A 188,790-nucleotide genomic window follows, 5' to 3' on the forward strand; every position below is an offset into this window, starting at 1 on the left:
AACCTCGAACGCCGGCCGCCAAGCCGCCGCCACGACGAACGACGAGGTCACGAAAGATCCGGGCTAGTGGGAGGTCGCGGGTGATCTGGGCTGCACGTTGTCTGGTGGCGGTTGGTTCGAGGCGGGATAAGGCGCGCGGGATTGCGTAGAAGGCGAGGGCTGCAGGTATGGCGCCCCATGGGAGGCCGATGAGCAGGAGTGCGCCGATGGCCGTGGTGACTGCTGCAAGCCGATGGGTTCGGGGTGTTCGGGGTCGGGTGGAACGTGGCGGGGTGGTCAGGCGGCGGAGGTTGGGATGGGGCGGGGTCAGGAGGTAGGTGGTGATCGCCAGAGCTGTGGCTGCGGAGAGGGTCGGGGGCATGAAGGACCTCGGGGACAGGTGAGAGTGAGGGGGTCTCGGACAGGCGAGTTGTTATGTGGGGGTGTCGGAGAGGCGGGTTGTCCAGTGGAGGCCTAGGGCGGTGAGGGTTAGGCCGGTGGTTAGGCAGAGCCAACCGGTGGGGGTGGCGGTGAGGAAGGTCAGGGGGTTGGCGCCTAGGGAGTAGCCGAGGGCTATGCCGAAGACGGGGAGGGCGGCGAGGATGCGGGCGGTGGAGCGGGCCCCTGCGAGGCTGGCTTCGGTTTGGCGGTGGATGGCTTCGTCGGCGCGGAGGGAGTCGGCGAGGCGTTCGGTCAGGGCGGCGAAGGCCGCACCGGATTCTTCGGCTACGCGCCAGGCCGCGGCCAATGCTCGGAGGCCGGTGGCGCCGGGTGCTTCGGCTGCGAGTTCTAGGGCGCCGGGGACGTCGCCGCCGAGTTTGGCTGCTGCGTGGGGGACGTGGAAGTCGGGACTGATGGATGCGGCGCCTTCTAGGGCGTCGACGGGTGGGCGGCCGGCGGTCAGGTCGGCTGCTAGTACGTCGAGGGCTTCGATGATCTGAGTGCGGCGGGCTGCGGCTGTTGTGCGGCGTCGGTGTTGGGTTCGTTGTACGGCGACCAGGCCGGCGACCACGGCGATCGCGATGGTCGAGACCAGGATCTGTGCGCCGAGGGTGAGGAGGGTCGCCGCGGCGATGGACGCGACGAGCCAAAGGCGGCTCGGCGAAGGTAGGCGCGTCAGTCTGCGTCCGTCCGGTCTGTCTCGGCGTGGCGGCCGATCGGTGAGGCGGTGTAGGCCGCGGCCCGGTTTCGGCAGGATCAGGGCGCTGGCGAGGAACACCAGTAACCCTGCAACCAAGGCGCTGCTCATGCCGCACCGCTCAGACCGGGCTGAACTTGGCTGGTGAAGAGCTGGGCTGGAGGGAGGAGGCTGATGGTGCCGTTGGGGTGGAATTGGACGGCGGGATGAGTGGTGACGGTGCCGGTCGGGTGACGGGTGAAGGTCTGGATTTCGGTGATTCGGCGAGTGCCGTCGGGAGTTCGGGCCAGGTGGATTACGGCGTGGAGGGCTGAGGCGAGTTGGCTGTGGAGGGCTTCGCGGGTCAGGCCGGCCAGGGCACCTAGGGCTTCTAGGCGGGCTGGTACGTCGGAGGCGGAGTTGGCGTGGATTGTGCCGCAGCCGCCTTCATGGCCGGTGTTGAGGGCGGTCAGTAGGTCGACTACTTCGGGGCCGCGGACCTCGCCTACTACGAGGCGGTCCGGGCGCATGCGGAGCGCTTGGCGGACCAGGTCGCGGAGGGAGATCTCGCCGGTGCCTTCGATATTGGGAGGGCGCGCTTCCAGGCGTACGACGTGGGGGTGGTCTGGGCGGAGTTCGCTTGCGTCCTCGACGAGGATGAGGCGCTCTGATGGGTCGGCCAAGGAGAGGAGGGAGTTGAGCAGGGTCGTCTTTCCGGTGCCGGTGCCGCCGCTGATGAGGAACGCCAGGCGGGAATTGAGCAGGTCGCGGAGGATCGACGTACCGGCTGGTGGGAGGGCGCCTGCGGTGACCAGGTCGTCGAGGGTGAAGACGTGACGGGAGGGGACGCGGAGGGACAGGCAAGTGCCGGGGGCGGCTACCGGGGCTAGTAGGGCGTGGAAGCGGGTGCCGTCGGAGAGTCGGACGTCGACGTATGGCGTGGCGTCGTCCAGCCGGCGGCCTGCGGCGGCGGCCAGACGGGTGGCCAGGCGGCGGATGGCGGATTCGTCGCCGGTGCGGACGAAGACGCGTTCCAGGCCGCGGCCGCGGTCTATGTAGACCTCGTCGGGACCGTTGACGAGGATGTCGGTGATGCCTGGCTCGGCGAGCAAGGTGTCGAGGGGGCCGGCGCCGAGGGCTTCGCGGCGGAGGGCGGTGACTACTGCGAGGACCATTGCGTCGCCGCAGATGGTGCCGTCGGCGCGGAGGGCGGCTGCGACGTGGGCGGGGGTTGGTTTGGCGCCGGTCAGGGCGAGTGTGCCGCGGACACGGTCGAGGAGCTCGGGCGAGACGGAGGCGCCGTCGAGAGCCGAGATGGATCTGCCGTGGAGCGTGGTGGGGGTTGGGTGTGCGTTCATGCGGTTCCGATCCGAGTGGCTCCGGCAAGCGGGTCCTCAGGCTGCAGTTGATTCGGGGATGGGGAAGAGGTCGAGGATCTGGGTGGCGGCTCGGGACAGGGGGCCTCGGGGGTGAGGGTCGAAGCGGCCTTGGTCCATCGAGACCGGGAGGTCGCGTTCGGGTGTCACTTTTGTTGCTAAGGGCAAGGAGAGGTGGGCGGCTACGTCGGTGGCGGAGAGGCCGTGGGGGCGGCGGGATTCCCGGGCCACCACTCGGAGGTCTCCGGCTACGGCGCGGAGAGGGCCTACCAAGCGTTTGGCGGCTGCGACGGAGCGGACGTCGCAGGGCACGACGAGGAGGGTTGCCGCGGCACGGATGAAGCCCTCCTCCACGGCGGGATCCGCACGGCGGGGAAGGTCGACCACGACCAGATCGCTGCTGCGTTGGGCGGCGCCGATCACCGAACTCATCGTGTCGGCTGGCAGGACGGTCACGTCGGATTGATCCCAGGAGAGGACGGCCAGTCCGTCGACTGAGGGCAACGCGGAGCGTAGGGCGGCGGCACTGACGCGGCCCGAGGCGTTGAGAAGTTTGGGCCAGCGGTCGCCCGGGTCGCGTTCGATGCCGAGGGCGAGCTCGATGCCACCGCCCAGGGGATCGCCGTCGATCAGCATCGTGCGGAAGCCGCGCCGGTTGCCGAAGACCGCGACGGCCGAAGCGAGCGTGGTGGCACCCGCGCCCCCGCAGCCGCCGACGAACGCGAGAGTGAGAGCCGTCCGGACAGCTCCGTCCAACCGTCCGCTAGCTTGCCGGCGAGCGCGGATTCGTCGTCGGGCAGGCGGAACACCCCGTCAGCGCCGACGTCGAAGGCGCAGCGGTAGAGCTCGTCACCGTCCAGCGCGGAGCCCACCATGACGACACCCGGCCGGGGCGCAGGCTGGGCGCGCGCCAGCGGCTCGGCCAGGTCTCGCCCGACCACGACCAGCGAGCAGGAGTGCCAGCTCCGGCGCAGGCCGATCAGGTCGGGCTCGACCAGTGGTGTGATCGCGGCTGCCGCCGCCAGCCGGAGCAGGTCGTCGAGCAGGATCTCGTTGGTAGTTGCCAAGAGCACCGATGTGGGAGGTGAATTCGTGTCCATGCCTTAGAAGATGCCGTTGCCGGACCCACTTCGCGCACCCCACCGGAATCCCTGTGGACAAAGGGTTGTCGGGTTTCCGTCAGGAGCGGGAACCCGCCACGACGAGGCGGCGACCAACCCGCCGGGAACGGTTACGGTTCCTTTCGAAGCGTCTTTAACTAAATTTCACCGGACCGCTTCCGTCCCACGCTCCGGAGGACCCGCCCATGAGTCGATTGCGCATGCTCGCCGCTACGGCCACCGTCGCCACCACCGCCCTGATCGCCGCCGCCGGCGTCTCGCTGGCCACCCCAGAAGCACGCACCGCCACAGCAGCGACGAGCGGCGGCGTGAAGACGGCGTACTTCACCCAGTGGGGGATCTACGCCAACGCGTTCTACCCGAAGAACCTGGTCACCACTGGCGTGGCCGGCAAGCTGGACTTCCTCAACTACGCGTTCGCCAACGTCCACCCGACCGACCACACCTGCTTCATGGCCAACAAGGCCGCCTCGCAGGACGAGAACAACCCGAACGCCGGTGACGGCGCCGGTGACGCGTTCGCCGACTACGGCAAGTCGTACGGCGCGGACATCAGCGTCGACGGGGTCGGTGACGTCTGGAACCAGCCGATCCAGGGCAACTTCAACCAGTTGAAGAAGCTCAAGGCGAAGTACCCGAACCTGAAGATCCTGATCTCGATCGGCGGCTGGACGTACTCGAAGTACTTCTCCGACGCCGCCTCCACCGACGCCAAGCGCAAAGCTTTCGTCAGCTCCTGCGTGAACATGTTCCTCAAGGGTGACCTGCCGGTGGTCGACGGCTTCGGCGGCCCCGGCACGGCGGCCGGCATCTTCGACGGCATCGACATCGACTGGGAGTACCCGGGCTCGCCGAACGGTCATGTCGGCAACCACTACAGCGCCGCCGACAAGCAGAACTTCACCCTGTTGCTCGCCGAACTGCGTGCCCAGCTCAATGCCTATGGCAACCAGACCGGCAAGCGCTACTACCTGACCGCAGCCACTCCGGCCGGCCAGGACAAGATCGCCACGATCGAGACGAACAAGATCGGGCAGTACCTCGACTACAACAACGTGATGTCGTACGACATGCACGGCGGCTGGGAGGCCACCGGGCCGACCAACTTCCAGGACCCGCTCTACACCGCTCCCAACGACCCGAGCAATCCGATCCCACCGGGCTCGGGCAAGTACTCCGTCGACGCCGCGGTCAAGGCGTGGACGACTGGTGACCCGGCGTACGGGATCCCCGGCGGGTTCCCGGCCGGCAAGCTCACCATCGGCTATCCCTTCTACTACCGAGGATGGAAGGGTGTGCCGAGCACGGCCAACGGCAAGTACCAGACCGCGACCGGACCGGCCGACGGACACGCGCTGAGTGGCAATGTGCCGGGTGTCTCGTTCTACAAGGAGCTCACCGGCTTCGTCGACAACCCGTCCATGTCGTACTTCGACGACGCCACCAAGTCCTCGTGGTTCTACAGCAACGGCACGTTCTGGTCCGGTGACAACGCCCGGTCGATCAAGGCCAAGGCCGACTACCAGCACTGCAACGGACTGGGCGGCGCGATGATGTACTCCCTCGAGGCAATGGACCCGAACGTCACGCTCTTCAACGCCGTCGTCAACTCGGTCAACGCCGAGACCCCAGGCTGCAGCGGCCCGCCGACCACGCCGCCGACCACGCCTCCCACCACGCCTCCCACCACACCCCCGACCACACCGCCCACCACTCCACCGACCACCCCTCCCACCACACCGCCGACGACGCCTCCCACGGCCACCCCGTGGGCGCCGAACACGGCCTATGCGGCAGGTGCGCTGGTGACCTACAACGGCGTCACCTACAAGTGCATCCAGGGTCACACCTCCCTGACCGGCTGGGAGCCACCGAACGTCCCCGCACTCTGGGGCCGGGTCTGATCACGTACCGCCCACTGATCGGAGCATCATGAAACGCATCTCTCTGGCCATAGCGGCCATCACCGCAGTGGTCGTCGCACTGCTGACAGCACAGGCCGCGAACGCGGCAGGAGTCACCGCAGCCTTCACCAAAGTCTCGGACTGGGGCAGTGGCTTCGAAGGCAAGGTGACCGTCACCAACGGCACCACCAGCTCACTGAGCACCTGGTCCGTCGCACTGGACTTCCCGTCCGGCTACACGGTGAGCAGCGCGTGGGACGCGACCCACACGAGCAGCGGCCAGACCCACACCTTCACGCCGCCCAGCTGGGCCGGACCGCTCGCACCGGGCGCTTCGGTCAGCTTCGGGTTCAACGGCAGCCCGGGGAACTTCCCCGGCGTCGCGGCCTGCCGGCTCAACGGCGGCTCCTGCTCAGGCGGCGGTGGCGGGACAGTCCCCGGCGCACCGACAGGCCTCTCGGGTACGGCGTCCTCGAGCTCGGTGAGCCTCAGTTGGTCGGCAACGTCCGGCGCGACCAGCTACAGCGTCTACCGCAACGGCACGAAGGTCGGCAGCCCGACCGGTACGTCGTACACCGACTCCGGACTCAGCGCGAACACGACGTACAGCTACCAGGTCAGCGCGTCGAACAGCGCCGGAGAGGGTCCGAAGAGCGGCAGCATCACGGTCAAGACCACGACAGGTGGTGGCGGCAACACGGGCAGCGCTAAGGCAGCGCCGTACCTGTACATGGGCTGGGGTGACCCGCCGAGCCCGACCACCGTGATGAACGCCACCGGCATCAAGTGGTTCACCATGGCCTTCATTCTGTCGTCCGGTGGATGCAACCCGGCCTGGGACGGCTCGAGGCCGCTGCAAGGCAGTGCGGACGCCAACGCGATCGCGGCGATCCACGCGGCCGGCGGTGACGTCGTACCGTCGATCGGCGGCTGGCAGGGCAACAAGCTCGGCCCGAACTGCAGTACGCCGGAAGCACTCGCCGGCGCGTACCAGCAGGTGATCAGCGCCTACGGCCTGAAGGCGATCGACATCGACATCGAGAACACCGACGAGTTCGAGAACGAAGCGGTCCAGGACCGGATCCTGGGCGCGCTGAAGATCGTCAAGCAGAACAACCCGGGGATCCAGACGATCCTCACCTTCGGCACCTCGACGACCGGCCCGAACTACTACGGCAACCGGCTGATCGAGCGGTCCGCGGCCCTCGGCGCGAACATCGACATCTTCACGCTGATGCCGTTCGACTTCGGCAGCTCGAACATCTACAACGACACGGTCGGCGCGTCGCAGGGCCTGAACAACAAGCTCAAGGCGACCTTCGGCTGGAGTACCGCGGAGGCCTACGCCCACCAGGGCATCTCCGGGATGAACGGTCTGTCGGACCAGCAGGAGATGACCACGACGGCGACCTGGCAGAGCATCACCAACTGGGCCAAGAGCAACGGGCTCGGCCGGCTGGCGTTCTGGTCGGTGAACCGCGACCGCGGCTGCGCCGGTGGCGGTGTGGTCTCCAACTGCAGCGGCATCGCGCAGCCCGACTGGGAGTTCACCCGCATCACCGCCGGGTTCTAACTGGTACGGCGCCGCACGGGAAACCGTGCGGCGCCATCAGCCGGCCTTGATCGCGTCGACGATGAGGCCGTTGCGGGCGTTCCGCCCGAGCGGGATCGAGGGGTGCAGCCCGTCGCGGAGGTATCTGGCCAGGCGGTTCGGCTTGGCCGCCAGATGCTCGGCCCAGTGCACGATCCGGAGGTTGTCGTAGCGGCGCTGCGCCTCGGCGAGCTGCAGGTTGATCCAGGCGCTGTTGCGCTGGTCCGAGACCTGCACGCCGGGCCCGTGCGCCGTCCGGGCCGCCTGCACATTGACCCAGTAGACGGTCCGCTCGTCGCCGACGATCTGCATCGTCCGGTCGACCTGAGCGGCGACCGCGGGCGGCGTGAAGATGTCGTTGGACCCGACCGACATCAGGATCCGGTGCGGCAGGCCATAGTCCTGCGCCCAGGTGTCCAGGGCGTCGACCGCCGGGGTCACCGGGCGGCCGGCCCAGTTGTGCACGGCGACACTGATGCCAAGCTGGGACAGCTGCAGGGCCAGCGCCGGCCCGTCCTGGACCCCGATGCTGTCGCCGAACATGAAGACGCCGTCGTTCTCTCGCGCCTTGCGGACCTGCGCCTCGCTCGAGATCGCGCGCGCCTGCCGCTCCCAGGCGCCGAGCACGCCCGACCCGTAGTTGCCCAGCGAGGTCAGTCCCGTCACCGACTCGGCCGACGCCGAAGCGGCCGCGACTGTCGACGCCGCGGCTGCCGTACCAGCCGCGAACAGCAGTCGCCGGCTCGGCCGGAACGAACTGAGACGCTTCCTCACGGAGGAAAGCGTGCGGTGGAAAGGCCTCTGACTGCAAGTCGACACCGGGAAAATTGGACGAACGCTACGGAAGTCGCTGCCGGGGAAGTCAGGTGGACGTCACCGGCCGGGAGCGGACGAATGTCCGGAATCGCTCGGCCGCCGGGGTCAGCTGGGTCCGCAGCCGCCAGGCCATGCCGATCTCGCGACGAGCCTGGACACCGGCCAGCGGCACGGACACGGCTCCACTGTCATTCCCATGGACGGCCCCGGACGGTAGGACGGCCACTCCGAGGCCGGCGCCGACCAGACTGTCGATCGTCGCCAGGTCGGTCGCTTCGAAGGCCAGCCGCGGCGTGAAGCCGGCCGCTCGGCACAGCTCCTCACTGATGCGCCGGAACCCGAACCCGGGCCGCAGCCCGATGAACGGCTCGTCCGCCGCCGCGGCCAGCTCCACCCGGCGCCGCGCCGCCAGCGGATGCCCCGGCGGGACGTGCAGACACAGCCGCTGCTGCTCCAGCAGATGCCAGCCGAACACCTCCGGGTCCGGTCGCGGCGCGACGATGCCGATCTCGGCCTCACCGCTCTCCAGGTCCTGGACGATGTCGTGCGCAGGCTCCTGCCGCAGCGCGAACCCGACACTCGGCGCCACCTCGCGAAACGCCTTCAGCAGGTCCGGCACCAGGCTGGTCGCGACCGAGTGCAGGAACCCCAACCGGACCGTCCCCGACTCCGGATCGAGATGCGCGTCGATCCGCTGCCGCGCGGCGTCCACCGCCGCCGTCCCGGCCTGGGCCGCCTCTAGCACGAGCCGCCCGTACGGATTCAGTCGCACGCCCCGATGCTCGCGCTCGAACAACTTCACCCCGAAGGCGTTCTCGACCCGCCGGAGCGCGCGGGACAGATTCGGCTGACTCGTCCCGAGGGTCGCCGCCGCCTCGGTCAGATGCTCGGTCTCCGCGAGTACGGCGAACCACCGCAGGTCCTCGACATGCATGCCGAAAGTGTATCGATTACTGCTGAGATCGACATTTACGTATCACACAAGCTGTGCGACCGTCGAGGACATGCACAAGTCCGCCGCCCTGGAGCCCGGCTACCTGCCCGGTGATCCGGAGTACCGCAGACTCTCCATTGCCCTCTTCGCGGCCGGACTGGCGACGTTCGCACTGCTCTACAGCACGCAGCCGCTGCTCCCCGAGCTGGTCGACGCATTCCACGTCTCCCCCAGCCAGAGCGCCTTCACCGTCTCGCTCGCCACTCTCGGGCTCGGCATCGCACTCCTGATCGCCGGTCCGGCCTCCGAGGTGATCGGCCGCACCACACTGATGCGCTGGTCGGTCGCCGCGACTTCCGGGTTCGCCCTCCTCAGCGCAGTCGCACCGACGTGGCACACCCTGCTCCTGCTCCGCGGTCTGCAGGGCGTCGCGATGGCTGGGCTGCCCGCGGTCGCCATGGCGTATCTCCGGGAAGAAGTCCACACGGACAGCCATGCACGCGCCAGCGGCCTCTACATCGCCGGTACGGCGGTCGGCGGGATGGCGGGCCGCCTCATCGCCGGAGGATTAGCGGATATCGCTGGGTGGCGATTCGCGGTCGGTGGCATCGCGATGGTCGGGGTCGTGTGCGCTGCACTGGTCTGGCTCCTGCTCCCCGCTTCGCGGAACTTCCGTCGAAGCTCAGGTCGCGTGAGCATCTGGCCAGTACTGCGGGATCCGGCGTTGCTGGCGCTCTACGGCATCGCCGCGACCGCTGTTGGCGCATTCGTCGCCGTCTACAACGGAGCCGTGTTCCGGCTGTCCGGAGCGCCGTACCACCTGAGCGTCGGAGCGGCCGGCCTGGTCTTCTGCGTCTATCTGCTCGGGTCGGCCGGCTCAGCCACCGCGGGGTCGCTCGCAGACCGCTACGGGCGACGTGCGGTCGTACCGGTCGGCTGCCTGATCACGCTGGCCGGTGTGGCGGTCACTCTTGCCGCACCGCTGCCGCTCATCGTGCTCGGTCTCGCACTGATGACCGCTGGCTTCTTCGCGGTCCATGGTGTGGCCAGCGGCTGGGTCCCCGCCCGGGCACACGCCAGCGGCGGGGGCACGGGCCAGGCGTCCAGCATGTACCTCTTCTCCTTCTACCTAGGCTCGTCTGTCTTCGGAGGTCTGGCAGGTACGGCGTGGAGCCACGCAGGCTGGCGTGGAGTCGCCCTGGAGGCCGGAGTGCTGTTCCTGGCGACGCTGGTGCTCGCCGTACTGCTGAAGAACGTCCCCAGCAGGGTGCGAAACTGATCGGGTGACGAAAGCGACCGATGCAGCCGATCAGTTGGGTCTCAGCTACCAGGTGACCCGGCACGGCCGAGTGAACTCGCTGGAGGAGGCCGCGGCGGCCCGGGGCATCGAGCCGGCCAGGCTGATCAAGACGATCGTGGTCCGGTTGTCCGACGACGACTACCGGTTCGTGCTGGTCCCAGGTGACCGCGAGATCGCCTGGCCGAAGCTGCGGACGCTGCTGGGCGTCAACCGCATTTCGATGCCCGACAAGGACACCGCGTTCGACGTGACCGGCTATGCTCGCGGCACGATCACCCCGCTGGGCAGCACGCATCCCTGGCCGGTGATCGCCGACGAGCGGATCACCGGCACAATCTCGATCGGCGGCGGCGACCACGGCGTCGGCATCACGGTGGACGCCGAGGCGCTGGCCAAGGCTCTCAACGCCACCGTCGCCGATATCACTGACTAGGCGAGCAGGCCACGCTGCCCGGCTCGAAGCCCGGCTTGGAAGCGCGTGGTTGCGTCGAGGGTTTTGAGGATGCGTTGCATCCGGCGTTCTACGGTGCGTTGGGCTACGCCCAGGCGGCGGGCGATGGCTTGATCTGTCAGACCGGCTGCGGCCAGGGAGAGCAGTTGGCGGTCGTCGGAGGTCAGAGGGCCTTCGCTGGTCGACGGGGTCAGCGGGGTTGCTTGCTGCCAGAGAAGGTCGAAGAGGCGTAACAGGGCGTCCAGGAGGCTCGAGGGGCCTAGTTCCACGACCACATCAGGACCTGTCGGGAGTAGGCCGGTCCGGCGGTCCGCCACGAGCAGCTTCAGCGGTACGTCGCGCAGGATCCGGCACCCGGCCGACCTGGCAGCCACCAGGTCACCGGGCTCCGAGAGCGACGCCATGTCGTAGATCGTCCGGTACGACACCCCGTGCGCACGGCGTGGTTCGATCGGCACCACGGCGTACGGCGGCCGGTCGAGGACCAGCACCTCGTCCTGAGCGCACTGCTGTGCCTGGTAGAACCGCTGAGCGATCGCCTCGGCCCCTCTGACCACGGTGAAGGCATTGCGCTGGCGAAACTCGGAAGAGAGCACCGAAGCACCCAGCCGAGCCTCGACGATCGCGGCCTGCTTCCGCAGCGCCAGCAACTCGACAGCAGCCTCGGGTACGGCGGGCACGTAGCGAGCCGGGCGCACCGGCGTCCGCGCGGCCAGGCCGAGGGACAGCAGAGACCGCAGGTGCCGGCCGACGCGGGTGGCCGGCCAGCCGGTGTCCCGGACCAGATCAGTCGTCGTTGACTCCGGGCGGGCCAGAAGCGCCCGGTAGAGCTGCTCGTCCTCCGAGCAGACACCGAGCGCCTCCAGCACCGGAGCGGGTCGGTAACTGTGCATGTCAGGGCAGGGAGTGGACGTGGGCACCGACCTGGTTGGCGAACGCGCTGCCGTTCAGCGCGTCCCAGTTGGTCGACCAGGTCATCGCACCGCGCAGCGACGGCCACGTGGTGCTCGGCTTGAAGTTGCCGCAGTTCGTGCCCTTGGTCAGGCAGTCCAGCGCGTTGTTGACGATCGTCGGCGAGACATAGCCGCTCCCGGCCGCCCGGGACGACGCAGGCAGGCCGAGACCGACCTGGTCGGGCCGCAGCCCGCCCTGCAGCATGATGCAGGCCTGAGCGGTGATGAAGTCGACCGTGCCCTGGGAGTACACCTGCCCGTCGCAGCCGTTCATCGAGCCGGAGTTGTAGTACTGCACGTTGACCACGGTCAGGATGTCCTTGATCGCCAGCGCGAGCTTGAAATACTCGAACGAGGTGCTCTGCATGTCGATCGTCTGCGGCGCCATGGCGATGATCAGCCCGCTGCCGAACTGGCTCTGCAAGCTACGCAGCGCCTGACCCATGTACTGCGCATTGACACCGTTCTCCAGGTCGATGTCGATCCCGTCGAAGCCGTACTCGCGCAGCACCGAGAGCGCACTGCTGGCGAAGTTGGCCGCGGCGGTTGGATCGGCAACCGAGATGGTGCCGTTCTGGCCGCCCACCGACAGGATGACCTTCTTCCCGGCCGTGTGCTTCGCCGCGATGTCGGCCTTGAACTGCGCGACGGTGTAGCCACCCAGCCCGGCACTGTCCAGGTTGAAGGTGATGCCACCGGGCCGCGACGAGTCGGCGTCGGCGAAGGCCACCGCGATCAGGTCGTACGCCGACTGCACATCGGAGATGCGCTGCACGGTCGCACCGTTGTTGAAGTTCTGCCAGTACCCGGTGAGGACGTGTTTCGGCAGGTCGCTGGCGGGCGGCGGGTCGGTGGGACCGCTGGAGGTGGTGCCGGACACGGTCGCGCCGTACGGCGAGCAGTTGCCGCTCGGGTCACACGCCCGCACCTTGAAGGAGTACGTCGTACTCGGGCTCAGCCCGGTAGCGGTCCAGTTGGTCACGTTGCCGACACTCTGCGCGGCGTTGGTGCCCCGGACGACGTCGTAGTGGTCGATGCCGTTGGCGTCGGACGCGGCGGACCAGTTGAGCTGCAGCGAGCTCGAGGTCGGGCTACCGACGGTCAGTCCACCCGGAGTCGACGGCGGCGTGGTGTCCGCAGTCCCACCCGGTCCATCCAGTAGGACGTCATCCGCCTGGTACGGCGGGAGTCCGTACCAGCCATGCAGATAGATGGTGACCGACGTCGCCGACGCACTCGTGGTGAACGGGACGGTCAGCTGGCTCCAAGTGGAGCTGGTGGTCCAGGTGCTGGCCCCACCGTCGACACCCAGGTACACGTTCGACCCTTTGACCCACGCCGACACCGTGTACGCCGTATTGGGCTGGACCGCTATCGACTGGGTGCAGCGGGCAATGTCATTCGAGCTCGGACTGGCCTGGAGCGCGTAGGAGCCCGAGTGCGGGCTGGAGGTAGTGACTGTGCCGGCCGGGCAGGACCATCCGGACAGGCTGCCGGACTCGAAGCCGGCGTTGGTGACGAGGTTGGTGGCGGCGGACCCGGTCGAAGGGACCAGGAGCAGGCCCATGAGGGCCAGAGCAAGCGCGAGCAGGCCGGTGATGATCGCTGCCTGGGGGCGGTGTGCAGGCGGGTTCATGGCTTACAAACTGTGACTGCGTAACTACATTGTCAAGACCCTGCATAAAGTGAACGCGCTCTCACGCGCGAAAAAGCGAGAACTGTACAGGTCTTTACACGGGGAACCCGGAGGAGGAAAGGCGACGGCCCCCGGCGGGGGGGTGACCGGGGGCCGTCTTCGGCCACGGGCTCGGGGGGAGGAGCCGGGGGCCGTTCAGGAGGCGACAGTCTGCCACTGTCAGGGGGTATGTACCCCCCGAAACCAGATTTCACACATCTCGATTCGATTGCGAACCAGACCCGTGTCATCCAGGCGTCAGACCCGCCGATCAGGCGGTTCCAACCAGTGTCACTGTCACACTGCCGACCAGTCTAACGGGATACCGGCCGACACAAAAGCCCGGGTCCCTCGGCGTTTCGCCCGGCTGCCTATGCTCGACCTCATGGAGCCCTCCAGCCCGCCCCGATCGGCCGCTTTCTTCGATCTGGACAAGACCATAATCGCCCGCTCCAGCACCCTCGCGTTCTCCCGGCCGTTCTACGCCGGCGGGCTGATCAACCGCCGGACGGTGCTCCGCAGTGCGTACGCGCAGTTCGTCTACCTGCTCGGCGGCGCCGACCACGACCAGATGGAGCGGATGCGCGAGTACATCTCCGCGATGTGCACCGGCTGGGACGTCGGGACTGTGCAGGCGATCGTCGCCGACACCCTGCACCACATCGTCACCCCGATGATCCACGACGAGGCGGTGGAGCTGATCGAGCAGCACCACGCGGCCGGCCGGGACGTGGTGATCGTGTCCTCGTCGGGCGCCGAGGTGGTCGAGCCGATCGGCGCGATGCTGGGTGCCGACAAGGTGATCGCCACCCGGATGGTCGTTGCTGACGGCAAATACACGGGCGAGATCGCCGAGTACGCGTACGGTCCGCACAAGGCGACCGCGATCCGCGCGCTGGCCGCGGCCGAGGGCTACGACCTCGCAACCTCCTACGGTTACTCGGATTCCGTCACCGACGAGCCGATGCTGGCCGCGGTCGGTCACCCGTACGTGGTCAATCCGGACAAGGCGCTGCGCCGGCTGGCGGTCGCGCGGGACTGGCCGGTGCTCGACTTCAGCAAGCCGGTCGGCCTGGCCGAGCGGTCCCGTTTCCGGGACGTACGACGCCCCGCGGCAGCCACCGCGGTCGCCGGGCTAGCGGCCTTCGCGCTGTTCCTGGCCGCCCGCCGGCGCAGCCGCCGGGAGCTCTGAAACCACCCTTCGCCGGAGCCGTCGAGAGGCCTGAAAGCTGAAGGTAGCTTCATTGTTCTCAACTCCATGAAGGCCACGCATCCCCTTCACAGGAAGGGTTTTCAGGAGTACAAAGGAACTACAAAGGATCTTCGGATCCGGTAGAGATTGCACGGCAGTCAGGCACCCACGCGGCGACCAGCCCATCCCAAACGGGCAGCTCGACCCAGGCTTGTCCTGGGCGGCAAACCAGGTGCACGCATGGTAACCAGAATGACGTGCCAGCGGCGGCGTTCTCATCAGAGGACGCCGTTCGCACGTCAGGCCCTGGTCCCCAGCGGCGAGCGCTCGGCACCGAGTGACACGACCTCGCACGACCGCAGCAACCAATCACGAACTCCGGTCAGACCTCGCGCTGCGTAGTCATCGAGGCCCGATCCATAGGTCGCTGCCAACTCCCAGTGACCGGCCTCCGGCACCGTGACCGCCACCGGGTCGATGCCTCGGGCAACTAACAGGCAGCGTTCGGCGGCCCGGGCAACGAGTCCGTTCGCGGTCGGGAAGGGCCGCAGGACGGCCAGTTCGGCGTGCACGACGGCAGCGACGACCAGGCCGGGCGCCTTGGTCGGCCGGGTCAGGTTCTGCGCCAGCACGCTCAGCCGCTCCCACATCTCGTCCGCGGGCGGCGCCGGCAGCAGACCCGGGATGTCGTCCGGCACCGGCTCCTGATTGGTCCGCAGATGGCCCAGTTCCCGTTCCGGGCCGAGGTCGGCCGCGGCCAACTGGTGCAGTCTGGTCCAGACCTGCACCGGTGCGGTGTCCACGCGCGGCGCGAGCGCCATCAGCTCGCCGGTCATCCGGACCGCGCCGGAAGCCAGTCCGTCGCCGGCACCCCGCCGTACGTCGTCCAGCGTCGCCGGGCTGCCCGCCAGCGCGGCGGACGCGTGCGCGCCGAGCAGCAGCGCCTCGGCAGTCATGTCCGAGCCGACCTTGCGCAGCCCGCGGTCCCGGAGCAGTACGTCGACCGCGTCCCGCGCCGCCCGCGCCGCCGACCCGACCCCCTCCAGACCGGCCAAGGGCTCGAACACGTCTGTACTCATAGCTGCACCTTAAGATGACGTGGCATGGCGCTCGGCATCGTCCCCAAGTTCAGCATCGTGGTTCCGTGTCATGCGTCGCGGGCGTGGCTGCGGCCGTGCCTGGACTCGGTGCTGAGCCAGTCGTTCACCGACTTCGAGGTGATCGGGGTGGACGACGCCGACAGGGGAGGCTCCGGGCGGATCCTGGACGAGTACGCCGCCGCCGACCCGCGGGTGCGGGTGCTGCACCTGGACGAGAACGTCGGCCTCGGCCCGACCCGGAACGCCGGACTGAAGGAATGCCGCGGCGAGTACGTGCTGTTCCTGGACGCCGACGACCTCTACCTGCCGGGCTCGCTGGAGGCGATCGCGGCCCGGATCGACGCGACCGGGCTGCCGGACATCCTGCTGTTCGACTACGAGCGGATCTTCTGGGACGGCCGCGTTGTCCGCAACCAGCGGCACGACGCGTTCGCCCGGGAAGGCGCGGGGGTGTTCACCGCGGCCGAGCGGCCGATCTTCCTGACCTTCCTCGAAGTGGTCTGGAACAAGGCCTGCCGGCGGGACTTCCTCAGCCGGCACGGGTTCGCGTTCACGGCCGGCTTCTACGACGACGCGCCCTGGACCTACTCGACCATGCTGACCGCCGAGCGGATCGCCACGCTGGACCGGGTCGTCGTGCACTACCGGCAGCACCGGACCGGCGGCAACATCCACGCCACCAGTGGCCGCAAGCAGTGGGACATCTTCGACCAGTACGACCAGGTGCACGCGTTCATCCAGTCCGATCCGGAGCTGGCCGGGTGGCGCCGGTTCGCGTTCGACCGGTCGCTCGACCACATCCTCGCCGTACTGGCGAAGCCGGAGCGGATCGATCCCGACGACCGGGCCGACTTCTTCCACGCGGCGCATGCGTTCGCGAAGCGCTGGAAGCCGGAGGGGTACACGACTGACCGGACCGGGCGCGGGTTCAAGCGCTGGCTGCTGATCCACGACGACTATGCGACGTACTCGACGCTCAAGCTGAGCGCGAAGGTGCTGCACGTCTCGAGTCCGCGCAAGACGGTCGGCAAGCTGCTGCGGCGCGGCAGACTCGACCCGAACCTGGCGGCCTACACGGCGTACTGGTTCAAGCAGTTCGCGTGCAACCCGCGGGCGATCTACGAGAAGGCCGCCGAACTGGCGCCACATCTGCGGGGGGTGTGGGTCGTCGACGCCGACCACCTGAGCGCCATCCCGGAGGGTGTCGAGTACGTCGTCGCCGGCTCACCGGCGTACCAGAAGCTGCTGGACCGGGCGACGTACTTCGTCAGCAACATGAACTGGCCCAAGGAGCTGGAGAAACGCGAGGGCCAGATCCACCTGCAGACCCAGCACGGTACGCCGCTCAAGACGATGGGGACCGATCTGCGGTTCTTCCCGGAGGCCGCGAAGGACCTGGACCTGGAGGAGCTGATGCGCCAGGTCGACCGGTGGGACTTCAACCTGTCCTCGAACCGGTACTCCTCGGAGATCTGGGAGCGGACCTACCCGGCGTACTTCGAGGAGCTCGAGTACGGCTACCCGCGGAACGACCGGCTGCTCACCGCGACCGTCGACGACGTCCGCGCGATCCGGGCCGGGTTCGGGTTCGACGACTCGCATCTGGTCGTGCTCTACGCGCCGACGTTCCGCGACGGCGTCGACTCGATCCGGACGCCCAGCGGCCTGGTCGACCTCGGCGGAGACGGGATCCACCTCGACCTGGACCAGCTGGCGAGCGCGGCCGGTGAGCACGGCCGGGTGCTGGTGCGGACGCACTACTCGTTGTCCAAGGCACCGGATGTGCACTCCGGCAAGGTGATCGACGTGTCCGAGCACCCGCGCGTCGAGGACCTGATGCTGGCGGCGGACGTGCTGATCTCGGACTACTCGTCGATCACCTTCGACTACGCGAACCTGGACCGCCCGATCGTGCTGCTGGTCGACGACAAGGGCTTCTACGACGGGCGCCGCGGAACGTACTTCGACATCACCGAGTTCCCGCCCGGGCTGATCGCGCGGTCGGCCGAGGAGTTGCACGCCGCCTTCCGGACCGGCGCGTTCGCCTCGCCGGAGGCGGCCAAGCACCACCACCTGTACCGGGAGAAGTTCTGCGAGTACGACGACGGCCGGGCGGCCGAGCGAGTGGTACGACGCGTCTTCCTCGGCGAGACCGACGTACCGGCGATCGTGCCGCTCGCGGATCGCAAGGCGGCGCCATCGCCGCACTTCATGCATAATGGCTGACATGTCGATCAGCCTGGAGTTCGCCCACGCCCTGCGCGTGCGCTCCAGCCTGCGACGACGACGCACTGTCTGAACACCCCAGCCTGTTCCAGTCGCGTCTCCTTGAAGGACTTCATCATGTCCGCTGTTCTGCCTGTCCTGGCCGCCAGACTGTCCGCCGCCGCCGCGGCCGCCTTCGGTTCGTCGTACGCCGACCTCGATCCCGAACTGCGGTCGGCGACGAAACCCGAGTTCGGCCACTACCAGAGCAATCTCGCGCTCCGGCTCGGCAACCTGCTGCACGAACCGCCACGGGACGTCGCCGCACGTCTGATCGCGGCGCTCGACATCGACGATCTCTGCGATACGCCGGCCATCGCAGGGCCAGGTTTCATCAACCTGACCCTCAGCCCGAAGACGCTCGCGGCCGCGGTCAACCGGCCGACCACCTTCGGGCCGAGGAACCAGCGGGTCGTCGTCGACTACTCCCAGCCGAACGTGGCCAAGCAGATGCACGTCGGCCACCTGCGGTCCACGGTGATCGGCGACGCGCTCTGCAACGTGCTGCGGTACGTCGGGTACGACGTCATCCGGCAGAACCACGTCGGCGACTGGGGCACGCAGTACGGAATGATGATCGAGCAGTTGCTCGAGGAGAGGCTCGACGCGAAATCCCTTGATCTGCGGGGATTGCAGCTGCTCTACGAGCGGAGCCGGAAGCACTTCGATGCCGACGGCACCTTCGCCGACCTGTCCCGGAGACGGGTGGTGCTGCTGCAGTCCGGTGATCCGGAGACGCGGGCGATCTGGCAGCGGATGGTCGACGTGTCGCTGGACGACTTCGAGCAGGTCTACGCGCTTCTCGGCTCCAATCTGCAGCGGGCGGATGTGGTCGGCGAGAGTGCGTACAACGATGACCTGCCGACGATCGTCGACGAGCTGACCGAAGCCGGCCTGCTGACCGAATCCGACGGTGCGCTGTGTGCGTTCCTGCCGGGCTTCGTCGGTCGGGACAACCAGCCGCTGCCGGTGATCGTGCGGAAGTCCGACGGTGGCTTCGGCTACAGCGCGACCGATCTCGCCGCCATCCGGCACCGGGTGAACACCCTGCACGCCGACCGGATCGTGTACGTCGTCGACCATCGGCAAGCCCTGCACTTCGACCAGATCTTCACGCTCGCCCGGACCGCCGGTTGGTTGCCGCCGGCAATTCCAGCCGAACACGTGTCCTTCGGCACGGTGCTCGGACCGAACGGAAAACCCTTCAAAACAAGGGCCGGTGGCACGGTGAAGCTGACCACGCTCCTCGACGACGCCGTCGAACGGGCGGATGCGCTGCTTGAAGGCAGAGCGGGCATCGATCGGCAGGCGACCGCGCGGGCGGTCGGGATCGGTGCCGTCAAGTACGCCGACCTGTCCAGCGACCGTGGTAACGACTACGTGTTCGACCTGGACCGGATGGTCGCCATGACCGGCAACACCGGGCCGTACTTGCAGTACGCCCACGCCCGGCTGACTCGGCTCCTCAGCAAGGCGGGCTCCGAAGGCGGTGAGGTGGTCGAGCTCAAGGACCCGGCCGAGGAGCGGCTTGCCCTGCTGCTGACCGGCTTCGCGAGCACGGTCGCCCAGGTCGCCGACACCCTGCAGCCGCATCGGCTGTGCACTTACCTCTACGAGGTCGCGTCCGCACTGTCCGTCTTCTACGAGCGGTGTCCGGTCCTGACCAGTGACGGCCAGACCAGGGCGAGCCGGATAGCCCTCTGCACGGCGACGTGGAAGGTGTTGCAGGATGGACTCGGCCTGCTCGGGATCGAGGCCCCTGACGCGATGTGACACTTCGGAGGTTGCCCATGTTGCCGTGGTCCGCTGAGCTCGCCGGGCGGTTGGAGCAGACGACGTACGAGAGCGAGTTGCTCCGCGGGAATCCGCTGGGTGATCCGCACGAGCGGCCGGTGCTGGTCTACCTGCCGCCGGGGTACGACGAGTCGGACCAGCGCTACCCCACGGTCTACGTGACGATGGGGTACACCGGTCACGTCGGGATGTGGTTCAACCGGGTGCCCTTCCGGCAGCCGTATCCGGAGTTGCTGGACGCGATGTTCGCGGAAGCGGATGCGCCGCCCGGAATCGTCGTGTTCGTCGACTCGTGGACGAAGTACGGCGGCAGCCAGTGCCTCGACTCGCCCGGCACCGGGCAGTACCACTCGTACCTGTGCGAGGAGATCGTCCCCTGGGTGGATGCGACGTACCGGACCATCGCCGACCGCGACCACCGCGCCGTTACCGGCAAGTCGAGCGGCGGCTACACGGCCATGGTGACGCCGCTGCTGCGGCCGGATGTGTTCGGCGCGCTCGCGACGCACGCCGGCGACGCGGCCTTCGACCTGTGCTACCGGCCGGAGTTCCCGGTGCGCGCCCGGACGCTACGGGACAAGTACGACGGCAGCTACGACAAGTACTTCGAGGAGCTCGCGACCCGGGCCGGCCGGACCACGAACGAGGATCTGCACCTGCTCGAGATGTACGGCTACGCCTCGGCGTACTCGGCCGAACCGGACGGCACGGTGCTGCTGCCCTTCGACGATCTCGGCGCGGTCATCCCGGAAATCTGGGAGCGCTGGCTGTCCCGCGATCCGGTCGAGATGGTCAGCCAGCCGCAGTACGCCGATGCGCTGCGCTCACTGAAGGCCGTGTGGATCGACGCGGGCCGGCAGGACGAGTACTACCTCGATCTTGGCGCCACCGCGTTCCACCGGGCCGCCCAGAAGGCAGGTCTGCCGGACGAACGAGTGCACTTCGAGCTGTTCGAGGGCACCCACGGTGGCATCGAGTACCGCTACCCGCTCGCGGTCCGTTGGTTGTGCGAGCAGATGCGGTAATTCGGATGCCCCGAGCCCACCCGGGCCGTACCTTCGAGCCATGAGCTGGCCGGAGGGGATTGTCGCGCGCCCGATCGACAAGGGTGATGCCGAGGCGTGGGCGGACTTGCTGGCCGCCAGGGAGAAGGTCGATCAGGCGGGCGAGATCTACGGCGCCGAAGACCTGATCGAGGAGCTGGACGAGCCGCACCTGGACGCCGCTCACGACACCATCGGTCTGTGGGCCGACGGCCGGATGATCGGCTACGGCATGGTTCGCATCGCCGAGACCGTGGTGGACGTGGACCGGGTGCGCACCGAGGGCACCATCCATCCGGAGTGGCGCCGCCGTGGCCTCGGTACGACGCTGATGCGCTGGCTGATCCACCGGGCTGGTGAGCTGCACGCGGCGAAGCATCCGGACGCAGTCGGAGAGGTCAGCAACGGCACCATCAGCACGAACACCGGCGCCGACAAGCTGCTGCGGAGCTTCGGCTTCGAGGAGGCTCGGTACTTCATCGACATGAAGCGCTCGCTGGACCAGCCGGTCCCCGACGCCGCGCTGGCGGACGGATTCCGTCTGCAGGTGTACGACCTGGAGCTCGACGAGGCGTTGCGGCTGACCCACAACGAGGTGTTCCTCGACCACTGGGGCTTTACGCCACGGAGCCCTGAGAGCTGGAAGGCGAGGCACGCCGGATCCCGGTCGTTCCGCGGCGGATCGTCGTACCTCGTCCTGGACGGGGAGACGATCGCGGCCTATGTGCTGTGCTACGAGTGGGACGCCGACACCGAGCTGACCGGGATCCGGGAGCTCTACATCGGCCAGGTCGGCACTCGGCGCCAGTACCGCGGCCGCGGGCTGGCCCGGGCCGCCCTGGCGAAGGTCCTCACCGAGGCCGCACAGGCCGGCTACCAACGGTCGGGGCTCGGCGTCGATGCCGACAACCCAACCGGTGCGCTCGGCCTGTACGAAAGCCTCGGCTTCACGGTTCACAGCAAGTGGATCACCTACCGCTTGCCGCTCTGATCAGACGTGTGAGTCGGCCACCACGGGCTCGGTGGTCGCCTCGACCGACTCGGGCCGGCCGCGGAACCAGGTCCACGGGCGGACGCTGACCACGATCATCGTCAGGCTCAGTACGGCGTACACGAGGGATCCGATGAAGGCGGCGTGGACGCCGTCGACCAGGACCTCGCGCGGGACCCTCGAGGTCGAGTTGCGGCTCGCCGTGCCGAAGATGGTGACCAGGATGCCGAGGCCTAGTGCGCCACCGACCTGCTGGACCACGTTCAGCATGCCGGATGCGGCGCCCGAGTCCTCCGGCGCGACGCCGGAGATGGCCCGGCCGACCAGCGGGATGAAGATCATCCCGGCACCCGCTCCGAACAGCAGCAGCGGTCCGACCACGTCGGCCAGGTAGGTGCTCTGCGCGTCCAGTCGCGTCAGCCAGACCGTGCCGAGCGCGACCAGCGTCGATCCGGTCAGCATCAGCTTGGCGCCGTCGATCCGGGCGACCAGCTTCGGTACGATGCGCGACGCGGTGAACAGCAGGCCGGTCAGCGGAAGGAAGGCCAGACCGGCCGCCAGCGGGCTGAGCTCGAGCACACCCTGCAGGTACTGCGTCAGGAAGAAGAACATCCCGAACATCGTCCCGACCACCAGCAGCATGGTCAGGTACGCCGTCGACCGGCTGGCGGACCGGAACAGCCGCAGCGGCACGATCGGGTGGCTGACCCGGCGCTCGATCAGCACGAACGAGACCAGCAGGATCACACCGGCCGCGAACGCGGCCAGCACCTCGGGCGACGTCCAGCCGGCGTCGGCGACCCGGATGAAGCCGTAGACCAGCGAGGTGATGCCGAGCGTCGAGGTGAGCGCGCCGGCCACGTCGAACCGGCCGGTCTCCGGCTCGGTCTCGGTCAGCACCCGCCGGGCCGCGAAGACCAGACCGATACCGATCGGGACGTTGACGAACAGGCCCCAGCGCCAGGACGCCCAATCCGTCAGCATGCCCCCGAGCACCAGGCCGACACTGCCACCGCCGGACGACACCAGGCTGTAGTAGCCGAGTGCCTTCATCCGCTCCGGGCCTTCCCGGTAGGTGAGCATGAGCAGGGTCAGGGCCGCCGGCGCCGCGATGGCACCACCGATGCCTTGCAGGACGCGGGCGGCGAGCAGCAGCTCCGCGTTCGGCGCGAGACCGCCGAGCAGCGAGGCGAGAGTGAAGATGCTGACGCCGGTGACGAACACCCGGCGGCGACCGAGCAGGTCCCCGGCGCGGGCGCCGAGCAGGAGCAGACCGCCGAACGCGAGCGCGTAGGCGTTCTGCACCCAGGACAGGCTGGACGGGCTGAAGTTGAGGGCGTGCTGGATATGCGGCATCGCGATGTTCACCACGGTGCCGTCGAGGATCACCATCAACTGCGTGATCAGGATGACTGCGAGAACGACCCCGGGCCGCCGGGCAGGCGTGCCTGAGGCGGCGCCGGCCGGCGCCGCGGCTGTTGCCGACATATTGCTCCTTACCCCGGAGGGGCTACAGTTGGGAGGGAAAAAGCGGAGCGCTCCTCCGGATACGATACGGAGGCACCCTCCGCTTTAGCAAGCGATATTCTGCGAGAACTTTGAGCGGAATGCCCGCCACGGACAGCGAGGAGGCCGGATGGCGCCGACACCCTTGCCGTCGATGCGGCCGACGCGCGCGGACGCGGCGCGCAACTACGACCTGCTGGTGACGGCTGCCCGGGAGGCGTTCGCCGAGCACGGCACGGACACCTCGCTGGAGGAGATCGCCCGCCGGGCAGGTGTCGGCATCGGCACGCTGTACCGGCGGTTCCCGAGCCGGACCGCGCTGCTCGAGGCGGTCTATGTGGACGAGATCCAGTCCGTCTGCGATCGCGCGTACGACTTCGATCGGGAGCTGCAGCCGTTCGAGGCGCTGGCCGCCTGGCTGCGCAGCTTCATCGGGTACGGACTGTCCAAGAAGAGCCTGGCCAGTGAGCTCATTGTTGCCCTAGGCAAGGACTCGCCGTTCTTCCAGGTCTGCAAGCTGAACGTGCAGGACGCCGGGCAGCTGCTGCTGGACAAGGCGAAGGCGGCCGGCGAGGTCCGGCAGGACCTCGACCTGACGGACATCATGCGACTGGTCGGCGGCATCAACATGGGCCGCGACATGGAGCCTGAGCAGGCGCACCGCCTGCTCGACATCGTGCTCTGCGGCCTCAGGCCCGCTGCTTCCTGACCTTCATCGGCGTACCTGCCGGCGGGCGTCGAGCTGGGCCTGGTCGGCCGCGGTCAGGCCGGCGTGCCAACCGGCACCGTTGGTGATGCGCGTCCGCCGGGTCGTCGTGTTCGGGAAGAGCTTGGTGAACAACGCGTCGACCTGTTCCTCCCGCTTGGCGAGCACCGGCAGCAGCCGGCCCGCATCTGCTTCGGGTACGGCGGCCTGCGTCGCGGCCGTGGTCGCCCCCAGCCGCTCGCCGATCCGCTGCGCATAAGCCATCAGGAAGGACTGCCGGAACGATCGTGTCCGGGACTCACCCCGATGACCGATGTGCTTGCCTGCGGCAAGCATCGCCCGGTTGGCCTGTACCAGCAGGGAAGTGCTGAGGAGCTCGGTGTGCTGAAGATCCAGCTCGGCCCCGACGATCGTGACCACGGCGAGTGCGTCGATCACGACCGTACGGCATCGATTCGCCGAGGCCACGGCGCCGACGAGCTGCGCCTTGGCCGAGACGTACGGCGTATCGACCCAGAGCCGGCGACCCGCGGAGTCGTCCGGGATCGCCACGTCGGCCTCGAGCAGCGCGCTGTCGAGGGAGAACTTGGCCATCAGTTCCTGAGCCTTGCCGGACAGGGCTTCCGCCTCCTCCGGGAACTCGGTCGCTTCCGCCTTGGCGAGCAGGCTCCGGATCCGCGCCAGCATCTTCCCGTTCGCCGGTACGACGGGCTGTCCGCGGCGGACCGTCGTACCGGGCAGGGGGTAGAGCCGGGCCAGGACGGGCAAGGACTGCAGGAAGCCGGCCAGCGAGAGGGCGTGGTGGAGGGTCAGGTAGCGGCCGACGCGGGCACCCGCGGCCCAGGCCGTCAGGCTGAGCTCGGTGAACGGCTGCGGGACGCCGAGGTCGGTGAGTTGATCGAGCCAGCCCGGGTCGATGGTGGCGGCTCGGTAGCTCTGGTGTTCCGCGGAGATCGCGGCCAGCAGCAAGGGTTCGACGCCGGGGTCCAGCTCGCGACAGCCGTGCTGGACGACATCGGTGGGCGCCCAGCCGCGCTCCCAGGCGGTCCGAAGCAGACCGGCCAGGAACGTCTGCACGCAACGATCCACCTGCGCCTGGTCGCGTTCGTCGTACGCACCCAGCCGCGCCAGTTGTGCGTCGGCGCGGTCGTCGCGCACGGCAACGACGGCTGCCGCCATCGGTAACAATCGCAGGATTTCCTGGTCACTCACGACGTCGAGTCTGACACCCACCGAAGTTCCCACTCAAACGGGAACGCGTTCCCTTGTGGAAAACCCTGCCGCTCTGAAGGCTGGCCGAAGGGGGATCAGGCACCTGGCCTGGCCGCAACACATCGGGGAGGAACACCCATGACTCAACTTGCCGACAGTGGCATCGGCGATCTGCGCCAAACGATGGGCGGACCGGTGCTCGGTCCGCACGATCCTGGGTACGACGACGCGCGGCGACTGTGGAATGCGGCGATCGACGTGCATCCCGCCGTGATCGCGCGCTGCCAGAGCGCAGCGGACGTCTGCCGGGCGGTGCTGTTCGCACGCGACAACGGTCTGGAGATCGCGGTCCGTGGCGGCGCCCACAATCCGGGCGGCTCGAGCACCGTCGAGAACGGGCTGATGATCGACCTCGGCCTGCTGAACGAGGTCACGGTCGACCCGGTGGCCAAGCGCGCCCGGGCCGGCGGTGGCGCCCTGCTCGGGCAACTCGACGCGGCGGCCCAGGAGTACGGCCTGGCGACACCGGCCGGCATGATCAGCCACACCGGCGTCGGCGGTCTCACCCTCGGCGGTGGCATGGGGTGGCTGACCCGCAAGCACGGGCTCAGCATCGACAACCTCGTCTCGGTCGCGATCGTCACCGCCGACGGGCAACTCCGTCGCGCCTCCGCCGACGAGAACCCGGACCTGTTCTGGGCTGTTCGCGGTGGCGGCGGCAACTTCGGTGTCGTCACGGAGTTCGAGTTCCAGCTGCACGAGGCCGGGCCGATGATCCAGTTCGGCCTGGCGTTCTGGGATCTCGACCGCGGCGCCGACGTACTCCGGCTGGCCCGCGAGGTGATCGCGAAACTTCCGGACGAGGTCAACATCGTGGTCGGTGCGGTGAACGCTCCGCCGGCTCCGTTCGTGCCCGCCGAGTACCACTTCCGGCCCGGGTACGCGCTGATCGTCACCGGCTTCGGATCGGCCGAGGAGCACGCCCAAGTGATGGACGAGATCCGTTCGGCCGTGCCACCACTGGTCGAGTTCGCGAGCCCGATGCCCTACCTGGCGTTGCAGCAACTGCTGGACGAGGCGAACGCGTGGGGATTCCACGCCTATGACAAGGGCTTCTACCTCGACGACTTCACCGAGGACGCGATCCAGGTGATCACCGAGCAGGTGCCGCTCAAACAGTCACCGGGGTCGGTGCTGTTGTTCTACCGCCTCGACGGCGCCTATTCGAAGGTCCCGGAGGACGCCACCGCGTTCAGTGGCAGCCGAGCGCCCGGCTTCGCCGGCTTCATCATCGCGGTCTGCCCGACGCCGGAGCTGCTCGAGCAGGACAAGGCCTGGGTGCGGTCGTTCTGGGACGCGCTCGTGCCGGTCAGCCGTGGGATCGGCAGCTACGTCAACGCGATCAGCGATGCCGGCGTGGACGATCGGGTCCGGGCGTCGTACGGCACGAAGTACGACCGGCTGGCCGCGATCAAGGCGACGTACGACCCGGACAACATCTTCCACCGGAACGCGAACATCAAGCCGGCTTAGCTGGAGGCGGCGCCGTCGATGATCAGGACCTGGCCGTTGATGTTGGTGTTGTCGAGGAGGAGCATGCGGACGACGGGGACTACGTCGTCGGGTTCGGTCAGGTGACCGGTCGGGGTGCGGCGGACGATCTGGTCGAGTTGGGTCTGGCCGAGGACGGCGGACATCTCCGAGGCGAAGAAGCCCGGCGCGACCGCGTTGGCCAGGATGCGGCCGCCCAGTTCACGTGCGAGTGAACGGGTGGCCGCGTCCATGCCCCCCTTGGTGGCGGAGTAGGCGACCAGGCCGGGATAGCCGCGCTGAGCGCAGATCGAGGTGACGTTGACGATCCGGCCCTTCAGACCCTTCGCGAGCATGCGGCGCAGGACGAACCGGGTGAGGATCAGCGGCGAGGTCAGGTTGGTCTGGATGATCTCCGCGAGGTGATCGGCCGACGTGTGCACATGCAGCGAGTCCTGGCCGATGGCCGCATTGTTGACCAAGGCATCGATCGGGCCGAGCTTCGTCTCGACGGCCCGGACGAACGCCTGGCCGGCGGCCGCATCGTTGATGTCGACGGAGTCGTAGTACAGGTGGTCCGGGTACTTCTCGCCGAGCGCGGTCAGCTCGGGCGTCACGGTGCGGGCGAAGGCGGCGACCTTCAGGCCGGAAGCGAGCAGGTCGGTGACGATCGCCAGGCCGAGGCCGCGGGAGCCACCCGAGACCAGCACGACCGACGCGGGCGGGACGGTGCTGGGCTCAGACATCGCTCTTCAAGGTTTCCTTCTGCGGGATCTGGTCGAGGAACTTGATCCGCCGCGGTACGCCGTAATCGGGCAGCCGGCTCGAGCACCACTGGACCAGGTCGGCGTCGGTGATCGGGCCGAGCGCCCGGTTCGGCACCACTTCGGCCGCGACCATCCGGCCGACCAGCGGCGCCTTGCGCGCGAACACCCGCGCCCAGGAGACCCCCGGGTGACGCATCAGCACGTTGCGGACCACTCCGGCCGACACCTTCGATCCGCCGACGTTGATCTCGTCGGTGTCCAGCCGCCCGGTGATCAGGACCCGGTCCCCGTCGTACTCGATCCGGTCTCCGGTGTGGACCGCGCCGACCAGGCCGGCACCGTGATGCGGCGAACGGATGACCAGCTCGTCGCCTTCGACCGAGAGGATCGGGCGGTCCGGGTCGGGCGCGCGATCGAGCCAGGCTTTCGGGAAGCCGGCCTTGCCGTCGTGCACGACGATCGACGCACCGACCTCGGAGGATGCGTAGATCCAGGAGATCCGGGCTTTCGGGAAGATCTCGTGGAGCTGGTCCAGGATCGCCTGGTCGACAGGCTCACCGCCGAGCGTGATCTGCTCCAGCGGTACGGCGCCCAGCGTGTCGGCGTCGCGGTAGATCGCTTGCCGCCAGAAGGTCGGTGTGCCGGAGGCGGCGGTGACACCGTGTTCGGCGGCAATAGCAGGCCAGTCTTCGAGTTCATCCGGCTCGATCACGACGAGGCCCTGATCGGCGTGGGTCAGTGAGAGCGTGACGACCTGCCACCAGGCATACGTGCCGGGAGAATAAGGGAGCAGCCAGGTGCGCGGCGGCTGGTCGCCGGTGACGGTGGTCAGGCTCTCGAGAGTGTGACCGATGCGCTTCGGGCGACCGGTCGAGCCGGAGGTGAGCAGCCAGGCGCGGCCAGACTCCTCGACCCGCTTGAGTTTTGCCGGTGTCACTTCCCCATCGGGCAGCACGATCGCGAAACCGGACTCTCCCAGTTCTTCGCGCATCCGCTCGTCGACGCGGGTTCGGGTGGCGACGAGAAGCTCGGTGCCGTGCACCGCGTGATGGCGGAGGGCGGCGAGCGCGTCGGCGCCGTTGTCGACCAGGACGGCGGCCGGCGACGGCAGTTGCGGCAGTTTGTGCAGGGTCCGCCAGGTCAGGCGTTTGCCGGCGACGACAACCGTGTTGTCGTCACCGATCAAGGCGGTGGTCCGGCGCCGCGCGGTCACGCCGACTGGAGCTGCTCGATGAAATCCAGCACGTCGCCGACAGTGGCGATCCGGCGCAGCCCGGGGGCATCGAAGTTCAGCTCGTCTCCGAGCTCGTCCTCCACCCGGAGGGCCAGCTCGGAGAAGTCCAGCGACCGGAACCCGATATCGCGCAGATCCGCCGCGTCCTCACCCGGCAATGTCCGTCCCTGAGCCGTCATCACCTCACCCATCAACTCTCTGACCCGACCCCGTGGCACCGAACTCATAAGCCCAAAGCCTAGCGTCCCCATCCGGTGGCACCCCCGGCTAAGGGGGCTCCGGCGGCGGCGCTGCCACCGGCGGGCGACGGCGTACCCAGGCTTTCAGGCGTTTGATCCGTGCCGAGATCTCCCAGCCGGCCAGGGCGATCAGCGGACTCGCGGCGGCGACGGCGGCGAGCAGGACCTCCTCGACCGGCAGTCCGGCGATGTGGAGGGCGACCATCGGACCTCCCGAACGCTGCGTGATCTGGGAGATTACTGAGTGTAAAGGTGAATTCTCTGGCCGTAAACGGCTTACCGGGCGGGGACGCGACTCGGCAGGCTCATACACTTTGCGGATGATCAGAGGCCGGGGGAAGCGCGTGGCCGCTGTCCGTGGGAAGCGCCTGGCGGCGATGGTGAGCCTCCCGGTGCTGCCACTGGCCTGGTTCGTCGCGCTGCAGGAGCAGCCGCCCTGGATGGCCGGGGCGTATCTCGGATACCTCCTGCTCATCATCGCCGTACCGGGCACGATGTTCTGGCGGCGGCTCACCGGCGGCACCGGCTGGTTCGCGGCGGACGCGGTCCTGGGGACAGCGTTCGGCCTGGCCGTCGAGACCCTCCTCTACCCGATCGGGATGCTGTTCAGCATGCCGTTCGCGGCGCTGCTGATGCCGGCGCTGGCGTTCGGGATGTGGCGGGCGCTGCCGCGGCGCAAGCTGCCCGAGCGGCCGACGCCGTGGTGGGCGACGGCCGGGGCGATGGTGGCGGTCGGTGTCGCGGCCGCGTGGTTCGTCCGCGTCGGATCGCAACTCATTCCGCTGGTGGGACCGGACGCCCTCCGGCCGGACTCGGACGCCCCGCACAACCTCGCGGTGGCCGCCGAGCTGACGCATCACTTCCCACCACGCATCCCGTACGCCGATGGCAGGTGGCTGACCAGCCACTGGGCGGCGTACGACCACATCGCGTCGTCGCACTGGATCACCAGCGTTCCACTCGACGTACTGACGTTTCGGATGGTGCCGTTCGCCTGGATCTTGCTGACGGTCTTGGGAGCCGCTGCGGTCGGCATGCTGCTCACGGGCCGCGCTGTTGCCGCTCCGATCGCTGCTGGCCTCACTGTGGCCGCCGGTAACCTGATCGCTTGGCCGTGGGCGGTGTCGGACCGGGTGTTCGCGGATGGCCCGTTCTCACTGGGTCAGCTGACCAATCCGCCGCAGGCGTTCTCCACTGTGCTGTTGCTGCCGCTCATCGCTGTCACTGCGTTGCTCCTGCGCCGCAAGCCCGGTCAGACGCGCGGTCAGGTGTTCCGGCTCTTCGTGGCTGCCGGAGTGTTGATTGCGGCGTTGGCTTTGACGAAGGCGACCACACTGCCGGTCTACGCCGCCGGACTGGCCGCTGCGTGGATCTATCTGACGGTCCAGGCCGGACGGCTCAACCTGCGGGCACTGGTGCTCGGTGTGGCGGTCGCGGCCGCCTACGCGGTGACCTTTTTCGTCGTACTGCGTGGCGCGGCGTCCGGTGTGCGATTCGATCCGGGCGCGACGTTGGAAGATCTGGCCGACCAGATGGGTGGCGAGTCCGCGGTGGCGGTCATCGCGGTCGTCGTAGTGCTCGGCTGGGTCATGCCGGCAGTCGGCGCACTGCTGATCAGGCGACGCCTGCCACGCGACCCGATGCCGGTGTTCCTGCTCTTCGGCTTCGCCGCCGCGATCCTGGGCGCGTCCCTGCTGTACGACGAGGGCCTGACTCCAGTGTTCTTCGTCCGCACCGGCTTCATCTACGGCGTACTGCTCGCGACCTGGGGTCTCGGGTCGCTGGAGCGTCGCCAGTACTACGTGGCAGCGATCGCACTGGCCATCGGGGTCGCCGCGATCTACTGGGGCCGCGACCGATCGGACGGTTCGTGTACGTCGACCAGTTGCTTCGCACAGGGCCCCGCGGTCGCTCTGGTGATCGCAGCCCTCGGCATCGGTGTGTTCGGGCTCGTCTTGCGCGGCTCACGTCGTACCTGGGCTGTCATCGTCGTCGCCGTCCTGTTGGGTACGACGGCGTCGACCACGGTGGCGTCGATACGGAAGTTCGCCACACCGCCGTTGACGGAGTACGCCTCGATCGCGCCGGGTGGGATCGAGGCGGCGCGGTTCATCCGGCGGAACTCCGGGTCGGAGGACCGGATCGCCACCAACGTGCACTGCCAGCGCGCCCGCGCGTCGCACTGCCTCACCGGCTCCTACTGGATCGCCGGGTACGCCGAACGCCGGGTCCTGGTCGAGGGCTGGGCCTACCAGAGCCGAGTCGACGACACGTACCCCGACGGTGTCCAGAGCGCCTTCTGGGACCAGGAGGAGCTCCGCGTCAACGACGAGGCCTTCACCAACCCCACCCGTGACGTCATGGAGACGCTGCGAACCAAGTACGGCGTGCAGTGGCTGCTGCTCGACGAACGCGTCAGCGCACCGCCCAAGAACCTGGAACGCCTGACCGAGCTCCGGTTCCAGTTCGGCACGGTCCGCGTCTACCAGCTCTACCCGCCCCCGCCGGTCAACCCGTTCCCGTCCCAGACCCCGTCACCGACCGGCACGCCGTCCCAGACGCCGAGCTTCCCCACCGGCTCGCCCAGCCTCCCGACCCAGGCGCCCGGTCTCCCGGCCCAGACGCCCGGGACCTCGAGCCTGACTCCCGGACAGACCCTCCCGAGCCAGCCCTTCCCCACCGGAAGCCTGCCGACCGGCAGCCTCCCGCCAACCTTCCCCACCGGCCCTCTCCCAATCCAGCTCACCACCACCCCAGGCCTCCGAAGCCCCTGACGGCTTCAAGGTCCGAGGAGCGCCGCGGGAATGACCGCGATCCCGTCCTGGCGCCGGAAGGCGCCTGTCCCGGTTCAGATCACGGACCTGCGAGCGGTTGTCGGGACCTGGGAGGGGTGATTGCGCCGCCCGGAGTGTTGATCGGCGCGATTGCCGCGACCTCGGACAGGTACTGGGGACGTCGGACACGGCACAGCCTGTCCGAGGACCCTAGGTGGTGTCCCAGGCCCGGGGATCGCCACCGGTCCCACCGCCGGCAACACGGGCCCGTCCAGTCACCGCACCTGCCCGCCAGTGCGGGCTGGTCGGGTCGGGACGGTGGCTGGGGGTGTGCAGCTCGACAGCAGGTGTCCGCCCTAGCGCCGGCCGGGGCGAGCGTGAATGCCTCGCTCGACCAGCACCCCTGGACCGACACCTCCTAATGAGAGCTGCACCCCAGCCGACCTCGCTCACTTCGCCCACAGATCCAGGAGAAGAGCCGCCCGCCCTCACGAGGACGACCGTTAGCAGGCCGCGAAGGCTACCGATAGCAGGAGCCTCAGCGGAGGGAGATGGTTGGGATGGGGATGCTCTGGTTGGCTAGGCGGTCCAGGGCGGTGACTGTGTAGAGGTACTTCGTGCCAGGGGTTGCTGTGGTGTCGAGGTAGGACTGGGTGGCGCCAGTTGAGCGGACTGTCGCGATCAGGTTGCGGGCGTCGTTGTCCGGGCAGTGGTCGCCACCCAGCAGCTCGCGACGATAGATCGCGTACGACGTGGTGTCGCTGGTCGTACGACGCCACTTGACCTGGACGCCGTCAGCGGTGCGAGTGGCCTGGACGGCGTGGACCGGGAGGGGCGGACGGGAGTCCAGCGACGGCATCGCGGGGATGAGGGCCGGACGGGTGTACCAGGTGCTGTTCAGCAGTGTGGTCGCACCGAGGCGGTCGGCACGCACGTCCTTGGCGGAGAAGTAGATGTTGCCCTTCACCTCGGGGATCGTGCTGTCGAACGCCAGGTGGTCACTCAACTCCTGCGGATCCGCCCAGTCCGGCGACTGCGTCGACGTACCGACCTTGTAGGTCGCCTCGCCGATGTAGAGGTGCACATGGGTGCCGCGGACCTGGTCGGCCCACCACGGGACGATCTTGTTGTAGTCGGCCGGCGCGAACCCACCGGCCCAGTAGACCTGCGGGACGATGTAGTCGATCCAGTCCTCGCGGACCCACTTGCGGGTGTCCGCGGCCAGGTCGTCGTACGTCTGCACCCCCGCGGTGGTGTCGGAGCCTTCCGGGTTGGTGGCCTTGTTCCGCCAGACCGCGAACGGCGAGATGCCGAACTTCACCCAGGGCTTGATCGCCTTGATCCGCTGCTGGATCTCCTGGATCAGCAGGTCGATGTTGTGCCGCCGCCAGTCGGCCAGTGTCGGGAAGCCGGCGCCGTACTGCGCGTACGTCGCGGCGTCGTCGAAGACCTGGCCGGCCACCGGGTACGGGTAGAAGTAGTCGTCGAAGTGCACGCCGTCGATGTCGTAGTTCGACACCGCGTCCATGATCGCGTCCTCGACCAGCTTGCGGGCCGCCGGAATGCCGGGGTTGTAGTAGAGCTTCCCGCCGTACGTGACGACCCAGTCCGGGTGCTGCCGCGCCGGATGGGTGGGGATGAGGGCGTTGATGTCGGTGCCCATCGAGAGCCGGTACGGGTTGAACCAGGCGTGCAGCTCGAGGTTGCGCTTGTGTGCCTCGGCGACGGCGAAGGCCAGCGGGTCGTAGCCGGGGTCGCCGCCCTGCGTGCCGGTCAGGTACTGCGACCAGGGCTCGACCTTGGACGGCCAGAAGGCGTCGGCGGTCGGGCGGACCTGCAGGATGACCGCGTTGTGGTGCTGGCGGACCGCGTCGTCGAACCAGGAGATCAGCTCGGCCTGCTGCTGCGCCGCGCTCAGACCGGTCTTGGACGGCCAGTCGATGTTCACCACCGACGACACCCAGCTCGCCCGGAACTGCCGCAGCGGGGTGGTCGGACTCGGGGCACAGCTCTGCTGATCCGCGGGCGCCTGCGCGGCCGACGCCGTACCGGCCACGCCGCTCAGCAACAAACCTGCCGTCACGCCTAGAACACCCATGGCTCGCCAGACTCTCATGTCACTCTCCGACCGTCGTTCAAGGTGAAGTCGAAAGATGTTTACACACCAAGGCGCTTGAAGAGAAGACGCTAGGTTAGGTCTATGTTGCGCGCCGCCACCGAAGCCGATGTCGACGTGATCAGGCGATTGCGTAACCAGCGGGCTAATCGCGACGTCAGCATTACGGCGCACGAGATCGGTGCGGACGAACATGCTGCGTGGTGGGCGAAGGCCTCGGCCGACCCGACGCGGCGGGTGCTGATCTACGCGCGGGACGGCGTGACCGCCGGAGTCGTGAACTTCTTCGACGTCGAAGGATCGACCGGCGCCTGGGGATTCTTCCTCGACGCGGACGGTCTCGCCGAGCGTGGTGAGACCTTGCCGGCGTGGATCGAGGTGATGCGCGAGGCCACGTCGTACGCGTTCGACGAGCTCGGCCTCGACGTACTCACAGGCGAGGTGCTCGAGCACAACACCGTGGTCCGGCAGATGAACCGGCGGTTCCGCTTCACCGAGGGGACGCCGGAGCAGCGGTACGCCGACGGCCGCGAGATCACCGTGATTCCGATCAGCCTGCGCAAGCAGGACCGTAGACAGGGGAGTAAGTGAACACGATCGAGATCGGCGGAGTGCCGGTCGGGTCCGAGCACCAGCCGTTCGTCATCGCGGAGATGTCGGGGAACCACAACGGCGATCTCGAGCGGGCCAAGGACATCGTCCGTATGGTGGCGGAGTCCGGTGCGCAGGCGCTCAAGCTGCAGACGTACACCGCGGACACGATGACGCTCGACGTCGACCTGCCGGCGTTCCGGCTGCCGGTGGAGCACGAGTTGTGGAGCGAGGCGCGGCTGTACGACCTCTATGCGGAGGCGCACACACCGTGGGCGTGGCACGAGCCGATCTTCGAGCTCGCGACCTCGCTCGGGCTGGTGGCGTTCTCGTCGGCGTTCGACCAGAGCGCGATCGACTTCCTGGAGAAGCTGAACGTCCCGGCGTACAAGGTCGCGTCGAACGAGATCGGCGACCTCCCGCTGGTGCGTGGCATGGCCGAGACCGGGAAGCCGATCATCATCTCCACCGGCTCCGCGACGCTGACCGACATCGACGCCGCCGTCCGCGCGGCCCGCTCGACCGGCAACGAGCAGATCATCGTGCTGTCGTGTACGGCGAGTTATCCGGCGCCACCCGAGCAGTCCAACCTGCGCGCGATCCCGGTCCTCCGCGACGCGCTCGGCGTCCAGGTCGGCCTCTCCGACCACACCATGGGCATCGGCGCCGCGATCGCCGCGGTAGCGCTCGGCGCCACCGTCATCGAGAAACACGTCACCCTCAAGCGCGCGGACGGTGGCGTCGACGCGGCCTTCTCCCTGGAACCGCAGGAACTCGAGTCCCTCGTCGAGAACACCCGCATCGCCCAACTCTCCCTCGGCCACCCGATCATCGGCCCCAAACAGGCCGAACAAAACGTCCTCCGCTTCCGCCGCTCCCTCTACGTCACCCACGACGTCCACGCCGGCGACCCCATCACCCCCGACAACGTCCGCTCCATCCGCCCCGCTGGCGGCCTGGCCCCCGACACCTTCCAACAGATTGAGGGCCGCCCCTTCCGCGTAGACGCCAAGGCCGGCACCCCCCTCACCTGGGACCTGCTCTAGCCGACTCCCCACGAGGTTGACGGCCGCCCCGGTGGTTCTCCCCGCGGCGTACCGAAGCACGGGTCGTAGTCGCCCCTGCCGGCCATCTGCCCGCCTGCGCCACCCAGCGGACTCCTGTTTTGAGGACTACTACCCGTCACTCGGTACGCCTGCCAACCCAAAGACTGTCCAAGAGGTCTGGGCCAGGCGATCTGTGGAAACAAATGTGCACCCAGTGACAATTTTGTTCCACAAAGGGACCGGCGGGTGCCGACCACACCTAAGGCCAAGGCGGTTGTCGCTCACCGAGGCGAGGGGCGGGGTCATCCCGAGGCCCTAGCGCAACATGCTCGGCTCAGCCCTCATCCCCCCGCCGAGCCGGATCGCTCCGTCGTACTGCGACTGGACGACGGCGACGGCGCCAACCCGGATGGCATCACCGAACTCGAGTCCCTCGACGACCCAGCGGCGTACGTGATTGGTCTCTCCACGCGGACGCGGTTCTTCCAGTTCGGCCACGACTTCCGGCGGAACGCGAAGGTGCCGTTCGAGTACGGCGTCCGCGGCGACGGGCTCGTGCTCCGGCTGGCCGACGCGATGGCTTCCTCACCCGCAAGGACTATGTCGACAACTGGCTGAGCGAGACGCACGAGCAGTGCTGCGGCCTGAACTTCGCCGGCTGGTCCGCGGTCGCCGAGCGGGCCGGGTTCCACCTCGACCCGGCGTCGAAGGCCTGGCGCAACGACTGGGTGATCGAGCGCCGGATCGCCCCGGTCGCGTCCCTCACCTCACCCGATGGAGACCGATCGACTGGCCGGACACCCGCCAGCTTCTGGTCGCCCGCCGCTGATCAGCGGACCTCGACGTGGAGCGTGCCCGCCAGCGGCCGTACGGCGAGAACGTGCGAACCACGCGAGATCGTCAACGGCAACCGGCTGGACAGGAACGGCTCACACTGCACGGCATGCGACGAACCGTCCAGCGCCGTCGCGAACAAGATCCAGTCCGCCGGGAGCTCGTCGGTCCGCAACGCGTCCACGTCCACCACCGCCGCCCACCCGTCGTCGGAGACGGTACGGCGACAGGCCACGTCCACGTAGTCGTCGGAGCCGACCAGGTACCGCCGCCAGCTGAACCCGACGTCGCCCCAATCCGGCCCGCGCACCACCAACATGTTGCCAGCAGCAACAGCAGCGGTGGCCGTCATCCGGATCGGGGACTCGTGCAGGTTCACGTACCCACCGGTCGACCGGGTCAGCATCACCACCCGGCCGCCCTCGGCATGCGAGACCAGTCGGTCGCCGGCCGTCCACAACAGCACCTGCTCCTGACCCTCGCGACCGCGCATCCGGAACGCCCGCGTCGTCCGCTGACTGAACGGGTCGTCCGGATTCGTCTCCTCGATGATCGGCCGGATCGGCAACCTCGCCGTGAAATCGCGGCCGTCGATCTCCAGCGGGACCTCTTCCTCGCCGCCCGCCACCGGCCGGGTGACGAACAGGGCCGGATACTCGAACCTCGACCGGCCACGCAGCACCAGCGCATCCGGCGTCTGCTCGACCGAGGTCAACCGGCAAGGATCGGTCAGCCGCCGAACGGCGAAACAGTCATCCTTGCCGGGACCTGGCTGAATCCAGCTCAAGTCGTCGATCCACGCGCCCGGCGGCCAACCCGGGCTGCCGGCTCGTTGCCCGCGCAGCGTGTCCCGCCGCCGTACGCGGCCGGACCTCATCGTCACGTCGAAGTGGGCCGGCCCGGCCGTGCATTTGGCGAGCAACTCACGATCCAGCAGTACTTCGAACCCGACCAGGGCCTCGTCGCCGTGCAGATCCGTCTCGGCATACCGCCGTACCTTCAACGGATAGGGCCTGCCGGCGATGACGAGTGCGATGCGGAGGCTCGAGGCGCGTTTGGTCTCCAGGTGCCGGATCTGGGCTGTGCCTCTGACCGACAACTTGCCGTCGACCCACGTCACCTCGCGCACGCTTGTCGCCAGCGTCAGGTCCTGCTCCGATGCGACGTACAGCTCCTGCGGTACGGCGGCCTCGCGCACGCCCGGGTAGTCGAGCTGCCACCGCCCCGACCGGCGTACCGCACGCACGTCCCGGCGTTGTCCGTCGCGGAACACCGCGAGCCGCCGGAGCAGTTCGACGTCACCGGCCCGGAGCGCCGCATACTGCAGCCGGTCGAAGCGAGACGCTCCGTCGAGCGCCGATGCGTCCAGTCGGTCGATCAGCTCGTGGGTGACCTCGACGAGCTGCTGCTCTTCCTCCGCGGGAACCGTGCCGAAAGCCGTCAGCAGGGCCTGCAGGTCGATCTGGGTGAAATGCGAATGCACCCGCTCGCGCACCGGCGGCAGGGCTTCCTCGACCAGGTCCAGCACCATCCCGGCCGAGACGACTCGGTCGCGGAGGTTGCCGAGCTGGAACTTCTGCTGCGTGATCGAGTCGCCCGACTCCCGCTCGCGCCAGTAGTAGACCGGAGCGGCGAGCGTGTCGACGGTGACCGCGGCGAGATGTGCCTTCAGGGTGACCGGGTAGTCCTCGTAGCGGATCGCCGGGAAGCGGAAGCCGAACTCGTCCCAGAATGAGCGCCGGTAGACCTTGTTCCAGACCATCCGGTCCAGCACGAGGTCAGGCGTTTCCGACACATGGGTCGCCAGCCGGTCCTGGGTGAAGCACTGCCGGTGGAGCCACGACGGCCGGACCCCGTAGCTGTTGTTGAACCGTCGCGCGTTGCCGCCGGCGAAGTCCGAGCCGGTCCGGTCCAGGGTCCGGACCAGCATCCCGAAGCCGTGCCGAGTGACCAGATCGTCGCTGTCGACAAAGGCGACGTACTCCCCGACGGCGTGATCGACACCGGTGTTGCGCGCGGGTCCGAGTCCCGCGTTGTCCTGCTCGACGATCCGGAACCGCGAGTCCCGGATGCAGTACTCCTTGGCGATCACCGCGCTGTCATCGGGTGAGCCGTCGTCGACGAGGATCGCCTCGAAATCCGTCCAGGTCTGCCGCGCGATCGAGTCCAGACAGTCGCCGATGTACGCGCCGACGTTGTAGAACGGCACCACCACGCTGAGCCGGGGCTTCACTACCGCAAGCTCCGCAGGCGACGGGAGAGCTTGCGGGCCACGACCCGCGGCTTGCGGACCTGGGCGGCGTGGAACACGACGCGGGAGAGGGCGTACGTGCGTGATCCGCGGATGCGCTCGTGGTCGGCGGTCAGCTTCTGCAGCTGGATCCGCAGCTCCCGGATGCGGTTCTCGCGCGTCTTCATCGCCTTGTTGCGGAATCCGAGCGTGCGCTCGAGACCGTAGACATGCCCCTTCAGCTCGAACAGCTCGCGCCGCGCGGCCTCGGCATCCGCCAGTGCGGTGCGTACGTCGGCCGCCGGGTGCTCGCGTGTCTCGAGTACGCCGGCCAGCGCGGCGGCCAGTTCCTTGCCGCTAGCAACGTGTCCGGCGGAGGCCGGTGCGGTGTCGGGTGAGGTCGCCTGGACCGGCTCCGGCAGTTCGACGCCGGACATGCTCATCCAGGTGGATACCAGATCGTCGCCCACCATCCACTGCGGCCACGGGTGGCGCCGATGCCCGCCGATCAGCCGATCGTGGAACCGGTACCAGGCGGCCGCCAGCAGGTCCGCGTTCTCCGTCGGCTCCGCAGTCACCCACGGCGAAACCCCGTAGGCGAAGGCGTCTCCGTCGACCACGACGTCGTCCCACCGAAGCACGACCCGCGAGTCAGCAGCCCAGTCCCCGAGGCAAGCTGCCAGTTTCCGGAAGCCGGGAACGTCCTCGGCGGCTGCCAGTCGGAGGAGAACGGACTCGACGGTCACGCCGCCGGGAACGGCAGCCGGGACGACACTCGCGTCAAACGCAGGCGTGGTCGCGGACGCCGAGCGGTCGGCCGCGGACGCGGGGACGCCATCCGTGGGGCGGTCGGCCGCGGAGCTGTCGGCCGCGGAGCTGTCGGCGGTGGGGTTGTCGGCGGTGGGGCTGTCGGTTGTGAGGCTGTCGGCTGTGGGCGGTGCGGTGATGGTCGTCCGCCAACCGGCGGGGCCTTGGTCAGCAGTGAGAACGGCCGAGCCGGTCTGGGCGTAGACGGCATGGGCGGCCGGGACGCCGGAGATGGCGAGCCACGCGGTGGGGATAGCGGGCAAGAGGCCGGCCCGGGCGGCTGAGTCGACGCCCTGGGCGATGGGCGAGAGCAGCGGAACATCGGCCGCTTCCAACGCATCCACGGCCAGACGCGCAGGCAACTCCCCCGGCCGGGCGGCCGCAGCGACCTCCGCGGCTACGAAAGCCCGCGAGCCGAAGTCGGCGTAGATCGCCGCCGCCCACGGCAACGCGCACTCGAACTGAGAGACCGAGACCGGACGGGACGGGTCGTCGTGCAGCGGACGCCACTCGTCGTCGCCGTGGCGCTCGTCCGCCGGACGGCTGTCCAGCAGATTCACCAGAGCGAACTCGTTCTCGAGACCGAGCACGACCACCGCGTCCGGAGCAGCGAGCGCCGCCAACGCGTGCAACCGCTCGGTCCAGCTGAGGTCGCCACTGTCGTGGCCGAGCACACGATCAAGACCGTCAGCGGCGATGACCACCTCGAACGGCTCGGCGCGGAGGCCGTCCAGCGCGCCGGCGACGACCTGGATCCGGTCGGCGAACTCCGCAGCCAACTCCTCGGCGTTCGACACCGAGCGGACCAGGATCGTCGCGTCGGCGGTCCGGTCGAGGACCGCCGAGATCAGCGGGCGAGAGTGCGGCCCGACGATCAGGGTGCGGCGGTCGCTGGGGAGGACGTCGGCCAGCACGGCGGCCAGAGCCGGATGGTGGTCGGCGCGGTCGGTCCAGGGTTGCATCTCGCCGAGGACCACCTGCAGGTCAGACACGCTCTCTCCAATCGAACAGCATCCGTAACTCCGCGGGCGGCATCATCCAGGGCTTGCCGAGCTCCAGGTCGGTAGTCGCCCGGGCGGCTTCGAGGTCGATCGACGTACCGAGCATCTCCGGCCACAGCCGCTCGATCCGGCTCTGCCCACCGAACAAGGGGTTCTCGCCGTCCATCTCCATCGGGTCGCCGTACACCGCGGGTTCGCAGCCGGCCGCGACGCCGTAGAAGATTGCCGTCGACAACCGGTTGGCGGCGACCCGCTTGTGCCGCCGCAGCTCGGCCAGTTGCTTGAACAGGAAGCGCCGATCCGTCCCCTCGTACGAGAACCCGCGGCGCCCGAACGACACCACCCGGAAGCCCGCGTCCTCGTAGAACCCGCGGACTTCGGGACGGTCGTACTCCGTGTAATACAACGAAAAGGTGACCGGCCCGGGCTCGGTCTCGCGGATCTCGTCGATCAGTCGCTGATGGTCGCCGTGGATCTTGCCGCCCTCCCACCCGTGGAAGAGGAACCACAGCGTGCCCTCGCGCTCGACCGGCTCGGCTTCCTTCTCGAGCTCCAGCAGGTAGAGGAACGGCGCGCCGATGCTGTGGTAGTTCCGCCGGCCGAGCGCATGCCCGCGCCGCCGCGGTGCGTCGCTCCAGGTGAAGCGCCAGGCGCCGTCGTAGAACTCGTGCACCGGGTTCCACCCACAGCCGATGTTCCAGCCGTGCTGCAGATAGCCCCGCAACCGCGGTGGGTGGTCGAAGTCGAGACCCGCGTAGCGACTGAGGATGTGCGTCTGGCCGTAGTAGTGGTTGTGGTGATGCATCAGCGGACCTCCACGTGCAACGTGCCGGCATGCGGCCGTACGGCGAGAACGTGCGCGTCTCGCGAGATGGTCAACGGCAACCGGCTGTACAGGAAGGGCTCACACTGCACGGCATGCGACGAGCCGCCGGGCGCGGTCGCGAACAGGATCCAGTCCGCCAGCGAGGCCAACGGGTCGTCCGAGACCCGCTCTGCCGCCGCGGGGATCAGCGCGTCCACCTCGACCGCCGCTTCCCAGCCGTCACCGGACAAGGTACGGCGGCACGCGACGTCCAGGTGGTCGTCGGAGTCGGCCAGGTAGCGCCGCCAGCCGAAGCCGACGTCACGCCAGTGCGACCCGCGCACGACCAACATGTTGCCCATCGCAACGACGGAGGTTGCCGTCGTCCGGATCGGGGACTCGTGCAGGTTCACGTACCCGCCGGTTGACCGCGTCACCGTCACGACCCGATCGCCTTCGGTCCGGGACACCGCGGACTCACCTGCCGTCCAGAGCAACACCCGCTGCTGTCCCTCGGGGCCACGGAGCCGGAACGATCGCGTCGTCCGCTGACCGAAGGGGTCGTCCGGATTCGCCTGCGCCACGAGGTCCGCGATCGGCAGTCTCGCGGTGAAGTCGCGGCCGTCGACCTCCAGCGGGATCTCTTCCTCGCCACCGACGATCGGCCGGGTGACGAACAACGACGGCTCGTCGAACGACGACCGGCCGTGCAGCACCAGCGCATCCGGCGTCGGCTCGACCGACGTCAGGCGGCAAGGATCCGTGAGCCGCCGTACGGCGAACCAGCCGTTCTTGCCCGGGCCGGGCTGAATCCAGCTGGCGTCGTCGATCCACGCACCGGGCGGCCAGCCAGGACTGCCCGGCCCCTGCCCACCGAGCGTGCCCCGCCGGTGCCGTCGCCCGGACGTCATCTGTACGGCGAAGTGCGCCGGAGCACCCGTGCACCGAGCGAGCAGCTCGCGATCCAGCAGGACCTCGAATCCGACCCGCGTCGTGTCACCGTGCAGGTCCAGCGCGTCGTACCGGCGTGCCGGGAGGGGGTGCGGGGCGTCCTCGATGACCAGGGAGATCCGCAGGCTCGAGGAGCGTTCGGTCTCCAGGTGACGGATCTCGGCGGTGCCCTTGACCGACAACGCGCCGTTGACCCACGCCACCTCGCGCACACTCGTCGCCAGCGTCAGGTCCTTGTCCGAAACCCGGTACAACTCCTGCGGTACGGCGGCCGCCCGCAGGCCCGGGTAGTTGTAATCAAGCTGCCGCGACCGCGGCCGGGGCACTGCCCGGGCACCGCCACGGAGTCCGCCGTCGTTGCGGAACAGGGCGAGCCGCCGGAGCAGCTCGACGTCACCGGCGCGGAGCGCGGCATGCTGAATCCGGTCGTACCGGTGAGTGGCCGCCAGGACCGAGGGGTCGAGCCGGCCGAGCAGCAGTTGCGACAGCTCGACGAGGTGCTGCTCCTCGTCGGCCGGCACCGAACCGAACGCGGACATCAGCGTGAGTACGTCGATCTGGGCCAGGTGCGCGTGCACCCGCCGGCGGACCCACGGCAGGCCGTCCTCGACCAGGTCCATCACCATCCCGGCCGAGACGACCCGGTCGCGGAGGTTGGCGAGCTGGAACTTCTGCTGGGTGATCGACTCACCGGACTCGCGCTCGCGCCAGTAGTAGACCGGAGCCGTGATGGTGTCCACGGTCACGGCGTCCAGGTGCGCCTTCAGCGCGACCGGGTAGTCCTCGTAGCGGATGGGCGGGAAGCGGTAGCCGAACTCGTCCCAGAACGAGCGCCGGTAGACCTTGTTCCAGAGCATCCGGTCCAGCACGAGGTCGGGCACCTCGCTGACGTGGGTCGCGGACCGGGTGCGGGCGAAGGGCTGCCGGTGCAGCCACGACGGCCGGACCCCGAAGCTGTTGTTGAACCGCCGCGCGTTGCCGCCGGCGAAGTCGGACCCGGTCCGGTCGAGGGTCCGGATCAGCGACTCGAACCCGTGCCGCGAGACCAGGTCGTCGCCGTCGACGAACGCCAGGTACTCCCCCGACGCCGCGCGGATCCCGGTGTCCCGGGCCGGACCGGGCCCGGCGTTGTCCTGCTGGACGAGCCGGAACCGGGAGTCCCGGCCGCAGAACTCCTTGGCGATCACCGCACTGTCGTCGGGCGACCCGTCGTCGACCAGGATCGCCTCGAAGTCGCTCCACGTCTGCCGGGCGATCGAGTCCAGGCACGACTCGACGTACTCACCGACGTTGTAGAGAGGCACGACCACGCTCAGCCGCGGCGTCACTCCGGCAAAACTCCCCTCGCTGCAGCTAGGCGTGCTCCCCCAAGCACTTTCTACGTAGCGGCAACGAGGTGAACCGTCAGAAGGTTATGCACAGGTTCGAATCCGTAGCGGGCCCAGACCCGCTGGATGCCGGTGTGGTGCGCCTGCGTGGACACGACCAGGCGCCGGCTCGTGCAGGCGTCCTCGATCGCGGCGAGCAGGTGACCGTACCGGCCGCGGCCCTGCTCGGCCGGGACGACGCCGGCCAGCTGGATCTCGGTCCAGGAGCGCTGCTGGTCGACCGCGGCCAGCGCGAGCACCCGGCGGTCGGGCCCACGCAGGACCACCGCGCCGGCGTCGGCGATCCGCCGGCGGGCCCAGTCCTGCCGGCCGGCCAGGGCGAGCCTCCGGTCGAACTGCGGGTTGCCGCAGTAATGGTTCCCCGAATCGCCGAAGACGTCCGCGACCACGTCGTCCACCAGGACGTCGTCGGCCGCGGGCTCGACCTGCGCACTGAACCCGGCCAGTGGCGCCGGCCGGCGGCCCTTGCCGGTCGGGAGGGACCAGAAGACGACAGTGTCGGCCAGCAGCGCCTGCCGCGGCCCGCCAGTCAGCGCCGCGAACCAGGTGGTCTCGCGGGCGGGGTAGCGCAGCACGATCACGTCGGCGGTCGATCTCTCGACGGCGGACAGCACTTCGGCGAGCGGCGTACCGGCCGAAGCGGACACGGACATCCGGTCGATCGAGACGCCGAACCGCTTCGCCGCGTCCACGGACGGCCGCACGGTCAACTCACCGGCCTCGAGCGCGTCGTACCAACTCATAGAGGACGGAGCTTAGTCGTTTTCGTCCACTGTTTCGGCGAAGGTGTGGTGTCCGTGGTCCTCGAGGCTGTCGTAGCCGACGAGGAACTGGGGGCGTCGCTGGCTCGACTGGAACAGACGGGCCACGTACTCGCCGAGCAGGCCGAGGCAGAGCAACTGGATCGCGCCGATCACGCTGACCGCCAGCACTGTCGACGTCCAGCCCGGAATGCTGCGGCCGGTCAGCTTGATCACCAGCGCACCGATCACGAACACGCCCGACAACATCCCACCGAGCAGCCCGAGCCAGGTCGCCAGCCGCAGCGGAGCGGCCGAGAACGCGGTCACGCTGTCGAAGGCCAGCCGGAGCATCTTCGTGAAGTTGTACTTCGTCGTCCCGGCCGCCCGCTCCGCGCGGACGTACTTCACCTCCGCACTCGGGAAGCCGAGCCACGGGATCACCAGCCGGAACACCCGGCCGTCCTCAGGTAGCGAGTTCACGGCGTCGACCACCCGGCGCGACACCAGCCGGAAGTCGCCGGCGTCGAACGGGATCTCCTTGCCGACCAGCCGGCACATCAGCCGGTAGTACATCCGCGCGGTCGTCCGCTTCAGCCAGGTGTCACTCGACCGGTCCGAGCGAACGCCGTACACGACATCGACGTCCTGGTCGCGGACGGCGGTGAGGAACTCGGCGATGACCTCCGGCGGATCCTGCAGGTCGGCATCGATCGTCACCACGTACTCGCCCCGGGCCCGGCGGAAGCCGGCCGACTGGGCGGCCTGATGACCGCTGTTCCGGAGCAGCCGGACCACGCGCAGCTGAGCCCAGTCCTGCGCGGCCTCGAGCAGCAGCGTCGCGGTCCGATCGCGGCTGCCGTCGTCGACCACGATCAGCTCGTAGGAGATCCCGAGGCCGTCCAGCAGCGGCCGCATCCGCGCGAAGAACATCGGCAGCACTTCCTCCTCGTCGTACATCGGTACGACGACGGAGAGCGCCGGCTGATCGGTTCGCATACTTCGGGACATTACTAGCGGTGACACTCCGCATTCGTGACGCGACAGATTTCACATTACTGTTACGACATGCGCGCGAGGGCGAGGCGGCGGGGGCCGCGGACAGCGGGGCCCTCCCTTTCCGGTCTGGTGGCCGGGCTGACGGTGCTGATTCTCGCGATCGTCCTGCTCGCCCTGCACTCGACCTTCTTCGAACTCGGCCGGTTCGTCCTGTTCACCGGGCTCGCGGTCGCGCTGCCCGGCTTCGCGCTGTGGCGGCTGATCGGCAGCTACGGACGCAATCTGGTCGAGGACCTCGCCGCCGGATTCGCGGTCGGCACCGCCGCGCAGGTGATCGTGTATCTGGCCATTGCGTCGATCGGGCTGCAGGCCTGGTCCTGGGTCTGGGCACCCGCCGTACTGCTGCTCACCTTCGCGGACAGCGACGTCCGAGCGCGGGTCTGGCGGCGGGTTGACCAGCCCCTGCGACCACTGCAGGCGTGGCTGCTCGCCGCGTCGACGGCGGTCGTCGTACTGATCGTCTACCGGCGCGGACCGGGTCAGTTCCTGCCGGCGTACACGGATCCGCTGCGGGCGTACCCGGACCTCGCCTTCCAGCAGGCTCTGGCCGCCAGTGCGAAGTACGACGTACCGATCTCGACGCTGTGGCTCGGTGGCGAGCCGATGAAGTACCACACGTTCTTCCACCAGGCGACCGCCGCGACGGCCTGGGGGACACGGATCGACCTGACCGACCTGATCCACTCGCTGAGCTGGCTGCCGCTGTTCCTCGCCGGATGCGGACTGGTCTTCGCACTGACCACCCGGTTCACCCCGACCGCAGAGACGGGCGCGACCTGGGCAGGGCCGCTGGCCGTCCTGATCGCCGGGCTGGGTGGGGCGGTGCAACCACTGGCTGATCAGGGACTCGGCGGGATCTCGACCGCGGTCGCGGCGTACCTGAGTCCGACGCAGAACCTCGGCGTCCTGATCGCACTGGCACTGTGCATCGTCGCGGTCGATCTGTTGCGGTCGGGGGCGCCGCGGAGCCGGTGGGTGCTGCTGATCCTGCTCGCCCTGGTCGCGGCCGGGGCGAAGTCGACGATCCTCCCGCTGCTGGGGCTCGGGTTCGCTTTCGCGTTCCTGCAGTTGGGGATGGCCCGGAAGAGCACGCGTACGGCGCTGCTCGGCGGACTGCTGTCGTTCGTGGTGTTCCTGGCCGCGTTGATCACGATCTTCGGCGGCAGCACGTGGGGGACGCAGATCAAGCCGTTCGAGACGTTCGTCCAGCTGGCGCCGTACCCGACGCTGGTGGCGAACCCACAGGCCCAATTGTTGTCGGCGGCAACGACTCTGCTGAGCTGGGGACTGGCGGCGTCCGGACTGCTGTTCGTCGGGCGGAAGTGGCGGGACGCCGGGGCGGTGTTCCTGCTGGGCTTCGCGGTCGCCGGGCTGCTCGGGACGATGCTGACGACACAGTCGGGGGTCAGCCAGCTGTACTTCCTGCGGACGGCTTTTCCGGTTGTCGCCGTACTCGCGTCGGTCGGGCTGGCCAATCTGGTCGGGCGACTCGGCGATCGGCGGGCTGTGGTGCTCGTGGGTGTGGCCGGACTGCTCGGGCTTGCGGGACTCGCCATCGCTCGAGTGGAGTCGGCTGACCTGCGTGGGATCAAGGGTCCTTGGCTGTGGACGGCTGCCGTGCTCGGGACGGTCGCCGTGGTCGTTGCCCTTGCGTGGAAGGCGTTCCGGCGGCCCGGCAACGTGTTCGTGGCTCTGCTGGCCGGTGCGGTGGCAGCGAGCATGATCGGGGCGACGCTGGTCCCCCTGCAGGCGCTCGTATCGGGCAAGGCGTCCAATCTGGTCTTTGCCCACCCCTTCCGCGGCGGTGCGACCGCCGCCGAGGCCGGCGCGGCGCAATGGCTGCGCCGGAACAGCACACCGGGCGATCTCGTCGCGACCAACGCGCACTGCATCATCGAACGCAACGGCCTCTGCGACAGCCGGCACTTCTGGCTCGCCGCCCTGTCCGAGCGGCCGGTGCTGATCGAGGGCTGGTCCTACTCCAACCAGGCCAACCGGATCGCTCTCACCACGGGCGGGAACCCGAGCCTGATCCCGTACTGGAACCGCGAGGAGCTGGCCGCCAACGACGGCGCCTTCAAGGCCCCGACGCCCGCGGCGATCGAACGGCTGCGCAACGCCGGCGTGCGCTGGCTGTACGCCGACCATCGAGCCGGCGACGTGTCACCAGCGCTACGCAACTACGTCCGGCTCCGCCACGCCACGCTGGACGCCACGATCTACGAGCTCAGATAAGCGCCAGCAGCGCGTCGGCAACGCGCGTGCGCCCGAGGCCGTCCACGAGCTTCCAGCCCGCCGCTGCGAGACGGGCGCGCTCCAGTGGATCGGTCAGCAGCCGTTTGAGCACAGCGGACGCCGACGACGGGTCGTCCTTCAGCTCGGACAGCACGCCGACGCCGGCCGCCGTACCGGTGGCTATCGCGCGCTCGTAGCCCATCACCTGGTTTCCACGACACACACGAGTCCGGCCGTCGCACCGAGACACAGCAGCTCCCAGGTCGACGTACCCGATGCGCTGATGGTCAGATCGGCCTCGCGAACCGCCGCCGCCAGCTGATCCGTCGGTGCGATCACGTCGACGTGTTGCCCTGGTTGGAGCTGGATCGCAGCGATCCGCGCGGAGAGGTCGGCGGTCGGCGCGACAACGGTCGCCTCGAAAGGCACGCCGGTCGCCGCGAGCGCGTGGACCACGGGTGCACCGGCGCCGAACGCGTCCGTCCCACCGAAGAACGCGAACACCTTCGGTACGGCGACCTGCCGCGGTGCGGGTGGTTCGGACGGGCGGAGGCCGAGGATCTCGTCGCGGATCATCACGTACTGGAGGCCGGCGAGCCGGATCGTGCCGGGTGGCAGCTCGGGGTGGTCGAGCTCGGCGGAGAGGTTCTGGTCGACCAGCAGGTCCGCCTCGGCGCCGCGGAAGTCGCCGTCGACGACGGCCAGGGTGGGGACACCGACCGCACGGACCGCACGGTAGACCGACGGGTCCAGGTCGTAGGCGTCGAAGACCACCGCATCGAGGCCGAGCCGGCCGACCAGCTCACCATGCTCGGCCGGTGTCGATACCGCCCGCTGCACGCCGATCCCCCGGGCCGCGATCTGCTCCGCGGCCCACGGCACCGTGTGCGCGTCGCAGACGAACACGATCTCGACGTCGCGCCGGCGTACCTCCTCCGCCAGCGCCAGGCACCGCATCACGTGCCCGATCCCCCGCCCCGGACCGACATCACACCGCACCCCGACGCGCTTCACGCCCCGACCGTATCGGCTGCATATCGGCTTTCGGCCGCGGACCCCGGGTGAGAATCCGCTCCGGGCTGCTCGGCGCGCGGCGCGCCGACCCCGCGGCCGGCGAGCAGCCCGTGACCCTCGTCGACACCCGCGTGCTGCTCGACATCCTGACCGACGACCGCGAGTGGGGCGAGTGGTCCGCGACCGCGGTGGCGGACGCCCGGGACCAGGGCGAGCTGGTGATCAACCCGATCGTCTACGCCGAGGTATCGGCCGGATTCGACCGGATCGAGGACGTCGACGCCGCGCTCCCGGTCGGCGACTTCCGGCGCGAACCGCTGCCGTTCCCGGCCGGATTCCTGGCCGCGCACGCCTTCGTGGCCTACCGGCGCCGCGGCGGCGTGAAGACCTCGCCGCTGCCGGATTTCTACATCGGCGCACATGCCGCGGTGCAGCGCTATCAGGTGATCACCCGCGACCACCGTCCGTTCCGGACGTACTTCCCCAGCGTTCGTTTGATCACGCCCGGCTGAGACGCGGGATTGAGAGAGCGGCGGGACGGGCAGCTATTGTTCGAATCTGCACTGCGCGTACGGTGCTAGGAACTGTCCGTCAGAAGGGTCCCGCTCGAGTGTCCATCCTCACCGGCTCCGACATCCTCGTCACCGGAGGCACCGGATCCTTCGGCCGGGCGTTCGTCCGGCACGCGCTGGACCAGCTGAACCCGCGCCGGATCATCGTCTTCAGCCGCGACGAGCTCAAGCAGTGGGAGGTCCGCCAGCTGTTCGGCGACGATCCCCGGCTGCGGTTCTTCCTCGGCGACGTCCGGGATCGGTCACGGCTGCTGCGCGCCATGCACCGGGTCGACTACGTCATCCACGCGGCCGCCCTGAAGCAGGTCGACAGCGGTGAGTACAACCCGTGGGAGTTCGTCCAGACCAACGTGGTCGGTTCGCAGAACGTCATCGAGGCTTCGATCGACTCCGGCGTCAAGCGGGTGGTCGCGCTGTCCACCGACAAGGCGTCCAGCCCGATCAACCTGTACGGCGCGACCAAGCTGACCGCGGACAAGCTGTTCATCAACGGCAACCACTACGCGGCGGCGTACGACACCCGCTTCAGTGTGGTCCGGTACGGCAACGTGATGGGCAGCCGCGGCTCGATCATCCCGAAGTTCCGGGCCCTGCACGCGGCCGGCCAGTCGCTGCCGATCACCGACCTGCGCTGCACCCGGTTCCTGATCACGCTGCCGCAGGCGGTCGAGTTCGTGGTCGACTCGTTCGACCTGATGACCGGCGGCGAGCTGTACGTGCCGCGGATCCCGTCGATGAAGGTGACCGACCTGGCCGAGGCGATCGCGCCCGTCGCGAAGATGCACGACATGGGTCTGCGCCCGGGCGAGAAGCTGCACGAGGAGATGATCAGCCCGGAGGAAGGCCGGCGCGCACTCGCGCTCGGCCACCGGTTCGTGCTCCAGCCCGACCTGGCCAGCTGGGGCTACCTCCCGCCGGCCAACGGCATCCCGGTGGCGGACGGGTTCCACTACGCGTCGGACACCAACGACCTGTGGTACTCGATCGACGAGATCCGCAAGATCCTGGAGAGCGACGTCTAGCAATGTTGCCGTACGGACGTCAGTCCATTTCTGAGGCGGACATCGAGGCGGTCACCGCCGTACTCCGCGGCGATTGGCTCACGACCGGTCCGGCTGTCACGGCCTTCGAGAACGCCGTCTCGGGGTTGGCCGGCGGACACCGCACGGTCAGTTGTACGTCGGGGACCGCGGCCCTGCACATCGCCTACGCCGCACTCGGCGTGGGACCGGGTGACGAGGTCGTCACCACCCCGATGACCTTTGTGGCAACGGCATCCTGTGCGGCGATGCTCGGGGCGAAGGTGGTCTTCGCGGACGTCGACGAGGACACCGCATTGATCGATCCCTCGGCCGTCGAGGCGGCGCTGACCGAGCGCACGAAGGTAATCGCGGCCGTCGACTACGCCGGCCAGGCCGCGGAGTACGCCGTACTGCAGCCGCTGGCGGACCGGGTCGGCGCGCGGACCCTCGCCGACGCGGCGCACTCGATCGGTGGTTTCGCCGACGGCCGTCCGGTCGGGGATCTGGCCGACGTGACCACGATGTCGTTCTTCCCGACCAAGAACCTCACCACCGGCGAAGGCGGCGCGGTGGTCTGCAAGGACCCGTCGATCGGCCAACGCGCGCACGAGTTCCACTTCATCGGCCTCGTCCGCGACCCGGACCGGTTCGAGATCAGCGACGAGGGCCCGTGGCATCAAGAGGTGCACGAGTACGGCGTGAACTACCGGCTCACCGACCTCGGGGCCGCGCTCGGGTTGTCGCAGCTCACCCGGCTCGCAGCCTTCAAGCGCCGCCGGGCCGAGATCACCGCCCGCTACAACGAGGCGTTCCACGGCGTGGACGGCCTGCGTACGCCGGTGCAGCGGGCCGGCGTGGATCCGGCGTGGCATCTCTATCCGGTCCGCGTCCTCGGCGGCCACCGCCGCGAGGTGTTCGAAGGCATGCGGGCGGCGGGCATCGGCGTCCAGGTGAACTACATTCCGGTGTACTGGCACCCGGTGTTCGCACGGCAGGGGTACCGGCGCGGCCTGTGCCCGAACGCCGAGGCTTTCTACGCCGAGGAGCTGTCCCTCCCACTCTTCCCGGATCTCACCGACGGTGATGTCGACCGGGTGATCGACACCCTCTTGAAGCTGGTTGGCTAACGTGACCGATGTGACCCGATCGAATCTGATCGGCGGAGAGATGCTCAACTGGTCGGATCTGCACCCGGTCGACGCCCGCCCCGCGGCCGCCGGACCCGCAGCCACAGCACTCCTGGCCGCCGCCCTCCAGCCCGGAGACTCCGTGCTGATCGCCGGCCCGCACGCCGCCGACGTGATCACCGCTGTCGCCGCCCGGGTCACCTCGGTCGACCTGCTGCTGCGCTCCGCCCCGGACGCGGAGGAGATCGCCGAACTCCTCGACGAGACCAAGGGCCAGGTCTTCTGCGGCGCCCTCGACCGCTTCGGTGCCGACGAGACGTACGACGTGATCGTCGCGCTCGACGGCCTCGAGCGGCTCGTCGGCCCGGACACCCCGAAGCTGACCTGGACCGAGGCCCTCGCCCGTCTCCGGTCCCGGCTCACTCCCGCCGGCCGGCTACTCCTCGGCGCCCAGAACTCCTTCGGCGTCGAACGTTTGATCCAGCCCGCGATCACGGCGGCCCTCCCCCGCGACGAGGACTGGGCCCGCGACGTAGCCGACACCGCTCCCGCCGGCATCAAACCGCTGCAGGCCGCGCTGCGCGACGCAGGTGTCGAGATCGCTCAGACCTACGCAGTCTTCCCGTCCCTGGTCGAAGCCCAACTCGCTGTGACCTCGGTGCATGGTCTGGCGGCTGTCGCCGCCGCCAGGACGGTTGCCGCACGCAACGCGGGCCCGACGCTGATGGACCCCTACCGCCTGGTGCTGGACGCAACTGAGGCGGGCCTGGGCAGGGACCTCGCACCCGCGTGGTACTTCGTCGGCGGAGCCGACGGCAATGCGCCCAGCGACCACCCGGAGGGCGCCGCCTCCCCCAGCCCCAGCGTGCTTCCGGAGGGCGCAGTCCCCACCGGTTCCGGTGTCCTCTTGGAGGAGCACCTTCTTAATGCCTTGCGGGTTGATGACCAGGCGACTTTGCGCCGGATCATTGCTGACTACGTTGCCTGGCTCGGCGGCGGGGGCGCGGGATCGCCGGACAACGTGATCCTCGACGGGGCGTCGTACCGGCTGTTCGGGGAGGCGCAGGACGGGGATGTGGTCACGCATCTCAGCCGGTTCGCGCGGCGGGTGCTGGAAAGTGGCTCACGGCAACCATGGCCTGCGGGTGGCGACCCGCAGGCGTTGACGGCACGGCTGGCGTCGATGGCCGGGATCACCGTGACAGAAGAGGTTTCGGCCTCGGCCGAGGTGATCCGGCCGATGGGGAGTGCCGAGCAGCTCGCGACCGTGGCGCGGCTCGCGGATGAGCTGGCGCACGCGAGTGCGCGGGCGATCCTGTTCGAGGGTACGGTCAGTGGGATCCGCCGGTCGCTGCCCTACCGGGTCGGCCACGCAGTGCTCAACCCGGCGCGGGTGATCCGCCGCCGCGCGAGGCGCCTGCTGCGGAAGGTGCGCCGCTGATGCACCACGCGAACCACTTCTACGGGCACGCCAACATCATGGCGTCGTACGCCGGACTCGCGAAGCCGCCGCGGATCTGGGGCTACCTGCAGCACGGCTGGAACATCCTGGACGGCTTCGCCCACGGCACCACCTTCGCACCCGGGACGCCGAAGTTCGTCTGGTCCGACAGCGTCCGCCGGCGCGGCCACTCGATGGGCCTGCGCAACTACTCGGTGATCGGATCGGTCTGGCTCTACCTGCTCGAGGTACACCCCGAGCTCGCCACGCCGGCAAAAGGTGCCGCAGGCACCATCTTCTACCCGTTCCACGGCTGGGAAGGCCAGCACGTGCTGGGCGACCACGGCCGGCTCATTGCCTCGATCAACGAGCATGAGGCCGGCCCGGTGACCGTCTGCCTGTACTGGAACGAGTACGAGAAGCAGGAGATCCGCAACCTCTACCAGGAGGCGGGCTTCCGCGTCATCACCCATGGCTACCGGGGCCTGCACTGGCGCCAGACCGACGCCAAGTTCCTGGTCAAACAGTTGCGCGAACTCCGCAGACACACGCGCGTCGCGTCCAACCGGCTCAGTTCCGCCGTCCTGTACGGCGCGTCGATCGGCCTGCAACCGGGGGTCTACGGCGACCCGATGGTGCTGGAACACGAACATCCCTCGTTCGGCGGCCAGGCCAGGATCAAGCGGCTCTGGCCGGAGCTGGACCAGCCGTTCGTGCCGCCAGCGATCGCCCGTGAGTTCACCGACACCGAGCTGGGCGCCGGCCATCTCGCCGGCCCGGCCGAGATCCGGGAGTTGTTCCGATGGAACCCCTGACCATTGGCATCGTCACGCAGGTCCGGGTGACCAGCTCGCGGCTGCCGGCCAAAGTCCTGCTGAGCGTCCGCGGCCGGACCTATCTCGAGCATCACCTCGACCGGCTGCGCGGCACCGGACTTCCGGTGATCGTGGCGACCACCACGAACTTCAACGACGACGTTGTGCTGGACGTGGCCGAGCACGCCGGGGTCCCGGTCTTCCGCGGCAGCGAGGACGACGTCCTGAGCCGCTTCGCCGGCGCGGCCCGCGAGCACGGTCTGGACGGGATCGTCCGGGTGACGTCGGACTGCCCGCTGATCGATCCGGAGGTCGTTGCCGCCGGCGTCAACCGCTGGCGGACCGAGAACGACCTCGATCTCTACATCTCGAACTGCCTCGAGCGGACCTACCCGCGGGGCATGGACTACGAGATCTTCTCCGCGGCCCGGCTGTACGACGCCGAGGCCAACGCGACCCTGCGACCTGACCGTGAGCATGTGACGCCGTACCTGCATCAGAACCGGTCCGGCGAGATGCGGTTGCTGAACCAGCCCTGGTCCGGCGGCGGAGCGCAGTACCGGCTGACCCTGGACACCCCGGACGACTGGAAGTTGCTCGACGCCCTCATCGAGGACTTCGACGCGACCACCCTGAACTGCGCCGAACTGGTCGCGATCCTCGACGCGAATCCGCAATTGGCCACGCTCAACGCCCACATCGAACAGAAGAAGCTCGGCGAGTGAGAGCGCGCGAGGCTGCGGCTACGGCATGATTTGCGGTGATGACCACCGATGATCCAGGTTCCGAGCCGGCGAACGAGGCCCGCGCGAAGTCGTTCGGCGCAGTAGCGGCCGCGTACGACGCCGGCCGGCCGACGTTCCCGGGTGAGGCGCTGAGCTGGATCCTGGGCCCGGGCCGCGGACTGCAGGTCCTGGATCTGGGCGCCGGCACCGGCAAGCTCGCCGCGGTGGCCGCCGGGCTCGGGCACGATGTGGTCGCGGTCGACCCGTCGCAGGAGATGCTCGAGGTCTGCCGCCGGCGATCCGGCATCGACACCATGGTCGGTGCGGCCGAGTCGATCCCGCTCGCGCACGCGTCGGTGGACGCGGTGATCGTCGGTCAGGCCTTCCACTGGTTCGACCATGCCCGCGCGCTGCCCGAGATCGCCCGCGTCCTGCGGCCGAACGGCGTACTCGGCCTGCTCTGGAACAACGCCGACACCGTCGTCCCCTGGGTCCGGCGGATGGTGCACGCGATGCAGGGCAGTGACCACATCGGCGGCGACCGGTTCGACCCGATGCCGATCCTGCTGCAGTCGGATCTGTTCGCCCTGGTGGAGACCGCCCGGTTCCGGCACTGGCAGGACCTGGACCGGATGGGCCTGCGGCAGCTGGCCCTGTCGCACTCCCGGATCGCGGTCCTGACCGAGTCCCGTCGTGAGGCGGTGCTCGACCAGGTCGACGCTCTCTACGACACCACCGCGCGTCCACCGGAGCCGCTGCGGATGCCGTATTTCACCGACTGTTACCGCGCTCGTCCCAGCGATCTGGCGAATTACCGCCGTACTCTCGACGCTCCGGTCGCCCCGCATCTCTAAAAGGGCGAAACGTTTTGGTTGCGGTAGGTCACAAACCCGCGACTTGCGGCTAACGTGCACCTGTTCGTGTCCAGCAAAAGGGGATCTCATGGACGAGCAAATGGTGCGCGAGCGCGACGCCCGCGCCTATGAGGCGGTGTACGAGACAGCCGACTTCACCGAGCTGCGACGGCGCTACAAGAACTTCGTCGTGCCGTGGACCATCACGTTCATGGCCTGGTACCTGGCCTACGTCGCCTGCTGCAACTGGGCCCGCGACTTCATGGACCACAAGGTGGTCGGGCACGTCAACGTGGCGCTGATCTTCGGCCTGCTGCAGTTCGTGTCCACCTTCGTGATCGCCGCGCTGTACGGCCGGTTCGCGAACCGGAAGCTCGATCCGCTCGCCCAGGGGCTCAACGCCAAGTACAAGAGGGAGCGCCGCCGGTGAGCGCAATTCCTGTGTTGTTGCCCCTGGCCGACGCCGAGCCGGGCAACCGGGCGCTGACCATCTCGCTGTTCGGCGCGATCGTCGCCGTGACGCTGTATATCACCTGGTGGGCGTCCCGGCAGAACAAGACCGCCGCCGACTACTACGCCGGCGGCCGCTCGTTCAGCGGTGCGCAGAACGGCCTCGCCATCTCCGGTGACTACATGTCCGCGGCGTCGTTCCTCGGCATCTCCGGCTCGATCGCGCTCTACGGGTACGACGGCTTCCTGTACTCGATCGGGTTCCTGGTGGCCTGGCTGGTGGCGCTGCTGCTGGTCGCCGAGCTGCTGCGGAACTCGGGCCGGTTCACGATGGCCGACCAGCTCGCGTACCGGATGCGGCAGCGGCCGGTCCGGACCGCGGCCGCCACCTCCACGATCGTGGTGTCGATCTTCTACCTGCTGGCCCAGATGGTCGGCGCCGGCGCGCTGGTCGGGCTGCTGCTCGGCGTCAAGAACGAGGGCTTGAAGGCCGGCGTGATCATCCTGGTCGGCGCGCTGATGATCATCTACGTGACCTTCGGCGGCATGAAGGGCACCACCTGGGTGCAGATCGTCAAGGCCGTGCTGCTGATGGCCGGCGCGGTCCTGATCACCTTCCTGGTGCTGCTGAAGTTCCACTTCAACCTCTCCGATCTGCTCGGCGCGGCCTCGGCGAAGTCCGGCAAGGGCGAGGCGTTCCTGCAGCCCGGACTGCTGTACGGCAAGGACCTGACCGGTCAGATCGACTTCCTGTCGCTGGGCCTCGCGCTGGTCCTCGGTACGGCGGGTCTGCCGCACATTCTGATCCGCTTCTACACCGTGCCGGACGCGCGGGCCGCGCGGCGGTCGGTGCAATGGGCCATCGGTCTGATCGGCGCGTTCTACCTGATGACGCTGGCCCTCGGGTTCGGCGCCGCCGCGCTGCTGGATACCGGCAAGGGTTCGGCCGTCGCCGAGTCGAAGGGCAACGTCGCCTCGCCGCTGCTGGCCGAGTCCGTCGGCGGTGGCGCGGATTCGCTGGGCGGCTCGATCCTGCTCGCGCTGATCGCGGCAGTGGCGTTCGCGACCATTCTCGCGGTGGTCGCCGGTCTGACCTTGACCTCGGCGTCGTCGTTCGCGCACGACCTCTACGCCAACGTCATCGCGAAGGAGAAGCCGTCTGAGAAGAGCGAGCTGCGGGTGGCCCGGTTCGCCGCGATCGGGATCGGCGCGGTCTCGATCGCGCTAGCGATCCCGGCGCAGAAGCTGAACATCGCGTTCCTGGTCGCACTCGCCTTCGCGGTCGCAGCCTCGGCGAACCTGCCGGCGCTGCTGTTCAACCTGTTCTGGAAGCGGTTCAACACCGCGGGCGCGGTCTGGAGCATCTACGGCGGCTTGATCTCGGCCGTCGTCCTGGTGGTGTTCTCACCGGTGGTGTCCGGCAAGCCGACCTCGATGATCACCAGCGCCGACTTCGCCTGGTTCCCGTTGTCGAACCCGGGGATCGTGTCGATCCCACTCGGCTTCCTGTTCGGCATCCTGGGCACGTACCTCGGCCGGGACAAGTCGAGCGAGGACCGCTACCACGAGCTCTCCGTCCGGTCCCACACCGGCGCCGGCGCGGAAGGCGTCGCGAAGCACTAGTTCTGGCACTCAAAGGGCCGGTTCGCGTTCTGCGAGCCGGCCCTTTCAGTTGATCTGGAAGATCGTCGCGAACACGTCCAGATCCGCGGCGCTTGCCTGCTGGCCGACGATCCCGTCGGCGCGGGCTTTCGCGCCGTCGATCGCGCCGGTCAGGAGCGGTGTCAGCGGCGCCATCGCCTCGACGACGACCACGGTGGCCGGCGCGGGCTCGGGGAACGGGCCGGGCGCCGCCGTCAGCGTCGGGCCGGAGCAGAGCGCGTGCACGACGATGTCGCCGAAGCGCAGTTCGTAGGCGAGCTTGCCGGTCCCGCGCTTCAGAGGGTGGTACGTCGACCGCAGCGCCATCACCAGCGAGTCCGCCGTGGCGATCTCGCCAGGCCGGAGCTCCCCGAGTGACCGCGCTCCCCAGCGGCCGAGCGCGAGTACGACGGGCTCCAGGTCCAGCCCGTACGGCGTGAGCTCGTAGAGGATCGCACCCGACGGCCGGGGCTGCACGTGGCGCTCGACCAGGCCGGCGCTCTCGAGCTCCTTGAGCCGGGTGGCGAGGACGTTGGTCGGGATCTTCGGCAGGCCGGAGCGCAGATCCGTGTACCGCTTCGGGCCGACCAGCAGGTCGCGGACGATCAGCAGCGCCCAGCGCTCCCCGACGAGCTCGAGCGCCCGGGCGACCCCGCAGTACTGGCCGTAGGTCTTCGTCGTCATGGCTCCAGTCTACTTGACAGAGTCTGCTTGTTTTTTACAAGCTTGCTTCATGACGACGATGACGAAGCAGCAGCGCGAGGAGTTCCTGGCCGGTCAGCACATCGGGGTGGTGAGCGTGGGCCGGCCCGACGGGTTGCCGCCGACCACCGTGCCGACGTTCTACGCGTACGAGCCGGACGGCGCGCTGACGATGTTCACCAACACCCAGGGCCGGACGACCGCCCGCGGCGAGGCGATCAAGTCGGCGGGCGTCGTCACGTTCCTGGTCCAGGAGGAGACCTGGCCGGCGAAGTACGTCGCGGTCAAGGCGACGCTCGACTCGGCCACCCGGCCGACGATCGAGCAGATGCTGACGATCACGCGCCGGTACATGCCCGAGGAGGCCGCGCAGCAGTTCGCGCACGCCGAGGTCGACAACCCGGACAGCACCATCGTCTTCTTCAGGTTCACCCCGACCCGCTGGTTCTCCGGCGACTACTCCTGAGCCCGGAAAACCCCACGAAGCGTCATGAAGCGTTGACGGTCGCGTAGCGGTGCCGTAACAATGAGCCAGCGCTGCGCAAGAAATGAGCAGAAGTAGAGCAAGTTTCCGACTTTGCGTGGCGGCTATTCCCTTGCGCCCTCACCCCCCGCCCACCAGGAGAGGCCATGCGAATCCCGAAGTGGCGGCTGCCAACCGCCCTGCTCGCCGCGAGTCTCGCGCTCGCGGCCGCCCCGCTCGTCCACCCGACCCCGGCCGGCACCGCGGCCGCCGCCGTACTGGCCGGACCGAACCTCGCCGCCGGCAAGGCCGCGTCGGCCAGCAGCGTCACCCAGACCTACGTCGCGTCGAATGTGACCGACGGCAACCAGGGCACCTACTGGGAGAGCGCCAACAACGCGTTCCCGCAGTGGGTCCAGGTCGACCTCGGCTCGTCCGTCGCGACCAACCAGGTCGTGCTCAAGCTGCCGACCGCGAACTGGGGTGCCCGCAACGAAACCCTCGCGGTCCAGGGCAGCACCGACGGGCAGAACTTCACCGACCTGTCCGCGTCCGCCTCCCGCGCGTTCAATCCGCCGGGCAACACCGTGACGATCGACTACGGCACCGCGACCGCGCGCTACGTCCGGATCCGGATCACCGACAACACCGGCTGGCCGGCCGGACAGCTGTCCGAACTCGAGGTCTACGGTCCGGCGACCGGTGACACCCAGGCTCCCACCGCCCCGGGCAACCTGGCCTTCACCGAACCCGGCACCGGCCAGATCCGGCTCACCTGGAACGCCTCGACCGACAACGTCGGCGTCACCGGATACGACGTGTACGCCAACGGGCAACTGCGGACCAGCGTGGCCGGCACTGTGCTCACCTACACGGACAACCAGCCGGGCAGCGCGTCGATCACGTACTACGTTCGCGCGAAAGATGCCGCTGGCAACCAATCGCCGAACAGCAACACGGTGACCCGCAACGGCAGCAGTGGACCGGGCAGCAACCTCGCGCTGGGCAAGCCGATCACCGCATCCGGGTACACGTTCACCTATGTCCCGGCCAACGCCAACGACGACAACGTCCAGACCTACTGGGAGGGCGACGCCAATCCGGCCACGCTGACCACGCAGCTCGGCGCGAACGCGGACCTCAGCTCGATCGTGATCCGGCTCAACCCGGACTCGGCCTGGGGACCACGGACGCAGACCTTCTCGATCCTCGGGCGGGAGCAGAGCGCGTCCGGGTTCACCACGATCGTCCCAAGCGCGGCGTACAACTTCAGCCCGGCGAGCGGGAACAGCGTGACGATCCCGGTCAGCGCGCGGGTGGCCGACGTACGGCTGAACTTCACCGGCAACACCGGCGCACCGGCCGGCCAGGTCGCCGAACTCCAGGTGATGGGCGTGCCGGCACCGAACCCGGACCTCACCCTCTCCACCGTGTCCTGGACGCCGACCTCGCCGGTCGAGACGGACACGATCACGGTCCGCACGACCGTCAACAACGGCGGTACTGCGGGCTCCCCGGCGACCGAAGTTAACTTCTACCTCGGTAACACCAAGGTCGGTACGGCGGCTGTCGGCGCACTCGCGGCCGGGGCGTCGACCACGGTCAGCGCCTCGATCGGCACCCGCGACGCGGGCAGCTACGCCCTCAGCGCGAAGGTCGACGAGTCGAACCTTGTCATCGAGCAGAACGACGGGAACAACACGGCGAATGCGTCCGGACCGTTGGTCGTGACCCCGGTCGCGAGCTCCGACCTGATCGCGGCGGCGGTCAACTGGACGCCGGGCAATCCGGCCGCCGGGAACTCCGTCGCCTTCTCGGTCGCCTTGAAGAACCAGGGCAGCGTCGCATCGGCTTCCGGCGCACATGGCATCACCTTGACAGTGCTCAACGGGGCGAATGTCGTGACCACCTTGAGCGGCTCGTACAACGGGTCGATCGCGGCCGGCGCGACCACTTCTGCTGTTGCCCTCGGCAACTGGACGGCGGTGAACGGTCGCTACACGGTGCGCGTCGTACTCGCGGATGACGCGAACGAACTGCCGGTCAAGCGGACCAACAACACCAGCGAGCGGCCGTTCTTCGTGGGCCGCGGTGCGAACATGCCGTACGACCACATGGAGGCCGAGGACGCCTCCATCGGTGGCGGCGCGTCCGTGATCGGGCCGAACCGGGCCATCGGCGACCTGGCCGGCGAAGCGTCCGGACGGCGCGCGGTGACGCTGAACTCGAACGGCTCGTACGTCGAGTTCACCACCCGGGCCAGCACGAACACCCTCGTCACTCGGTTCTCGATCCCGGACTCGGCGGGCGGTGGCGGTCAGACGTCGTCGATCAGCGTCTACGTGAACGGCAGCTTCGCCAAGACGTTGCCGCTGACGTCGAAGTACTCCTGGCTGTACGGCGCGGAGGCTTCGCCGAACAACTCACCAGGGTCCGGTCCGGCCCGGCACATCTACGACGAAGCCAACATCATGCTGGACCAGACCTACCCGGCCGGGACCAAGATCCGGCTCCAGAAGGATCCGTCGAACGGTACGACGTACTCGATCGACTTCGTCGACACCGAGGCCGCAACGCCGATAGCCAACCCTGGCACGGGTTTCGTGACGCCGGCCGGGTTCACCCAGCAGGACGTGCAGAGCGCGCTCGACCGGGTGCGGCAGGACACCACGCTGCAAGGCGTGTATCTGCCGGCGGGTGACTACCAGACGTCGTCGAAGTTCACCGTGTACGGCAAGGCGATCAAGGTGGTCGGCGCGGGACCGTGGTTCACCCGCTTCGTGGCACCGCAGACCCAGTCGAACACCGACGTCGGCTTCGACGCGCAGTCGTCCGCGAACGGATCGACGTTCAGCGGGTTTGCGTACTTCGGCAACTACGACAGCCGCAACGACGGACCGGGCAAGGTGTTCAACTTCGCGAACACCTCGAACATGACCATCGACAACGTCTGGGCCGAACACCAGATGTGCCTGTACTGGGGCGCGAACACCGACAACTCGGTGATCAAGAACTCGCGGATCCGGGACTCGTTCGCCGACGGCATCAACATGACGAACGGCTCGGCCGGCAACACCGTCAGCAACAACGACGCCCGGTCCACCGGGGACGACAGTTTCGCGCTCTTCAACGCCACCGACAACGGCGGCGGCGAGGTCCGGGACAACGTCTTCGAGAACCTGTCCGCGTCGCTGACCTGGCGGGCCGCCGGCTTCGCGGTGTACGGCGGGACGAACAACGTGTTCCGCAACCTGTACGCCGCGGACATGCTCACCTATCCGGGCATCACGATCAGCTCACTCGACTTCGGCATCCCGATGAACGGCTTCGGCGCGACCCCGCCGACCCAGTTCCAGAACGTCTCCGTGGTGCGGTCCGGCGGTCACTTCTGGGGCAACCAGGCGTTCCCCGGGATCTGGATCTTCTCGACGTCGAAGATCTTCCAGGGCATCCGCGTCAGTGATGTCGACATCGTCGATCCGACGTACAGCGGCATCATGTTCCAGACCAACTACGTCGGCGGGCAACCACAGTTCCCGGTCGCCGACACCGTCCTGACCAACGTCACCATCTCCGGCGCGCAGAAGATCGGCGACGCCTTCGACGCCAAGTCCGGCTTCGGCATCTGGGCCAACGAACTCCCCGAACCAGGCCAGGGACCAGCCGTCGGCAACGTCACCTTCAACAACCTCACCCTCACCAACAACGCAGTAGACATCCGCAACACCACCACAACCTTCACCATCACCCGCAACTGACCACAGGGGCCGCCGGACACCCTCTCCGGCGGCCCCTGCCCGAGCCCGGCTCGCCCGACCGTCGTCGCGGGGTCTTTGTGGAACAAAATTGTCACTGGGTGCACATTTGTTTCCACAGATAGCTCGTTGTTCGCGGGGCCCCGCATTACGGTTTCGGGGTGCCTGGCCTTTGTTAGAGGTCGTCGGCGAGGCGGGACAGGGCTTGGCCGGCGTTGAGGATCAGGGCTTGGTCGGCTTCGTCGAGGCGGTGGAGGAGTTTGGCCAACTCGTCGGCGGCCTGGCGGCCGGAGGCTTCGACCGTCGCGACGCCGGCTTCGGTGAGGACGACCGCGGTGGCCCGGCCGTCGACGGGGTCGGGCTCGCGGCGAACGAGCCCGGCCTCCTCGAGGGACGCGACCGTCGTGGTCGCGGTGGGCTGTGAGCACGGCATCCGGGCGGCGATCTCGCCGATCCGGATCGGTTGCTCGTCGGCGATCAGCATCAGCGCCAGGAACTGCGTCGGGTGCAGATCCGTGGTGGTTCTGCTCCGGCGCAGGTGCCTGACGATCCGGTGCATGCTCACCAGCAGTTGCAGGGTCTCCTGCGCCATCGCGATCACCTCCGAAGGAAGCGCCATCCTGGCACAGCTGAGAGCGATCTCCTATGACTGGTTCCAGCAGATGTCCGGCTTGTAGAGATCCAGCCACGTCGCCAGGGACAACGTTTGCTCCAAGTGCCTGCGGGCTTCCGGGGCAGCTGAGCGAGCGAGCTGGGTGGCCGCCTCCCGCCGGGACGCCATGTAGGCGATCCACGGGAAGATCTTCGCCTTCCGGACCTCGGCATCGTGAAACGGCGGCGCAGTTCGTCGCGCAGCTCGGTGTAGTTGTAGACCTCACCGCTGTAGACCATGCCGAGGGTGATCGAGCGGCCCTCGGACATCACCTCGGTAGTCATCGGTTGCTCACCGCCGGGCAGGTCGCTGACGGCGAGTCTTCGGTGCCCGAGGGCGACGTGCGGGGCAACGGGCGGATCCGGTGACGAACCTCATAGGTGGACGGCGACCACTCCGAGGGCGAAGGCGAGTCCGGTCAGGCCCAGCATCGTGGTCGCGAGAACGATCAGCCGGCGTTGGAGCGCGGGCACTTCCGCCGCGGTCGCGAACACCCGGCGCGGCCAGTGCCGCCAGGAGACGTACCAGAAGATGCCGGTTGCACAGAGCAACAACAAGCCCTTGACGGCGTGGATCCACCAGTGCTCGTGCTGCATCAGCAGCAGGATCAGACCGCTGAGCGCGATCGCCGCGATCAGCGCGACCACCTTCCAACGATTGCCTGAGGCAATCACCGCGGTGAGTGTCTCGCGGCCCTCCTGATCGGGACCGAAGTACCGCTTCAGCTTCGGCTGGACGACGAACAGCGAATAGGCCATCCCACCGACCCACGCCGCCGCCAGGCCCGCGTGGATGATCGCGACGAGGGCAGTCATGCCCGGCAGCCTAGGCCGTGCGCGGACCAGCCGTCAGGCGGTGACCGCAGGGCGTGTGCGGAGCGGCCGTCAGGCGGTGACCGCCGCGCGCTCGGCGGTGGGCTGCTGACGGTTCATCCCGCGGAAGCTCGGAATCAGCGCCGGCGCCATGGTCGCGGCGAAGTACGCGAGCCCGATCGCCAACTGTGCGGGCGAGAGCCCGATGCCGCTGACCAGGATGCCGCCGAGCACGCCACCCAGAGGCATCAGCGACCAGGACAGAGCGCTGGTCAGCGACGTCACCCGGCCGACCATCTCGCGCGGGATCCGTTCGAACTGGACAGCGCCGAGCACCGGGTTGAGGAAGCCGGAGGACAGTCCGCCGATCGCACACATCGCCAGGATCGCCCACAGCGGGACGCCGAGCGCGAACAGGACGAACCGCGGCAATCCGGTGATCAGGAAGGCGATCAGGTACGTCGCGAACCGGGGCAGCCGCGCGCCGTACGCCGCCGCCACGACCGAGCCGAGCATCGACGCGCCTCCCCAGACCGAGAACACCAGGCCGACGGCACCGGCCCCGGCGCCGGAGTCACGCGCCCAGACCGGGAGCAGGACCGACGACCACGCCATGTCGAGCAGGTTGGTCACGGCCACCATCACGCCCAGGCTCATCAGTACGGCGTCACCGCGCAGGAACCGCCAACCAGCGCGCAACTCCATCGCATACGACGTGCGCTCGGCGACGGACGACGCGACCGCGGGGTCGGCGACGTACGACGTCGGCTCGGCGACGGACGACGCGACCGCGGGGTCGGCGGCGTACGACGCGCGCTCGGGAGCGGCGTACGACGTGGGCTCGGGGGCGACTGACTCGACCACGTCACGCCGGCCGGGGCTGCGGTCGACCAGGCCGCGCGTGGTGAGGACGAGAACGACGGCGCAGACCGCGAACGAGACAGCGTCGACGGCGACCGCGTTCGCCGCGCCGACAGCGACTACCAGACCACCGGCGATCGCGGCGCCGATCATCGTCGCGCCGCGCTCGATGGCCGACGAGAGCCCGGTCGCCCGCTCGTACGGCACGCCGGCGCGCTCGACGAGGGCCGGGATGAGGGCCGTGCCGGCCGCGTCGCCGGGCCCGCGGAGCGCACCCGCGACCGCGACCAGGCCGAGCAGGATCGGGAAGGTGAGCGCGCCGGTGTGGTGCAGCAGCGGGATCATCCCGACCGCGAGGAACGAGACCACGTCGGCGTTGATCGCCATCCGGCGCGGCCCGACCCGGTCGACCAGCGGCCCGCCGAACGCCTTCAGCAGCACCATCGGGGTGATCTCGGCGAAGGCGACGAGTCCGGTCCGCGTCGGGGAGCCGGTCGTCGTGAGCACGAGCCACGGGATGGCGATCATCGAGACCCGCGTGCCGAGCAGGGAGATCGCCTGGGCGGTCAGCCAGCCGTAGAGCGGGACGCGCCGGCTGCTGACACTCATGAGTCCTCTCCCTCCAGGACCACGGTGCCGGGGCGCGGGAAGGCGTTGAGGTTGACCACGAACGAACCGGTGCCGGCCGCTTCCTCGCCGTCCTCGCGCCAGTCGTCGATCAGCTTCGCCAGGGCTTCGACCAATTGCTCGGCACGCTTCGGGGTGAGTCGCAGATGCCAGTCGCTGCTGGTGCTAGCCGCTTGCCACGGCGCCGGGAGGTAGCGCCGCTCCTCGGCGTGCTGCATCAGCGTCTCGGTGTACATCAGCGCGACGGTGTGCAGGTAGGCCTCGGCGCTCTCGGCTTCCTCCTCGCCGGAGCGCGCATCGAGGTCGGCGCGGGTGCTCTCGTGGGCTGCCTTCCACCAGCGGTCACGCGCGTCGCCGCGCTCGGTGTCCTCGGCGATGAACCCGTGCTCGGCCAGCTGACGAAGGTGGTACGACGCGGCGCCGGTGTTGAGCTTGAGCTGCTGAGCGAGCTGAGTCGCCGTCGCCGGCCCCTCGAGCCGGAGCAGCATCAGCATCTTCAGCCGGGTCGGGTGAGACAGCGCCCGGAGCCCGGCGGCGGACGGCGTGATCGCGGAGGATGCCATATCCACAACATATCTTTGCAAAGACCCTTTTGCAAAGGTATGTGTGCAGTTTCCTGGACCCTGCACGCAGAAGGCCCCCGGAGCGATCCAGGGGCCTTCTGAGTGCGACGCGGCGGACCTAGTCCTCGTCGGCCTTGCCGGACTCGAGGTTGGACTTGATCAGGTCCATCACGGTCGAGTCGGCGAGGGTGGTGACGTCGCCGACCTCGCGGTTCTCGGCGACGTCGCGGAGGAGGCGGCGCATGATCTTGCCGGAGCGGGTCTTCGGCAGCTCGGCGACGACCATGATCTGGCGAGGCTTCGCGATCGGGCCGATCTCCTTGGCGACGTGGTTGCGGAGCTCCTGGACGACGTCGGGACCACCGTCACCGGCCTCGGACCTCAAAATCACGAAGGCGGCGATCGCCTGGCCGGTGGTCGGGTCGGACGCACCGACGACCGCGGCCTCGGCGACCTTCGGGTGTGAGACCAGCGCGGACTCGATCTCCGTGGTGGACAGCCGGTGGCCGGACACGTTCATCACGTCGTCGACCCGGCCGAGCAGCCACAGGTCGCCGTCCTCGTCCTTCTTCGCACCGTCACCGGCGAAGTAAACGCCCGGCCAGCGGGACCAGTAGGTCTCGACGAACCGCTGGTCGTCGCCCCACAGCGTGCGCAGCATGGCCGGCCACGGCTTGGTGATGACCAGGTAACCACCTGAACCGTCCGGTACCGACTTGCCCGCGTCGTCGACCACATCCACGCTGACACCCGGGATCGCCTTCATCGCGGCGCCCGGCTTGCCCGCGGTCACGCCCGGCAGCGGCGAGATCATGTGCATGCCGGTCTCGGTCTGCCACCAGGTGTCGACCACCGGCGCCTTGTTCCCGCCGATGTTCTCGCGGTACCAGATGTAGGCCTCCGGGTTGATCGGCTCGCCGACCGACCCGATCACCCGCAGACTCGACAGGTCGAACTTCTCCGGGATGTCCTTGCCCCACTTCATGAAGGTCCGGATCGCGGTCGGCGCGCAGTACAGGATCGAGACCTTGTACTTCTGCACGATCTCCCACCAGCGGCCCTGGTGCGGGGTGTCCGGGGTGCCTTCGTACAGCACGGACGTGGTCGCGTTCGCGAGGGCGCCGTACACGATGTAGCTGTGGCCGGTGACCCAGCCGATGTCGGCGGCGGTCCAGTACACGTCGGTGTCCGGCTTGAGGTCGAACACTCCCCACTGGGTGTACGCCGTACCGACCAGGTAGCCGCCGGTCGTGTGCAGGATGCCCTTGGGCTTGCCGGTGCTGCCGGACGTGTACATCACGTACAGCGGGTGCTCGGCGTCGAAGGCCTCTGGCGTGTGCTCGGCCGACTGCTTCGCGACGAAGTCGTCCCACCACAGGTCGCGGCCGTCCACCATCGCGGTGTCCTGGCCGGTACGGCGCACTACGAGCACGTTGCGCACATCGGGGCAGTCCACCAGCGCGGCGTCCACCGCGGGCTTCAGCGCTGCTGCGGCGCCACGGCGGTAGCCGCCGTCGGAAGTGATCACCACGCGGGCGTCGCAGTCCAGGATGCGGCCCTTCAGCGCGTCCGCGGAGAAGCCGCCGAAGATGACCGTGTGCGGGGCACCGATCCGGGCGCAGGCAAGCATCGCGACCACGGTCTCGGGGATCATCGGCATGTAGATGGCGACGATGTCGCCGGCCTGGACGTTCAGCTCGAGCAGCGCGTTGGCGGCCTGGCTGACCTCGTCCTTGAGCTGGGCGTAGGTGATCTCCCGGGTGTCGCCGGGCTCGCCCTCGAAGTAGTACGCGACCTTGTCGCCGAGGCCGTTCTCCACGTGCCTGTCGACGCAGTTGTACGCCGCGTTCAGCTTGCCGTCGGCGTACCACTTCGCGAACGGCGGGTTGCTCCAGTCCAGCGTCTCGGTCGGCTCGGTGGCCCAGGTCAGCCGCTTGGCCTGCTCGGCCCAGAACCCCTCGAAGTCGGCGGCGGCGCGGTCGTAGGCGTCGGCCTTGAGGTTCGCGTGCGCGGCGAGCTCGGCCGGCGGCTCGAACCTGCGCTCCTCGTGCATCAGGTTCGACAGTGCCTCGGACTGGCCCCCTGCCTGGGCGGCTCCGGACTGGGGTGACTCTGCATTCGTCACGTCGACGACTCCTCCTCGCTGGCTTCGGCGCGCTGGCGCGCCCGCCACCTTTCTACCAACGCCGGAGCCGAGGCGGAACCGGTGTATCGCCAAGCAGCCCCCGATCTGCGCCGAACAGGACCAATTCCAGGCCTGGCGGCGGGAGATTCCGGCGTACGACGGAACCGTTCGGACGGCCCGTGCATCGGAGTGGTCGTGAACGCGACGCAGCCGAACCCCCAGATGTCCGAGCCGACTGCTTCCGCCGCGGGGCCCCGGAAGATCTCCCGCGCCGCCCGCCGCCGGGTCCACGCCCGCGAGCACCGCGTTCGCCGTACCCAGAAGGCTGCTCGCGCTCAGCTCCCGGTCTGGGAGCTACTGGTGCTGGGCGAGGAGCCGGCCGAGGAGAGTGGTCAGGCGGCTGCGGTCCGCCGGTGAGAGCGCGGCGAAGATCTCGTCCTGGGCCTTCGTGGCCAGGGTGGTCAGGCGCTTGTACTGCCGGCGGCCCGAGGGGGTGATCGTGATGATGTTGCGGCGGCCGTCGTCCGGGTCCGGGGAGCGTTCGACGTACCCGTCCGTCTCGAGTTCGTTGAGAGCGGCAACCACGTCGCTGCGGTCGATGCAGCTGCGCCGGCCGAGCGCCGCCTGACTGGCCGGTCCGAACTCGACCAGCGTCGCGAGCAGCCGGAAGTGATAGCCCCGCGCACCACTCGCGGCGAACGCCTCGCCGACGATCCGCTGCGCGTGCGTCGCGCTCTGCGTCAGCAACCAGCTCGGCAACTGCGTCAACACGCTCGGCGTCTGCTCGTCCACGCCGCGCAGTCTAACCATTGGCTGACCCTACGATTCCCGCGCGTCGAGCAGTTCGTCCCAGTGCTCGGCCGTCCACTCGCAGACCACCCGCATCGGCTCGAGCAGACTCCGGCCGAGCTCGGTGAGCTCGTACGTCACCCGCCGTACCGGCGTCGTGTGCTCGGTCCGGCGGACGAAACCGTCCCGCTCGAGCGCGCGCAGCGACTGGGTGAGCACCTTGGGACTGACCCGCGCCAACGGCACCCGCAGCTCGGAGAACCGCCGCGGCCCGTCCTCCAGGCAGCGGAGCACCAGCCCGGCCCACTTGTCCCCGCCGATCCGGAACGGCAGCAGGGACGACGGGCAGATCTCCTCGAACATGTCCGCCCGCAACGCCTCCATGGCATGCCGACGGCACCCTGCTGATGGACACCCGCGGCTACCCGCAGGAGTACCGGTCGTTCTACCTCGCGCACCGAGGGGCGCTGGAGACCTTCGCGGCGTCGACACTCGACTGGGTGTCGGTGGCACCGGCCGGCGACTTCGACCATGCCGACCCGACGCGCTCCGGCCGCTACCGCGTCGTACCAGGCGACGCTGCCGGGCTGATCTCGTACGCCGATCTCGCCATCGCGCTCGTGGACGAGGTGGACCAGCCTGCTCATCATCGCGCGGCTATCGGGGTAGTGGTCTAGCCGGGTTCTCGCGGGTGGGGCGGCGGGGCGGTAGGTTCAGCGGCATGGCTGGGGCCGAGGGGTACATGCAGAAGGCGTTGGAGATCGCGCAGCGGGCGGCGGAGACGCAGGTCGGGCCGATTCGGGTCGCGGCGGGGCTGGTGGTCGAGGCGCTGACCGCGGGGAAGCGGTTCTGGGTGTTCGGGACCGGGCACAGTCATGCGCTGGCCGAGGAGTTGTACGGGCGGGCCGGCGGGCTCGCCGACGTACGGGCGGTGCTCGAACCGGGGCTGATGCTGCACGAGGGGTTGCAGAAGAGTTCGCTGCTGGAGCGGCTGCCCGGGCTGGCCGACGTGCTCCTGGAGATCAACGAGATCGCCGCCGGTGACGTCGTACTGATCGCGTCGAACTCGGGGCGGAACGCCGTACCCGTGGAGTTCGCGCTCGGGGCCCGGAAGCGGGGTGCGCAGGTGATCGTGCTGACATCGATGGCGCACAGTACGGCGACGACGTCGCGAGCCCCGGGTGGTCAGCGGCTGTTCGAGACCGCGGACGTGGTGATCGACAACTGCGGCGTCCCCGGCGACGCCCTGATCGAGGTCGACGGCAGCCCGGAGAAGACCGGAGCGACCTCGACGATGGTCGGCGCGATGCTCGTCCAGGCCCTCACGGTCGAGATCGTCACCCGCCTCACTGAGCGCGGCGAGACGCCGAAGGTCCTGCGCAGCCTGAACGTCTAGGCCGGCTCAGGTCGCGCGGTAGGCGACGGTGATGTCGTAGCGGTCGGAGCGGTAGGTCGAGCGGCCGAATTCGATGACCTCGCCGGAGGCGGTGCGGGGCGCTGAGGTGATGATCAGGCAGGGCGTGCTGGAGTCGATCTCGAGGAGGGCGGCGTCGCCGGGCTCGGGCGGGGCGGCGACGATCGACGCGGAGACCATGCCGAGGGTGACGCCCCAGCGGGACGACAGTTCGCCGTACAGGGAGTTCTCGCCGAAGTCGATGTCTTCGAGGCCGGGGTAGCGGTGCAGGGACAGCGCGGTGCGCTCGATCGCCATCGGCTCGCCGTCGGCGGTGCGCAGCCGGACCAGGTGCAGCACGGGGGTTCCGACCGGCTCCTCCAGCTCGCGGGCCAGGTCCTCGTCGGCCGAGCCGACCCGGTGCTCCAGCACCTTGGCGCCGGGCTTGATGCCGCGGTTGATCATGTCCTGGCTGAACGACGACGCGAGCATCCGGGACGGCCGCGGCTCGGCGACGAAGGTGCCGCCACCGGGGCGCCGGGCGGCCAGGCCCTCGGCCACCACACGGTCCACCTCCTGGCGCACGGTCATCCGGGCGACACCGAAGCGCTCCGCCAGGACGCGCTCGGAGGGCAGCACGGTACCGACGGCGAGGGATCGGGTGAGGTTCTCCAGAATCTCGCGGATCTGGTCACCCTTCGGCCGATCGGTCCGAAGCTCCGTGGGGAGTTCGGCGAGGTCGCCGGGGTTGTTCCTTGGGCGGGCCATGAGGTCAGTATCCCTGGGAATCTGCCCGGCAAACCGGTTGCCGGGGGTCGCGAGCCGCGGTCATGCTCCTGATCATTCGAGTGCTTCGGCCGCCTTGACATCGCTGTCCCGAACGACCTTGTCAGCCTGACTGTAACGGCTGCTACCACTTCACGGCCAGTGAGCCATCCACAGGTTGTAGGAATTTCGGACCGGGTAGTTTCGTCATCATGACTGCGGGACAGTTCGCACCGGAGAGCTCATCCACCGGCGAGTGGAAGCGGCAGGGCAATCGATTCACTGGCCGGATCACCCGCGATTCCCGATCCGCGCCCGGCCAGGGCCCGGACGATCAGGGCCGCTGGCCGGTCGAGCCCGGCCGGTACCGGCTGGTGGTGAGCCTGGCCTGCCCCTGGGCGCACCGGTCGGTGATCGTCCGGCGTCTGCTCGGCCTGGAGGACGCGATCAGCCTGGCGATCGTCGACCCGATCCGGGACGAGCGCGGCTGGCGGTTCACCCTCGACCCGGACGGCCGCGACCCGGTACTCGGCATCGAGTTCCTGTCCGAGGCCTACCTGCGGACTGATCCGTCGTACGACGGCCGCGTGACAGTGCCCGCGATCATCGACACCCGCACCGGCGAAGTCGTCACCAACGACTACCCGCAGATCACGCTCGACTTCTCGACCGAGTGGACCGACTTCCACCGCGAGGGCGCACCCCAGTTGATCCCACCGGACCGCGCCGAGCTGGACGAGCTGATCGAGGACATCTACCGGGACGTGAACAACGGCGTCTACCGGTGCGGCTTCGCGACCAGCCAGGAGGCGTACGAGGCGGCGTACGACGCTCTGTTCGCGCGGCTCGACGTCCTCGAGGAGCGGCTGGCGGACCGCGCGTACCTGCTCGGGGACACACTCCGCGAGGTCGACGTCCGCCTCTTCACCACCCTGGTCCGCTTCGACGCGGTGTACCACGGCCACTTCAAGTGCAACCGCCAGAAGCTGACCGAGTTCCCGCACTTGTGGGCCTACGCCCGCCGCCTCTACGCGTTGCCGGCCTTCGGCGACACCGTCGACTTCGATCAGATCAAGCGCCACTACTACGTCACCCACGACACGATCAACCCCACCGGCATCGTCCCCAAGGGCCCGGACTCGCGCGTCTGGACCACCTGATCAGAGGGCGAGCCCGCCCGTAGGTACTTGCTCTCAGCAACCTTCAGCGAACTGACGAAGGCCTCCCCCGCCAGTCCCATGGTCTTATCGTGAAACGACTGATCCAAGATGGCGGGAGTTGCGATGATCGACGTGCTGGTGCTCGACGTCAACGAGACGTTGTCGGATCTGGAGCCGCTGCGGGACCGGTTCGTCGCGGCCGGCCTGCCAGCGCACAGTCTGGACGCGTGGTTCGCGGCGACCCTGCGGGACGGGTTCGCGCTGACCGCGGCCGGCGCGTACGCCGACTTCCGCGCGGTGGCCGCGGATGTCCTGGCGACCCAGCTCGCCGGCGCGGGCATCGAGCCCACTGAGGACACGGTCACCGGCGTCCTGTCCGGCTTGACCCGGCTGGCATTGCACCCCGACGTCGAGCCGGGACTCCGGCGCCTGCACGACGCCGGCGCGCGGATCGTGACGCTCACGAACGGATCGGCCGCGATCTCCGAGCGGATGTTCACCGAGGGCGGGATCCTCCCGCTGCTCGAGCATCGGCTGGACGTGGCGACTCCACAGCGTTGGAAGCCGCATCCGGCTGCGTACCGGTACGCCGCTGAGGTGTGCGACGTACCGGTTGAGCGGATGGCCCTGGCCGCGGTGCACCCGTGGGACGTCGACGGCGCCCGGCGGGCCGGGCTCCAGGGGATCTACGTCGATCGGCGCGCGACGCCGTACCCCAAGGCGTTTCTCGCGCCGGATCTCGTCGTACCGGATTTCGAAGCCCTCGCGGCGGAGCTCAGCAGGTAGAATCCTGGCCAGGGTGTGCCGGGAAGGCTGGTCGGCGTGCGTCCGACCGACCCCGAGCCGAAGGGCCCGAGTATGAGCGAGCACCCGCGGGTCCGGCAGAAGAAGCGCGCGTTTCCCCGGATTCTCGGGCGAGAACGCGCCTTTCTCGCCGACACGCTGCGGGCCGAGACGACCGGTGGCCTGCTGTTGCTCGCCGCCGCGGTGATCGCGCTGGTCTGGGCCAACTCTCCGTGGCAGGACGCTTACCACCACCTGCTCGACACCCAGCTCGGACCGCTGACTGTCGAGGGCTGGACTTCTGACGGAGCTCTGACACTGTTCTTCTACCTGGCCGGTGTCGAGCTGAAGCGGGAGCTGGTGGTCGGCACGCTGTCGAAGCTGAGCGAGGCGGTGGTGCCGGTGGTCGCGGCCCTCGCCGGAATGGTGCTCCCGGCAATCATCTACCTGGCGGTGAACCTGACCGCCAGCCACGGCCGGCCGAGCGGCTGGGCGGTGCCGACGGCAACGGATATCGCGTTCGCCCTGGCCGTGCTGGCGATCGTCGGGTCGTCGTTGCCGAGCGCGCTGCGGGCGTTCCTGCTGACGCTGGCGGTGGTCGACGACTTCGGCGCGATCCTCGTGATCGCGGTGTTCTTCTCGCACGGCTTCCACCTGCTCCCGCTGCTCGCCTCGATCGTGCTCATCGCGGTCTGGTACCTCCTGCAGCACCGCCGCGTCCGGACGCCGTTCCTGTACATCCCGGTAGCGCTCGGCGCCTGGTGGTTCATGCACGAGTCGGGGATCCACGCGACAATCGCCGGGGTCGCGCTCGGGCTGGTCACCCGGGTGGTGCCGGATCCGGGTGAGGAGCACGCACCGGCCGAGCGGATCGAGCACCGGCTCCGGCCGTGGGTCGCGGGCATCGCCGTACCGCTGTTCGCGTTGTTCGCGGCCGGGGTGACGCTGAGCGGGAGCGCCGTACGGCAGCTGCTGACCGACCCGGTCGCGATCGGCGTGGTCGCGGGTCTGCTGTTGGGCAAGTCGATCGGGGTGTTCGGCGGGTCGTGGCTGACCGCGCGATTCACCCGGGCCGAGCTGAACTCCGACCTGGCCTGGCGGGATGTCGCCGCGGTGTCGGTGCTGGCCGGGATCGGGTTCACGGTCGCGCTGCTGATCGCGCAACTCGCGTTCGGCGCCGATGTCGCCCAGGTCGAGCGCGCCAAGGCCGCCGTACTGATCGCGTCGGTGCTGGCGGCACTGATCGCCGCCATCCTGCTCGCCCGGCGGAACCGGACGTACGCCGACTGAGCCTGGGGTACACGGGGTTGGGGAGTCGCGGCGGTAGTGTCAGGGGACGGACGTGTGGAAGGAGTGCCATGTCGATGGGGCAGAACGGGGATGAGCCCACGATCGGCCAGCTCGTCGCGAACGCCAGCAAGGACCTGTCCGGCCTGGTCCGCGGCGAGATCGAACTGGCGAAGACCGAGCTCAAGAAGACCGCCGTGAAGGCTGGGACCGGCGCCGGCATGTTCGCGGCGGCCGCCTTCCTGCTCGTGCTGGTGATCATCCTGCTGTCCATCGCCGCGGCGTTCGGACTCGTCGCGGCCGGGCTGGACCCGGCCATCGCGTTCCTGATCGTTGCCGGGGTCTACCTGCTGATCGCGGTGGTGCTGGTGCTGATCGGGAGGCGGACCTTGCGCGGCGCGAAGGGACCGCAGCGCACGATCGAGACCTCGAAGGAGTCGGTCGAGGCGCTCAAGGCGATCGGTAGGGGCGACGAGGACCCCGCGCTCGAGTCCCGGCCCGAGCCGGGCGTACCGCGCTGAGCCCGGCGGGTGTCGTCGACCTGCTGGTCGACGGGCCCTGGTCGCACTCGCTCGTGGCGGCCAACGGGGCACGGTTCCATGTCGCCGAATGTGGCGCCGCGGACGACCCGCTCGTCCTCTTCCTGCACGGCTTCCCCGAGTTCTGGTGGGCCTGGCGGCACCAGTTGCCAGTGGTCGCCAAGGCCGGCTACCGCGCCGTGGCCATGGACCTGCGCGGGTACGGCGCCAGCGACAAGACGCCTCGCGGTTACGACCCCTACACCGCCGCTGCTGACGTGTCGGGCGTGATCCGATCCCTCGGCGCCACGGATGCCGTCGTGATCGGCCACGGCTGGGGTGGGTTCATCGCCTGGTCGGCCGCCGTACTCGCACCGCGACAGATTCGCGGACTGGCGGCCGTCTCCGCGCCACACCCGCTCCTGCTGGCCCGCTCCGGTCTGACGAAGGCGCTGACCCGCACTGCCTGGTTCCAGCTGCCGATTCTCCCGGAGCGCCGGCTGCTGGCTCAGGACGGCATCCACATCGAGGGACTCCTCCGCGCCTGGTCCGCACCCGGAAGCACGTTCCCGGATGCGGAGGCGTCCCGGCGTTACCGCGCGGCGCTGCAGGTCTGGCCGGCCCCGCACTGCGCGCTCGAGTACCACCGCTGGTTCGCCCGCTCCCGGCTACGCCCCGACGGCCGCAAATACTCGGCCAGGATGCGTACGCCGATCGACGTCCCCGTGCTGCAGCTCCACGGGGCCCAGGACTCCGCGGTGTCCCCCACCGCGACCACCCCTCCTCGCCTGGTCACGGCCTCCCTCCGCCACGAACTGCTCGCCGACGCCGGTCACTTCCCCCACGAAGAGACCCCGGACCTGTTCAACAGCATGCTGGTCGACTGGCTGGCCAGTGTGCAGTGAGACCATCCGTCGTCACCGTCACACCCCTTCAATGCGATGGGACTCCGGATCGGCTGCATCAGGTGCAGGACTGTGTGGAGACTTCCTGGGTGGCGGTGGAGCCGTCCTTGGCGTCGTCGGAGACCTGGTCGGCGGTGAGAACGTAGCCGGTGCGGTTGTCCTCGACCGAGGCAGCGAAGACCACGCCGTACACGGTGCCTTTGTTCGACAGCAGCGGTCCGCCGGAGTTGCCGGGACGGACCGAGGCCCAGATCGAGTACGCCTCCCGGGTGACCGTGCGGTCGCCGTAGATGTCCGGGCCGCGGAGACGTTCCTCGGACCGGATCCGGGCCGGCTCGGAGTCGAACGGACCGTTCTCCGGGTAGCCGAGGACCACAGCCGGGTCGTCGGCCTTGCCGGTGAAGTCGAAGTCCAGCGGCGTCTCGGTCAGCTTGGGCACGTACAGTACGGCGATGTCGGTCTCGGGATCGAAGAGGACGACGGTCGCGTCGTACTTCTTGTTGTTCACCTGGACCTGCGGCGAGCTCACCCCGGCGACCACGTGCGCGTTCGTCATCACCCGCTGCGGCGCGTAGACGAATCCACTGCCCTCGAGGCCGCGCGAGCAGCTGGCGACCCCGGTCACCTTCGCGATCCGGCTGTACCCGTCCCGGACCGGCTTCTGCCTGGCGATCGCGGCGTCCGGCGGTTGCGTCTCGCGGATCCGCTCGGGCACGAACGGATCGAGGAAGCGCGGGAACAGATCGGTGTTGACCACGTCGTTGAACGACTGCAGGGCCCGGTCGGCGCTGCTCGGCAGCAGCTCGTCGACCTTCGCCAGCACCTGCGAGCCACGCACCGCCGAGGTCACGCTGGGGATCCGCGCCCCGCTGACCGCGACCCCGAGGACCCAGGACACGATGAGCACCGATACCGCCGCCAGCGCGGCGCCGCCGAGCGCGTCGAGGAACTTCACCGGCCGCCAGGACATCCTGTTCCGCAGTCTGGACCCGAGGACCGCGCCGAGCGTCCGGCCGATCGAGGCCAGCAGCACCACCAGCACCAGCGCGGCGAACGACACCGACACGCTTGGCGAGAAGTTGTCGAGCACCCGCGGCACACCCCAGACCCCGATGGCGGCACCGGCGAGCAGGCCGAGGGTGGCGCAGGCGCCCAACACGAACCCCTCGATATACCCCGAGATCGCCACCAGCGCGGTCACGATCACCAACGCCCAGTCGAGCTTGCTCACTCCACACCTTCCGGCTCTTCACCTAGCGACCGGCTGAGGTCGTGCTCGATGGCGGTCAGCCGCCGCACGTCCTCCGGCCGTCGCCCCTCGCTCCGCCAGGCCGCCTCGACCAGTCGGTCGGGCAACGGTACGACGACCGAGGGGTCCCAGTCGCGCGCCCACCCGCCGAGCAGGAGCAATTTGTCCAGCAGCCCGGCGGTGAAGCCCCAGATGTAGAGGTCGCCGATGGTGAAGGCCGGCCCGGTGAAGCCGGACGGGTGCAGGCAGCTGATCCGGTTCGCCGGATCGGCCAGCGCGCGCAGCGGCACGGTGTGCACCGAGGCGACCTCGGCCGAGTCGACCACCGCGACCGGCGACGGCTCCCGCCACCAGGCCAGCACCGGCGACACGCCGAAGTTGCTGACCGGCACCCACAGCGCCGGCCAGACCGCGAACGGTACGACGCCGGCCGGATCGAGCCCGGTCTCCTCCTCGGCCTCGCGCAACGCGGTCCGCACCAGTCCCTCGTCGCCGGTGCCGTCCTCCGGATCGACACCACCGCCGGGGAACGCCATCTGCCCGGCGTGCTTGCGCAACGTCCAGGCCCGCTCGGTCAGCAGCACCTCCGGCCCGTCGTTGCCATCAGCAAGCAAAATCAGTACGGCGGACTTCCGCACCGACGGATCGTCCGGTGGCAGGAACCTCGACAACTCGTTCGGATCAACCGCCTCCGACGCCTTCGCCAACGTCTCGAGCCACTCCGGGATCTCCACACCTTCGAAGGTCATGGGGCCTCCCGGCCTGGACTGAGGAGCGCAGGGAGCGAAGCGACTGGAGCGACGAGGGAAGGCCGGGAGACACAGCCCCATGACCACGCCGGCGCCGAAGGCCCGGCCAAAAGAACAGTCATGGCGTGACCCCAAGCTTGTCCTTTACCAGTTGGTCGAGTTGTTGCTGCGAGGTGAGGACGCCGCGGTGTACGAAGACGACGACGCCGTCCTGGTTCACGAACGCGGTCAACGGCGGGCCGCCGACCTTCAACGGTGACTGGATCGCCTTGTCCTGGTCGACCAGGTGTGGGTAGGCGAGACCTTCGTCGGTCGCGAAGCTCACCGCGAGCTCGGGACGCGGGTCGGCGTAGTCGATCCCCAGCATCCGCACCTTGCCCGACTTGGCCAGCTTCGCCAGGTACGGCGCTTCGTCGCGACAGGGACCGCACCACTGCGCCCACACGTTCACCACGAGCGGACCACGCAGGTCGGCGAGCCGGATGTCCGGACCGCCGCCCAGGCACGGCAGGCTGACGTCCGGCATTCCGTCGCCGACCGGCGGCTTGGACGGCGTCGCCGGGCAGGGAGCCAGCTTGTCCGCGCCGGCCACCGCTGTCGGGGTGGTGGCCGACGGGGTCGCGGCGGGCTGTTCGGATCCACACGACGCCAGGACCAGTCCGGCGACGAGCCAGCCGATCGCGCACAGCGTCGTACGGAAGTTCACGCGGGGACCTTCACCAGCTTCGCCGCCGCGACGGGGTCGGTCGGGCCGGTGCCGTACGACGGGCACCACTGGGCCACCGGGCAGGCGCCGCAGGCCGGCTTCTTGGCGTGGCAGCGGCGGCGGCCGTGGAAGATCAGCCGGTGCGACAGCATCGTCCAGTCCTTCTTCGGGAACAGGGCGCCGATGATGTGCTCGACCTTGACCGGGTCCTCCTCGGTCGTCCAGCCGAACCGCCGGACCAGCCGGCCGAAGTGCGTGTCGACCGTGATGCCCGGGATGCCGAAGGCGTTGCCGAGGACGACGTTCGCGGTCTTGCGGCCGGTGCCGGGGAGCTTGACCAGCTCGTCCAGCTTGTTCGGCACGATGCCGTCGTACTCGTCGACCAGGGCCTGGCCGAGCTTGATCACGCTGTTCGTCTTGGCCCGGAAGAATCCGGTCGGCTTGAGGATCGCCTCCATCTCCTCCCGGTCGGCCTCGGCGTACGCCTGCGCGGTCGGGTACTTGGCGAAGAGGGTCGGGGACACCTTGTTCACCGTGACGTCGGTGGTCTGGGCCGACAGGATGGTGGCCACCAGCAACTCGAGCGGGCTGGTGAAGTCCAGCTCGCAGTGAGCGTCCGGATACGTCTCGGTGAGCACCTTGTGCATCTTCCGGGCCCGGCGGACCAGCTGGGTGGGGGTCTCGTCGGTATAGACCGGCGCCTTGCGGGGGAGCTTCAGCGGCACCACCGCGAGGGGTTCCGCGACGCGCTGAGATGGCATGGAGGCAAGCCTACGTGGCGGTCCCGACACCGGAGGGGCTACGGTTTTGGGGCAACCGGGTGTGAACGACCCGGTGCCGGGCGGGGTCGATCCCCCGTTCGCAGCCGTGGTCGAAGGTCCTAGGAGGCCCAAAGTGGATGCCGCAGTGCTCCGACAGGCACCGCTGTTCAGTCAGCTCGACGACGAGGCGGCCGACGCCCTGGCCGCGTCGATGACCGAGAGCCGGCTGCGCCGCGGTCAGGTGCTGTTCCACGAGGGCGATTCCGGTGACCGGCTGTTCATCGTGGTCGAGGGCAAGGTCAAGCTCGGCCGCACCTCCGCGGACGGCCGGGAGAACCTGATCGCCGTGCTCGGGCCGGGCCAGATGTTCGGCGAGCTGTCGCTGTTCGACCCGGGACCGCGGTCCGCGACCGTCACCGCCGTCACCGACGCCTCGATCATGTCGCTGACCCACGACGAGCTGCTCCGCTGGCTGGACGGCCGCCCCGCGGTGGCCCGCGGCCTGCTGCTCCAGCTGGCTTCCCGGCTGCGCAAGGTCTCCGACGTGGTGGCCGACCTGGTCTTCTCCGACGTACCGGGCCGGGTCGCGAAGGCCCTGCTCGACCTGGCCAGCCGCTTCGGCCGCACCGCCGACGACGGCGTACACGTCCATCACGACCTGACCCAGGAGGAGCTGGCCCAGCTGGTCGGCGCCTCCCGCGAGACCGTCAACAAGGCCCTGGCCGACTTCGCCTCCCGCGGCTGGGTCCGCCTCGAGCCCCGCTCCGTCGTCCTCCTAGACGTAGACCGCCTCCAACGCCGCGCCCGCTAAGCCACCCCTACGCACCTACAGGCCGGCAAACCCCCGATCCGAGTGGTCATCCCCTGAGATCGGGGGTTGCCCACTCAGAATCTCAGTGGGCAACCCCTCACCTCCGTGGGCAGGGCTGGCGAGTCAGGCGGTACGGCGGGAGCGGGCGAAAGCCACCTGGATCCGGGCGATGACCCGGTCGGGGTGGTCCAAGTCGGCCCAGGTGAGGCGCACGATCTCGAGACCAAGTGCGCGCAATCGGTCTTCGCGGAATTTCTCCTGGATCAGGCTCTCCCGAGTGCGACCGGCATATTTCAGCAGCCCGTCGAACTCGACCACCGTCCGCTGGTCAGGGAAGTAGAAGTCGACCCGTCCGACGAAGCCGCCGGCATCGGTGAAGGTGGCTTGAAGCACCGGCGGCGGAAGGCCGTGGTTGTGCATCAGCACCCGTAGCCGCGACTCGCCGACCGATTCCGAGAGTGGGTCACTGAAGCGCAAAGCAGCCCGTGCGGTCGCACTGCCGGGCCAGAACGCTGTCACCTCCACCAGTCGCTGCAGGTCGTCCCGGCTGATCGCATGATCACGGTGCGCGGCGTCAGCACTGATCACGGCCGCCTCGAAGGACGACGTACAGGCGGTTTCGATCAAGGCACGCGGCACGGTCGTGACCGGCAAGCCGCTCATCATCGACAGATCGTCCGGCGGCAACTTGCCGCGATGGTGCCGTACGCCGGCGATACGACCACCTCGGTGCCGGTCCAGCCGGCTGACCTGGACCTCCGTGAGATCCGGTCCCCACAGAGGTACGCCGTGCACGGCGAGCGCCGATTGGTGGCTGACGGCAACGGCGCCGGGGCGGATGGAGTTCATCACCGCATGGACCAACCGCCGATGCTTCACGAGCTGCAGATCCCACGGCGTCAGCTCGCTCAGCTCCGCTGCCTCTGTGTACTGCCCGTAGCGGATCCGTTCCCATCGGCCGTCCTTGATCCGGTCGCGGATCTGGTCGGGCGTATAGCCGCAGTCACTGGCCTGGCCGCGGCTGAACACTCCGCCTTGCCGGTCCGCGAGCCGCTTCAATTTCGGATTCACCCACCAAGCATCGCCCGAACCACCGACCGTCCGCTGCCCTCGCCTTCACCCCTGTGGACAACCTCCAGCAGCGGACAACCCCCGATCTCGATGGCTATCCCCTCACTTGGGGGGTTGCCCATTGAGAAACTGAGGGGGCAACCCCTCATCTCGATGGGCTAGCCCGGCTGCAGCGGCGGATCAGGAGTTGAGGTAGTCGAGTTGGGCTCGGACGGAGCGTTCGGCGGCGGGCCAGAGGGTGCGATCTACGTCGGAGTACACGTGTTCGACGACGGCCTCTGGAGTCGTGTGGCCGGCGGCCACTGCCGCGCGGACCTGGTCGAGGCGTTCCTGGCGGTGCTCGAGGTAGAAGTCGAGGACTGCGCCGGGGTCATCGATGACGGGGCCGTGGCCGGGGAGCAGGCGGTCGACGCCGGCTGGGGAGTTGGCGAAGGCTCGGAGGCGTTCCAGGGAGTCGAGATAGGGGCCGAGGGCACCATCCGGGTGGGCTACCACGGACGTGCCGCGGCCGAGGACCGTGTCGCCGGTCAGCAGGGAGCCGTCCTGCGGGAGCCAGAAGCAGACCGAGTCCAGCGTGTGGCCCGGTGTCGGCAGGACCTCGATCCGGAGGCCGTCGGCGGTGATGACGTCACCTTCGGACAGTCCGTGAGCGTGGTCGGTGGGGATGCGGAACGCCGGATCCACCGCCCGGACCCCACATCCCGCCTGGTTCGCGAACCAGGCCGCACCCTCGGAGTGATCCGGGTGCTTGTGCGTGAGCAGTACGACGGCGACCTTGTCGGCCGCGTCCAGGACCGCGCGGAGATGGTCCTCCAGCATCGGCCCGGGGTCGACCACCACCGACCGCTCCCCGTCCGGCGCCCGCAGGATCCACGCGTTGGTCCCCTCCAGCGTCATCAGCCCGGGATTGTTCGCGAGCACCCGGCTCGCGTAGTCGGTGACTCTCATATCGTCTCCAGGTAGGCGTCGTCGCCGTCCACCCGCACGGTCGGCAGGACCGTCCGGATCTCGCGGTCACCCGCCTCAGCCAGGCTGGCGGCGACGTCGGCGTACGGCGTGAGTTCACGGCAGCACACGTACGTCGGGGGCAGCATCACCAACTCACCGACCTCGACCGCGGCGACCGCGTCGGCGGGGCGCATCCAGGCGACCTGGTCAGACTCGCTCGTCACGTCCCGGGTGATCTGGCCGGCCGGGAGCGCCGCGACGAAGAAGCAGGTGTCGTACCGCTTGGGCTCGAACTCGGGTGTGATCCAGTGCGCCCACGGACCCAGCAGATCGGCCCGCAGTACCAGCCCACGCCCGTGCAGGAACTCGGCAAACCCGAGCTCGCGCGTCTCGAGCGCGATCCGGTCGGCCTCCCAGTCCGCCCCGGTCGTGTCGCCGACCACGGACGAGCTCGACGGCCCGGCCAGCAGTACGCCGGACTCCTCGAACGTCTCCCGTACGGCGGCCGCCACGTAAGCCGCCGCGGTATCCGCCGAGCACCCCAGCCGGTCCGCGAACCAGGCCGGCGATGGCCCGGACCACGAGTCGGCGATGGTCGCGTCGGTCGCGTCGACCCGGCCGCCGGGGAACACTGTCATCCCGGCCGCGAACGCCATCGACCGCTGCCGCCGGAGGAGGTAGACCTCCGGCCCGGCGGCAGTGTCACGCAGCAGGATGACCGTCGACGCCGGCCGCGACTCGACCGGCGTCCGCCCTTCCCGGACATGCGCCAGCGCCGTCTCGGCCATCCGGCCGGACATCAGCTGCGATGTGAGATCGCGCACTGTCAGCCCACCGCCCTGGTCGGCGGTCAGCCGACCTCGACGATCAACTCGACCTCGACGGGTGCGTCGAGCGGCAGGACGGGTACGCCGACCGCACTACGGGCATGCTGGCCGGCCGCGCCGAAGACCTGGCCGAACAGTTCGGAGGCGCCGTTCGCCACCTGCGGCTGACCGGTGAAGTCCGGCGTGGAGGCGATGAACGCGACCGCCTTGACGATGCGCTTGACGTTCGCCAGGTCGCCGATCTCGGACTTGACCGCGGCCAGCGCGTTCAGCGCGCACTGCTGGGCGCACTCGCTCGCGACCTCGGGGCTGACCGCGTCGCCGACCTTGCCGGTGGCGATCAGGGTGCCGTCACGCAGCGGCAGTTGGCCGGACGTGTAGACGAGGTTGCCGGTCCGCACCACCGGGATATAGGCGGCGACCGGCTTGGCCACGTCGGGCAGCTTCAGGCCGAGCTCGGCCAGCTTCTCCTCGGGGTGGCTCATTTGTCCTCGATCTCCCGCTTGAAGTAGGCGACCAGGTTCTCGGGGTTCAGGCCCGGGACGACCTGGACCAGCTCCCAGCCGTCCTGGCCGAAGTTGTCCAGGATCTCCTTGGTCGAGTGGACCAGCAGCGGTGCGGTGAAGTACTCGAACTTCTTCATGACACGGACTCTAACGGGCTCCGATCCCAGTGTGCTGTGGGCCACGTCCTACCCTGGAGATCATGGCGAGACTGCACGTGGTCACCGGTAAAGGGGGCACCGGGAAGACGACTGTTGCGGCTGCTATGGCGTTGTCCCTGGCCGACCAGGGGAAGCGCATTCTGCTGGTCGAGGTCGAAGGACGCCAGGGGCTCGCCCAGCTCTTCGACGTACCCCCCCTTCCGTACGTCGAACGCCGGATCGCCCAGGGTCCCGGCGGCGGCGAGGTGTTCGCGCTGGCCGTGGACGCCGAGGCCGCGCTGCTGGAGTACCTCGACATGTACTACCACCTCGGCCGGGCCGGGAAGGCACTCGAGAAGGTGGGCGCGATCGACTTCGTCACCACGATCGCGCCGGGCCTGCGCGACGTACTGCTGACCGGCAAGGTCTACGAGGCGACGCGACGGAAGTCGCACGGGCGGCTCGCGTACGACGCTGTCGTGCTGGACGCACCACCGACCGGGCGGATCGCGCGGTTCCTGAACGTGAACCAGGAGGTGGCTGGCCTGGCCAAGGTCGGACCGGTCCGCAACCAGGCGGACGCGATCATGGGCATGCTGCGCTCGGACGTCACCCGGATCCACCTGGTCACGCTGCTCGAGGAGATGCCGGTCCAGGAGACCCTGGACGCGGTCGAGCAGCTCGAGGCCCTCGACCTGCGGATCGGATCGATCGTGGTGAACATGGTCCGGAAGAGCCCGCTCGACGACGACGCGCTGGCCCTTGCGGTGAAGGAGAAACTGCCGATCACCGAGCTGACCAGAGGCCTGCGGGCGGCCGGGCTCACGGCCGGCAGCGAGCTGGTCAAGACGCTGGCCACCGAGGCACACGATCACGCGATCCGGGTCGGACTCGAACGCGAGAACCGTGACCGAATAGAGGCCCTCGGCAAGAGGGTCACCGAGCTCGCCCTGCAGCCGGAGGGCATCGACCAGGGTGCACTGGTGGACTTGGCCGAGGAGCTCCGCGGATGAGTGCCCTGGATCTGGATGCTTTGATCGACGACCCGGCGACGCGCATTGTGGTTACCTGCGGCGCGGGTGGGGTCGGCAAGACGACCACGGCCGCGGCACTTGGTCTGCGCGCTGCCGAGCGCGGGCGGAAGGTCGTCGTACTGACGATCGACCCGGCGCGGCGGCTGGCGCAGTCGCTCGGGCTGACCGAGCTGGACAACACCCCGCGGGCCGTGGCCGACGTCGACACCGCGAACGGCGGCCGGCTGGACGCGATGATGCTGGACATGAAGCGCACCTTCGACGACGTGGTGCTCGCGCACGCGACGCCGGAGAAGGCCGAGCAGATCCTGGCGAATCCCTTCTACGTCGCGCTGTCGTCGTCGTTCGCGGGGACGCAGGAGTACATGGCGATGGAGAAGCTCGGCCAGCTGCACAAGCAGGCGGAGGGCACCGGCGAGTGGGACCTGATCGTGGTGGACACACCGCCGTCGCGGTCGGCACTGGACTTCCTCGACGCACCGGAGCGGCTGGCGTCATTGCTGGAGGGACGGTTCCTGCGGTTGCTGCTGGCGCCGGCCCGCGGGCCGTTCAAGCTGATGTCCGCCGGGGTGAACATGGCGATGTCGGTGCTGAACAAGGTGCTCGGTGCTCAGGTGCTGACCGACGTACAGACGTTCGTTGCCGCGTTCGACACGTTGTTCGGTGGTTTCCGGCAGCGGGCCGAGCAGACGGTGGCTCTGCTGCGGGAGCCGCACACCGCCTTCCTGGTGGTGGCCGCCCCGCAGAACGACGCGCTGCGGGAGGCGTCGTACTTCGCCGAGCGGTTGCGTGAGGAAGGCATGCCGCTGGCCGGCGTCGTGCTGAACCGGGTGACGAACACGCAGGTGCCGGATCTGTCGGCGGAGCGCTCACTGGCCGCGGCGGAGAAGCTCGAGGAAGCAGACAAGTCGCCGCTGACGGCCGCCGTACTGCGGCTGCACGCGGACAAGATGCAGCAGGTCATCAGTGACCACAAGCGGGCGAACCGGTTCCGGCGCGGTCATCGCTCGATCCGGACGGTCGAGGTGCCCGCGCTGGCCGACGATGTCCACGACCTGAGTGGTCTACGCCAGATCGCGGACCTGCTGACAGCCTGATTTCACCGTCAGCGAACGCCGGGAATGACCTGGTGGGGCCCGTGGTTGAGCCTGTCAGACTCAATCTTTGGATAAGGGTGTGACAGCGTGACCGATACGTTGAATCTTCCTGTTCTGCCGCTGGACGACGTCGTGGTCCTGCCGGGAATGGTCGTGCCGGTCCGACTGGCCGACCCCGAGGCCCGGGCCGCGATCGACGCCGCCCAGGCCTCCGGCGAGGACCAGGTGCTGCTGGTACCGCGGTTGGACGGGAAATATGCGAAGGCCGGGACGCTCGGTGAGATCGAGCAGATCGGCCGGCTGCCGGGCGGTGCCCAGGCGGCCGTGATCCGCGGGACCTCAAGGGTCCTGATCGGCGCCGGGACCACCGGTCCGGGTGCCGCGCTCTGGGTGAGCGCGACCGAACTGCACGAGATCACCGACGCCAAGTCGGCCGAGCTCGCGCGCGAGTACAAGACCCTGATGACCTCGGTGCTGCAGCGTCGCGGCGCCTACCAGGTGATCGACTCCGTGAAGCAGGTGAACGACCCGGCGGAGCTGTCCGACTTGGCCGGCTACGCGTCGTACCTGACCAACGAGCAGAAGTCCTGGCTGGTGGAGAACGCGAACGTCTCCGAGCGGCTGGAGAAGCTGATCGGTTGGGTGAAGGACCACCTCGCCGAGCTCGAGGTCTCCGAGACGATCCAGAAGGACGTCCAGGAGGGCATGGAGAAGCAGCAGCGAGAGTTCCTGCTGCGCCAGCAGATGGCCGCGATCCGCAAGGAGCTGGCCGAGCTGGACGGTAAGGCCGAGTCCGAGGAAGAGGACTACCGGGCCCGCGTCGAGGCGGCCGACCTGCCGGAGCACGTCCGCAAGGCCGCGCTCACCGAGGTCGACAAGCTGGAGCGGACCGCGGAGCAGTCTCCCGAGGTCGGCTGGATCCGGACCTGGCTGGACACCGTCCTCGAGCTGCCGTGGAACGAGCGGACCGAGGACAGCTACGACATCCGCGAGGCGCGGGCCGTGCTGGACGCGGACCACTCCGGACTGGATGACGTGAAGGAGCGCATCACCGAATACCTGGCCGTACGGCGTCGCCGCGCGGACCGTGGTCTCGGTGTAGTCGGTGGGCGTCGTAGTGGCGCCGTACTGGCTCTGGTGGGTCCGCCTGGTGTGGGTAAGACCTCGCTGGGTGAGTCCGTGGCGCGTGCGATGGGACGGAAGTTCGTCCGGGTCGCGCTGGGTGGTGTTCGGGACGAGGCCGAGATCCGCGGTCACCGGCGTACGTACGTCGGTGCTCTGCCGGGCCGGATCGTTCGGGCCATCACCGAGGCCGGATCGATGAACCCGGTCGTGCTGCTGGACGAGATCGACAAGGTGGGCGCGGACTACCGGGGTGACCCGACCGCCGCGCTGCTGGAGGTCTTGGACCCCGCGCAGAACCACACCTTCCGGGACCACTACCTGGAGGTCGAGCTGGACCTGTCCGACGTGGTCTTCCTGGCCACGGCGAACGTGCTGGACTCCATCCCGGCGCCTCTGCTGGACCGGATGGAACTGGTGCAGCTGGACGGGTACACCGAGGACGAGAAGGTCGTCATCGCCCGTGACCACCTGCTCCCGCGTCAGCTGGAGCGGGCGGGCCTGACGGCGGACGAGGTGACCGTCGACGACTCGGCGCTGCGACTGCTGGCCGGCGAGTACACGCGTGAGGCCGGCGTACGGCAGCTGGAGCGTGGGATCTCCCGGGTGCTGCGCAAGGTGACGGCGAAGCTCGCGCTTGGCGAGGACGTCGGCAACCTGACCGTCGGTGCGGGTGACCTGAAGCAGTACCTGGGCTCGCCGAAGTTCACGCCGGAGACGGCAGAGCGTACGGCGCTGCCGGGTGTGGCCACTGGTCTGGCAGTCACGGGTGCCGGCGGTGATGTGCTCTTCATCGAGGCATCGCTGGCGGACAAGGAGACCGGCCCGACCGGAGTCACGTTGACCGGACAGCTCGGTGACGTGATGAAGGAGTCGGCGCAGATCGCCCTGTCGTACCTGCGCTCGCACGGCGCGGAGCTGGGGCTGCCCGTCAGCGACCTGGCCGAGCGGAACACCCACATCCACGTGCCGGCCGGTGCGGTCCCGAAGGACGGTCCGTCGGCGGGTGTGACGATGACAACGGCGCTGGCGTCGCTGCTGTCCGGGCGGCCGGTCCGCTCGGAGGTCGCGATGACCGGTGAGGTGTCGCTGACCGGACGGGTCCTCCCGATCGGTGGGGTGAAGCAGAAGCTGCTCGCCGCGCACCGGGCCGGGTTGACCACGATCCTGATCCCGAAGCGGAACGAGCCGGACCTGGAGGACGTGCCGGAGTCCGTGCTGTCGGAGCTGACCGTTCACCCGGTGAGCGACGTCCGCGAGGTCCTGGAGCTGGCGCTGGAACCGGCTCAGGTCGACGTACACCAGTACGCCGCCTGACCCGTCGTACCGCAGGAGGGCCCGAGCGATTGCTCGGGCCCTCCTCCTTTTGGATGAAACTTGATAGCACCTCCCGCAGAGCGTGATGGAGCTCACAATCATGGCGGTAACCCAACCAGGCGTTCCCGTAGTCTCTATAACCATGCGCGTCAGGGAGAAGGGTGACCGGGGAGTCGTCCAATCGGTGGTTCTGTTCCTAGGGGTGAGCGTGCTGTCGGGGGCCTTGGCCGCCGGTTTGGCCATCCCGTTCGCCGGCTTGGCCGGGTTCACTACACAGAAGACCAACGAGACCCTGCAGGACCTGCCGCAGCAGTTCGACGAGGTCCCGCAGAAACAGAAGAGCACCATCCTGGCCGCCGACGGCTCGGTGATCGCCACCCTGGCCGAGCAGAACCGGGTGCCGGTCAAGCTCGGCGCGGTCGCGCCGATCATGCAGAAGGCGATCGTCGCGATCGAGGACGACCGGTTCTACCAGCACGGCGCGCTGGACCTCAAGGGCACGCTGCGCGCGCTGCTGCAGAACAAGTCCTCGGGCGGTATCCAGCAGGGCGGCTCGAGCATCACCCAGCAGTACGTGAAGGTGAGCCTGGTCGAGAAGGCGAAGACGCCCGAGGAGGTCGCGGAGGCGACTGCCGACACGTACCAGCGCAAGGTCGCCGAGCTGCGGTACGCGATCGCGGTCGAGAAGGAGTACTCGAAGAACGAGATCCTGGAGAAGTACCTCAACCTGGCGAACTTCGGCGACGGCGCCTGGGGCATCCAGGCCGCCGCGCAGCACTACTTCTCCGTGAACGCCTCCCAGCTGACCCTGCCGCAGGCCGCACTGCTGGCCGGCCTGGTGAAGAACCCGACCGGCTACGACCCGACCAACGACATGAAGCGCGCCAAGGACCGCCGCGACGTGGTCGTCAAGCGGATGCTCGAGCTCAAGGTCATCTCGGTGGCCCAGGCGAACTCGGCCCTGAAGACGCCGGTCATCGACCCGGCCAAGGTCCGCCCGAACAAACTCGGCTGCGCCAACGGCCCGTACCCGTTCTACTGCGAGTACGTCGTCTCCCAGCTCGAGGCGAACCCGGCCTTCGGCAAGACCAAGGTCGACCGCGAGAACTTCCTCAAGACCGCCGGCCTCACCGTCCGGACGTCGCTCGACCCGAAGATCCAGAAGGCCGCGCAGCACTCGATCGACATCCATTCCAAGCCCACCGACTCCGCGATCGCGGCGATCACGATCGTCGAGCCCGGCACCGGCCTGGTGAAGGCAATGGTGCAGAGCAAGCCGTACGGCGGCAAGAAGAACCAGACGTCGTACAACTACAACGTCGAGAAGTCCTACCCCGGTGGGTATGGCGGCTTCCAGAACGGTTCGACGATGAAGGCCTTCACGATCGCGGCCGCGATCCAGAAGGGCATCCCGCTGAACTACCAGATCGTCTCGCCCAGCCCGATCAACCTGGGCGGGAAGAAGTGGACGACCTGCGACGGGCACGTCACCGCCGAGAAGGGCTGGTCGCCGCAGAACTCGACCAACAACGTTCCGGACCCGACGATGGTCGAGGCGGCGCAGAAGTCGACCAACACCTACTTCATCCAGTTGTCGGAGCAGACCGGCCTGTGCGCGATCTCGAAGATCGCGACCTCCTTGGGCATGGTCGACGCGCAGACCGGCCAACCGCTCGGCCAGTACCCGTCTATGACGCTCGGCGTCGGCCTCGTGACACCGCTGCAGCTGTCCAGCGCGTACGCCGCCTTCGCCGCACGCGGCATGTACTGCACGCCGTGGCTGGTCACCTCGATCAAGAACGCCGCCGGCAAGTCGGTCGGGTCTCCCGGCGCGAACTGCAAGCAGGCGCTGGCCCCAGAGGTCGCCGACGGCGTGAACGCCGTGCTGCACACGGTGATGGAGCAGGGCGGCACCGGCCAGCACCTGAAGTTCGGCAACAGCGACCTGGCCGGTAAGACCGGAACGATCCAGGAGAACAAGGCGGTGTGGTTCTCCGGGTACTCCAGCAAGCTGGCTGCCGCCTCGGTGGTCGCCGACGCCTCACTCCCGTACCGGAACCTGATCAACCAGACGCTCAACGGCGACAAGATGAGCGACGCATCCGGTTCCGGCACCGCCGGGCCGCTGTGGATGACCGCGTTGCAGGGTGCTCTGCAGGGCGCCCCGACGACGCGTTTCACGGCGCCGTCGGACAAGACCATGCGCGGCAACGTGAAGGATCTGCCGTTCGTGAACGGCATGAACCCGGACGACGCCACCAACAAGCTGCGCCAGGCCGGGTTCCAGGTGGAGCTTGCCCCCGGCACCGTCGACTCCGAGGAGACCGCCGGCACGGTCGCCTACACGACTCCGCGCCAGCGCGACGGCGCTCCCGAGGGCTCGAAGGTCACCATCTACATCTCCAACGGCAGCAAGCAGAACCAGCCGGGCCAGCCGACCAACACCGCCCAGCCACCGGGTACCAAACCACCGGGCGGCCCGACCACCATCAACCCCAACTGCCCACCGTGGAACCCGAAGTACCCCAAGTGTGGCGGCAGGGGCCGCTAGCAACTGAGAAGGGCCTCGTCCAGCCAGGACGAGGCCCTTCGCCGTCGTTGCGTCAGGCGCCCAGTTGGCGCTTCACCTCGGCGGAGACGACGCCGCCGTCGGCCTTGCCCTTGATCTTGGGCTGAAGGGCGCCCATCACCTTGCCGATCCCGCGGGGACCCAGCTGGGCGGCTCCGGTGCTGGCGATGGTCTCGGTCACCAGGGCGACGATCTCTTCCTGGGACAACTGCTCCGGCAGGTACTCGGCCAGGATGTCCGCCTCGGCCTGTTCCTTGTCGGCGAGCTCGGTGCGGCCGGCCTCGCGGTAGGCGACGACGGACTCACGGCGCTTCTTCGCCTCGGAGCTGAGGACGTCGACGACCTCGGCGTCGGAGAGCTCGCGGGCCTCCTTGCCGGCCACCTCCTCCTTGGTGACCGCGGTGAGCGCCATCCGCAGGGTGGACTTGCGGATCTCGTCGCGCGCCTTCAGAGCGGCGGTCATGTCGTCGTGCAGGCGCTGCTTCATTCCGGAGTTGGACATACCTGAGATTGTGGCAGGCTGGTGAAATGAGTCTGCGCGGGATTGCCACCACCACCCTCAAGGCCACGGCGGTCGTCGGTGCCGTGGGCGCCGTCTGTGTCGCGTACGCGGCCGGCGTCGAGGTGCGCTGGTTCACACTGCGCAGAGTCACGGTGCCGGTGCTGCCGGAGGGATCCACGCCGCTCAAGGTCCTGCATCTGTCCGACCTGCACCTGTGGCCGACCCAGGAGCGCAAGATCAACTGGGTGAACGGTCTGGCCGCGCTCGAGCCCGACCTGATCGTGAACACCGGCGACAACCTCTCCCACGAGGATTCGGTCCGGCCACTGCTCCGCGCGTACGGCGATCTGCTCGACGTGCCGGGTGTGTTCGTGTTCGGCTCCAACGACTACTGGAAGCCGCACTTCAAGAACCCGGGCAAGTACTTGCTGCCGGCGCACAAGCAGCGGCACAAGCCGCACGGCCCGGACCTGCCGTACGAGGAGATGCGGCGCGCGTTCACCGGTGCCGGGTGGACCGACCTGAACAACGCCAAGGCGACGGTCAAGGTCAACGGCCTGCGGCTGGACTTCGCCGGCACCGACGACCCGCATATCAAGCGCGACCGGTACGACGAGGTCGCGGGTGAGATCGATCCGACGGCCGACCTGTCCATCGGCGTCACGCACGCGCCGTACCAGCGCGTCCTGAACGGCTTCGTCGGCGACGGCTATCCCCTGGTCCTGGCCGGCCACACCCACGGCGGCCAGCTCGCCGTGCCGCTGTACGGCGCCCTCGTGACCAACTGCGATCTGGACACCTCGCGGGTGAAGGGCCTGTCCACGTGGGGCCACAACGGCCGCCAAGCGGCTCTGCACGTGTCCGCGGGTCTCGGCACTTCGCCGTACGCGCCGGTCCGGTTCGCCTGCCGGCCGGAGGCGACATTGCTCACTCTCGTGCCGCGGATAAACCCGATTTCGTCCCCACGGTCGGCGCATGTAAGCTAACGGCGACTTCGGGCTGTGGCGCAGCTTGGTAGCGCGCTTCGTTCGGGACGAAGAGGTCGCAGGTTCAAATCCTGTCAGCCCGACCAACACAAGGCGGTGACTCCGGTCACCGCCTTTGTGCTGTCTAGGCTGGCGTCATGCAGCGGGTTGATCTGGGTGAGCTGGAGTACGAGGTCGCGGCCAAGGAGATGCGTGGCTGGGTCGAGGAGCGGGTGGCGGGGGCGGCCGGGGATCGGCTCTTCCTGCTGAGTCATCCGCCGGTGATCACGTACGGGCCGCGGACCGCGCTCGACGATCTGCCCGCGGAGACGGCCGGCATCCCGGCCGTCGCGGTCGATCGCGGTGGCTTCGCGACGTACCACGGACCGGGACAGCTGGTCGGGTATCTGGTCGTCGACCTGAAGTCGCGCGGACCGGTGGACATCGTGCGGTGGGTCGAGAACGGGCTGATCGACGCGCTCGGCTCGCTCGGCTTCCCGCTGGTACGACGGGACACACCGAAGGGGGCGAGCAGTCTGGTCGGGGTGTGGACCGAGGACGGCCGGAAGCTGTGTTCGATCGGGATGCGGATCCGGCGTGGCGTGACCAGCCACGGGTTCTCGGTGAACGTGGATCCCGACATGACGGTGTTTCACACGTTCACGAGTTGCGGGCTGCACGATGTCACGATGGTCTCGCTCGCCGACCTCGCGGCCGAGCGCGGCATCGCCACCCCGACGGACGCGGAGGTCCGCGACGCGATCGCGGACTCCCTGGGAGCCGCGTAATCCCGATAGCCTGCGGCAATGAGTCAGGACGACGACGGCCGGATGCCCGAGGATCTCGAGGCCGTCCTGGAGGCCGCCGACGAGGACGCGGCCGAGGAGGACGACGAGGGCCGGTTCGACGCGCCGCCGTTGCCGCCGCTGCTGATCCTGGCCGTCGTGGGGCTGTTGTGCGGGTTCGCGACGATCGCGCTGGTGTGGCTGAGTGAGCGCAGTTGTGAGCGGTTCCGCGACACCACGAGCTGCGGTGCCCTCGGGTTGCCGCTGCTGGTCCTGATCGTGGTCGTGACGATCGTCCTCGGCGGGCTCGCGCTGAGCCGGCTGGCGATGCCGCACCCCCGGCTGATCGCGTTCCTCGGGGTCGCGTTCATGCTGGTCCTCGTACTGGCCTTCCTGACCGGGAGCCTCGACTCGCCGTGGACCCTGGCTGTCGTCCCGGTCCTGACCGCGATCACCTTCCTGCTCGCCAATCTCGTCGCCCGACTGCTGGAGCGTGCCGATGCCTGACCTGCCCGTCTACGAGTGCCCGCGGACCCCGGCCGCGCCGAACCTCGACGGCACCCTGACCGATCCCGCCTGGGACGTCGCCCCCTGGACCACCGACTTCGTCCCGATCGCCGGCGAGGGACCGGCGCCGCGGTTCCGGACCCGGGCGAAGCTGATGTACGACGACCAGTACCTGTACGTCGGCGGCGTCCTCGAGGAGCCGCACCTCTGGTCGACGATGACCGAGAAGAACAGCAAGCTCTTCCACGAGAACAACTTCGAGCTGTTCCTCGACCCGGACGGCGACGGCCAGAACTACTACGAGTTCGAGATCAACCCGCTCGGCACGATCTGGGAGCTCACGCTGCCCAAGCCGTACATCGACGGCGGCGTACCGATCGACCCGACCAACCTGCCCGGGCTGCGGACCGCGATCCACCTCGACGGAACGGTCAACGACCCGTCCGACACCGACACCGCGTGGTCCGTGGAGCTCGCCGTACCGTGGGCCGACCTGGCGTCGTACAACGCGGGCCGAGCGACCCCGCCGAACCCGGGTGACGAGTGGCGGATGAACCTGATGCGGTGCGAGTGGCCGCACGAGGTGGTCGACGGCGCGTACGTGAAGGGTGACGGCATCGAGTTCTGGGTGTGGTCGCCGCAGTACATCGAGGACATGCACCGGCCGGACCGGTGGGGAGTCCTCCGTTTCTGACCCGGTGACATGGCGTTCACAGGCCCGAGTAACAATGAGTTACGTGACTTTGGGGGGCTCCGGCGAGCTGAACCACCTCGAGGGCGACCAGGTCGTCAGCGCGATCGAGCGCGCGTGCGAGAGCGACCTGCGGACCGCCCTCCGGCTGGTGGCGCGGTACTCGGCGTACTGGTGGTCGCGCGGCCTGCAGGACGAGGCCGCGGCGGCCGCCGAGCGGGTGCTCAGCATGCTGGGCCGCACCGTGCCGGTCGGGCTCGACGAGGAGTATCTGCTGGCGGTGATCCACGGGGCCGCGTCGGCCGAGCAGGAGCAGGTGGAGCTGGCCCAGCAGATCGTGCTGACGGCGACCGGGCCGTTCCGGTACTCCGTGACCGTGCTGCTGTGGTCGCTGGTGTTCGGGCCGTTCGAGCCTGCCGCTGTGGTCGAGGACGTCCTGGAGCGCAACGAGTCCGGCGACGCCTGGGCCCGCGCAGCCGTCGAGCTCTGCCGGGGCTACCCGGGTCTCACGCGCGCAGCGCCGAGTGATGCCGCACAGGCATTACGTACGGCGCTGGGACGCTTCCGGATGCTCGAGGACCGCTGGGGCATGTTCCTCGCCCTGACCGCACTCCGGCAGGTCGTCGACGAGCCGCTGGACCTCACGACGGACGCTCTGCGGCTGGCAGAGGAGCTGTGCCTCGGTGAGGAGACCGCGCGGCTGCTGTGTGAGCGCGGCGACCTCTACCGGGCCTTGGGCAAGCTGGAAGACGCTCACGAGGACTACAGCCGCGCTCTGGCCATCGGCGAGCACGCCGACTTCCCGGAGACCGTGGCGGCCGCTCGGCTCGGTCTGGCCCGCACGGCCCGGCACTCCGGCAACCTGCCCGCGGCCCGCGCCCACCTCTCCTCGGTCCTCGCCTTCCCGGAGCTGGAGGACGCCCACTCCGAAGCCCTGCACGAACTCGCGGTGCTGAACGCGTCCGAAGCCTCCGCATAGCACCCGACCACATATCCCGGTGGTACGCCGCTACATCTGTGGCCGCGGCCACATCGCGGGAGGGCAGCGGGCTGGTTAGAGTCGGGAGCGACCCAGCATTGTGACTGCAACGGAGCAGCTGATGGATAAGACGTACGACTCACCGCAGGCCGCGGTGGACGACATCGGGGACGGCGCGAGCCTTGCGGTCGGCGGCTTCGGGCTGTGCGGCAACCCGATGGAGCTGATCACCGCTCTGCACGACAAGGGGGTGAGCGGGCTCAGCGTCGTGTCGAACAACTGCGGTGTCGACGACTGGGGTCTCGGCATCCTGCTGGCGGACAAGCGGATCGCCAAGATGACCTCGTCGTACGTCGGGGAGAACAAGGAGTTCGCCCGTCAGTTCCTGTCCGGTGAGCTGGAGGTCGAGCTGACCCCGCAGGGCACGCTGGCCGAGAAGCTGCGCGCGGGTGGTTGCGGGATCGCCGCGTTCTTCACGCTGGCCGGCGTCGGCACCCAGGTCGCCGACGGCGGGCTGCCGCAGAGGTACAACCCCGACGGCTCGGTCGCGAAGGCCTCGGAGCCGAAGGAGACCCGGGAGATCGGCGGCACGACGTACGTGCTGGAGGAATCGATCACCACGGACTTCGGCCTGGTGCACGCGCTCAAGGGCGACACCCAGGGCAACCTGGTCTTCGACCGCAGCGCGCGCAACTTCAACCCGCTGGCCGCGATGGCCGGGCGTGTCACCATCGCGCAGGTGGAGGAGCTGGTCCAGCCTGGTGAGCTGGACCCCGACGAGATCCACCTGCCGGGTGTCTACGTCCAGCGAGTAGTTGCGGTCGGCAAGGACATCGAGAAGCGCATCGAGAAGCTCACCGTCCAGAAGAAGGAGGCCTGAGCATGCCACTCACCCGTGAGCAGATGGCCGCCCGGGCTGCCGCCGAGCTGGCCGACGGCGAGTACGTGAACCTCGGCATCGGCCTGCCGACCCTGGTCCCGAACTACATCCCCGACGGCGTCACCGTCGTCCTGCAGAGCGAGAACGGCATCCTCGGCGTCGGCCCGTACCCGGTCGAGGGGGACGAGGACCCGGACCTGATCAACGCCGGCAAGGAGACCGTGACGACGCTGCCGGGGGCGTCGTTCTTCGACTCCGCGCTGTCGTTCGGGATGATCCGCGGTGGCGCGATCGACGCGGCCATCCTGGGCGCCATGCAGGTCTCGGCCAAGGGCGATCTGTCCAACTGGATGATCCCCGGCAAGATGGTCAAGGGCATGGGCGGCGCGATGGACCTGGTGCACGGCGCCAAGAAGGTGATCGTGTTGATGGAGCACGTCGCCAAGGACGGTTCGCACAAGATCCTGGAGGAGTGCGACCTGCCGTACACCGGCCGTGGCGTGGTCAACCGGATCATCACCGACCTGGCCGTGCTGGACGTCACGGACGATGGGCTGCAACTGGTCGAGCTCGCCGACGGCGTCACCTTCGACGAACTGCAGGAGAAGACCGGAGCCCCGATCAAGCAGTAACGGGCCGTACTCCGAGTCGAAGGAGTACCGCCTGAGCGGTGTCAGCGAGCCTGCCGTACGGACAGGTTGTGTTCAGCTACCGAGAGACACCTGTCATCCCTGTCGAAAGTCAGGTATACGGGACGGGTGGAGCTGGATGTGCTGGTGATCGGTGGAGTGGGGATCGACACGATCGTGCGTGTGCCGAGCCTGCCATTGGCGACGGTGGAGACGATCGGGGTCGAGCCGATCGAGTCGTACCTGGGCCACACCGGCCACGGCGTCACCCTCGGCTGCCACCTGCTCGGCCTGCGCACCGCCCTGGTCGACGTGATCGGCGCCGACGCCGAGGGCGATCGCATCCGCCAGGCGTACGACGAACTCCGTCTCCCCCTGCACGTCGCGTTCCACCCCAGCGGCACCCGCCGATCGGTCAACCTGGTCGCACCCGACGGTCAGCGCCTCTCGCTGTACGACGCCCGGCACCCGCCCGGACTGCGGGTCGACCCGGACCTGTGGCGGCTGAACGTCGTCCACTCCCAGCACGTCCACGTCTCGATCATGGACTTCGCGCGCTACGCCCTGGGCGACGCGATCGCGGTCGGCTGCACGATCTCGACCGACCTGCACGACTGGGACGGGCGCAACGACTACCACAAGGACTTCGCGACGGCGGCCGACATCGTCTTCGTCTCGACCAGCGCGCTGCCGCCGGACGCGGTCGACTGGATCTTCGCCAACGGCCGCGCCGAGGTCGTCGTCGCGATGGCCGGCGCCGACGGCAGCTACCTCTACGTCCGGAACCAGCCCGCACAGCATCTGCCGGCCATCCAGCTCCCCGACCGGCCGGTGATCGACACCAACGGCGCCGGCGACGCCTACGTCGCCGCGTTCCTGGCGCGCTACCTCGACGGCGTCACCTGGTACGACGCTGCCGTCGCCGGCTCGATCGCGGGCGCCTGGGCCTGCGGCTCCCCCGGCACCCACACCGACCTGATCACCGCCGAGGAACTAGCCGTCCGCAGCAGAAAGCACGGAGGTTAACCCCGGGTCATCGCCGTCGTCGGGCGATCCCGCACAGTGCTGGGTTCGTGCGCGAGGCTTGGCCGTCACCGGCGATCGGGACGGACGACGGTTGCCCTCAGACCTCCCGCGATGGCTGGATGAGCAGGTCTGGCAGGTTGACCTCGCGCGGCCGGCTGACGACGTTTGCGATCAGGTCGGCGACCTCGGCGGCGGGGACTGCCGGCAGGCTGGTGCGGAGGTCGTCGACCATCGACCGCAGTTCGGCCGGGAAGTCGTCGGCCAGCTCGGTGCCGTCGACCATGCCGGGCTCGAGGTTGGTCACCCGGATGCCCTCCCCGGCGAGCTCGGTCCGTAGCGCCCGCGTGAGATAGCTGACTCCTGCCTTCGAGGCGCCGTACGCCGCCATCCCCGGCAGGAAGCGCTGCGCGGCGGCCGACGAGACGTTGATCAGATCGGTGGTCCGCGTTGCCGCCGACCGCTTCAACGCCGGCAGGAACGCATGCGTGACGGTGAGGACGCCGGACAGGTTGACGTCGACGGTACGCCGCCAGTCCGCGGCGGGCGCGTCGCCGAACGGGACCACCTTCATCAGGCCGGCGTTGTTCACCAGCAGGTCCAGGTCGCCGAAGCGCTCCTGAACTACGGCGGCCGCCTCAGCCACGGAGTCCGCGTCGGTGACATCAGCCGGTACGACGAGCGCCGTACCGCCGGACTCGGCGATCTGGGCGGCGACCTTCTCGAGCCGGTCGCGGCGGCGAGCCAGCAGGGCGACCGAGGCGCCGTCGGCGGCGAGGCGGGTTGCGATGGCGGCGCCGATCCCGCTGGCGGCGCCGGTGACAAGTACGATGCGTGAAATGGTCATGGATCCACGCTCTGCCGGGCGGCGGGGTCGGAGAAGATCCGCGTTCACCGTAGGTCTGGCAGTACTACCCAGGTCACTTGGGCGCTGGGGATACTGGCCAGGTGAGTGCGCGATCAGAGCTCGGGGAGTTCCTGCAGACCCGTCGCGCCCGGGTGCGGCCGGAGGATGTCGGGTTGCAGCCCGGTCGCGATCGGCGTGTGTCCGGTCTGCGGCGGGAAGAGGTCGCACTGCTGGCGAACGTCAGCGTCGACTACTACATCCGGCTCGAGCAGGGGCGGGCCGACAATCCCTCAATCGCGGTGCTGACCTCGGTGGCGGATGCGTTGCGGATGGATCAGGCTGAGCGGGATCACCTGCGTTCGCTGGCGTGCGCGACCCCGCCGGCTCTCCCGCCGCGGACCGTCGTACGGCCGCAGTTGGAGGCGATGATCCAGGCGATGCGCGACGTACCAGCGCTCGTGGTCGATCGGCTGAGCAATGTGCTGGCGTGGAATCGGGGTGCGATCGCGGTCATCGCGGACTTCGACGATCCACGGACGCGGAATCTCGCCCGGCAGTATTTCCTGGAGCCCGCTTCCCGGGAGTTCTACGCGGACTGGGAGATGGTGGCGCGGGACGCGGTCGCGTTGCTGCGGCGGACCTCGGCGGAGTACGGCGAAGACGCGGAGCTGGCGGCACTCGTCGGCGAACTCCGTGCCGCCAGCCCCGACTTCGACCGGTTCTGGACCTCCCAGGACGTCCAGAACCGCTCCCACTGCCCGAAGACCCTGAACCACCCGATCGCCGGCCGCCTCACCTTCTCCCTGGAGTCCCTCCAACTCCCCGCCGACCCCGGCCAGTTCGTCCTCACCTACACCCCCGCCGACCCCACCACCCAAGCCGCCCTGGAAACCCTGCTCGCGGCTCAGGCGCCGTTGAGTGGGTCGTATGAGGGGGCGAAGCGGAAGTAGTTCCAGTCGGTGAAGGTGAGGGGGACTTTGCCGAGGGACTTGATGACCGTTTTGGCGCCGGCTGCGTGGCCGACGGCGTACAGGTAGGCGGTGTGGGTGTCCCGGTCGATGCCGAGCAGGATCGATCCGGTCTTGCCGCACGGGGCCGCGATGAGTTGCTCGAAGATCTGCCAGCTCGAGGTGCGGACCGGCGTGATGATCGGCTTCAGCGGTGTGGTGGCCGGGATCTTGACCGTGTACAGCCCGCCGGCGCGGTTGTTGGCCAGGAACGTGTCGTACGTCGGGGTCGTGGCGATCAGCGCGAACGACTTCATCGCGCTCATGCCAGTGACGTACCCGGTGTTGCGGATCCCCTGGCCGACATCGGTCCAGCGCCCGAACTTTCCGTACTGGTCCTGCATGTACAGCATCGTCCGCGTCGGCTTGCTCGTCGCCGAAGCCTTGTACTGCGACTGGATCAGGAACCGTCCGCCCCAGCCGTTACCGATCCGGCGGAACACCGGGGTGCCGACCAGCTTGCCGCCCGCGCCGATGGTGTACGAGCTCTCCATCAGGTAGCCGGAGCCCCACACGACCTTGCCGGTCCGGGTCGTCTTGCCCGCGCCCGCGGGAACAGCGGTGAACGTGGTCGGCTGGCCGACGTCGTACGGCGGTGTGTAGATGTTGGGCGTGGAGATCACCGGACTCACCGTCGGCGGCGCCGTGGCGGTGACGACACGGCTGTTGTGACCCCAGTCCTGGGTGATCGAGCCGAGCCCGAGCGCACAGGCCGCCGCTGCAGTGATCTTCGTGCTCGTCCCCGGCACCGTGGCCCCTGGGTCGGTCGGGTTCGGTCCTTTGGCGTACGCCGCCATCGGTGCCAGCGCGGTCACCGCCAACGCCGCACTACCCGCCCAGGCCACCATCTGTCGCCTCATCTGTCCCCAGTCCCCTCGAGTTGTGGATCGTCTCCACAGACCTTGATACGAGGCAGACACAGAAAGTTGCAGGCAGCCGGGCGAGGCGGCGGGACCGGGAAGGTGTCGGTCCAGGTCAAGGTCAACAAGGTTGCCGCAGGCATCAAAGCTCGGCTTCCCTTACGTGCTGTACGGCCGCCCTCCAAACCACGGAGGCTCCGCAGGCCCGAGTTCCCGCCGCACGGCTTGGCCCAGCCCGAGCCGGCCCCTCGGACAGGCAGTGGGGACCTCGGACAGGACCTAACCTGTCCGAGGTCCCGATTTGGTGTCCGAGGTCGCCGGTTTCTGCCGCTTGACCTCCAGGTGGACGAATCGGCCCGGTCACCGAACCTCCCCGCGGTGTGGGCCGGTGCGGCGCGAACGGCGACTGGTGGGGCAGCTCGACAGGAGGTGTCGGCCGCAGCTCCCGTGGGCCGGCCGGTGTCACGCCTGAATGCCTCCCAGACCAGGGCCGACGGACCGATACCTCCTGTCAACCTGCACACCAGCCGCCCCGCAAACGGCATCGGTCGGGCGGCATCCCCGGGTGGCTGCGCGGGCCGGCAACTGAAGGAGCCGAGCGCGACGTGGTGGCTGGAGCCGGCGTTAGCTGGTGAGGTCGGCGTAGGCGGCTACCAGGGTGGCGGAATCCTTTTCCCAGTTGAGTTCTGCGGCGGCGGAGCGGACTCCGTCGGCGTAGGTGGTGTAGTTCTCGATCAGGGCTCGGACGGCCGCGGTCAACGACGGCGCGTTGCCGGGCTCGTACAAGGTGCCGAGCTTGTACTGGGTCACCACGGCGCGCATCTCGGGGAGGTCGGCGGCGACGACCGGGACACCGGCGCGGACGGCGTGGAAGAGTTTGTTGGGGAGCGCAAGCCGGTGGTTCTCGCAGGTGTTGGTGAGCGTGACCAGCGAGATGCCGTACGAGCGGAGAGTGTCGTCGACCTCGTCGATCGAGCGTTCCGCCACCGTCTCAACCGGGCCTAGATCCAAGCGGTAGTTGGGATCCACCGACCCCATCAGGACCGTGCGGAACGGCGCCAGTTCACGCGCGGCCGCGACCACGGTCGGCAGATCCCGGCCGGCACCGACGCGACCGGCGTACAACAAGCCCTCCGGCCGATCCAGCGGCGATGCCACCTCGTCCGGCTTCGGGAACGTGTTGCGTACGACGCGGACGTCCGGCAACCCCCGGGAACGCAGCCGAGCCGCGATCCCGTCGGACACAGTGATGACGAGCCGAGCCTTCGACGCAAGCGAAACCTCGAAGCGACGCCCACGCGCACGCCAGAGCGGCGTCGGCCGACCCGGCAGCGCGCGGTCGAACCACAGCTCGTGGGTGTCGTAGACCAACGTCGCCGACCACTTCTCGGCGTACTCCGCGGCGAGCTCGAGCGTGTTGAAGTCATGCGCGTGCACGACGTCGAACGGCCCCGCGGCGGCCACTCGAGGAGCCGCCGCCACGCGCCATTGCTTCTCGGTCCGGTTCCGGTGCTCGGGCAGCAACAGCCACCGGCCGAACCGCTGCACCAGCACCTTCGGCCCGCTCCGGCCATGGCCGACCGCAAGACCGCCGTTGCCGGTCCGCAGTCCTGCCGAGCGGGACACGGACTCGACCGTGACGCCCGGACCGACCTCGAAGCCTTCCGGAACATCCCGGCCGATCACATGCAGCACGTGACCGGCCGCGGCCAGCGCCGTCGCCTCCCGCAGGATGCGCGAGTCCCCGGCGATCGGGGACTGCGCGATCATCAGAATCCGCACTACTTGCCGCCGGCCTCGAGCTCGTTGTTGACGAACGGCAGCAGAACCTCCACCGACCGGTGCCCGTCATGCAGCTCACGGACGTACTCCGGCCCGGCGTCGGCGATCTTGCGGGCCGTGTCGCGCTCGGCGACCAGCCGCTCGATCACCTCCGACAGGTCGTCCGGCGTCGCCTCCGCGATCGGCAGGCCGGTCGGCAGCAGGTCGCGGACCGGGTCCGCGATGTGCCCGACGGTGACCCGCCCGGCCGCCATCGCCTCGCACGCGAAGACGCCGTACGAGCCGAGCAGCAGCTGGTCGACCACGATGTCGGCGCTCTTCACCATCTCGGCCAACTCGGAGTGCGGGACACCCTGCACACGCTGGTACTCGATCAGACCCCGCGCATCCAGATCCGTCAGCACGGGGTCGACGTACGCCGAGCCCTTCAGAGCCGACGCCGACGGCGCGTGCAGCACCACCGGCACCTCACGCTCGAGCACCGGCTGGGTCGACGCGAACTCCCCGACGTCCACGGTCAGCGGCAGCCAGATGCCGTCCTCGACGAACTCCAGCAGGTCTGGCGTGGTGACGAAGATCGGGCCTTCGTACCCCTCCAGGTGCTTGCGCATCAGGTCGTTCGCCGACTGCAGTCGAGAGGTCAGCTCGTCATCCGGGTTGCGGAACGGCGACCACCGGTACCGCGCCCGGTGCTGCGCGGGATCGCGGATCTCCGACCCGTGGAAGACGAGGCCGTGCTTGATCCCCGCCTGGTCCAGCATCGGTACGTCGTTCGTCCACATCTGCCCGCGCTGCTGGCCGAACATCGGCCGGCCCGCCTCGAACAGCACGTGGGTGACCTCGCGCAACGCGTACGCCGTCAGCTCCAGCTGCCAGCGCAGGTCGGACCGGTACTGCCGGTACGTCCCGGTGCGGTGCACGCGGAAGTCGAACGCGCCGCTGCCCGTGGTCAGCGACTCGGCCTTGAGATCAGGCACCTCACGCTCGAGCGCGGTCGCCCACAGCCACGCCTGACCGGCACTGTTGACCGGGCCGAGCAACAGCCGGCGCTGCTTCTTGATCACGCGGCCGCCCGGCTGGACGACCTCCAACGGCCGGCCGACCAACTCGCCGTACAGGCCGCGCAGCTTGTCCGCCTGCCCCGCCCAGGACACCTCCTGCTGGTAGCCGGGGTCGGCCACCCGCTCGCGGTAGGTGTCGATGTCGCCGAGGACCGTGCGGACCTTCGACGCGAGATCGTGCGCGTCCGCCGCGACGAACACCTCGCCGATCCGGACCCGGTCGACGAACTCCTTCATGCTCGGCATGTCGCTGACCACCACCGGCAGCCCGGCGAAGGCGTACTCGAACAGCTTGTTCGGCAGCGACATCTCGTGGCTCGGGTAGCGCAGGATCGGGATCAGCCCGACGTCCGCGGTCCGCAGGAACGCGACCACCTCGTCCGGCTTCACCGGGTCCATGCAATGCAACCGGTCCTGAACCTCGAGCGCCACGGCCTGCGCCTGCAGGTCGCGTACAGCGTCCGTCGCGACACCGGGCACGCACACGACGGCCAGGTGCACGTCCGGCAGGTCGACCAACGCCTGTACGGCGGTCTGGATGCCCCGCGCCTTCGTGACGCCACCGCTGTAGACCAGCAGCGGTACTTCGGAGGCCAGACCGAGCCGGCTGCGGATGTCGGGTACCTCGACCGACACGTCCGCCGGATTCGGCGTGTTCATGATCACGGTGGGCTCATGGTCGAGCTTGTGCTCGCGCTGCAACCGCTGCGCGATCGCCGGGCTGACGGTGATCACCCTGTCCGCGTCGTTGATGTACTCACGCTCGTGGTTGGCCCAGGCCGCGATCGAGCGCCGGGTCCGAGCGCCGTACCGGGACAGGCCGGCGACGTACTCGTGCGCGTCGTACACGACCTTGAGGTCCTTGCCGCGCAGCTTGGCCCGGCCGGCGGCGCGGGTGGCGACGCCGATCACGTGCATGTCGTGCGCGTGCACCACATCGGGCTCGAGGCGGTCGATCAGGTCGCCGAACGCGATCTCCAGGTCCAGCGCCTCGGGGTGCAGCTTGCGCCACGGCGCCGGCCAGCCCAGCCGGTGGATCACCCCGTCGTACGCGCGCCAGCCGAACTTGAACGGCCCGTCGGCCTTGTTGCCGACGCCCTTGCGTACCCAGGTCCCCTTCTTCGCGGTCTGCCAGCGCGACCGGCGCAGCAGCCGGGTGCCCACACCGAGCTTGTACTTGACCGGATTGCCCTTGCCCGCCTTGGCGCGCGCGATCGCGTGCCCGGAGTCGGCCTTCAGCTCTTTCAGCTCGGCCTGGATCCGCTGGCTGCGGGCGACGTACGTCGATCGGTACTTGTACCCCACCAATGGCGGCCGCCAGTCCCGGCGCGCCGTGCGGCTGCGTTTCCGCTCCTCGCGCAGGGAGAACGGCACCGCCACCCGGACGATCAGCGCACCGTCGAGTAGCTCCCTCGACGGCAGGCCGCTGTCCGAGACCCCGAGCACAGTCACCTCTGCTCCGGTCTCGGCCAGTGCTGCGGCCTCCTTGCGGACCCTACTGTCGTTGGTGACGTCGTTGGCGACCATCATCACGACCCGCAGGTCGGCAGTTGTCACTGGCTGACCGACCTTCCGATCACAATCCGGCGGACGCCCGCCCAGCGGGCCGGGTCGGTCCGGTCACGGCCGTCGACCAGCACCTGCACGCCCGGCAGCTCGGCCGGGGTCAGCTGCGCGTACTCCGGGTGGTCCGCCTGCAGCACCGCGGCGTCCACCTGCGTCCCCAGCGCGTACGGCGTGAAGCCGAGCTGCTGGAGCTCCTCGTCGGTGTACAGCGGATCGTGCACGGACACCTCCGCGCCTCGGGCCTTCAGCGCCTCCACAGCCGGGAAGACCCCGGAGAACGCGGTCTCCTTGACACCACCACGGTACGCCGCACCGAGCACGACCACCTTGGCTCCGGTCAGATCGCCGTACGCGCCCTCGAGCAGGCCGACGGTGTACTCCGGCATGCCAAGGTTCGCCTCGCGGGCGGCGCGGACAACGGTTGCCTCCGGATCGGTCCACAGGTACAGCCGCGGGTAGACCGGGATGCAGTGGCCGCCGACCGCGATACCGGGCCGGTGGATGTGGCTGTAGGGCTGCGAGTTCGACGCCTCGATCACCTGGTGCACGTCGATGCCGTTCTGGCCGGCGAACCGGGCGAACTGGTTGGCCAGGCCGATGTTGACGTCGCGGTAGGTGGTCTCGGCCAGCTTCGCCAGCTCGGCCGCCTCGGCCGAACCCAGGTCCCAGACGCCGTTGCCGCGCTCCAGGTCCGGGCGCTCGTCGAAGTCCAGCACGGCCTCGTAGAACGCTCCTGCGCGCTTGGCGCCCTCCTCGGACAGACCGCCGATCAGCTTCGGGTACTTGCGCAGGTCCGCGAAGACGCGGCCGGTCAGCACGCGCTCCGGCGAGAACACCAGGTGGAAGTCCTGGCCCTCGGTCAGGCCGGAGACCTCCTCCAGCAGCGGCTTCCACCGGTTCCGGGTGGTGCCGACCGGCAGGGTGGTCTCGTAGCTGACCAGCGTGCCCGGGCTGAGGTGCTCGGCCAGCGAGCGGGTCGCGCTCTCCATCCAGCCGAACTCCGGCTCACCGGTGTTCTCGTCGACGAACAGCGGCACGACCAGCACCACCGCGTCACTGCCGGGGATGGCGTCCGCGTAGTCCGTGGTCGCCCGCAGGCGGCCGTCGGCCACGGTCTCGGCGAGCAACTCGGCCAGGTGGGCCTCACCGGGGAAGGGCTCCTGCCCGGCGTTCACCTGCTCGACCGTCTTCGGGTTGATGTCGACACCGACGACCTGATGACCCTTGGCCGCGAACTGGACCGCCAACGGCAGTCCGATCTTGCCTAAGGCAACAACACTGACACGCACAGGAACTCCACTAGGTAGTGATTCTTCATCGGGGGCCTCGCAACTTCCGTTCCATCGGGCGCTCGACGAACTTGTAGAGCAGCCACGAGGCGAAGATCGAGATGAGCAGGACACCGGCGTACCAGGTCAGGTTGGACCAGCCGATCGGCCCGGCCACACCGTGGTACTCCTTGATCGCGTACAGGATGGTCGCGTGGATGAGGTAGAACGCGTACGACCACTGGCCGAGTGCGACCAGCGGCCTGCTGCGCAGCAGGGACCGGCCACCGCGGGTGTCCCGGGACGCGACGGCCAGGATCAGGAAGCCGTACAGCAGCGTGAGAATTTCCTTCTGGCACAGGCCCATCGTGATCGCGAACGGCACCTTGGCCGGGTGCGAGCCGGAGTACCACAGCAGGAGCAGCCCGCCGATGGTCACCCCGAACGCGAACCAGACCGGGATCCGCGGCTTCCAGCCGGACCGCAGCGCGATCGCCAGGCCGATGCCGAACAGGAACGCGACCGAGTGCAAGATCGGTTGCGGTAGCACCGGCACGACGTCCTTGTAATGGAACAAGGCCAGTCGATAGGCCCCGCCGAGCCCGATCACCGCGACACACAGGATCAGGCCACCGGAGGTCTTCAGCGTCCGCGTGGCCCGCCAGACGAACGGGAAGTACGCGTAGAAGAACGCCTCCACCGACAACGTCCACCCGGCCGGGTTGCCGCCGTACAGAATGGCCGGGTTGTTCGACCAGCCGTGCAGCAGGAACGCCGACAGCACCAGCACGCCGATCGAGATCGGCTTGATCCAGGACATCCCGGCCGGCGGGTCGACCCGGTAGAACACGAAGAAGGCCGCGAGCAGGGTGAGGAGGTACAGCGGAACGATCCGGGCGAACCGGCGCCGGTAGAAAGTCCGGATCTTCGTCCCCGGCTGGGCCGACCAGGTCAGCACGAAACCCGACAGCACGAAGAAGAACGTCACCCCGGACGTGCCGTACTTCAGGAAGTCGTAGATCGGCAGCGGCGCCAGGTTGGTCATGTGGTGGCAGAACACGAAGAACGCCGCCCACCAGCGCAAACCGGTGAGCGACTCCACCCGCGGCAACCGTCCCTTGGGGGAGGCCGGCGGCGGGCCGGACTCCCCCGGGAAGGCACTGACAGGCGCGCCGGGTGGCGGGGTCGCCACGTCGGCCGCCAGTGTCGGCGGCTGCTGCTGGTCTTCTTCGGCGGCCTTCGTCATGTGGTTACTCCGCTAGGGCGGCGACAACCCGGCCGGCGGCCTGGCCATCGCCATAGGGCATTGGGCGATCCCCCGCGGGAGCCGGCCGGGCGGCCAGCTCGGGCAACTTGCTCACATCTGACGTGAGGACGTTCCAGCCGTCCTCCAGCGTCTCCACCCACTCGGTCTCGGTGCGCAGCGTCGTGCACACCCGGCCGAGCAGGAAGGCTTCCTTCTGCAGACCCCCAGAGTCGGTCACCACACCGGCCGAGCCGAGCACGGCCGCGACCATCTCCGGGTAGGCCAGCGGCTCCCGGACGTGCAGCGAACCGTCCGGACGCTCCAGCTTGATCCCGTACTGCGCGCACTTGGCCACCAGCCGCGGGTGCGCGAGCAGCAGCACCGGTACGCCGGCCGCGGCGAGACCGTCGACGATCGCGGCCAGCCGCGCCGGGTCGTCGGTGTTCTCGGCGCGGTGGATCGTCGAGACGACGTACTCGCCAGGCTTGAACGGCAGGTCCAGCGGCTTGTCCTGCACCGCGTCGCGGACCCGGAAGCACACATCCGTCATCACGTCGCCGACCAGCCGGGCCCGGTCCTTCAGACCCTCGTTGGCCAGGTGGTCCATCGCCACCTGGGTCGGGGCGAGCAGGATGTCGGCGGCGTGGTCGGTCAGGACCCGGTTGTGCTCCTCCGGCATCCGCCGGTTGAACGACCGCAGCCCGGCCTCCAGGTGCGCCACCGGCAGGTGCATCTTCACCGCCGACAGCGTCCCGGCCAGCGTCGAGTTGGTGTCGCCGTACACGAGCACCCAGTCCGGCTGGTGCTCGTCCAGTACGGCGTCCATCGCGGCCAGCATGGCACCGGTCTGGACCCCGTGGCTGCCGGACCCGACGCCCAGGTGGACGTCGGGGGCCGGGATGCGCAGGTCGGCGAAGAACACGTCGGACATGTTCTTGTCGTAGTGCTGCCCGGTGTGCACGATCACGTGCTGGTGCTCGGTGGCGGCAAACGCCTCCGCCACCGGGGCCAGCTTCACGAACTGCGGGCGAGCCCCGACGACACTCAGGACCTTCATGACTGGGCGGACTCCCCGGCGACCTTGATCGTGCGGTCCTCGGCGGCGGACTGGATCACGGCCTCGGCCACCTTGACGGTGGTCAGACCCTGCTGCAGCGTGACGATGTCGGCCTCCTTGCCGAGCACGGCGTCACGGAACGCCTCGTGCTCGGTCCGGAGCGGCTCCGGCTTGCTGATCGCGTACCGGATCATGTCACCCTCGCTGACACCGCGGAAGTGCGCGACGTCGTCCCAGGCGGTGGCGACGGTGCCGTTGGCGTGGAAGGACAGGTCGGCCGTCAGCGTGTCGGCAATGAACGCGCCCTTCTCACCGGTGACGACGGTGAGCCGCTCCTTCATCGGCGACAGCCAGTTGACCAGGTGGCTGGTCACGGTGCCGTCGGCCAGCTTGCCGGTGACCGCGATCAGGTCCTCGTACTGCCGGCCCGACTTGTGCGCGCTCTGCGCAGATACGGTGACGAACGGCGACTGGGTCACCCACGCGGTCAGGTCGATGTCGTGGGTGGCCAGGTCGAGCACCACGCCGACGTCGGCGATCCGGGACGGGAACGGGCCCTGGCGACGGGTGGTGATCTGGTAGATGTCACCCAGCTCACCGTTCTCCAGCCGCACCCGCAGCGCCTGCAGCGCCGGGTTGTACCGCTCGATGTGACCGACCGCGCCGACCACACCGGCGGCCTCGAACGCCTTGGCGATCTCGGTCGCCTCGGACGAGGAACCGGCCAGCGGCTTCTCGATCATCGCGTGCACGCCGGCCTCGGCCAGCGCCTTCGCGATCTCGGCGTGGTACTGGGTCGGCACCGCGACCATGCAGTAGTCGATGCCCTCGGCAATCAACTGCTCGATGGTCTCGTGCACCGGACGGCCGCCGGCCACGCCGAACTTGTCACCACCCGGGTCGGCGACGGCGACCAGGTCGACGCCGTCGAGGGAGGCCAGCACGCGGGCGTGGTGACGGCCCATCATGCCCAGGCCGATCAGGCCGGCTCGCAGGTTCGCCATCTCACGCACCAGCCTTCGCCACGGTGTTCACCGCGGCCACGATCCGGTTCAGGTCGTCCTCGGACAGCGAGGGGTGGACCGGCAGCGAGAGCACCTCGGCCGCGGCCTTCTCGGTCTCCGGCAGGTCCAGCTCACGCTTGAACGACGGCAGCCGGTGGTTCGGGATCGGGTAGTAGACGCCGCAGCCGACGCCGTACTCGGTGCGCAGTGCGTTCGCGAAGCCGTCGCGGTCCTCGGTCACCCGGATCGTGTACTGGTGGTACACGTGGGTCGCCTCGGCGGCGACCGCCGGGATGCCGACACCCTGCAGGTTCGCGTCCAGGAAGGCCGCGTTCTCCTGCCGCTGCTTGGTCCAGCCGGCCAGCTTGCCCAGCTGCACCCGGCCGATGGCGGCGTGCAGGTCGGTCATCCGGTTGTTCAGGCCGACGACCTCGTTCTCGTACTGCTTGAGCATGCCCTGGTTGCGGAAGAGCCGCATCCGGCGCTCGAGGTCTGCGTTCGCGACCGAGTTCATGCCGCCCTCACCGGACGTCATGTTCTTGGTCGGGTACAGGCTGAACATCGCGAACTCGCCGAAGGTGCCGACCTGCGCGCCGTTCCAGGTCGCGCCGTGCGCCTGCGCGGCGTCCTCGTAGATCTGGATGCCGTGCTTGTCAGCAATGGCCTGCAGAGCGGTCATGTTCGCCGGGTGACCGAACAGGTGCACCGGCATGACGGCCTTGGTCTTCTCGGTGATCGCGGCCTCGACCGCGGCCGGGTCCAGGCAGAAGTACGTCGGCTCGACGTCGGCGAACACCGGGGTGGCGCCGGTCAGCGCGACGCTGTTCGCGGTCGCGGCGAAGGTGAAGGACGGAACGATGACCTCGTCACCCGGTCCGACGCCCGCGGCCAGCAGGCCGAGGTGCAGGCCTGACGTGCCCGAGTTCGTCGCGACGCACGCACGGCCGGAGACCAGCGCTGCGCCGAACTCCTGCTCGAACGCCGCCACCTCGGGGCCCTGGGCCAGCATGCCCGACTGCATGACACGGTCGACGGCCTCGCGCTCCTCCTTCCCGATGATCGGCTTCGCGGCCGGAATCGGCTGCACCATCAGTTCTCCTCCATGTCTTCACCGGCCGGCCGCAGCCGTCCGTCGGTTTCGATGTATGTCTCGCCCGTGTTCGGGCACTTCCACTCGCCGTTCCCGACGTCGAGCAGCGGAACTCCGGCCTTGCCGACCCACTTGAGCCGGCGGGCCGGAACGCCTGCGACCAGCGCGAAGTCTGGCACGTCCTTGGTGACCACCGCACCCGCGGCGACGGTGGCCCAGCGACCGATGGTGACCGGCGCCACGCAGACGCTGCGCGCCCCCAGCGAGCAGCCTTCCTTCATGGTCACGCCGACCGGTTCCCAGTCGTGCCCGCTCTTCGGGGAACCGTCCGGGTTCACCGCGCGCGGGAAGTAGTCGTTGGTGAGGACCACGGCCGGTCCGATGAACACGCCGTCCTCGAGCGAGGCGGGCTCGTAGACCAGGGCGTAGTTCTGGATCTTGCAGTTGTCGCCCATCCGGACCCCGGTCCCGACATAGGCGCCGCGGCCGACGATGCAGTTCTTGCCCAGGACCGCGTTCTCGCGGATCTGGGCCAGGTGCCAGACCGACGAACCGTCGCCGATCTGGGCGCTGTCGTCGACGTCGGCCGAGGGCGCGATGCGGGACGTCACAAGATCTCCTTCGCAATGAGCCAGCTGGTGAGTGCCTGGGCCGAGCGGCGTCCGTCGTGCAGCTCCGCCACGAAGCCGGGGCCGGCGGCCGCCCGCTCGGCGGCGGCGTCACGATCGGCGATCAGGCCGGTCACGACGTCCCCCAGGGTGTCGGGATCCGCCTCCACGATCGGCACCTCTCGCCCCGTCAGACTACGCACCCGGTGGCGCACCGCGTCACCGACGTACGAAACCACGATCCGCCCGGCGGCCAGGGCCTCGGCGGCCGCCACGCCGTACAGGCCGATCCGGAGTTGGTCGACCACGATGTCGGCGTCGCCGATGACACTCGGCATCCGGTCGTGGGCGACTCCGGTGATGCGCCGGTACTCGATCTGACCGCTCTGGTGCAGACCGGTTAGAACGGCGTCGATCTCCTCGGTGCCCTTGAGCTTCGCGTTCGACGGAACGTGCGCGATCACGGGCTTCTGGCCGGAGAACAGCGGGCGAGCGGCCTGCTGCCACGGCGCCGGGTCGATCGCGACCGGGAGCCACTGCGCATCCGGTACGTCGTCCAGCAGGTCGACCGTGGACACGAAGACCGGCAGGCCGAGGCTGTCGATCAGCTCGGCGTGCCGGCGAGCCTGCTTCTCCAGGCGCTCGGTCAGTTCGTCGCCCGGGGTGAACGGAGACCACTGCTCACGCTTCGCGTGCCGACTGGGCAGTCGGATGTCGGAGCCGTGGAACAGCAGGGACACGTTGATGCCCTGGTCGAGCATCGTGGCGATGTCGGCCTCCGCGTCCGGGTAGCCGCGGGAGCCGAAGATCGGCCGCAGCGACTCCACCATCACGTGCGAGTACGACGCCAGCACGTGCTGCTGCTGTGCGCGCTGCCAGCGAGGCTGGCCGAACCACGCGAGCGGTACGCCGTAGTCGCTCTGGAACTGGAACTGGCCCTTGCGGTGCAAGGAGAACGAGACGGCATCGACGTCCGGCAGGGTCTTGGCAGCCTGTGCCCAGGCGTGACCCTGACCGGCGGAGTTGGTCGGTCCGACCAGCATCCGCACTCGCGTCGTCGCCACCGGCGGGAACGCCGGCAGTTGCGCGTACGAGTACCGCAAGCCCCGCAGGCGCCGCCGGACCGCTCCCGCGGTCCGGGCAAGTGGCGCCGGCAGGTGCTCGCGAATCGAACGCGTCACCGTCATCGTGTCACCCATTACCTGCCGGAGCCTTCAGCTTTTGGGGCGCAGCCTTCAACTGATCCAGCTCCCGCCGCGCCGCGGGAATCCCCAGCACGACCGGCGTACTCGCCCGGCGCTGGCCCAGATTCCACCCGGCCCAGATCGCGCCCGCATCCAGCGCGACCACCACATCGGCCTTCTCGATCGTCGCCATCACATCCCGGCGACTCAGCACCCGGCCCCAGTACGTCTTCCCCAGATCCTTGCTGGCCCGATTCCCCCGCAGGAACTTCACCGGCGCCGACGTCTTAATTGCCTTAGGCAACATCCGCCCAGCCACCTTCCGAGCCTTCCGCGCCCGCCAAGTCACTGCCTTCCGCACCCGCTTGATCCCAGTCGCTTTGGGTTTGGTGGTGGGTGCGGGCTGAGGTTCTGGTGCGGCTGCGGCTACTTCGGCGGCCGCAGGTGCGACCTCGGCCTCGTCGGCAACTACAGCTTCCGGCTCCGCGACTGCCTCAGGGGCGATGACCGCGTCGGGTGCTTCCTCGGTGGGGTCGGCGACCGGCTCCGGTGTGGGAGCAACTGGCATCCGGCCCGGCCCGATGAGGGTGAAGGTGTGGACCTTGTCGGCGACGGGGCCGGCAGGGGCTACCCAGCCGACGACGTCGAGGGTGATCTCGGCGTTGCCGAGGTCCTCGCGGACGGTGTCGAAGTACGTGGGTGGCAACCGGCGCGTGCTGAGCAGGACGACGTTCTTCATGCCGCCACTCCCTTCACGCCCGCGGCCAGCGCTTCGATCCGCGGATCTAGTTGCAGATCACGCCGGTACGACGCGCCGAACTCGCGCGCCTTCGCCCGGATCCCCTCGTCGGCCGTCCGGGCAGCGTGCGCCGCCTCGGTCAGCGCCGCCGCGATCGCCTCGGGCGTCACCTCCGACACCGGGAACCACAGCGGATGACCCCGCAGTACGTCGGATGCCGCGTTCTCCGGGTCGTGCACCGACACGACCGGCAGCCCGGTCGCCAGATACTCGAACACCTTGCCGCTCGTCACGTACCGCCCCTTGCCGAGCATCAGCAGCTGAACGTCGAACTCGTCGTACGCCTTGGCGATCTCCGCCTTGCCGACCGGGCCCTCGTAGCTGACCCCGTCCTCGGACGCGCTGTTGATCGTGCCGAGCATGTCCGCGCGCGGCTGGGCGTAGTACCCGAGGTACCCGTGGATCTTGGCCTTCGCACCCGCCAGCTCCTCCGACGAGGAGCGCGCGAGCTGCCAGCCCTCGACGAACTCGGCCAGCGGCACCTTCGGCGACACGGTCCCGACGTACCCGAAGACCAGCGGCCGGTCGGTCACCGGGCCACGGTCCTGCGTGTCCGGCACCAGGTCGGGGTCGAAGCCGTTGGCGACGGTGTGCATCTTCGCGGCCTGCGCCGGATAGAGCTTCTCGTGCCACTCCTTGATCGGGTCGTTCACGAACCAGACCTCGCGCGCGGACTCGACCAGCTTCTTCTCCCACTTGGCCGCCCGGCTGTTCGGCTCGTGCAGCCGGTCACCGGTGAACACGTCCAGCAGCCACGCGTCCCGGTAGTCCATCACGTACTGGACGCCGTGCTTCTTGTGCAGGTGGTACGCCGCGGTGAAGGCGACGTGCGGGTTCGCGGTGGCGACCGTCAGGTCGACCTTGTGCGCCTGGTGGATCCGCTCCGCGGCCTTCTCGATGATCGAGCGCCACGGCCCGTACCCGGTCTCCGGGAACGGGATCTGGTCCTGCTTGGTGCGCCACTTGCTCCACAGCTTCGGGTTGGAGGCCCGGCGCTTGGACCACTTGCGCAGGTCGGCTTCCAGGATCGGCCACTCGAACGGGACCCGGACGACCTCGATGGACGGGTCGATCCGCTCCTCGAGGGTCAGGTCGGCGCCGGTGAACCGATGGAAGGTTTCGCGGTCGGCCGTCAGCACGGTCACCTTCCAGCCGAGCGCGGCGAACCGGTTGGCCGTGGCCAGGGCCCGGTAGACACCGCCACCTCGGCAGGGCGGATAGCCCCAGGCGACGTACAGCATGTGTGGGCGGTCGGTCATGCCCTTCCTCTCAGCAGGTTCAGGCTCTTAGCAGGTTGAGAATCGCGTCGGCCAGTTCGTCGTACGGCGTGGTCGCGGGCAGATGGTCAGCCGCCCACTGCAGCGCGTGGTCGCGCAACTTCTCCAGCTCGCCGGGATCCGCGGACCAGCGCCGCAGGGTCTCGGACGCCTCCGCCACCGAGTCCACCAGGACTCCGCCACCGGACTCCTCGATCACCCTGGTCTGCCGGGGCAGGCGGGTGGACAGCACGGGAAGACCGCTGGCGAGGTACTCGTAGATCTTGGACGGCATCGCTTCCACGAACGCCGGCGTCGGCTGCAGCATGGCCAGGCTCGCCCAGGCACCCTGGGTGAGCCGCCACGACTCGGCCGGTGGCTGGCGTCCGTACAGCCGAACCCGGCCGGCCAGGTCGGACTGCCCGATCCGGGCTTCGAGCCGGTCCCGGTCGGACGGTGCGACCGGGCCGATCAGGTCGAGCGACCAGTCCGGCGCCGCGGCGACGGTCTCGACCATGTCGAACAATCCACGGCTGGCCCGCAGGTCCCCGACGTACACCGCGCGCGGTGACCCGGACGGCGGCGTCGGGGCCAGAAACGGGATGTACGGCAGGTTCTGCACGACCAGCCGCTGCTTCGCCTCGTGCGGGGCGAGGTGCGAGTCGGCGACGACGGTGAGGTCGGCGCCCGCGGCCAGCTTGGAGCTGGCCCGGACGATCAGCCGGGCGGGCAGGCCGGCCGGGCCCTTGGCCCAGGCGCGGTCGGCGAGCAGCCGGGTGTAGTCCTCGTGCACGTCGGCGACCATCTTGCGCCGCCGGATGGTGGTGACGAACCGGGTGATCGGGATCATGTCCGGATCGACCGTCATCACCACCTTGGCGTTGGTCCGCCACGGCAGTACGGCGGTCCGCGCCAGCCGCTGGACCAGGTTGCCCCGCGGACCGGCGTGGATGGTGGCGCCCGCGGGCCCACCGGCCGGCTCACCGAGACCCCAGAGCTCGACGCTGAGGTCCCGGTGCTGCAGCGCCGCGGTGATCTTGTGCAGGCGCGCGTCAGCGACGTCATGACCGGTCGTGATGATCCCCACGTCCGGCGCCGCGCTACGTGACATGGGTCAGAGATCCTCGAGAGAAACGGCTTCTGCTTCGCCGACCTGCAGGAACTTCGTGTAGGCCTGGATCACCTCGTCCGGCTCGCCCCGCATCATCAGCTTGCCCTTGTGCAACCAGATGCAGTCGTTGCACATCTCGCGGACACTGCTCATCGCGTGGCTGACCAGGAACATGGTCCGGCTGTTCGTGACGAGTTCCGACATCTTGGCCGCGGCCTTGGTCTTGAAGGACGCGTCACCGGCGGACAGCGCCTCGTCGATCAGCAGGATGTCCGGGTCCATGTGCACGGCCACGGAGAACGCGAGCCGGCTGAACATGCCGGACGAGTACGTCCGCATCGGCATCTCCATGAAGTCGCCGAGCTCGGCGAACTCGGCGATCTCCTCGTACCGCGCCTCGATCTCCTTGCGGCTCAGACCGGCCGCGAGTCCACCCAGTACGACGTTCTCCTTGCCCGACAGCGCCGCGTTGAAGCCGACGCCCAGTGACAGCAGCGTGGAGACCCGGCCGTGCACCTCGATCCGGCCCGACGTCGGCGGCAGGATGCCGGCGACCGCGCGCATCAGCGTCGACTTGCCGGCGCCGTTCGCGCCGATGATGCCGATGGTGGTGCCGTGGTCGACGTCGAAGGAGACGTTCTGGACGGCCTTGACCTCGCGGACCGCGCGCTCGCCGCGGCCGAACCGGACGATCGCGCTCTTGAAGGTGGGCACCCGCTCGAACGTGGTCCGGTAGGTGATGGACACGTCCTGCACCTTGACCGCCGGGATACCCGACGTGCTCTTCTGCATCGGCTTCTTCTCGGTCTCAGAGACGGACAACGAACTCACGCTCCCTAGACATGAAGAACAACGAGCCCACCACAAAGGCGAGGACGGCCCAGAACCCGGCACCGGCCCACATCTGCCACTTCGGGATGTCACCGCGCACCAGGAGGTCGGTCCAGCCGCCGAGCAGCGGGTACAGCGGGTTGTACTGGATGAAGCCCTTGAACTTGGGCGGGGCCTGCTCGGCGAACCAGAGCACCGGCGACATGTAGAGCCAGATCCGCACGAAGTACGGCAGGAAGCTCGTGGTGTCGCGGAAGTACACCTGCAGGGCGGCGAAGATCATGCCCATGCCGGCGGCGAAGATCGTCAGCATGATCAGGAACGCCGGCGCCAGCAGCATCGGCCAGTGCAGCTTCTGACGCATCGCCAGGTGGATACCGAAGTACACGACCAGCGTCGGCAGGAAGCGGTGGAATGCCGTCCGCACCGCTGACAGCGGCAGCAGCATCCGGGGGAAGGACTGGTTCATCAGCAGCTTCCCGCCACCGACCACGCTGGCCGCACCGGCGGTCATCGCACCGGAGAAGTAGTAGAAGGCGAACAGGCCGCCACACATGTGGGCGAACCGCTCCGCAGCACCGACCTTCGAGGCACCGCCCGCGATGATGTCGGTCAGCAGGTAGTACACCAAGGCGAGCAGCAGCGGGTTCAGGACCAGCCACACCTGTCCGAAGAAGGTGTTGGTGTTGGCCGCCCGGATGTTCGTCCGGGACATCTCGGCCGCGAACTCCCGGCGCTGCCACAGTGCCTTGAAGTAAGGACGCAGCGCCGGTAGGCCGACCTTGTGCGGTTCGTACACGTGCACCGACGGGTTGAACTCCTCGTCGACGCTAGTCGCGTTCATTCAGGCGACGCCTCTCTCTGCCGGAAGTCGAGTCTCTGTGGCCGATCACCTGGGTTTCGGCGGTTGCCGCCCGGTACGACGGCGGGCCACGCAGACCGGGAAGCAGAGTAGCGGATCCGCTCACACGCCGACGACACAGTGGTCCTCCATAGTGAGCAACGACGTACAGACGGCTACCAAACGTCGCACGCCACTATGCCCACAACGCCAGAGTCGTCCTCCGCCGATCGTTACCCGGAATATACATTTGACAGCCATCGACGGCCAAAACGCCTTCCAGCGCAACGGAAACCGCGCAGCGACCATGCTCACCGTCCGCCGGGGCGAACAACAGTGCACAAGGTCAAATCGCGGTCAATTCACCAGTACGACGCTACCCACACCCGAGAAGTTGTCGTGACATGTCCCACCCGGCCGTGACCCGGTCATGGGGCCGCCCGCCCTGGACTGAGGAGCGCAGGGAGCGAAGCGACCGGAGCGACGAGGGAAGGGCGGGCGTAAAGCCCCATGACCGCGCCGAGCCGGAGGCGAGGCCAAAAAGCACTGTGCGACCCCAGGAGATGCTTCCTGGCCGGGGGCGAGCCGGGCGGCGGACCTGAGGTCCCCGCTCCCCATGGACAGCCTCACCATCCACGGAGCTCCGCTCGGCACCTCCCGGGGCCTCACACGCGATCCAGGGACCCGTCCGCGATGGGCGGAGGCGGAGCGGGCACGCGCCGGATCGGCCGGCACGATGACCAGGGCGGCGGTCATCGCACCTTGGGCTCGTCCCCAGACGTGCTGCGATCGCCGACAGGTGCGCGCAGCAGATGTGGGGACGGGCCCGAGGCCGGTGGAAGGCAGCGCGGCCCGGCATCCCTGCAAAGACGCCAGGGCGGGTGCGCTGGGGACGGCAGCGTCGATGCGGACCGCGGCACAGGGCGGAACCGGTCGCATCGGGCTCTCCTCCTCATCGGCCTCACGATGGAGATGCACAGTTTGTACACCCTCCGGCACAGCCGGTGATGGCACGGGAGTGCGAGGGCACCGATGCGCCGGGATCGAGACCCAACCGAAACGGGCTCCCCTGACGTAGCAGCGAACTCAGGCCAGAATTGGAACAGCAGCCCGGCGGCGCTCAGGTGGTCCGTCGCCGGGCTGCTGGACCTCAATTCTCGCTCACAACTGCGCGGAAATGGTGGCCAGATGGTGACACGGCACAATAATGCTGACAGGACAACAAATATCGCTAGGCGCATTCACGGCGACACGGACAGTGCGATCGGCGCTGGATCGGCCGTCTTATTCTGGAGGGACGGTTGCCGACGGTGACAGCATTCGGAAGGGAGGGGAGAGTTGTGAGCACAACGGACACGGAGCGTGCCGACCATCTCAAGGTGCTCGGACTCAGTGACGACGAGATCAAGGTCTACCAGCACCTGCTGCGGACCGGTCCGTCGTCGATCACCGAACTGGACGAGGCGGTCCCCGATCGGTCCGCGAGCATCGATTCGACGCTCGGCGGGCTGGTCCAGGCGGGCCTGGCCCGGCGGTCCGGATCGGACCGTTCCCGCTTCCTGCCGGTGCCCCCGGACGCCGGCCTGGAGGCGATGACGCTGCGGCGCGAGTCGGAGCTGAAGCAGGCCCGGATCGAGGTCCTGAACGCCTACGACGAGTTCCGCCGGACCGTGCACAACGAGTCGACCACGCACCTGATCGAGGTGGTCACCGGCAGCGCGATCATCGAGCGGATCCACCAGATCAAGGGCGGTGCGCAGCGGGAGATCCTGGCCATCGACTCCCCGCCGTACTACATCGGCGGCCCGAACCAGGAGGAGATCGAGCACCTCAAGCGTGGCGTCTCGTACCGGGTCGTGTACTCGCCCGAATCGGTCGAGGTGCCTGGGTATCTGACCGAGAACATCCTCCCGTGTGTGGAGGCCGGTGAGCAGGCCCGGGTGCTGCCCGACGTACCGGCGAAGCTGACCATCATCGACGGGTCGATCGCGTTCGTGTCGATGTCGGTGCGCGACACCGATGTGAACCGGTCGCTGCTGATCATCCGGCCGAGCAGCCTGCTGACCGCGTTGATCGGCATGTTCGAGCTCTGCTGGCGCAACGCGTTGCCGCTGCACGCCTCGGTCGGCACCGAGGACGACCGGCTCGAACCGATCGAGCGCCGGCTGCTGGCCCTGCTCGCGACCGGCGCCGCGGACGACACCATCGCCCGCACGCTGGGCATCAGCCGGCGGACGTTCTTCCGCTATCTCGAGCGCCTGATGAACCGCACCGGCGCCAGCACACGCTTCCAGCTCGCACTGCACGCGGCCCGGGAGAACTGGCTCTGACAGTTGCCAAGAGCAACAAAAGAAGGGCTCCCGGCGTGTGCCGGGAGCCCTTGTTTGTTGGGAGATTCAGGCCTTGGCGGCGGCGAACTCCTTCGCGACGACCTCGGCGATCTGGGCCGTGTTCAGGGCCGCGCCCTTGCGCAGGTTGTCACCGCAGACGAAGAGCTCGAGCGCGTTCGGGTCGTCCAGCGACTTGCGGATCCGGCCGACCCAGGTCGGGTCGGTGCCGACCACGTCGGCCGGGGTCGGGAACTCACCTTCGGCCGGGTTGTCGAACAGCAGCACGCCCGGGGCGTCCCGCAGTACCTCCCGGGCGCCGTCGGCGTCCACCTCCTGGACGAACCGCGCGTGCACCGACAACGAGTGCGTGGTGATGACCGGGACGCGGACACAGGTCGCGGAGACCTTCAGATCCGGCAGCCCGAGGATCTTGCGCGACTCGTTGCGGACCTTCAGCTCCTCCGACGACCAGCCGTCGTCCTTCAGCGAGCCGGCCCACGGTACGACGTTCAGCGCCAGCGGGGCCGGGAACGGGCCGAGATCGTTGCCGATCACCCGGCGGACGTCGCCCGGCGTGGTGCCGAGGTCGCGATTGCCGGCCACCTTCGTCAGCTGGTCGTAGAGCGCGTCGATGCCAACCTGGCCGGCCCCGGAGGCAGCCTGGTACGACGCGACCACGAGCTGCTCGAGCTCGTAGCGGTGGTGCAGCGCACCCATCGCGACGATCATCGACAGCGTCGTGCAGTTGGGGTTGGAGATGATCCCCTTCGGCCGGTTCCGGGCCGCTTCGGCGTTCACCTCGGGCACCACCAGCGGGACATCCGGGTCCATCCGGAACGCGCCGGAGTTGTCCACCACGACGGCGCCCTTGGCGGCCGCGATCGGCGCCCAGTGCGCGGACACGTCGTCCGGTACGTCGAACATCGCCACGTCGATGCCGTCGAAGGCTTCCTCGCTGATGGCGACGACCTCGACCTCCTCGCCGCGAACCTTCAAACGTTTGCCCGCGGAGCGCTCGGACGCGATCAGCCGGATCTCTCCCCAGACGTTCTCCCGGGTCGAGAGCAGGGCCAGCATCACCGACCCGACGGCGCCGGTCGCCCCGACCACCGCCAGCGAGGGCAGGCCCGCCCGGTCTTCGGTCTCGTGGTCCAAAGCGCTCACAGGTGTCACCGTCCAGTTCCTCCGTACACGACAGCTTGGGTGTGCTCGTCGTCCAGGTCGAATGCAGTGTGCGCCGCTGTGACGGCTGCGTCTACAAGGTTCTCGTCGATCACCACCGAGATCCTGATCTCCGAGGTCGAGATCATCTCGATGTTCACGCCTGCGTCAGCGAGCGCCGAGAAGAATTTCGCCGACACGCCCGGGTGCGAGCGCATGCCGACGCCGATCACCGACACCTTGCCGATCTGGTCGTCGTACAGCAACTGCTCGTAGCCGACCTCGTCCTTCATCCTGGCCAGCGCGGACATCGCCCGGGAGCCGTCAGCGCGGGGCAGCGTGAAGGAGATGTCGGTCCGGTTGGTGGCGACCGCCGAGACGTTCTGCACGATCATGTCGATGTTGGTCTCGGCGCCGGCGACCGTCTCGAAGATCCGGGCGGCCTCACCGGGTTTGTCCGGTACGCCGACCACGGTGATCTTGGCCTCTTTGGTGTCCTGGGCCACGCCGGTGATGATCGCCTGTTCCATCTGATCCAGTTCCTTCGCATCGACGACCCAGGTGCCTTCCTTCTGGGAGAAGGAGGAACGCACGTGGACAGGGACGTTGTAGCGCCGCGCGTACTCCACGCAACGCAGGTGCAGCACCTTGGCGCCGCAGGCGGCCATCTCGAGCATCTCCTCGTAGGAGATCTTCGGGATCTGCTGCGCGGCCGGCACGATCCGCGGGTCCGCGGTGAAGATGCCGTCCACGTCGGTGTAGATCTCGCAGTAGTCGGCCTCCAGCGCGGCGGCCAGCGCGACCGCGGTGGTGTCGGAGGCGCCGCGGCCCATCGTGGTGATGTCCTTGGTGTCCTGGGCGACGCCCTGGAAACCGGCCACGATCGCGATGTGGCCCTCGCCCAGCGCCCCCTCGATCCGGCCCGGCGTGATGTCGATGATGCGCGCGTTGCCGTGCGCGGACGTGGTGATCACCCCGGCCTGCGAGCCGGTGAAACTTCGCGCCTCGTAGCCCAGGTTCGCGATCGCCATTGCCAGCAGCGCGGCGGAGATCCGCTCACCCGAGGTGAGCAGCATGTCCAGCTCGCGCGGCGGGGGCAGCGGAGAAACCTGCTGGGCCAGGTCCATCAATTCGTCGGTGGTGTCGCCCATGGCGGAGATGACCACCACCACGTCGTTCCCGGCCTTCTTCGTCGCGACGATCCGTTGGGCCACGCGCTTGATGCCATCGGCGTCGGCGACCGAAGAACCGCCGTACTTGTGTACGACGCGTCCCACAGCTGACTCTCCTCAAACCACTGGTTGCGGTACGCCGTGCGGCGTTGCACCAGGCGTAGTCGTTTCGGGGTCATTCTAGCCGTGACCTGCTCGTTGCCTACCGGCTGACCAACACCTGGGCGCACAGCACTTGATACCTTCCGCACCCCACCGCCCCGGTCGTCCGGCCGATCCGGACGCCGCCGGAAGGTTCCACGGCGACGCTCCGCACGGGCCGGAAACCGTCCGGCCGGACAAGGCTCTTGTTCATATAAGTCATCACTGAAATACTGTGGACGTGCACGCGTTCGACATTCTCGGCGACCCGGTCCGGCGCCGGATCCTGGAGTTGCTGGCCGACGGCGAGCTGCCGGCCGGCAGTATCGCGGTGGCGATCGGCGACGAGTTCGGCATCAGCCAGCCGGCCGTCTCCCAGCATCTGCGGGTCCTGCGCGACAACGGGTTCGCAACCGTCACCGTGGACGGCACCCGGCGGCTGTACGCCGTCGACCCCGGCCCGCTGCGCGAGATCGACACCTGGCTGGACCGGTACCGCAAGTTCTGGATCAACCGCCTGGACGCCCTGGAGACCGAGATCCATCGCGGCCGCCGGAAGAATTCCGTCGACTGACCTGTCGATCCGGCCGACACCACGCTGCTGGGACGCGAGTCGTGGCAGGAGTTCGCGTCGTACTGGCCTGAGCACCCGGAGGCCGACGGCGCCGACGTGATGAACGGCACACCGAAGCTGGTCGTCTCGAACACGCTCGGTTCCGGCGCCCGCCTGTTCGACGGCGGCGACCACATCCCGCTCGAACTGGTTTCCTGTACGCCGTTCTCCACCGGCGTGCTGCACACCGTGTACCGATCGGCGTAAACATTCGGCGCCGCCGCTGCATCTGAGTTGGTAAGGAGACTCAGAGGAGCGGTAGAGATGCGCAACATCGTGGCCCGACTGTGCATGTCGGAGGACGGCGTCGTCGACCGGCCGGAGCAATGGCTCCCCGACGCCGGCCAGGCGCTCGACCAATTGGTGACCGGGGCGGAAACGGTCCTGCTCGGCCGGAAGACGTTCGAGCAGTACGCCGGTTCCGTCACCGGGCTGGATCTCGCGCGCAAGCTCGTCATCGCGTCCCGGCCGGTGCTTGCGCGGCGGGACACCGAAGTACTGCAAGGTGATCCGCGCCGGGTGCTGACGGCGCTGAAGGGGGTGCCCGGCGACGACCTTCACGTCGTCGGCAGTCTGGCGCTGGTCCGTTCGCTGCTGCGATGGAGATTGATCGACGAGGTGTCGCTCTTGATCCACCCGGTGGCCGCGGGCCGCGGCACGTTGCTGGATCGCCGTACTCTGCGGCTGATCTCGATGTGCGCACGCGACGGCGGCGTACTGGAGGCCGGCTACCGCGTGCTCTACGCGGCGACCGCGGCGCCTTCGAGGTCGGCGGACTCGGCCGGGCGATGGGGCGGCACGCGCAGCACGGACAGCGTCGCGACGAGCGCGAGGCCGGCCATCAGGACCCACGCGTAGCGAACCCCGAACGGCTCGACCAACGCACCGGCGATCGCGGAGCCGGCCGCCGAGCCGATCATCCCGCCACTCAGCATCCAGCCGAAGATCTCCGTCCGGGCGGAGGCCGGCGTCAACCCGCCGAGCCGCTCGTAGATCGCGCCGACCGTCGGCGCGATCAGAGCGCCGGCCGCGAACATCATCACCGACAGCGCCACGACGGACGAGGTGGCGAAGACGCAGCCGACGACCAGGACCGTCATCGCCAGCATCCGTCGCCAGACGTGCGACTCACGCCGCCCGGGCAGCGCACCGCCGACCAGGCCGCCGGTGAGACTGCCGAGCGCGGCCACCATCTCGAGTACGCCGGCGATCAGCCGGTTGCCGTGCTCGTCGGCGAACGCGACGATGCCGAGCGACATCGCCGCGAAACCCGTGACCATGCAGGCGAAAGCGAACAGCAGCGCGAACCGATGCCGATGGATGAGCAACTCGCGCACGGTCGGCCGGACACCGCCGTCCTCCTCGTGGATCGCCCGCGGCTGCTGCTTGAGACCGAACCACCAGATCGCCCCGGCCGCCGTCGCGGCACAGCCGAGCAGACCTGCCCGCGGGCTGGCGAAGCTGACCACCAGCGCGCCGAGCATCGGACCGATGACGAAGAGGAGTTCCTGGGCGGTCGCGTCCAGCGCGTAGACCGCCCGCAACCGCGCACCGTGGACAAGTCGCGGCCAGCTCGCCCGTAGGGCCGAGGTCACCGGCGCGACGAACATGCCGGCCAGCGCGGCCGCCACCGGCAGCACCCGATACCAGCTGTACGGCAGCATCGCGACGACCGCCATCATCACGCCCCACGTCATCCCGGTGGCGATCAGGACCTTGCGTGCGCCTCGACGATCCGCGCGCCGCGACCACACCACGCTCGCGACCGCCATACCGACCGAATAGGCACCGGCCACCACACCGGCCCAGCCGAAGTTGCCGGCCGCGTCCTTCGCCAGGAACGACAGCGGCACCATCATCGCCATCACCGGCAGCCGCGCGATCAGAGCCGAGGCCAACAGTGCCATCACACCGTGGGTCTTCCAGAGATCGCGGTACGACGTCAGGTCCATGGGCTGCATTCTGTCCTGACCGAGCCCGCCGCTGCCTCGGGATTTCTCCCTATCTTGTTGTCGGCGGCGTATGCGAACATGTGTTCGTGTCCGAATCCCGCGGGGCGACCATCCTGCATGCCGACCTGGACGCGTTCTACGCCTCGGTCGAGCAGCGGGACGACCCACGCCTGCGCGGCCGCCCGGTGATCGTCGGCGCCGGCGTCGTCCTCGCCTGCAGCTACGAGGCCAAGGCGTACGGCGTCCGCACCGCGATGAACGGTGGACAGGCGTTGCGCCGCTGCCCCGGCGCGATCGTGGTGGACCCGCGGATGTCGGCGTACTCGGAGGCCAGCAAAGCGGTGTTCAAGGTCTTCGAGGAGACCACGCCGCTGGTCGAAGGGCTGTCGATCGACGAGGCGTTCCTCGACGTCGGAGGGTTGCGGAAGATCTCCGGGACGCCACTCGAGATCGCCCAGCGGTTACGCGCCGACGTGCTGTCGAAGGTCGGCCTGCCGATCACGGTCGGGGTGGCGCGGACGAAGTTCCTGGCGAAGGTCGCCAGCGGGGTCGCGAAGCCGGACGGGTTGCTCGAGGTGCAGCCCGAGCGGGAGCTGGAGTTCCTGCATCCGCTGAATGTCGAGCGTCTGTGGGGCGTGGGCGAGGTGACCGCGGAGAAGCTGCGCAGCCGGGGGCTCACCAAGGTCGGTGATGTCGCGATGCTGCCCGAGGCCGCGCTGGTCGCGATGCTCGGGCGGGCTTCCGGGCGGCATCTGCACGCGTTGGCACACAACCGGGATCCCCGGTCGATCGAGGTCGGCCGTCGCCGACGGTCGATCGGTTCGCAACGGGCCCTCGGCCGATCACCCAAGTCGCCGGCCACCCTCGACGCCGTACTGGCCGGCCTGGTCGATCGGGTGACGCGCCGGATGCGGACGGCGGGGCGGTCCGGGCGGACCGTCACGTTGCGGCTGCGCTTCGACGACTTCAGCCGGGCGACCCGATCCCATACGTTGCCGCAGGCAACGGATCAGACACGGGCGATCCTGATCACCGCGCGGGCGCTGCTGACCACGGCCGGGCCACTCATCGCGACACAGGGGATCACGATGATCGGGATCTCGGTCGGCAATTTGGAGAACGAGGCGGCACAGCAGCTCGCGCTGCCCTTCGACAAGGCGGCGAACGACGAGCTGGACACGGCCATGGATCGGGTGAAGGACAAGTTCGGCACGAATGCGATCACTCGTGGGATTCTGCTCGGCCGCGACCAGGGACTGACCGTGCCGATGCTGCCCGACTAGGTTCCTCGTCCGATTGAGGTCCTTTGCGCGGCTAGGTCTTTGTCCGGCTCGGTTGCTTGTCCGGCTCGGTTGCTTGTCCGGCTCGGTTGCTTGTCCGGCTCGGTTGCTTGTCCGGCTCGGTTGCTTGTCCGGCTCGGTTGCTTGTGCGGCTAGTCGAGCCGCAGCTCCAGGGTCAGCTCGTCGCGCAACGGGATGTCGTACGCACCCGTCTGCGGGATGGACGGCTTGAGCTTGCGCGATGCGTCCATCGCGTCCGGAGTGATGCCGACGATCCGCAGTCCACGTCGCTGGTAGAACCGCAGCGCGTCGAGGTTGTCGTTCGTGGTGATCAGCCACAACCGGCGGGCGCCGGCCTCCCGGGCAACTTCCGTCGCGGCCGCCAGCAAGGCGCTCCCCGCACCCAGATATCGCACTGGGGCGTCGATGGTGACGACCTCCAGCTCGCCGTCCGCCAACGTGTAGGTGAGCAGACCCACAATCCGGTCGTCCTGCTCGGCCACCAACGCCGGCAGCGTCGCGGCGTCATAGGCGACTCCGTGTGCGACAGCGATCGTGCCGCCCCACGCGGCGGTCAGGATGTCGACGATGGCCTCGTGATCCGCGTCCGTCGCAGCTCGTACCCTCATGTCAGTCAACGCTAGTGCCTCGCCAAGAAACGTCGAGGTCGTTACCGCACTTGCCTTTCGCCCCAGGGCAATTTCGGGGGAGAACCTCGCAGCTGCACCCTTCCACCCACCGCATCCCGGGGGTGAAGGGACCAGATCAGGGGTGAACCCCGCACCTGGCCGCCGGGGCCGGGCTTCGGGGTGGTGGTCACTCCGGATTACCTCCCCGGCCTTGCTTGACGCGGCACTAGTACGAGTTGTCGTGCAGGTGGCCGGCGTACCAGTTGAGGGCGGCTCGGAGTTCGTCCACCTGGCGGATGCGGCGGTTGACGGTGGCGCCGTGAGCGATCGGGTAAATCCTGATGCCGCCGTGGTGCCGTCGCTTCGGCGCCGGCAGCGTGGATTGGTACGGCGCTTCGAGCCACGCGATCAGCCAGGGACGTCGGACGTCACCGCCGACGCGGAGCCGGGTGACGCCGTTCCAAGGGATCGTCCCTTGCTTGTAGCCGCGTTCGATCGTCAATCCCTGTGGGGACAGGCGAAGGACGACGCGACGGCGCAGGACGAGGCGCCAGCTGCGGACGGCGAAGTACAGGAAGATCAGGTCGACGATGCCGAAGAATGCGGTGGCAGACGGGTGCTGGGCTTGCATCTGGGGGTCGCGCTGGATGAAGGCGAGGAAGAAGACGGTGGTGATGCCTGCGATGATCCCCGGCCGCGTCCGGCTGGTGCTGAACGCAGCGCCCGTCGGTGGCGCCGGCCGCGGTTGCCTTGGTTGCGGTTGCGCCGGTTGCGGTTGCAGGGCTTGCGCTGGTGCCGGCTGCGGTTGCAGGGGTTGCGCTTGGGCCGATTGGGTTTGCGGTGGCGCGGGGAGGAGTTTGGTCGGCGGTAGCGGGTAGGGGATCGTCTCGGCGGGTGGGCTGAGAAGAGCTGTGCTCGCGGGTGATCCGAGCACCTGGAGTAGTTCTTGTGGCGTCGGCCGCTGCGCGGGATCGCGGGCGAGACAACGGCGTACGACGTCCTGCAGTGGATTGGGGAGCGGCGGGATGTGTGGGTGCTCGTGGACAACTCGGTGCAGCAAGGACGCCGGATTCCCGTGCGCGAACGGACCACGTCCGCTGGCGGCGAACACCAGCACAGCCCCGAGCGCGAACACGTCGCTCGGCGGGCCGATCGCCGTACCGGTGATCTGCTCCGGCGACAGGTAGCCCGGCGTTCCGACCACCACGCCGGTCGCGGTCAGGCTCGCTTCCTCCAGTGCGCGGGCGATGCCGAAGTCGATCACCCGTGGGCCGTTGTCGGTCAGGACTATGTTCGACGGCTTGAGATCGCGGTGGATGAGGCCGCTCGTGTGGATCGCCATCAGAGCCTCGGCGAGGCCGCCCGCGAGCGATTGCACCCCACCGGGCGTCAACGGGCCGGACGTGTCGATCGCGTTCTGCAGCGTCGGTCCGGGCAGATACTCCGTGGCCAGCCAGGGGTGCTCCGCGTCCGGATCGGCGTCGACGACCGCGGCCGTGAACGCACCACCGACCTTGCGCGCCGCCTCGATCTCGCGGGCGAACCGGGCCCGGAAGGCCGCGTCACCGGCCAATTCGTCGCGAACCACCTTCACCGCGACCAGCCGACCACCGGGCGAGCGCGCGAGGTAGACGGCACCCATCGCACCACGACCGAGCCGGCCCTGGATCGTGAACGACCCGATCACCGCCGGATCCTCTACGTGCGTCATCGGGCGACACGCTAACGCGCTTCAGGACCGCGGGTAACCGATCTCGGCGATCCCCTCGGAGAGATCGAACAGCCGGCGCCTCGGGTTGAGCGAGGTCACGACGTACTCGGTCAGCGGCATCAATGCGTACGCGTGCCGGATCGGCTCGAGGCCGAGGGCAACCTCGTAGTAGTCCTCCGCGAACGTCAGGTACGCCTCCGGTCGTCCGTCGGCGATCACCTCGAACAGCCAGTCGGCGCCGTCCTTGTCGGCGTTCTCCACCGGACCGCAGCGCCACGCGGAGTCGTCCGTCGTACGCCAGAAACACACCGTCGCCCTCGGCACATCGTCACGGAACGCGGGCTCGTCGCGCGCTGCCTGAAAGACGTCCGGGGCCCCGTCGAGCAGTCCGGGCCACGTCCGCACGCCGTTCACCCACGGCGACATCGGCGACTCGTGGTCGAACCCGTACGCGAACGCGCCGGCGGGCGAGAACACGATCGAGTACTCGTTGCCGGACCCGTCCCGCATCAGCGCGGCCTCCTCGGTCTCCGACCAGCGCGCGTCGAACGAGAAGAAGTTCAGTAGGTCCTGGTCGTCATTGAGGATAAGATCCAGAACCGCGAGCGCACGACTGATCCGCCGTACCGTCGGCGGATCGGGCAGCCGCCGGATCAGGTCATGGACAGACATCGCGCTCCTCCGAGCGTCGGAACCCACTCGTACGGCACTGCCAGGACGAGCAGGACCAGTGTCGCGGTCACCGCGACCACGATCGGTCGGGTTCGCGTGGTTGTGAAGGTCGCGCCGACTTCTGGTTCCGGCGGTTGCTGTTGCACCCCAGGCCTCCTGACCGGATGAACCTCACCGTTGTGGCTGAGGCACCCCTCGCAGGGTCCGGTCGGAGGCGACCTGTGGACAACTTCAGCGGCGCTGGACGGCTTCCTCCGCAACCTCGACCAGCTCACGATCGGTGGCCTCGGTCTCGGCGTCGTGGGCCGGCTCCAGCCGGTCGTGCGCGATCAGCGACTGGATCGCCCGCAGTACGGCGCTCGCCGCGGCACCCCACGTGGACACGTACGAGAACTGCCACCACCACAGCGCCTCGACGATCCGGCCTTCCTCGTAGTGCGCGAGGCCGTGCACGAGGTCGGTCGCGATCGCGGTGAGGTCGTCGGACAGCCGGTTGACGGTGATCTCGGGCGGCGCGGCGTACGGGTCGAAGACCTCGGCGTACTCATCCAGGCCCTCGAACAGCACCGCGAGCCGGTCCCGCATCGCGTCCAGATCCGGATCCGGTCCGGCGTCGCTCTCGAACCGCTCCTCCGGGACGAAGTCCTCGAACGCGCCGAGCCGGCCGCCGGCGAGCAGCAGCTGGCTCACCTCGAGCAGCAGGTACGGCAGGGAGGCGAGGCCCTCGTCCACGCCGTCCTCGTCCGGCTGCGCGGCGATGTCGCGCACCGAGATCAGAAAGCTCTGCACCTGGTCGGCGATCTGTTCGGCGAACTCGGTGAGGTCCTCGGAGTCCGTGCGCAGTGCGCGCTCTGCAATATCGGTTGAATCAGTCATCTATCGATCGTCGCCCTTCAAACGCCCGTCCGAGTGTGACCTCATCCGCGTACTCGAGGTCACCGCCTACTGGAAGTCCACTAGCCAAACGGGTGACGCGCAACCCCATGGGCCGCAGCAGACGGCTCAGGTAGGTGGCCGTCGCCTCACCCTCGAGGTTCGGGTCGGTGGCCAGGATGATCTCGGTAACCTCACCGCTGGCCAGCCGCACCATCAATTCCTTGATCCGCAGCTCGTCCGGTCCGATCCCCTCGATCGGCGAGATCGCCCCGCCGAGCACGTGGTACCGGCCGCGGAACTCGCGGGTCCGCTCGATCGCGACCACGTCCTTGGCCTCTTCGACCACGCAGATCAGGCTCAGGTCGCGGCGCGGGTCACGGCAGATCCGGCACTGCACTTCCTCCGCGACGTTGCCGCAGATCTCGCAGAACTTGACCCGCTCCTTGACCTGCACGAGCACGTGCGCGAGCCGGCGTACGTCGGTCTCGTCGGCGGCGAGCAGGTGGAACGCGATCCGCTGGGCGGACTTCGGACCGACTCCGGGCAACCGGCCGAGCTCGTCGATCAGATCCTGAACGGCCCCCTCGTACACGTCAGCCCGGGTTCTGACCGGACGGGCCGGTCCCACTGCCCGGGTTCGTGAACCCGACGCTGCCGCTGGTGCCCTGGTTGCCGGGCTTGTCGTCACCCTGCTCCACCGCGGGAGCCGACGCACCGGGCAGGCTGAATCCGGCCGGACCACCGGCGCCGGGAACATCCGCTCCGCCGCCGAACCCGGGCAGCCCACCGGCCAGCGGGCCCATCGCCCGCGCCGCGGCTTCCTTCGCGTTCTCCGAGGCGTCGCGCACCGCGGCGACGATCAGATCGGCCAGTGTCTCGGTGTCGTCGGGGTCGACGGCCTCGGGCTTGATGTTCAGGCTGAGCAGCTCACCCGTGCCCGACACCAGCGCGGTCACCAGACCACCGCCGGCGGAGCCCTCGATCTCCTGGCTCTCCAGGTCGGCCTGAGCCTCCATCAACTGGTTCTGCATCGCCTGCGCTTGCGCGAGCAGGTTGGACATGTCGAAGCCCCCAGCACCGCCACCGTCGAACACCGCGATCTCCTCGTCCCAACCGCTCCGTGTCTAGCCCGAGCCTCAACACTAGCCGGTCCCCCCGACAACCCCACCCTCCCCCAGAAACCGACCAGTCTCCCCAACTTTTCCACACCCCTGTGGACACCCCCATCCACACCCCGTAATTCCTGTGCACACCCACCGCAACCACCCACACCCCCAGCCCCACCCCTGTGGAAACCCTCCGCCCAGCGACCCACCTCTCACCGGCGCCCCCACAGGGCTTGGCAGAGCACGACGCCGGCGAGCCGGTGCTGCGCGGCCGGGGCTTTGTGGCCAGTCGGCGGGTGCCCTGAAGCGGCCTTTGCGTCGGCCGGTGGGCGCTCTGCGGTGAGCCGGTGGGTCGTTGCTGGCTGGCGGGCGCCTTTGCCTCGGCCGACGGGAGCTTTGCGTCGGCCGGCGGCTGACGGCCCGGCGTTGCGTCGGCCAGTGGGCGCTCGGCGCTTGGCCTGGGTGCTTTGCCATCGGCCTTGTGTCAGCCTGCGGCTGACGGCCCGGCGTTGCGTCGGGCAGTAGGCGCCCTGCGGTTCGCCGGTGGGCTCTGTGGTCAGCTGGTGGGTGCTCTGCGGCTGGCGGCGGGCTTGCGATCGGCCGGTGGGCGTTCTGCGGTTAGCTGGCTGGTGGGTGGTTGTGGCTGGTCAGGTGGGTTCTTCGGTGATGATTTGGGCGCCTAGGGTCTCGCGCAGGAGGTCTGTGTGCGTGCGGGAGTCTTCTTCCAGCACCACGTCGTCCTCGCCGATCGCGTCCGCTTCTTCCTCCGGAGTCAGCGGCACCACCGGAGCGGCCGGCGCAGCGGCGGCCCGGCGCGCCTGCTCAGCTGCAACCGCCGCCTCGGCAGCCCGCCGCTTACTCGCCGCCTGCTCACGCCGATCATCTCCAGACCCGCCAGCGGACTGCCCAGCCGTCCCACCCGACTGCCTGGCGGTCCCCGCCGACTGTCCAGCTCCAGGCGCGCGTCCAGCTCCAGGCGCCCGCGTCCCGGGTCCGTCTGAGCGACCGGCTCGCGGACCCTGCCGCGACACTGGTACGTCGTCCCACGGATCCGGCTCCGGTGGTACGTCGTCATACTCCGGATCCGGCGGCTCCTGGAGGGCAACCGCCGTACCGGCGCCATCACCCCACTGCCCAGCCCCTGCAGCCCCGCCCGCGCCAGCCTGCCCGGCGTTCCGTCCCGAGTTCACCGACGACTGACCACCGCCCGACTGGTCCCCAGCCCCGCCTACAGCGCCCCCACCCGCACAAGGCGTCGCCGCCACACCAGTACCCCACGCACCGGTCCGAGCCTCCGGGCCACCAGAACCCACACCACCCGGCACCGATCCCGCGCCGGCAATCCCGCCGGCCGCAGTACCGCCGGCACCGCCTCCCGGACCCGCACCTGCTCCACTCACCCCAGGGCCACCCGCGCCAGCAGCACCCGAGCCCGAACCACCCGCGGATCCGCCCGCACCACCCGCGCCGAGCGCACCCGCGCCAGATCCACTTGCACCCGTGCCGGGACCACTCGCGCCGGGACCACTGGCCGGCCCACCGACTCCAGAACCATCCACAGCCTGTGCGCCAACCCCCGGACCACCGGCTGCCGAACCACCCGCGGCCGCGCCACCAGCTCCGGAACCTGCAACCGACCCATCGGCTCCGCCACCCGTGCTCGATCCACCCGCGGCCGAGCCGGCTCCGGAACCTCCGGCCGACCCACCGGCTCCGGCACCCGTGCCCGGACCGCCCGTGCCCGGACCACCTGAGCCCGGGCTACCCGCCTGCGGGCCGCCGGGTCGGGGGCCGGCTGGTTGGTGTGCGCCGCCTGCGCCGGGGTCGGTCGAGGGGTCGACGACGGCTTCGATCCGGCGGTTCAAGCCGATGGTGTCGATCATCGCCTGCCGGAGGATCTCGTCGCTGCCGGAACGGGCGAAGCTCTCCCGCGCCCCCGCGTTCACCAATCCCAGCGTCAGTGTCTGATCGTCGACGGCGATGACCTGCGCGTTCTGGCTCAGCATGATCCACGCGAACCGCCGCTTGCTCTTCACCGCCTCGAGCACCTCAGGCCACAACCGCCGAATATCCGCCAGCCCCACAGAACCACCAGACGGCGCCCCCGAGCCCCCACCCGCCGGAGCACCACCGACCGCCTGCCCACCACCCGCCACAGCCGCCGGAGCCGCCGGAGCGGACTCATCGCCCCATGCTCCGGTACGCCCGGCACCAGCCGCCACTGAGCCAGAGCCGGAAGCGCCGCCGTCAACGGCACCCCCGCGCCCCGCGTCTCCCGTCCCAGCGCCGCGACGCGACGTACCGGCACCACTGCCGGCGGTACCAACAGCACCACCTGTCGCGGAGACACCACCGGCGTCCGCGCCAGCTGCCTCACCTCCGCCCGCCGCGCTTGAGGCGCCAGCTCCGGATGCGGCGGCACCTGGGCGGGCGGCAGCTGCCGGTGCTGGGTCCGCAGCGGCTCCGGCGTCGGCGGCGGCTTCGGCCGGCGTCGTACCGTCGGGTGTCGTGGCTACCGCACCAGCGGCGGCTCGGCTGGCGGCGGCGTCCTGGCCAGCTCCGCCGGCGAGACCCGCTGGGGCCGCGGAGGCGGGGGCTGCGTCCGGCGTAGTGGTGGGGACCCCGATGGTTAGGCGTCGTTCCATCCGGTCGAGGCGGGCCTGGATGCCGTTGGTGGAGTCGTCGGCGCCGGGGAGGAGGACCTTGGCGCAGATGAGTTCGAGCTGAAGGCGGGGAGCCGTCGCGCCACGCATCTCCAATAGACCGGCGGCGACGATGTCGGCCGCCCGGGTGAGCTCCGCGGAGCCGATCCCGGCAGCCTGGGTCTGCAGGCGCTCGCCCTGGTCCTCGGCGGCTTCGATCAGACCAGAGGCAACAGCATTGGGTACGGCGGACAGCACCACGAGATCCCGCAGTCGCCGCAGCAAGTCCTCCGCGAACCGCTTCGGGTCCTGCCCGGTCTCGATGACCTTCTCGATCGTCTCGAACACAGCCGCACTGTCATGCGCGGCGAACCCATCAACACATGCGTCGAGCAACGAGTCCGGCGTGAACCCGAGCAGCGCGACGGCCAGCTCGTACGTCACCCCATCCGGACCCGCCCCACCGATCAGCTGGTCGAGCACACTCAGCGAGTCACGCACCGACCCGGCGCCCGCGCGCACGACCAGCGGCAGCGCGGCCGACTCGATCGCCACCCCCTCGGACTGGCAGAGCGAGGCCATATAGTCGCCGAGCACCTTCGGCGGCACCAGGCGGAACGGGTAGTGGTGGGTCCGGGACCGGATCGTCCCGATCACCTTGTCGGGCTCGGTGGTGGCGAAGATGAACTTGAGGTGCGGCGGCGGCTCCTCGACCAGCTTCAGCAGGGCGTTGAAGCCCTGCGTGGTCACCATGTGCGCCTCGTCGATGATGTAGATCTTGTAGCGGCTCTCGACCGGCGCGAAGAACGCCCGCTCACGCAGGTCCCGCGCGTCGTCCACACCACCGTGCGACGCGGCGTCGATCTCGATCACGTCGATGCTGCCGGGACCGCCGCGCGCCAGGTCGGTGCACGACTTGCACACCCCGCACGGCTCCGCGATCGGGCCCTTCTCACAGTTGATCGCCCGCGCCAGGATCCGCGCGCTGGTGGTCTTCCCGCACCCGCGGGGCCCGGAGAACAGATAGGCGTGGTTCACCCGGTTGTTGCTCAGCGCGTTCCGCAGTGGCGCCGTGACATGGTCCTGCCCGATCACCTCGGCGAACGTCTCCGGGCGATACCGGCGGTACAACGCAAGGGGTGCTTCCACGCCCGCCACCCTAGCGCCGCGCCCCGACAAAACCAGCCTCGTCCCCGCGGTGCACGAGTGGGGCGCGAGGGACGGGTGGAACCGGGACCGTCCTAAGGTGGGGCAGGTGGACACTGGGGACGAGTTGCAGCAGGCGGCGATCGGGCGAGCCCGAGAGGTGCTGCCCGAGGACGAGCGCATACTCGCGGTCTACCTGATCGGAAGTTACGGGACCGGCGAGGCGGACAGGTTCAGCGACGTCGACGTACATCTGGTCGTGACGGACGAGAGCCTGGAGTGGTTCGAGGAGAACTGGGCCGACGTACTGCGGAAGGTCGCTGGGCCGACCGTCTTGGCGGATCGGGTGCCCGGGTTGATCGGTGGGCTGGGGATCACCGCTGACTGGCTCCATGTCGACCTGATCGTGCATCCGCTCAAGTCCTTCGATCGGTTCGGGTACGACGGTGTGCGGGTGCTGTTCGACCGGGACGGGACGTTGTTCCCGGACGGCGACATCCCGCGGAAGGGCGGTCGGCCCGGAGACCCGTACTGGCCGTCGGTCGCGGTCAACCTCTTCTTCTACTTCCTCGGGAACCTGGTCACCGTCCTCGGCCGCGACGAACGGATCGTCGCCAACCAAGGCATCGGCGCGGTCCGCGACCAACTCATCAACCTGATGCTCGCCGAGCGCGGCGTACGTCGTACCGGTGGAGCCAAGCGCCTCAACGCCTACCTCTCCGACGAACAACGCGCCGTCCTGGAAGCAATCCCGGCGGCCGGCACCGACCCCGCGGACATCGTCGCGGCCAACCAATACATCTGCCGCGAGTTCATCCGCCGCGGCACCGCCCTCGCCCACCAAACCGGCGAGCCGTGGCCGACCGAGTTCGTCGACGCGACCCTCGCCCACCTCCGCCGTCAGTTCGACGTGGACTTCAGCTGACGCCCCCGAGGAGACGATGAGCGCCAGCTGACGCGTCCCTGTGAGCTACTCGAGGTGGTAGTTGGCGAAGCGCGTGCGGAGGTCCTTCTTGGAGAACTTCCCCACCGAGGTCTTCGGCACCTCCTCGATGAACTCGACGGCGTCGGGGAGCCACCACTTCGCGACCTGGGGGCGGAGGAAGTCCAGGATCTCCTCGCCGGTCACGGTTTCGCCCTCCTGGCAGACGATGCAGGCGAGCGGGCGTTCGTCCCACTTCGGGTGCGGGACGCCGATGACGGCGGCCTCCTTGACGGCGGGGTGGGCCATCAGGAGGCTCTCGAGCTCGACCGAGCTGATCCACTCGCCGCCTGACTTGACCAGGTCCTTGGTGCGGTCGACCAGGCGGACCGAGCCGAACTGGTCGATCGCGGCGACGTCGCCGGTCTTCATCCAGCCGTCCTCGGTGTTGAGCTGGACGCCATCGTCCGGGCGGTAGTACTCGGCCGCGACCCACGGGCCGCGGACCTGCAGCTCGCCGGTGGCCTTGTCGTCCCAGGGCAGCGGAGTGATCGACCCGGGCTCGACGATCCGCACCTCGACTCCCGGCAGCGGCAGCCCCTGGCGGGCACGCAGCCGCGCCTTCTCGTCCTCGGCAAGCTCGTCGTACCGGGCCGGCACGTGCGACGCAGTCGCCACCGGGCTGGTCTCCGTCATACCCCACGCCTGCAGGATCGGCCGCCCGAGCTTCTCCCGGAAAGCCTCCGACAAGGCGAGCGGTACGGCGGATCCGCCGCAAGGGATCCGCCGGAGCTTGGGCAGCTCGACCCCATCCAGCAACGGCAGCAGACCCTGCCAGATCGTCGGCACGCCCGCCGACAACGTGACCTCTTGTTCTTGCAGCAACTTGAGAATCCCCTGCGGAGTCATGTCCGGCCCCGGGAACACCAGCGACGCGCCGGCCATCGGCGCCGCGTGCGCGAGACCCCAGGCGTTCGCGTGGAACATCGGCACGACCGGCATCACGGTGTCGGTCTCGGCGAGGCCGAGACCGGCGTTCGTCAGGACGCCGATCGAGTGCAACCAGGTCGATCGATGTGAATACACGACCCCCTTGGGATGGCCCGTCGTACCACTCGTGTAGCACATCGCGGCCGCCTGGTTCTCGTCGTCGACGTGGAACTCGACCGGCTCGGCCGCGGCCAGCAGCTCCTCGTAGTCGTGGAACCGGGGATCATCCGGCACCTCCGCACTGGGCGCTCCCGGTGGCAGGTCGTCCATCACGACGACATGCCGGATCAGCGGCAGCCGCTCGAGCAGGGGCAGGAACAGCCCGAGCAGCGACTTGTCGACAAACACGACCTCGTCCTCGGCGTGGTTCGCGATGTAGACGACCTGGTCCGGGAAGAGCCTGATGTTGAGCGTGTGCAGGACCCGGCCGGTGCACGGGGCGGCGAAGTACAGCTCGAGGTGGCGCCCCGAGTTCCAGGCGAAGGTGGCCACTCGACCGTCCGGACTGGTCCCGAGCGTGTCCAGGACGCCGCCCAGGCGTCTGGTCCGCGCGGCCCACTCGCCGTACGTCAGCTTCGTCGGCGCCGGCCCGCCGGTGTAAACGGTCTTGTCCGGGTAGAACTGCTCGGCCCGGAGAAAGATGGTGTCCAGGGACAGCTGGTAGCTCTGCATCAGACCCTTCATGCCAACACTGTGCCAGTCGCGATGCCACCTTGACCATGAAGCTGGCCGGACTTTCTCCGGCACTCTTCCCGCACTCGGAGCAACGAACGATCGCGGCACAGATAGATGACACAACATACGTGTCGTGTAATCTATCGGTCATGAAGGTTGTCGAGGAGCTGCGTTATCTCGTGCTGGCGATCCAGCGCGAGGGCAACCGGCTGCTCGCCGCCGATCTGCGGCCGCTCGGAATCACGCCCTCCCAGGCCGAAGTCCTGCGGGTCCTGCGCGATCACGGGCCGCTGACGCTCAACGCCCTCGGCGACCTGCTGGTCTGCGAGACCGGCAACAGCCCGAGCCGCCTCGTCGACCGGCTGGTCGCGCAAGGGCTGGTGAAACGCGGCATCGACAAGGTCGACCGGCGCTACCTCGCGCTCAGCCTGACCCCGCAGGGCCGGGCGCTGCACCGGCGCATCGTCACCGCGGAGAACCGCCTGCACCGGACCATGCACGACCTCGTCGCGGGCCAGGCGCTCGACGAGACCATCACCACGCTGCGCGCCGTCGCCGACGCGTTCCCCGCCGGAGCCGCGCTGGCCCGCCGGCGAGACCCCGAGTACGACCACCACCTCGCCCAGGAGAGATAGTCATGGAGCAAGCCACCGAGGCCATCCCCGCCGACCCGACGGCGATCCGGCACGTCCTGCTGGACGCGCGCGCGCTGCCGGAGTGGAACGAGGCGTTCCTGGCCATCGACGGACCGGAGCAGGCGGAGCTAGGCGCGAGATACGCACTGCAGGTGCGACCAGGCCTAGCCGGCGAGCTGCAGTACACGGTGGTCGAGGCGGGCCGGATCGAGATCACCTGGCAGGTCCCCGGATTCCGCGAGGTCGGCCTCTGGACCATCGGCCCGGACCGCCAGGTCACGCACAGCTTCGAGCAGTCCGGGCCGTTGGCAACGGTTCTGCGCCCGGCCTACCGCCACGTCGCCACCATCCGCCTGGCCCGCCTCGCCAACCGCGTCCGCCAGCTTGCGCACACCGCCTAAGCGCTAGACGGCCAGAGGCAGAGCGCGTTTGTGGGCGGTCCGCCGGTGGGTACCGATGATCGTCGCGGCCGCCTTCTCGTCGATCTCGCGGCCTTCGAGGAAGTCGTCGATCTCGTCGTACGTGACGCCCAGGACGGCCTCATCGGGCACGCCCGGGTTGTTGGTCTCGAGGTCGGCCGTCGGCACCTTGCCGGTGATTTCGTCCGACGCGCCCAAGCGTGAGCCGACCTCACGGACCCGGCGCTTGGTCAGGCCGGACAACGGCGTGAGGTCGCAGGCGCCGTCGCCGTACTTGGTGAAGAACCCCATCACCGCCTCCGCCGCGTGATCCGTACCGACGACGAGACCGCCGCGTGCCCCGGCGACGACGTACTGCGCGATCATCCGCTGCCGTGCCTTGATGTTGCCGACGTGGAAGTCCTCCCGGTCGCCGAGCCCCGCGTGCCGGACCGACTCGACCATGGCGTCCGTGGCCGGCTTCACGTCGACCACGAGCGTCTCGTCCGGCTTGATGAACTCCAGCGAGCGCTGCGCGTCCGCCTCGTCCGCCTGGACGCCGTACGGCAGCCGCATCGCGATGAACGTCGCCTGACCGCCCTCGGACCGCACCCGCTCCACCGCCAGCTGGCAGAGACGGCCCGCAGTCGCGGAGTCGACCCCGCCGCTGATGCCGAGCACGTACGACGTCGCGCCGTTCCGCCGGAGCTGGTCGGCCAGGAACTCGATCCGGCGCTCGATCTCGGTGTCCGGATCGAACGACGCGGTGACGCCGAGCTCGGCGATGATCAGTTCCTGCAGGTAACGGCGCTCGGCGCTCATCGGGCTCCCTCGCTGTGGTCGGTCGAAGCGCCACCAGCCTAGACAGCCCGGACATGAGGATTCCCCGCGCACCCGGAAGAGCTCACTTACCCTTGCTGCCTTCCGGCCCTGGGGGAGTTGGGCGAGATACCGCCACGCGGGGAACCGGAGACGAGTGTACGGGATCTCCTCCGCAGGCCCGAAATCCCGCCCCGGACTACTCTGGTTGCGTGACGGATCATCAATTCGGCCCGTTCGGGATCGCGACGGGTCTGGACAGCAGCGAGCAGTCGATCGAGGCCGCGCGGGCGGCCGAGGCGCTCGGGTATCCCGCGATCTGGCTGTCCGGCGGCCCGCTGCCGGGACTCCAGACCATCGTCGATCTGGTCGGCGCGACCACCTCGATCAAATTCGTCAGCGGCATCCTCGCCGTCGTGAGATACAGCGCGGCCGACGTCAGTACGACGTACGCCGCTCTGGAAGCGTCCGCACCGGGCCGGTTCACGGTCGGACTGGGCGGCGCGCACGGCCCCAAGCCGCTCGCCACGCTCAACGCCTACTTGGACGAGGTCGACGTACCAGTGGAGCGGCGTGTGCTCGCGGCGCTCGGTCCGCGGATGCTGGAGCTGGCCCGGGACCGGTCCGCCGGTGCGTACCCGTTCCTGATCAGTGCTGCGTACGCCGCTGAGGCACGCAAGGTACTCGGCCCGGACAAGCTGCTCTCGGTCAGCCACCTCGTCGTACTGGAGGCAGACGCGGACCGGGCCCGGGCGATCGCACGGGACACCATCGGCTTCTTCCCACGGATCCCCGGGTACGCCGCCTCCCTCGAGCGACAGGGGTTCAGTGCGAAGGACCAGGCTGAGCTCCCGGATCACATGGTCGACGCACTGGCCGCATGGGGTACGCCGGCCGACATCAAGTCCAAGCTGACCGAGCATCTGGACGCCGGAGTCGACCACGTCGCGGTCAACGTGATCACAGGTGTCACCGGTCCCCAGCCGGTCGAGCAGTGGAGATCGCTAGCGCCCACGCTGCTTGCGTAGCAGCGCCGGGATCCAGTGGTCGCCGTACCGGCTTTGGAGCTCCGGCTGCTTCCAGTCCTCACCCGTGATGACGCCTCGGCACAGCGGTGAGCCACAGGTGCAGTGCAGCTCGTAGTCCACACCGGTAGAGGTCCCGTAGTCGCTCGTCACCTCGTCGCCCACCGCGATGTCCCGGCGGGCCTCGAGCGTGACGGCGTCGATCCACCACATGTTCGGGTCGCAACTGTGGTTGCCATAAGCAATCACAGGGCGGGGATCGTTGCTCAGCACAAGGTGTTCGTCCTCGTCGATCGTGATCGTGTCGACGGGCGGACGCTTCAGGAGTTCGCGGAGCTCCGCCGTGTTGACCCGGCGGCCGGACAGTTGGCCGACGACTTCGCCCTTCGCGATCGGCTGCGTCGCGAACAGGCCCTTGCCCGCGACGGGCGACTCCCGCACCTCCAGCGAGGGATGCGCCCAGGTCAGCTGCTTCTCGTAGAGGCGTGCGGTCGACTCCAGCTTGTCGTAGCGATACGGCCGCTCCTCACCTGTGGCCGTAAACCCCTGCCGCAGCCAGAACCCGGTCGCGATCCGGGCGTTCGTGTCCACGATCGCCAGCCGGATCGTCCGCACCTCGGGCCACGAGGTCTCGACGTACCGCTGGACTTCTTCGTACGTCGCTCTGCCGAACCCGCTGCCCTGGTGGTTCCAGTGAACTTGGAGCAGGCCGATGAAGGCCGTGTGGTCGTTCGGAAAGCCCCTGAGCAGATCGACGACGGCAACCAACCGGTTGGTGACAAACGCGCCGAGAACGACCTTCGCCTCCTCGGGCAGGCCCTCCGGTCGCATCATCAACAGGCTCTGCGCGTCCGCGGGCCCGGGCGGATAGCCCGTGATCCGCTCGGTGTAACCGGGGTCGGACTCGATCAACTCCTGCAACGCATCCACGTCGCCCGGCGCGATCGGGCGCAGTACAAGGCTCATTTCTCCAGTTCCTCGATAGTGCCGGCCATGATCGCCCGGACGTTGGCTGTGACCCGGTCCGCCGGCCAGTCCCACCAGGCGATCCGGAGCAGCCGGGCAACGTCGTCGTCGGAGAACCGCCGGCGGATCAGCTTGGCCGGATTCCCACCAACGATCCCGTACGGCGGTACGTCGTCGACCACCACCGCACCAGACGCGACGATCACACCGTCCCCGATCGTCACGCCGGGCATCACCAGGCTGCGGTATCCGAACCACACGTCGTTCCCGACCACGGTGTCGCCGCGGCCCGGCAGTCCGGTGATCAGATCGAAGTGCTCCGCCCACGCGCCACCCATGATCGGGAACGGGAACGTCGACGGCCCGTCCATCCGGTGGTTCGCACCGTTCATGACGAACGTGGTGCCCTCGCCGAGTGCGCAGTACTTGCCGATGCGCAGCCGCTCCGGACCGTAGTGGTAGAGCACGTTGTTCGTCTCGAAGGCGGTGGGGTCACCCGGGTCGTCGTAGTACGAGTAGTCGCCCACCTCGATCAGCGGCGACGTCACCACCGCTTTCAGCAGCACCACGCGGTCTGTGGCGGGCATCGGGTGTACGACGTTCGGATCCGGTGCACCGTGCATACCGCGACCCTAGATGAGCAGGCTGACCACCAGCAGCCCGATTTCACCTTCCTGTGCACCCTCGCGTATTCTCTGCGCTTGGAGGATTCGCCTAGAGGCCTAGGGCGCACGCTTGGAAAGCGTGTTGGGGGCAACCCCTCACGAGTTCGAATCTCGTATCCTCCGCCACTCCCCGCGAGGCACAAACCCGCAGGTCAGAGCGCGGTTTCGGTCCTTCGGGAGAACGACAACAGCCGGGGCGGCTCACAATCTGGGAGCCGCCCCGGAGTCGTTCCGTCTCAGTTTCCGTCTCAGTTGTTCCTACGCGGGGACTAGTGCACCGCCCGGGCCGTCGCCAGGGTCTCGGTCCTCTTGACCGGGCTCATCGCTTCCCGGGACCGCCTACAGCAGCCGTAAACGAGTTGCGAAGCGGGCCCTGAGACTAGAACCCTGCCGACGTGCAGACAAACATCGAACTCCGCGAGTGGGCCGACGAACATCTGCCGGAGGTTCTCAAGGCGCAGGTACTGTCGTTCCTGCGCATCATCTGGCCGGAGGGATTCACCGGACCGAACCGGTTCCGTGACTGGACCTCTCATCCTGACATGAGGCCTCACCACCTGCTGTACGCGGCTGGTTCCCAGCTCGTGAGCCACCTTGAGATCATCACTACGACCGTCTCAGTTGGCGGAGAGCACTACGTCGTGCAGAGCCCGACAGCGGTGATGACATTCCCTGCCTTTCGAGGTGAGGGCTGGGCCGGACGGCTGGTTGCCGCTGCGGTTGCCCGCATCGACGCCGGCCAAGCAGATGTGGGGGTCCTGACTTGTGGCCCGCACCTTGTCGAGTTCTACAGTCGGGCCGGCTGGGAGCTTGCCCCCGGTGCGACGATCCTGGCCGGAGCGGATGGGAGCACCTGGGTCTCCGATGACCTCCTCCTGACACGATCGGTCGGTCCTCGCAGCGCCGCATTCAGAGCCTCCCTGCGCAAGCATCCAATGCGCGTAGCCGACGAGTGGTAACCGAGCCATCAGCTGAAAGCCGAGGTCGACCGGTCCTGGCCTGTCGTGCAATTCGCGTGCAATTAGGCCAGGTCAACACCGGTCATGGGCGGTCTGTCAGGAGTAGCCGCCACGCGAGACACGAGCCGCGACCAGGGGCCACCGGCCCAGGCGCAGTGAACGTGCAGACGGCGTACCTGGACACGGCTGCGCGGACTTGGAAAGCGTGTTGGGGGCAACCCTCACGAGTTCGAATCTCGTATCCTCCGCCACTCCCCCGGAGTCAAGAAACCGCAGGTCAGACGGCGGTTTCAGGCCCCAGAGGGACGAACAGAACGAAGGGTCTCAACGACCCCTTCCAGCCGACTGCTGCGCCCCGCTCGATCCGTTCGGCCGTGTGCCGAGCATCGTGAAGACGGCCGTTCCGGATGCCAGCGGCGACCAGTAGTGACTTCCAGTCGCGGAAGCGGGAGGCCGCCGAGATCGCGAGTGTTGCGGCAATGCGGCCAGGTGAGGGGCGTCGGCATGGGAGATCTTCGCCTACGGAGCCGAGCGTCGCCGCAGCACGATGACGCGGGTGATCGTCGTGATGGTGGCAATGACGACGGCGCCGGCGAGGCCGTAGGGGACAGACTGCATCGAGTTGTACCACTCGGCGTCCGGTTCACCGTCGCAGTAGCAGGGGGTCGCGTCGTCAACGATGCGCCAGGTGACGATGCCGCCGATGAGTCCCATGATCGGTACGACGAGGCACCCGAACATCCATCCGAAACCGGCGTCACCTCTTGAACCGTTGGCCACAATCGGAAGGTAACGCGGCCGCGGGGTCAGGACGAAGAGTATGAACGCCTCGGTACAAACGCACCGAGTTCACGCATGTCAGGCGGCGGTTGCCTCCGCCAACTGTTCGGAGGTGGGTTGGAGTTGGGCCGGCCAGGGTGAGGAGGACGTTGGCTACGGAGAAGGGGCCTGACGCCGGCCGGTGGCCCGGCGGCTGGCACTGAACCCCCGCCGACGGCGATCAACTCCTACCGCCAACCGCTCTTTGGGTCCCCTTCGCCATCCGGCTGCGCCTCGCGGGCGAACTACCGTGGGCGGCCCCCCAACGGCGCCCTTCCCTTTGCATCAAAGCCGGTGCAATGTCCTCAATCGGTCGAGCGGCGACGCCCAGAACTAACTGTTCACGGGAATTCGCGGACGCACCGACGAGTCGGGCGAGTGTTGCCATGAGCACCGATCCTTGCCGCCCGGCATGACTTACGCCGCTGCCATCTCATCGCCCAGGAGCCGTAAACTCGGTGCTGCGCCGTTCATCCCGAAGCTACCGACGACCAGGTCGACACCCTCATCCCTCTACTTCGGTACACCGTCGCTGATCGAGAGCCACTGACTCCAAGCCGAGCAAGTGGTGTATCCGCCGCCCGCGCTCAGATCCTTCTCGCAGACCATGATCCGGATGTATCCGGTCTCAGCCATGTCGTAGTTGCAGGCCGTCTCACCGTTCTGGGCACCGTTCGAGTCCACGCACGCACCGGAGCGGCCGTAGTCGGTCTCCCAGCGCGTCACCGCACTCTTGCCGTCGAACCTCCAGTCGAGGGTGCCGACCCAATCGCCGTCACTTTTGGAAGTTTCCCTCGTCTCCGGCGGAGTTCTCTACCTCCCCTGGCCAGCTCGGCCACTCCACCGCGTGCGCCGGCGAAGCCACGAACGCCGCGATACCGACAGCTCCGACGAGAACACCTGCCATCTTCTTCATTCCTACTTACCTCCACAGTCGATTGGGAGAATGTTACGAGAGGAATCTAAAGTCGGCCAATCAATTACCAGAGAGTCGAACGGAACACGGGCCGGCAGGTGAACAGTCGCGACTCCCACTCCCCCGGAGTAAGGAACCGCAGGTCAGAGGGTGGTTTCGGGCTCTACAGGGATGAGCAGGGAAGAAGGCCGGTCGCATCCGCGATCGGCCTTCTTTCGTTCAGGGTCTCAACCAGGATCCGGGACGGGCTCACCAACGACGGCCGGTGGGTGTCCTGTCAACCTGGAGCCATACCTGCGAGCCTGGGACCGCTACAGCTGATCAACCTCGAGCGCCAGGAGGAGCGATGTCCGAGGAAAAGATGGAGCGCGCGGTTCAGCAGGCGCTGGCTCGCGAGGGGATCGCCGATGAGGTGATCGCCGCAGGCCAGTTCAACCCCCGCGGCCAGACCGGCTCGCTCTTCGCCGGCGGTTTGGCGGGCGGCAGCTTGGGCGAGGTCGGCGGCTCGGTAGGTGAAGCCGTCGGTGAGGCCGCGGGCGTGATCGGCGGCATGCGCGCGAACGCGGCCGCCCACGGGATGCCCGAGTTCATGTTGGTCGGAGTGACTGCCGACGGGGTTTACGGCTTCGACGGCCGCTCGCGCAGCAAGGAGCCCGGCGCGATGGTCTTCAAGGTCGCGAGGGCGGGGCTGGAGGTGAAGGTCCACCAGCGAGTGAACGTCAGGGTGCTCGAGCTGATCCATCCCGAGAGCGAGTCGCGGATCGAGCTCGAGGGCAGCAGGATACCGCTGACCCATTCCAAGGACGTGATCGAAGCGCTCTCCGAGGGCTAGCTCGCAGCGAGCCCGGGGGCGCGTAGCTTGAGCTTCTGCTCCGCGCGGTGCGTAATTAGAGTGTTCTCGTGAGTCTGTTGTCGAACGGACAGTACAGGCACGGCCTCAGGTCGATGGTTGGGCGCGATGCCGGCGAGAGTGGACGGGCGGCAACTCCACTCGAGTTGCTCTACGACCTCACATTCGTCGCAGCTTTCGGTGTCGCTGCCAGCGAGCTTGCCCACGGTGTCAGCGGAGGCCACTCTGCCGCCGCGACCGTGAGCTTCGTCATTGCGATGACGACCACGGTGTGGGCGTGGACGAACTTCACCTGGTTCGCATCCGCCTTCGACAACGACGACTGGCTCTTTCGAGTTCTCACCATGATCCAGATGGCCGGAGTCCTGGTCCTGGCCATCGGATTGCCACCACTCTTCGCGTCGATCGAGAGCTCCGGACATGTCGACATTGGAGTCGTGGTCGTCGGGTACGTCGTCATTCGGGTGGCCGTCGCGCTCCAGTGGGTACGCGCCGCGCACGATGACTCACAATACCGGCGACCGGCCTTTATCTATGGTGTGGTTGTAGGCCTCGCGCAGCTCGGGTGGATACTGCTCGCGCTGAGTCATTTCACTGTGGTCCCTGCACTCGTGGTTATCGGTGTCCTCTTCACCATCGAATCGCTGGGTCCTGTCGTCGCCGAGGCAAGGGGCAGGTCGAACGGGGGTGTGACGCCATGGAATCCCCATCACTTGGCTGAGCGATATGCGCTCCTCACGATCATCGCCCTCGGTGAGACGGTTTTGGGGACTCTGTCCGCTGCGACGCAGATCTCGGCGCTCCACGGATGGACGTTCGATGCTGTGGTCGTCATTGCTGCCGGCGTCGCGATGTCCTTCGCACTGTGGTGGGTCTACTTCCTGGTGCCGCACGGACTCGCCCTCCGCGCTCGCCGCAAGAAGGTGGTGCCCTGGGCGTACGGACACATTGTCCTATTCATTGGCGTGGCGGCGACAGGCGCAGGCCTCCATGTCGTCGGCGGCGTCTATGATCCTGATCATCCCGTCCAGGTGCAGACGGCAGTAGTTGCCATCGCCGGCCCCGTGCTGTTCTTCATGCTCACCCTTTACCTCCTGCATGCGTGGCTCATCTCCTCACTTCCACGCAACGTCCTACTTCACTTGGCCGTACTGATCATCCCGATCATCGCGATCGTCCTTGCGTCTGTCGGGTTGCCGCTGTGGGTGTGCCTTCTTCTCACCCTGGCCTGTCCCGTCACAGTGATCGTGACCTACGAATTGGGCGGATGGCGCGCCCTCGAGATGCAACTCGCTGGACTCTTGGCACCTCCAGCATCGTCCGAACGGAAGGCTTGAGCAGTGGTAGACGAAGAAGCAGCTCACGGCGACCTCACCGACAAGCTGGCGGCAGGAGTCAGCAAGCGCGGAATCACACTTGCCTACGGCGACAAGCAGACGATGGGTGGGGTCGATATCATTCCCGTTGCGTTCGTCAGCTACGGATTCGGTGGCACCCAGGGCTCGCCGAAACTCGGCGACGGGGGAGGGGGCGGTGGCGTCGCGATTCCGCTGGGCGCGTACGTCGGCGGCGCGGACGGCGTTCGCTTCCGGCCGAACACGATCGCTGTGCTTGCTCTCGCCATTCCGGTCATCAGCACTCTGGGATGGACTATCTCCAAGGTGATAAAGGCGGCGAAATGATCCACACTCCCCCGGGAGGCAAGAGCCGCTGGGCGGGGCTTCGGTCTTTGGGAGGATGACACGAAAGCCGGGGCGGCTTCCTTGTCTGGGAGCCGCCCCGGAGTCAGCTCGCCGGTCAGTGAACAGTGGGCCGGGTGGGGGTGATGCGTGTGCTGACGGAGGTCCAGGTGACGATGTCGCCGCGCTTCAGGGGCATCGGGTCACCGTCGCCGTTGAGTGGTGCCGTCATGGTGGCGACTTCGCGAAGCCCGAGGAACTGGCCGGTTCGGGAGTCGATGATCAGTTCCTTGCGGATGCCGAACTGCTCCACGAGGCTGATGGCGCGGCCGCTCCTACCATCGAGGTTCACCGCATCGGCCTGGAGTTGAATGCCGGGAATCTGACGCGCTGCCTGATACAGAGCGGCTCGAAGGTCGGCCGGCGCGATCCCCGAGGCCAGGATGGTGACCATGCTGTCGAACACCCTGGCGTTTGCCACCTTGGGATCCATGTGCGGGAAACGAAGCATGGGGTTCTGCTTGCGCAGCGCCGCCAGGAGCGCGTCCGGGTCCCGTGGCAGCCGGGCGAGATAGTCGCCGGACGGGCTGAGCAGGCTGGGTGTGCAGACGTTCCCCCTCCCCCGAGGGGCGATGGATCCGCCCTGCATTCCCACCCCGCAGGCATCGCGGGACTTGAGGGTCTCGGGCTTGATGTTCAAGGGGTCGGTCTTGTTCCAGAGCTTTCTGGCCGCCTCACTGGAGAATGTCTTCTTGGCGTTGAGCTCGAAAATGACGGTGTACGGCGGGTTCTGGTCAGCCGTGACCCACCAGTTGGTCACGTCGAGGCTGGTGCCATGGAACTTGTTGCCTGGCCCGAAGTTCCACGTGCGCTGGGTTCGTTGGGTGATCTGGCGATATTGACCGGGTGGGATCGGCGCGTCGCGGTTGGCGCTGGTGTGTGCGGCTGCGGTGGCCAGGAAGGTGCTGGCGTCAGCGATGGCGCCAGGTGTCGCCGTCCCGCCGTCCCGGGTGACCACATCGTTGACCAGGAAGCCGGCGGCCAGCGTCGCGGCCAACGCACCGGCAACCAGCACCCGGCGCCGGCTCGTGGAGCGGCGGCGGACAGGAGGCTGGATAACCAGACGCTGGCGGGCGCGGGCCAGTGCGACCGGAGTGGGCGGGGGTACGTCGTCGCGTACCCGCTTGAGCAGGTCGATCTCGTTCATGATGGGTTCTCCAGGAAGGCAGGGCCGAGAGCCGTACGCAGGGCTCGACGGGCTCGGTGCAGGCGGGACGCGACAGTCCCGACGGGGATGTCCAGGGCGTCGGCGATCTCGGGGTAGCTGAGGTCTTCCCAGGCGTAGAGCAGCAAGACGTCCCGCTCACTCTGCCGCAGGCCGGCCAGTACTCCGGCCAGCGCACGAGAGGCGGATTCTGCGTCGACCCGCGCGGCAACCTCCGCCGCGAGGATGTCCGCGCCGTCGAGGGATCCAGCGGGATCGGAGCGCGAGTACGCACGGTACTGGCGGACCTCGTCTCGCCGTCGGCGGCGGATCAGATTGGTAGCGATCCCGTAGAGCCAGGGCAGGGCGCCGGCCGAGGACTCGTGGTAGCGGTGCCTGCGTTCGAAGGCGATCAGGAACGTCTGACCGACCAGGTCGTCAGCCTCGCTGCTGCCGAGCCGACGGGCGACGTAGCGGTGGATCGCGACGGCATGCCGATCGAACAGCAGGGCGAAGTCCTGCGGTGCATCCTGACTGGACGAGATGAGTTCGGCATCCGGGTCCGTCGTCGGGCTCGGCGCCGGGGTCAGGGCAGGTCTCGGCGGCGGATGGTGTTCGGGTGGCACGCGTTCGAGGGCAAACGCTGCGGCTTGGGGTCGGTTCACAATGGCTTCTGCCCGATCGGCCGACAGCACTTCCCGCCCACCCAGAAACCATGCCAGGACCGCGACCGGCTCCCTCTCGTTCAAGGGGTGACGTGCGTCACGTCGTGTCAGGGGTTAAGGGTCGGCGGTGTCTTGGGGGCATGAGTGAACACAACACACAGCACAAGGTCGTCGTCATCGGTGGTGGGTATGCCGGGACGCTCGCGGCCAACCATCTGCGAATGCGCGACGGCGTTGACATCACCCTGGTCAACCCGCGACCGGACTTCGTCGAACGGGTGCGGCTGCACCAGTTCGTGGCCGGCACCGACGACGCCACGATCGACTACGGGACACTGCTCGGCGAGGGCATCCATCTCGTCGTCGACAGCGCCCGGCGGATCGACACCGCCGCCCGCGCAGTACAACTGGCGTCGGGCCGCACGCTGCCATACGACTACGTCATCTATGCGGTCGGCAGCACCGCGGCGATCCCGTCATCAGTGCCTGGCGCGGCCGAATTCGCTTACCCGATCGCCGAGTTCGAGGTTGCGCAGCGGCTGCGCGCCAGGCTGGACGAGTTGCCCGTCGACGCTCCGATCACCGTGGTTGGCGGTGGACTGACCGGCATCGAGACGGCTGCCGAGCTGGCCGAGCAAGGACGCAAGGTCACCCTGATGTGTGGCGGAACCCTGGTGCCGTCCTGGAGTTCTCTGGGTCGCCGGTACGCCGCCAAGTGGCTGTCCCGGCACGGTGTCACCGTGCGCGAAACTGAGGTGGTGACCGAGGTCCGGCCGGATGCGATCGTCGTTGCTGACGGTACGACCCGTTCGAGCGCACTGACCATCTGGGCGACCGGTTTCGGCGTACCGGAGTTGGCGGCCGCGAGCGGGCTGCGTACCGACTCGCTCGGCCGGCTCACCGACGAGACGCTGACCAGTGTTGACGACGACCGGGTGATCGCCGCCGGCGACGCCGCGGCACCGTCGGGCCAGCCGCTGCGGATGAGCTGCCAGGCCGCCGGACCGCTGGGAGCGCAGGCCGCCAACACCGTGCTGAGCCATATCGCGGGGACCGAACCGGCTGAGATCAACCAGGCCCTCACCGGGTCGTGCGTCAGCCTCGGCCGGCACGCCGCCATGCGACAGCTTGCCCGCAAGGACGACACCGTGGTGAACGTCTACATCGGTGGCCGACTCGGCGCCGCGATCAAGGAGAAGACTTGCAAGCTCGCGGTGTCGAGGATCCGTCGCGAGGCCCGCGAACCGGGCTCCTGGGCCTGGATCAAGGGCGGTCGGCAGCTGGAGCGGCCGCGGGTGGTCACGTCCCCATGACCACCGACGAGCATGCCGAGCGGTTCACTCTGTTGCGACCACTGCTGTTCACGATCGTCTACGAGATCCTCGGCTCCGCCACCGAATCCGACGACGTACTGCAGGACAGCTATCTGCGGTGGGCCGAGGTGGACCTCGCGACGGTGCGGGACACCAGGTCGTACCTCGCGCGGCTGGTGACCCGTCAGACGCTCAACACGTTGCGGGCGAGCACACGCCGGCGCGAGGACTACATCGGCCCCTGGCTGCCCGAACCGCTGCTGCTCGACGAGAACGATCCGTCGGCCGACGTGGTGCTCGCCGAGTCGGTGTCGATGGCGATGCTCGTACTGCTCGAAACACTCACCCCCGACGAGCGTGCGGTGTTCGTGCTGCGCGAGGTGTTCGGCTTCGAGTACGGCGAAGTCGCCGCCGCGGTGGGCAAATCCGTCGCGGCAGTCCACCAGGTCGCGCACCGCGCCCGCGAACACGTGCAGGCGCGACGCAGGCGATTCCAGCCCGTCGACACCGCGAAGACCGCACGGATCACCGAGCAGTTCATGACCGCGACGGCGACCGGTGACCTGGCGGGGCTGCTCGACCTGCTCGCGCCGGACGTCGTCTGGACCGCCGACAGCGGCGGCAAGGTCACCGCGTCACGCCGGCCGGTGGTGGGCGCGCGGAAGGTGGCCGCAGTTCTGATAGATCTCTTCCGCACCGGCAGGGAGAGGCCTGGCCTGCGGTTCCGGATAGCCAACTACAACAACGCGCCCGCGATGGTCGCCAACATCGGCGACCACCCCGAAGGCGTCCTGCTGATCGAGATCACCGGCGAGAGGATCACCAACCTGTACGTCATCCGCAACCCGGACAAGCTAGTCGCGATGACGGTCCCGCGTCAGATCAGCCGCTGAGGTGATCTGGCAGCACGAAGAGAACCGGTCCAGCCGCATCAGCGGCCGGACCGGTCTCGTGAGTCGTCGAACCTACGAACTAGTGCGCGACCGGCGCCGGCTCGCGGTGGCCGGTGTCGATGGCCAGATCGCCGACGTAGTTGATACGCAGGGTGAAGCGGTCGCGGCTGTTGGCCTTGACCCATTCCGCTGCCTTTGTGGCTGCGGTGTCGGCCTGCGCCCTGGTCTCCCAGGTGCTGATCGAGACGAAGGCCTTCTTGTCGACCTGAGCCACCCCGTAGGACACGAAGCCGTCGCTGCCCTTGAACAAGGGAACCATCTCGGCCTTCGCCTGGGTGACTACCTCGTCGAACGTGCCGGTCTTGATGTCGTAGAGAGCTACGCGCGTACAGCGCATGGTGTGCCTTCCTATCGTGGAGCGGCTTGCGTAGACCCACAAACCAGTTCCACCAACGAACCTACGCTTGTATTTCAATACTAGCAATAGAGTTCCTGGATTGAGGTTTCCGGTATAGTCAGCGCCATGGCTTGGGGCTTCCTGACGAATCACGCGCAGGCGCTGCTGTGCATTGCCGACGACCCGGGCGTCCGGCTGCGGGAGATCGCGACCACGGTCGGCATCACGGAGCGCGCCGCGTTCGGCATCGTCACCGATCTGGTGGAGGCCGGTTACGTGGTCAAGGACAAGAACGGCCGGCGCAATCGCTATGCAGTCCAGGTCGACAAACCCCTGCCGGGGGCTCTGCTGCGACAGCGAACGGTCGGCCAACTGGTGGCCCTCCTCGCCCGCACCGACCTGGAAACTCGCGACCACACCTGAGCACGGCCCGGCACTTCAGCGGATGCCGCGGGTTACCTCACTCGCCGTTGTAGGCGGCCAGGACACGCATGGAGCCACTGGTGACCCGGATCTTGCGGTCGCGAAGGAAACGGAGGCGTTCCACCGGCGGGACGAGCCGCGAGACCGGGTGGAGAAGCTCCCGGACGCGGCGGCTGACGAACGGCAGGGCGTAGTACTGATAGGCGCTGTCGACGGCGCGGACCGTGTAGCCGCTGCGGTTCAGCAGTGTGGTGATAGTTGCCGGGTCGTAGTAGCTGACGTGCTCGGGGATCTTGAACGACACCCAGCGCGATCCGGAGGCGCGGGCCAGCAGGCTCTTGATGTTCGGGGTGACCATGACCACCAGGCCACCGGGCCGGAGCAGGCGGCCGGCCTCGCGGAGGAACTCGGACGGCTCGGTCAGGTGCTCGATGAGGTGCGACCCGAAGATCACGTCGTACTTCTGGTCCTGGATCTCGGGCACCTCCTCGAGCAGACCGCAGAAGACGCGGCCGGGGTGGCGCGTCGCGGCCCACTTGACGGCCGCCGGGGAGAGATCGATGCCGTAGGCGTCAAAACCGGCATCGAGTGCACACTGCAGGAAGTAGCCGTACCCGCAGCCGACCTCGAGGATCCGCCCGCTGGGGACGAACTCACGGATCCGGCGCACGTCCTCGCGGAACGTCGCCAGGTACTCCTGCTCCTGGTCTTCGTACTCCGAGTACCCGGTCCCGGCGCCGCCCTCGAAGTACGAGTCCCCCTCGTACAGGGCGCGGAGCACGTCCGCGGTCGGCGTCGGCACCAGTTGCACGAGGCCGCACGACGGGCATTCCTCGATGCCGTAGCCGTCCTTCTCGCCGCGCGGGCGGAAGGCGCCGGTCTCGGCACACAGGATGCAAGTCGCCATGAACAGGCTCCCCCTAGGTCCGCCCCGGGCGGGCGAGGTTTGCCGAATCTAGTTGATACGGCAGTCAATCAGCAATGGATCACGGCTGAGTGCGGTCGCCGGGGCGGACGAGGCCGGTTTCGTAGGCGAGGACGACGGCCTGGGCGCGGTCGCGGAGGCCGAGCTTCGCGAAGATCCGGGCGACGTGGGTCTTCACGGTCGCCTCGCTCAGCGTCAGTTCGTTGGCGAGCTCGGCGTTGGACAGTCCGTGGCCCATCAAGGTGAGGACCTCGACCTCCCGCGGCGTCAGCGCAGCGAGGTCGCGGTGGATCGCCGGCTGGGTCGGGGCCGGGATCGCGAACCGCTCCACCAGCCGCCGCGTGATCGACGGAGCCAGCAGCGCGTCGCCGGTGGTGACCAGCCGGACCGCTGCGGCGAGGTGCTCAGGGGTGACGTCCTTCAGCAGGAACCCGCTGGCTCCGGCGGCCAAAGCGGCGTACACGTAGCGATCCAGGTCGAACGTGGTGAGGATCAGGACCCGGCAGTCCGTGGGCTCGGCCAGGATGCGGCGGGTCGCCTCGAGGCCGTCCATCGTCGGCATCCGGATGTCCATCAGTACGACGTCCGGCCGCAGCCGGTGGACTGCATCGACGGCCTCGGCGCCGTCGCCGGCCTCACCGACGACCTCGATGCCACGCGCGTTCAGGATCATCCGGAACCCGGTCCGCACCAGGGCCTGGTCATCGGCGATCACCACTCGAAGGGCACTCGTCACAGGCGCTCCAGCGGGATCTTCGCGCGGACCCGGAACCCGCCACCCAATCGACGTCGCGCGTCGAGATCGCCGCCGTACACGGCCACCCGCTGCCGCAACCCCAGCAGTCCGTGCCCCTCGCCACCACCGACCGGTGCGCGTCCCCCGGTCAGCACGCTCGGCCCGGTGTTGAGGATCTCCACCCGCAACGCGTGGTCGGCGTACCGCACCGTCACCTCGGCCTTCACCCCGTCGCCATGCTTGAGCGCATTGGTCAGCGCCTCCTGGATGATCCGGTACGCCGTGACGTCTACCCCGGCCGGGAGTGGTCGAGGGTCCCCCGAGATGCGCACCTCCACCGGCAACCCGGCGAACGCGATCCGGTCGATCAACGGACTGAGCCGGCTCAGACTCGGCTGTGGGGCCAGCCGCTCGTCCTCTTCACCACTGGCCGACGGTGCGAGCAGGCCGAGCAGATGCCGCAGTTCGGCCATGGTGTCGCGGCCGGCCGCTTCGACCGCGAGTAATGCCGCCTCGGCATGATCGGGCTCGGTCTCCAGCACATGCCGGGCAGCGCCGGCCTGGATCACCATCACGCTGACGTTGTGGCTGACGATGTCGTGCAGGTCGTGAGCGATCCGGGCCCGCTCCGCGTCCACCGCGGTTTGTGCGGCACTCTCCCGTTCGCGCTCGAGCAACCACCCGCGTTCCTCCAAGGCGCGGGTGTACGCCCGCCGCGCCCGGAGAAGGGCCCCCGCGAGCGCCGCAGCGGCCAGGCAGGCCACCGCGGCGACGAGCAGCCAGATCGTGGTCACGAGAACCACTGTCCCAGGGGCGTTCCGGATTCCGCATCATCCGCAAGTGGCACGCCGTACATCTCCAGGATGAGCAGGCGCGGACAGTACGCCGGCAGGCTGACGTCAGACGGGTGCGGGCGGTCCTAGCCTGAACGCATGACGGATGACGAAGGCAACGGACAGATGGTCGTGCGGCTGACCGACGTACGCAAGGAGTACGGCGACTCCGTCGCACTGGACGGGGTGTCGCTGGAGATCCGCGCTGGCGAGGCGGTCGCCGTGATGGGACCGTCCGGCAGCGGCAAGTCCACGTTGCTCAGCATGGTGGCCGGGCTGGACCGGCCGACCTCGGGCTCCGTCGTGGTGCACGGCGACGACCTCGGCACGCTGGACGAGAAGGGCCTGGCGCTGTACCGGCGCCGGCGGATCGGCATGATCTTCCAGTTCTTCAACCTGCTCGACGACCTGTCCGCCCTCGACAACGTCGCACTGGCCGCGCAGCTGACCGGTACGTCGGCCTCGGCCGCCCGGAAGCGCGCCCTCGAACTCTTCGACGAACTCGGCATCGCGGACCGCCGGAACATCTACCCCGCCCAGCTGAGCGGCGGCGAACGGCAACGGGTCGCCGTCGCCCGGGCGCTGATGAACCGCCCCGCCGTACTGCTGGCCGACGAGCCGACTGGTGCTCTGGACACCCGCGCCGGTGAACAGGTCATGGACCTGCTGCTGGACCTCAACCAGATCGGTCAGACCCTGCTGCTGGTGACGCACGACCAGCAACTCGCGACGCGCTGCGCCAGCCGGGTGATCGAGTTCGTCGACGGGCAGATCGCGGGCGAGCGCAGCCTGGAGCGTACGTCGTGAGCGCCGTGTGGCCGGTGTCGCGAGCAGCGGTACGACGACGCCGGATCCAGACCGTGGTCATCGGAGTAGTCGTGCTGCTGTCCACCACGATGATCGTCGTGGCGCTGGGCCTGTTGGCGGCGTCGAGTGGTCCGTTCGACCAGGCGTACTCCAGGCAGAGCGGTGCGCACCTGGTGGCGTCGTACGACCGGAGCAAGGTCAGCGACACCCAGCTCACCGACGCGGCGCGGAGTGCCGCAGCCGTGGCCGGACCGTTCGGTCAGGCGACTCTCGACCTGAGTACGACGCAGTTGACGAAAGGCCTGCCGTCTCTGGTGACAGTGGGACGTGCGGACCCCGGTGGAGCGGTCGACCGCCTCAATGTGTGGAAGGGGCGTTGGGCGGACAAACCGGGCGAGATCGTGCTGAACCGGAACCCGACCGACTCCACCGGGCGCGGTACGGCGACGCTGGGGAACACTGTCACGGCGGGCGGTCAGGACCTGACCGTCGTCGGATTCGCCTATAGCGTGAGCGGTTCGGCCGATGCGTGGGTCACGCCGGAGCAGATGACGTCGTTCAAGCCGACGTCCACGCAGATGCTGTACCGCTTCGCGCAGGCAGCGACCAACACCCAGGTGTCTGCCGGTCAGTCGGCGGTGACTGCCGGACTGCCGTCCGGTGCGCTTCTGGGGACCCAGTCCTACCTTGCACTGCGAGCACTCGCGAGTGGCGAGCCGAACACATTCGTGCCGTTCCTGATGGTGTTCGGCTGGCTCGGGCTGGCGGTCGCCGTACTGATCGTGGCCAACGTGGTGAGTGGTGCCGTGGTGGCCGGCTTCAGGCACATCGGCGTACTCAAGGCGCTGGGTTTCACCCCGCTGCAGGTGATGACGGTCTATCTGGCGATGGTGTCCATCCCTGCAGTCATCGGCTGCGCTGTCGGCGTCGTACTGGGCAATGTGCTCGCAGAGTCCTTGTTGACAAGGGCTTTCGAGAACTATGGCGCGGGTGGTGTCGGCGTACCGATCTGGGTGGACGTGGCCGCGATGCTCGGCGTACCTGTGCTGGTGGCGCTGTCCGCACTGTTGCCTGCGTTGCGGGCGCGCAGTCTTTCGGCGGCCGAAGCGATCAGTGCGGGTAGCGCACCGCGGGCCGGGCGTGGGTTGCGGATGCAGCGGTGGCTGAGTGGTACCCGGTTACCGCGGTCGGTGAGCCTTGGGCTCGGTCTGCCGTTCGCCAGGCCGGCGCGTACGGCGTTGACGCTGGCGGCCGTCGTACTGGGTGTCACGAGCGTGACGCTGGCCGTCGGGCTCGGGAAGTCGCTGACCACCTACCAGACCGCTGCGAGTCGGGTCGGTGCTGTCGACGTGGCGATGTTCGCCGGTGATGCGCAGGGCGGTCCAGTGCCTCCGGGTGAGGAGCCGCCGCCCGCCGCCAAGCTGAGTGACGCCGCGGACGAGGCGTTGCTGCGCTCGACTGCCGGCACTTCGTCGGTGACTGCGAGCGCGGAGCTGCCGATGCGGTTGGCCGGAACGAAGACGGATCTGCGGGTGTCGTTCTACCGCGGTGACTTCACGCAGCTCGGCTATCGGATGCTCGACGGGCAGTGGTTCGACGGTCCGGGGCAGGTGGTGGTGTCCGAGCGGTTCCTGCGCCAGCGTGGGCTGGCGGTTGGGGACACGATGACTCTGCAGGGGCAGGGGAAGAGCGTCCAGGTGCGGATCGTCGGGAAGGCGCTCTACAACTCGGGTGACGAGGTGCTGTCGAATTGGCAGACATTGGCACTGGTGTCTCCCAAGCTGCGTGCCAACCTGTACGAGATCAACGTCAAGCCGGGCACGGATCTGGACGCCTACGTCACGGCCGTTCAGGCAGGAGACCCTGGGTTGCAGGAGACTTCCGGTCAGGACGCGGGCACCTTCGTCGCGATCGTGCTGGCGACTGTCGTACTACTCACTCTGATGCTGGGAACCGTCGCGGCACTCGGTGTCTTCAACACGGTCGTCCTCAACACCCGGGAACGGCGCCGCGACCTCGGCATGCTCAAGTCGATCGGTATGACTCCCGGTCAGGTCACGGTGATGGTCGTGACCTCGATGGCCGCACTGGGCGCGCTCGGCGGTCTCCTGGGCATTCCGCTCGGCATCCTCGCCCACCGCCTCGTCGTTCCCGCGATGGCGAACGGCGCTCAGGTAGCGATCCCGGCCTTCATGCTCAACGTCTATCCGCTCTACCTGCTCGCTCTCCTGGTTCTCGCCGGCATCCTCATCTCGACCGCCGGCGCCTACATCCCGGCCCGGTCCGCCGCTCACACCACCATCGCGGAGGTTCTCCACAACGAGTGACTGTCGGTTCCCGCTGATAGGAAGACCGGCATGACTGATCGGGCGCGGGTGGTGGTGTCGGTGACGGCGTCGGTGGATGGCCGCGTGACGCTCGGGCGGGACCGGCTGCTGCTGTCCGAGGAGGCTGGGTCGATCTGGCGATCGATCTGGCCCACGGGCGCGGATGCCGCCGCGGCCGCGCGTACGGCGCTCTTGGAGGAGCTGTACGCGCCGACGGCGATCCTCGAGGGCAGCGGCACCTTCGTCACCCCGGACGTCGGTCCGCTCGACCTTCCGCCGACGGATGCCGACGGGTTGTACGAGGACTACCTGCCCGCAGTGCCTCCGAACCACAAGAAGTGGTTCACGGTCGTCGACAGCCGAGGCCGTGTGCACTGGGACATGAAGGGCGGCGAAGGGACCGATCTCCTGCTCCTCGTCGCCCGCGCGACACCCGCGTCGCACCTGTCCTATCTACGCCGGGAGACCGTCCCGTACCTGGTCGCAGGCGAAGACCGAGTCGACCTTTCCCTTGCACTCCAGCGGATGCGGGACGTCCTCGGCGTCACCTGCGTCATCTCCGAAGCCGGCGGCGGCCTGAACGGCGCCCTCCTCCGAGCCGACCTGATCGACGAACTCCACCTCGTCCTTCTCCCCACCGCCATCGGCGGCGCGTCGGTCCCATCCATCTTCGACGGCCCCGAACTCCTCCCCGACACCCTCCCCACCGCCCTGCACCTCCTCTCCACCAACACCACCCCCGACGGCGTCCTGTCCCTCCGCTACGAGGTCATCCGATGATGCCCGCGGAGCGTGTACTCGAGCTCTTGGACCTCCTGGTCGATCGGGGCATTGATGTCTGGGTCGACGGTGGCTGGGGGGTCGACGCCCTGGCCGGCCGGCAGACGCGAGACCACGGCGACCTGGACCTTGGAGTGGTTCGACCCCAGCTCGACACGGCGATAGAGGTGCTGGGAGCGACCGGCTACGCGATGACAGACGCCCGGTTCGTCGAGGTGACTGTGCAGCTCACTCACGCGGAAGGGCAGCGAGTAGACCTACATCCGAGTACGCCGATGCCCGGCGGCGGCACCGAGCAGACCGACTTCGACGGCAACACCTTCCACATCCCACCGCCGGAGATCGGGCGGATCGCCGGTCGCGAAGTGCGCTGCCTGCCGTTGAGTGCGCAGTTCCACACCCACCAGGGCTACGACCTACGCCCGCAAGATCACCACGACCTCGCATTACTCAATCAAGTGGTGTGGGAGCGGGCCTCAGAGAAGCACGTTCGGGAGTACGACGAACTGCTGGAGGAGGCGCGGGGGGATGGGCTGCTGGAGCGGCGGGAGGTGGAGTTGCTCGGGCCGGTGCTCGCGACTGGGCCGGTCGTGGTGCATTTTCAGAGTGGGCATGGGCTGGATGACGTTGGGCTGGTGAAGGCGGGGGCCCGGCTCGTGGTGGGGGTGGACTACAGCTCAGTGGCGATCGGTGCGGCTCAGCGGCGGGCTGACGAGCTCGGGGTGAGTTGCCGGTACGCCGTCGCCGAGGTGCCCGGCGTACCTGTGCGAGACGGGTGCGCGGATCTCGTGTACACGGGCAAAGGCGCGTTGATCTGGATGCGTGACCTCGCCGCGTGGGCTCGGGACGTGGCACGGGTACTGCGGCCAGGTGGACACCTGTTCGTGTACGAGGCGCACCCGGCCGTCCCGCTGTGGACGTGGGACGAGGACGAGCCGCGGATCCGGCCGGACCGCAGCTACTTCGCCGAGTCACACGTCAACGACACCTTCCCGGGCAACGGCGCCCGCGAATGGCAGTGGAACCTCGGCCAGATCGTCACCGCGATCACCACCGCCGGCCTGCACGTGCAAGTCCTTGAGGAGTACGCCGAACCCTTCTGGCGACCCCAGGACGGCACCACCGCGGCCGCGTGGTCCGGCCGGCTCCCCAACTCCTTCGCCCTACTGGCCCGCCGCCCGACCGCGGATCACTAAGCCAGAGCAGCCTCGAACCGAGCGCGTGCGACCGACCAGGCGCCCTGCGACAGCGCAACCCGGCCGGCCGCGACGGCCTCGTCGTACATGAGGACCTCCTACCCCGGCAGCCGACGCCGGCACAAGAGCTCAGAGGAAGGGCAGCAGCGTGGCCTCCTCGCGATCCAGGTGGGCGTTGAGGAGGGTGACGATGCGGTCGACCTCGGGCAGGAGATCCGGCTCGGCTCCGGCGACCAGCTTCTCCAGCTCGGTCAGGTGTACGGCGATTTGGTCGTGTTCGGACTCGAGTACGGCGATCTCGTCCGATAGCTCAGGGTGTTGTTCGAGCACGGCCGGGAAAAGGCCGCCGGATTCGCCGGTGTGGTGATAGTGCAGGCCTTGGCACACCGTGAGGCAGTTGACGCGGAGCTGCGCGCCCAGGCCCGCGATGCCGGATGTCGCGACTTCCTTGCGGATCAAAGCGAGTTCCCGGCGGAACGCGGTGTGGATGAGCCTGAGGGCGTCGGCGAAGGAGCCGCGACCGCCGGTGGGTGGGCCTGGCTGTGGGAGGAGGGCGACGACCGGGATGATCCGGGTGGTGCGGGTCTGGTAGTCGCCCCAACCCGAGTCCGCCTCGACGAGTCGGGCGAAGACCTCATCGCGCTCGGCGTCCCGCAGTACGACCGCTGTGGCTGGGTAGGTGAAGAGGCCGGTCTCCACGATGACCGCCGGATCGGCGATCAGGTTGTGGTACCAATCGGGGTGCTTGGGGCCACCGGCGGCCGAGCCGACGACGAGGACCCGCTCACCGTCCGGGTAGTACCCGAGGACCGTGGTGTGCGGCCGGCCTGAGCGAGCGCCGGTGGTTGTTAACAGCAACAATCTGGCGTCCGTGAACGGGCCGCCGACCTGGCCATCGTTCGCCCGGAATTCCTTGATGATCTGTTCGGTGAAATCGTTCAGTGGTCGCTTCTCTCGTGAGCTCGGGGTGGAAACCTTGCCGACAGAGAGAAACGAAGGCGGGCCCCGAACGGCCCTCCCGGCGCTCAGAACGCGCCCGGGCACCCAACTCGTGCATGGCCCATGGCCGACCCGGCAGTCACGCGAGCCAGCTTAGCGACCCACTGAGTGAGATGCCTACCGAGGGTTGCTTGCCAGGTGCCTGTTGTAGCTGGGGCGGGCGAATTTGGCAAGGTGTTGGTGAAATCATTTCGGGAAGGCGCGAAAAAACCTCAGGAATGCTGTAACGGCGGCCACACTGAGACGATAAACGGGTGAGCGACCCGGCAGGGGGGCCTAGCGGGACGCTCCGGTGTTTCTTCGGGACCACCGCATGTGGAGGGGGGCCTCGCAGGTGCTCACCCGGGGCGGGGTGAGCACCTGTTCGAGGTTTCAGCCCTTGATGCCCACGTTCGCCATTCCCTCGACGAACCGCTTCTGGGCGAACACGAACAGCACGATCATCGGCAGCGTCGCGAGCGCCGTACCGGCCATCAGATACGGCCACTGGATCTCGGCCGGGTTCTGCGAGAAGATCGCCAGCCCCAGTTGCAGCGGGCGCATCGTGTCCGACGTGGTGATCATCAGCGGCCAGAGGAAGCCGTTCCAGGCCGCCTCGATCTGGAACACGCAGATGGTGATCAGCGCCGGCTTGATCAGCGGGGTCATGATCCGCCAGAAGATGCCGAACTCGCTGAGCCCGTCCACCCGGGCCGCCTGGGCCAGCTCGTCCGGCAGGGAGACGTAGAACTGCCGGGCCAGGAAGGTGAACAGCGGCGCCGCGCCGAGCGGAATGATCAGGCCCCACCACGAGTTCAGCCAGCCGATACCGCCGTGGCCGAGGATGTTGTTGCCGCCGAACAGCGGGATCGACTTCACGATCATGAACAGCGGCACCAGGATGATCTGGAACGGCAGCAGCAACAGCAGGATGAAGTAGTTCAGCAACATCTTGCCCCCGCGCAACGGCAGCTTCGCCAGCGCGTAGCCGGCCGTCGTACAGACCGCGAGGGTGAATGCGGTCTCGCCGACCGCGATGAACAGGCTGTTGCGGAAGTACCGCAGGAACGGCGCGGTCTGCATCGCCTCGGTGAAGTTGCGCCAGCGCAGCTCTTTGGGCAGCCAGCTGAACGTGGCGATCTCCAGATTGTTCTTGAACGCGGTCAGCAGCATCCAGACGAATGGCGTGATCATCAGGATCGCGCCGACCAGCAGCACGACGTACAGCAGGATCCGGCCGGGCCGGAACGCCGACGGCTTGCGGGAATCCACTGCCGGCAACGTAACGCTAGTCATTGGCATCCGCCCTCTGGATCAGGCGCCCGGCGCTGATGAACGCCGCGATCACGAGCATCATGATCACGGTCTCGGCGGACGCGTAGCCGAGTTTCAGGTCCTGGAACGCGTTCTGATAGATGTCCATCACCAGCACCCGGGTCTCCGAACCCGGACCGCCCTGCGTCATCACGTAGACCAGGTCGAACACCTGGAACGTGCCGACGATCGAGGTGATCAGCACGAAGAACTGCACCGGACCGATCGCCGGCCAGGTCACGTTGGCGAACTTCTGCCAGCGGTTGGCGCCGTCCAGCTCGGCCGACTCGAGCAGGTCGCGGGAGACGCCCTGCAGCGCGGCCAGGTAGATGATCACCTTGGTCCCGAGGCCCTGCCAGATGCCGACCACCATCAGTGACGGCAGCGCGGTCGCCGGGTCGGCCAGCCAGCGGTTCGGCGCGAACCCGAACAAACTGAGGAACCCGTTCGCCAGCCCGGAGCCGGGGTTGTAGATCCACAGCCAGATCGTGGCCACCGCGACCGTCGCGGTCACGGTCGGGATGTAGAACGCGGTCCGGAAGAACCCGAGTCCCTTGATCTTCTGGTTGAGCCCGATCGCCACCGCGAGCGAGATCGCCATCGAGATCGGGATCACCACGATCGCGTACAGGACCGTGTGCCACAGCGACGCCTGGAAATCGACGTCGCGGAACAGCTCGGAGTAGTTGCCGAAACCGACCCAGGACCAGGTGTCACCGAAGCTGTAGTCGGTCAGACTCAGCACCAGTACGGCGACCACCGGGATGACGATGAAGATGCCGGAGTGGAGCAGGGCCGGGGTCAGGAGGGCCCAGCCGGTCCGGACCTGACTGCGGAGCAGCGTGCCGCTGTCCTTGGCCGGAGCTACCTTGCGCGGGGTGTCCAGTGCTGGACGTTCAAGTGTTGTGCTCATCGGGACTGTCCTGCCAGGTCGGCCAGCGCCTTGGCGGGATCCTTCTGTCCGAGGACCGCCTGGGTGAGCTGGATGTCGAAGTTGCCGCGCATCTCGAGCCAGTTGGACGGCACCTCGTTCTCGTTGACGGCGTACTGCAGGCCGTCGGCGACGAACTGGCTCAACGGGTTCGATTTCGCCTGCGGTGAGTTGCTCGCGTCCGGGTACGCCGGGATCTTCTTGTTCAGCTTGGCGATCGCGTCCAGCGTGTTCTTCTGGGTCAGGGTCTGGATGAAGGTCCAGGCCGCGTCCTTGTGCCGCGCGCGTGACCCGATCGACGCCAGGTCGCCACCGACGTACTCGATCTCCTTGCCGCTGTTGAAGCGGAAGAACTTCAGGTCGTCGCAGTTCTTCTGGCCGATGCCCTTGTCCGAGCAGTCGACGCCGCCGTTGACGATCCCCATCGCGGCCTCACCGGTGAGCACGAGGGGTTGCTGGGCGGCGTTCGCCTGGCCGTACGGCTGGACGTTATTGATCATCGACTTGATCCACAACAAGGTGTCCAGGCCCGCCTTGTTGTTGAAGTTCGGTTCGCCGCCCACGTAGAGCGGCGTACCGGTGGAGGCCAGGAAGGTGGTGAACGACTGCCGGAAGCCGGTGGCCGACGCGAGGTCGAAGCCGCTGCGGGTGATGTTCCCGTTCTTGTCCCGCTTGGTCAGCTTCTCGGCCGCGGTCTTGATGTCGGCCAGCGAGGTCGGCGGCTTGTCCGGGTCCAGGCCGGCTTCACGGAACGCACTCTTGCGCAACGCGACCGCGCGGGTGTCGGCGATCAACGGAAAGGCGTACAGCTTGTTGTCGTACGTCGCCGCCGGGATCAGCGCCCCGAGGCTCTTCTGTTTGATCACGTCCGGGGTCACGCCGTACGTGCCGAGATCCTCGAAGATCCGCTTCGACGCGAACGGCTGGATCCAGCCGACGCCGGTGACCATCACGTCGTACGGGATGCCGGCCGCGATCGAGGTGGACAGCTTCTCGTTCAGGTTCTTGTACGTCGCGAAGTCCGGCTCGACCTTCATCTTCGGATGAGTCCGGTGGAAATCGTCGACGACCTTCTGGAACTCCTCCCGGCCCTTGGTACTGGGCGGGAAGGACGGGAGCAGCACGCGCAGCGTCCCGGTGGCCTCGGCCGGCGGAACCCCGTCCGTACTCTTGTCGATCACCCCGTTGCCACAACTGCTGACCACAACGCTGAGCGCTGCGGCCAGCAAGGTCAGTCCCACACCACGTCTCACAGGGGAACTCCTTCGCTGCCGAACCTGTTTCGGCCGGGTCCGGCGGACCGGACCACCACCCAAGTGCAGCGAAAGTATGGGAAAGGGCTTTCCTCGTCAAGGCCTCAGAGCTCGAATGATCAAATCCGATCACTCCCGGAACTAGATCGATCAAAGTTCCGTCCAGAGGGCCCGTCAGCGGCCTGCCGGGAGTGCGCTCACCAGCAGGGATACGGGCTCGTTCTCGTCGTCCGGATCTGCGGTCAGCGGTCCAGGGTCGGGCTCTGCCGCTCCTGCCCCGAGGTTGTAGGCGCTCGACGAGAGCCATGCTGGTCAGCCGACAACCGAGTCGTCGAGCTCAGTGGCTTCGAGCCAGTCAACCCCGCCCGCGCCACAGCTGCCTGACCCGGCGCCTGCTGACTCCTCTGGGTCTGCACCTGCTGATCCGGCGCCGGCATGCTCCACTCGTTCCTGAGATCCCGGACGACGCCGTACGCCGCCTTCGCCGTATGCGCGCCGACGAGACTGGATTCACGACGCCGTTCGGCGGAATCCGTGGCGGTGATGTTCTCGACCTTGGCGAACTCGGGTCCGATCGCGGCCTGGATCCGACGTACTGCCTCGGCGCGCTGCTCGGACGGCATCAGCCCGGGCAAATCGCTGCCGTCATAAATCATCTCGGCGGCGGCGCGGAACTTCTGGTCCGCCGTCACGACCGCCATCCGACGTACGACCTCATCGCTGCCGAGCCCGCTGTTCCGGCCGATCGTGTCGGCGAGGGTCTTCGCGGCGGGCAGGTACTTCTTGTACGCCACGGCCGCGTTCGCGTCCTTGATCCCCGGTGCGATCTCCTCGAGACCCAGATCGTCGATGTAGGTGTTCAGGTGCTGCTGGCTGTATAGCTCGGTGAAGCCTTCTTCGACTTGCTTGACGCGGGTCTTCGATGGTGGCGGCGAGGTCTTTCAGGCGGGTGACCGCGGCCGGTAGCCAGTCCGGGAGTGTTTCGGCGTCGAGGACGTCGAAGACCGGGTCGTACTCGGTCCGGAACTGGTCGTAGTCCATGTCCTGCCCTTCGTCCTGGAAGCGACCTTCGAATTTACCTGGCCGAGCGGCCAACGGCGGCCGGTTCGAGTGCGCCGCAGGAGGTTCGGATGTTGAGGTGGGGCAGGAGGCTGAGGTGCTGGACGGGTCCGGGTTTGGACTGGAGTTTGCGCAGCAGGAGCTCGCAGGCCGTCTCGCCGAGGGCGTACTTGGGCGGGCAGACCGCCGTCAGCGGTACGACGGCCAGGGCGGCGGTCACGTCGTTGTAGGCGATCACGGCGAGGTCGTCCGGAACGCGCAGACCGCGCTCCATCGCGCGCTCGACCAGGCGGGCGCCGTGCTCGTCGGAGTGCACGAGCACGGCTCGGCTCCCGAACGTCTCACACTCGGCCAGGAACGCGTCCAGCTGCGCGAGCGCCGCCGGATCGTCACCGGCGGCCGGCAGATCCACCGGCGACAGGAACACCTCGACCCCGAGCGCCGCCGCGGCCGTCTCGATGCCGCGCCGCAGCCAGTACGCCGTCACCGTCGCCTGCAGGTTGATCGCGATCCGGCGGTGCCCGAGCGCCGCGAAGTGCCGCAGCGCCAGCATCGCGCCGTACGCGTGATCGGTGCGGACGTGGTCGTACTCGCGCGCCACCTGCGGGAACCCGAACGCCCGCTCCATCAGCACCACCGGTACGTCGATCTCGTCCAGTAGGGCGTCGAGCCTGTCGGCGTCCCCGTCGCCGAGCGCGGTGCTGATCAGCAGCCCGGCCACGCCGATCCCGAGCACCTTGTCGATCCGCTCCCGCTCCATCACCACGTCGTACCCGGACACCCCGAGCACCAGGCGGGCGCCGTACCGGCCGGCCGTCGCCTCGGCGCCGCGGATCACGTCGGAGTAGTACGTCGCCGCACTCGGTACGACGATCCCGATGGTGAGCCGGCTGCCCTGCGCCTGCTGGTCGGCCGGGCTCGCCCCGATCGCGCCGCCGTGCACCCGGCGGAGCAGGCCGCTCGCGTCCAGTTCGGCCAGGTCCCGGCGTACTGTGATCGCGGAGACGCCGAGCTCGGCGACCAGTTCGGCCACCCGGAGCCGGCCGTGCCGGCGCAGGCTCCGCAGGATCAGCTCGTGGCGCTCCGGTGCAAGCATGCGGTCCCCTGTGATCTCGGGTGATTGTTTGTGATCATACGATCAACCAGCGCCCACGCGGAACGAGGAGGCAATCGGTGGCTGTTCCCCCACGTGACGGCAGCGTCGGCCGAACGAACACCGTGATGGCGAAGCTGTCGACGATCGGCGACCTGCTGATGCTGCAGCTCGTCTTCCTGGTGCTCGGCTTCGGGATCATCACGCTGTTCCCGGCGGCGTTCGCGCTGCAGCGGGTGCTGCCGGACGCGATCAGCCAAGACCGGCCGCGGTTGCTTCGGCACTACTTCAAGGAGTTCGGCTGGGCGATGCGCCGGTTCTGGCTGACCGGTTTCGGGCTGTACGCCGGCGGCGTACTGCTCGCGTTCGGGATCTCGTTCTGGGCGTACTCCGGTGGTGCGGCGCGGGTCTTCGCGCTCGCGATCCTGATCCCGCTGACCGGGATGATCCTCGGCCTCTACCTCAGCGGCCTGGCCGTCCTCCCGGACGCGCCCGAGACCGCGACCATGAAGACGGTCTTCCGGTCCGCGAACCTGTTCCTGCTCCGCCGCCCGATCCCGGTCGCCGGCGGGGTCGTCGTACTGCTCACCTGGTTCGCGCTCGCGTCGCAGGTCCCGACGCTGCTGGTGGTCGGATCCGGGCTGGTGCCGGGACTGACGGCGTACTGGCTGTCGCGGGTGCGCCGGGAAAAAAGTTCTGAGGACGTGTCAATCTGAGGGCTCCTGGTTCGACGTAAGGGTGTAAGGCCCAAACGACGAACTTCAAGGAGACATAGACATGTACGCGACGACCGACTCCCTGGCGAGTTCGCCGGCCGCGCAGGGCGGCCGCTCGCGCTGGCTGGCCCTTTACACACTGTGTGCGGGCATGTTGATGATCGTGCTCGACGTCACCGTGGTGAACGTGGCCCTGCCGGCCATCCAGGACGATCTCGGCTTCACCAGCTCCTCGCTGGCCTGGGTGGTGAACGCCTACCTGATCGCGTTCGGCGGCCTGCTCCTGCTGGCCGGTCGCCTCGGTGACCTGCTCGGCCGGCGGAACATCTTCGTGGCCGGACTGATCGTCTTCACCGCCGCCTCGGTGCTGTGCGGGCTGGCCGGGTCCCAGGAGGTGCTCGTGATCGCCCGGTTCATCCAGGGCGTCGGCGGTGCGCTGACCTCCGCGGTGATCCTCGGCATGATCGTGACGCTGTTCCCGGAACCGCGGGAGCAGGCCAAGGCGATCGGCATGTACGCCTTCGTGGCGTCGGCCGGCGGCTCGATCGGTCTGCTCGCCGGTGGTGTTCTGACCCAGGCGATCAGCTGGCACTGGATCTTCTTCGTCAACCTGCCGATCGGCGTGCTGACGACCGTACTGGCCGTCAGGCTGATCGAGAAGGACAAGGGCCTCGGACTGGGCCGCGGCACCGACATACCGGGTGCGGTGCTGATCACCGCGGCGCTGATGGTCGGCGTGTTCACCATCGTCAAGCCCGCCGCCGAGCTCGGTTGGACCGCCCCGCGGACTGTGGTGTTCGGTGTCGTGACGCTGGTTCTCCTGGCGGGCTTCATCGTCCGTGAGGCGACCGCCGCCAACCCGCTGGTCCCGCTGCGGATCTTCCGTTCCCGGACGCTGACCGGTGCGAACCTGATCCAGGCGCTGTCCGCGTCCGGCATGTTCGGCATCTTCTTCCTCGGCTCGCTGTACCTGCAGCGAGTGCTCGGGTACGACGCTCTCGAGATCGGACTGGCGTTCCTGCCGACCACTGTGGTGATGGGGCTGCTGTCGGTGAGGTACTCCGAGAAGCTGGTGATGCGGTTCGGCCCGCGCCGCCCGCTGATCGCCGGACTGTCGCTGATCGTGGTCGGATTGGCTCTGTTCACGCAGGCTCCGGTCGGTGGCAACTACTTCGTCCACGTGCTCCCGGTGCTGGTCCTGCTGGGTCTCGGCGGCGGCATCTGCTTCCCGGCGCTGATGGGCCTGTCGATGGCCGACGTCAAGCCCGAGGACGCGGGCCTCGCCTCCGGCCTGATCGGCACCATGGGCGAGGTCGGCGCCGCCCTCGGCCTGGCCATCCTGGCAACGCTGTCCGCCACCCGCACCGCTGCGGTCGCCGACACCAAGCCCGCCCTGGAAGCCCTGACCGACGGCTACCACCTCTCCTTCGCGGTAGCCGCCCTCATCGTCGCCGCCGCGGTAGCCATCGCCGTGACGGTCATGCGCCCAGCCAAGCAGCCGGCCGACTCCACCAACGAGGACCCCATCCTCGAAGCCGCCTGACCCACCCCACAACGAACTCCCCGAGACCACCCCGGTCCCGGGGAGTTCGTCGTACGGAGGGAGTTGTCCACAGAGTTGGGGGATGGGGTTTCGGGGTGGGGGGTGGGATGGGGAAGGATATGGCTCACGCGGGTGCGGGTGCCGTGGGTTTGTTGTCGGTAGAGGGGAATCGGACAGTGGTGGTGCAGTCGGTCGAGCAGCGGATCGCCGAAGAGCTGGAGGTCGGTGAGAATCAGGTCCGGGCAGCGGTCGCGCTGCTGGACGAGGGATCGACGGTCCCGTTCATCGCGCGGTACCGCAAAGAGGTCACCGGGATGCTCGACGACGCGCAACTGCGTACGCTCGAGGAACGCCTGCGCTACCTGCGCGAGCTGGAGGAGCGCCGCCAGACGGTGCTCGAGTCGATCGAGAGTCAGGGCAAGCTCGACGACGCGCTGAAGGCCTCGATCCTCGCCGCGGACACCAAGTCGCGGCTGGAGGACATCTACCTTCCGTTCAAGCCCAAACGCCGGACCAAGGCGATGATCGCCCGGGAGAACGGCCTGGAGCCACTCGCCGACGGGTTGATGGCCGACCCGGACGTGGAGCCGATCGCGGCCGCCGCGGTGTTCGTCAACGCGGAGGTCCCGGACCCACAGGCCGCGCTGGACGGCGCGCGGGCGATCCTGGTCGAGCGGTTCGCCGAGGACGCCGACCTGATCGGTGAGTTGCGCGAGCGGCTGTGGACGCAGGGCCGGCTGGCGTCGGCGGTGCGTGAGGGGAAGGAGACCGACGGCGCGAAGTTCTCGGACTACTTCGACTTCGACGAGCCGTTCACCAAGATGCCGTCGCACCGGATCCTCGCCATGTTCCGCGGCGAGAAGGAGGACGTGCTGACGCTGACCGTCGAGCCGCTCCCGGCCGGGGTCGAGGCCGACGGACCGACGGAGTACGAGTCGACCATCGCCCGCAAGGTCGGCGTGGAGAACCAGGGCCGTCCCGCCGACAAGTGGCTGGTCGAGACGGTCCGCTGGGCCTGGCGGACGAAGATCCTGGTGCACCTCGGCATCGACCTGCGGATGCGGTTGCGGCAGGTCGCCGAGGACGAGGCGATCCGGGTGTTCGCGGCCAACCTGCGCGACCTGCTGCTGGCCGCCCCGGCCGGCACCCGCGCGACGATGGGCCTCGACCCGGGCTTCCGGACCGGCGTGAAGGTCGCCGTGGTGGACGCGACCGGCAAGGTGGTCAACACCGGCGTCATCTACCCACACGTCCCGCAGAACCAGTGGGACAAGTCGATCGCCACCCTGGCCGCGCTGGCCGCCGCGCACAACGTCGAGCTGATTGCCATCGGCAACGGTACGGCGTCGCGCGAGACCGATAAGCTGGCCGCGGAGCTGATCGCCAAGCACCCGGAGCTGAAGCTCACCAAGGCGGTCGTGTCGGAGGCCGGCGCGTCGGTGTACTCGGCGTCCGCGTTCGCCTCCCAGGAGCTGCCCGGGATGGACGTGTCGCTGCGCGGCGCGGTCTCGATCGCGCGCCGGCTGCAGGACCCGCTGGCCGAGCTGGTCAAGATCGACCCGAAGTCGATCGGCGTCGGGCAGTACCAGCACGACCTCCCGGAGAACTCACTGTCCCGCTCCCTCGACGCGGTGGTCGAGGACTGTGTGAACGCGGTCGGCGTCGACCTCAACACCGCGTCCGCCCCGCTGCTCACCCGGGTCTCCGGGATCACTCCGGGCCTGGCCGACAACATCGTCCTGCACCGCGATGAGAACGGTCCGTTCACGTCCCGCACCGCATTGAAGGACGTCGCGCGGCTCGGCCCGAAGGCGTTCGAGCAGGCGGCCGGCTTCCTCCGGATCCCCGAGGGCGACGACCCGCTCGACGCGTCCAGCGTGCACCCCGAGGCCTACCCCGTCGTACGGCGGATCCTCGATGCGACCGGTCAGGACGTGAAGGCGCTGATCGGGTCGGCCGAGCTGAAGCGGCTGAAGGCGGCGGACTTCGTCGACGACATGTTCGGTCTGCCGACCGTGACGGACATCCTGGCCGAGTTGGAGAAGCCCGGGCGGGACCCGCGGCCGGCGTTCAAGACGGCGGTGTTCGTCGAGGGCGTCGACAAGATCGCCGACCTGAAGCCGGGGATGCGGCTGGAGGGTCAGGTCACCAACGTGGCCGCGTTCGGCGCGTTCATCGACATCGGCGTCCACCAGGACGGGCTCGCGCACGTGTCCGCGCTGTCGAAGAACTTCGTCAAGGACCCGCGCGAGGTGGTCAAGCCCGGCGACATCGTCACCGTGAAGGTGCTCGAGGTCGACATCCCGCGCAAGCGCATCTCGCTCACCCTGCGCCTCGACGACGAGGTCGGCGGCGGCGCCCGTACGCCGGGTGGCCAAGGCAACCGTGGTGCCGGCGGCCAGGGCGGCCGCGGTGCGGGTGGCCAAGGCCGTGGTCCCGGCGGTCAGGGTCGTGGTTCCGGCGGTCAGGGTCGTGGGCCGGGCGGCCAAGGTGGTCAGGGTGGCCAAGGCGGCCGCGGTGGGAACCGTGGACCTGGCGGCGGCCAAGGTCGCGGTGGCGCCCAGCCCGAAACCCCGATGGACGAAACCTCCCTGGCCGACGCCTTCCGCAAGGCCGGCTTCACCGTCCGCTGACCCGGCTACGCCACAAGCCCGCCCCAAGCCCTTCGGGGCGGGCTTGTGCGCTTCCGATGTCGAGACGACGCGGCCGACTCCGACGTATCCCGGTGAAGCCACCGAGGAGGACACCCTGATGCGCGATCTGATCGTCACCCAGAACATCACTGTCGACGGCGTGATCGAGGCGGGCGAGTGGTTCGGCCCGGCCGACGGCGGCCCGGACGTACTCGAAGCGGTGCGCGAGCAGTCAGCCCGAGCGGACGCGTTCCTGACCGGCCGCCAGACCTTCGAGGACATGCGCGAGTTCTGGCCGAAGCAGACGGACGACACCACCGGCATCACGGCGTACCTCAACCAGGTCCACAAGTACGTCGTGAGCACGACGCTGCAGGAACCGGGCTGGGAGCCGACCACAGTGCTCCGCGGACTGGACGACGTACGCAAACTGAAGGAGTCTGCCGGCCGCGACATCGTGTGCACCGGAAGCATCCGGCTGGCGCAGGAGCTGATCGCGGCCGACCTGGTGGATGAGTACCGGCTGTTCGTCTATCCGACGGTGCTCGGGAGCGGACGGCGGCTATTCGTCGACGGCACACCCCACAAGCTGCGACTCACCACGAGCCGCGCGTTCGCCGGCGGGGTCGTCCTGCTGACCTACCGGGTGACAGCTGATCAGTCGGCGACCTCGTAGCCGGCCGCTTCGATCGCCGTACGGATCGCGGCCGGCTCGAGCTCGCGGTCGCTCACCACCGTGACCATCGACGTGGCCAGATCCACGGCCACGGACTCGACTCCCGGCACGGCCTCGAGCTCATCGGTCACGAACCGCACGCAATGCCCACAGCTCATTCCCGCCACCCGGACAGTCGTCGTCACACGCTCACATCCCGCGTCGCCTGCGTCGTACGACGGATCCGACCGTCCGGCGCGAGTTCGCCGAACAGGTACACCTCGGTCGAGATCGTCCGGCCCCGGCGCATCTCCGCGTGGACGGTGAACCGCGCCGCCAGCCGATCGCCGGTGCGCATCGCCTCGTGCACGTCGTACGAACAGGCCACCAGGTTCTTCCGGATCGGCCGCAGGTGGTCGATCAGCCGCCGCCGATCCAGCGTGACCCCATCGGCGATCTGCTCGACATCGGGCGTGTAGTACCGGTCCACGACCTCCGCCACATCGCCGCCGGCCACGACCTCCCGGGTGATCGCCGAGAACGGGCAGCGGGTCGTCCGGGGTTGCATCAGGCCAGCAGCAGGAGGTCGAGCAGCCGGTTCAGGTCCGCATCCGACAACGGACGATCGAGTACGGCGGTGAGCCCGTCGACGGCCCGGATCACATCGGCCCGGACCGCGGATCGGGAACGCGACTGAGCCACCGCCAAAACCCTGATGACCTGGCCGGATCGATCGGAGCCGCTCAACAAGTCAGCCGAGGCCTGTGACGCCTGCGACGTGTCAGGTGGCTCGTCGGCGATGCCAACCTCGAGCCGGGTCCCCAGCGCGGTGGCGAGCCGGTCGAGCGCGGCCACGGTCGGATTGCCGCGCCCGTTCTCCAGGTTGGCGATGTAGGGCACGGACAGTCCCGCGTCGACGGCGACCGACGCGATGGTCCGCCCCGCCGCCTTGCGCCGCTCACGGAGGAGCTCACCCAGTTCCACGATCGTCAGTCTATTCTCACAGAACACTCTTGCCAAGATCTATCTCGTCAAGATAGCTTCCCAGGCCGTGAAGACACTCCGGAACCGCGACTTCCGTCGCCTGTGGATCAGCGGCGGGATCTCCGGCATCGGCTCGTGGCTGCTGGTGGTCGCGATCCCGTTCCACGTGTTCGCGCTGACCGGATCCACGGTCGCGACCGGCCTCACGCTCGCCCTGGAGGCGCTGCCGGCACTGCTGCTCGGACCGTGGGCCGGCGTACTGCTGGATCGCTGGGACCTGAGCCGGGCGATGTGGATCGCGGATCTGGTCAGCGCCGCCGCGGTGGCGCTGATCCTGTTCGCCGACGCGGACCGGATCTGGCTGATCTATCTGGCGATCCTCGCCGAGAACATCGCCACCATGGTGTTCCGGCCGGCGGCCCGCGCCCTACTCCCGGCAGTCGTTGGCACCGGCAACGAACTCGCCGCTGCGAACGCCCTGAACGCCTTGACCAGCAGCACGATCCGGCTCGCCGCACCGCCGCTCGGCGCACTGCTGTTGGCCGGTCCGGGCATCGAGTTCGTGCTGGCCGTCGACATCGCCAGCTATTTGTTGTCAGCGGCAATCATCGCGACCGTCCGGACCCACAGGCACCCATCCGGCCGAGAGGCCTCACGACCCCTCGAAGGATTCCGGTACGTCGTCCGGCACCGCGCACTCCGCGGAGTCCTCATCGGCCAGACGATCTTCCTCACCGCCAACGCCGGCCTCACCGCACTCCTCGTCCCCTTCGCCGTCGACCGGCTGCACGCACCCGGCTACGTCGTCGGCTACCTGATCTCCGGCCTCGGCGCCGGCTACCTGATCGGCGCCGCCCTGAGCACGAGGGCTGCCACCTGGCTGGGGACTCGCGACCTGCTCGCCGTCACCCAGTTCGCGACGGCCGCGGCCTTCTTCGCCCTCTTCAACGCCCCGAGCATCCCGTGGGCAGTCGTCGCCGCCGGCCTGATCGGCCTCCCCGGCAGCATCCTCCTGATCACCGCCGAGACCACGATCCAACGGACCGCGCCGGCGGCCATGCTCGGTCGCGTCGGCGCGCTCTTCTTCGCCGCCGACTCCCTCGCTCTCCTGATCGGCGCCCTCATCGCCCCGGCCATGACGCTCGTCCTGGGCCTGCCCTTGACCCTCAACCTGCTGGCGGCCTTCGCCGTACTCGCGGCACCCTTGACGCTGGCCGTCGTACCGGGTCATCCGGCGGCTTTCACCAGAATTTCTACCGGTGCGTGAGCAACCGGGTGCGAACGGTTAGCAGGACGTCATATATTCTGCGCCGGCCGAAAAGGCACGGTCGCCGAATCGTTATTGGCAAATTACTGCAAACGTTCTTGACAGCGGTTTCCCGGGGTCTGCCGGGCCGCTCCGAGAGGGCTCTGACCAGCGGATTCGAATGATTCCCTACTCTGCGTTAGGGCTCTGTAAAGGTCCCTTCGGAAGTGTTCCGGAGGGACGTGCCGGTGAGGTGTTCTTTATCTCAGCACCGGACAAAGCCGTCCGGGGCGCCGACCGACACTGCTGAAGGACCGCTGATGACCGAGACGCTCGAAATCCCTGCCGCGCACCGTCGGGTGCGGGTCTGGTTCGGCGCTCACCCGATCGCGGACCACACCGCCACAGCGGACCAGGCAGCGCAGTACGAGGAGGCCATGCGGCGGCGGTTCGCCTCCCTCCGGGTGACGAGCGAGCCGGTGCTGGCGGAGAGCACCGCGGAGCCGGGACGATGACCACCCGGCCGACGCTGCTCGGGTATGTACGGGCCGACGCGCTGAGCTGCGCGGAGGAGCTGGCCGCGGCGACGGATTCGCTCGCCGCGTTCGCCAGCGCGGAGGGTTTCACCCTCGGCACCGTGTACACCGAGCGCGACGCGGCCGAGTCCGCCGCCTTCCACGCACTGCTCGAGGAAGTGAAGCGGTCCGACGTCCGTGCGGTCGTCGTACCGACGATGAACCACCTCGGCACGGTCGGCACCCCGGCAGCGATGCAGCAACACCTCGAGTTCCACCAGGCGCAGGTCTGGGCGGTCGACTCGAGATAACTCCACACAGGCAAGCGGAGCTGACGTCTTGACCCCTGCATCGGCGTCGGTTCCGCTCTCCACCTCCACAGCTGCACCGGGGATGCCCGGGCGGTAGTGGACTATCAAGGCCCCACCGGCTGCTACCGGTGGGGCCTTGTCGTCGGTACGGCGGTTCAGGCGACGATCGTGTAGCCGTAGCGCTTCATCACCGTGGCGACCGCGGCGTTGAAGCTGCCGGTGTCCTCGAGCTTGAAGTGCACCTGCACCTTGCGGATCACCCGCTGGAAGTGCAGGTGCCACGGCACACCGGCCGGCGGCACGGTCTCGGCCTTGCTGATCGCGCCGACCTTCGGATGCGCCGCCCAGGCGATCACCCGGGCCCGGTCCGCGCCCCACACCCCGGTCATCGCGTCGTGCGTCCGCGCGTACGCCATCGCGGCCAGCGAGATGGTCGAGTCCGGCACCGGCTGCTTGGGCGTGTGCGCCTTCAGGTACAGCTCCCAGGTCATCCCGTAGAACCCGGGCGGCCCGTCGTCCTTGCCCCGGTTGGCCAAGCCGTTGCGTTTGCGGTGGTACTCCGCGACCTGGGTCGCCGCGCCCCGGGACAGATCCTTGTCCCCGACCGCGATCGCGTGCACGTGATACGGCCAGTTGCCCTGCGCCGGCGTACGCAGCCAGGCCGCGAACCCGACCGCGCGCATCGCCTTCACGACGGCGACCCGCTGCGCGACACTCTTCGTCCGTACGTCGATGTCGATCGCTCCGCCACCGTCGTGGGTGCCGGCCGACGCCTCCACACCACCCTTGTCGTACGACCCCTGCAGGATCGCGAACTTCGACTTGTAGAGCTTCTCCGCGGCCTCGACCATCGCCGCGGTCCGCTTGTTCAGCGCCCAGCCCCGCCAGACGATCCTTGCCTCAGGCATCTGCTTCACCGCTGACCGGGCCGAGGATCAGGTCCGCGTCCTCCGCGGCCCCGAGCGCCTCCAGCTCGTCCAGGTCGGCCTCGGCCAGTTCGTCGTCGAACACATCCGGCATCGTGTTTCCTCCCCCTGACGTCCGCGTACCTCCCCCGGCACGCGAAATCGCCGTCCAGCGTAGGCGGGACCCAGGTCACAGGTCGAGGCACATCCGGGCGGAAGGTTTGAGGAACGTGAAGATTTCCGCTCGGTCCGCGTGCCGGGGGGTGTGAGCCGCGCGCGGTTGGGGTACCTCTAGGTGGTCCCGCGGTTCGGTCAGTGCCATTCGGGCATGGGTGGTGTTCACCGAGCCGCGAGTTCTCCCACTGAGGGGCGGGAGAACGACCGGCGCCCGGCGGGCGCATCTATCCCAGGATGCGCTCGCCGAGCTCGGCACTCACAACGCCGACGCGACGAACAGATACCGGTTGAGGCTGAAGAAGTAGCCGGCCCCGAGTCCGCGCAGATCGTCGGCCCAGGCGCGCGCCTCGTCCGCCGTGACGCCGCCATGGCCAGGCACGAACCCGGAGACGATGTCGATCAGGCTGGCGCTGAACGCCCGATTGTCGTACCCGGTGTTGAGGAGCGGCACCACCTGCTGGTGGGTGAGCATGAAACCGGACTTGGCCAGTGCGTCGGCCAGCGTCCGGGGCAGATGCGGATCGGCCAGATGGTCCTCGAACGCGGTCAGGACCCGCGCCATCCGCGCGTCGTCACTCGACCGCCACACCACCGAGGCCCAGTCGGTGTCCAGCAGTACGACGCGACCCGCCGGCCGCAGCACCCGGCGGACCTCGTCCAAGGCGCCCGCCACGTCGTCGACGTACTCGAAGACCTGGGTGGACACGACTACATCGAAGCTCTCGGCCGGATACGGGATGCGCATCACCGATGCCACCTCCAACTCGATCCCGGGCCCGGCGCGGGTCCTCGCGATCGCCAGCATGCTGTCGCTGATGTCGATCCCGCAGATCCGCCCGGTCTGCCCCACCTCTCCAGCCATCTCCACCGCGAGCAATCCCGGCCCGACGCCGACGTCCAGCACCCGATCCCCCGGTCGCAACGCCAGCGCCACCCGCACGATCCGCCGCTGCTCGACCACATCCGCCGTCGTGTACATCGCCTCGGTCTGCCGAGACACTTCCGGATCGAACTGCAACCCGCCCATCCCACCCTCTCCGCCCATGCCCACATCATGGTCCGCCATCCCGCCGTCTGGGAGGCCTCGGTAATTCGGGCGCGTCGCCAGTACTGTCGCGGCTAACTTGTTCGGGTGATCGAACTGCCTGAGGAGTTCCTGCGGATGCCGCGGTGGTGGACAGAGGGCGCGGACTGGCTGGGTGGGCTGACCCGGGCTGTCGAGGAGCAGTGTGCGCGGTGGGGGTTGGAGATCACCGGGCCGGTGGCGCACGGATCGAACGCGATCGTGGTGCCGGTCGTGCGGGCTGGTGATGACTTGGTACTACGCATGTCGCCGCCCGGCCGCGAGGTCGAGGAGCAGGCCCGGGCGCTGCGGTGGTGGGACGGGCGCGGCATGGTCCGGCTGTACGACGCCGACGTCGAAGCCGGTGCGATGTTGCTGGAGCGGCTGACAACGCCGCTGACGAGTCGGCCGGTCGACGAGGCGGTCGCCGTACTGGGGCACCTGATGCGGCGGTTCGCGGTGCCGGCTCCGGATGATGTGCCGTCGACCGCTGCGATCGTGGCCCGGCGCTCGGCCGAGTTGGAGCGGCAGTGGGAGCAGTTGGGTCAGCCGTTCGACGTCAGTGTGCTGCGCGAGGCGTTGCGCGTCGCCCCGGACCTGGCCGAGACCACGTCAGATCTCGCGGTGAACGGCGACTTCCACTCCGATCAGGTACTCGCGGGCTCCCGGGAGCCGTGGTTGACGGTCGATCCGGTGTTGTACCGCGGCGACATCGCCTTCGACCTCGGCCGCGTGCTGTGGACGCGCCTCGACGAGATGGCCGAGATCGTGCCGCACTTCGACACGGCCGTGGGCGCCGCCGGTCTGGACCGGGACCGCGCGCGGGACTGGGTCGTCTGGCGGACGGTCGACTACTGGCTCTGGGGCTTGTCGGTCGGCCTCACCGAGGACCCGGTGCGGTGCGCCCGGCTGGTCGCCGCCTTCTGACCGCTCAGGCCGACTTCCAGATGAAGCGGCTGCGCATCATCCGTGGGGTGTCGCTCGCGTTGGGCGCGATGGAGTGCAGGATCCACGGATGGGTCACGTAGACGTCACCCGCGCGACCGGTGAGCTCGACCACGCGGACCGGCAGGCCGTCGAGATCGGCCTCGACCATCGGATCGACCGGCCGCTCGCCGGCCGAGGTCAGGCTGCGGAACCACGGATCGGACCGCAGCACCTGGTCGCGGATCGCGGTGAACTCGCGCTCGTCCGTCGTACTCAGGTAGCGAGCGATGACCCGCGGCGATCCGGCCACCTGCGGAGTCCCGCCGCCGCCAGGCTCGAGGTCGTCCAGCAGAGCCCAGGTCTTCACGGCCGCCAATTCGTCCGCCGGCTGGTCGAACCCGACATCGGTGTGCCACTGGCGATGCGGCACCGCCCAGCCTTCGCCCGTCGGCATGGTGACCAGCACCTGCCCCTGATGCGGCGGCTGCTTCCACTCGCCAAGGAGGTCGTCGAGCACCGACCGCAGCCGAGGGCCGAGGATCGCGTTCGCGACCGGGTGCCGCTTGGTGGTCTTCAGTCCGGTCGGCCGCAGCGTCGTCCAGGTCGAGCGGTCGTCCCGATCCATCCCGTGCCGGTTCTTCAGTTCGGACCACAGCACGTCCCGCATCCGCGCGGCTTCGTCGGCCGAGAACGCGGCCGGGACCTTGACGATCCCGTCGCGCTCGAAGGTTTCCAGATCCTGGGCGCTGAGCACCCACCCATGCTGCGCCGGGCCGCCAGGACCTGCCACCCAATTAACAGGCCCTGGCGATCGATGCCCCGGTCAACGAGGTGGGGACTAGTGCGCGGGGGCGAAGTCGTGGAAGCCGATCAGCTTCCTGATCTTGCCGTCCTCGGTGAGCACGACGATGTCCGTGCCGCCTGCCACCGGCTCCTGGCCGTCGGCCTGCAGGTGCCAGGTCCAGCGCAGGTAGGTGTGGTGCTCGTCGATGTCGCCGATGCGGACGAAGGACAGCCCCGGGAACATCTGCTGCGCGGCGCCGACCAGCTTGTTCAGCTCGTCGTGGCCGTTCGTCTCGAAGCTCGGGTCGACGAAGGTCGCGTCCTCGGTCCAGGTCCCCGCGATCAGCTCGGCCCGGCGGTCGGCGTCGGCGGCGTTCCACATCGCGAAGTACTGGTCGGCGAGAGCGTTGGCGTTCATGGTGTTTCCTCCTCGGAAGTTCGGATGACCAGAACCCTGCCGCCGGTCCGCAGGTCTGGTCGATGACGTCAGAGGTAATCGCGTTGTCTATGCGAGCGGTTACGGTCGGACCATGGCAGCGACGATCGAGGAGACGTTCCAGCGCCCGGTGGGTCAGCTTCTGCGTGGCTGGCGGGAGCGCCGCCGGCTCAGTCAGCTCGAGCTGGCGAACCGGGTCGAAGTGTCCACCCGGCACGTGAGTTTCGTGGAGACCGGGCGGTCCAGGCCGAGTCGCGAGATGGTGCTGCGGCTGGCCGAGCATCTCGACGTACCGCTGCGGGATCGCAACCAGCTCCTGCTGGCCGGCGGATTCGCGCCGATCTACAGCGAGGCGTCGCTGCACTCACCGGCGATGCTCGCGATCCGGACGACGCTGCGCCGGTTGCTGAAGGCCCACGAGCCGTACCCGGCCCTCGTCGTCGACCGCTGGTGGAACATCGTCGAGACGAACGCCGGCATCCAGCTGTTCACCGCCGGCGTCGACGAAAAGTTGCTCCAGGCACCGATCAACGCGCTCCGGCTGACCTTGCACCCGGACGGCCTGGCCCGCCGGATCGGCAACATCGCCGACGTCCGCGCCGCCGCCCTCGCCAGCCTGCAACGCCAGGCCGCGAGCACCGCCGACCCCGAGCTCCAGGATCTGTACGACGAACTCCGCCAGTACGCCGTGGACGACCGGCCGGCGCATCCCGGACCGGCCGAGGTCGTCGTACCGTTCAAACTCATGCACAACGGCCACGAGCTGTCGCTGCTGACCATGATCGCCACCTTCGGCACGCCGCTCGACGTCACAGTGTCGGAGCTGATGATCGAGTCCTTCTACCCGGCCGACGCCGAGACGGCCGAGTATCTCAGGGCGCTCTGATGACCACTCCGCCTAGCGAGCTGGCCGACACGGTCGAGCTCCACCTGTGGTACCTCGATCACTACCGCGGCGTCATCGAGACGAAGCTGATGGGCCTGCGTGAGGAGGATCTGCGGGGCAGTCGCCTGCCGTCGGGCTGGTCGCCCCTGGAGCTGCTCAGGCACTTGGCATTCGTGGAGCGACGCTGGCTCCGCTGGGGATTCGCGGGTGAGCCGGTCGATCACCCTTGGGGTGACTCGGGCGACGATCCGGACGGCCGGTGGGAGATCGGCCCGGACGACACTCTCGAGGGTCTCTTGGCCGCGCTGCACGAGGGCGGCGAGCTCACCCGGCGGCTGGTCGCCGGGGTGGATCCGGCGACCCTCGGCGCTGCCGGTGGACGGTTCGACGCCGACGACCGGCCGCCGCTGAACTGGATTCTGTTCCACGTCCTGCAGGAGTACGCGCGGCACACCGGCCAACTGGACGTCGCGCGGGAACTGATAGATGGCGTCACCGGCGAGTAGGACTGCAGGGTGCCTACTCGCCGGCGACCGGGGTGCCCCACCGGCTTGAGGAGGGGTGACCGGTGGGGAGTGCGGTCGGGAGGCTCGGCGTCGGGATGCTCGGCTCCGTGGTCGGGAGCGTCGGCAGCGACGGCTTCGTGCCGGGGCGCGAGACCTTGTCCGGGTCGACCGTGACCGTGACCTTCACCGTCGGAACGGCGGGCTTCGGCACGGACGGCTTGGTGGTCGGCAGCGACGGCTTGCCCGGCAGGCTCGGCTTCGACTGCGGCAAGGACGGCTTCTCGGTCGGTACGCCGTGCACGCAGTCAGCCACGGACGGAACCGGGACCGGCTTGCCAGGCACCGACGGCACGGTCGTCGGCAGCGACGACGCGGCGGTCGGAACCGGCAGCTTGCTCGGCAGAGTCGGCTTGCCGGTCGGCACCGACGGAAGCGTGGGCTTGCCCGGCAGCGTCGGCTTGGCGATCGGCAGCGTGGGCTTCCCCGGAAGCGTCGGCTTCGTGGTCGGCAGCGTCGGCTTCCCCGGCAGACTCGGCTTGACAGTCGGCAGCGTCGGCTTGCCCTGGGGGAGCGACGGCAGCGTCGGCTTCGTCGTCGGGAGCGACGGCTTCCCCGGCAGCGACGGCCGGGTGGTCGGCACCGACGGCAGGCTCGGCTTGCCGGGCAGGCTCGGCTTGGTCGTCGGCACGCTGTTCGGGTCGATGGTCTTGTCGATCGAGACCTCCACCTTCGGCAGCGCCGGCTTGCTCGGCAGGCAGGTCGGGTCGACCGACGGCGGCTGCGGAGTCGCCGACGGCACCACCACCGGCACCGGCGGCTTGTCGCCACCGGCCAGCAGGTTCTTCACGTCGGTCGGTCCCCCGACCGCGGCCGACACCGTCGCAACGGTTCCGGCGAGGGCGGTGACGCCCGCCGCGGCCAGTCCACGGCGGAGCCAGGCCAGCCGCTTGCCGCGCCGCATCAGGTCGGCGGGGTCCGGCTGCCACGGCTCCAGGTCATAGTCGAGAGCGTTGCGAATTCGCTCGTCACTCATCAGTTTCCTCCAACTCCGGTATCGATCAGGTCGGGTGCCAGACGCAGCTTGGCCAGCGCCCGGGAAGCCGTGCTCTTCACGGTCCCGGCCGCCATACCGAGCAGCTCGGCGGTATCGGCCTCGGAGAGATCCTGCGAGTAGCGCAGCGCGACGACGGCTCTCTCCCGGACGGTCAGGCCGGCGAGAGCCGAGAGCACGGCCTCCCTGGTCTGCACGTCCTGGGCGAAGTCCGCTACCGCTCGCTGGTCCCAATCGTTCTGCACCGGGTCACTGGGTACCTCGTTGTTCCAGCGCCGGCGGGCCTGCGTGAGGAATCGGTTGACCAGCACCCGCCGTACGTACCGCAACGGGTCGCCGCTCAGCCGGTGCCATTTCGGATAGGAGCGCATCAACGCCTGCTGTACCAGGTCCTCGGCGGTGTGCCGATCGCCGCACAGCATCTCCGCGAAGCGGAGCAAGGGGGTCGACTGCGCCAACACGAAGCGCTCGAAGTCGGCGTCCGCGGTCCGGGTCATCGATTCTCCTCTGCCTCTGTCACACCGGTACAAACCCACTGGGTGATCGATCGGGTTCTGTTCGGTCACCAACTCCTTCGAAGAAATTTATTCACGGGCTATGCAGAGGTACGGTTCATTTGTCACATTGGGTGCACACACCTTCACCGCCCCGGAGGTTCCGCCCATGCGTGTCACCCGAAATATCAAAGCCCGTCGGCAGGCCATCGCCTGCCTGGCCGCCGCCCTCGCGATCGCGCCGCTCGCCGCCATCGCCCTGCCCAGCTCCGCCGCGGAGACCGACCCCGCCGTCGTCGCCGCGCAACCTGTCCAGGGATCCAGCAACGTCAAGGTCGACGCCAACCGGATCATCCTCGGCGACGCCCCGGCCGCGATCGGCTCGACCGAGATCAAGCAGCGCTCCGGTCTGGCCGAGCTCACTCCGGTCCGCCTCAGCGCCGCCACCTCGGCCGTCGTCGTCGGCTACACCACCGGCACGCCGGACGGTTCGTCGGCGGAGGTCGACGTACGGGCCTGGGTCGGCGGCAGGTGGTCCGAATGGACGGCCGCCAAGGCCGGTACGCCGACCGCCCTGCCCGGCGCGAGTGACCAGGTCCAGCTGCGGATCATCGTCAGCGCACCACCGACCGGCGCGAGCCCGTGGGTCGGCGACGTGACCGTTCAGCCCACCGACAAGGCGGCCCCGAGCGGGATGGCCATCCAGGCCGCGCCACTGCAGTCCCGGGTCTTCGCCACCCGCGAAGGCCTGGTCGGCGGCACGACGGCCAACGGTCACGTGATCGTGAGCCGCGACCACTTCGTAGCGCTGCCGTCACGACGAGGACTGGCCGGCAACGGCTCCGGCACGTACTCGGTCAAGGTCTGCACAGCCTCACGCTGCGCCTTCGAGCCGGTGTGGGACGTCGGCCCGTGGAACACCAAGGACGACTACTGGAACCCGAGCGCGACCCGCGAGATGTGGAAGGACCTGTCGCAGGGCAAGCCTGAGGCACAGGCGGCGTACCAGAACGGCTACAACGGCGGAAAGGATCAGTTCGGCCGGACCGTCGCCAACCCGGCCGGGATCGACCTCGCGGACGGCGTGTTCTGGGACGCGCTGGCGCTGCCGGACAACGGGTTCGTGGACGTGACCTACCTGTGGACCGGCGACGGCGGCCGTGGCACGGTTTCGATCTCCTCGGGCTACCTGAACATCCGGAACTCGGCGAGCTCGTCCGGCGCGGTCGTCGGCATGGCAGGCAAGTCGGCGCAGGTGACGGTCGAGTGCCAGACCACCGGGCAGAGCGTCACCGGCTCACAGGGCACCAGCAACATCTGGCTGCGCGTCAACGCCGGCATGTACGTCGCGAAGGCGTGGGTGTCGGCCGGATCCTTCGGCGCCTGCTGAAACAGCAAAACTCCCGTACGCCGGTGCACTCGGCGTGCGGGAGTTCGCGCTCACTCGGCCAGCGGGTCGCCCTTGGCCGTACCGAACTTGGCGATCAGCTTGCCGGCCCGGTCGTAGACGAAGACCGACGCGTCTTCCGAGTGCCGAAGATCCGTCCCGCCGGGCACCTGGGCCGAGGACTCCACCCAGCCAGGGATCCCGGCCAGCCGGTAGATCTTCCCGTACCAGGCCTTGGTGCGCTGGGTGTAGACGACCGTCGCGGCCTTCGGGCTCTTGAAGACCGAACTGCGCACCTCGCCGACCCCCTGGATCCCCGGTGTCCCCGGATCGCCGAGGTTCGGGTCGCCGACAGTCTTCCGCCAGCCGAACGGCTCGTTGACCGGCTGACCGGGGATCCGCTCGATGATCCCCCACTGCGAGCCTCGGGTGGTGAAGAACACGCCGGAACCGATCTTCACCTCCGCACCGGCGGCCAGCGTGGCGACCGCCGGCCGGGTGTTCTGGAACGTGTATTTCGTTGCCTTTGGCCCTTTCTTGGCCGGTAGAGCGGCCGGCGGCGCCGCGGCCGGCGGCGCGGCCACGGGGGTGGCACCGCTCGCGGCGGCGGGCTCGTTGTTCCCGGTGAACGCCGCGGCGGCGATCATCGTGCCTGCCACGGCGACCGCCGCGAGTCCGGCCGGCAGGAGCCGAGTCACCCATCGGTTCTTCTGCATGTCGTTGCCCTCCACAAGGATCGGTGATGCTGTCGGGCTCAAGGACGCGTCGCTGTCCGGAAAGGTTCTTCAGCCGAGCGGGCCGCGATCGGTGTTGCCGAAGGCGGTGAGGAGCTTGCCGGCGCCGTCGTACACGAACACCGCGACAGCCTGCTGCGCCGTGCCCGGGCCGGCCGGGGTGGCAGGTGCCGGGACGGGAACCTGCGCCGAGGACTGCACCCAGCCCGGGATGCCGGCCAGCCTGTAGAGCATTGCGTACCAGGCCTTGCGGCCCTGGGTGTAGACGACCGTCGCGGCCTCGGGGCTCTTGAAGACCGAGGACACCACGCCGTCGGCGGACTGGATCCCGGGTGAGGTGGGATCGCCGAGGTTCGGGTCGCCGACCGTCCTCCGCCAGCCGAAGGGCTCGCTCTCTGGCTGACCCATCTTCCGCTCGATCAGGGCCCACTTGGTCCCGCGGGTCGTGAAGTACAGCCCGGAGCCGACCTTCACCTCCGCACCCGCAGCCAGTGTGCTCATCGCGGGCTTGGTGTTCTGGAAGACGTAGCCGTTCAGTGGAGTCGAAGGGGCCGGTGTGGTCGTGGCCGGTGGGGCGGGCACACCCGCGACCGGCGCCTCGACGGCCGGCCTGCTCCACCCGGCCAGGACACCGACGGCGACAGCCGCCACGACTCCTGCCGAGGCGACGCCGGTCGCCACACCACGGCGTCGGCGGCGACGGGCTCCGGCGATCACGCGGGCGGGATCCAGTGGCTCGCTCGCGGTCGTCACCGCACCCAGTGCGGTCTCGATGTCCTGGTCGTTCATACCCGCTCTCCTATCTGGACTCCGTGGAGCTCAGGCGCGGCCCGCAGCTTCTGCAGGGCTCGCGCGTTCGAGCTCTTCACGGTGCCGACCGCGACACCGAGGATCTCCGCGGTTTCGCCCTCGGACAGGTCCTCGACATGCCGAAGGACCACGACGGCTCGCTCGCGACGCGTCAGGACCCGCAGCGCGCCCAGGAGCGCCAGCCGGCGATCCGCGGCGCCGGACGGGTCGCCGAGCGCGTGCTCCACGACCTGGTCGAGCTCGTCGGCGCCACCGGTCGGATGCTCGCGCCACAACCGGCGGCGCAGCCAGGACAGGTGCTGGTTGACCACAGCCCGCCGGACGTAGCCGAACGGGTCGGCCATGTCGATCCGATCCCAGCGCAGGTACGCCTTCTCGAGCGCGGTCTGCACCAGGTCCTCCGCCAGGCCGGCATCACCACAGAGCATCCGCGCGAAGTGCACCAATCGCGCGGACCTGGCCAGCACGAAGGCCGTGAAGTCGTCGTCGCGACTCCCCGAACCGGCCATTTGTCCTCCGTCCTGCCGTCCCTCACCTCACAGGACGCCGTACCGGCGGGAATGGTTCTGCGCCGATGGAAGGTTGCCGGCAGGGCAGGTCGGTCAGCGGCGGTCGGTGGGCGCTGCCGCGCCGCTGGCGACTGCGCGATCGGCCGCCGGGCTGTCCTGTGACCGGGCCGGGGCGATCGGGGTCAGCCGCGGGAGGGGCAGCGTGTCGGCGGCCAGGCGGACCCGGTTGCGGCCGGCGGACTTGGCGGCGTACATGGCCCGGTCGGCGCGGAGCAACAGGTCGTCGACAGTGCTGCCGTCGGCCGGGTGAACAGCCACACCGATCGAGACGGTGAGCCGGAAGGTGTCGGGGTCGAGATCCGGCTCGTCCAGTACGCCGGCGCACATCGCGGCGAGCGGGCTGGCGGCGACCGCGTTGCGGAGCCGGTCGGCGGTGACCGTTGCCTCATCGAGGCCGGTGTCCGGCAGCGCGATCACGAATTCCTCGCCACCGAACCGGCCGATCACGTCCTTCGCCCGGATCGCACTGCGCAGGATCGTCGCGACCGCGCGGAGCGCCTCGTCGCCGACCAGGTGCCCGTGCCGGTCGTTGACCTGCTTGAAGTGGTCGATGTCGATGAGCAGCACCGCCATCGGCTCCCGCTGGGTCCGCGCGGTCCGCAACATCTCCTCAGTACGGCGCCGCCACCAGTCGACCCGGGTCAGGCTGGTCTTCGGATCCGTCTGCGCCTCGGACTCCAACTGGCCGAGCAGCAGGGCTCGCTGCGCGGTCAGCGTGATCGGGATCGCCACGAACGCGAACCACGGGCTGACCAGGCAGGCCGCGGCGAGCAGGCAGCCGAGGGTCGCGGCCGTCACGTCAGTGCTGAGATCGTCCAGCCCGCCGACAACCTCGCGCCAACTGCTGCCGGGGATGATCAGCGAGATCGCCAGGCCACACAGCACGGTGTCGGTCACGACGTACGCGATCGCGCCGGACACCATCGAGACGACCAGCCCGAGACCGCTGTCGCCGGTCAAGTCGCGGGCCCAGCCGAAAGCCGCGTGGGCCGCGCCGACCGCGAGCACGTACACCGCGGTCGAGAACGCCCAGCGATACGGGATGCACTTGCCGGCCCGGATCCGCCACCAGGTCCGGAGCAGGACGGCGACCAGGATCGCCAGCGCCGGGTGCAGGATGACGGCGGCCGCGATCATCCAGGCCGGCGCCAGGTCCTTGTGCAGCGCTCCGCCGCGACGCCGCCGGTTCTCGACCCGGCGGGCACCCTCGACCGAGATCAGCGCGGACACGGTGAGCGCGAACACCACGTCCAGGCCGCGCCAGTCCGGCCGGTCGGTGAACGCCTGCACGCCGTACCCGATCGCGGCGAGGTCGACGAGCACCACAACAGCGAACGCCGGGACCGTCAGGGTCCACAGCGCCCAGGACCGTATCGCTCGCCTACTCTGCGCAACCATCCCTCCCACCGTACGACGAGTAGGCGTCTCGTCTCAATCCGCGACGGCGCGCTGTGGATGACGAGTCGGAAACGACGGCCTATGGTTGATGATTCAGTCGTTTGATCAACGATCAAACGACTGAATTCCCTGCCGGGCAGGGTTTACTTGTGCCGGCGGGCTGCGCCGAAGAGCCCGCGGACGATCTCGCGGCCGGCGGAGCGGGCGAACTGCTTGAAGACCGTCGAGCCGATGACCGCCTCGACCACGGACTTCTCCTGCCTCTGGGCGCGCGCCTTCGGGGCCTCCGGCTGCTTGGCCTGCTCCTCCGTCCGGGCCTGCTCGGCACCGGCCTGCACCTTGGCGGCGAGCAGCTCGTACGCCGACTCCCGGTCGATCACGGCCGTGTACTTCGCGTTGTTCGGCGAAGCCTGCACCGAGGCGGTCAGCTGCTCCGTGGAGGCCGGCGCCATCAGCGACTGCGGCGCCCGCAAGCGGGTCCACGCGACCGGCGTCGGGGCACCCTTCTCGTTCATCACCGTCACGATCGCCTCGCCGATCCCGAGCTGGGTCAGCACCTCGCCCAGGTCGTACGACGACGTCGGGAACGTCGACACGGTCGCCTTCAGCGCCTTCGCGTCGTTCGGGGTGTGCGCCCGCAGCTGGTGCTGCACCCGCGAGCCGAGCTGCGCGAGCACGTCGTCCGGCACGTCCTTCGGCGTCTGGGTGACGAAGAAGACGCCGACACCCTTCGACCGGATCAGCCGCACGGTCTGCGCGATCGCCGACAGGAACGCCTTCGACGCGTCCGCGAACAGCAGGTGCGCCTCGTCGAAGAAGAACACCAGCTTCGGCTTGTCCGCATCCCCGACCTCGGGCAGGTCGTGGAACAGGTCGGCCAGCAGCCACATCAGGAACGTCGAGAACAGGGCGGGCCGGTCCTGCAGGTTCGGCAGCTCGAGCAGCGAGATGACGCCCTTGCCGTCGCGCTGCTGCATCAGGTCCGCGGTGTCGAACTCCGGCTCGCCGAAGAACGCCTCGGCGCCCTGGTCGGCGAATCCGATCAGCGACCGCAGGATCACGCCGGCGGTCGCCGCGGACAGCCCGCCGAGCTCCTTCAGGTCGTCCTTGCCCTGGTCGGACGTGAGGTGCTGGATGACCGCGCGCAGGTCCTTGATGTCGAGCAGCGTCAGTCCGGCCTTGTCGGCGTAGTGGAAGATCAGCCCGAGCGAGGACTCCTGGACGTCGTTCAGCCCCAGCACCTTGGACAGCAGCACCGGCCCGAACGACGTGATGGTGGCCCGGATCGGAATCCCGGTGCCCTGCCCGCCCAGTGCGTAGAACTCGGTCGGGAACCCGGTCGCGGTCCAGTCCTGGCCGATCGACTTGGTCCGGGCGAGCAGCTTGTCGTTGCCCTCACCCGGCTGCGAGATGCCGGACAGGTCGCCCTTGATGTCGGCGGCGAACACCGCGACACCGGCCGCGGACAGCTGCTCGGCCATCAGTTGCAGCGTCTTCGTCTTACCGGTACCGGTGGCGCCCGCGACCAGGCCGTGCCGGTTCACCATCGAGAGCGGGATCCGGACCGCAGCCTCCGGCTTCGGCTCGTCGTCGACCAGCAGCGCGCCCAGCTCGATCGCCGCCCCCTCGAACGCGTAGCCCTGCTTGACGGTCTCCACGACGTCGGCTGTCTCGGCCATGTCAGCGTGCCTTTCCCCGGTTGACGGACGGCGAACGTGCGCCCGCTGGGCATGCTAGTGCCCCGGAGCGTGGATCGGACTGTTATCCACACCCCAGGGCACTCAGGGAGCTCAGCGCATCACGACCACGTGGGTCGGGCCGGCGGCGAACGACCAGATCGTGGCTGACATCGACGCCGAGACCCGGATGCAACCGTGGGAGGCCTTGTAGTTGGTGCCGAGCAGCCAGTCGGCGTGGATCTGCTTCCCGTTGGACTTGTACGTCGGGATCTGGTGGAACCCGATCCCGCAGGGCGCGAACCGGACGAAGTTGTTCAGGTACAGGCTCGCACCGTCGGTGTTCTTCCGGATCCGGGCGGCCCGCCCGCACTTCGCGCCACTCGTGTAGTTGCCGGCCTTCAGGTACGCCGGATTGTCGATGATCCCGCCCTGCCGGACGATCTTGCCGCGGGCATCGATGAGCCAGACCCAGTTCTGTGTCTGGCTGATCACGATCCGGCGGCCCGTGCCTGACCGGCGCGGCACCGCCCGGACGTCGCACCGCTTCGCGGTCGAGGCCATCAGCCGCGAGTACGTCGTACTGCTGAGCGAACCGGTCTGACTCAGGACGTTGGCGGCCTGGAACCGCACGGTGGCCGCCTGGGTCATGGCTCCGACCTTGCCGTCGACCGGGCCCGCGGTGCAGCCGATCCCGTTCAGCCGGGTCTGGGCCGCTCGTACCTGGGACACGGTGATCGCATCCGCCGGCAACGTCGCGCCGAGGGCGACGACCGTGACCGCCGCCGCCGCGAGGCCGAGTTTGGTAAGAATTCGCATGCGGTTAAACCCCCCCTTGGTCGCGGGTGCCGAGTCCGCGCCCGCTGCTCCACATCCTGTGGGACGTCCGACGGCCGCGGAAGGTTGAGATGCCTTCCGGTGTGTTCCGGTGACATTTACTACCTCTCACAAGACCTTTTACCCCGCTAGCCCGGATCTTTCGTGACCTCGTCGTTCGTCGTGGCGGCGGCTTGGCGGCCGGCGTTCGAGGTT

Annotated in this window: 180 protein-coding genes, 2 tRNA genes, 1 other RNA gene and 2 pseudogenes; 81 read left to right on the plus strand and 104 right to left on the minus strand. The window is 68.6% G+C overall.

The features are described 5' to 3' along the window. Window positions 1-412 precede the first annotated feature (412 nt). The 3 genes from ACXC9Q_RS28805 to ssd are packed head-to-tail and all read right to left on the minus strand — an operon-like array spanning window position 413 to window position 3,228. Window positions 413-1,228 (minus strand): type II secretion system F family protein, encoded by an 816-nt coding sequence (locus ACXC9Q_RS28805; RefSeq protein ID WP_457059761.1) that lies wholly within the window; start codon window positions 1,226-1,228, stop codon window positions 413-415. Next, entirely contained in the window at window positions 1,225-2,454 is a 1,230-nt protein-coding gene (locus ACXC9Q_RS28810; protein ID WP_457059762.1) for a TadA family conjugal transfer-associated ATPase, read from the minus strand. Before ACXC9Q_RS28810 ends, ACXC9Q_RS28805 begins: the two co-directional genes overlap by 4 nt. A gap of 36 nt (window positions 2,455-2,490) precedes the next feature. Then, complete coding sequence (ssd, locus tag ACXC9Q_RS28815; RefSeq protein ID WP_457059763.1) at window positions 2,491-3,228, minus strand: septum site-determining protein Ssd; 738 nt, start codon at window positions 3,226-3,228, stop codon at window positions 2,491-2,493. 550 nt (window positions 3,229-3,778) lie between these two features. Between ssd and ACXC9Q_RS28820 the strand changes: the two genes are divergently transcribed. Together ACXC9Q_RS28820 and ACXC9Q_RS28825 are read left to right on the plus strand one after the other, a co-directional pair. After that, on the plus strand, window positions 3,779-5,497 hold the full coding sequence (locus ACXC9Q_RS28820) for a glycosyl hydrolase family 18 protein (protein WP_457059764.1): 1,719 nt from the start codon (window positions 3,779-3,781) through the stop codon (window positions 5,495-5,497). Window positions 5,498-5,525: 28 nt separating this feature from the next. After that, entirely contained in the window at window positions 5,526-7,070 is a 1,545-nt protein-coding gene (locus ACXC9Q_RS28825; RefSeq protein WP_457059765.1) for a cellulose binding domain-containing protein, read from the plus strand. Window positions 7,071-7,106: 36 nt separating this feature from the next. Here ACXC9Q_RS28825 and ACXC9Q_RS28830 read toward each other — a convergent pair whose 3' ends face one another. Continuing rightward, window positions 7,107-7,862: a hypothetical protein gene (locus tag ACXC9Q_RS28830; protein ID WP_457059766.1), complete on the minus strand. Its 756-nt coding sequence runs from the start codon at window positions 7,860-7,862 to the stop codon at window positions 7,107-7,109. Window positions 7,863-7,950: 88 nt separating this feature from the next. Then, on the minus strand, window positions 7,951-8,838 hold the full coding sequence (locus ACXC9Q_RS28835) for a LysR family transcriptional regulator (RefSeq protein WP_457059767.1): 888 nt from the start codon (window positions 8,836-8,838) through the stop codon (window positions 7,951-7,953). A 70-nt stretch (window positions 8,839-8,908) separates the two neighbouring features. On the opposite strand from ACXC9Q_RS28835, the gene ACXC9Q_RS28840 reads away from it, so the two are divergent. Next, window positions 8,909-10,117, plus strand: a complete 1,209-nt coding sequence (locus tag ACXC9Q_RS28840; protein ID WP_457059768.1) for an MFS transporter — start codon at window positions 8,909-8,911, stop codon at window positions 10,115-10,117. Window positions 10,118-10,121: 4 nt separating this feature from the next. Then, window positions 10,122-10,571, plus strand: coding sequence for an aminoacyl-tRNA deacylase (locus ACXC9Q_RS28845; RefSeq protein WP_457059769.1), 450 nt, complete (start codon window positions 10,122-10,124; stop codon window positions 10,569-10,571). Here the strand turns inward: ACXC9Q_RS28845 and ACXC9Q_RS28850 are convergent. Together ACXC9Q_RS28850 and ACXC9Q_RS28855 are read right to left on the minus strand one after the other, a co-directional pair. Then, entirely contained in the window at window positions 10,568-11,482 is a 915-nt protein-coding gene (locus ACXC9Q_RS28850) for a helix-turn-helix domain-containing protein (protein ID WP_457059770.1), read from the minus strand. The genes ACXC9Q_RS28845 and ACXC9Q_RS28850 overlap by 4 nt on opposite strands. Window position 11,483: 1 nt before the next feature. Continuing rightward, window positions 11,484-13,178 (minus strand): chitinase, encoded by a 1,695-nt coding sequence (locus tag ACXC9Q_RS28855; protein ID WP_457059771.1) that lies wholly within the window; start codon window positions 13,176-13,178, stop codon window positions 11,484-11,486. A gap of 412 nt (window positions 13,179-13,590) precedes the next feature. Here ACXC9Q_RS28855 and ACXC9Q_RS28860 point away from each other — a divergent pair, with 412 nt between their 5' ends. Next, window positions 13,591-14,409, plus strand: a complete 819-nt coding sequence (locus ACXC9Q_RS28860) for an HAD family hydrolase (RefSeq protein ID WP_457059772.1) — start codon at window positions 13,591-13,593, stop codon at window positions 14,407-14,409. A 299-nt stretch (window positions 14,410-14,708) separates the two neighbouring features. Here the strand turns inward: ACXC9Q_RS28860 and ACXC9Q_RS28865 are convergent, their stop codons facing one another. Continuing rightward, window positions 14,709-15,488: a Fic family protein gene (locus tag ACXC9Q_RS28865; protein WP_457059773.1), complete on the minus strand. Its 780-nt coding sequence runs from the start codon at window positions 15,486-15,488 to the stop codon at window positions 14,709-14,711. A gap of 24 nt (window positions 15,489-15,512) precedes the next feature. Here ACXC9Q_RS28865 and ACXC9Q_RS28870 point away from each other — a divergent pair, with 24 nt between their 5' ends. From ACXC9Q_RS28870 to ACXC9Q_RS28885, 4 genes are all read left to right on the plus strand, one after another. Further along, window positions 15,513-17,735, plus strand: a complete 2,223-nt coding sequence (locus tag ACXC9Q_RS28870; RefSeq protein ID WP_457059774.1) for a bifunctional glycosyltransferase/CDP-glycerol:glycerophosphate glycerophosphotransferase — start codon at window positions 15,513-15,515, stop codon at window positions 17,733-17,735. A gap of 117 nt (window positions 17,736-17,852) precedes the next feature. After that, entirely contained in the window at window positions 17,853-19,547 is a 1,695-nt protein-coding gene (gene argS, locus ACXC9Q_RS28875) for an arginine--tRNA ligase (protein WP_457059775.1), read from the plus strand. A gap of 17 nt (window positions 19,548-19,564) precedes the next feature. Further along, entirely contained in the window at window positions 19,565-20,593 is a 1,029-nt protein-coding gene (locus ACXC9Q_RS28880; protein ID WP_329483696.1) for an alpha/beta hydrolase-fold protein, read from the plus strand. A 40-nt stretch (window positions 20,594-20,633) separates the two neighbouring features. Next, window positions 20,634-21,602: a GNAT family N-acetyltransferase gene (locus ACXC9Q_RS28885; protein ID WP_457059776.1), complete on the plus strand. Its 969-nt coding sequence runs from the start codon at window positions 20,634-20,636 to the stop codon at window positions 21,600-21,602. Here ACXC9Q_RS28885 and ACXC9Q_RS28890 read toward each other — a convergent pair whose 3' ends face one another. Beyond that, a complete protein-coding gene (locus ACXC9Q_RS28890) occupies window positions 21,603-23,090 on the minus strand; it encodes an MFS transporter (RefSeq protein ID WP_457059777.1) in 1,488 nt (495 codons plus the stop codon). Between the two features lie 148 nt (window positions 23,091-23,238). Here ACXC9Q_RS28890 and ACXC9Q_RS28895 point away from each other — a divergent pair, with 148 nt between their 5' ends. Further along, complete coding sequence (locus tag ACXC9Q_RS28895; protein ID WP_457059778.1) at window positions 23,239-23,817, plus strand: TetR/AcrR family transcriptional regulator; 579 nt, start codon at window positions 23,239-23,241, stop codon at window positions 23,815-23,817. A 3-nt stretch (window positions 23,818-23,820) separates the two neighbouring features. Here the strand turns inward: ACXC9Q_RS28895 and ACXC9Q_RS28900 are convergent, their stop codons facing one another. After that, window positions 23,821-25,026, minus strand: coding sequence for a DUF2786 domain-containing protein (locus tag ACXC9Q_RS28900; protein WP_457059779.1), 1,206 nt, complete (start codon window positions 25,024-25,026; stop codon window positions 23,821-23,823). 138 nt (window positions 25,027-25,164) lie between these two features. On the opposite strand from ACXC9Q_RS28900, the gene ACXC9Q_RS28905 reads away from it, so the two are divergent. Continuing rightward, the gene (locus tag ACXC9Q_RS28905) at window positions 25,165-26,559 is read left to right on the plus strand and encodes an FAD-binding oxidoreductase (protein ID WP_457059780.1); all 1,395 of its coding nucleotides are present in this window, start codon (window positions 25,165-25,167) and stop codon (window positions 26,557-26,559) included. Here ACXC9Q_RS28905 and ACXC9Q_RS28910 read toward each other — a convergent pair. From ACXC9Q_RS28910 to ACXC9Q_RS28925, 4 genes are all read right to left on the minus strand, one after another. Further along, window positions 26,556-27,302: an SDR family NAD(P)-dependent oxidoreductase gene (locus ACXC9Q_RS28910; protein WP_457059781.1), complete on the minus strand. Its 747-nt coding sequence runs from the start codon at window positions 27,300-27,302 to the stop codon at window positions 26,556-26,558. The genes ACXC9Q_RS28905 and ACXC9Q_RS28910 overlap by 4 nt on opposite strands. Continuing rightward, window positions 27,295-28,536: an AMP-binding protein gene (locus tag ACXC9Q_RS28915; RefSeq protein WP_457059782.1), complete on the minus strand. Its 1,242-nt coding sequence runs from the start codon at window positions 28,534-28,536 to the stop codon at window positions 27,295-27,297. Before ACXC9Q_RS28915 ends, ACXC9Q_RS28910 begins: the two co-directional genes overlap by 8 nt. Next, on the minus strand, window positions 28,533-28,736 hold the full coding sequence (locus ACXC9Q_RS28920) for an acyl carrier protein (protein WP_457059783.1): 204 nt from the start codon (window positions 28,734-28,736) through the stop codon (window positions 28,533-28,535). The genes ACXC9Q_RS28915 and ACXC9Q_RS28920 overlap by 4 nt, the downstream gene beginning before the upstream one ends. Before the next feature lie 88 nt (window positions 28,737-28,824). Continuing rightward, window positions 28,825-29,001: a hypothetical protein gene (locus tag ACXC9Q_RS28925; protein ID WP_457059784.1), complete on the minus strand. Its 177-nt coding sequence runs from the start codon at window positions 28,999-29,001 to the stop codon at window positions 28,825-28,827. A gap of 115 nt (window positions 29,002-29,116) precedes the next feature. Between ACXC9Q_RS28925 and ACXC9Q_RS28930 the strand changes: the two genes are divergently transcribed. Beyond that, window positions 29,117-31,570 carry a hypothetical protein gene (locus ACXC9Q_RS28930; protein WP_457059785.1) on the plus strand — a complete coding sequence of 818 codons (2,454 nt, stop codon included), beginning with the start codon at window positions 29,117-29,119 and terminating at the stop codon, window positions 31,568-31,570. A gap of 538 nt (window positions 31,571-32,108) precedes the next feature. On the opposite strand, the gene ACXC9Q_RS28935 is transcribed toward ACXC9Q_RS28930, so the two are convergent. Further along, window positions 32,109-33,653: a glycoside hydrolase family 10 protein gene (locus ACXC9Q_RS28935; RefSeq protein ID WP_457059786.1), complete on the minus strand. Its 1,545-nt coding sequence runs from the start codon at window positions 33,651-33,653 to the stop codon at window positions 32,109-32,111. A gap of 117 nt (window positions 33,654-33,770) precedes the next feature. On the opposite strand from ACXC9Q_RS28935, the gene ACXC9Q_RS28940 reads away from it, so the two are divergent. The 3 genes from ACXC9Q_RS28940 (at window position 33,771) to ACXC9Q_RS28950 (ending at window position 35,941) form a co-directional block, all read left to right on the plus strand. Continuing rightward, window positions 33,771-34,277 carry a GNAT family N-acetyltransferase gene (locus tag ACXC9Q_RS28940; RefSeq protein WP_457059787.1) on the plus strand — a complete coding sequence of 169 codons (507 nt, stop codon included), beginning with the start codon at window positions 33,771-33,773 and terminating at the stop codon, window positions 34,275-34,277. After that, a complete protein-coding gene (gene pseI, locus ACXC9Q_RS28945; RefSeq protein ID WP_457059788.1) occupies window positions 34,274-35,323 on the plus strand; it encodes a pseudaminic acid synthase in 1,050 nt (349 codons plus the stop codon). The genes ACXC9Q_RS28940 and pseI overlap by 4 nt, the downstream gene beginning before the upstream one ends. A 246-nt stretch (window positions 35,324-35,569) precedes the next feature. Then, window positions 35,570-35,941 (plus strand): hypothetical protein, encoded by a 372-nt coding sequence (locus ACXC9Q_RS28950; RefSeq protein WP_457059789.1) that lies wholly within the window; start codon window positions 35,570-35,572, stop codon window positions 35,939-35,941. On the opposite strand, the gene ACXC9Q_RS28955 is transcribed toward ACXC9Q_RS28950, so the two are convergent. The 7 genes from ACXC9Q_RS28955 to ACXC9Q_RS28985 form a co-directional block, all read right to left on the minus strand. Continuing rightward, the gene (locus ACXC9Q_RS28955; RefSeq protein ID WP_457059790.1) at window positions 35,922-36,089 is read right to left on the minus strand and encodes a hypothetical protein; all 168 of its coding nucleotides are present in this window, start codon (window positions 36,087-36,089) and stop codon (window positions 35,922-35,924) included. The genes ACXC9Q_RS28950 and ACXC9Q_RS28955 overlap by 20 nt on opposite strands. Window positions 36,090-36,152: 63 nt before the next feature. After that, window positions 36,153-38,390: a glycosyltransferase gene (locus tag ACXC9Q_RS28960; RefSeq protein ID WP_457059791.1), complete on the minus strand. Its 2,238-nt coding sequence runs from the start codon at window positions 38,388-38,390 to the stop codon at window positions 36,153-36,155. Beyond that, complete coding sequence (locus ACXC9Q_RS28965) at window positions 38,390-40,186, minus strand: hypothetical protein (protein WP_457059792.1); 1,797 nt, start codon at window positions 40,184-40,186, stop codon at window positions 38,390-38,392. Before ACXC9Q_RS28965 ends, ACXC9Q_RS28960 begins: the two co-directional genes overlap by 1 nt. Further along, complete coding sequence (locus ACXC9Q_RS28970) at window positions 40,179-41,000, minus strand: hypothetical protein (RefSeq protein WP_457059793.1); 822 nt, start codon at window positions 40,998-41,000, stop codon at window positions 40,179-40,181. The genes ACXC9Q_RS28965 and ACXC9Q_RS28970 overlap by 8 nt, the downstream gene beginning before the upstream one ends. Further along, the gene (locus tag ACXC9Q_RS28975) at window positions 41,000-43,279 is read right to left on the minus strand and encodes a glycosyltransferase (RefSeq protein ID WP_457059794.1); all 2,280 of its coding nucleotides are present in this window, start codon (window positions 43,277-43,279) and stop codon (window positions 41,000-41,002) included. The genes ACXC9Q_RS28970 and ACXC9Q_RS28975 overlap by 1 nt, the downstream gene beginning before the upstream one ends. Before the next feature lie 50 nt (window positions 43,280-43,329). Then, on the minus strand, window positions 43,330-44,082 hold the full coding sequence (locus tag ACXC9Q_RS28980; RefSeq protein WP_457059795.1) for an N-acetyltransferase: 753 nt from the start codon (window positions 44,080-44,082) through the stop codon (window positions 43,330-43,332). 12 nt (window positions 44,083-44,094) lie between these two features. Then, a complete protein-coding gene (locus ACXC9Q_RS28985; protein WP_457059796.1) occupies window positions 44,095-45,078 on the minus strand; it encodes a glycosyltransferase family 2 protein in 984 nt (327 codons plus the stop codon). Window positions 45,079-45,207: 129 nt separating this feature from the next. On the opposite strand from ACXC9Q_RS28985, the gene ACXC9Q_RS28990 reads away from it, so the two are divergent. Further along, complete coding sequence (locus ACXC9Q_RS28990; RefSeq protein WP_457059797.1) at window positions 45,208-47,373, plus strand: hypothetical protein; 2,166 nt, start codon at window positions 45,208-45,210, stop codon at window positions 47,371-47,373. On the opposite strand, the gene ACXC9Q_RS28995 is transcribed toward ACXC9Q_RS28990, so the two are convergent. Both ACXC9Q_RS28995 and ACXC9Q_RS29000 read right to left on the minus strand, forming a co-directional pair. Continuing rightward, window positions 47,366-47,575 carry a hypothetical protein gene (locus ACXC9Q_RS28995; protein WP_457059798.1) on the minus strand — a complete coding sequence of 70 codons (210 nt, stop codon included), beginning with the start codon at window positions 47,573-47,575 and terminating at the stop codon, window positions 47,366-47,368. The two genes, ACXC9Q_RS28990 and ACXC9Q_RS28995, sit on opposite strands and share 8 nt — an antisense overlap. Then, complete coding sequence (locus ACXC9Q_RS29000; RefSeq protein WP_457059799.1) at window positions 47,575-48,387, minus strand: PseG/SpsG family protein; 813 nt, start codon at window positions 48,385-48,387, stop codon at window positions 47,575-47,577. Before ACXC9Q_RS29000 ends, ACXC9Q_RS28995 begins: the two co-directional genes overlap by 1 nt. A 47-nt stretch (window positions 48,388-48,434) precedes the next feature. Between ACXC9Q_RS29000 and ACXC9Q_RS29005 the strand changes: the two genes are divergently transcribed. The 9 genes from ACXC9Q_RS29005 to ACXC9Q_RS29045 all read left to right on the plus strand — a co-directional run bounded on the left by ACXC9Q_RS29005 (window position 48,435) and on the right by ACXC9Q_RS29045 (window position 57,016). Continuing rightward, window positions 48,435-48,899 (plus strand): type II toxin-antitoxin system VapC family toxin, encoded by a 465-nt coding sequence (locus tag ACXC9Q_RS29005; RefSeq protein WP_457059800.1) that lies wholly within the window; start codon window positions 48,435-48,437, stop codon window positions 48,897-48,899. A 98-nt stretch (window positions 48,900-48,997) separates the two neighbouring features. Then, a complete protein-coding gene (gene pseB / locus ACXC9Q_RS29010; RefSeq protein WP_457059801.1) occupies window positions 48,998-49,981 on the plus strand; it encodes a UDP-N-acetylglucosamine 4,6-dehydratase (inverting) in 984 nt (327 codons plus the stop codon). A 2-nt stretch (window positions 49,982-49,983) separates the two neighbouring features. Continuing rightward, a complete protein-coding gene (locus ACXC9Q_RS29015; RefSeq protein WP_457059802.1) occupies window positions 49,984-51,108 on the plus strand; it encodes an aminotransferase class I/II-fold pyridoxal phosphate-dependent enzyme in 1,125 nt (374 codons plus the stop codon). 10 nt (window positions 51,109-51,118) lie between these two features. Further along, the gene (locus ACXC9Q_RS29020) at window positions 51,119-52,549 is read left to right on the plus strand and encodes a hypothetical protein (RefSeq protein ID WP_457059803.1); all 1,431 of its coding nucleotides are present in this window, start codon (window positions 51,119-51,121) and stop codon (window positions 52,547-52,549) included. Beyond that, on the plus strand, window positions 52,549-53,364 hold the full coding sequence (locus tag ACXC9Q_RS29025) for a hypothetical protein (RefSeq protein ID WP_457059804.1): 816 nt from the start codon (window positions 52,549-52,551) through the stop codon (window positions 53,362-53,364). Before ACXC9Q_RS29020 ends, ACXC9Q_RS29025 begins: the two co-directional genes overlap by 1 nt. Beyond that, a complete protein-coding gene (locus tag ACXC9Q_RS29030; protein ID WP_457059806.1) occupies window positions 53,352-54,089 on the plus strand; it encodes a cytidylyltransferase domain-containing protein in 738 nt (245 codons plus the stop codon). Before ACXC9Q_RS29025 ends, ACXC9Q_RS29030 begins: the two co-directional genes overlap by 13 nt. A gap of 38 nt (window positions 54,090-54,127) precedes the next feature. After that, window positions 54,128-54,943, plus strand: a complete 816-nt coding sequence (locus ACXC9Q_RS29035; protein WP_457059807.1) for a class I SAM-dependent methyltransferase — start codon at window positions 54,128-54,130, stop codon at window positions 54,941-54,943. Window positions 54,944-55,031: 88 nt separating this feature from the next. Then, complete coding sequence (locus ACXC9Q_RS29040) at window positions 55,032-55,373, plus strand: DUF485 domain-containing protein (RefSeq protein ID WP_329483666.1); 342 nt, start codon at window positions 55,032-55,034, stop codon at window positions 55,371-55,373. Next, on the plus strand, window positions 55,370-57,016 hold the full coding sequence (locus ACXC9Q_RS29045; protein WP_457059808.1) for a solute symporter family protein: 1,647 nt from the start codon (window positions 55,370-55,372) through the stop codon (window positions 57,014-57,016). Before ACXC9Q_RS29040 ends, ACXC9Q_RS29045 begins: the two co-directional genes overlap by 4 nt. 45 nt (window positions 57,017-57,061) lie before the next feature. On the opposite strand, the gene ACXC9Q_RS29050 is transcribed toward ACXC9Q_RS29045, so the two are convergent. Beyond that, window positions 57,062-57,718, minus strand: coding sequence for a winged helix-turn-helix transcriptional regulator (locus ACXC9Q_RS29050; RefSeq protein ID WP_457059809.1), 657 nt, complete (start codon window positions 57,716-57,718; stop codon window positions 57,062-57,064). A gap of 49 nt (window positions 57,719-57,767) precedes the next feature. Between ACXC9Q_RS29050 and ACXC9Q_RS29055 the strand changes: the two genes are divergently transcribed. Beyond that, window positions 57,768-58,202, plus strand: coding sequence for a hypothetical protein (locus ACXC9Q_RS29055; RefSeq protein WP_457059810.1), 435 nt, complete (start codon window positions 57,768-57,770; stop codon window positions 58,200-58,202). A gap of 164 nt (window positions 58,203-58,366) precedes the next feature. Further along, entirely contained in the window at window positions 58,367-61,957 is a 3,591-nt protein-coding gene (locus ACXC9Q_RS29060) for a discoidin domain-containing protein (RefSeq protein WP_457059811.1), read from the plus strand. 172 nt (window positions 61,958-62,129) lie between these two features. On the opposite strand, the gene ACXC9Q_RS29065 is transcribed toward ACXC9Q_RS29060, so the two are convergent. From ACXC9Q_RS29065 to ACXC9Q_RS29100, 8 genes and pseudogenes are all read right to left on the minus strand, one after another. Next, entirely contained in the window at window positions 62,130-62,573 is a 444-nt protein-coding gene (locus tag ACXC9Q_RS29065; RefSeq protein ID WP_457059812.1) for a MarR family winged helix-turn-helix transcriptional regulator, read from the minus strand. After that, window positions 62,552-62,938, minus strand: a pseudogene (locus ACXC9Q_RS29070) (hypothetical protein); the annotation flags it as partial. The gene ACXC9Q_RS29065 and the pseudogene ACXC9Q_RS29070, both read right to left, overlap by 22 nt. A 42-nt stretch (window positions 62,939-62,980) precedes the next feature. Further along, the gene (locus ACXC9Q_RS29075; protein WP_457059813.1) at window positions 62,981-63,421 is read right to left on the minus strand and encodes a hypothetical protein; all 441 of its coding nucleotides are present in this window, start codon (window positions 63,419-63,421) and stop codon (window positions 62,981-62,983) included. A 69-nt stretch (window positions 63,422-63,490) separates the two neighbouring features. After that, window positions 63,491-64,888 (minus strand): MFS transporter, encoded by a 1,398-nt coding sequence (locus tag ACXC9Q_RS29080; protein WP_457059814.1) that lies wholly within the window; start codon window positions 64,886-64,888, stop codon window positions 63,491-63,493. Next, window positions 64,885-65,469, minus strand: a complete 585-nt coding sequence (locus ACXC9Q_RS29085) for a helix-turn-helix domain-containing protein (RefSeq protein ID WP_457059815.1) — start codon at window positions 65,467-65,469, stop codon at window positions 64,885-64,887. The genes ACXC9Q_RS29080 and ACXC9Q_RS29085 overlap by 4 nt, the downstream gene beginning before the upstream one ends. Before the next feature lie 118 nt (window positions 65,470-65,587). Next, window positions 65,588-67,522, minus strand: coding sequence for an acetate--CoA ligase (acs, locus tag ACXC9Q_RS29090; protein WP_457059927.1), 1,935 nt, complete (start codon window positions 67,520-67,522; stop codon window positions 65,588-65,590). Window positions 67,523-67,948: 426 nt separating this feature from the next. Further along, on the minus strand, window positions 67,949-68,404 hold the full coding sequence (locus tag ACXC9Q_RS29095) for a MarR family winged helix-turn-helix transcriptional regulator (RefSeq protein ID WP_457059816.1): 456 nt from the start codon (window positions 68,402-68,404) through the stop codon (window positions 67,949-67,951). A 9-nt stretch (window positions 68,405-68,413) separates the two neighbouring features. After that, window positions 68,414-68,767, minus strand: coding sequence for a winged helix-turn-helix transcriptional regulator (locus ACXC9Q_RS29100; RefSeq protein ID WP_457059817.1), 354 nt, complete (start codon window positions 68,765-68,767; stop codon window positions 68,414-68,416). Between the two features lie 23 nt (window positions 68,768-68,790). On the opposite strand from ACXC9Q_RS29100, the gene ACXC9Q_RS29105 reads away from it, so the two are divergent. Both ACXC9Q_RS29105 and ACXC9Q_RS29110 read left to right on the plus strand, forming a co-directional pair. Further along, on the plus strand, window positions 68,791-69,060 hold the full coding sequence (locus tag ACXC9Q_RS29105; RefSeq protein ID WP_457059818.1) for a hypothetical protein: 270 nt from the start codon (window positions 68,791-68,793) through the stop codon (window positions 69,058-69,060). A gap of 44 nt (window positions 69,061-69,104) precedes the next feature. Then, window positions 69,105-69,779, plus strand: a complete 675-nt coding sequence (locus ACXC9Q_RS29110; protein ID WP_457059819.1) for a sugar isomerase domain-containing protein — start codon at window positions 69,105-69,107, stop codon at window positions 69,777-69,779. A 6-nt stretch (window positions 69,780-69,785) separates the two neighbouring features. On the opposite strand, the gene ACXC9Q_RS29115 is transcribed toward ACXC9Q_RS29110, so the two are convergent. Beyond that, a complete protein-coding gene (locus ACXC9Q_RS29115; RefSeq protein ID WP_457059820.1) occupies window positions 69,786-70,544 on the minus strand; it encodes a GntR family transcriptional regulator in 759 nt (252 codons plus the stop codon). A gap of 209 nt (window positions 70,545-70,753) precedes the next feature. Between ACXC9Q_RS29115 and ACXC9Q_RS29120 the strand changes: the two genes are divergently transcribed. From ACXC9Q_RS29120 to ACXC9Q_RS29140, 5 genes are all read left to right on the plus strand, one after another. Further along, a complete protein-coding gene (locus ACXC9Q_RS29120; protein ID WP_457059821.1) occupies window positions 70,754-71,701 on the plus strand; it encodes a glutathione S-transferase family protein in 948 nt (315 codons plus the stop codon). A gap of 123 nt (window positions 71,702-71,824) precedes the next feature. Beyond that, the gene (locus ACXC9Q_RS29125; RefSeq protein ID WP_457059822.1) at window positions 71,825-72,487 is read left to right on the plus strand and encodes a haloacid dehalogenase type II; all 663 of its coding nucleotides are present in this window, start codon (window positions 71,825-71,827) and stop codon (window positions 72,485-72,487) included. A 72-nt stretch (window positions 72,488-72,559) separates the two neighbouring features. Next, a complete protein-coding gene (nhaA, locus tag ACXC9Q_RS29130; protein ID WP_457059928.1) occupies window positions 72,560-73,774 on the plus strand; it encodes a Na+/H+ antiporter NhaA in 1,215 nt (404 codons plus the stop codon). 74 nt (window positions 73,775-73,848) lie between these two features. Further along, window positions 73,849-74,292: a phage holin family protein gene (locus ACXC9Q_RS29135; protein ID WP_457059823.1), complete on the plus strand. Its 444-nt coding sequence runs from the start codon at window positions 73,849-73,851 to the stop codon at window positions 74,290-74,292. Between the two features lie 53 nt (window positions 74,293-74,345). Next, entirely contained in the window at window positions 74,346-75,194 is an 849-nt protein-coding gene (locus tag ACXC9Q_RS29140; protein WP_457059824.1) for an alpha/beta fold hydrolase, read from the plus strand. 58 nt (window positions 75,195-75,252) lie between these two features. Here the strand turns inward: ACXC9Q_RS29140 and ACXC9Q_RS29145 are convergent, their stop codons facing one another. From ACXC9Q_RS29145 to nth, 4 genes are all read right to left on the minus strand, one after another. Beyond that, window positions 75,253-76,425 (minus strand): MarP family serine protease, encoded by a 1,173-nt coding sequence (locus tag ACXC9Q_RS29145; RefSeq protein WP_457059825.1) that lies wholly within the window; start codon window positions 76,423-76,425, stop codon window positions 75,253-75,255. Then, a complete protein-coding gene (locus ACXC9Q_RS29150; RefSeq protein ID WP_457059826.1) occupies window positions 76,422-77,192 on the minus strand; it encodes an NUDIX hydrolase in 771 nt (256 codons plus the stop codon). Before ACXC9Q_RS29150 ends, ACXC9Q_RS29145 begins: the two co-directional genes overlap by 4 nt. 118 nt (window positions 77,193-77,310) lie before the next feature. Continuing rightward, complete coding sequence (locus ACXC9Q_RS29155; RefSeq protein WP_457059827.1) at window positions 77,311-77,898, minus strand: TlpA family protein disulfide reductase; 588 nt, start codon at window positions 77,896-77,898, stop codon at window positions 77,311-77,313. Continuing rightward, window positions 77,895-78,659: an endonuclease III gene (nth, locus tag ACXC9Q_RS29160; protein ID WP_457059828.1), complete on the minus strand. Its 765-nt coding sequence runs from the start codon at window positions 78,657-78,659 to the stop codon at window positions 77,895-77,897. Before nth ends, ACXC9Q_RS29155 begins: the two co-directional genes overlap by 4 nt. A 133-nt stretch (window positions 78,660-78,792) precedes the next feature. Between nth and ACXC9Q_RS29165 the strand changes: the two genes are divergently transcribed. Beyond that, window positions 78,793-79,470, plus strand: a complete 678-nt coding sequence (locus ACXC9Q_RS29165) for a Crp/Fnr family transcriptional regulator (protein WP_328525327.1) — start codon at window positions 78,793-78,795, stop codon at window positions 79,468-79,470. Between the two features lie 123 nt (window positions 79,471-79,593). On the opposite strand, the gene ACXC9Q_RS29170 is transcribed toward ACXC9Q_RS29165, so the two are convergent. The 5 genes from ACXC9Q_RS29170 to ACXC9Q_RS29190 form a co-directional block, all read right to left on the minus strand. Beyond that, window positions 79,594-80,541: a type IV toxin-antitoxin system AbiEi family antitoxin domain-containing protein gene (locus ACXC9Q_RS29170; RefSeq protein ID WP_457059829.1), complete on the minus strand. Its 948-nt coding sequence runs from the start codon at window positions 80,539-80,541 to the stop codon at window positions 79,594-79,596. Window positions 80,542-80,721: 180 nt separating this feature from the next. Next, window positions 80,722-81,489, minus strand: a complete 768-nt coding sequence (locus ACXC9Q_RS29175; RefSeq protein ID WP_457059830.1) for an MBL fold metallo-hydrolase — start codon at window positions 81,487-81,489, stop codon at window positions 80,722-80,724. Continuing rightward, on the minus strand, window positions 81,486-82,313 hold the full coding sequence (locus tag ACXC9Q_RS29180) for an NUDIX hydrolase (protein WP_457059831.1): 828 nt from the start codon (window positions 82,311-82,313) through the stop codon (window positions 81,486-81,488). The genes ACXC9Q_RS29175 and ACXC9Q_RS29180 overlap by 4 nt, the downstream gene beginning before the upstream one ends. Before the next feature lie 26 nt (window positions 82,314-82,339). Continuing rightward, entirely contained in the window at window positions 82,340-82,801 is a 462-nt protein-coding gene (locus tag ACXC9Q_RS29185) for a RidA family protein (RefSeq protein WP_329483632.1), read from the minus strand. Next, complete coding sequence (locus tag ACXC9Q_RS29190; RefSeq protein WP_165553378.1) at window positions 82,798-82,959, minus strand: DUF4177 domain-containing protein; 162 nt, start codon at window positions 82,957-82,959, stop codon at window positions 82,798-82,800. The genes ACXC9Q_RS29185 and ACXC9Q_RS29190 overlap by 4 nt, the downstream gene beginning before the upstream one ends. Window positions 82,960-83,021: 62 nt before the next feature. Here ACXC9Q_RS29190 and ACXC9Q_RS29195 point away from each other — a divergent pair, with 62 nt between their 5' ends. The 4 genes from ACXC9Q_RS29195 to ACXC9Q_RS29210 all read left to right on the plus strand — a co-directional run bounded on the left by ACXC9Q_RS29195 (window position 83,022) and on the right by ACXC9Q_RS29210 (window position 90,080). Next, window positions 83,022-83,972: an ArsA-related P-loop ATPase gene (locus ACXC9Q_RS29195; protein WP_457059832.1), complete on the plus strand. Its 951-nt coding sequence runs from the start codon at window positions 83,022-83,024 to the stop codon at window positions 83,970-83,972. After that, window positions 83,969-85,090 carry an ArsA family ATPase gene (locus tag ACXC9Q_RS29200; protein WP_457059834.1) on the plus strand — a complete coding sequence of 374 codons (1,122 nt, stop codon included), beginning with the start codon at window positions 83,969-83,971 and terminating at the stop codon, window positions 85,088-85,090. Before ACXC9Q_RS29195 ends, ACXC9Q_RS29200 begins: the two co-directional genes overlap by 4 nt. Window positions 85,091-85,177: 87 nt before the next feature. Next, window positions 85,178-87,529, plus strand: a complete 2,352-nt coding sequence (lon, locus tag ACXC9Q_RS29205) for an endopeptidase La (RefSeq protein ID WP_457059835.1) — start codon at window positions 85,178-85,180, stop codon at window positions 87,527-87,529. A 142-nt stretch (window positions 87,530-87,671) separates the two neighbouring features. Beyond that, on the plus strand, window positions 87,672-90,080 hold the full coding sequence (locus tag ACXC9Q_RS29210; RefSeq protein ID WP_457059836.1) for a penicillin-binding protein: 2,409 nt from the start codon (window positions 87,672-87,674) through the stop codon (window positions 90,078-90,080). 52 nt (window positions 90,081-90,132) lie between these two features. Here the strand turns inward: ACXC9Q_RS29210 and ACXC9Q_RS29215 are convergent, their stop codons facing one another. Continuing rightward, window positions 90,133-90,600 carry a GatB/YqeY domain-containing protein gene (locus ACXC9Q_RS29215; protein ID WP_457059837.1) on the minus strand — a complete coding sequence of 156 codons (468 nt, stop codon included), beginning with the start codon at window positions 90,598-90,600 and terminating at the stop codon, window positions 90,133-90,135. A 32-nt stretch (window positions 90,601-90,632) separates the two neighbouring features. Between ACXC9Q_RS29215 and ACXC9Q_RS29220 the strand changes: the two genes are divergently transcribed. From ACXC9Q_RS29220 to ACXC9Q_RS29260, 9 genes are all read left to right on the plus strand, one after another. Next, on the plus strand, window positions 90,633-91,586 hold the full coding sequence (locus ACXC9Q_RS29220) for a metallophosphoesterase (RefSeq protein WP_442914531.1): 954 nt from the start codon (window positions 90,633-90,635) through the stop codon (window positions 91,584-91,586). A gap of 9 nt (window positions 91,587-91,595) precedes the next feature. Further along, window positions 91,596-91,672 (plus strand) — tRNA-Pro (locus ACXC9Q_RS29225). A 51-nt stretch (window positions 91,673-91,723) separates the two neighbouring features. Further along, window positions 91,724-92,353, plus strand: coding sequence for a lipoyl(octanoyl) transferase LipB (gene lipB / locus ACXC9Q_RS29230; protein WP_457059838.1), 630 nt, complete (start codon window positions 91,724-91,726; stop codon window positions 92,351-92,353). Window positions 92,354-92,371: 18 nt separating this feature from the next. After that, entirely contained in the window at window positions 92,372-92,857 is a 486-nt protein-coding gene (locus ACXC9Q_RS29235) for a hypothetical protein (protein ID WP_457059839.1), read from the plus strand. Beyond that, window positions 92,850-93,551 (plus strand): carbohydrate-binding family 9-like protein, encoded by a 702-nt coding sequence (locus tag ACXC9Q_RS29240; protein WP_457059840.1) that lies wholly within the window; start codon window positions 92,850-92,852, stop codon window positions 93,549-93,551. The genes ACXC9Q_RS29235 and ACXC9Q_RS29240 overlap by 8 nt, the downstream gene beginning before the upstream one ends. Before the next feature lie 43 nt (window positions 93,552-93,594). Continuing rightward, window positions 93,595-94,527 (plus strand): tetratricopeptide repeat protein, encoded by a 933-nt coding sequence (locus ACXC9Q_RS29245; protein WP_457059841.1) that lies wholly within the window; start codon window positions 93,595-93,597, stop codon window positions 94,525-94,527. Window positions 94,528-94,648: 121 nt separating this feature from the next. Continuing rightward, window positions 94,649-95,407, plus strand: coding sequence for a CoA transferase subunit A (locus ACXC9Q_RS29250; RefSeq protein ID WP_457059842.1), 759 nt, complete (start codon window positions 94,649-94,651; stop codon window positions 95,405-95,407). Between the two features lie 2 nt (window positions 95,408-95,409). Further along, window positions 95,410-96,039: a 3-oxoacid CoA-transferase subunit B gene (locus ACXC9Q_RS29255; RefSeq protein WP_457059843.1), complete on the plus strand. Its 630-nt coding sequence runs from the start codon at window positions 95,410-95,412 to the stop codon at window positions 96,037-96,039. Between the two features lie 126 nt (window positions 96,040-96,165). Then, window positions 96,166-97,062 (plus strand): carbohydrate kinase family protein, encoded by an 897-nt coding sequence (locus tag ACXC9Q_RS29260; RefSeq protein WP_457059844.1) that lies wholly within the window; start codon window positions 96,166-96,168, stop codon window positions 97,060-97,062. Window positions 97,063-97,159: 97 nt separating this feature from the next. Here ACXC9Q_RS29260 and ACXC9Q_RS29265 read toward each other — a convergent pair whose 3' ends face one another. After that, window positions 97,160-97,906 carry an SDR family oxidoreductase gene (locus ACXC9Q_RS29265; RefSeq protein WP_457059845.1) on the minus strand — a complete coding sequence of 249 codons (747 nt, stop codon included), beginning with the start codon at window positions 97,904-97,906 and terminating at the stop codon, window positions 97,160-97,162. Between the two features lie 101 nt (window positions 97,907-98,007). On the opposite strand from ACXC9Q_RS29265, the gene ACXC9Q_RS29270 reads away from it, so the two are divergent. Beyond that, window positions 98,008-98,856 carry a helix-turn-helix transcriptional regulator gene (locus ACXC9Q_RS29270; RefSeq protein ID WP_457059846.1) on the plus strand — a complete coding sequence of 283 codons (849 nt, stop codon included), beginning with the start codon at window positions 98,008-98,010 and terminating at the stop codon, window positions 98,854-98,856. Here ACXC9Q_RS29270 and ACXC9Q_RS29275 read toward each other — a convergent pair. The 15 genes from ACXC9Q_RS29275 to ACXC9Q_RS29345 form a co-directional block, all read right to left on the minus strand. Next, on the minus strand, window positions 98,811-99,773 hold the full coding sequence (locus ACXC9Q_RS29275) for a hypothetical protein (protein WP_457059847.1): 963 nt from the start codon (window positions 99,771-99,773) through the stop codon (window positions 98,811-98,813). The genes ACXC9Q_RS29270 and ACXC9Q_RS29275 overlap by 46 nt on opposite strands. A gap of 624 nt (window positions 99,774-100,397) precedes the next feature. Continuing rightward, entirely contained in the window at window positions 100,398-101,543 is a 1,146-nt protein-coding gene (locus ACXC9Q_RS29280) for a glycosyltransferase (protein ID WP_457059848.1), read from the minus strand. Window positions 101,544-101,554: 11 nt separating this feature from the next. Then, window positions 101,555-104,173, minus strand: a complete 2,619-nt coding sequence (locus ACXC9Q_RS29285) for a glycosyltransferase family 4 protein (protein WP_457059849.1) — start codon at window positions 104,171-104,173, stop codon at window positions 101,555-101,557. Beyond that, window positions 104,170-105,471, minus strand: a complete 1,302-nt coding sequence (locus ACXC9Q_RS29290) for a nucleotide sugar dehydrogenase (RefSeq protein ID WP_457059850.1) — start codon at window positions 105,469-105,471, stop codon at window positions 104,170-104,172. The genes ACXC9Q_RS29285 and ACXC9Q_RS29290 overlap by 4 nt, the downstream gene beginning before the upstream one ends. Before the next feature lie 25 nt (window positions 105,472-105,496). Further along, a complete protein-coding gene (locus ACXC9Q_RS29295; protein WP_457059851.1) occupies window positions 105,497-106,696 on the minus strand; it encodes an acyltransferase family protein in 1,200 nt (399 codons plus the stop codon). Window positions 106,697-106,700: 4 nt separating this feature from the next. Continuing rightward, entirely contained in the window at window positions 106,701-107,753 is a 1,053-nt protein-coding gene (gene wecB, locus ACXC9Q_RS29300; protein ID WP_457059852.1) for a non-hydrolyzing UDP-N-acetylglucosamine 2-epimerase, read from the minus strand. Then, window positions 107,750-108,757: a Gfo/Idh/MocA family protein gene (locus tag ACXC9Q_RS29305; protein ID WP_457059853.1), complete on the minus strand. Its 1,008-nt coding sequence runs from the start codon at window positions 108,755-108,757 to the stop codon at window positions 107,750-107,752. Before ACXC9Q_RS29305 ends, wecB begins: the two co-directional genes overlap by 4 nt. Window position 108,758: 1 nt before the next feature. After that, entirely contained in the window at window positions 108,759-109,850 is a 1,092-nt protein-coding gene (locus ACXC9Q_RS29310; protein ID WP_329484826.1) for a DegT/DnrJ/EryC1/StrS family aminotransferase, read from the minus strand. After that, window positions 109,847-110,458, minus strand: coding sequence for an acyltransferase (locus ACXC9Q_RS29315; protein ID WP_405070585.1), 612 nt, complete (start codon window positions 110,456-110,458; stop codon window positions 109,847-109,849). The genes ACXC9Q_RS29310 and ACXC9Q_RS29315 overlap by 4 nt, the downstream gene beginning before the upstream one ends. Further along, on the minus strand, window positions 110,455-111,642 hold the full coding sequence (locus tag ACXC9Q_RS29320; protein ID WP_457059854.1) for a hypothetical protein: 1,188 nt from the start codon (window positions 111,640-111,642) through the stop codon (window positions 110,455-110,457). The genes ACXC9Q_RS29315 and ACXC9Q_RS29320 overlap by 4 nt, the downstream gene beginning before the upstream one ends. 4 nt (window positions 111,643-111,646) lie before the next feature. Further along, a complete protein-coding gene (locus ACXC9Q_RS29325; protein ID WP_457059855.1) occupies window positions 111,647-112,378 on the minus strand; it encodes a hypothetical protein in 732 nt (243 codons plus the stop codon). After that, complete coding sequence (locus tag ACXC9Q_RS29330; protein WP_457059856.1) at window positions 112,375-113,697, minus strand: glycosyltransferase; 1,323 nt, start codon at window positions 113,695-113,697, stop codon at window positions 112,375-112,377. The genes ACXC9Q_RS29325 and ACXC9Q_RS29330 overlap by 4 nt, the downstream gene beginning before the upstream one ends. 19 nt (window positions 113,698-113,716) lie before the next feature. Then, a complete protein-coding gene (locus tag ACXC9Q_RS29335) occupies window positions 113,717-114,805 on the minus strand; it encodes a glycosyltransferase (RefSeq protein WP_457059857.1) in 1,089 nt (362 codons plus the stop codon). Between the two features lie 3 nt (window positions 114,806-114,808). Next, on the minus strand, window positions 114,809-115,627 hold the full coding sequence (locus ACXC9Q_RS29340; protein WP_457059858.1) for an ABC transporter ATP-binding protein: 819 nt from the start codon (window positions 115,625-115,627) through the stop codon (window positions 114,809-114,811). Further along, window positions 115,614-116,480, minus strand: a complete 867-nt coding sequence (locus ACXC9Q_RS29345) for an ABC transporter permease (RefSeq protein WP_457059859.1) — start codon at window positions 116,478-116,480, stop codon at window positions 115,614-115,616. The genes ACXC9Q_RS29340 and ACXC9Q_RS29345 overlap by 14 nt, the downstream gene beginning before the upstream one ends. Before the next feature lie 1,337 nt (window positions 116,481-117,817). Here ACXC9Q_RS29345 and ACXC9Q_RS29350 point away from each other — a divergent pair. Further along, on the plus strand, window positions 117,818-118,807 hold the full coding sequence (locus ACXC9Q_RS29350; protein WP_457059861.1) for a helix-turn-helix domain-containing protein: 990 nt from the start codon (window positions 117,818-117,820) through the stop codon (window positions 118,805-118,807). A 66-nt stretch (window positions 118,808-118,873) separates the two neighbouring features. Here ACXC9Q_RS29350 and ACXC9Q_RS29355 read toward each other — a convergent pair whose 3' ends face one another. Both ACXC9Q_RS29355 and ACXC9Q_RS29360 read right to left on the minus strand, forming a co-directional pair. Continuing rightward, window positions 118,874-119,980 (minus strand): aspartate-semialdehyde dehydrogenase, encoded by a 1,107-nt coding sequence (locus ACXC9Q_RS29355; protein WP_457059862.1) that lies wholly within the window; start codon window positions 119,978-119,980, stop codon window positions 118,874-118,876. After that, a complete protein-coding gene (locus ACXC9Q_RS29360; protein WP_457059863.1) occupies window positions 119,977-121,245 on the minus strand; it encodes an aspartate kinase in 1,269 nt (422 codons plus the stop codon). Before ACXC9Q_RS29360 ends, ACXC9Q_RS29355 begins: the two co-directional genes overlap by 4 nt. Window positions 121,246-121,522: 277 nt before the next feature. Between ACXC9Q_RS29360 and ACXC9Q_RS29365 the strand changes: the two genes are divergently transcribed. The 3 genes from ACXC9Q_RS29365 (at window position 121,523) to ACXC9Q_RS29375 (ending at window position 122,752) form a co-directional block, all read left to right on the plus strand. Next, window positions 121,523-121,855, plus strand: a complete 333-nt coding sequence (locus tag ACXC9Q_RS29365; RefSeq protein WP_457059864.1) for an ArsR/SmtB family transcription factor — start codon at window positions 121,523-121,525, stop codon at window positions 121,853-121,855. Window positions 121,856-121,954: 99 nt separating this feature from the next. Continuing rightward, on the plus strand, window positions 121,955-122,101 hold the full coding sequence (locus ACXC9Q_RS29370; protein ID WP_457059865.1) for a hypothetical protein: 147 nt from the start codon (window positions 121,955-121,957) through the stop codon (window positions 122,099-122,101). Between the two features lie 57 nt (window positions 122,102-122,158). Beyond that, the gene (locus tag ACXC9Q_RS29375; RefSeq protein WP_457059866.1) at window positions 122,159-122,752 is read left to right on the plus strand and encodes a dihydrofolate reductase family protein; all 594 of its coding nucleotides are present in this window, start codon (window positions 122,159-122,161) and stop codon (window positions 122,750-122,752) included. Here the strand turns inward: ACXC9Q_RS29375 and ACXC9Q_RS29380 are convergent. After that, window positions 122,635-123,846 (minus strand): MFS transporter, encoded by a 1,212-nt coding sequence (locus ACXC9Q_RS29380; RefSeq protein ID WP_457059867.1) that lies wholly within the window; start codon window positions 123,844-123,846, stop codon window positions 122,635-122,637. The genes ACXC9Q_RS29375 and ACXC9Q_RS29380 overlap by 118 nt on opposite strands. 86 nt (window positions 123,847-123,932) lie before the next feature. On the opposite strand from ACXC9Q_RS29380, the gene dinB reads away from it, so the two are divergent. Next, window positions 123,933-125,129, plus strand: a complete 1,197-nt coding sequence (gene dinB / locus ACXC9Q_RS29385; protein WP_457059868.1) for a DNA polymerase IV — start codon at window positions 123,933-123,935, stop codon at window positions 125,127-125,129. Between the two features lie 149 nt (window positions 125,130-125,278). Here dinB and ACXC9Q_RS29390 read toward each other — a convergent pair whose 3' ends face one another. The 7 genes and pseudogenes from ACXC9Q_RS29390 to ACXC9Q_RS29420 all read right to left on the minus strand — a co-directional run bounded on the left by ACXC9Q_RS29390 (window position 125,279) and on the right by ACXC9Q_RS29420 (window position 133,911). Next, on the minus strand, window positions 125,279-125,755 hold the full coding sequence (locus ACXC9Q_RS29390) for an N-acetyltransferase family protein (RefSeq protein WP_457059869.1): 477 nt from the start codon (window positions 125,753-125,755) through the stop codon (window positions 125,279-125,281). 226 nt (window positions 125,756-125,981) lie between these two features. Continuing rightward, the gene (locus ACXC9Q_RS29395) at window positions 125,982-127,466 is read right to left on the minus strand and encodes a serine/threonine-protein kinase (protein ID WP_457059870.1); all 1,485 of its coding nucleotides are present in this window, start codon (window positions 127,464-127,466) and stop codon (window positions 125,982-125,984) included. Window positions 127,467-127,487: 21 nt separating this feature from the next. Further along, window positions 127,488-128,138: a hypothetical protein gene (locus ACXC9Q_RS29400; RefSeq protein WP_457059871.1), complete on the minus strand. Its 651-nt coding sequence runs from the start codon at window positions 128,136-128,138 to the stop codon at window positions 127,488-127,490. Between the two features lie 231 nt (window positions 128,139-128,369). Beyond that, the gene (locus tag ACXC9Q_RS29405; RefSeq protein WP_328525282.1) at window positions 128,370-129,014 is read right to left on the minus strand and encodes a DUF5063 domain-containing protein; all 645 of its coding nucleotides are present in this window, start codon (window positions 129,012-129,014) and stop codon (window positions 128,370-128,372) included. Next, a complete protein-coding gene (gene recR / locus ACXC9Q_RS29410) occupies window positions 129,007-129,606 on the minus strand; it encodes a recombination mediator RecR (RefSeq protein WP_329483584.1) in 600 nt (199 codons plus the stop codon). The genes ACXC9Q_RS29405 and recR overlap by 8 nt, the downstream gene beginning before the upstream one ends. A 199-nt stretch (window positions 129,607-129,805) precedes the next feature. Beyond that, window positions 129,806-130,075: pseudogene (locus tag ACXC9Q_RS29415) on the minus strand (YbaB/EbfC family nucleoid-associated protein); the annotation flags it as partial. A gap of 692 nt (window positions 130,076-130,767) precedes the next feature. Beyond that, window positions 130,768-133,911: a DNA polymerase III subunit gamma and tau gene (locus tag ACXC9Q_RS29420; protein ID WP_457059872.1), complete on the minus strand. Its 3,144-nt coding sequence runs from the start codon at window positions 133,909-133,911 to the stop codon at window positions 130,768-130,770. A 106-nt stretch (window positions 133,912-134,017) separates the two neighbouring features. Between ACXC9Q_RS29420 and ACXC9Q_RS29425 the strand changes: the two genes are divergently transcribed. Next, window positions 134,018-134,833 (plus strand): aminoglycoside 6-adenylyltransferase, encoded by an 816-nt coding sequence (locus tag ACXC9Q_RS29425; protein WP_457059873.1) that lies wholly within the window; start codon window positions 134,018-134,020, stop codon window positions 134,831-134,833. 45 nt (window positions 134,834-134,878) lie between these two features. Here ACXC9Q_RS29425 and ACXC9Q_RS29430 read toward each other — a convergent pair whose 3' ends face one another. Continuing rightward, window positions 134,879-136,504, minus strand: a complete 1,626-nt coding sequence (locus tag ACXC9Q_RS29430) for a long-chain fatty acid--CoA ligase (protein WP_457059874.1) — start codon at window positions 136,502-136,504, stop codon at window positions 134,879-134,881. A 140-nt stretch (window positions 136,505-136,644) separates the two neighbouring features. Here ACXC9Q_RS29430 and ACXC9Q_RS29435 point away from each other — a divergent pair, with 140 nt between their 5' ends. Together ACXC9Q_RS29435 and ACXC9Q_RS29440 are read left to right on the plus strand one after the other, a co-directional pair. After that, window positions 136,645-137,130, plus strand: coding sequence for a MarR family winged helix-turn-helix transcriptional regulator (locus ACXC9Q_RS29435; protein WP_457059875.1), 486 nt, complete (start codon window positions 136,645-136,647; stop codon window positions 137,128-137,130). Between the two features lie 2 nt (window positions 137,131-137,132). Next, a complete protein-coding gene (locus tag ACXC9Q_RS29440; protein WP_457059876.1) occupies window positions 137,133-137,531 on the plus strand; it encodes a hypothetical protein in 399 nt (132 codons plus the stop codon). Window positions 137,532-137,534: 3 nt separating this feature from the next. Here ACXC9Q_RS29440 and nadE read toward each other — a convergent pair whose 3' ends face one another. Both nadE and ffs read right to left on the minus strand, forming a co-directional pair. Then, window positions 137,535-138,350 (minus strand): ammonia-dependent NAD(+) synthetase, encoded by an 816-nt coding sequence (nadE, locus tag ACXC9Q_RS29445; protein WP_457059877.1) that lies wholly within the window; start codon window positions 138,348-138,350, stop codon window positions 137,535-137,537. Between the two features lie 52 nt (window positions 138,351-138,402). Continuing rightward, window positions 138,403-138,499, minus strand: an RNA gene (gene ffs / locus ACXC9Q_RS29450) — signal recognition particle sRNA small type. 60 nt (window positions 138,500-138,559) lie between these two features. Between ffs and ACXC9Q_RS29455 the strand changes: the two genes are divergently transcribed. Continuing rightward, a complete protein-coding gene (locus ACXC9Q_RS29455; RefSeq protein ID WP_457059878.1) occupies window positions 138,560-139,375 on the plus strand; it encodes a TIGR03620 family F420-dependent LLM class oxidoreductase in 816 nt (271 codons plus the stop codon). Here the strand turns inward: ACXC9Q_RS29455 and ACXC9Q_RS29460 are convergent. Beyond that, window positions 139,352-140,338: a GNAT family N-acetyltransferase gene (locus ACXC9Q_RS29460; protein ID WP_457059879.1), complete on the minus strand. Its 987-nt coding sequence runs from the start codon at window positions 140,336-140,338 to the stop codon at window positions 139,352-139,354. The genes ACXC9Q_RS29455 and ACXC9Q_RS29460 overlap by 24 nt on opposite strands. Continuing rightward, window positions 140,335-140,961 (minus strand): CatB-related O-acetyltransferase, encoded by a 627-nt coding sequence (locus tag ACXC9Q_RS29465; protein WP_457059880.1) that lies wholly within the window; start codon window positions 140,959-140,961, stop codon window positions 140,335-140,337. Before ACXC9Q_RS29465 ends, ACXC9Q_RS29460 begins: the two co-directional genes overlap by 4 nt. Before the next feature lie 80 nt (window positions 140,962-141,041). Between ACXC9Q_RS29465 and ACXC9Q_RS29470 the strand changes: the two genes are divergently transcribed. Continuing rightward, window positions 141,042-141,129, plus strand: a tRNA-Ser gene (locus tag ACXC9Q_RS29470). Window positions 141,130-141,398: 269 nt separating this feature from the next. After that, window positions 141,399-141,962, plus strand: a complete 564-nt coding sequence (locus ACXC9Q_RS29475) for a GNAT family N-acetyltransferase (protein ID WP_457059881.1) — start codon at window positions 141,399-141,401, stop codon at window positions 141,960-141,962. Between the two features lie 519 nt (window positions 141,963-142,481). Here the strand turns inward: ACXC9Q_RS29475 and ACXC9Q_RS29480 are convergent. Then, a complete protein-coding gene (locus ACXC9Q_RS29480) occupies window positions 142,482-142,742 on the minus strand; it encodes a hypothetical protein (RefSeq protein ID WP_457059882.1) in 261 nt (86 codons plus the stop codon). A gap of 552 nt (window positions 142,743-143,294) precedes the next feature. After that, on the minus strand, window positions 143,295-143,507 hold the full coding sequence (locus tag ACXC9Q_RS29485; protein WP_457059883.1) for a hypothetical protein: 213 nt from the start codon (window positions 143,505-143,507) through the stop codon (window positions 143,295-143,297). A 536-nt stretch (window positions 143,508-144,043) separates the two neighbouring features. Between ACXC9Q_RS29485 and ACXC9Q_RS29490 the strand changes: the two genes are divergently transcribed. The 3 genes from ACXC9Q_RS29490 to ACXC9Q_RS29500 all read left to right on the plus strand — a co-directional run bounded on the left by ACXC9Q_RS29490 (window position 144,044) and on the right by ACXC9Q_RS29500 (window position 146,229). Next, entirely contained in the window at window positions 144,044-144,529 is a 486-nt protein-coding gene (locus ACXC9Q_RS29490; RefSeq protein WP_457059884.1) for a hypothetical protein, read from the plus strand. A 68-nt stretch (window positions 144,530-144,597) separates the two neighbouring features. Beyond that, a complete protein-coding gene (locus tag ACXC9Q_RS29495) occupies window positions 144,598-145,884 on the plus strand; it encodes a low temperature requirement protein A (RefSeq protein WP_457059885.1) in 1,287 nt (428 codons plus the stop codon). A 3-nt stretch (window positions 145,885-145,887) separates the two neighbouring features. Further along, complete coding sequence (locus tag ACXC9Q_RS29500) at window positions 145,888-146,229, plus strand: hypothetical protein (protein ID WP_457059886.1); 342 nt, start codon at window positions 145,888-145,890, stop codon at window positions 146,227-146,229. A 115-nt stretch (window positions 146,230-146,344) separates the two neighbouring features. Here ACXC9Q_RS29500 and ACXC9Q_RS29505 read toward each other — a convergent pair whose 3' ends face one another. Together ACXC9Q_RS29505 and ACXC9Q_RS29510 are read right to left on the minus strand one after the other, a co-directional pair. Continuing rightward, window positions 146,345-147,433, minus strand: a complete 1,089-nt coding sequence (locus ACXC9Q_RS29505; RefSeq protein ID WP_457059887.1) for a CU044_5270 family protein — start codon at window positions 147,431-147,433, stop codon at window positions 146,345-146,347. Beyond that, window positions 147,430-148,056, minus strand: a complete 627-nt coding sequence (locus ACXC9Q_RS29510; RefSeq protein ID WP_457059888.1) for an RNA polymerase sigma factor — start codon at window positions 148,054-148,056, stop codon at window positions 147,430-147,432. The genes ACXC9Q_RS29505 and ACXC9Q_RS29510 overlap by 4 nt, the downstream gene beginning before the upstream one ends. Before the next feature lie 179 nt (window positions 148,057-148,235). Here ACXC9Q_RS29510 and ACXC9Q_RS29515 point away from each other — a divergent pair, with 179 nt between their 5' ends. Continuing rightward, on the plus strand, window positions 148,236-149,408 hold the full coding sequence (locus ACXC9Q_RS29515; RefSeq protein WP_457059889.1) for an NAD(P)/FAD-dependent oxidoreductase: 1,173 nt from the start codon (window positions 148,236-148,238) through the stop codon (window positions 149,406-149,408). Continuing rightward, window positions 149,405-150,301 carry an RNA polymerase sigma-70 factor gene (locus tag ACXC9Q_RS29520; protein WP_457059890.1) on the plus strand — a complete coding sequence of 299 codons (897 nt, stop codon included), beginning with the start codon at window positions 149,405-149,407 and terminating at the stop codon, window positions 150,299-150,301. The genes ACXC9Q_RS29515 and ACXC9Q_RS29520 overlap by 4 nt, the downstream gene beginning before the upstream one ends. Window positions 150,302-150,380: 79 nt before the next feature. On the opposite strand, the gene ACXC9Q_RS29525 is transcribed toward ACXC9Q_RS29520, so the two are convergent. Continuing rightward, window positions 150,381-150,698 carry a hypothetical protein gene (locus ACXC9Q_RS29525; protein ID WP_457059891.1) on the minus strand — a complete coding sequence of 106 codons (318 nt, stop codon included), beginning with the start codon at window positions 150,696-150,698 and terminating at the stop codon, window positions 150,381-150,383. A 126-nt stretch (window positions 150,699-150,824) separates the two neighbouring features. Here ACXC9Q_RS29525 and ACXC9Q_RS29530 point away from each other — a divergent pair, with 126 nt between their 5' ends. Beyond that, on the plus strand, window positions 150,825-151,121 hold the full coding sequence (locus ACXC9Q_RS29530; RefSeq protein WP_328525264.1) for a helix-turn-helix transcriptional regulator: 297 nt from the start codon (window positions 150,825-150,827) through the stop codon (window positions 151,119-151,121). Window positions 151,122-151,158: 37 nt separating this feature from the next. Here ACXC9Q_RS29530 and ACXC9Q_RS29535 read toward each other — a convergent pair whose 3' ends face one another. The 3 genes from ACXC9Q_RS29535 to ACXC9Q_RS29545 form a co-directional block, all read right to left on the minus strand. Continuing rightward, window positions 151,159-152,028: a class I SAM-dependent methyltransferase gene (locus tag ACXC9Q_RS29535; protein WP_405070551.1), complete on the minus strand. Its 870-nt coding sequence runs from the start codon at window positions 152,026-152,028 to the stop codon at window positions 151,159-151,161. Window positions 152,029-152,107: 79 nt separating this feature from the next. Continuing rightward, entirely contained in the window at window positions 152,108-152,782 is a 675-nt protein-coding gene (locus ACXC9Q_RS29540; protein WP_457059892.1) for a response regulator, read from the minus strand. Beyond that, window positions 152,779-153,576, minus strand: coding sequence for a sensor histidine kinase (locus tag ACXC9Q_RS29545; RefSeq protein ID WP_457059893.1), 798 nt, complete (start codon window positions 153,574-153,576; stop codon window positions 152,779-152,781). The genes ACXC9Q_RS29540 and ACXC9Q_RS29545 overlap by 4 nt, the downstream gene beginning before the upstream one ends. Before the next feature lie 138 nt (window positions 153,577-153,714). Here ACXC9Q_RS29545 and ACXC9Q_RS29550 point away from each other — a divergent pair, with 138 nt between their 5' ends. Genes ACXC9Q_RS29550 through ACXC9Q_RS29565 form a run of 4 tightly spaced genes read left to right on the plus strand, consistent with a single transcriptional unit; the run spans window position 153,715 to window position 158,725 of the window. Beyond that, window positions 153,715-154,422 (plus strand): ABC transporter ATP-binding protein, encoded by a 708-nt coding sequence (locus tag ACXC9Q_RS29550; protein ID WP_457059894.1) that lies wholly within the window; start codon window positions 153,715-153,717, stop codon window positions 154,420-154,422. After that, complete coding sequence (locus tag ACXC9Q_RS29555; RefSeq protein ID WP_457059895.1) at window positions 154,419-156,749, plus strand: FtsX-like permease family protein; 2,331 nt, start codon at window positions 154,419-154,421, stop codon at window positions 156,747-156,749. Before ACXC9Q_RS29550 ends, ACXC9Q_RS29555 begins: the two co-directional genes overlap by 4 nt. Before the next feature lie 30 nt (window positions 156,750-156,779). Next, entirely contained in the window at window positions 156,780-157,529 is a 750-nt protein-coding gene (locus ACXC9Q_RS29560; protein WP_457059896.1) for a RibD family protein, read from the plus strand. Then, window positions 157,529-158,725: a nucleotidyltransferase domain-containing protein gene (locus ACXC9Q_RS29565; protein WP_457059897.1), complete on the plus strand. Its 1,197-nt coding sequence runs from the start codon at window positions 157,529-157,531 to the stop codon at window positions 158,723-158,725. Before ACXC9Q_RS29560 ends, ACXC9Q_RS29565 begins: the two co-directional genes overlap by 1 nt. Window positions 158,726-158,854: 129 nt before the next feature. Here ACXC9Q_RS29565 and ACXC9Q_RS29570 read toward each other — a convergent pair whose 3' ends face one another. The 6 genes from ACXC9Q_RS29570 to ACXC9Q_RS29595 all read right to left on the minus strand — a co-directional run bounded on the left by ACXC9Q_RS29570 (window position 158,855) and on the right by ACXC9Q_RS29595 (window position 165,356). Continuing rightward, window positions 158,855-159,667 (minus strand): nitroreductase/quinone reductase family protein, encoded by an 813-nt coding sequence (locus tag ACXC9Q_RS29570; protein ID WP_457059929.1) that lies wholly within the window; start codon window positions 159,665-159,667, stop codon window positions 158,855-158,857. Between the two features lie 429 nt (window positions 159,668-160,096). After that, on the minus strand, window positions 160,097-160,975 hold the full coding sequence (locus tag ACXC9Q_RS29575; RefSeq protein WP_457059898.1) for a carbohydrate ABC transporter permease: 879 nt from the start codon (window positions 160,973-160,975) through the stop codon (window positions 160,097-160,099). Between the two features lie 16 nt (window positions 160,976-160,991). Beyond that, window positions 160,992-161,930 (minus strand): carbohydrate ABC transporter permease, encoded by a 939-nt coding sequence (locus tag ACXC9Q_RS29580; RefSeq protein WP_457059899.1) that lies wholly within the window; start codon window positions 161,928-161,930, stop codon window positions 160,992-160,994. Further along, on the minus strand, window positions 161,927-163,201 hold the full coding sequence (locus ACXC9Q_RS29585) for an extracellular solute-binding protein (RefSeq protein ID WP_457059900.1): 1,275 nt from the start codon (window positions 163,199-163,201) through the stop codon (window positions 161,927-161,929). Before ACXC9Q_RS29585 ends, ACXC9Q_RS29580 begins: the two co-directional genes overlap by 4 nt. Window positions 163,202-163,443: 242 nt before the next feature. After that, window positions 163,444-163,995: a hypothetical protein gene (locus ACXC9Q_RS29590; protein ID WP_457059901.1), complete on the minus strand. Its 552-nt coding sequence runs from the start codon at window positions 163,993-163,995 to the stop codon at window positions 163,444-163,446. Window positions 163,996-164,276: 281 nt separating this feature from the next. Continuing rightward, entirely contained in the window at window positions 164,277-165,356 is a 1,080-nt protein-coding gene (locus tag ACXC9Q_RS29595; RefSeq protein WP_457059902.1) for a substrate-binding domain-containing protein, read from the minus strand. Between the two features lie 77 nt (window positions 165,357-165,433). Here ACXC9Q_RS29595 and ACXC9Q_RS29600 point away from each other — a divergent pair, with 77 nt between their 5' ends. The 4 genes from ACXC9Q_RS29600 (at window position 165,434) to ACXC9Q_RS29615 (ending at window position 170,921) form a co-directional block, all read left to right on the plus strand. Then, window positions 165,434-166,069: a DUF624 domain-containing protein gene (locus ACXC9Q_RS29600; protein ID WP_457059903.1), complete on the plus strand. Its 636-nt coding sequence runs from the start codon at window positions 165,434-165,436 to the stop codon at window positions 166,067-166,069. 61 nt (window positions 166,070-166,130) lie between these two features. Next, the gene (locus tag ACXC9Q_RS29605; RefSeq protein WP_457059904.1) at window positions 166,131-167,612 is read left to right on the plus strand and encodes a DHA2 family efflux MFS transporter permease subunit; all 1,482 of its coding nucleotides are present in this window, start codon (window positions 166,131-166,133) and stop codon (window positions 167,610-167,612) included. 176 nt (window positions 167,613-167,788) lie between these two features. Next, entirely contained in the window at window positions 167,789-170,245 is a 2,457-nt protein-coding gene (locus ACXC9Q_RS29610) for a Tex family protein (RefSeq protein ID WP_457059905.1), read from the plus strand. Window positions 170,246-170,363: 118 nt separating this feature from the next. After that, window positions 170,364-170,921, plus strand: a complete 558-nt coding sequence (locus ACXC9Q_RS29615) for a dihydrofolate reductase family protein (RefSeq protein WP_457059906.1) — start codon at window positions 170,364-170,366, stop codon at window positions 170,919-170,921. Here ACXC9Q_RS29615 and ACXC9Q_RS29620 read toward each other — a convergent pair. The 3 genes from ACXC9Q_RS29620 to ACXC9Q_RS29630 are packed head-to-tail and all read right to left on the minus strand — an operon-like array spanning window position 170,903 to window position 171,884. Further along, entirely contained in the window at window positions 170,903-171,106 is a 204-nt protein-coding gene (locus tag ACXC9Q_RS29620) for a heavy-metal-associated domain-containing protein (RefSeq protein ID WP_457059907.1), read from the minus strand. The genes ACXC9Q_RS29615 and ACXC9Q_RS29620 overlap by 19 nt on opposite strands. Next, window positions 171,103-171,468: a nuclear transport factor 2 family protein gene (locus ACXC9Q_RS29625; RefSeq protein WP_457059908.1), complete on the minus strand. Its 366-nt coding sequence runs from the start codon at window positions 171,466-171,468 to the stop codon at window positions 171,103-171,105. The genes ACXC9Q_RS29620 and ACXC9Q_RS29625 overlap by 4 nt, the downstream gene beginning before the upstream one ends. Continuing rightward, window positions 171,468-171,884, minus strand: a complete 417-nt coding sequence (locus ACXC9Q_RS29630) for a helix-turn-helix domain-containing protein (protein ID WP_457059909.1) — start codon at window positions 171,882-171,884, stop codon at window positions 171,468-171,470. Before ACXC9Q_RS29630 ends, ACXC9Q_RS29625 begins: the two co-directional genes overlap by 1 nt. A gap of 67 nt (window positions 171,885-171,951) precedes the next feature. Between ACXC9Q_RS29630 and ACXC9Q_RS29635 the strand changes: the two genes are divergently transcribed. The 3 genes from ACXC9Q_RS29635 to ACXC9Q_RS29645 all read left to right on the plus strand — a co-directional run bounded on the left by ACXC9Q_RS29635 (window position 171,952) and on the right by ACXC9Q_RS29645 (window position 173,956). Next, the gene (locus tag ACXC9Q_RS29635; RefSeq protein WP_457059910.1) at window positions 171,952-173,151 is read left to right on the plus strand and encodes an MFS transporter; all 1,200 of its coding nucleotides are present in this window, start codon (window positions 171,952-171,954) and stop codon (window positions 173,149-173,151) included. A gap of 299 nt (window positions 173,152-173,450) precedes the next feature. Continuing rightward, the gene (locus ACXC9Q_RS29640) at window positions 173,451-173,645 is read left to right on the plus strand and encodes a hypothetical protein (protein WP_328525240.1); all 195 of its coding nucleotides are present in this window, start codon (window positions 173,451-173,453) and stop codon (window positions 173,643-173,645) included. Then, window positions 173,642-173,956 carry a hypothetical protein gene (locus tag ACXC9Q_RS29645; protein WP_329483531.1) on the plus strand — a complete coding sequence of 105 codons (315 nt, stop codon included), beginning with the start codon at window positions 173,642-173,644 and terminating at the stop codon, window positions 173,954-173,956. The genes ACXC9Q_RS29640 and ACXC9Q_RS29645 overlap by 4 nt, the downstream gene beginning before the upstream one ends. Window positions 173,957-174,111: 155 nt before the next feature. Here ACXC9Q_RS29645 and ACXC9Q_RS29650 read toward each other — a convergent pair whose 3' ends face one another. Next, window positions 174,112-174,864 carry a hypothetical protein gene (locus ACXC9Q_RS29650; protein ID WP_457059911.1) on the minus strand — a complete coding sequence of 251 codons (753 nt, stop codon included), beginning with the start codon at window positions 174,862-174,864 and terminating at the stop codon, window positions 174,112-174,114. A gap of 430 nt (window positions 174,865-175,294) precedes the next feature. Further along, window positions 175,295-176,083, minus strand: coding sequence for a methyltransferase domain-containing protein (locus tag ACXC9Q_RS29655; RefSeq protein WP_457059912.1), 789 nt, complete (start codon window positions 176,081-176,083; stop codon window positions 175,295-175,297). A gap of 87 nt (window positions 176,084-176,170) precedes the next feature. Between ACXC9Q_RS29655 and ACXC9Q_RS29660 the strand changes: the two genes are divergently transcribed. Further along, window positions 176,171-177,028, plus strand: coding sequence for an aminoglycoside phosphotransferase family protein (locus ACXC9Q_RS29660; protein ID WP_457059913.1), 858 nt, complete (start codon window positions 176,171-176,173; stop codon window positions 177,026-177,028). 4 nt (window positions 177,029-177,032) lie between these two features. On the opposite strand, the gene ACXC9Q_RS29665 is transcribed toward ACXC9Q_RS29660, so the two are convergent. Both ACXC9Q_RS29665 and ACXC9Q_RS29670 read right to left on the minus strand, forming a co-directional pair. Continuing rightward, the gene (locus ACXC9Q_RS29665; RefSeq protein WP_457059914.1) at window positions 177,033-177,782 is read right to left on the minus strand and encodes a phytanoyl-CoA dioxygenase family protein; all 750 of its coding nucleotides are present in this window, start codon (window positions 177,780-177,782) and stop codon (window positions 177,033-177,035) included. Window positions 177,783-177,866: 84 nt separating this feature from the next. Beyond that, entirely contained in the window at window positions 177,867-178,229 is a 363-nt protein-coding gene (locus tag ACXC9Q_RS29670; protein WP_457059915.1) for a nuclear transport factor 2 family protein, read from the minus strand. Between the two features lie 112 nt (window positions 178,230-178,341). Here ACXC9Q_RS29670 and ACXC9Q_RS29675 point away from each other — a divergent pair, with 112 nt between their 5' ends. Next, on the plus strand, window positions 178,342-179,133 hold the full coding sequence (locus tag ACXC9Q_RS29675; protein WP_457059916.1) for a helix-turn-helix domain-containing protein: 792 nt from the start codon (window positions 178,342-178,344) through the stop codon (window positions 179,131-179,133). Next, on the plus strand, window positions 179,133-179,639 hold the full coding sequence (locus tag ACXC9Q_RS29680) for a DinB family protein (RefSeq protein ID WP_457059917.1): 507 nt from the start codon (window positions 179,133-179,135) through the stop codon (window positions 179,637-179,639). Before ACXC9Q_RS29675 ends, ACXC9Q_RS29680 begins: the two co-directional genes overlap by 1 nt. 13 nt (window positions 179,640-179,652) lie before the next feature. On the opposite strand, the gene ACXC9Q_RS29685 is transcribed toward ACXC9Q_RS29680, so the two are convergent. Next, window positions 179,653-180,672: a hypothetical protein gene (locus ACXC9Q_RS29685; protein ID WP_457059918.1), complete on the minus strand. Its 1,020-nt coding sequence runs from the start codon at window positions 180,670-180,672 to the stop codon at window positions 179,653-179,655. Then, window positions 180,672-181,187, minus strand: coding sequence for a SigE family RNA polymerase sigma factor (locus ACXC9Q_RS29690; protein ID WP_457059919.1), 516 nt, complete (start codon window positions 181,185-181,187; stop codon window positions 180,672-180,674). Before ACXC9Q_RS29690 ends, ACXC9Q_RS29685 begins: the two co-directional genes overlap by 1 nt. Before the next feature lie 166 nt (window positions 181,188-181,353). Between ACXC9Q_RS29690 and ACXC9Q_RS29695 the strand changes: the two genes are divergently transcribed. Further along, entirely contained in the window at window positions 181,354-182,574 is a 1,221-nt protein-coding gene (locus ACXC9Q_RS29695) for a hypothetical protein (protein WP_457059920.1), read from the plus strand. A 50-nt stretch (window positions 182,575-182,624) separates the two neighbouring features. On the opposite strand, the gene ACXC9Q_RS29700 is transcribed toward ACXC9Q_RS29695, so the two are convergent. The 6 genes from ACXC9Q_RS29700 to ACXC9Q_RS29725 form a co-directional block, all read right to left on the minus strand. Next, entirely contained in the window at window positions 182,625-183,287 is a 663-nt protein-coding gene (locus tag ACXC9Q_RS29700; RefSeq protein WP_457059921.1) for a hypothetical protein, read from the minus strand. Window positions 183,288-183,356: 69 nt separating this feature from the next. Next, window positions 183,357-184,094 carry a hypothetical protein gene (locus ACXC9Q_RS29705; RefSeq protein ID WP_457059922.1) on the minus strand — a complete coding sequence of 246 codons (738 nt, stop codon included), beginning with the start codon at window positions 184,092-184,094 and terminating at the stop codon, window positions 183,357-183,359. Continuing rightward, window positions 184,091-184,624, minus strand: coding sequence for a SigE family RNA polymerase sigma factor (locus tag ACXC9Q_RS29710; protein WP_457059923.1), 534 nt, complete (start codon window positions 184,622-184,624; stop codon window positions 184,091-184,093). The genes ACXC9Q_RS29705 and ACXC9Q_RS29710 overlap by 4 nt, the downstream gene beginning before the upstream one ends. 93 nt (window positions 184,625-184,717) lie before the next feature. Continuing rightward, window positions 184,718-186,082, minus strand: coding sequence for a diguanylate cyclase (locus ACXC9Q_RS29715; RefSeq protein WP_457059924.1), 1,365 nt, complete (start codon window positions 186,080-186,082; stop codon window positions 184,718-184,720). A 143-nt stretch (window positions 186,083-186,225) separates the two neighbouring features. Then, complete coding sequence (locus ACXC9Q_RS29720; RefSeq protein ID WP_457059925.1) at window positions 186,226-187,761, minus strand: helicase HerA-like domain-containing protein; 1,536 nt, start codon at window positions 187,759-187,761, stop codon at window positions 186,226-186,228. Between the two features lie 111 nt (window positions 187,762-187,872). Continuing rightward, window positions 187,873-188,577: a L,D-transpeptidase family protein gene (locus ACXC9Q_RS29725; RefSeq protein ID WP_457059926.1), complete on the minus strand. Its 705-nt coding sequence runs from the start codon at window positions 188,575-188,577 to the stop codon at window positions 187,873-187,875. Window positions 188,578-188,790 lie beyond the last annotated feature (213 nt).

The organism is Kribbella sp. CWNU-51 (assembly GCF_054073265.1).

What these genes read in the sequence shown, in the direction of transcription:
- ACXC9Q_RS29080 (WP_457059814.1), bottom strand. Translation starts at nt 64,888, where the DNA reads ATGAGTGTCAGCAGCCGGCGCGTCCCGCTCTACGGCTGGCTGACCGCC.
- argS (WP_457059775.1), top strand. Translation starts at nt 17,853, where the DNA reads ATGTCCGCTGTTCTGCCTGTCCTGGCCGCCAGACTGTCCGCCGCCGCC.
- ACXC9Q_RS29465 (WP_457059880.1), bottom strand. Translation starts at nt 140,961, where the DNA reads ATGCACGGTGCACCGGATCCGAACGTCGTACACCCGATGCCCGCCACA.
- ACXC9Q_RS28895 (WP_457059778.1), top strand. Translation starts at nt 23,239, where the DNA reads ATGGCGCCGACACCCTTGCCGTCGATGCGGCCGACGCGCGCGGACGCG.
- ACXC9Q_RS29185 (WP_329483632.1), bottom strand. Translation starts at nt 82,801, where the DNA reads ATGAGCCACCCCGAGGAGAAGCTGGCCGAGCTCGGCCTGAAGCTGCCC.
- ACXC9Q_RS29135 (WP_457059823.1), top strand. Translation starts at nt 73,849, where the DNA reads ATGGGGCAGAACGGGGATGAGCCCACGATCGGCCAGCTCGTCGCGAAC.
- ACXC9Q_RS29085 (WP_457059815.1), bottom strand. Translation starts at nt 65,469, where the DNA reads ATGGCATCCTCCGCGATCACGCCGTCCGCCGCCGGGCTCCGGGCGCTG.
- ACXC9Q_RS28805 (WP_457059761.1), bottom strand. Translation starts at nt 1,228, where the DNA reads ATGAGCAGCGCCTTGGTTGCAGGGTTACTGGTGTTCCTCGCCAGCGCC.
- ACXC9Q_RS28970 (WP_457059793.1), bottom strand. Translation starts at nt 41,000, where the DNA reads ATGCATCACCACAACCACTACTACGGCCAGACGCACATCCTCAGTCGC.
- ACXC9Q_RS28810 (WP_457059762.1), bottom strand. Translation starts at nt 2,454, where the DNA reads ATGAACGCACACCCAACCCCCACCACGCTCCACGGCAGATCCATCTCG.
- ACXC9Q_RS28870 (WP_457059774.1), top strand. Translation starts at nt 15,513, where the DNA reads ATGGCGCTCGGCATCGTCCCCAAGTTCAGCATCGTGGTTCCGTGTCAT.
- ACXC9Q_RS28905 (WP_457059780.1), top strand. Translation starts at nt 25,165, where the DNA reads ATGACTCAACTTGCCGACAGTGGCATCGGCGATCTGCGCCAAACGATG.
- nadE (WP_457059877.1), bottom strand. Translation starts at nt 138,350, where the DNA reads ATGAGCGCCGAGCGCCGTTACCTGCAGGAACTGATCATCGCCGAGCTC.
- ACXC9Q_RS29690 (WP_457059919.1), bottom strand. Translation starts at nt 181,187, where the DNA reads ATGACCCGGACCGCGGACGCCGACTTCGAGCGCTTCGTGTTGGCGCAG.
- ACXC9Q_RS29345 (WP_457059859.1), bottom strand. Translation starts at nt 116,480, where the DNA reads ATGAACGCGACTAGCGTCGACGAGGAGTTCAACCCGTCGGTGCACGTG.
- ACXC9Q_RS29110 (WP_457059819.1), top strand. Translation starts at nt 69,105, where the DNA reads ATGGCTGGGGCCGAGGGGTACATGCAGAAGGCGTTGGAGATCGCGCAG.
- ACXC9Q_RS29305 (WP_457059853.1), bottom strand. Translation starts at nt 108,757, where the DNA reads ATGGCGAACCTGCGAGCCGGCCTGATCGGCCTGGGCATGATGGGCCGT.
- lipB (WP_457059838.1), top strand. Translation starts at nt 91,724, where the DNA reads ATGCAGCGGGTTGATCTGGGTGAGCTGGAGTACGAGGTCGCGGCCAAG.
- ACXC9Q_RS29335 (WP_457059857.1), bottom strand. Translation starts at nt 114,805, where the DNA reads ATGTCACGTAGCGCGGCGCCGGACGTGGGGATCATCACGACCGGTCAT.
- ACXC9Q_RS29695 (WP_457059920.1), top strand. Translation starts at nt 181,354, where the DNA reads ATGCGTGTCACCCGAAATATCAAAGCCCGTCGGCAGGCCATCGCCTGC.
- ACXC9Q_RS28910 (WP_457059781.1), bottom strand. Translation starts at nt 27,302, where the DNA reads ATGTCTGAGCCCAGCACCGTCCCGCCCGCGTCGGTCGTGCTGGTCTCG.
- ACXC9Q_RS28860 (WP_457059772.1), top strand. Translation starts at nt 13,591, where the DNA reads ATGCTCGACCTCATGGAGCCCTCCAGCCCGCCCCGATCGGCCGCTTTC.
- ACXC9Q_RS28825 (WP_457059765.1), top strand. Translation starts at nt 5,526, where the DNA reads ATGAAACGCATCTCTCTGGCCATAGCGGCCATCACCGCAGTGGTCGTC.
- ACXC9Q_RS29015 (WP_457059802.1), top strand. Translation starts at nt 49,984, where the DNA reads ATGTTGCCGTACGGACGTCAGTCCATTTCTGAGGCGGACATCGAGGCG.
- ACXC9Q_RS29525 (WP_457059891.1), bottom strand. Translation starts at nt 150,698, where the DNA reads ATGCGCTGTACGCGCGTAGCTCTCTACGACATCAAGACCGGCACGTTC.
- ACXC9Q_RS29125 (WP_457059822.1), top strand. Translation starts at nt 71,825, where the DNA reads ATGATCGACGTGCTGGTGCTCGACGTCAACGAGACGTTGTCGGATCTG.
- ACXC9Q_RS29640 (WP_328525240.1), top strand. Translation starts at nt 173,451, where the DNA reads ATGACCGAGACGCTCGAAATCCCTGCCGCGCACCGTCGGGTGCGGGTC.
- ACXC9Q_RS29435 (WP_457059875.1), top strand. Translation starts at nt 136,645, where the DNA reads ATGAAGGTTGTCGAGGAGCTGCGTTATCTCGTGCTGGCGATCCAGCGC.
- ACXC9Q_RS29375 (WP_457059866.1), top strand. Translation starts at nt 122,159, where the DNA reads ATGCGCAACATCGTGGCCCGACTGTGCATGTCGGAGGACGGCGTCGTC.
- ACXC9Q_RS29235 (WP_457059839.1), top strand. Translation starts at nt 92,372, where the DNA reads ATGAGTCAGGACGACGACGGCCGGATGCCCGAGGATCTCGAGGCCGTC.
- ACXC9Q_RS28940 (WP_457059787.1), top strand. Translation starts at nt 33,771, where the DNA reads ATGTTGCGCGCCGCCACCGAAGCCGATGTCGACGTGATCAGGCGATTG.
- ACXC9Q_RS29645 (WP_329483531.1), top strand. Translation starts at nt 173,642, where the DNA reads ATGACCACCCGGCCGACGCTGCTCGGGTATGTACGGGCCGACGCGCTG.
- ACXC9Q_RS29725 (WP_457059926.1), bottom strand. Translation starts at nt 188,577, where the DNA reads ATGCGAATTCTTACCAAACTCGGCCTCGCGGCGGCGGCGGTCACGGTC.
- ACXC9Q_RS29605 (WP_457059904.1), top strand. Translation starts at nt 166,131, where the DNA reads ATGTACGCGACGACCGACTCCCTGGCGAGTTCGCCGGCCGCGCAGGGC.
- ACXC9Q_RS28835 (WP_457059767.1), bottom strand. Translation starts at nt 8,838, where the DNA reads ATGCATGTCGAGGACCTGCGGTGGTTCGCCGTACTCGCGGAGACCGAG.
- ACXC9Q_RS29150 (WP_457059826.1), bottom strand. Translation starts at nt 77,192, where the DNA reads ATGACCTTCGAAGGTGTGGAGATCCCGGAGTGGCTCGAGACGTTGGCG.
- ACXC9Q_RS28840 (WP_457059768.1), top strand. Translation starts at nt 8,909, where the DNA reads ATGCACAAGTCCGCCGCCCTGGAGCCCGGCTACCTGCCCGGTGATCCG.
- ACXC9Q_RS29515 (WP_457059889.1), top strand. Translation starts at nt 148,236, where the DNA reads ATGAGTGAACACAACACACAGCACAAGGTCGTCGTCATCGGTGGTGGG.
- ACXC9Q_RS28855 (WP_457059771.1), bottom strand. Translation starts at nt 13,178, where the DNA reads ATGAACCCGCCTGCACACCGCCCCCAGGCAGCGATCATCACCGGCCTG.
- ACXC9Q_RS29685 (WP_457059918.1), bottom strand. Translation starts at nt 180,672, where the DNA reads ATGAGTGACGAGCGAATTCGCAACGCTCTCGACTATGACCTGGAGCCG.
- ACXC9Q_RS29055 (WP_457059810.1), top strand. Translation starts at nt 57,768, where the DNA reads ATGACGACGATGACGAAGCAGCAGCGCGAGGAGTTCCTGGCCGGTCAG.
- ACXC9Q_RS29215 (WP_457059837.1), bottom strand. Translation starts at nt 90,600, where the DNA reads ATGTCCAACTCCGGAATGAAGCAGCGCCTGCACGACGACATGACCGCC.
- ACXC9Q_RS29490 (WP_457059884.1), top strand. Translation starts at nt 144,044, where the DNA reads ATGTCCGAGGAAAAGATGGAGCGCGCGGTTCAGCAGGCGCTGGCTCGC.
- ACXC9Q_RS29040 (WP_329483666.1), top strand. Translation starts at nt 55,032, where the DNA reads ATGGACGAGCAAATGGTGCGCGAGCGCGACGCCCGCGCCTATGAGGCG.
- ACXC9Q_RS29250 (WP_457059842.1), top strand. Translation starts at nt 94,649, where the DNA reads ATGGATAAGACGTACGACTCACCGCAGGCCGCGGTGGACGACATCGGG.
- ACXC9Q_RS29390 (WP_457059869.1), bottom strand. Translation starts at nt 125,755, where the DNA reads ATGAGGGTACGAGCTGCGACGGACGCGGATCACGAGGCCATCGTCGAC.
- ACXC9Q_RS29265 (WP_457059845.1), bottom strand. Translation starts at nt 97,906, where the DNA reads ATGACCATTTCACGCATCGTACTTGTCACCGGCGCCGCCAGCGGGATC.
- ACXC9Q_RS29255 (WP_457059843.1), top strand. Translation starts at nt 95,410, where the DNA reads ATGCCACTCACCCGTGAGCAGATGGCCGCCCGGGCTGCCGCCGAGCTG.
- wecB (WP_457059852.1), bottom strand. Translation starts at nt 107,753, where the DNA reads ATGAAGGTCCTGAGTGTCGTCGGGGCTCGCCCGCAGTTCGTGAAGCTG.
- ACXC9Q_RS28885 (WP_457059776.1), top strand. Translation starts at nt 20,634, where the DNA reads ATGAGCTGGCCGGAGGGGATTGTCGCGCGCCCGATCGACAAGGGTGAT.
- ACXC9Q_RS28865 (WP_457059773.1), bottom strand. Translation starts at nt 15,488, where the DNA reads ATGAGTACAGACGTGTTCGAGCCCTTGGCCGGTCTGGAGGGGGTCGGG.
- ACXC9Q_RS29095 (WP_457059816.1), bottom strand. Translation starts at nt 68,404, where the DNA reads ATGGTTAGACTGCGCGGCGTGGACGAGCAGACGCCGAGCGTGTTGACG.
- ACXC9Q_RS29700 (WP_457059921.1), bottom strand. Translation starts at nt 183,287, where the DNA reads ATGCAGAAGAACCGATGGGTGACTCGGCTCCTGCCGGCCGGACTCGCG.
- ACXC9Q_RS29240 (WP_457059840.1), top strand. Translation starts at nt 92,850, where the DNA reads ATGCCTGACCTGCCCGTCTACGAGTGCCCGCGGACCCCGGCCGCGCCG.
- ACXC9Q_RS29715 (WP_457059924.1), bottom strand. Translation starts at nt 186,082, where the DNA reads ATGGTTGCGCAGAGTAGGCGAGCGATACGGTCCTGGGCGCTGTGGACC.
- ACXC9Q_RS29595 (WP_457059902.1), bottom strand. Translation starts at nt 165,356, where the DNA reads ATGCTTGCACCGGAGCGCCACGAGCTGATCCTGCGGAGCCTGCGCCGG.
- ACXC9Q_RS28980 (WP_457059795.1), bottom strand. Translation starts at nt 44,082, where the DNA reads ATGAGTTGGTACGACGCGCTCGAGGCCGGTGAGTTGACCGTGCGGCCG.
- ACXC9Q_RS29520 (WP_457059890.1), top strand. Translation starts at nt 149,405, where the DNA reads ATGACCACCGACGAGCATGCCGAGCGGTTCACTCTGTTGCGACCACTG.
- ACXC9Q_RS29275 (WP_457059847.1), bottom strand. Translation starts at nt 99,773, where the DNA reads ATGAGGCGACAGATGGTGGCCTGGGCGGGTAGTGCGGCGTTGGCGGTG.
- ACXC9Q_RS28920 (WP_457059783.1), bottom strand. Translation starts at nt 28,736, where the DNA reads ATGACGGCTCAGGGACGGACATTGCCGGGTGAGGACGCGGCGGATCTG.
- ACXC9Q_RS29705 (WP_457059922.1), bottom strand. Translation starts at nt 184,094, where the DNA reads ATGAACGACCAGGACATCGAGACCGCACTGGGTGCGGTGACGACCGCG.
- ACXC9Q_RS29405 (WP_328525282.1), bottom strand. Translation starts at nt 129,014, where the DNA reads ATGACTGATTCAACCGATATTGCAGAGCGCGCACTGCGCACGGACTCC.
- ACXC9Q_RS29025 (WP_457059804.1), top strand. Translation starts at nt 52,549, where the DNA reads ATGCACCACGCGAACCACTTCTACGGGCACGCCAACATCATGGCGTCG.
- ACXC9Q_RS29670 (WP_457059915.1), bottom strand. Translation starts at nt 178,229, where the DNA reads ATGAACGCCAACGCTCTCGCCGACCAGTACTTCGCGATGTGGAACGCC.
- ACXC9Q_RS29565 (WP_457059897.1), top strand. Translation starts at nt 157,529, where the DNA reads ATGCCCGCGGAGCGTGTACTCGAGCTCTTGGACCTCCTGGTCGATCGG.
- ACXC9Q_RS28985 (WP_457059796.1), bottom strand. Translation starts at nt 45,078, where the DNA reads ATGCGAACCGATCAGCCGGCGCTCTCCGTCGTCGTACCGATGTACGAC.
- ACXC9Q_RS29200 (WP_457059834.1), top strand. Translation starts at nt 83,969, where the DNA reads ATGAGTGCCCTGGATCTGGATGCTTTGATCGACGACCCGGCGACGCGC.
- ACXC9Q_RS28890 (WP_457059777.1), bottom strand. Translation starts at nt 23,090, where the DNA reads ATGTCGGCAACAGCCGCGGCGCCGGCCGGCGCCGCCTCAGGCACGCCT.
- ACXC9Q_RS29320 (WP_457059854.1), bottom strand. Translation starts at nt 111,642, where the DNA reads ATGACGGTGACGCGTTCGATTCGCGAGCACCTGCCGGCGCCACTTGCC.
- ACXC9Q_RS29400 (WP_457059871.1), bottom strand. Translation starts at nt 128,138, where the DNA reads ATGTCTGTCCATGACCTGATCCGGCGGCTGCCCGATCCGCCGACGGTA.
- ACXC9Q_RS29065 (WP_457059812.1), bottom strand. Translation starts at nt 62,573, where the DNA reads ATGGCGCTTCCTTCGGAGGTGATCGCGATGGCGCAGGAGACCCTGCAA.
- ACXC9Q_RS29120 (WP_457059821.1), top strand. Translation starts at nt 70,754, where the DNA reads ATGACTGCGGGACAGTTCGCACCGGAGAGCTCATCCACCGGCGAGTGG.
- ACXC9Q_RS29675 (WP_457059916.1), top strand. Translation starts at nt 178,342, where the DNA reads ATGGCAGCGACGATCGAGGAGACGTTCCAGCGCCCGGTGGGTCAGCTT.
- nhaA (WP_457059928.1), top strand. Translation starts at nt 72,560, where the DNA reads ATGAGCGAGCACCCGCGGGTCCGGCAGAAGAAGCGCGCGTTTCCCCGG.
- ACXC9Q_RS29370 (WP_457059865.1), top strand. Translation starts at nt 121,955, where the DNA reads ATGAACGGCACACCGAAGCTGGTCGTCTCGAACACGCTCGGTTCCGGC.
- ACXC9Q_RS28880 (WP_329483696.1), top strand. Translation starts at nt 19,565, where the DNA reads ATGTTGCCGTGGTCCGCTGAGCTCGCCGGGCGGTTGGAGCAGACGACG.
- ACXC9Q_RS28820 (WP_457059764.1), top strand. Translation starts at nt 3,779, where the DNA reads ATGAGTCGATTGCGCATGCTCGCCGCTACGGCCACCGTCGCCACCACC.
- ACXC9Q_RS29550 (WP_457059894.1), top strand. Translation starts at nt 153,715, where the DNA reads ATGACGGATGACGAAGGCAACGGACAGATGGTCGTGCGGCTGACCGAC.
- ACXC9Q_RS29210 (WP_457059836.1), top strand. Translation starts at nt 87,672, where the DNA reads ATGCGCGTCAGGGAGAAGGGTGACCGGGGAGTCGTCCAATCGGTGGTT.
- ACXC9Q_RS28995 (WP_457059798.1), bottom strand. Translation starts at nt 47,575, where the DNA reads ATGGGCTACGAGCGCGCGATAGCCACCGGTACGGCGGCCGGCGTCGGC.
- ACXC9Q_RS28850 (WP_457059770.1), bottom strand. Translation starts at nt 11,482, where the DNA reads ATGCACAGTTACCGACCCGCTCCGGTGCTGGAGGCGCTCGGTGTCTGC.
- ACXC9Q_RS29430 (WP_457059874.1), bottom strand. Translation starts at nt 136,504, where the DNA reads ATGAAGGGTCTGATGCAGAGCTACCAGCTGTCCCTGGACACCATCTTT.
- ACXC9Q_RS29720 (WP_457059925.1), bottom strand. Translation starts at nt 187,761, where the DNA reads ATGGCCGAGACAGCCGACGTCGTGGAGACCGTCAAGCAGGGCTACGCG.
- ACXC9Q_RS29190 (WP_165553378.1), bottom strand. Translation starts at nt 82,959, where the DNA reads ATGAAGAAGTTCGAGTACTTCACCGCACCGCTGCTGGTCCACTCGACC.
- ACXC9Q_RS29115 (WP_457059820.1), bottom strand. Translation starts at nt 70,544, where the DNA reads ATGGCCCGCCCAAGGAACAACCCCGGCGACCTCGCCGAACTCCCCACG.
- acs (WP_457059927.1), bottom strand. Translation starts at nt 67,522, where the DNA reads ATGCACGAGGAGCGCAGGTTCGAGCCGCCGGCCGAGCTCGCCGCGCAC.
- ACXC9Q_RS29060 (WP_457059811.1), top strand. Translation starts at nt 58,367, where the DNA reads ATGCGAATCCCGAAGTGGCGGCTGCCAACCGCCCTGCTCGCCGCGAGT.
- ACXC9Q_RS29680 (WP_457059917.1), top strand. Translation starts at nt 179,133, where the DNA reads ATGACCACTCCGCCTAGCGAGCTGGCCGACACGGTCGAGCTCCACCTG.
- ACXC9Q_RS29295 (WP_457059851.1), bottom strand. Translation starts at nt 106,696, where the DNA reads ATGACGAAGGCCGCCGAAGAAGACCAGCAGCAGCCGCCGACACTGGCG.
- ACXC9Q_RS28930 (WP_457059785.1), top strand. Translation starts at nt 29,117, where the DNA reads ATGATCAGAGGCCGGGGGAAGCGCGTGGCCGCTGTCCGTGGGAAGCGC.
- nth (WP_457059828.1), bottom strand. Translation starts at nt 78,659, where the DNA reads ATGCCATCTCAGCGCGTCGCGGAACCCCTCGCGGTGGTGCCGCTGAAG.
- ACXC9Q_RS29655 (WP_457059912.1), bottom strand. Translation starts at nt 176,083, where the DNA reads ATGGGCGGAGAGGGTGGGATGGGCGGGTTGCAGTTCGATCCGGAAGTG.
- ACXC9Q_RS29050 (WP_457059809.1), bottom strand. Translation starts at nt 57,718, where the DNA reads ATGACGACGAAGACCTACGGCCAGTACTGCGGGGTCGCCCGGGCGCTC.
- ACXC9Q_RS29100 (WP_457059817.1), bottom strand. Translation starts at nt 68,767, where the DNA reads ATGGAGGCGTTGCGGGCGGACATGTTCGAGGAGATCTGCCCGTCGTCC.
- ACXC9Q_RS29505 (WP_457059887.1), bottom strand. Translation starts at nt 147,433, where the DNA reads ATGAACGAGATCGACCTGCTCAAGCGGGTACGCGACGACGTACCCCCG.
- ACXC9Q_RS29615 (WP_457059906.1), top strand. Translation starts at nt 170,364, where the DNA reads ATGCGCGATCTGATCGTCACCCAGAACATCACTGTCGACGGCGTGATC.
- ACXC9Q_RS29530 (WP_328525264.1), top strand. Translation starts at nt 150,825, where the DNA reads ATGGCTTGGGGCTTCCTGACGAATCACGCGCAGGCGCTGCTGTGCATT.
- ACXC9Q_RS29440 (WP_457059876.1), top strand. Translation starts at nt 137,133, where the DNA reads ATGGAGCAAGCCACCGAGGCCATCCCCGCCGACCCGACGGCGATCCGG.
- ACXC9Q_RS29105 (WP_457059818.1), top strand. Translation starts at nt 68,791, where the DNA reads ATGGACACCCGCGGCTACCCGCAGGAGTACCGGTCGTTCTACCTCGCG.
- ACXC9Q_RS29395 (WP_457059870.1), bottom strand. Translation starts at nt 127,466, where the DNA reads ATGACGCACGTAGAGGATCCGGCGGTGATCGGGTCGTTCACGATCCAG.
- ACXC9Q_RS29030 (WP_457059806.1), top strand. Translation starts at nt 53,352, where the DNA reads ATGGAACCCCTGACCATTGGCATCGTCACGCAGGTCCGGGTGACCAGC.
- ACXC9Q_RS29460 (WP_457059879.1), bottom strand. Translation starts at nt 140,338, where the DNA reads ATGAGCCTTGTACTGCGCCCGATCGCGCCGGGCGACGTGGATGCGTTG.
- ACXC9Q_RS29380 (WP_457059867.1), bottom strand. Translation starts at nt 123,846, where the DNA reads ATGGACCTGACGTCGTACCGCGATCTCTGGAAGACCCACGGTGTGATG.
- ACXC9Q_RS29035 (WP_457059807.1), top strand. Translation starts at nt 54,128, where the DNA reads ATGACCACCGATGATCCAGGTTCCGAGCCGGCGAACGAGGCCCGCGCG.
- ACXC9Q_RS29325 (WP_457059855.1), bottom strand. Translation starts at nt 112,378, where the DNA reads ATGAAGAACGTCGTCCTGCTCAGCACGCGCCGGTTGCCACCCACGTAC.
- ACXC9Q_RS29280 (WP_457059848.1), bottom strand. Translation starts at nt 101,543, where the DNA reads ATGATCGCGCAGTCCCCGATCGCCGGGGACTCGCGCATCCTGCGGGAG.
- ACXC9Q_RS29625 (WP_457059908.1), bottom strand. Translation starts at nt 171,468, where the DNA reads ATGCAACCCCGGACGACCCGCTGCCCGTTCTCGGCGATCACCCGGGAG.
- ACXC9Q_RS29580 (WP_457059899.1), bottom strand. Translation starts at nt 161,930, where the DNA reads ATGAGCACAACACTTGAACGTCCAGCACTGGACACCCCGCGCAAGGTA.
- ACXC9Q_RS29330 (WP_457059856.1), bottom strand. Translation starts at nt 113,697, where the DNA reads ATGACCGACCGCCCACACATGCTGTACGTCGCCTGGGGCTATCCGCCC.
- ACXC9Q_RS29195 (WP_457059832.1), top strand. Translation starts at nt 83,022, where the DNA reads ATGGCGAGACTGCACGTGGTCACCGGTAAAGGGGGCACCGGGAAGACG.
- ACXC9Q_RS29560 (WP_457059896.1), top strand. Translation starts at nt 156,780, where the DNA reads ATGACTGATCGGGCGCGGGTGGTGGTGTCGGTGACGGCGTCGGTGGAT.
- ACXC9Q_RS29175 (WP_457059830.1), bottom strand. Translation starts at nt 81,489, where the DNA reads ATGAGAGTCACCGACTACGCGAGCCGGGTGCTCGCGAACAATCCCGGG.
- ACXC9Q_RS29650 (WP_457059911.1), bottom strand. Translation starts at nt 174,864, where the DNA reads ATGCCTGAGGCAAGGATCGTCTGGCGGGGCTGGGCGCTGAACAAGCGG.
- ACXC9Q_RS29535 (WP_405070551.1), bottom strand. Translation starts at nt 152,028, where the DNA reads ATGGCGACTTGCATCCTGTGTGCCGAGACCGGCGCCTTCCGCCCGCGC.
- ACXC9Q_RS28925 (WP_457059784.1), bottom strand. Translation starts at nt 29,001, where the DNA reads ATGGTCGCCCTCCACATCGCCGGACTGCCGGTCGAGGAGGTCCTGCTC.
- ACXC9Q_RS29075 (WP_457059813.1), bottom strand. Translation starts at nt 63,421, where the DNA reads ATGACTGCCCTCGTCGCGATCATCCACGCGGGCCTGGCGGCGGCGTGG.
- ACXC9Q_RS29710 (WP_457059923.1), bottom strand. Translation starts at nt 184,624, where the DNA reads ATGGCCGGTTCGGGGAGTCGCGACGACGACTTCACGGCCTTCGTGCTG.